This is a genomic window from Intrasporangium mesophilum, assembly GCF_054783095.1.
Window position 1 is genome coordinate 115,343 of the sequence record NZ_BAAGRF010000019.1, and the last position, 230,686, is coordinate 346,028.

General features: G+C 71.0%; 183 protein-coding genes, 3 tRNA genes and 2 pseudogenes (2 of these 188 cut by a window edge). 79 read left to right on the top strand and 109 right to left on the bottom strand.

All coding sequences use genetic code 11. The features are described from left to right. Nucleotides 1-1,316: the 5' portion of a DNA helicase PcrA gene (gene pcrA / locus ACYVLP_RS16880; RefSeq protein ID WP_460628504.1), read on the bottom strand. The gene continues 1,177 nt to the left of window position 1, outside the view; 1,316 of the gene's 2,493 nt are visible here — the first part of the coding sequence; it begins with the start codon at nucleotides 1,314-1,316; its stop codon lies off the left edge, out of view. Between the two features lie 109 nt (nucleotides 1,317-1,425). Between pcrA and ACYVLP_RS16885 the strand changes: the two genes are divergently transcribed. The 4 genes from ACYVLP_RS16885 to ACYVLP_RS16900 all read left to right on the top strand — a co-directional run bounded on the left by ACYVLP_RS16885 (nucleotide 1,426) and on the right by ACYVLP_RS16900 (nucleotide 6,332). Then, a complete protein-coding gene (locus ACYVLP_RS16885; protein ID WP_460628505.1) occupies nucleotides 1,426-1,914 on the top strand; it encodes a GNAT family N-acetyltransferase in 489 nt (162 codons plus the stop codon). 108 nt (nucleotides 1,915-2,022) lie between these two features. Continuing rightward, a complete protein-coding gene (locus tag ACYVLP_RS16890; protein ID WP_460628506.1) occupies nucleotides 2,023-3,006 on the top strand; it encodes a quinone oxidoreductase family protein in 984 nt (327 codons plus the stop codon). Continuing rightward, on the top strand, nucleotides 3,003-4,565 hold the full coding sequence (locus ACYVLP_RS16895; protein ID WP_460628507.1) for an amidohydrolase: 1,563 nt from the start codon (nucleotides 3,003-3,005) through the stop codon (nucleotides 4,563-4,565). The genes ACYVLP_RS16890 and ACYVLP_RS16895 overlap by 4 nt, the downstream gene beginning before the upstream one ends. A gap of 78 nt (nucleotides 4,566-4,643) precedes the next feature. Continuing rightward, nucleotides 4,644-6,332, top strand: coding sequence for a SigE family RNA polymerase sigma factor (locus tag ACYVLP_RS16900; RefSeq protein ID WP_460628508.1), 1,689 nt, complete (start codon nucleotides 4,644-4,646; stop codon nucleotides 6,330-6,332). A gap of 6 nt (nucleotides 6,333-6,338) precedes the next feature. On the opposite strand, the gene ACYVLP_RS16905 is transcribed toward ACYVLP_RS16900, so the two are convergent. The 3 genes from ACYVLP_RS16905 to ACYVLP_RS16915 are packed head-to-tail and all read right to left on the bottom strand — an operon-like array spanning nucleotide 6,339 to nucleotide 7,656. Then, on the bottom strand, nucleotides 6,339-6,554 hold the full coding sequence (locus ACYVLP_RS16905) for a hypothetical protein (protein ID WP_452271701.1): 216 nt from the start codon (nucleotides 6,552-6,554) through the stop codon (nucleotides 6,339-6,341). Nucleotides 6,555-6,581: 27 nt separating this feature from the next. After that, nucleotides 6,582-6,935 carry a hypothetical protein gene (locus ACYVLP_RS16910; protein WP_452271700.1) on the bottom strand — a complete coding sequence of 118 codons (354 nt, stop codon included), beginning with the start codon at nucleotides 6,933-6,935 and terminating at the stop codon, nucleotides 6,582-6,584. A gap of 10 nt (nucleotides 6,936-6,945) precedes the next feature. Beyond that, the gene (locus tag ACYVLP_RS16915) at nucleotides 6,946-7,656 is read right to left on the bottom strand and encodes an NUDIX hydrolase (protein ID WP_460628509.1); all 711 of its coding nucleotides are present in this window, start codon (nucleotides 7,654-7,656) and stop codon (nucleotides 6,946-6,948) included. A 38-nt stretch (nucleotides 7,657-7,694) separates the two neighbouring features. On the opposite strand from ACYVLP_RS16915, the gene ACYVLP_RS16920 reads away from it, so the two are divergent. Next, complete coding sequence (locus ACYVLP_RS16920; RefSeq protein WP_460628510.1) at nucleotides 7,695-9,017, top strand: chloride channel protein; 1,323 nt, start codon at nucleotides 7,695-7,697, stop codon at nucleotides 9,015-9,017. A gap of 38 nt (nucleotides 9,018-9,055) precedes the next feature. Here ACYVLP_RS16920 and ACYVLP_RS16925 read toward each other — a convergent pair whose 3' ends face one another. Then, nucleotides 9,056-10,180: a glycosyltransferase family 4 protein gene (locus tag ACYVLP_RS16925; protein WP_460628511.1), complete on the bottom strand. Its 1,125-nt coding sequence runs from the start codon at nucleotides 10,178-10,180 to the stop codon at nucleotides 9,056-9,058. A gap of 105 nt (nucleotides 10,181-10,285) precedes the next feature. Here ACYVLP_RS16925 and ACYVLP_RS16930 point away from each other — a divergent pair, with 105 nt between their 5' ends. Further along, a complete protein-coding gene (locus tag ACYVLP_RS16930) occupies nucleotides 10,286-11,116 on the top strand; it encodes a PIG-L deacetylase family protein (protein ID WP_460628512.1) in 831 nt (276 codons plus the stop codon). Between the two features lie 25 nt (nucleotides 11,117-11,141). Here the strand turns inward: ACYVLP_RS16930 and ACYVLP_RS16935 are convergent, their stop codons facing one another. After that, complete coding sequence (locus tag ACYVLP_RS16935; protein ID WP_460628513.1) at nucleotides 11,142-13,880, bottom strand: asparagine synthase-related protein; 2,739 nt, start codon at nucleotides 13,878-13,880, stop codon at nucleotides 11,142-11,144. A 168-nt stretch (nucleotides 13,881-14,048) separates the two neighbouring features. Between ACYVLP_RS16935 and ACYVLP_RS16940 the strand changes: the two genes are divergently transcribed. Continuing rightward, nucleotides 14,049-14,513 carry a hypothetical protein gene (locus ACYVLP_RS16940; protein WP_460628514.1) on the top strand — a complete coding sequence of 155 codons (465 nt, stop codon included), beginning with the start codon at nucleotides 14,049-14,051 and terminating at the stop codon, nucleotides 14,511-14,513. Between the two features lie 166 nt (nucleotides 14,514-14,679). On the opposite strand, the gene guaA is transcribed toward ACYVLP_RS16940, so the two are convergent. The 3 genes from guaA to ACYVLP_RS16955 all read right to left on the bottom strand — a co-directional run bounded on the left by guaA (nucleotide 14,680) and on the right by ACYVLP_RS16955 (nucleotide 17,637). After that, nucleotides 14,680-16,245, bottom strand: coding sequence for a glutamine-hydrolyzing GMP synthase (guaA, locus tag ACYVLP_RS16945; protein WP_460628679.1), 1,566 nt, complete (start codon nucleotides 16,243-16,245; stop codon nucleotides 14,680-14,682). A 184-nt stretch (nucleotides 16,246-16,429) separates the two neighbouring features. Continuing rightward, on the bottom strand, nucleotides 16,430-16,861 hold the full coding sequence (locus ACYVLP_RS16950; RefSeq protein ID WP_460628515.1) for a DUF3817 domain-containing protein: 432 nt from the start codon (nucleotides 16,859-16,861) through the stop codon (nucleotides 16,430-16,432). Continuing rightward, a complete protein-coding gene (locus tag ACYVLP_RS16955; protein WP_460628516.1) occupies nucleotides 16,858-17,637 on the bottom strand; it encodes an SURF1 family protein in 780 nt (259 codons plus the stop codon). Before ACYVLP_RS16955 ends, ACYVLP_RS16950 begins: the two co-directional genes overlap by 4 nt. A gap of 82 nt (nucleotides 17,638-17,719) precedes the next feature. On the opposite strand from ACYVLP_RS16955, the gene ACYVLP_RS16960 reads away from it, so the two are divergent. The 10 genes from ACYVLP_RS16960 to ACYVLP_RS17005 all read left to right on the top strand — a co-directional run bounded on the left by ACYVLP_RS16960 (nucleotide 17,720) and on the right by ACYVLP_RS17005 (nucleotide 31,477). Then, nucleotides 17,720-18,406, top strand: coding sequence for a DUF6636 domain-containing protein (locus ACYVLP_RS16960; RefSeq protein ID WP_460628517.1), 687 nt, complete (start codon nucleotides 17,720-17,722; stop codon nucleotides 18,404-18,406). Between the two features lie 180 nt (nucleotides 18,407-18,586). Further along, nucleotides 18,587-21,061 carry an immune inhibitor A domain-containing protein gene (locus tag ACYVLP_RS16965; protein WP_460628518.1) on the top strand — a complete coding sequence of 825 codons (2,475 nt, stop codon included), beginning with the start codon at nucleotides 18,587-18,589 and terminating at the stop codon, nucleotides 21,059-21,061. Between the two features lie 205 nt (nucleotides 21,062-21,266). Then, the gene (locus ACYVLP_RS16970; RefSeq protein WP_460628519.1) at nucleotides 21,267-24,212 is read left to right on the top strand and encodes a Na+/H+ antiporter subunit A; all 2,946 of its coding nucleotides are present in this window, start codon (nucleotides 21,267-21,269) and stop codon (nucleotides 24,210-24,212) included. Beyond that, entirely contained in the window at nucleotides 24,209-24,853 is a 645-nt protein-coding gene (locus ACYVLP_RS16975; protein WP_460628520.1) for a Na(+)/H(+) antiporter subunit C, read from the top strand. Before ACYVLP_RS16970 ends, ACYVLP_RS16975 begins: the two co-directional genes overlap by 4 nt. A gap of 25 nt (nucleotides 24,854-24,878) precedes the next feature. After that, nucleotides 24,879-26,507, top strand: a complete 1,629-nt coding sequence (locus ACYVLP_RS16980; protein ID WP_460628680.1) for a Na+/H+ antiporter subunit D — start codon at nucleotides 24,879-24,881, stop codon at nucleotides 26,505-26,507. After that, complete coding sequence (locus ACYVLP_RS16985; protein WP_460628521.1) at nucleotides 26,504-27,154, top strand: Na+/H+ antiporter subunit E; 651 nt, start codon at nucleotides 26,504-26,506, stop codon at nucleotides 27,152-27,154. Before ACYVLP_RS16980 ends, ACYVLP_RS16985 begins: the two co-directional genes overlap by 4 nt. Then, on the top strand, nucleotides 27,151-27,462 hold the full coding sequence (locus ACYVLP_RS16990) for a monovalent cation/H+ antiporter complex subunit F (protein ID WP_460628522.1): 312 nt from the start codon (nucleotides 27,151-27,153) through the stop codon (nucleotides 27,460-27,462). The genes ACYVLP_RS16985 and ACYVLP_RS16990 overlap by 4 nt, the downstream gene beginning before the upstream one ends. Next, nucleotides 27,459-27,824: a monovalent cation/H(+) antiporter subunit G gene (gene mnhG, locus ACYVLP_RS16995; protein WP_460628523.1), complete on the top strand. Its 366-nt coding sequence runs from the start codon at nucleotides 27,459-27,461 to the stop codon at nucleotides 27,822-27,824. The genes ACYVLP_RS16990 and mnhG overlap by 4 nt, the downstream gene beginning before the upstream one ends. A gap of 141 nt (nucleotides 27,825-27,965) precedes the next feature. Further along, nucleotides 27,966-29,678, top strand: a complete 1,713-nt coding sequence (locus ACYVLP_RS17000) for an ABC transporter ATP-binding protein (protein WP_460628524.1) — start codon at nucleotides 27,966-27,968, stop codon at nucleotides 29,676-29,678. Next, complete coding sequence (locus ACYVLP_RS17005) at nucleotides 29,678-31,477, top strand: ABC transporter ATP-binding protein (RefSeq protein WP_460628525.1); 1,800 nt, start codon at nucleotides 29,678-29,680, stop codon at nucleotides 31,475-31,477. The genes ACYVLP_RS17000 and ACYVLP_RS17005 overlap by 1 nt, the downstream gene beginning before the upstream one ends. A gap of 538 nt (nucleotides 31,478-32,015) precedes the next feature. Here ACYVLP_RS17005 and ACYVLP_RS17010 read toward each other — a convergent pair. Further along, nucleotides 32,016-33,716, bottom strand: coding sequence for a GMC oxidoreductase (locus ACYVLP_RS17010; RefSeq protein WP_460628526.1), 1,701 nt, complete (start codon nucleotides 33,714-33,716; stop codon nucleotides 32,016-32,018). 147 nt (nucleotides 33,717-33,863) lie between these two features. Then, on the bottom strand, nucleotides 33,864-36,005 hold the full coding sequence (locus tag ACYVLP_RS17015; protein WP_460628527.1) for an acyltransferase family protein: 2,142 nt from the start codon (nucleotides 36,003-36,005) through the stop codon (nucleotides 33,864-33,866). Nucleotides 36,006-36,220: 215 nt separating this feature from the next. On the opposite strand from ACYVLP_RS17015, the gene ACYVLP_RS17020 reads away from it, so the two are divergent. Next, nucleotides 36,221-37,912 (top strand): glycosyltransferase family 2 protein, encoded by a 1,692-nt coding sequence (locus ACYVLP_RS17020; protein ID WP_460628528.1) that lies wholly within the window; start codon nucleotides 36,221-36,223, stop codon nucleotides 37,910-37,912. A gap of 149 nt (nucleotides 37,913-38,061) precedes the next feature. On the opposite strand, the pseudogene ACYVLP_RS17025 reads toward ACYVLP_RS17020, so the two are convergent. The 4 genes and pseudogenes from ACYVLP_RS17025 to ACYVLP_RS17040 form a co-directional block, all read right to left on the bottom strand. Further along, nucleotides 38,062-40,635: pseudogene (locus tag ACYVLP_RS17025) on the bottom strand (bifunctional glycosyltransferase/CDP-glycerol:glycerophosphate glycerophosphotransferase); the annotation flags it as partial. Nucleotides 40,636-40,821: 186 nt separating this feature from the next. Then, nucleotides 40,822-41,943 (bottom strand): GuaB3 family IMP dehydrogenase-related protein, encoded by a 1,122-nt coding sequence (locus ACYVLP_RS17030; protein WP_452271678.1) that lies wholly within the window; start codon nucleotides 41,941-41,943, stop codon nucleotides 40,822-40,824. A gap of 64 nt (nucleotides 41,944-42,007) precedes the next feature. Beyond that, the gene (locus ACYVLP_RS17035) at nucleotides 42,008-42,697 is read right to left on the bottom strand and encodes a response regulator (protein WP_460628529.1); all 690 of its coding nucleotides are present in this window, start codon (nucleotides 42,695-42,697) and stop codon (nucleotides 42,008-42,010) included. Further along, a complete protein-coding gene (locus ACYVLP_RS17040; RefSeq protein WP_460628530.1) occupies nucleotides 42,694-44,310 on the bottom strand; it encodes an ATP-binding protein in 1,617 nt (538 codons plus the stop codon). The genes ACYVLP_RS17035 and ACYVLP_RS17040 overlap by 4 nt, the downstream gene beginning before the upstream one ends. 125 nt (nucleotides 44,311-44,435) lie before the next feature. Between ACYVLP_RS17040 and ACYVLP_RS17045 the strand changes: the two genes are divergently transcribed. From ACYVLP_RS17045 to ACYVLP_RS17055, 3 genes are all read left to right on the top strand, one after another. Then, entirely contained in the window at nucleotides 44,436-45,281 is an 846-nt protein-coding gene (locus tag ACYVLP_RS17045) for an ABC transporter ATP-binding protein (protein WP_460628531.1), read from the top strand. Next, nucleotides 45,278-46,225 carry an ABC transporter permease gene (locus ACYVLP_RS17050; RefSeq protein ID WP_460628532.1) on the top strand — a complete coding sequence of 316 codons (948 nt, stop codon included), beginning with the start codon at nucleotides 45,278-45,280 and terminating at the stop codon, nucleotides 46,223-46,225. Before ACYVLP_RS17045 ends, ACYVLP_RS17050 begins: the two co-directional genes overlap by 4 nt. Nucleotides 46,226-46,310: 85 nt before the next feature. Next, a complete protein-coding gene (locus ACYVLP_RS17055; RefSeq protein ID WP_460628533.1) occupies nucleotides 46,311-47,369 on the top strand; it encodes an ABC transporter substrate-binding protein in 1,059 nt (352 codons plus the stop codon). Nucleotides 47,370-47,482: 113 nt separating this feature from the next. On the opposite strand, the gene guaB is transcribed toward ACYVLP_RS17055, so the two are convergent. From guaB to shbA, 3 genes are all read right to left on the bottom strand, one after another. Then, the gene (gene guaB / locus ACYVLP_RS17060) at nucleotides 47,483-49,003 is read right to left on the bottom strand and encodes an IMP dehydrogenase (RefSeq protein ID WP_452271949.1); all 1,521 of its coding nucleotides are present in this window, start codon (nucleotides 49,001-49,003) and stop codon (nucleotides 47,483-47,485) included. Nucleotides 49,004-49,090: 87 nt separating this feature from the next. Further along, nucleotides 49,091-50,131: a hypothetical protein gene (locus tag ACYVLP_RS17065; RefSeq protein WP_460628534.1), complete on the bottom strand. Its 1,041-nt coding sequence runs from the start codon at nucleotides 50,129-50,131 to the stop codon at nucleotides 49,091-49,093. Then, entirely contained in the window at nucleotides 50,128-50,703 is a 576-nt protein-coding gene (shbA, locus tag ACYVLP_RS17070) for an RNA polymerase sigma factor ShbA (protein ID WP_460628681.1), read from the bottom strand. Before shbA ends, ACYVLP_RS17065 begins: the two co-directional genes overlap by 4 nt. Nucleotides 50,704-51,066: 363 nt before the next feature. On the opposite strand from shbA, the gene ACYVLP_RS17075 reads away from it, so the two are divergent. Continuing rightward, nucleotides 51,067-51,354 carry a WhiB family transcriptional regulator gene (locus ACYVLP_RS17075; protein ID WP_452271947.1) on the top strand — a complete coding sequence of 96 codons (288 nt, stop codon included), beginning with the start codon at nucleotides 51,067-51,069 and terminating at the stop codon, nucleotides 51,352-51,354. Nucleotides 51,355-51,485: 131 nt separating this feature from the next. Here ACYVLP_RS17075 and groL read toward each other — a convergent pair whose 3' ends face one another. After that, complete coding sequence (gene groL, locus ACYVLP_RS17080) at nucleotides 51,486-53,099, bottom strand: chaperonin GroEL (protein WP_460628535.1); 1,614 nt, start codon at nucleotides 53,097-53,099, stop codon at nucleotides 51,486-51,488. Between the two features lie 124 nt (nucleotides 53,100-53,223). Further along, entirely contained in the window at nucleotides 53,224-53,520 is a 297-nt protein-coding gene (gene groES, locus ACYVLP_RS17085) for a co-chaperone GroES (protein WP_452271945.1), read from the bottom strand. Between the two features lie 221 nt (nucleotides 53,521-53,741). Here groES and ACYVLP_RS17090 point away from each other — a divergent pair, with 221 nt between their 5' ends. Continuing rightward, entirely contained in the window at nucleotides 53,742-54,983 is a 1,242-nt protein-coding gene (locus ACYVLP_RS17090; RefSeq protein ID WP_460628536.1) for a class I SAM-dependent methyltransferase, read from the top strand. A 76-nt stretch (nucleotides 54,984-55,059) separates the two neighbouring features. Here ACYVLP_RS17090 and ACYVLP_RS17095 read toward each other — a convergent pair whose 3' ends face one another. The 3 genes from ACYVLP_RS17095 to ACYVLP_RS17105 all read right to left on the bottom strand — a co-directional run bounded on the left by ACYVLP_RS17095 (nucleotide 55,060) and on the right by ACYVLP_RS17105 (nucleotide 57,275). Continuing rightward, nucleotides 55,060-55,881 carry a PfkB family carbohydrate kinase gene (locus tag ACYVLP_RS17095; RefSeq protein ID WP_460628537.1) on the bottom strand — a complete coding sequence of 274 codons (822 nt, stop codon included), beginning with the start codon at nucleotides 55,879-55,881 and terminating at the stop codon, nucleotides 55,060-55,062. After that, complete coding sequence (locus ACYVLP_RS17100) at nucleotides 55,881-56,885, bottom strand: nucleoside hydrolase (protein ID WP_460628538.1); 1,005 nt, start codon at nucleotides 56,883-56,885, stop codon at nucleotides 55,881-55,883. Before ACYVLP_RS17100 ends, ACYVLP_RS17095 begins: the two co-directional genes overlap by 1 nt. A gap of 108 nt (nucleotides 56,886-56,993) precedes the next feature. Then, on the bottom strand, nucleotides 56,994-57,275 hold the full coding sequence (locus ACYVLP_RS17105; RefSeq protein ID WP_460628539.1) for a hypothetical protein: 282 nt from the start codon (nucleotides 57,273-57,275) through the stop codon (nucleotides 56,994-56,996). On the opposite strand from ACYVLP_RS17105, the gene ACYVLP_RS17110 reads away from it, so the two are divergent. After that, on the top strand, nucleotides 57,274-58,296 hold the full coding sequence (locus tag ACYVLP_RS17110) for a glycoside hydrolase family 3 N-terminal domain-containing protein (protein WP_460628540.1): 1,023 nt from the start codon (nucleotides 57,274-57,276) through the stop codon (nucleotides 58,294-58,296). The two genes, ACYVLP_RS17105 and ACYVLP_RS17110, sit on opposite strands and share 2 nt — an antisense overlap. 184 nt (nucleotides 58,297-58,480) lie before the next feature. Here ACYVLP_RS17110 and tsaD read toward each other — a convergent pair whose 3' ends face one another. The 9 genes from tsaD to glmS all read right to left on the bottom strand — a co-directional run bounded on the left by tsaD (nucleotide 58,481) and on the right by glmS (nucleotide 67,634). Continuing rightward, a complete protein-coding gene (gene tsaD / locus ACYVLP_RS17115; protein WP_460628541.1) occupies nucleotides 58,481-59,527 on the bottom strand; it encodes a tRNA (adenosine(37)-N6)-threonylcarbamoyltransferase complex transferase subunit TsaD in 1,047 nt (348 codons plus the stop codon). Beyond that, nucleotides 59,520-59,981, bottom strand: coding sequence for a ribosomal protein S18-alanine N-acetyltransferase (gene rimI, locus ACYVLP_RS17120; RefSeq protein WP_460628542.1), 462 nt, complete (start codon nucleotides 59,979-59,981; stop codon nucleotides 59,520-59,522). Before rimI ends, tsaD begins: the two co-directional genes overlap by 8 nt. Nucleotides 59,982-60,012: 31 nt before the next feature. Continuing rightward, nucleotides 60,013-60,783, bottom strand: a complete 771-nt coding sequence (gene tsaB, locus ACYVLP_RS17125; RefSeq protein WP_460628543.1) for a tRNA (adenosine(37)-N6)-threonylcarbamoyltransferase complex dimerization subunit type 1 TsaB — start codon at nucleotides 60,781-60,783, stop codon at nucleotides 60,013-60,015. A 36-nt stretch (nucleotides 60,784-60,819) separates the two neighbouring features. Continuing rightward, on the bottom strand, nucleotides 60,820-61,281 hold the full coding sequence (gene tsaE, locus ACYVLP_RS17130) for a tRNA (adenosine(37)-N6)-threonylcarbamoyltransferase complex ATPase subunit type 1 TsaE (protein WP_460628544.1): 462 nt from the start codon (nucleotides 61,279-61,281) through the stop codon (nucleotides 60,820-60,822). Nucleotides 61,282-61,283: 2 nt separating this feature from the next. Next, nucleotides 61,284-62,537, bottom strand: a complete 1,254-nt coding sequence (locus tag ACYVLP_RS17135) for an alpha/beta fold hydrolase (protein WP_452271935.1) — start codon at nucleotides 62,535-62,537, stop codon at nucleotides 61,284-61,286. Further along, the gene (gene alr, locus ACYVLP_RS17140) at nucleotides 62,534-63,670 is read right to left on the bottom strand and encodes an alanine racemase (protein WP_460628682.1); all 1,137 of its coding nucleotides are present in this window, start codon (nucleotides 63,668-63,670) and stop codon (nucleotides 62,534-62,536) included. Before alr ends, ACYVLP_RS17135 begins: the two co-directional genes overlap by 4 nt. Nucleotides 63,671-63,818: 148 nt before the next feature. Next, entirely contained in the window at nucleotides 63,819-65,393 is a 1,575-nt protein-coding gene (locus tag ACYVLP_RS17145) for a bifunctional ADP-dependent NAD(P)H-hydrate dehydratase/NAD(P)H-hydrate epimerase (protein WP_460628545.1), read from the bottom strand. Next, a complete protein-coding gene (locus ACYVLP_RS17150; protein ID WP_460628683.1) occupies nucleotides 65,393-65,743 on the bottom strand; it encodes a holo-ACP synthase in 351 nt (116 codons plus the stop codon). Before ACYVLP_RS17150 ends, ACYVLP_RS17145 begins: the two co-directional genes overlap by 1 nt. Nucleotides 65,744-65,774: 31 nt before the next feature. Further along, entirely contained in the window at nucleotides 65,775-67,634 is a 1,860-nt protein-coding gene (gene glmS, locus ACYVLP_RS17155) for a glutamine--fructose-6-phosphate transaminase (isomerizing) (protein WP_460628546.1), read from the bottom strand. Between the two features lie 63 nt (nucleotides 67,635-67,697). Here glmS and coaA point away from each other — a divergent pair, with 63 nt between their 5' ends. Continuing rightward, entirely contained in the window at nucleotides 67,698-68,681 is a 984-nt protein-coding gene (coaA, locus tag ACYVLP_RS17160; RefSeq protein ID WP_460628547.1) for a type I pantothenate kinase, read from the top strand. 88 nt (nucleotides 68,682-68,769) lie between these two features. Here coaA and ACYVLP_RS17165 read toward each other — a convergent pair whose 3' ends face one another. The 3 genes from ACYVLP_RS17165 to ACYVLP_RS17175 all read right to left on the bottom strand — a co-directional run bounded on the left by ACYVLP_RS17165 (nucleotide 68,770) and on the right by ACYVLP_RS17175 (nucleotide 73,102). Beyond that, complete coding sequence (locus tag ACYVLP_RS17165; RefSeq protein WP_460628548.1) at nucleotides 68,770-70,380, bottom strand: cell envelope integrity protein TolA; 1,611 nt, start codon at nucleotides 70,378-70,380, stop codon at nucleotides 68,770-68,772. A gap of 306 nt (nucleotides 70,381-70,686) precedes the next feature. Continuing rightward, the gene (locus ACYVLP_RS17170; protein ID WP_460628684.1) at nucleotides 70,687-71,988 is read right to left on the bottom strand and encodes a PhoH family protein; all 1,302 of its coding nucleotides are present in this window, start codon (nucleotides 71,986-71,988) and stop codon (nucleotides 70,687-70,689) included. A 352-nt stretch (nucleotides 71,989-72,340) separates the two neighbouring features. Further along, entirely contained in the window at nucleotides 72,341-73,102 is a 762-nt protein-coding gene (locus tag ACYVLP_RS17175) for an isoprenyl transferase (protein ID WP_460628549.1), read from the bottom strand. A 231-nt stretch (nucleotides 73,103-73,333) separates the two neighbouring features. Here ACYVLP_RS17175 and trhA point away from each other — a divergent pair, with 231 nt between their 5' ends. Further along, complete coding sequence (gene trhA, locus ACYVLP_RS17180; protein WP_460628550.1) at nucleotides 73,334-74,071, top strand: PAQR family membrane homeostasis protein TrhA; 738 nt, start codon at nucleotides 73,334-73,336, stop codon at nucleotides 74,069-74,071. Nucleotides 74,072-74,209: 138 nt separating this feature from the next. Here trhA and ACYVLP_RS17185 read toward each other — a convergent pair whose 3' ends face one another. Together ACYVLP_RS17185 and mca are read right to left on the bottom strand one after the other, a co-directional pair. Then, nucleotides 74,210-74,488 carry a hypothetical protein gene (locus ACYVLP_RS17185; RefSeq protein ID WP_460628551.1) on the bottom strand — a complete coding sequence of 93 codons (279 nt, stop codon included), beginning with the start codon at nucleotides 74,486-74,488 and terminating at the stop codon, nucleotides 74,210-74,212. Continuing rightward, nucleotides 74,488-75,735 carry a mycothiol conjugate amidase Mca gene (mca, locus tag ACYVLP_RS17190; RefSeq protein WP_460628552.1) on the bottom strand — a complete coding sequence of 416 codons (1,248 nt, stop codon included), beginning with the start codon at nucleotides 75,733-75,735 and terminating at the stop codon, nucleotides 74,488-74,490. The genes ACYVLP_RS17185 and mca overlap by 1 nt, the downstream gene beginning before the upstream one ends. Before the next feature lie 78 nt (nucleotides 75,736-75,813). Here mca and ACYVLP_RS17195 point away from each other — a divergent pair, with 78 nt between their 5' ends. After that, nucleotides 75,814-76,185 carry a DUF4307 domain-containing protein gene (locus ACYVLP_RS17195; RefSeq protein ID WP_460628553.1) on the top strand — a complete coding sequence of 124 codons (372 nt, stop codon included), beginning with the start codon at nucleotides 75,814-75,816 and terminating at the stop codon, nucleotides 76,183-76,185. A gap of 229 nt (nucleotides 76,186-76,414) precedes the next feature. Continuing rightward, on the top strand, nucleotides 76,415-76,900 hold the full coding sequence (gene greA, locus ACYVLP_RS17200; protein ID WP_452271625.1) for a transcription elongation factor GreA: 486 nt from the start codon (nucleotides 76,415-76,417) through the stop codon (nucleotides 76,898-76,900). An 810-nt stretch (nucleotides 76,901-77,710) separates the two neighbouring features. Here greA and ACYVLP_RS17205 read toward each other — a convergent pair. The 7 genes from ACYVLP_RS17205 to ACYVLP_RS17235 all read right to left on the bottom strand — a co-directional run bounded on the left by ACYVLP_RS17205 (nucleotide 77,711) and on the right by ACYVLP_RS17235 (nucleotide 84,417). Continuing rightward, the gene (locus tag ACYVLP_RS17205; protein ID WP_460628554.1) at nucleotides 77,711-79,069 is read right to left on the bottom strand and encodes a glutamate mutase L; all 1,359 of its coding nucleotides are present in this window, start codon (nucleotides 79,067-79,069) and stop codon (nucleotides 77,711-77,713) included. A 90-nt stretch (nucleotides 79,070-79,159) separates the two neighbouring features. Then, nucleotides 79,160-80,338: a cystathionine gamma-synthase gene (locus ACYVLP_RS17210; RefSeq protein ID WP_460628555.1), complete on the bottom strand. Its 1,179-nt coding sequence runs from the start codon at nucleotides 80,336-80,338 to the stop codon at nucleotides 79,160-79,162. 51 nt (nucleotides 80,339-80,389) lie between these two features. Then, nucleotides 80,390-81,115, bottom strand: a complete 726-nt coding sequence (locus ACYVLP_RS17215) for a response regulator (RefSeq protein ID WP_460628556.1) — start codon at nucleotides 81,113-81,115, stop codon at nucleotides 80,390-80,392. After that, complete coding sequence (locus ACYVLP_RS17220) at nucleotides 81,112-82,656, bottom strand: sensor histidine kinase (RefSeq protein ID WP_460628557.1); 1,545 nt, start codon at nucleotides 82,654-82,656, stop codon at nucleotides 81,112-81,114. The genes ACYVLP_RS17215 and ACYVLP_RS17220 overlap by 4 nt, the downstream gene beginning before the upstream one ends. Next, nucleotides 82,653-83,120 carry a hypothetical protein gene (locus ACYVLP_RS17225; protein WP_460628558.1) on the bottom strand — a complete coding sequence of 156 codons (468 nt, stop codon included), beginning with the start codon at nucleotides 83,118-83,120 and terminating at the stop codon, nucleotides 82,653-82,655. Before ACYVLP_RS17225 ends, ACYVLP_RS17220 begins: the two co-directional genes overlap by 4 nt. 20 nt (nucleotides 83,121-83,140) lie before the next feature. Beyond that, nucleotides 83,141-83,275 (bottom strand): hypothetical protein, encoded by a 135-nt coding sequence (locus ACYVLP_RS17230; protein WP_460628559.1) that lies wholly within the window; start codon nucleotides 83,273-83,275, stop codon nucleotides 83,141-83,143. A 137-nt stretch (nucleotides 83,276-83,412) separates the two neighbouring features. After that, nucleotides 83,413-84,417 carry a GNAT family N-acetyltransferase gene (locus ACYVLP_RS17235; RefSeq protein ID WP_460628560.1) on the bottom strand — a complete coding sequence of 335 codons (1,005 nt, stop codon included), beginning with the start codon at nucleotides 84,415-84,417 and terminating at the stop codon, nucleotides 83,413-83,415. Nucleotides 84,418-84,715: 298 nt separating this feature from the next. Here ACYVLP_RS17235 and thrS point away from each other — a divergent pair, with 298 nt between their 5' ends. Both thrS and msrA read left to right on the top strand, forming a co-directional pair. Next, nucleotides 84,716-85,984 carry a threonine--tRNA ligase gene (gene thrS, locus ACYVLP_RS17240; protein WP_460628561.1) on the top strand — a complete coding sequence of 423 codons (1,269 nt, stop codon included), beginning with the start codon at nucleotides 84,716-84,718 and terminating at the stop codon, nucleotides 85,982-85,984. Between the two features lie 255 nt (nucleotides 85,985-86,239). Further along, nucleotides 86,240-86,917 carry a peptide-methionine (S)-S-oxide reductase MsrA gene (msrA, locus tag ACYVLP_RS17245; protein WP_460628562.1) on the top strand — a complete coding sequence of 226 codons (678 nt, stop codon included), beginning with the start codon at nucleotides 86,240-86,242 and terminating at the stop codon, nucleotides 86,915-86,917. A 170-nt stretch (nucleotides 86,918-87,087) separates the two neighbouring features. On the opposite strand, the gene ACYVLP_RS17250 is transcribed toward msrA, so the two are convergent. Then, nucleotides 87,088-97,548: a calcium-binding protein gene (locus ACYVLP_RS17250; RefSeq protein WP_460628563.1), complete on the bottom strand. Its 10,461-nt coding sequence runs from the start codon at nucleotides 97,546-97,548 to the stop codon at nucleotides 87,088-87,090. A 319-nt stretch (nucleotides 97,549-97,867) separates the two neighbouring features. Between ACYVLP_RS17250 and ACYVLP_RS17255 the strand changes: the two genes are divergently transcribed. Continuing rightward, a complete protein-coding gene (locus ACYVLP_RS17255) occupies nucleotides 97,868-98,329 on the top strand; it encodes an SRPBCC family protein (RefSeq protein WP_460628564.1) in 462 nt (153 codons plus the stop codon). Nucleotides 98,330-98,388: 59 nt separating this feature from the next. Here the strand turns inward: ACYVLP_RS17255 and ACYVLP_RS17260 are convergent, their stop codons facing one another. The 3 genes from ACYVLP_RS17260 to ACYVLP_RS17270 form a co-directional block, all read right to left on the bottom strand. Then, nucleotides 98,389-100,353, bottom strand: coding sequence for a M13 family metallopeptidase (locus ACYVLP_RS17260; protein ID WP_460628565.1), 1,965 nt, complete (start codon nucleotides 100,351-100,353; stop codon nucleotides 98,389-98,391). A 691-nt stretch (nucleotides 100,354-101,044) separates the two neighbouring features. Beyond that, nucleotides 101,045-101,641 (bottom strand): hypothetical protein, encoded by a 597-nt coding sequence (locus ACYVLP_RS17265; RefSeq protein ID WP_460628566.1) that lies wholly within the window; start codon nucleotides 101,639-101,641, stop codon nucleotides 101,045-101,047. Between the two features lie 110 nt (nucleotides 101,642-101,751). After that, nucleotides 101,752-103,128 carry a PspC domain-containing protein gene (locus ACYVLP_RS17270; RefSeq protein WP_460628567.1) on the bottom strand — a complete coding sequence of 459 codons (1,377 nt, stop codon included), beginning with the start codon at nucleotides 103,126-103,128 and terminating at the stop codon, nucleotides 101,752-101,754. Nucleotides 103,129-103,253: 125 nt separating this feature from the next. Here ACYVLP_RS17270 and ACYVLP_RS17275 point away from each other — a divergent pair, with 125 nt between their 5' ends. Together ACYVLP_RS17275 and ACYVLP_RS17280 are read left to right on the top strand one after the other, a co-directional pair. Continuing rightward, entirely contained in the window at nucleotides 103,254-104,786 is a 1,533-nt protein-coding gene (locus ACYVLP_RS17275) for an ATP-binding protein (protein WP_460628568.1), read from the top strand. Beyond that, nucleotides 104,783-105,478: a LuxR C-terminal-related transcriptional regulator gene (locus ACYVLP_RS17280; protein ID WP_452271613.1), complete on the top strand. Its 696-nt coding sequence runs from the start codon at nucleotides 104,783-104,785 to the stop codon at nucleotides 105,476-105,478. Before ACYVLP_RS17275 ends, ACYVLP_RS17280 begins: the two co-directional genes overlap by 4 nt. A 75-nt stretch (nucleotides 105,479-105,553) precedes the next feature. On the opposite strand, the gene ACYVLP_RS17285 is transcribed toward ACYVLP_RS17280, so the two are convergent. After that, entirely contained in the window at nucleotides 105,554-106,402 is an 849-nt protein-coding gene (locus ACYVLP_RS17285) for an alpha/beta fold hydrolase (RefSeq protein WP_460628569.1), read from the bottom strand. Between the two features lie 243 nt (nucleotides 106,403-106,645). Here ACYVLP_RS17285 and ACYVLP_RS17290 point away from each other — a divergent pair, with 243 nt between their 5' ends. From ACYVLP_RS17290 to nirD, 5 genes are read left to right on the top strand one after another with little or no spacing between them, the layout of a single operon-like run. Next, on the top strand, nucleotides 106,646-108,160 hold the full coding sequence (locus tag ACYVLP_RS17290; protein WP_460628570.1) for a nitrate/nitrite transporter: 1,515 nt from the start codon (nucleotides 106,646-106,648) through the stop codon (nucleotides 108,158-108,160). Further along, nucleotides 108,157-110,307 carry a molybdopterin oxidoreductase family protein gene (locus ACYVLP_RS17295; protein WP_460628571.1) on the top strand — a complete coding sequence of 717 codons (2,151 nt, stop codon included), beginning with the start codon at nucleotides 108,157-108,159 and terminating at the stop codon, nucleotides 110,305-110,307. The genes ACYVLP_RS17290 and ACYVLP_RS17295 overlap by 4 nt, the downstream gene beginning before the upstream one ends. Continuing rightward, nucleotides 110,304-111,977 carry an FAD-dependent oxidoreductase gene (locus ACYVLP_RS17300; RefSeq protein ID WP_460628572.1) on the top strand — a complete coding sequence of 558 codons (1,674 nt, stop codon included), beginning with the start codon at nucleotides 110,304-110,306 and terminating at the stop codon, nucleotides 111,975-111,977. Before ACYVLP_RS17295 ends, ACYVLP_RS17300 begins: the two co-directional genes overlap by 4 nt. Further along, on the top strand, nucleotides 111,977-114,541 hold the full coding sequence (gene nirB / locus ACYVLP_RS17305; protein ID WP_460628573.1) for a nitrite reductase large subunit NirB: 2,565 nt from the start codon (nucleotides 111,977-111,979) through the stop codon (nucleotides 114,539-114,541). The genes ACYVLP_RS17300 and nirB overlap by 1 nt, the downstream gene beginning before the upstream one ends. Before the next feature lie 23 nt (nucleotides 114,542-114,564). Then, the gene (gene nirD, locus ACYVLP_RS17310; protein ID WP_460628574.1) at nucleotides 114,565-115,005 is read left to right on the top strand and encodes a nitrite reductase small subunit NirD; all 441 of its coding nucleotides are present in this window, start codon (nucleotides 114,565-114,567) and stop codon (nucleotides 115,003-115,005) included. Between the two features lie 266 nt (nucleotides 115,006-115,271). Here nirD and ACYVLP_RS17315 read toward each other — a convergent pair. Next, a pseudogene (locus tag ACYVLP_RS17315) lies at nucleotides 115,272-116,063 on the bottom strand (NAD(P)H-binding protein); the annotation flags it as partial. Nucleotides 116,064-116,105: 42 nt separating this feature from the next. On the opposite strand from ACYVLP_RS17315, the gene ACYVLP_RS17320 reads away from it, so the two are divergent. Then, nucleotides 116,106-116,492, top strand: coding sequence for a winged helix-turn-helix transcriptional regulator (locus ACYVLP_RS17320; protein ID WP_460628575.1), 387 nt, complete (start codon nucleotides 116,106-116,108; stop codon nucleotides 116,490-116,492). A gap of 58 nt (nucleotides 116,493-116,550) precedes the next feature. Here ACYVLP_RS17320 and ACYVLP_RS17325 read toward each other — a convergent pair whose 3' ends face one another. Continuing rightward, nucleotides 116,551-117,735, bottom strand: coding sequence for a uroporphyrinogen-III synthase (locus tag ACYVLP_RS17325; protein ID WP_460628576.1), 1,185 nt, complete (start codon nucleotides 117,733-117,735; stop codon nucleotides 116,551-116,553). Nucleotides 117,736-117,913: 178 nt separating this feature from the next. On the opposite strand from ACYVLP_RS17325, the gene ACYVLP_RS17330 reads away from it, so the two are divergent. After that, nucleotides 117,914-118,627: a sirohydrochlorin chelatase gene (locus ACYVLP_RS17330; protein WP_460628577.1), complete on the top strand. Its 714-nt coding sequence runs from the start codon at nucleotides 117,914-117,916 to the stop codon at nucleotides 118,625-118,627. On the opposite strand, the gene ACYVLP_RS17335 is transcribed toward ACYVLP_RS17330, so the two are convergent. After that, nucleotides 118,615-119,322: a VC0807 family protein gene (locus tag ACYVLP_RS17335; RefSeq protein ID WP_460628578.1), complete on the bottom strand. Its 708-nt coding sequence runs from the start codon at nucleotides 119,320-119,322 to the stop codon at nucleotides 118,615-118,617. The genes ACYVLP_RS17330 and ACYVLP_RS17335 overlap by 13 nt on opposite strands. Beyond that, nucleotides 119,322-119,924: a TetR/AcrR family transcriptional regulator gene (locus ACYVLP_RS17340; protein WP_460628579.1), complete on the bottom strand. Its 603-nt coding sequence runs from the start codon at nucleotides 119,922-119,924 to the stop codon at nucleotides 119,322-119,324. Before ACYVLP_RS17340 ends, ACYVLP_RS17335 begins: the two co-directional genes overlap by 1 nt. Nucleotides 119,925-120,073: 149 nt before the next feature. Here ACYVLP_RS17340 and ACYVLP_RS17345 point away from each other — a divergent pair, with 149 nt between their 5' ends. Both ACYVLP_RS17345 and ACYVLP_RS17350 read left to right on the top strand, forming a co-directional pair. Next, nucleotides 120,074-120,730, top strand: a complete 657-nt coding sequence (locus ACYVLP_RS17345; RefSeq protein WP_460628580.1) for an IMPACT family protein — start codon at nucleotides 120,074-120,076, stop codon at nucleotides 120,728-120,730. 156 nt (nucleotides 120,731-120,886) lie between these two features. Further along, the gene (locus ACYVLP_RS17350) at nucleotides 120,887-121,468 is read left to right on the top strand and encodes an HhH-GPD-type base excision DNA repair protein (protein ID WP_460628581.1); all 582 of its coding nucleotides are present in this window, start codon (nucleotides 120,887-120,889) and stop codon (nucleotides 121,466-121,468) included. Between the two features lie 20 nt (nucleotides 121,469-121,488). Here the strand turns inward: ACYVLP_RS17350 and ACYVLP_RS17355 are convergent, their stop codons facing one another. Then, on the bottom strand, nucleotides 121,489-122,859 hold the full coding sequence (locus ACYVLP_RS17355) for a cystathionine beta-synthase (RefSeq protein ID WP_460628582.1): 1,371 nt from the start codon (nucleotides 122,857-122,859) through the stop codon (nucleotides 121,489-121,491). 9 nt (nucleotides 122,860-122,868) lie between these two features. Further along, complete coding sequence (locus tag ACYVLP_RS17360) at nucleotides 122,869-123,018, bottom strand: hypothetical protein (protein ID WP_460628583.1); 150 nt, start codon at nucleotides 123,016-123,018, stop codon at nucleotides 122,869-122,871. Nucleotides 123,019-123,068: 50 nt separating this feature from the next. Between ACYVLP_RS17360 and ACYVLP_RS17365 the strand changes: the two genes are divergently transcribed. The 4 genes from ACYVLP_RS17365 (at nucleotide 123,069) to ACYVLP_RS17380 (ending at nucleotide 130,227) form a co-directional block, all read left to right on the top strand. Next, the gene (locus ACYVLP_RS17365; protein WP_460628584.1) at nucleotides 123,069-123,767 is read left to right on the top strand and encodes a hypothetical protein; all 699 of its coding nucleotides are present in this window, start codon (nucleotides 123,069-123,071) and stop codon (nucleotides 123,765-123,767) included. 1 nt (nucleotide 123,768) lies between these two features. Then, entirely contained in the window at nucleotides 123,769-125,316 is a 1,548-nt protein-coding gene (locus tag ACYVLP_RS17370) for a DNA polymerase Y family protein (RefSeq protein ID WP_460628585.1), read from the top strand. After that, nucleotides 125,316-128,729: an error-prone DNA polymerase gene (locus tag ACYVLP_RS17375; protein WP_460628586.1), complete on the top strand. Its 3,414-nt coding sequence runs from the start codon at nucleotides 125,316-125,318 to the stop codon at nucleotides 128,727-128,729. Before ACYVLP_RS17370 ends, ACYVLP_RS17375 begins: the two co-directional genes overlap by 1 nt. 214 nt (nucleotides 128,730-128,943) lie before the next feature. Further along, complete coding sequence (locus ACYVLP_RS17380) at nucleotides 128,944-130,227, top strand: SGNH/GDSL hydrolase family protein (RefSeq protein WP_460628587.1); 1,284 nt, start codon at nucleotides 128,944-128,946, stop codon at nucleotides 130,225-130,227. On the opposite strand, the gene ACYVLP_RS17385 is transcribed toward ACYVLP_RS17380, so the two are convergent. Continuing rightward, entirely contained in the window at nucleotides 130,220-130,972 is a 753-nt protein-coding gene (locus ACYVLP_RS17385) for a hypothetical protein (RefSeq protein ID WP_460628588.1), read from the bottom strand. The two genes, ACYVLP_RS17380 and ACYVLP_RS17385, sit on opposite strands and share 8 nt — an antisense overlap. A gap of 315 nt (nucleotides 130,973-131,287) precedes the next feature. On the opposite strand from ACYVLP_RS17385, the gene ACYVLP_RS17390 reads away from it, so the two are divergent. Next, nucleotides 131,288-132,511: an acetyl-CoA C-acetyltransferase gene (locus ACYVLP_RS17390; protein WP_460628589.1), complete on the top strand. Its 1,224-nt coding sequence runs from the start codon at nucleotides 131,288-131,290 to the stop codon at nucleotides 132,509-132,511. Between the two features lie 188 nt (nucleotides 132,512-132,699). On the opposite strand, the gene ACYVLP_RS17395 is transcribed toward ACYVLP_RS17390, so the two are convergent. Next, on the bottom strand, nucleotides 132,700-132,966 hold the full coding sequence (locus ACYVLP_RS17395) for a hypothetical protein (protein WP_460628590.1): 267 nt from the start codon (nucleotides 132,964-132,966) through the stop codon (nucleotides 132,700-132,702). A 101-nt stretch (nucleotides 132,967-133,067) separates the two neighbouring features. Continuing rightward, nucleotides 133,068-133,931, bottom strand: a complete 864-nt coding sequence (locus ACYVLP_RS17400) for a Bax inhibitor-1/YccA family protein (RefSeq protein WP_460628591.1) — start codon at nucleotides 133,929-133,931, stop codon at nucleotides 133,068-133,070. A gap of 112 nt (nucleotides 133,932-134,043) precedes the next feature. Here ACYVLP_RS17400 and ACYVLP_RS17405 point away from each other — a divergent pair. Further along, nucleotides 134,044-134,118: transfer RNA gene (locus tag ACYVLP_RS17405), tRNA-Leu, on the top strand. Between the two features lie 232 nt (nucleotides 134,119-134,350). After that, entirely contained in the window at nucleotides 134,351-135,934 is a 1,584-nt protein-coding gene (gene mptB, locus ACYVLP_RS17410; protein WP_460628592.1) for a polyprenol phosphomannose-dependent alpha 1,6 mannosyltransferase MptB, read from the top strand. A gap of 4 nt (nucleotides 135,935-135,938) precedes the next feature. On the opposite strand, the gene ACYVLP_RS17415 is transcribed toward mptB, so the two are convergent. From ACYVLP_RS17415 to eno, 4 genes are all read right to left on the bottom strand, one after another. Continuing rightward, nucleotides 135,939-136,907, bottom strand: a complete 969-nt coding sequence (locus ACYVLP_RS17415) for a Ppx/GppA phosphatase family protein (protein ID WP_460628593.1) — start codon at nucleotides 136,905-136,907, stop codon at nucleotides 135,939-135,941. Next, nucleotides 136,900-137,442, bottom strand: coding sequence for a DUF501 domain-containing protein (locus ACYVLP_RS17420; RefSeq protein ID WP_460628594.1), 543 nt, complete (start codon nucleotides 137,440-137,442; stop codon nucleotides 136,900-136,902). Before ACYVLP_RS17420 ends, ACYVLP_RS17415 begins: the two co-directional genes overlap by 8 nt. A gap of 77 nt (nucleotides 137,443-137,519) precedes the next feature. After that, a complete protein-coding gene (locus tag ACYVLP_RS17425) occupies nucleotides 137,520-137,903 on the bottom strand; it encodes an FtsB family cell division protein (RefSeq protein ID WP_460628595.1) in 384 nt (127 codons plus the stop codon). A 338-nt stretch (nucleotides 137,904-138,241) separates the two neighbouring features. Then, nucleotides 138,242-139,543, bottom strand: coding sequence for a phosphopyruvate hydratase (gene eno / locus ACYVLP_RS17430; protein ID WP_460628596.1), 1,302 nt, complete (start codon nucleotides 139,541-139,543; stop codon nucleotides 138,242-138,244). 459 nt (nucleotides 139,544-140,002) lie between these two features. On the opposite strand from eno, the gene ACYVLP_RS17435 reads away from it, so the two are divergent. Both ACYVLP_RS17435 and ACYVLP_RS17440 read left to right on the top strand, forming a co-directional pair. Continuing rightward, nucleotides 140,003-141,436, top strand: a complete 1,434-nt coding sequence (locus ACYVLP_RS17435) for a sugar transferase (protein WP_460628597.1) — start codon at nucleotides 140,003-140,005, stop codon at nucleotides 141,434-141,436. An 82-nt stretch (nucleotides 141,437-141,518) separates the two neighbouring features. Beyond that, the gene (locus ACYVLP_RS17440) at nucleotides 141,519-142,517 is read left to right on the top strand and encodes a LacI family DNA-binding transcriptional regulator (RefSeq protein WP_452271586.1); all 999 of its coding nucleotides are present in this window, start codon (nucleotides 141,519-141,521) and stop codon (nucleotides 142,515-142,517) included. 75 nt (nucleotides 142,518-142,592) lie between these two features. Here ACYVLP_RS17440 and ACYVLP_RS17445 read toward each other — a convergent pair whose 3' ends face one another. The 12 genes from ACYVLP_RS17445 to ACYVLP_RS17500 form a co-directional block, all read right to left on the bottom strand. Then, entirely contained in the window at nucleotides 142,593-144,812 is a 2,220-nt protein-coding gene (locus ACYVLP_RS17445; protein ID WP_460628685.1) for a beta-xylosidase/alpha-l-arabinosidase, read from the bottom strand. Nucleotides 144,813-145,021: 209 nt separating this feature from the next. After that, complete coding sequence (locus tag ACYVLP_RS17450) at nucleotides 145,022-145,942, bottom strand: carbohydrate ABC transporter permease (RefSeq protein ID WP_460628598.1); 921 nt, start codon at nucleotides 145,940-145,942, stop codon at nucleotides 145,022-145,024. Then, nucleotides 145,939-147,000 (bottom strand): carbohydrate ABC transporter permease, encoded by a 1,062-nt coding sequence (locus ACYVLP_RS17455; protein ID WP_460628599.1) that lies wholly within the window; start codon nucleotides 146,998-147,000, stop codon nucleotides 145,939-145,941. The genes ACYVLP_RS17450 and ACYVLP_RS17455 overlap by 4 nt, the downstream gene beginning before the upstream one ends. Nucleotides 147,001-147,005: 5 nt before the next feature. Then, a complete protein-coding gene (locus ACYVLP_RS17460; RefSeq protein ID WP_460628600.1) occupies nucleotides 147,006-148,313 on the bottom strand; it encodes an ABC transporter substrate-binding protein in 1,308 nt (435 codons plus the stop codon). Nucleotides 148,314-148,875: 562 nt separating this feature from the next. Then, entirely contained in the window at nucleotides 148,876-149,853 is a 978-nt protein-coding gene (locus tag ACYVLP_RS17465) for a nucleoside triphosphate pyrophosphohydrolase (protein ID WP_460628601.1), read from the bottom strand. Between the two features lie 27 nt (nucleotides 149,854-149,880). Next, nucleotides 149,881-150,462, bottom strand: a complete 582-nt coding sequence (locus ACYVLP_RS17470; RefSeq protein ID WP_460628602.1) for a SurA N-terminal domain-containing protein — start codon at nucleotides 150,460-150,462, stop codon at nucleotides 149,881-149,883. A 33-nt stretch (nucleotides 150,463-150,495) separates the two neighbouring features. Then, entirely contained in the window at nucleotides 150,496-154,164 is a 3,669-nt protein-coding gene (mfd, locus tag ACYVLP_RS17475) for a transcription-repair coupling factor (protein ID WP_460628603.1), read from the bottom strand. 163 nt (nucleotides 154,165-154,327) lie between these two features. Continuing rightward, nucleotides 154,328-154,927: an aminoacyl-tRNA hydrolase gene (pth, locus tag ACYVLP_RS17480; RefSeq protein ID WP_460628604.1), complete on the bottom strand. Its 600-nt coding sequence runs from the start codon at nucleotides 154,925-154,927 to the stop codon at nucleotides 154,328-154,330. Between the two features lie 78 nt (nucleotides 154,928-155,005). After that, on the bottom strand, nucleotides 155,006-155,695 hold the full coding sequence (locus ACYVLP_RS17485; protein ID WP_460628605.1) for a 50S ribosomal protein L25/general stress protein Ctc: 690 nt from the start codon (nucleotides 155,693-155,695) through the stop codon (nucleotides 155,006-155,008). Between the two features lie 210 nt (nucleotides 155,696-155,905). Then, nucleotides 155,906-157,408, bottom strand: coding sequence for an HNH endonuclease signature motif containing protein (locus tag ACYVLP_RS17490; RefSeq protein ID WP_460628606.1), 1,503 nt, complete (start codon nucleotides 157,406-157,408; stop codon nucleotides 155,906-155,908). A 447-nt stretch (nucleotides 157,409-157,855) separates the two neighbouring features. Further along, nucleotides 157,856-158,998: a metallophosphoesterase gene (locus ACYVLP_RS17495; protein WP_460628607.1), complete on the bottom strand. Its 1,143-nt coding sequence runs from the start codon at nucleotides 158,996-158,998 to the stop codon at nucleotides 157,856-157,858. 34 nt (nucleotides 158,999-159,032) lie between these two features. Further along, nucleotides 159,033-160,064, bottom strand: a complete 1,032-nt coding sequence (locus ACYVLP_RS17500) for an EamA family transporter (RefSeq protein ID WP_460628608.1) — start codon at nucleotides 160,062-160,064, stop codon at nucleotides 159,033-159,035. A 78-nt stretch (nucleotides 160,065-160,142) separates the two neighbouring features. Between ACYVLP_RS17500 and ACYVLP_RS17505 the strand changes: the two genes are divergently transcribed. Continuing rightward, nucleotides 160,143-160,718, top strand: a complete 576-nt coding sequence (locus ACYVLP_RS17505; RefSeq protein WP_460628609.1) for a CGNR zinc finger domain-containing protein — start codon at nucleotides 160,143-160,145, stop codon at nucleotides 160,716-160,718. Nucleotides 160,719-160,888: 170 nt separating this feature from the next. Here ACYVLP_RS17505 and ACYVLP_RS17510 read toward each other — a convergent pair whose 3' ends face one another. The 3 genes from ACYVLP_RS17510 to ACYVLP_RS17520 all read right to left on the bottom strand — a co-directional run bounded on the left by ACYVLP_RS17510 (nucleotide 160,889) and on the right by ACYVLP_RS17520 (nucleotide 163,667). Next, on the bottom strand, nucleotides 160,889-161,869 hold the full coding sequence (locus tag ACYVLP_RS17510; protein WP_460628610.1) for a ribose-phosphate diphosphokinase: 981 nt from the start codon (nucleotides 161,867-161,869) through the stop codon (nucleotides 160,889-160,891). After that, nucleotides 161,866-163,380, bottom strand: a complete 1,515-nt coding sequence (gene glmU / locus ACYVLP_RS17515; RefSeq protein WP_460628611.1) for a bifunctional UDP-N-acetylglucosamine diphosphorylase/glucosamine-1-phosphate N-acetyltransferase GlmU — start codon at nucleotides 163,378-163,380, stop codon at nucleotides 161,866-161,868. Before glmU ends, ACYVLP_RS17510 begins: the two co-directional genes overlap by 4 nt. Nucleotides 163,381-163,588: 208 nt before the next feature. Next, nucleotides 163,589-163,667: transfer RNA gene (locus tag ACYVLP_RS17520), tRNA-Gln, on the bottom strand. 161 nt (nucleotides 163,668-163,828) lie between these two features. Between ACYVLP_RS17520 and ACYVLP_RS17525 the strand changes: the two genes are divergently transcribed. Beyond that, entirely contained in the window at nucleotides 163,829-164,434 is a 606-nt protein-coding gene (locus ACYVLP_RS17525) for a TetR/AcrR family transcriptional regulator (protein ID WP_452271766.1), read from the top strand. Nucleotides 164,435-164,527: 93 nt separating this feature from the next. Here ACYVLP_RS17525 and ACYVLP_RS17530 read toward each other — a convergent pair whose 3' ends face one another. Both ACYVLP_RS17530 and ACYVLP_RS17535 read right to left on the bottom strand, forming a co-directional pair. Beyond that, nucleotides 164,528-166,321 (bottom strand): sigma-70 family RNA polymerase sigma factor, encoded by a 1,794-nt coding sequence (locus ACYVLP_RS17530; RefSeq protein WP_460628612.1) that lies wholly within the window; start codon nucleotides 166,319-166,321, stop codon nucleotides 164,528-164,530. 378 nt (nucleotides 166,322-166,699) lie between these two features. Continuing rightward, the gene (locus tag ACYVLP_RS17535; protein WP_460628613.1) at nucleotides 166,700-167,545 is read right to left on the bottom strand and encodes a methyltransferase domain-containing protein; all 846 of its coding nucleotides are present in this window, start codon (nucleotides 167,543-167,545) and stop codon (nucleotides 166,700-166,702) included. A gap of 55 nt (nucleotides 167,546-167,600) precedes the next feature. Between ACYVLP_RS17535 and ACYVLP_RS17540 the strand changes: the two genes are divergently transcribed. Beyond that, entirely contained in the window at nucleotides 167,601-168,134 is a 534-nt protein-coding gene (locus ACYVLP_RS17540; protein WP_460628614.1) for a MarR family winged helix-turn-helix transcriptional regulator, read from the top strand. A 10-nt stretch (nucleotides 168,135-168,144) separates the two neighbouring features. On the opposite strand, the gene ACYVLP_RS17545 is transcribed toward ACYVLP_RS17540, so the two are convergent. The 7 genes from ACYVLP_RS17545 to metG form a co-directional block, all read right to left on the bottom strand. After that, the gene (locus ACYVLP_RS17545; RefSeq protein ID WP_460628615.1) at nucleotides 168,145-168,507 is read right to left on the bottom strand and encodes a VOC family protein; all 363 of its coding nucleotides are present in this window, start codon (nucleotides 168,505-168,507) and stop codon (nucleotides 168,145-168,147) included. A gap of 117 nt (nucleotides 168,508-168,624) precedes the next feature. After that, nucleotides 168,625-170,538, bottom strand: coding sequence for an ABC-F family ATP-binding cassette domain-containing protein (locus tag ACYVLP_RS17550; RefSeq protein ID WP_460628616.1), 1,914 nt, complete (start codon nucleotides 170,536-170,538; stop codon nucleotides 168,625-168,627). Between the two features lie 61 nt (nucleotides 170,539-170,599). After that, a complete protein-coding gene (locus ACYVLP_RS17555) occupies nucleotides 170,600-171,541 on the bottom strand; it encodes a 4-(cytidine 5'-diphospho)-2-C-methyl-D-erythritol kinase (RefSeq protein WP_452271732.1) in 942 nt (313 codons plus the stop codon). 30 nt (nucleotides 171,542-171,571) lie between these two features. Next, on the bottom strand, nucleotides 171,572-172,471 hold the full coding sequence (rsmA, locus tag ACYVLP_RS17560; RefSeq protein WP_460628617.1) for a 16S rRNA (adenine(1518)-N(6)/adenine(1519)-N(6))-dimethyltransferase RsmA: 900 nt from the start codon (nucleotides 172,469-172,471) through the stop codon (nucleotides 171,572-171,574). Between the two features lie 128 nt (nucleotides 172,472-172,599). Then, nucleotides 172,600-173,721 carry a transglycosylase family protein gene (locus ACYVLP_RS17565; protein ID WP_460628618.1) on the bottom strand — a complete coding sequence of 374 codons (1,122 nt, stop codon included), beginning with the start codon at nucleotides 173,719-173,721 and terminating at the stop codon, nucleotides 172,600-172,602. Nucleotides 173,722-173,905: 184 nt separating this feature from the next. After that, nucleotides 173,906-174,799: a TatD family hydrolase gene (locus ACYVLP_RS17570; RefSeq protein ID WP_460628619.1), complete on the bottom strand. Its 894-nt coding sequence runs from the start codon at nucleotides 174,797-174,799 to the stop codon at nucleotides 173,906-173,908. Next, on the bottom strand, nucleotides 174,796-176,607 hold the full coding sequence (gene metG, locus ACYVLP_RS17575) for a methionine--tRNA ligase (RefSeq protein ID WP_460628620.1): 1,812 nt from the start codon (nucleotides 176,605-176,607) through the stop codon (nucleotides 174,796-174,798). Before metG ends, ACYVLP_RS17570 begins: the two co-directional genes overlap by 4 nt. Before the next feature lie 78 nt (nucleotides 176,608-176,685). Between metG and ACYVLP_RS17580 the strand changes: the two genes are divergently transcribed. Together ACYVLP_RS17580 and ACYVLP_RS17585 are read left to right on the top strand one after the other, a co-directional pair. After that, a complete protein-coding gene (locus ACYVLP_RS17580; protein WP_460628621.1) occupies nucleotides 176,686-177,114 on the top strand; it encodes an SRPBCC domain-containing protein in 429 nt (142 codons plus the stop codon). Nucleotides 177,115-177,254: 140 nt separating this feature from the next. Then, nucleotides 177,255-177,836 carry a hypothetical protein gene (locus ACYVLP_RS17585; RefSeq protein ID WP_460628622.1) on the top strand — a complete coding sequence of 194 codons (582 nt, stop codon included), beginning with the start codon at nucleotides 177,255-177,257 and terminating at the stop codon, nucleotides 177,834-177,836. A 48-nt stretch (nucleotides 177,837-177,884) separates the two neighbouring features. Here the strand turns inward: ACYVLP_RS17585 and ACYVLP_RS17590 are convergent, their stop codons facing one another. From ACYVLP_RS17590 to ACYVLP_RS17600, 3 genes are all read right to left on the bottom strand, one after another. Then, complete coding sequence (locus ACYVLP_RS17590) at nucleotides 177,885-178,310, bottom strand: OsmC family protein (RefSeq protein ID WP_452271739.1); 426 nt, start codon at nucleotides 178,308-178,310, stop codon at nucleotides 177,885-177,887. Between the two features lie 143 nt (nucleotides 178,311-178,453). Continuing rightward, a complete protein-coding gene (gene rsmI / locus ACYVLP_RS17595) occupies nucleotides 178,454-179,281 on the bottom strand; it encodes a 16S rRNA (cytidine(1402)-2'-O)-methyltransferase (RefSeq protein ID WP_460628623.1) in 828 nt (275 codons plus the stop codon). Continuing rightward, complete coding sequence (locus tag ACYVLP_RS17600; RefSeq protein WP_460628624.1) at nucleotides 179,278-180,255, bottom strand: helix-turn-helix transcriptional regulator; 978 nt, start codon at nucleotides 180,253-180,255, stop codon at nucleotides 179,278-179,280. The genes rsmI and ACYVLP_RS17600 overlap by 4 nt, the downstream gene beginning before the upstream one ends. Nucleotides 180,256-180,317: 62 nt before the next feature. Between ACYVLP_RS17600 and ACYVLP_RS17605 the strand changes: the two genes are divergently transcribed. Continuing rightward, nucleotides 180,318-180,902 carry a DinB family protein gene (locus tag ACYVLP_RS17605; protein WP_460628625.1) on the top strand — a complete coding sequence of 195 codons (585 nt, stop codon included), beginning with the start codon at nucleotides 180,318-180,320 and terminating at the stop codon, nucleotides 180,900-180,902. A gap of 83 nt (nucleotides 180,903-180,985) precedes the next feature. After that, nucleotides 180,986-181,594 carry a DinB family protein gene (locus ACYVLP_RS17610; RefSeq protein ID WP_460628626.1) on the top strand — a complete coding sequence of 203 codons (609 nt, stop codon included), beginning with the start codon at nucleotides 180,986-180,988 and terminating at the stop codon, nucleotides 181,592-181,594. Nucleotides 181,595-182,035: 441 nt separating this feature from the next. Here ACYVLP_RS17610 and ACYVLP_RS17615 read toward each other — a convergent pair whose 3' ends face one another. Then, nucleotides 182,036-182,416: a hypothetical protein gene (locus ACYVLP_RS17615; protein ID WP_460628627.1), complete on the bottom strand. Its 381-nt coding sequence runs from the start codon at nucleotides 182,414-182,416 to the stop codon at nucleotides 182,036-182,038. 124 nt (nucleotides 182,417-182,540) lie between these two features. Beyond that, complete coding sequence (locus ACYVLP_RS17620) at nucleotides 182,541-183,311, bottom strand: dienelactone hydrolase family protein (protein ID WP_460628628.1); 771 nt, start codon at nucleotides 183,309-183,311, stop codon at nucleotides 182,541-182,543. 219 nt (nucleotides 183,312-183,530) lie between these two features. Here ACYVLP_RS17620 and ACYVLP_RS17625 point away from each other — a divergent pair, with 219 nt between their 5' ends. From ACYVLP_RS17625 to ACYVLP_RS17635, 3 genes are all read left to right on the top strand, one after another. Beyond that, on the top strand, nucleotides 183,531-184,379 hold the full coding sequence (locus ACYVLP_RS17625; protein ID WP_460628629.1) for a CPBP family intramembrane glutamic endopeptidase: 849 nt from the start codon (nucleotides 183,531-183,533) through the stop codon (nucleotides 184,377-184,379). 179 nt (nucleotides 184,380-184,558) lie between these two features. Continuing rightward, the gene (locus ACYVLP_RS17630; RefSeq protein ID WP_460628630.1) at nucleotides 184,559-186,151 is read left to right on the top strand and encodes a dolichyl-phosphate-mannose--protein mannosyltransferase; all 1,593 of its coding nucleotides are present in this window, start codon (nucleotides 184,559-184,561) and stop codon (nucleotides 186,149-186,151) included. Between the two features lie 196 nt (nucleotides 186,152-186,347). Next, a tRNA-Ala gene (locus ACYVLP_RS17635) sits at nucleotides 186,348-186,420 on the top strand. Nucleotides 186,421-186,708: 288 nt separating this feature from the next. Here ACYVLP_RS17635 and ACYVLP_RS17640 read toward each other — a convergent pair. From ACYVLP_RS17640 to ACYVLP_RS17675, 8 genes are all read right to left on the bottom strand, one after another. Then, nucleotides 186,709-187,344 (bottom strand): NAD(P)-dependent oxidoreductase, encoded by a 636-nt coding sequence (locus ACYVLP_RS17640; protein WP_460628631.1) that lies wholly within the window; start codon nucleotides 187,342-187,344, stop codon nucleotides 186,709-186,711. 195 nt (nucleotides 187,345-187,539) lie between these two features. Continuing rightward, nucleotides 187,540-189,051, bottom strand: coding sequence for a hypothetical protein (locus ACYVLP_RS17645; RefSeq protein ID WP_460628632.1), 1,512 nt, complete (start codon nucleotides 189,049-189,051; stop codon nucleotides 187,540-187,542). A 109-nt stretch (nucleotides 189,052-189,160) separates the two neighbouring features. Then, nucleotides 189,161-189,589 carry a MerR family transcriptional regulator gene (locus tag ACYVLP_RS17650; RefSeq protein WP_460628633.1) on the bottom strand — a complete coding sequence of 143 codons (429 nt, stop codon included), beginning with the start codon at nucleotides 189,587-189,589 and terminating at the stop codon, nucleotides 189,161-189,163. Next, nucleotides 189,586-189,951: a hypothetical protein gene (locus ACYVLP_RS17655; protein WP_460628634.1), complete on the bottom strand. Its 366-nt coding sequence runs from the start codon at nucleotides 189,949-189,951 to the stop codon at nucleotides 189,586-189,588. Before ACYVLP_RS17655 ends, ACYVLP_RS17650 begins: the two co-directional genes overlap by 4 nt. Nucleotides 189,952-190,016: 65 nt before the next feature. Beyond that, complete coding sequence (locus ACYVLP_RS17660; RefSeq protein ID WP_460628635.1) at nucleotides 190,017-190,985, bottom strand: VWA domain-containing protein; 969 nt, start codon at nucleotides 190,983-190,985, stop codon at nucleotides 190,017-190,019. Then, nucleotides 190,982-191,956: a DUF58 domain-containing protein gene (locus tag ACYVLP_RS17665; protein ID WP_460628636.1), complete on the bottom strand. Its 975-nt coding sequence runs from the start codon at nucleotides 191,954-191,956 to the stop codon at nucleotides 190,982-190,984. Before ACYVLP_RS17665 ends, ACYVLP_RS17660 begins: the two co-directional genes overlap by 4 nt. After that, nucleotides 191,953-193,020 carry an AAA family ATPase gene (locus ACYVLP_RS17670; protein WP_460628637.1) on the bottom strand — a complete coding sequence of 356 codons (1,068 nt, stop codon included), beginning with the start codon at nucleotides 193,018-193,020 and terminating at the stop codon, nucleotides 191,953-191,955. Before ACYVLP_RS17670 ends, ACYVLP_RS17665 begins: the two co-directional genes overlap by 4 nt. 30 nt (nucleotides 193,021-193,050) lie before the next feature. After that, complete coding sequence (locus ACYVLP_RS17675; RefSeq protein WP_460628638.1) at nucleotides 193,051-194,466, bottom strand: S1C family serine protease; 1,416 nt, start codon at nucleotides 194,464-194,466, stop codon at nucleotides 193,051-193,053. Between the two features lie 293 nt (nucleotides 194,467-194,759). On the opposite strand from ACYVLP_RS17675, the gene ACYVLP_RS17680 reads away from it, so the two are divergent. From ACYVLP_RS17680 to ACYVLP_RS17705, 6 genes are all read left to right on the top strand, one after another. After that, nucleotides 194,760-196,055: a hypothetical protein gene (locus ACYVLP_RS17680; RefSeq protein ID WP_460628639.1), complete on the top strand. Its 1,296-nt coding sequence runs from the start codon at nucleotides 194,760-194,762 to the stop codon at nucleotides 196,053-196,055. 48 nt (nucleotides 196,056-196,103) lie between these two features. Next, nucleotides 196,104-198,926, top strand: a complete 2,823-nt coding sequence (locus ACYVLP_RS17685; protein ID WP_460628640.1) for a helix-turn-helix transcriptional regulator — start codon at nucleotides 196,104-196,106, stop codon at nucleotides 198,924-198,926. Nucleotides 198,927-198,962: 36 nt separating this feature from the next. Beyond that, nucleotides 198,963-199,424, top strand: coding sequence for an ester cyclase (locus tag ACYVLP_RS17690; protein WP_460628641.1), 462 nt, complete (start codon nucleotides 198,963-198,965; stop codon nucleotides 199,422-199,424). 29 nt (nucleotides 199,425-199,453) lie between these two features. Next, nucleotides 199,454-199,717, top strand: a complete 264-nt coding sequence (locus ACYVLP_RS17695; protein ID WP_460628642.1) for a hypothetical protein — start codon at nucleotides 199,454-199,456, stop codon at nucleotides 199,715-199,717. A 65-nt stretch (nucleotides 199,718-199,782) separates the two neighbouring features. Further along, nucleotides 199,783-200,067: an antibiotic biosynthesis monooxygenase family protein gene (locus ACYVLP_RS17700; RefSeq protein ID WP_460628643.1), complete on the top strand. Its 285-nt coding sequence runs from the start codon at nucleotides 199,783-199,785 to the stop codon at nucleotides 200,065-200,067. A gap of 44 nt (nucleotides 200,068-200,111) precedes the next feature. Beyond that, a complete protein-coding gene (locus ACYVLP_RS17705; protein WP_460628644.1) occupies nucleotides 200,112-200,576 on the top strand; it encodes a GyrI-like domain-containing protein in 465 nt (154 codons plus the stop codon). Here the strand turns inward: ACYVLP_RS17705 and ACYVLP_RS17710 are convergent. Further along, nucleotides 200,563-202,740 (bottom strand): molybdopterin-containing oxidoreductase family protein, encoded by a 2,178-nt coding sequence (locus ACYVLP_RS17710; protein WP_460628645.1) that lies wholly within the window; start codon nucleotides 202,738-202,740, stop codon nucleotides 200,563-200,565. The genes ACYVLP_RS17705 and ACYVLP_RS17710 overlap by 14 nt on opposite strands. A gap of 156 nt (nucleotides 202,741-202,896) precedes the next feature. Here ACYVLP_RS17710 and ACYVLP_RS17715 point away from each other — a divergent pair, with 156 nt between their 5' ends. Together ACYVLP_RS17715 and ACYVLP_RS17720 are read left to right on the top strand one after the other, a co-directional pair. Next, nucleotides 202,897-203,760, top strand: coding sequence for an ion transporter (locus ACYVLP_RS17715; protein WP_460628646.1), 864 nt, complete (start codon nucleotides 202,897-202,899; stop codon nucleotides 203,758-203,760). Nucleotides 203,761-203,847: 87 nt separating this feature from the next. After that, the gene (locus ACYVLP_RS17720) at nucleotides 203,848-204,402 is read left to right on the top strand and encodes an LURP-one-related/scramblase family protein (RefSeq protein WP_460628647.1); all 555 of its coding nucleotides are present in this window, start codon (nucleotides 203,848-203,850) and stop codon (nucleotides 204,400-204,402) included. A 244-nt stretch (nucleotides 204,403-204,646) separates the two neighbouring features. On the opposite strand, the gene ACYVLP_RS17725 is transcribed toward ACYVLP_RS17720, so the two are convergent. After that, nucleotides 204,647-205,663 (bottom strand): helix-turn-helix transcriptional regulator, encoded by a 1,017-nt coding sequence (locus tag ACYVLP_RS17725; protein WP_460628648.1) that lies wholly within the window; start codon nucleotides 205,661-205,663, stop codon nucleotides 204,647-204,649. A gap of 244 nt (nucleotides 205,664-205,907) precedes the next feature. Between ACYVLP_RS17725 and ACYVLP_RS17730 the strand changes: the two genes are divergently transcribed. Continuing rightward, the gene (locus ACYVLP_RS17730) at nucleotides 205,908-209,717 is read left to right on the top strand and encodes a S8 family peptidase (protein ID WP_460628649.1); all 3,810 of its coding nucleotides are present in this window, start codon (nucleotides 205,908-205,910) and stop codon (nucleotides 209,715-209,717) included. 395 nt (nucleotides 209,718-210,112) lie between these two features. Next, nucleotides 210,113-210,865 carry a VOC family protein gene (locus ACYVLP_RS17735; RefSeq protein WP_460628650.1) on the top strand — a complete coding sequence of 251 codons (753 nt, stop codon included), beginning with the start codon at nucleotides 210,113-210,115 and terminating at the stop codon, nucleotides 210,863-210,865. Between the two features lie 27 nt (nucleotides 210,866-210,892). Here the strand turns inward: ACYVLP_RS17735 and ACYVLP_RS17740 are convergent, their stop codons facing one another. After that, a complete protein-coding gene (locus ACYVLP_RS17740; protein ID WP_460628651.1) occupies nucleotides 210,893-212,236 on the bottom strand; it encodes an adenylate/guanylate cyclase domain-containing protein in 1,344 nt (447 codons plus the stop codon). A gap of 218 nt (nucleotides 212,237-212,454) precedes the next feature. Here ACYVLP_RS17740 and ACYVLP_RS17745 point away from each other — a divergent pair, with 218 nt between their 5' ends. The 5 genes from ACYVLP_RS17745 (at nucleotide 212,455) to ACYVLP_RS17765 (ending at nucleotide 218,556) form a co-directional block, all read left to right on the top strand. Beyond that, nucleotides 212,455-213,795 carry a hypothetical protein gene (locus tag ACYVLP_RS17745; protein ID WP_460628652.1) on the top strand — a complete coding sequence of 447 codons (1,341 nt, stop codon included), beginning with the start codon at nucleotides 212,455-212,457 and terminating at the stop codon, nucleotides 213,793-213,795. Between the two features lie 33 nt (nucleotides 213,796-213,828). Continuing rightward, nucleotides 213,829-214,722 carry a DUF72 domain-containing protein gene (locus ACYVLP_RS17750; RefSeq protein ID WP_460628653.1) on the top strand — a complete coding sequence of 298 codons (894 nt, stop codon included), beginning with the start codon at nucleotides 213,829-213,831 and terminating at the stop codon, nucleotides 214,720-214,722. An 8-nt stretch (nucleotides 214,723-214,730) separates the two neighbouring features. Continuing rightward, on the top strand, nucleotides 214,731-215,213 hold the full coding sequence (locus ACYVLP_RS17755; protein WP_460628654.1) for a DUF1003 domain-containing protein: 483 nt from the start codon (nucleotides 214,731-214,733) through the stop codon (nucleotides 215,211-215,213). 77 nt (nucleotides 215,214-215,290) lie between these two features. Next, nucleotides 215,291-217,399, top strand: a complete 2,109-nt coding sequence (gene pta / locus ACYVLP_RS17760) for a phosphate acetyltransferase (RefSeq protein ID WP_460628655.1) — start codon at nucleotides 215,291-215,293, stop codon at nucleotides 217,397-217,399. Further along, on the top strand, nucleotides 217,396-218,556 hold the full coding sequence (locus ACYVLP_RS17765; protein WP_460628656.1) for an acetate/propionate family kinase: 1,161 nt from the start codon (nucleotides 217,396-217,398) through the stop codon (nucleotides 218,554-218,556). The genes pta and ACYVLP_RS17765 overlap by 4 nt, the downstream gene beginning before the upstream one ends. An 18-nt stretch (nucleotides 218,557-218,574) precedes the next feature. On the opposite strand, the gene ACYVLP_RS17770 is transcribed toward ACYVLP_RS17765, so the two are convergent. After that, entirely contained in the window at nucleotides 218,575-219,441 is an 867-nt protein-coding gene (locus tag ACYVLP_RS17770) for an SDR family oxidoreductase (RefSeq protein WP_460628657.1), read from the bottom strand. Between the two features lie 93 nt (nucleotides 219,442-219,534). Between ACYVLP_RS17770 and ACYVLP_RS17775 the strand changes: the two genes are divergently transcribed. Then, on the top strand, nucleotides 219,535-220,782 hold the full coding sequence (locus ACYVLP_RS17775; RefSeq protein WP_460628658.1) for an AI-2E family transporter: 1,248 nt from the start codon (nucleotides 219,535-219,537) through the stop codon (nucleotides 220,780-220,782). A gap of 25 nt (nucleotides 220,783-220,807) precedes the next feature. Here the strand turns inward: ACYVLP_RS17775 and ACYVLP_RS17780 are convergent, their stop codons facing one another. The 5 genes from ACYVLP_RS17780 to ACYVLP_RS17800 form a co-directional block, all read right to left on the bottom strand. Next, the gene (locus ACYVLP_RS17780; protein ID WP_460628659.1) at nucleotides 220,808-221,977 is read right to left on the bottom strand and encodes a hypothetical protein; all 1,170 of its coding nucleotides are present in this window, start codon (nucleotides 221,975-221,977) and stop codon (nucleotides 220,808-220,810) included. Between the two features lie 70 nt (nucleotides 221,978-222,047). Continuing rightward, nucleotides 222,048-222,686, bottom strand: coding sequence for a GNAT family N-acetyltransferase (locus ACYVLP_RS17785; RefSeq protein WP_460628660.1), 639 nt, complete (start codon nucleotides 222,684-222,686; stop codon nucleotides 222,048-222,050). Between the two features lie 74 nt (nucleotides 222,687-222,760). Then, nucleotides 222,761-223,267, bottom strand: coding sequence for a MogA/MoaB family molybdenum cofactor biosynthesis protein (locus ACYVLP_RS17790; protein ID WP_460628661.1), 507 nt, complete (start codon nucleotides 223,265-223,267; stop codon nucleotides 222,761-222,763). Beyond that, nucleotides 223,260-223,685, bottom strand: coding sequence for a cyclic pyranopterin monophosphate synthase MoaC (moaC, locus tag ACYVLP_RS17795; RefSeq protein WP_460628686.1), 426 nt, complete (start codon nucleotides 223,683-223,685; stop codon nucleotides 223,260-223,262). Before moaC ends, ACYVLP_RS17790 begins: the two co-directional genes overlap by 8 nt. Before the next feature lie 112 nt (nucleotides 223,686-223,797). Next, a complete protein-coding gene (locus ACYVLP_RS17800; protein WP_460628662.1) occupies nucleotides 223,798-226,437 on the bottom strand; it encodes a UTP--glucose-1-phosphate uridylyltransferase in 2,640 nt (879 codons plus the stop codon). Nucleotides 226,438-226,496: 59 nt separating this feature from the next. On the opposite strand from ACYVLP_RS17800, the gene ACYVLP_RS17805 reads away from it, so the two are divergent. After that, a complete protein-coding gene (locus ACYVLP_RS17805) occupies nucleotides 226,497-227,093 on the top strand; it encodes a 5-formyltetrahydrofolate cyclo-ligase (protein ID WP_460628663.1) in 597 nt (198 codons plus the stop codon). A 130-nt stretch (nucleotides 227,094-227,223) separates the two neighbouring features. On the opposite strand, the gene ACYVLP_RS17810 is transcribed toward ACYVLP_RS17805, so the two are convergent. Next, on the bottom strand, nucleotides 227,224-229,815 hold the full coding sequence (locus ACYVLP_RS17810; RefSeq protein WP_460628664.1) for a penicillin acylase family protein: 2,592 nt from the start codon (nucleotides 229,813-229,815) through the stop codon (nucleotides 227,224-227,226). A 265-nt stretch (nucleotides 229,816-230,080) separates the two neighbouring features. Here ACYVLP_RS17810 and ACYVLP_RS17815 point away from each other — a divergent pair, with 265 nt between their 5' ends. Continuing rightward, nucleotides 230,081-230,686: the beginning of a potassium/proton antiporter gene (locus tag ACYVLP_RS17815; protein WP_460628665.1), read on the top strand. It continues 918 nt past the right edge of the window; 606 of the gene's 1,524 nt are visible here — the first part of the coding sequence; it begins with the start codon at nucleotides 230,081-230,083; its stop codon lies beyond the right edge, outside the window.

The following is a 230,686-nucleotide window of genomic DNA, read 5'->3' on the forward strand; positions in this document are numbered from 1 at the left end:
ACGAGGACCTCCTCGATGGCCCGGCTCTGCGCGTTGGTGCGGTAGAACACGGCGACGTCGCCCGGGCGGGCGAGACCTTCCGCCGCGAGGTCGTCGATCTGCTTGGCCACGAAGGCCGCCTCGTCGTGCTCGTTGTCGGCGACGTAGCCGACGATGAGCGGACCGTCGCCGGAGTCGGTCCAGAGGTTCTTCGGGCGACGGTCCTCGTTGCGGGCGATGACCGCGTTGGCGGCGCGCAGGATCCGTGACGTGGAGCGGTAGTTCTGCTCGAGCAGGATCGTCTTCGCGTCGGGGTAGTCCTGCTCGAACTCGAGGATGTTGCGGATGGTCGCGCCACGGAAGGCATAGATCGACTGGTCCGAGTCGCCGACGACGCACAGCTCCGCCGGCGGGACGGCGTAGGAGCCCTCGGGGCCCCTGACCTCGCCGACCAGCTCCTTGATCAGCTGGTACTGCGCCTGGTTGGTGTCCTGGTACTCGTCGACGAGGACGTGCCGGAACCGCCGCCGGTAGTACTCCGCGACGTCGGGAAAGGCCTGGAGCATGTGGACGGTCATCATGATGATGTCGTCGAAGTCGAGGGCGTTGGCCTGACGGAGCCGGCGTTGGTACTGCGTGTAGGCCTGCGAGACGGTGCGCTCGTAGTGGTTGCCCTCGCTGACCCTGGACGCGTAGGTCTCGTCGTCGACCAGGTCGTTCTTGAGGTTGCTGACCTGCGCGGTGAAGCTGCGCGGCTGGTACCGCTTCGGGTCGAGGTCGAGGTCTCGCAGGACCAGCGCCATGAGCCGCTGGCTGTCGGCGGCGTCATAGATGGAGAAGGTCGACTTCATGCCGACCTTGGCCGCCTCGCGGCGCAGGATGCGCACACAGGCGGAGTGGAACGTCATCACCCACATGGCTCGGGCCCGTGGCCCGACGAGGGCCTCGACCCGCTCGCGCATCTCGGCGGCGGCCTTGTTGGTGAAGGTGATGGCCAGGACCTGCCCCGGCTGCACGCCGCGGTCACCGAGCAGCCACGCGATGCGGTGGGTGAGCACCCGAGTCTTGCCCGACCCGGCCCCCGCGACGATGAGCAGCGGGCTTCCCTCGTGGACCACGGCCTCGCGCTGCTCGGGGTTGAGCCCCGTGAGCAGCGCCGCCGGGTCGAGGTCGGTCGCCGCCTCCTGCGGCGTCTGGATGCCTGCCTGCGCAGCGGCCTCTGCCCAGGTCGGGACGCCCTTGTCGGTGACCGCGCCCGCGCGCCCGGACTTGCGGGAACCGGCGCCCTCGCCGGGCTCGAGTCCGGGGATGGGAAGGTCGTCGAAGAGGGTGCTCATGATGACCACCAGCCTACGTCGGACCGCCAACACTCCTGGACTGCGACCCACAGCCCTTGCCCGGCGAGATGGACGAACCGCGCTCATCCACAAGGGGCAGGATGTCGCCGTGACCGACTTCGTGATCCGCGACGCCACCGAGGGCGACGTCCCCGACCTGATCAGGCTCGTCCGTGAGCTGGCCACCTACGAGAAGGAGCCCGACTCGGCGACGGCGACACCCGAGCTCTTCCGGGAGGCGCTGTTCCCCTCGTCGGGCGACCCGACGGCATACGCCCTCGTCGCCGAGCGCGACGGCACCGCAGTCGGCATGGCCCTCTGGTTCCGGAGCTTCTCGACGTGGACCGGACGGGCGGGGATCTGGCTCGAGGACCTGTTTGTCGAGCCCGAGCAGCGCGGCCACGGGCTGGGCAGGGCCCTGCTCGCGCGACTGGCGCAGATCTGCGTCGAGCGAGGGTGGACCCGGCTCGAGTGGGCAGTGCTCGACTGGAACACGCCCTCGATCGAGTTCTACCGCGCGCAAGGCGCCCACGAGCTCCGGGAGTGGAAGACGTTCCGCCTCGACGGCGCCGCCCTCGCCACAGTCGCCGGGCGCTGACGGGAAGGACGCCTGCCCGGTCGCTCCACGGGTCGCGCCACAGGTCGCGCCACAGGTCGCCCAACAGGTCGCGCCACAGGCCGCCGTCGCCGGTCGTAGGGTGACGGCATGACCCAAGCGACCAGTGTCGTGGTCACCGCGCCCGGTGACCGGAGTGTGCTCAAGCTGCGCAGCCACGACGTGCCGGACCCGGGTGACGGGGAGGTGCAGATCGAGGTCGCCGCGAGCGGCGTCAACTTCATCGACGTCTACAAGCGCCAGGGCGTCTATCGGGTCCCGACCCCGTTCGTGCTCGGCGAAGAGGGCGCCGGCACGGTGACGGCGACTGGTCCGGGAGTGTCCGGCGTCGCTGTCGGCGACCGCGTCGCCTGGTGCCTGTCGTCCGGCAGCGAGTCGACCGTCGTCAACAAGCCCGCCTCCGCGGTAGTCCCCGTGCCCGACGGTCTCGACCTCGAGGTCGCCGCCGCCGCGATGCTCCAGGGCCTCACGGCCCACTACCTCGTCAACAGCACGTATGCCGTCAGGCCGGGTGACGTGGCACTGGTCCACGCCGCGGCGGGCGGGGTCGGGCAGCTCCTGGTGCAGCTGATCACGGCCAAGGGAGCCACGGTGGTGGCGACTGCCGGCACCGACGAGAAGTGCCGGATCGCAGGTGATCTCGGCGCCCAGCACCTCATCAACTACGCCGAGGTCGACGACCTGGCGAGCGACGTCCGGGCCGCGGCTGGGCGAGGTGTCGACGTCGTCTATGACGGCGTGGGCAAGTCGACCTTCGACGCGTCCCTCGCGTCGCTGCGCCCCCGCGGCATGATGGTCCTCTTCGGCGGGGCGAGCGGACAGGTGCCGCCGTTCGACATCCAGCGGCTGAACTCCGGCGGCTCGCTGTTCCTCACCCGGCCGACGCTCGGGCACTACATGTCCGACCGCACCGAGTTCGAGTGGCGCGCCCGCGAGGTGCTCGGCGCCATCGCCGACGGGTCTCTCAAGCTGGAGATCGGTGGCCGTTACGCCTTCGCCGACGCGGCGCAGGCGTACGAGGCGCTCGAGGGTCGCAAGACCACCGGCAAGCTGATCCTGGTGCCGAACGCATGAGCCGGACCCTGCTGCGGCACCAGCGAATCCGGACCGGCTCGCCGACCGAGCCATGGACGGACGCAGTCCTTGTCGAGGATGGGCGCGTCGTCGCGATCGGTGCTGACGCCGTCGAGGCGGGCGGGACGGTCGTCGACCTGCCCGGCGAGGTCGTCATGCCCGGGCTCCACGACGCACACATCCACACCGAGTGGGTCGCGCGAGACCTGTCGGCCGTCGACCTGCGGCAGGCACACTCGCTCGACGAGACGCTCGCCCTCGTCAGGGCCCACGCGGCAACCCTCCCCGAGGGCGAGTGGCTGCACAGCGGGCGGTGGAACCACAACCGCTGGGACGTGCCTGGGCAGCCCGACCGTCACTCGCTCGACACCGTCAGCGATGGACGCATCGCTGCCCTGTCGAGTGTCGACGGGCACACGGTCTGGGCCAACTCCCTTGCGCTGCAACGAGCGGGCATCACGAGGGACACACCCGACCCGGTCGGCGGCGAGATCGTCCGCGACGCCGAGGGAGAGCCCACCGGGATCCTGCGGGAGTCCGCCCAAGAGCTGCTCGACGTGATCCCGCAGGTGCTGAGCCCGCTGCGTCCATGGCTCGAGCAGAACCAGAACCGGCTGCTGTCGGTCGGTCTCACCAGCATCACGGACATCGACGGCGAGGACGTCCGGGCTGCGTACGCCGCCATTCACGAGGACGGCGCGCTGCGCATCCGCGTGAACAAATGCACGCGTGATCCCGACCTCGAGCTGGCCATCGCCGAAGGTCGCCGCTCCGGGGAGGGCGATGACCTGCTGCGGGTCGGTCCGGTCAAGTTCTTCAGCGACGGCGCGCTCGGCTCGCATACGGCCCACATGACCGAGCCCTTCATCGGGCACGAGGGCTGCGGCATCGCCGCGATGCCCTACGAGGTGCTGCTCGAGCGCACCCTCATGGCCGTCAGGGCCGGGCTCGACGTCTGCACCCACGCCATCGGCGACGAGGCGAACCGCTTGGTGCTCAACGCCTTCCAGGCGGTGCGCGCCGAGGGACACACCGGCCCGCTCCGCATCGAGCACGCCCAGCACGTCCTGCCGGTCGACATCCCCCGCTTCCGCTCGCTCGACGTCATCGCGTCGATGCAGCCCAGCCACTGCACGGCCGACCTCGAGCTCGCGGACGCGATCATCGGCCCGCGGCGGCTGGCGTCCTACGCGTGGCGCAGCTTCCTCGATGCCGGCGTGCGCCTGGCGTTCGGCTCCGACGCGCCCGTCGAGGACCCGAACCCCTTCTACGGCCTGCACGCCGCGGTCACCCGGCAGCGCGCAGACGGCCACCCCATCGGCGGGTGGCGGCCAGAGGAGCGGATCACACTCGACGAGGCCGTGCACGCCCACACGGTCGGCTCGCACGACGCGGTCGGGCGCGGCGACGTGGGACGCCTGGTCCCGGGCCAGCTGGCTGACTTCGTGGCCATCGACCGCGACCTCTGGGCGCTGCAGGAGTCCCACCCCGAGGAGATCCGCGGCGCGCAGGTGCTCCAGACGTGGGTCGGTGGGGAGCTCGTCTTCGAGCGCGGCTGACCTGAGCCTGCAGATCGGCGGCCCTGCGCCAGGAGCCGGAAGGCCGCACAAGGTCCATCCTTGAAGAAGGAGGGGACCGTGCGCGAGACCGATGCCGACTTCGCCACCTACGTGCGAGCCTGGGAGCTCGCGCTGACGCGGGCGGCATACCTCGTGTGCGGTGACCCGGCCGCTGCCGAGAGCGCCGTCCATCGCGCCTTCGTCGCGCTCGCCCTGCACTGGGACCACGTGCGACGTGACGACCCGAGCGCGTTCGTGCGGCGAGCGCTCTACCGCGAGGCGCTCGCGGAGGCACACGCCCGAGAACGTATGCCGCACCGCGCAGCTCGCAGGGAGCCGGTCCGCCACGCACCGGCTAGGCCCGGGTCGCACGCGGTGGTGTGGCGCCTCACGGCGCGGCAGCGCGCCGTTGCCGTGCTGCGCCTCGTCGACCAGCGCAGCGAGGCCGACACGGCCGACATCCTCGGGCTGGACGACGGCACTGTCCGACGAGAGCTGCGCGCGGCCGTCGTGACAGCACCAGCGGGACAGGAGGCGGACGCAGGGCCCCCCGCACTGTCGCACCTGCTCTGGTCCATCGGTGCCGAGGTCAGGGAGGTCGACCACGCTGACCGAGCGTGGCGTGCTGCCCGGGCCCGGCAGACCCAGGTGCGCCGCCGAGTGGGCGCCGCCGTGGCCGTCGCGGTGCTCGTGCTGGCTGCGGCCACGGCGGTGGGCGCGTCACGCAGCGGTTCGCCCCCGGTCGAGTCGCGACTTCTGACATCCCTGCCGGCCGAGGTGCCGCTGTGGCGCCTGTCGAGCGACGGCAGCGCGTACGTCGAGGCTCCCCCCGCGGACACCGAGCACTCGGTCGCGCGCCTCGACGCCGGGCTGCCCGAGGTGATCGACCCGGATCAGGGGGTGCGCCGGGCCAGCGAGGTCGGCTTCGGAGTGCCGAGCGTGTTCGCCGACGCCGTCTACCTGCGCGCTCTCTCACCCGGGCGCTGGGAGCCGGTGCTCGTGTGGCGCACCGGCGACCAGCTCGACGTCGACACCCTCCAGCTGACCGATGTCGTCACCCCGACCGGGGAGCGGCGCTCGCCCCTCGGCGTCCACGCCTTCTCCAACGACCGCACCGCGATCGCCTTCCCTCAGCCGGGGCGGGTCGTCGTGCTGCGGACCGCGACCGGCACGATCGAGTCGATCCCGGTGCCCTCGCCGACCCTCGACCGGGTCTGGTGGTTCGGGGGGTGGCTCATGGCCGGATCGGAGAAGGAGACGTGGCAGATCGGCGGCACCGACGACCGGCACGCGACGCGACAGCCGGAGGCGTACGGTCTCGTCGAGTACCGCAGGGACAACGGCACGCCCGTGCTCGACGACCACGTGCCGTACCAGCAGCCGCTGCTCGTCGGGTGGCCGCGCACCAGACCGTATGGCCCGACGGTCTCCAGCGCCGCCCACGTCGCGTCAGCCTTCAGCATCGACGGCGTGGCCGGCCGTGGCATCGACGCGGTGCGCCCGAGGCAGGTCATCGTCGCCATCGACGGGACTGGGCAACAACACCTGCTCGTTCTCGGTGAAGAGCGGCCGAGGGCGAGCGGCTGCTGTCCCGTGCTCGGCTGGACCGTCGACCTCGACCTGGTCTATGCCGACACCGGCGCGGACGGCACCTGGCTGATGGCCTGGAACGTCCAGAGCGGGCAGGTGCGCCGGCTCTCCCACTGGCTCACGTCGGACACCGTGCCGCCCGTCATGGCCCTCGGGGTGAGGTTCACCGCCGGCTAGCCTGCGTCAGGGCGTCGTCGGGACCACGGCGAGCAGCAGCGTGGCGAACCATGTCAGTGCCGCGACGACCAGCAGGAAGATCCCGATGACGGCCATGTTGCCGGCGCCGTCGGCGTGGGACGTCTGTCGCCGTCGGCGGCCAACCAGCACGAGCGTCAGGCCCGCAACGAGCCAGACCAGTCCGATGAGAAGCCCGGCGAGAACGCCTGCGTTCCAACGCATCTCGTCGACACCCTCAGCCGGGTCGGGTCACCAGAGGGCGGCGACCAGCGTCGCCGCCACACCGCCGAGGCCTGCGATGTCCAGGTAGGTGCCGGAGTCCTGGCCGCGCTTGGAGCGCGCCGAGCCGATCTCTGCGGCAACCACGACGACGAGCGCGAGGACGAGCTTGACGCCGATCTTGGCGTTGTTGACGGCGAAGTCGTCCGTGGAGCTCGACTCGGCGAGCCCGACGAGGAGCAGCCCGGTGACGATCTGGGCACGGGCACCCCACACGACGACGGGGGTCACCGTGCGACCGGCCCGGATCGCGATCCACCCACCGACGACGGCGGCCATGCCGAGCAGGTGGAGGGCGAGCAGGATCTTGTGCAGGAGGTCCATGGCGGTCATCCTACGGAGCGCCGTGCGTGAGCTCGTCGAGGGCTGCCAGTCCGCGCCACGACCGCGTCATCGGCACCGTGGCGAGCTCGTCCCGGCCGAACCAGCGGGAGTCCGATGTGGTGCCTCCGACGTCGTGGATCACCGGTTCGCTCGGATCGGGACAGGTGGCGCGGTAGACGATGCGGACGGCGTGGAAGTCCTCGAGCGTCCCCGACGGCGCCCGGCCCACCCAGTGCTGCGACTGGATCGTCACGAGATCGCCGAGCTCGATCCACTGGCCGGTCTCCTCCCAGACCTCACGATGGACCCCGGAGACCGGGTCCTCGCCTTCGTCGAGCCCGCCACCGGGCAGCCCCCACGAGCCGGGCACGGCTGTCTGCGAGTTGAACTGCGTCAGCAGCACGCCGCGGTCGCTCGTCACGAGGGCGTATGCCGCGACACGCTGGTAGGGCTCCCCCACCTCGTCGTCACCGACGTCCGCATCTCTTGGGACCGCCCTCTCGGGCGACGGTGCGACGCGAAGGGGCGTGACGGCATACGCCAGCTCCAGCGACCCATCGTCCAGAACCCTTGCGGACAAAGGCGACTCGGCGGCCAGGCCACCGGAAGCCAAGATCAGCTCGGGATGGGACCCGTGGGCCAGCACGTGATCGGCGACGCGCTCCCCCGCGGAGTCCACTCCCACGACGCGGATCCCGCCCGGCACGTTGGTCCTGACCATTCCCGACATCCTAGGCAGGCGGACACTAGCCTGCTCGTGTGGCTGACGAGGCACCTGCCGCCGCCGAGCGGCGCGTCCATCCCTGGCGGTACCTGCGCCTCGTGCTCCTCGGGCTGCTCATCGGCATCCCTGCGGCTCTCGTGGGCGCAGCCTTTCTCTCCCTCGTCCACCTGCTCGAGGACCTGCTGTGGACCGACCTGCCGAGGGCCATGGGCCTCAGCCGGCCTCCGTGGTACCTCGTCGTCGGCCTGCCTGTCGTCGGCGCGCTGCTGGTGCTCGTCGTGCGCCGCCTGCTGCCCGGCGACGGCGGGCACGAACCGCTCGAGGGCATCGGCGCCTCGCCGACGCCGCTGACCTATGTGCCAGGCATCGCCCTTGCGGCCGTAGGGACGCTGGCGTTCGGCGCGGTGCTTGGCCCGGAGGCGCCGCTCATCGCGCTCGGTTCGGCCACCGGCATCGCGGTCGGACGGATCTCCCGGCTCGGCTCCCGCGAGCGCCAGGTGGTCTCGACGGCCGGGTCGTACTCGGCCATCTCGGCGCTCTTCGGCGGGCCGATCGTCGCCAGCTTCATGCTCATGGAGGCCGGCCTCGGCTTCGGCGCCCGCCTCGTGCCGGTGCTCCTGCCCGGCTTCGTGGCCGCGGCGGCCGGGTACATCGTCTTCCTCGGCATCGGCGACTGGCCTGGCCTGGGGTCGGCCTCGATGTCCGTCGGTGACCTGCCGACGTACGCGACCGTGAGCCTCGGCGACGTCGTCATCGCGGTCGTCGCCGGGATCGTCGCCGCGGTGGTGGTCCGTGCCGCCCGCCGAGGTGGGGAGGTGGTGCTCGCGCTGCGGCCCCGGGGCACGACACTGGTCCTCGTCGGCGGCGCCGTGGTCACGGGTCTGCTCGCTCTGCTGGCGCAGGGCCTCGGCTCGACGAGCGAGGACGTGCTCTTCTCGGGGCAGAGCGCGATCCCCGACCTGCTCGCGCTCGGGACCGACGGCTCGGCAGCGGTCCTCGTCGTCCTGCTCGTCGCCAAGGGCCTGGCGTTCGCGGTCTGCCTCGGCTGCGGCTTCCGCGGCGGACCGATCTTCCCGGCGGTCTTCCTCGGCGTGGCGGTCGCGGCTCTCGCCGTCGCCTGGTTCGGCATGTCGCCGACGGCCGCGCTCGCCGTCGGAACGGCCGCCGGCATGACCGCGATGAGCTCGTTCCTGTTCACGTCGGTGCTCTTCGCCGCCCTGCTCACCGGCACGGCCGGGCACGACGCGATCCCTCTTGCCGTGTTCGCGGCGGCCAGCGCCTGGCTCACGCTTCAGGTGCTCAAGCGATGGCTCCCCGACCGGCAGCTGTCAGGTCGTGGAGCGTCCACGTCGCCCTGACAGCGACAGCCCTCCACGCCCCCGGTCCCCCGCGCGGATCAGCGGCGCGCGAGCTCGTGGGCGCGTTCGTACTCGGCCACCGCAAGCCCCGCGACCTGTGACCACTCCTGCTGGGGCGGGTTGGCGACGTTCCAGGCGCGCATCCGAGCCACCTCCTCGGGCTCGGTAGCGAGCCTCGCGATCGACGACGCCATCTCCGAGTCGCTCGATACGACAAGGCCGTTCACGCCGTGGCTGACGAACTCGCCGACCCCCGAGCCCTGCCGTCCGATGACGGGCAGGCCGACCGTGCGCGCCTCGAGGGCCGCGATCCCGAACGACTCGAGACGCGCGGGCGACAGATAGACGTCGGAGGCGGCATACCTGCGCCGAAGCTCGTCGCGGGACACCCGGCCGGGCAGCGAGACCCAGTCGAGCCGGTGCTCGCGGACGAGACGCTCCACCCGGCCACGGTCGGGCCCCTCACCGAGGATGGTGAGGCTCAGCGAGCCCGGCCCGGCAACGGCCGCGGCCTGCTCGACCAGCTCGACGAGCGCCGACGGGCGCTTGCGCGCGGCCAGGCGGGTCGCCGTGACGAGACGCAGCGGCCCCGGGCTCCGCTCCGGCACCGGCGCGACCCAGCGCGCCACGTCGATCCCGTTGGGCAGCACGCTGACCGAGACGGACGCTCCGACGAGACGCCGAAGCGGCTGTGCCGCGACGTCCGAGACCGCAGACATGGCCACCCCACGCGCGGCCCACCTGCGCACGAAACGCGCCGCGTCGAAGACCGGCGCAACCCCCGCGAGCATGCAGTGCCACGTCATCGCCGTCGGCAGCCCGAGCCCCACCGTGACCCGCGTGGAGTCCCACGCGAAGGGCGAAACCACGCCCGTCTGCACGTGCGCGACGTCGAAGCCACCCTCGACGAGGCGGCGGCGCAGCTCCTTCGGCGCCCACGGGTTCACCGGGAGCTCCCAGGGCATCCGGGCCGCGAGCCGGTGCACGGGGATCCCGTCGACCACGGTGACCTCGCCGTGCATCTCGCCGCCCGGGCCGCGGGTCGCCGTGAACGCCTCGACCTCGTGCCCGAGGGCGAGGAGCTCGCGGGCAAGGTCGTGCGTCTGCACCTCGATGCCGCCCAGGCGGGGCAGGTAACAGTCGGAGAGCAGGGCCACCTTCACGGGGCACACTCTGTCATGCGCCAAGATGGGGGCCTGGAGCCGGCGTCCCGCGCCGGAGTGCCACATCCGTCACACCGTCACCCTCCGAGATCCGGAACATCCACCATGTCCACGACCCCACGTACGCTGCTGGCCTTCCACGCCCATCCAGACGACGAGGCGCTCCTGACGTCGGGCACGATGGCGCGCGCAGCGGCCGAGGGTCATCGCGTCGTCGTCGTCGTGGCGACCGACGGCGCGCTGGGCCTGGCGGCACAGGAGTATGCCGCTGACGGCGGCCTCGCGACGCGGCGGATGGCTGAGCTGCGCGCCAGCGCGCAAGCGCTGGGGGTCGCGCGGGTGGAGCACCTCGGCTACGCCGACAGCGGGCTCGGGCCCGAGCTCGCCCCGGACCCGCCCGGCGCCACGCGGTTTGTGCGTGCCGACGTCGAGGAGGCCGCGGGGCGGCTGGCCGCGATCCTGCGGGAGGAGCAGGTGGACGTGCTGCTCAGCTACGAGCCGAACGGCGGCTACGGCCACCCGGACCACAAGCAGGTCCACCGCGTCGGCCGCCGGGCGGCCGAGATCGCCGGCACGCCAAGGCTGCTCGAGGCGACGGTCCCGCGTGACACCATCACCAAGGCGATCGACCTCGCCGCGAAGGTCTACCGGTTCCCGCCGGAGTTCGACCGGGCGGGCTTCGACCGGGCCTTCTCGGCACGCCGCGAGATCACCCACCGGATCAGCGTGCGCCGCTACATCAAGGCCAAGCGGGCCTCGATGCACGCCCACGCCTCGCAGGCCAGCGCCGACGGTGGCGCCGACCGCACGCTCGCGGCCTTCCTGCGCATCCCCCGACCGCTCTATGACCTGGTGTTCGGGCGCGAGTGGTACGTCGACCCTGGCGCCGCGCCCGGCGACCCGATCCGGCGCGACGTCTTCGACGGCCTCGGCTGAGCGTCGCTGACCCCAGGCGCGCGGCTCAGCCGGCCGCCGGACCGCGCTCGAACACGACGGCCATCGGCGTCTGCTCCGAGCCCTGCCCCAGCGGGTTGTCGGCGAACATCGCCTCGTAGCGCTCCTTGGGACCCGGCGCGTCCTGGCCGAGCACGTTGCGGCCGATGTCGTTCGCGTCCATGACGACGGTGCCCCCGAAGGTGTCCCGGTATGCCGCCGGCACGCGTTCGCGGATGGCCGCGCTCAGGCGTGCCGCGACCTGGTCAGGGTCCTTCGGACCGAGCTTGGCGGAGACGTTGGCCGGGTACACGGAGTACTCGGTTGGGCCGTCGATCGCCCGGATGTCACCGCCCACGAGGTCGTAGAACAGACCTCGGCGGCCGACCAGCTTGCCGATCGCGCCGCCGGCGGACGCGAAGAGCACGCGCGGCAGGCCGGCCTCCTCGATGGCCAGCTGCATCGTGAAGGGCGAGCCCAGGCCGATGCCTGCGGGCGTGCGCGTGACATACCGGCTCAGGATCCTGGCCGGCCTGCCCACCTTGATGTCCCAGATGAAGAACGACCGGCCCTGGGTGATCGCGACGATCTTCTCGGAGATGAAGAAGTACCAGCGGCCCGTCGTCGCGGTGGCGTGGTCGCCGCCGGCCTGCGGCAGCCCGGCGAAGAACCTTTCGACGTAACCCAGGGTCTTGCCGACGAGGTCGTCCTCATGGGCGTAGAGGTCAGTCCGCAGCGGGTAACGGCGCACCTGCTGGCCGTCGGTGGTCGTCAGGTCCAGCTGCTTTCGGGCGTTCGGCTCGTAGTCGGTCTTGACGTGAACCGGTGCGTCAACCTCGTCTTGGCGCTCGTCGAAGAACTCCTGCAGCCACAGCTCGACGTTGAGGATGCGCCAGATCGTCGAGGAGTCCATCGTGTTCGTCCCCTTGATCCATCCCTCGAAGGCCTCCAGCACCGCGGTCTGGTCGAAGTAGGGGCGGTTGGCGAACGACTCACTGAGGAACTCGCCGTAGATGTGGTTCTTCAGGCGCAGGAACCAGGCTCGCTGAGGAGTCGTGGCGCCCACCTTGTCGCGGCGCTCGACCACCGCATCGGGCAGCACACCGCGCATCGCGTCGCGCAGCACGCGCTTGCCGACGCCGTCCTTGACGAGGGCTTCGTCGTCGAGCGAGGCCACGAACCGGGTCAGCTCACGGTCGACGAACGGCAGCCGCACCGTCACCCCGAACCGTCGGGCGTTCTTGTCGGTGTATCGCAGCCGGGCCGGCAGGGAACCGGTGAAGATGTCCTGCATCAGCCGGGCGTGCAGGTCGGTGCGCTCGACGTCGTAGGTGTCGCCGACGTGCTTCGCGGCGAACGACGAGGCCAGCAGCGAGGCGACCGGCACGTCCTTGCGGCCACGGAGCCGGGCGCCGATGACCGGCCGGCCTCTGCGGTAGAGCACGTCGAGGGAGCGGCCGAGCTCGGTCGCGGCCTGCATCGCGCTCTGGTTGCGCAGCTCGCGGAGGCGGACGAGGTGGTGCGGGCCGAACCCGGCCAGCGTCTCGTCGCCGCCGTGGCCGTCGAGCACGACTCCGTCGAGGTCGGCGGCGGCGCGCAGGACGCGGTACTGCAGGTACGGGCCCGTCGAGCCGGTCGGCTCCTCCTGCGTGCGCACGAAGTCGTGCAGGTCGGCCTTGAACTCCGACGCGGTCGGCTCGATGCGGTGCGCATCGACCCGGTCACCGAGGGTGGCCAGCACGGCGTCGAGCTGCTCGCGCTCGGGAGCAGCGGTCTCCGGGTATACGGCCGACCACGTGTCCTGCACCAAGGCGCCGGACCGTCCTGACTGCTGCGTCCCGTTCTCTCGGGCCAGCCCGTCGACGAGAACGGCGATGGCCGAGGCGTCGAGGCCTCCGGAGAGGGCCGTCGCGATCCGCCCGCTGGCGCCGGAGCGGCGCCGCACGGCGTCGGTGAGATGCCGGCGGAACTCCTGGGCGACCGGGGCGGAGTACGCCCGAGGCTGGGCCCGGCCCGCCTCCAGCTCGTCGCGGAGCCGGCTCAACGACCGGCGGTCGATCCCGCGGCCGGTGATCGTGACGACCTCGCCTGCGGCGACGCGCTCGATCCCCTCGAAGAAGGTCTCGGGCCCGTCGTCGTGCACGCGGTGGCTCAGGTAGCGGTAGATGACGCGGTCGTTCGGGCGCTTCTCGTACAGCCCGCTGGCGAGGATGCCGCGGATCTCGCTCGCGAACAGCCAGCCCGCCGTCCCATCGGACCCCGCTGACCCGTCGGACCCAGCGGACCCGTCGGACCCAGCGGACCCGTCGGACCCAGCGGACTCCGTGGACCCGGCCACCCGGCATACGTAGAGCGGGCGGATGCCGAAGGGGTCTCGGGCCAGCGTGAACGCATGCGTGTCGCGGTCCCACACGGCCACGGCATACGCGCCGTCGAGACGGTCGAACCCGTCCGGGCCCCACTCCGTGAACGCTGCGAGCACGAGCTCCGCGTCCGCGCCGGTCGGCAGGTCGTGCCCGAGGGTCTCGAGATCGGAGCGCAGCTCGGACCGGTTGTAGAGCTCACCGTCGAGGGCCAGCGTGAAACGGCCGCCGCGGCTCGTGGCCAGCAGCGGCCCGCTGCCGCGGCGCCCGGCCGGACGACCGGCCAGTCCCGCCGCGTCGCCCTGGTAGCGCTGGGTCGGCACCGACCCCGGGTGCTGGGCGACGAGGCGTTCGAGCAGGGTCTCGTCGGCTGGGACACCCAGGTGTCCGGCGATTCCGCACATGGGCGCAACCCTAGCGACTCCGGCTGGATCCGATTTCACGCCCACAGGCGGTTGAACCGTCAGGGTGCAGGACGCCGTCTTCGGTGGGGGACGTCCGGCGGCCCCGACGGACCGCCCGGCGCCCTGGACCACCATCAGCGGCAACGAGACATCACAAGGAGCAGACCCATGCACCGACCTTCCCGCACGGCCACGTTCGTCCTCGGCGCTCTGGCCGCAGCCAGCGTGCTCGCCACCACCGCTGCCGTCGCCGCGACGAGCGACGACCTTCTTCGGGCGCCGATCCAGGGCAGCCTCCCTACGGACCCGAAGCCGTTCTTCGGCTCGAACCCGGGTGGCGCGCCCTGGCAGATCACCTCCGGTGAGGCCAAGGTCCAGGCCGACGGCACCCTCAAGGTCTCGATCGTCGGCCTCGTCATCCCGGGCGTGGGCACCGGACCTGTGGTGACGGTCTCGGCGAGCGTCGCCTGCAACAACGTCAAGGCCGCGACGACGGGGACCGTGCCGCTCAGCTCTGCGGGCAACGCCGAGATCAAGGCCACGCTCAACGTGCCGGCGCGCTGCCTTGGGCCCGCCGTGCTGATCCACCCCAACGGCAACGCGGCCACGTACATCGCCATCACGGGTCGCTGAGGCTGGGACGGAGCGGCCACTCGACCGGATGATGCTGGGACGGCGCGGCCACTCGACCGGATGATGCTGGGACGGCGCGGCCACTCGACCGGCACAACCGTCGAGTGGCCCGCCCGTTACTGCGGTCACTCTGGTCACACCGCGCGAGCTCGTCAGCGCGGTGCGCTCACTCCCACTCGATGGTGCCCGGCGGCTTGCTCGTCACGTCGAGGACCACCCGGTTGACCTCCTCGACCTCGTTGGTGATGCGGGTCGAGATGGTCGCGAGGACGTCGTAGGGCACGCGCGCCCAGTCGGCGGTCATCGCGTCCTCCGAGGCCACGGGCCGCAGGACGACGGGGTGGCCGTACGTGCGGCCGTCACCCTGGACGCCGACCGAGCGGACGTCGGCGAGCAGCACGACCGGGCACTGCCAGATGTCGCGGTCGAGGGCCGCCCGGGTCAGCTCCTCGCGCGCGATCGCATCAGCGCGACGCAGCACCGCCAGGCGGTCGGCCGTGACCTCGCCGATGATCCGGATGCCGAGGCCCGGCCCCGGGAACGGCTGGCGCCAGACGATGACCTCCGGCACCCCCAGCTCGAGTCCGACCTGTCGCACCTCGTCCTTGAACAGGCTGCGCAGCGGCTCGACGAGCTGGAACTTGAGGTCCTCCGGCAGCCCGCCGACGTTGTGGTGGCTCTTGATGTTCGCGGCTCCCTCGCCGCCACCGGACTCGACGACGTCGGGGTAGAGCGTGCCCTGGACGAGCCACTTGACGGGGTGTTCCTCGTCGCCGCGGTCCAGGACGACATCGCGGGCGGCCTGCTCGAAGACCCGGATGAACTGCTCGCCGATGATCTTGCGCTTGGTCTCCGGGTCGGTCACGCCGGCGAGCGCCTCGAGGAACCGGTCGCGCGCGTCGACGACAACGAGGTCGACGCCGGTGGCCTCGACGAAGTCCTTCTCGACCTGCTCGGCCTCGCCCTCACGCAGCAGCCCATGGTCGACGAACACACAGGTCAGCTGGTCGCCGACCGCCTTCTGCACCAAGGCCGCCGCGACCGATGAGTCGACGCCTCCCGACAGCGCGCAGAGCACACGGTCGCTGCCGACCTGCTCGCGGATCGCGTCGACGAGGTCGTGGACGACGTGCCCCGGTGTCCAGTCGGGCGCGATCCGGGCGCCCTTCCAGAGGAAGTTCTCGAGGACGCGCTGGCCCTGCTCGGAGTGCAGCACCTCTGGGTGCCACTGGACGCCGTAGAGCCGCCGCTCGTCGTCCTCGAAAGCCGCCACGGGCGTGCCGATGGTCGAGGCGGTCACCGTGAAGCCGGCGGGCGCGTCGCTGACGGCGTCGCCGTGCGACATCCAGACGACCTGTTCCTCCGGCTGGCCGTCGAAGAGCGTGGAGTCGGGCCGGGAGATCGAGGCGTCGGTCTTGCCGTACTCGCGGGCCCCGGTGCGCTCGACAGTGCCGCCGAGGGCCCTGGCCATCGACTGGAAGCCGTAGCACATCCCGAAGACCGGCACCCCGGCGTCGAGCAGGGACGGGTCGAGCCGCGGCGCACCCTCCTCGTAGACCGAGCTCGGCCCACCGGACAGGATCACCGCGGCCGGGCGCTTGGCGAGCATGTCGGCGACCGACATCGAGTGCGGCACGACCTCGCTGTAGACCTGCGCCTCGCGGACGCGGCGCGCGATCAGCTGGGCGTACTGCGCCCCGAAGTCGACGACGAGGACCGGGTGGTCCTGCAGACTCGCCGGAGCATCGGTCGCAGCGCCCGGCTCAGCACCAGGCTGTGGGTCCGTCTGCGGGTCGGGCTGCGTGTCGGGCAGGTCGGGCGGCACGGCGTCGGTCACGCACAAACTCTATCGGCCAGGGTCGAGCGCGCGTCCGGCGCAGGCGCCGGCCCCACCGAGCCGGTATGCCGTCCGCCGCTCAGGCGCTCGCGCCCGGTCCCGACGGGGCCGGGCCGCCGGCAGCGCTCGCTGAGTCGCCGGAGCCGCCGTCACCGGCCACGTAGGCCCGGGACAGCATCGCGTGAACCTCACGGCTGTTGCGCTGCTCGGCGACCCACGGCACGACAGGCACGAAGCCGGCCAGCAGGTTGAGCACGATCCGCTTGATCCCCCAGGCGGCCTTGATCCCGAGGTTCGCGACCGAAGCGGCATACGCCATGTAGATCAGGCCATGGATCGGGCTCCAGTACTTCGTCAGCACGTTCTCCTGGTGGAAGCCGTACTTCATCACCATCTCGAGGATGAGCACGAACAGGGCGATGCCGGCGATGATGGCGAGCACCCGGTAGATCGCCAGGGCCGACCGGATCTGCTCGGGCTTGGCCAGGTTGGTCGGGTACGTCGGGCTCACGCGCTCACACCTTCTTTCGGGGCAGCCGACGGCGTCTGCGCCTGCTGCTCGGCTCGGAACATCTTCCACCACATCCAGATCGCGAACAGTCCGAAGACCCACCACTGCACGGCGTATGCCGCGTTGCGCAGGTTGAGGGACGCGTCGAGCTCCGGAGGTGGCACTCGGGACAGGCCGGCTGCCTGGACGGGCACGCCGCTGCTTGCCGTCGAGCCCGCGCTCTCCGCGGAGGCGAGGACGACAACGTTGTAGAGGTCACCGGGCCACTCGTTGACGAGCTCGGCCAGGTCGATGGCGCGCCGCTGCGGCTCCGGCAGCGCACCACCGGGCCGGGGCGACTCGCCTGGGCCGAGCGTGCCGGTCACCGTGACGACCCCCGACGGCGTCGGCGGAAGGGCGCTCGCGGCGGGCGTGCCGTCGACGAAGCCGCGCAGCACCGCCACGGTGCCGCCGTCGGTCTGCAGCGGCGTCACCACCCACGACCCCACCCGGCCGTCCAGCCGGCGGTCCACGACCACGAAGGTGCGGTCGGCGGCATACGTGCCCGTGACCGTGACGGGACGGTTCGAGTACTCCGCCGCGAACGCCGCGTGCGGCTTCGTCACGTCCTGCAGCGGCGCCCGCTCGAGACTGGCGGCGGCCGCGACGGCGTCCTTGCGGCCCTCGTCGCGGGCGACACCGAGCTGCCACAGACCGAGGAACACGCATGCCGTGACGACGACCAGCAGGAGGGCAAGCATGCCGACCCAGCGTGGGGTGAGCAGGCTGCGGAACACGCCCCAAGGGTAGGTCACCTGCTCGGGAGCCTCGAGACCGCCCGGGTGACCTGTCCAGCAAGGCGTGGCAGACTCCTCGCCCATGGTGAGCAGGACGAACCGGGCGCGCCACGTGGTTCTCGTGCGCATCGTCGCCCTGGTCGGTGCGACAGGCGCGATGTCGGTGGTCCTCGCTGGGTGCGGCGTCACCGACATCCCGAGCCCGAGAAGGACGGTCACCGTCTACGTCGACCCGACGGGAAGCCCGTCCACGCCGGCGCAGGCGACCGCCGTCCCGACGTCCGTGGCCCAGAGCCCGGCCCCGACCAGCCAGGTGCCCATCAGCCTCGCGGCCGGCCGCCAGCGCGGCGCACCCCACTCCTTCGCCGAGGCGCAGCAGCGCATCGCGGGCGCGCGCGTCGCGGGCGGGACGGCAGCCGCGTTCCAGAGCCCGAGCGGGAACATCTTCTGCGTCGCGGGTCGCGGCCCGAGCCGGCTTGCGGCATGCGACGTCGAGGAGGGACGGATCACGCCACCTGTTCCCTCGATCTGCGCCGCGGACGGACCCCAGGACATCGGCCGGATCGAGCTGTCCGACAAGGGCGCCCGGCCGGTGTGCAACTCCGACACCATCCGGCAGAGCGGCGCGCCCACGCTGGCCTACGGCTCGCGCACGGATCCCGCGCTCGGCTCGGTCGCCTGTCTCAGCGAGGAGACCGGCATGACGTGTGTCGACGCGGCCTCGCACCATGGCTTCTTCCTGGCGCGAGACACCTTCGTCACCTTCTGACCGAATCTCCGGTCGCCGGCCACCGCCCCGATGGTCTCGAATTGGTAACGGCTCCGGAACAGAGGGTTCTCTCGCCGGTCACGCGCAGTTGACTGTCGATCGTTGCGCCCGGCGGGGGATGTTCGTATGCCCAGGCGAGCGCGGCGTCCAACAGGAATCTCACAACTAGGGGACAACCTCGTGAGGCAGACAATGCACACCGGGCGCAGCAGGCTGACGGGCCTGCTCGCCGCAGGGGCCCTGGTCGCAAGCGCCATCGTGGCGTCACCGGCCCAGGCCGCTCCGAGCGCCGACAAGGGCGCGTCGTCCGGCAAGAACGCCAAGACCGCCAACGACAACCTCCGCTCACCCATGGCGGTCAAGCAGGACGCCATGCGCCAGAAGGCGCTGGAGAAGCGGCTCAAGGGCGACCAGTCCGCCCAGGGCAAGGTGGCCAAGCTCGGCCCGGGCCAGTACGTGCCGCTCGAGCGTGAAGGCACCGACAAGATCTTCGTCGTCATCGTCGAGTTCGGGAACGAGCAGTTCCCCGGGGGCATCGGCACGACCGTGCCACCCGGCACCTTCCTCGGCCCGCCCAAGGACGGCAGCGCGACGGATGTGACCGGGCCGCTGCACAACGAGATCCCCGCACCCGACCGCGCGGTCGACAACTCGACTCTCTGGCAGGCCGACTACAACCAGGCCCACTACCAGAACATGTACTTCACCCGGATGGCCGACTACTACCAGCGCCAGTCCTCGGGCCGGTACTCGGTCGAGGGCGCGGTGACCGACTGGGTCAAGGTGCCGTACAACGAGGCGCTCTACGGCCGTAACTACTGCGGCAGCATCGTCTGCAACACGTCCAAGGCACTCGTGCGTGACGCTCTCGCCGTCTGGGTCGACAACCAGCTCAAGTCGGGCAAGACGATGGCCGAGATCACGGCATACCTCAAGACGTTCGACCAGCAGGACCGGTACGACATCGACGGCGACGGCAACTTCAACGAGCCCGACGGTGTCATCGACCACTTCCAGATCGTCCACGCCGGTGGCGACGAGGCCGCCGGTGACCCGCACCAGGGCACGGACGCGATCTGGAGCCACCGGTCGTTCGCGAACATCCAGGGTGGCGGACCGCTCGGCGCGGGCGTCAACATCGGCAGCAACACCGGCACCGTCAGCAGCCCGCTCGTGCCGAACAACCCGACCGGCATCTGGGTCGGCGACTACACGATGCAGCCGGAGAACGGCGGCCTCGGCGTCTTCTCCCACGAGTTCGGCCACGACCTCGGCCTGCCCGACCTGTATGACACGTCCGGCAACACCGGTGGCGCGGAGAACAACACCGCGTTCTGGACCCTGATGTCCTCCGGCGCCAACATCGGCGACGGCGGCCCGGACGGTATCGGCGACGCCCCGACCGACCTCGGCGCCTGGGAGCTGTTCCAGCTCGGCTGGCTCCAGCCGCAGGGCAAGCAGGGCCCGTTCTACGACGTCGCGCAGGCCGGCAAGCGGTCCTCGCACACGATCGGCTCGAACGTGCCCGCGACCAAGCAGGCCCAGGCGCTGTTCACCCTGCTGCCCGACAAGGAGGTGCCGCTCGAGCTCGGCGCGCCCTACGAGGGCGAGCACGTGTACTACAGCGACGCGCGCGACGACATCGACACCACGATGACGAAGAAGGTGACTCTGCCGTCGGGCACGGTCTCGCTCTCGGCCAAGGCTCGCTACAACATCGAGCAGGACTGGGACTACGCCTTCCTTCGCGTGTCGACGGACAACGGCGCCACGTGGACCTACGTCAACACGAACCTGTCGAGCTCGACCGACCCGAACGGCCAGAACCAGGGCCACGGCATCACGGGCGTCAAGACCGACTGGACCGACCTCACCGCAGACCTGTCCGCGTGGGCCGGCCAGACGGTGACGCTGCAGTTCCGCTACTGGCAGGACGTCGCCCAGGTCGGGCAGCCCGGCGTCAGCACGCCGCCGCCCGGCTTCCAGCTCGACGCGATCGCGATCAGCGGGCAGCCGCTGGACGGCGCCGAGAGCGACGCCGGCTGGACGTTCGACCCGGCTGACGGCAGCGGCTTCCGGGCCAGCTCCGGCACCGTGACGCAGAAGTTCTTCAACGCCTACGTCGCGGAGAACCGGCAGTACGACGGGTACGACACGTCGCTCGCCACGGCATACAACTTCGGCTTCCTCAACACGACGCCGGACAGGGTGGAGAGCTACCCGTACCAGAACGGCCTGCTCGTCAGCTACTGGGACTCCTCGATGGCCGACAACAACGTGGGTGACCACCCGGGCTCAGGCCTGATCCTGCCGGTCGACGCCCACCCGGAGTTCAGCCACTGGACCGACGGGACGCTGATGCGCAACCGGATCCTCGCCTACGACTCGACCTTCGGGCTCGAGCCGACCGACGCGATCTCGCTGCACAACAACAGCGTCGCCGGGTCCATCGCGAGCAAGCCGGCCGTCCCGGTCTTCGACGACACCAAGTCGTGGTGGACCAACTCCGACGAGCATGGTGCAACCGGCTCCCACGCCGGTCGCTACCAGCCGGGGTGGTACGGCGTCGACGTGCCCAAGACCGGCACGACGATCCGCGTCGTCGGCAGCTCGAAGCAGGGCAACTCGCTCAACGTCCTCGTCGCTCCCAAGTGAGCCGGGGGCCGGACTGGTCCCGCGCGTGAGCACGCGTGAGCACGGATCCGGTGCTGTGAGCCACGCTTGATCACGAAGACCCCGCCGACCGTCTGGTCGGCGGGGTCTTCGGCTGCACATAGGATTGACCCTCACGACCGATGCGGGGCCAGCGGTCAGGCGCGCGTCGTGGACGACCTGAACACCCGACGACCGAGGGGCCGCCGTGGCGCAGCTACTGCTCTTGCACCTGCTTGCTGCCGCGCTCGCGCCCTGGCTGGCCCGCGTGCTGCGCGCCAAGTCCTTCCTCGTCCTCGCAGTGGTGCCGGCGGTCGCGTTCGGCTGGTTGCTCACCGTGGCCGTCGACGTGCGCGAGGGCCGTCTGCCGACCCAGCGGATCGAGTGGGTGCCAGGCCTCGGCCTCGACCTCGACTTCCGCCTCACCACGCTGTCCTGGGTGCTGGCGCTGCTCATCACCGGGGTCGGCGCGCTCGTGCTGCTCTACTGCGCGTGGTACTTCGCCGACGAAGACCCCAGCCTGTGGCGGTTCACCTCGGTGTTCACGGCGTTCGCGGGCGCGATGCTCGGGCTGGTCCTGACGGACAACCTGCTCGTCCTCTACATCTTCTGGGAGCTGACCACGGTCTTCTCCTACCTGTTGATCGGTCACAACCCAGCCAGCTCGACGAACCGTCGCGCCGCCATGCAGGCCCTGCTCGTCACGACCGTCGGCGGCCTCGCGATGCTCATCGGCATCATCGCGATCGGCGTGCACCACACCTACTCCATCTCGGCCCTCGTGGCCTCGCCCCCGCCGCTCGACCCGGTGATGGTGGCCGCCCTGGTGCTGCTGCTCGTCGGAGCGCTGTCGAAGTCGGCGCTCGTGCCGTTCCACTTCTGGCTGCCCGGAGCGATGGCGGCGCCGACCCCGGTGAGCGCGTACCTGCACGCCGCGGCCATGGTCAAGGCGGGCATCTACCTCGTCGCGCTGCTCGCCCCCGTCTTCGCCGGGGCTCCGGCATGGTTCGCGCTCACCCTCGGGCTGGGCCTGTTCACCATGCTCGTCGGGGGGTGGCGAGCGCTGCGCCAGCACGACATCAAGCTCCTGCTCGCCTATGGGACGGTGAGCCAGCTGGGGTTCATCGTGGCCATCACAGGCCTCGGCACCAAGGAGTCGGCCCTCGCCGCCCTCGCGCTGGTCCTGGCTCACGGCCTGTTCAAGTCGACGCTCTTCCTGACCGTGGGGGTCATCGACAAGGCGACCGGCACCCGCGACCTGCGCGAGCTGTCGGGCGTCGGGCGGCGACTGCTGCCGGTGTCGGTGCCCGCCACCCTCGCCGGCCTGTCCATGGCCGGGGTCATCCCGCTGGCCGGCTTCGTCTCGAAGGAGAGCGCGCTCACTGCGGTCTGGGACGAGGTCCAGCACTGTGCCCCCATCCCGGCGGCATACGGCTGGGTCGCGCTCATCGCGATCGTCGTCGGCTCCGCGCTCACGACCGCCTACACGGCGCGCTTCCTGTGGGGCGCCTTCGCGACGAAGCCGGGGGTCGCGCCGACCCGGGTCAAGCCGCCGCACCCGGGATTCGTCCTGGCCCCGCTCCTGCTCGGCGTCGCCTGCCTCGCGCTCGGCCTGCTCGCACCGCTCGAGTCGCCCTGGCTGATGCCGTATGCCGTCCAGTTCCCTGTCGGGTCGGCCCCGGAGCCGCTCGCGCTGTGGCACGGGCTCACGGTGCCGCTGCTGCTCTCGGCGCTGTCGATCCTGCTGGGTCTCGTGCTCTTCCTCGGGCGCGAGGACGTCGCGCGGGCGCAGGCGCGCGTGCCGGCCCTCGTCGACGGCGAGCGCGGCTTCGCCCGGACGATGCGCTGGGTCGACCGGGGCGCCGTCGAGACGACCGCCGTGACCCAGCGCGGGTCGCTGCCGATCTACCTCGCCGCCATCCTCCTCGTCTTCGTCGCCCTTCCCGGGGCAGCCGCCTTCGCAAGCCGGGCTATGCCGTCGGTTCGCTTGTGGGACAACGCTGGTCAGGCCGTCGTGGGCGGGATCGTCGTCGCTGCAGCAGTGCTCGTGCTGATCACGCGCCGCCGCCTCACCGCAGTCATGCTCGTCGGCGCGACCGGGTACGGCGTGTCGCTGCTCTTCATCGAGCACGGGGCGCCTGACCTGGCGATCACCCAGATGCTCGTCGAGACGGTCGCCCTCGTCGTCTTCGTGCTCGCGCTTCGCCGGCTGCCGACGAAGTTCACGCGCCACCGGCACTCCCCCTCGCGCACGTGGCGGCTGGCTCTCGGTGCCGCGGTCGGGTGCGCCGTCGGAGCCATCGCCCTGGTGGCTGCGGGCGGCCGCCACTCGATGCCCGTCTCGGAGGGGTACCCCACGCAGGCCTACGAGTTCGGGCACGGCAAGAACATCGTCAATGTCACCCTCGTCGACATCCGCGCCTGGGACACCCTCGGGGAGGTGTCGGTCCTCGTCGCCGCGGCGACCGGCGTCGCCAGCCTGATCTTCGTGCACACCCGCAACACCCGGATCTCCCGGGCCACGTCGAAGGCCATCCCCGCCACCGACCCGGCGCGCGGCACGTGGCTGCACGGCGGGCGCACGATGCGCACAGAGAAGCGCTCGGTGATGTTCGAGGTCGTCACGCGCCTCGTGTTCCACATCATGCTCGCGGCGTCGCTCTTCCTGCTCTTCTCGGGGCACAACCAGCCCGGAGGCGGTTTCGCCGGCGGGCTCGTCGCGGGGCTGGCGCTCGTCGTGCGCTACCTCGCGGGCGGCCGCTACGAGCTCGACGAGGCCGCCCCCTTCGACGCCGGCCTCGTCGTCGGCCTCGGGCTGCTCGTCGCCGTCGGGTCCGCGCTCGCGCCGCTCGCCTTCGGGGGCACCATCCTCGAGACGACAACGGTCGACTTCACCCTGCCGCCGTGGGGCGAGGTGCACGTCGTCACCTCGGTGTTCTTCGACATCGGCGTCTACCTCATCGTCGTCGGGATGATGCTCGACATCGTGCGGAGCCTCGGCACGGGCATCGACCGGCAGATCGCGGCCGAGTCCGACGGTCCGGTCCCGGGCAAGGACGCAGCAGCGGACGCGGGCACGGCCCGTGGCGAGGTCTCGGAGGGAGGCGGCTCGGACGAGGGCCGCGGCCGCCGCGAGGAGGTGGCGCAACGATGATGCCTCCGACCCCGTTGACGCCGTTGACCCCGTTGACGCCGCTCGCCTCGCTGACGCCGCTGGTGCAGCAGCCTGCGGTCGGCGCCCTGATCGAGCCGACTCTCGAGCCGAACCTCACGCTCGTCCTCGTCACGGTCGGCCTGGTGGCGGCCGGCACGGCGCTCGTGCTGGACCGCAGCCTCGTACGCGTACTGCTCGGGATGGTGCTCATCGGCAACGGCGTCGCCGTCCTCTACCTCGTCGTGAGCGGCCGCGCCGGACGCCCGCCCTTCGTCGGCGAGGCCCCCCAGTCGATCAGCGACCCGCTGCCGCAGGCGATGGTCCTCACGGCGATCGTCATCTCGCTGGCCACCATCGGCTTCCTGCTGGCCTTGTCGTACCGCCTGTGGCAGGTCTCGGGAACCGACGACGTGCCCGACGACGCCGAGGACGCCCGGATCCAGCGCCTGGCGATCGAGGACGCGACGTCGTCGACCTACGACCCGTCGGAGATCTCCACGACGACCGCCGACGAGCTCGCCGGTGAGCGCCTCGATGGCGGCTCCGGGGATAGGCCCGAGGACGGACCCGAAGGCGGCTCCGAGGACAGCCTCCACGAGGGCTCCGACCGCCCGAGCAAGGGAGGTGAGCGCCGTGGCTGACCTCTCCGTCGCCGACATCGTCCCGATGCCCGTGCTGCTGCCGCTGCTGGGGGCCGCGCTGACGCTGGCGTTCCGGCGGTCGCCGCGGCTCCAGCGAGCGGTCAGCATCGCGGTGCTCTCGGCGACCGTCCTCGTCGCGGCGGTGCTGGTGCAGCAGACCAATGCGCACGGCCCCCAGGTGCTCTGGCTGGGCGCCTGGCAGGAGCCGCTCGGGATCTCCCTCGTCGCCGACCGGCTCAGCTCGCTCATGCTGCTGGTCTCCGCCGTGGTCACGCTGCTCGTGCTGCTGTTCGCCATCGGCCAGGGCCAGGCCGACGGCGAGGACGAGACCGAGACGCCCTTGACGATCTTCCATCCGACGTATCTCGTGCTCTCGGCCGGCGTGGCCAACGCGTTCCTCGCCGGGGACCTGTTCAACCTCTTCGTCGGCTTCGAGATCCTGCTGTTTGCTTCCTACGTGCTGCTGACGCTCGGCGGCGCCGAGTCGCGGATCCACGCCGGCACGACCTATGTCGTGGTCAGCCTGCTCAGCTCGGCCCTGTTCCTGGTCGGCATCGCCGCCGTGTATGCCGCGACGGGCACCGTGAACCTGGCCCAGCTCTCGATCCGCATCGGCGACCTCACCCCGAGCGTTGCGCTCGTGCTGCAGCTCTGCCTGCTCACGGCGTTCGCGATCAAGGCGGCCGTGTTCCCGATGTCGGCGTGGCTGCCCGACAGCTACCCGACCGCTCCGGCGCCGGTCACCGCGGTCTTCGCCGGCCTGCTCACGAAGGTCGGGGTCTACGCCATCATCCGCGTGCAGACCCTGCTCTTCCCGGAGTCCCCGCTCACCGGACTGCTCATGTGGGCGGCGCTGCTGACGATGGTCATCGGCATCCTCGGCGCCGTCTCCCAGTCGGGACTCAAGAGGATCCTGTCGTTCACCCTGGTCAGCCACATCGGCTACATGATCTTCGGGATCGCCCTCGCGACCCAGGACGGCACGGCCGGGGCGATCTTCTACGTCGCGCACCACATCACCATCCAAACCGCGTTGTTCCTCATCGCCGGGCTCGTCGAGCGCGTCGCCGGCACCACCTCGCTCGACCGACTGGGCGGGCTCGCCGTGGCGTCCCCCGTGCTCGCCGTGCTCTTCTTCCTGTCTGCTATGAACCTCTCCGGCATCCCACCCCTGTCCGGCTTCCTCGCCAAGATCGGGCTGCTGCATGCCGGCATCGAGGTGGGCACTCCGCTCGCGTGGGTGCTCGTCGTCGGCGGGATCGTGACGAGCCTGCTCACGCTGTACGCGCTGTCCAAGGTGTGGAGCCAGGCGTTCTGGCGGCCGCTCGCCGAGGCCAAAGCAGCCGCCGAGGCCATCGCGGCACAAGAGGCTTTGGAGGCGGCGGCCGGGACCGAGGGCACCTACGGCGACACCGAAGACGCGGAGAGTGCTGCGGCCCAGAGCGGTGCTGTGGCGGTCGCCGTCGCCGTCGACACCTCACCACGGGCGCTGCCGCGCACGATGCTCGGGGCCACCGCGGCGATGACGGCCGTCGGCCTTGCCATCACGCTCTTCGCCGGGCCGCTCTTCTCGTACACCCAGAAAGCGGCCGCCGACCTCATCGCGCGCACTCCCTACGTCAACGCCGTCCTTCCACCGGAGGCCCGCAGATGAGCGCGACCCCGACGACCGACCACGTACGCCGCCCGGCAACGCCCCGCAGGCGCCGCACCTTCCAGCCGCGGGCGATCGCCACGATCGCCCTGGCCTGGGTGCTCATGTGGGACCGCATCACCTGGGGCAACGTCGTCAACGGCATCCTCGTGGGCCTGTTCGTCACGTACGCCTTCCCGCTGCCCTCGATCGAGTTCAACGGCCGGCTCCGCCCGCACCGGCTCGCCTGGCTCGTCATCCGGTTCCTCGGTGACCTCGTCGCGGCCACCTGGCAGGTCCTGCGGCTCGCCCTGGGCACCCGGCGCCCCCGCAACGCCGTCATCGAGGTCCAGCTGCGCTCGCGGTCGGACTTCTACCTCACCCTGACGGCCGAGCTCATCGCGCTGGTGCCGGGCTCGGTCGTCATCGACGCCCGACGCTCGACCTCGGTCCTCTACCTGCACCTGCTCGACGTCGAGCGCGCGGGAGCGGTCGAGGCGCAGCGGCGCCACGTCCTCGTGGTCGAGGAGCGCGTCGTGCGAGCCCTCGGCTCACGCGAGGAGATCGAGGCGATCGAGGCCGCGAAGCTCGCCGACGCCGGTCGGGCCGACGGACCCGCCGGACCCATTTCAGGACCACGCGCCCGACCCCCTGGAGGTGCCCCATGACCTGGTTCGTCACGACGGTGGTCATCGCCGCCCTCGCCCTGCTCGGCGCAGCCGCCGTCATCGTGCTCGTGCGCCTCTACCGCGGCCCGAGCAACCTCGACCGCATCATCGCCGCCGAGATCCTGCTCGTCATCGTCATCGCCGGAGTCGCCCTCGAGTCGGCCCGGCAGCATACCTCGACGTACCTGCCGCTCCTCATGATCCTCGGGCTCGTCGGCTTCGTGGGCGGCGTCGCCGTCACCCGGTTCCTCTCCCGCGACACCGACGAGGTGGAGGGCGAGGTCCGCGAGAGGAGGCTGCCCCAATGAGCTGGACCGCCGTGCTCGACGCCGCCGGGGCTCTGTGCCTCCTGGTCGGCGCCTTCCTCTGCTTCGCGGGAGCGTTGGGCCTGGCCCGCTTCCCCGACACGCTCTCGCGCCTGCATGCCGCGACGAAGCCGCAGACCCTCGGGCTCATCGTGATCCTCGTCGGGCTCGCACTGACGCTGCGAACCTGGGCCGCGGTGACGACCCTCGTCCTGCTCGGCGCCACCCAGTTCTTCACCTCGCCGGTATCGGCACACCTCGTGGGCCGGGCGGCCTACCGGAACGGCCGGGTCGACGAGTCCACCCTCGTGGTCGACGAGCTCTCGGACGCCCTGGAGCGCTCGGGGTCGGACCAGACCAGCTGATCGAGACGGCATACCCTCACCGCCTTCGGCGCGAGCGGTTGTGCGGTTTGATCTCAACTCGGCTTCAGTTCTTGCGGTCGCCCGCGGGAGCCGCCGGAAAATGGCGTGAGGCACGCCTGGGCCGAACGTAACATCAAGCAAGTGATCTCGCTGCCCCACGCCGACCCCGGCACTCCGGACCTGACCGGCGCGACGGCATACCTGCGGTGGCTCGGCAAGGGGCAGTGGTGCACCCTCGTCATCGCGATCTGCTTCGGCGTGGTCTGGCTCGTGAGCCAGGCCCTCTTCCCCGCCGCCATGGGCAAGGCGATCGACGACGGCATCATCGGCGGCGACGCCGGGTCGCTCGCGCTCTGGTGCGCGCTCCTCGTCGGCCTCGTCCTCGTCAGCGCAGTCTCGGGCGCTTTCCGGCACAAGTACGCCGTCGCCAACTGGCTCCAGGGCGCGTTCCGCTCCGCCCAGCTCGTCGGGCACAAGTCCGCCGACACCGGCGAGGCGCTGACGCGCACCGTGCCGACGGGCGACGTCGTCGCGACGGTCAGCTCGGACGCGATGCGGATCGGCGGGCTCTACGACGTCCTGGCCCGGTTCGCCGGCGCGGTCGTGTCGTACGTCGTCGTCGCGCTCATCCTGCTCAGCGCCTCCGCGCCGCTCGGGCTCGTCGTGCTCATCGGCGTCCCGGTGCTCGTCGCGTGCCTCACGTTCATCGTGCGCCCGCTCCAGCGGCGCCAGCTCGCGCAGCGGGAGGAGTCGGGCAAGCTGATCGGGCTCGGCGCCGACACGGTCGCCGGCCTGCGCGTGCTGCGCGGCATCGGCGGCGAGCAGACCTTCCTGACCAGGTATGGCGCACAGTCACAGTCCGTGCGCCAGGTCGGCAACCGGGTGGCCGGCTACCAGGCGGCGCTCGACGCCGCCCAGGTGCTGCTGCCGGGGGCGTTCGTCCTCGTTGTCGTGTGGCTCGGGGCCAGGTTCGCCATCGAGGGCCAGATCACCCCGGGCCAGCTCGTCGCCTTCTACGGCTACACCGCATTCCTCGTCATCCCGCTGCGCACCGCGACCGAGATGGTCGACCGCGCGACCCGGGCACACATCGGCGCCCGCAAGCTCATCCGGGTCCTCGCCGTCGCCCCTGACCAGCTCGAAGCCGTTGCGACGCAAGCGCTTCCGACCCACCCGGCGCGGCTGGTCGACCCCGACAGCGAGGTCAGCATCGAGCCCGGGCTGTTCACCGTGGTCGTCTCGGCCCGGCCCGAGGAGTCGGCTGCGCTCGCGGACCGCCTCGGCCGGTTCGGCCCGCACGAGACGGACGCCCGGCTGAACGGCACGCGTCTCGCGGACGCGCCGCTCGCCGAGCTCCGGCGTCGCATCGTGGTCTCGGAGACCGACCCGCGGCTCTTCACCGGCACGCTGCGCGAGGAGCTCGACCCCCGCGGGGAGCACGACGACGCGGCGATCCTGGCGGCGCTCGACGTCGCGAGCGGCGAGGACGTCCTGGAGGCGCTGCCCGAGGGTCTCGACAACGAGGTCGAGGAGCGCGGACGGGCGTTCTCCGGCGGCCAGCGGCAGCGGCTCTCCCTCACCCGGGCTCTGCTCACCGACGCCGAGACCCTCGTGCTCGTCGAGCCGACCAGCGCCGTCGACGCGCACACCGAGGCGCGGATCGCCGACCGTCTCACGACCGCCCGCACCGGGCGGACGACGGTGGTCATGACCGCGAGCCCGCTCATCCTCGACCGCGCCGACCGCGTCGTCTTCCTACAGGGCGGAAAGGCCGTCGCGACCGGCACACACCAGGAGCTCATGACCGACCGACCCGACTACCGACGAACCGTGATCCGAGGAGAGGAGGACTGATGTCCGCAACGCCTGCCACCCTGCCGGCCGAGCACCCCGGGCAGCCGACCCGCACGTTGCCAGTCGCCGACATGGAGTCGGTGCGGGCGCACACGCGCGGCCTGCTACGGCGCCACCGAGGCAGCCTCGCCCTCGTCGTCGGCCTCCACTCGCTCGCAGCCGTCGCCGCGCTCGTCGCGCCGCGCGCCATCGGCCTGCTCGTCGACGAGATCAGCCACGGGCGCTCGCTCGCGGTCGTCAACACGCTCGCCATGTGGATCGCGGGCGCCGTCGTCCTCCAGACGATCGTCACGTGGTTCGCCCGGCGGGCGTCCTTCATCATGGGCGAGACGGTCTTCGCCGAGCTGCGCGAGCAGTTCATGGGGCGGGTCGTCGAGCTGCCGCTGTCGACCGTCGAGCGCGCCGGCACCGGCGACCTCGTCTCGCGCACGACGAACGACGTCGAAGCGCTCTCGCACGTGATCCGCTTCGGCATCCCGTCGATCTTCGTCGGCGCAGTGACGACCGTGATCACCGTCATCGCTGCGTTCATCACCGGGTGGCAGGTCGCTCTGGCGATCGTCGTCGGCATCCCGATCCTCTGGATCTCGACGCGCCGCTACCTGCGCTACGCCCCCGCCGGGTACCTGCGCGAGCGCGCGACGTATGCCGTGCTCAACGGGGTCGTCACCGAGTCCGCCGACGGCGCCCGCACCATCGACGCCTTGCGCCTCGGCCGGCGCCGCCGCCGGCGGATGGACGACGCCCTGCGCGACTGCTACGACGCCGAGCTGTACACCTTGAACCTGCGGCTGCGCTGGTTCCCGTCCGTCGAGTTCGCCTTCTTCATGCCGGTCGCGGTGACGCTGCTCTGGGGCGGGTGGCTCATCTCGCGCGACATCGTGACCGCGGGCACCGTGACCGCGGTGGCGCTGTACGTCCAGCAGATGGCGGGACCGCTCGACGAGCTCATCTCCTGGCTCGACGAGATCCAGGTCGGCGCGACCTCGCTCGCGCGGGTCATCGGCATCGCCGACGTGCCTCCCGACCGGACGCCCACCGGCCAGGAGCCGGCCGACGACCGCCTCGACGTCGAGGACGCGCACTACGCCTACCGCGCCGGTCGCGACGTGCTGCGCGGTGTGTCGCTCGACCTCACGCCGGGCGAGCGGCTTGCCATCGTCGGGCCGTCCGGCGCCGGCAAGTCGACGCTCGGCAGGCTCATGGCCGGCATCGACGGGCCACGGGTCGGGCGGGTCGAGGTCGGCGGCGTGCGTCTCGTCGACCTCGAGCTGCCGCAGCTGCGCGGTCAGGTCGCCCTGGTGACCCAGGAGCACCACGTCTTCGTCGGCTCGCTCGAGGACAACCTGCGCCTGGCCCGGCCGAGCGCGTCCCGCGAGCAGCTGCTCGATGCACTGGAGGCGGTCGACGCCCGCGTCTGGGCCGAGGAGCTCCCGGATGGGCTCGACACCACCGTCGGCTCGGGCGGGCACCGGCTCACCGAGCCGCAGGCACAGCAGCTGGCCCTGGCCCGGCTCGTGCTCGCTGACCCGCACACGCTCGTGCTCGACGAGGCGACCTCGCTGCTCGACCCCCGGGCGGCACGGCACCTCGAGCGCTCGCTCGCGGCGGTCGTGGAGGGCCGGACGGTTGTCGCGATCGCGCACCGGCTGATGACGGCGCACGACGCCGACCGCGTCTGCGTCGTCGAGGACGGGCAGGTCAGCGAGATCGGCTCGCACGAGCAGCTGCTCGAGGCCGACGGGGCGTATGCCGCTCTCTGGCGCTCCTGGCGGGACGAGCCCCAGCCGGCCCGCTGACCCGCCCATCCCAAGTCGAGTGAGCGCCCCGCCCCACCAGCCCCACGTCGAGTGAGCGCCCCGTCCCACCAGCCACACTCGAGTGAGCGCCCAGTCCCACCAGCCCCACGCCGCCCGAGGTCGAGTGAGCACTTCGTCACTCCAGCCCCACACGTCACGTGACAGGAGTGACGGGGCGCTCACTCGACCAGTGAGGTCGGTGGCCTGCGACGAGTCGAGTGAGCGCTTGGTCACTTCGGCCCATCGGGCGGGCTCATGGGACGGGAGTGACGGGGCGCTCACTCGACTGGGGGGTGGGAAGGGTCCAGGTAGGGGGCGGGCGTCGGTCCCGCGTTGGTGACCGGCGTAACCCTCGGCTGGGTATGTCGTTGTCAGCGTGGCGCTGGGCTCGTTTCTGACCGGTGCGGCCCGCGCCATGGGTGAGGCCGTCTCTGAGGGGTGACGGCCTCGCCCTCGCCGGTCCGCAACCTTCACCGGGTGCGGCCCGCGCCATCGGGTGGGGCCGTTTGTGAGGGGAGACGGCCCCACCCCTGCGGGCTCACCCGAGCGGGCTCGCCCCGACGACCGGCAGCGATCCGGTCATCCTCCGGTAGGGCTCGCCCTGGGCCGGGCGCTGGTCCGGCTCGCCGCTGCGCGGCCACAGCGACATCGCCCGTTCGGCCTGCGCTGTGATGGTCAGGCTCGGGTTCACACCGAGGTTCGCCGAGACCGCTGCCCCGTCCACGACGTGCAGGCCGGGATAGCCCCAGACCCGGTGGTAGGGGTCGATGACCCCGGTGTCGGGTGAGTCTGAGATGACCGCGCCACCAAGGAAGTGCGCCGTCATCGGGATGTCGAGGATCTCCCCGATCGACGACCCCGCCCAGGCCTGTTCGCCGGTCGCGCGCTCGAGCCGCGCGGCGATCGCACGGACCGCCGCGTTGCCCTGCGGGATGTAGGTCGGGTTGGGGTCGCCGTGGCCCTGGGAGGAGGTCAGGTGCCACCCGAACACTCCGCGCTTGCGTCGCACGGTGATCGAGTTGTCACTGCTCTGCATGACGAGGGCGATGACCGTGCGCTCGCTCCAGCGCCGGGTCGACAGCGACCGGGCGAACACCGCCGGATGCCGCACCGCCCCACCGAGGAACCTCGCCCACCGGGGCACCCGTCCGCCGCCGTCGACCTGCATCACCGCGAGCGCTCCCATGAGGTTCGAACCCTTGCCGTAGCGGACGTTCTCGACATGGGTCGCATCATCGACATGGAAGCTCGACGTGATCGCCACCCCGCGGGTGAGGTCGACGTCGCCGGGGGTGCGAGCGGTCATGGCTCCGCCGAGCGCCTCGGAGTTGGTCCGGGTCAGCTCCCCGAGCCGGTCGGACAGGCGCGGGAGCCCGTCGGGCTCGGCGGTCGCCTTCATCGCCTGGAGCAGCGCAGCGGTGCCCCAGGCGCCCGCGGCGACGATGACCTGGCCCGCGGTGACGGTGCGCGACTGCGCCCGGCGCCGCCCCCAAGCGCCGCTGCGGACGGTCGTGACGGCATACCCCTGCTCCGGCACGGCCGGGTCGAGGGGACGCACGGACGTCACGGTCCGCAGCGGCTCGACCGTGACGCCGAGTCGTTCGGCGAGCGCCAGGTAGTTCTTGACGAGGGTGTTCTTCGCCCCGACCCGACAGCCGACCATGCAGTTGCCGCACTCGGTGCACCCGGTGCGTTCCGGCCCGGCGCCACCGAAGTACGGGTCCGCCACGCGCACGCCGGGCTCGCCGAAGAAGACGCCGACCGGTGTCTTGGCGAACGTCGTGCCGACGCCGAGGTCGTATGCCGTGTCGCGCATGAGCTGCTCTACCGGGCCTTCGCACGGGTTCGTCACGACCCCGAGCATCCGCTGGGCGGTCGCGTAGTGTGGCGCGAGCTCGGACTGCCAGTCCGTGATGTCGGCCCATTGGCGGTCACGGAAGAAGGGCGGCGGCGGCACGTAGAGGGTGTTGGCGTAGTTGAGGGAGCCGCCACCGACACCGGCGCCCGCGAGGACGAGACAGTGTGGCAGCCGGTGGATGCGCTGCACCCCGAAGCAGCCGAGCTGCGGCGCCCACAGGTAGCGCTTCACGTCCCAGCTCGTGCGGGCGAAGTCGGCGTCCTCGAATCGGCGGCCCGCCTCGTAGACATGCACGCGGTAGCCCTTCTCGGCCAGCCGCAGCGCCGACACCGAGCCGCCGAAGCCGGACCCGATGACGACGACGTCGTGGTCGTACCCCATGGCGGCCAGCCTAGGTGGCCCCTCCCCCGCGAGACACGACCCGCTCCCGGTTCGAGGTAATCGAATGGAGGTGATAGGTCGGGGCATCGGGCGACCTATCACCTCGATCGCAATACCTCGACCGGGGTCGGCGCCTGCGGTGCGCGCTCAGGCCCCGGGCACGCCGGAGAGCGCGGTGCGCAGCGCGCGCGAGACCTCGGGGTAGAGAGTCAGCGAGAACGTCTTGGTCATGTGGCCGTGGTCGAAGTAGGTGATGAGGCCTCCGAGCACTGCCGGGCAGGACCCGTCACGGCAGAGCAGGTCGGTCACCTCGAGCCGGGTGACGTCCTTGCCTACTCGGTCGGCGGCGGCATCGGCGAGCGGGTCGGGCTCGAGCCCGCTGGTCGGCTGAGGCGCCTCCTTGGTCGCGCACTTGGCCACGTCGTTCGAGTAGCGGGCCACACAGTCGGGCACGCTGCCCGTCGCTCCCGGGGTGTCACGGATGACGAGGACCCGAGCGCCCGCCTCGATGAACGTGTCCATGACGCGGTTGTAGGACGCCTTCGCGACGGCCGTCTTCTGCGCGGCCGGGACACCCGCGAGCGGCTGCAGGGTGCGGTCCGACATGACCACGAGGTCATAGCCTCCGTCGGCGATCCGGCCGCGCGCCCAGGCGTTCCAGGCCACGCAGTTGTCCTCGAGCGTCTTTGTCCCGAACTGGACAGGGACGTCGACCGAGTAGCACTCCGACGCGAGGTACGTGTCGACCCGCCAGCCGCGCTCCTTGGCGGTCTTGACGATCGGCGGCTCCCACTGGCCGGCGTGCGAGTTGCCGTAGAGGGCGATCTTGACAGTCGCGTTCTTCGGGCCGTACGAGCAGACCTTGTGCCTGGTGAAGGGCCGGTTGTTCCAGCAGTCGTCGGCGTACACGTCGGGCTTGTCGTCGGCCGCCTGGATCGGGTTCGTCAGCATCGCCATCGTCCGGCCGGTGCACGCCGGGTCACGGAATGCGTCGACCCCGACGCACTGGGCGGCCGGGTTCACCCGCACCGACTCCGCCTCGGACGCGGCCCGGTCGGACTGCCACAGTGCGAAACCGGCGGTCGTCAGCGAGATCGCGAGGCACGCGGCGAGCAGCATGAAGGACCGCTTGGTGCTTCGTGCGATCGCCGGCGTGAAGCGCATGAGGTCCTCGACCCAGCGCTTGGACAGGCCCGAGAGCGCGAGCACGATCGCGATGATGACGAGCTTCTGCCACCACTTCACGTTGTCGTCGCCGAGGACGAAGGGCGCGATGACGATCGCGGGCCAGTGCCACAGGTACACCGAGTAGGAGACGTCCCCGAGCCATTGGACCGGCCGGCCCGACCACAGATGACGGGGGCTGGGGGCGAGGTCGTCCGAGCGGGCCGCGATGACCATGGCCGCGCCGACGGTGGGCAGGATCGCGGCCAGGCCGGGGAACGGCGTCCCCCCGGTGTAGCTCCACGCGGCCCAGATCATCGCCGCGAGACCGCCCCAGACCAGCAGGGCCCGAAGCAGCGTCGACCGGAAGCGGAGGCCGGCGTGCACCGCCGCGGCCAGCCCCGCGCCCACGCCGAGCTCCCAGATGCGCGTCGTCGTCACGAAGTAGGCCTGCGCCGCGTCGTCGTTGGTGAACCAGGCGGACCAGGCCAGCGACAGGAGGCTGACCGCTCCGATGACGAACAGCGGCGCGTAGCGGAACGAGCGCGACAGCCGGCGACACACGAGGAACGCCAGGCCGATCAGGACCGGCCACATGATGTAGAACTGCTCCTCGACCGACAGCGACCAGTAGTGCTGCGTCGGGGAGTGCAGCTGGTCGGTCGCGAGGTAGTCGGTCGAGGTCCACGCCAGCATCCAGTTCTCGACGTAGAGCGCCGAGGCGATGACCTCCTTGGCCACCCGCGCATGCACGGTCTGCGGGAGCCAGATCATGCTCGCGACGAGCGTGACGACGAGGACCAGCGTCGCCGCGGGGATGAGTCGCCGCACCCGGCGGGCCCAGAAGGCGAACAGGTCGGCGGTGCGCTTGATCGGGCGCTCGAGCAGGTGCAGCGTGATGAGGAAGCCGGAGATGACGAAGAAGACATCGACACCGACGTAGCCGCCGGTGAGCCGGTTGGGCCAGAAGTGGTAGATCACGACCAGCGTCACGGCGATCGCGCGAAGAGCCTGGATGTCCTTGCGCGGACCGGCCTCCACGGGTCGCTCGCGTCGCGCCGGCGGGGCCGTCACTTCGGTGACTCCGCCGACGACCGTCGTACCCATAGCGTCGGGTGCAGCCAAGAAACCTACTCCGTACGTGATAACCCATGCCCGAAAATCAACCTGGACAACCTAACGCACGAGGCCGTCATTTCCCATTTAGCCACCGGAGAGCCACCGGCTCGCAACCGGTTCGTAACCACAGGCGCAGCGGGTGTGCAGTCCCGGTCGCGTGGGCTCGCGGCACCCGCGGCTAGGATCGGCCTGTCGCCATCCCGACCAGAAGTGAGCTCTGCGTGAGCAGCCCGACTCCGTCGCTGACCGTCATCTCGAACGTCTACAACGACGCAGAGCGTCTCCCCCGGGCTGTGGCCTCGGCGCTCGCGGCGTGGTCTCCCGCCACCGCAGGGCAGGCAGAGGCTGTGTCAGCGGGAGACGCGACCGGCGGCATCGAAGTGCTCATCGTCGACGACGGGTCGACCGATGACACCGGACGGGTCGCCGACTCTCTCGCCGCCGCCGACCCACGTGTGCGGGTGGTGCACCGTGGGGAGAACGACGGCGCTCCGGGCGCCCCGCGCAACCTGGGCCTCGACGAGGCGCGCGGTCGCTGGGTCGCTTTCGTCGACAGCGACGACGAGTACCTCCCGGGTACGCTCCGGAGGCTGGTCGACGTCGCCGAGGCCGAGCACGCCGACGTCGCCGCGGGTGCGGTGTCGCGGTACAACGAGCGAACCGAGCGGGTCACGCCTCTTGCGGCAACGGCATACACCAGTGGTCCCGTCACGCCGCTCGACCCTGGTTCCCCCCTCTGGCACGACACGATCGCGGTCGCCAAGGTGATGCGCCGCGACTTCCTCGACGAGCACGCGATCCGCTTCCCCGAGCGGATCCTCTACGAGGACCAGCCGTTCACCGTCGCGCTCTGGGCCCAGGCGTCGCGGATCGCGACGCTCGACGAGACCGTCTACCACTGGTACGTCTACAACGTCGCCGGCGGCGAGTCGATCACGGCGCGACGTCACGAGATCTCGAACTTCCACGACCGGCTCACCGCCAACCGCGCGATCGACCGCATCCTCGACGGCCGGCCGGACCTTGCCGGCGCGAAGCTGGGCAAGTTCGTCGAGCACGACCTCGCCCTGTACGGCAAGGACATCGACAGCCGCGACGACGCCTACCGCACCGAGTGGCTCACCGCCGCCCGCGACTATCTCGAGGCGCAGCCCGAGCAGCGCCGGACCGCGCTGGCCCAGCCGTTCCGGCTCGCGGTGCAGGAGCTCGTGACCGGCTCGGACGAGAGCGCCGTGGCCGCCTGCCTCTTCGCGTACCGCCGGCTGCACGTGGCACGCCCGCTCGACCACCGCGAGGGCGGCTGGTGGTGGCCCTACGTGCCCGCGCCGTCGGCGACCGTCGCCCACGACGTCACCAGGCTGGTCCGCAACGAGCACGCACGTGGCCGTCACCTGCGGACCACCGTATGCCGTCAGATCAGTGCCGATGCCCGTTCCCTCACGCTCGCCGGGACGGTCGTCGACGGCGACGGGAGCCTGCGCGCCCGCGCCCGGATGCGGGTCGTCCTCGTCGACCATGACAGCCGGTCAGTGGTCGGCTCGGCCGCGACCCGGCTCGACCCCGACGGGGGGTTCGCGGTCACCCTCGCGCTGCCGAGGCTCGAGAAGGACGCACCGCGCTCGAAGGTCTACGACGTGAAGGCCGTCTTCCCCGGGCGGGTGCCGCTGCCCTTCCCGGTGCGCCGGGCGCGGGCCGTCGAGATCCCGGTCGGGCTCGACCTGCCGCCGCTCGCGGAGGCGACCGGCCTGCAGCTCTACCGCACCCGGAACGGGACGGTGGTGCTGCTGTCGCGTCCCGAGTCGGTGGACCCGTCGTCCGGCGCCGGTGCAGACGTCTCGACACCGGCCGCGGAGTCGCCGGACGCCGCGGCGCCATTGGACCCGGCCGAGTCACCGGACGCGGCCGGGGCCTGAGCGGACCGGGCTGCGCCCACCGTCCCGTCCGCCGTGGCGGTCACGCCAACGCCCTGGGCGCCCTTTCCGGTCTTGGTGCCCTTGGTGCGGCCCGGGACCGAGGCCCCGAGCTTGGGGGCGGGCTTGCCGATCTGCTTGATCGCCGCGGCGACCCGGGCGCAGCACTGGCCGTCCCGTTGGGGGAAGGTCTCGTCGATCCGCTGCTGGAACTCCGGCCGGGCGGCATACCCGTTGTCGGCGATGTCGGTGATGGCGGCGATGGCCTGCTCGACCCCGGCCACAACTGGCCCGAAGCCGTCGCGCTCGTAGCGGAAGTACCCGGCGCGTCCGACGTGGCCACCCGCGGCGACCCGCTGCGCGTCGAACTGGAAGTACACGACGGGACGGTCCATGTAGGCCGCGTTGAACGCCATCGAGGAGTAGTCGGTGACCAGCACCGCGGAGCGGGCGAAGTAGTCCTGCACGTCGGCGCCGTCGAAGGACAGCCGCAGCACCGACTCAGGCAGGTCCATCTTGGCCAGAACGGGCTGGATGTTCGGGTGCGGCAGGAACGCGATCTTGCGTCCGGTGCGTGCGGCGAGCTCGGCCAGCTCTGGGCTGTTGAGCAGCGCCGTCCACGACTTGGCGTACTCGGTCTCGAAGAAGTGCGAGTCGATGACGCGCCGCTGGCTGCCCGGCTTGAGCGGCGGCACGAGCCAGTTGCGCCAGGTCGGCGCGACGAGGATCAGGTCGCGGGCGTCGCCGGTGATCCGCTGGGCCTTCTCGTGCAGCCGGTCGAAGCGCGGCAGGCCGGTGAGCACGACCTCCCTCGTGCCGAAGACGTAGGGCGACCCGTCCGCCGCGATCGAGTCGTACTCCCCCGGGGTCGAGGTGACGAACAGGTCCATCTGCTTGGCGTTGAGCCAGCGCGAGAGGTCGTCCTTGATGACCCCGTGCTGCAGGAAGGTGAACTTCCAGCGCGGCTGGAAGTGCCTGACGATCGCCGGCGGCTTCTGGACCGGCGCGTCGATGTGCGAGGAGATGAGGTGGGCCGCGTTGATCATGAGCAGCTTCCACCGCAGTGAGCCGTGGGCCACCACGCGCGAGCCGAAGCCGTCGGCCTTGAGGCGCTTCCAGTCGGGCGTGTCCTTCTCGATGACGAACCACGCGTTGACCTCGGGCCGGTTGGTGCGCAGCCAGCGGAACAGGATCTCGGCGCTGTCGTTGGCGTCGTGGATGCGGTCCATGAGCACCCAGGCGTCCTTGAAGACCGCGCGCACCTGCGGGCGCGCGGCCATCAGCCGCACCGGGTCGACGATCAGGGCCTTGACCGCCTCGCGGCGCCGCATCCGCGGCGGCCGGAACCGGTTGGAGATCGCGCGGGCCCCCAGCGCCCGGACTGCTTGCCGCTGCCAGCTCTGCTCGAGCTCGACGCGGGTGCCGTCGAGGCGGACCTCGACCGTGGACCGCGCGTCGACCCAGAGAACTTTCTCCCACATCAGCGTGGTGCCGAAGAACTCGATGGCGCGGACCTTGGAGTATGCCGGCTCGACGCGCTCGCCCCGCGCGTACACCGCCTCGGTCGGCGGCTCGCCCACCCAGCGGTAGAGCAGACGCACCATGCGCTTGACGGCGTCGTAGCTGTCGGTGACGACGTAGGGAGTGTGCCAGGACTCGTCGCGCAGGCCGTGCAGCATGATGTCGCGCCAGTGCGGCTGGAGCTTGCGGATCGCGAAGGCGTCGATGACGTCGGGGTCGAGGCGGTCGACGATCTGGCGCAGCGTCGCCCGGAAGGACTCCGCGAGGTCGCCCTCGATGGCCGCGGCCGAGCTGGCCATCGCGTCTTCTGCCGAGAAGTACCACGACAGCTCGTAGAGCACGACGTGCTGGACCCACATCGGCACCGAGCCGAACTGTGCGGCCGAGGCGTCGAGCAGCGCGAGGTACCCCTCACGCGGGACGGTCGAGTAGCGGCCCGTCGCCGAGATGCCGGTCTGCAGGGTCGAGGACTGGTCGGCGCGCTTGCGGTAGAAGTACTTCGCCGAGGCGATGAAGCCGGCCTGGCGGCTGGGGGCGCGCAGCAGGTAGCGGACCGCGAAGTCGCCGTCCTCGAAGTTGGGCCGCAGGCCGGCATTGAACCGCATGTCGCCGATGACGTCACGCCGCATGAGGCTCGTCGTGGAGCTGCCCGGGATGTAGGCGGTGGTCGCGTCGAGGTCGACGAGCTGGTCGGTGGTGTACATCCGCCAGCGCGGGTGCTTCGCCTTCTCACCGGTGCTCTCGTTGCGCAGCACCACGTTGGCCGACAGGAGCTGGGCCTCGGGGTTCTCCTTGGCGAAGGCGGCCATGGACGAGAAGAACGCGGCGTTGACAGTGTCGTCGGGGTCGATGAAGGTGACCCACTCACCGGTCGCCTGCTCAAGACCCACGTTGCGGGCGACCGCCTGGCCGGCGTTGGCCTGGCTGAGGACGGTGACCTCGAGCCGCGCGCGCATCGCCCACTCCTCGAGCACGGCCCGCGAGTCGTCGGTGGAGCCGTCGTCGACGGCGATGAGCTGGATGCGCGACAGGTCGAACGTCTGCGCCTCGAGGGACTCGATGAACTCCGGCAGGTAGCGCGACACGTTGTAGACGGCCGAGACGATCGAGAAGAGCGGCCGCTTCTGCTTGCTCACGGTCGGGTTCTCGGGGGTCGTCTCCGTCATCACTGGTGCCTTCCCGCGCGGACCATCGGGTGCCCGCATCTGGTGTCGTCTGGGCTGCGCGGCGAGAGCTCGCCGCGGCCTTGGTGTCGATTCACCCCGTATGCGGGGGCAACGACGCCTTGCATCCTATCCGTTGCGTGGTTGGTGACCGTCCTGCGCTGTCCCGGACTGCCTTGCCTCGCCTGGGACGCAGCGCTCACTCGACCGGCGCTCGACCCGGTGGCGTCAGGCGCCGAGGTAGGGCGATACGACGACCTCGACGCGCTGGAACTCCTTGACGTCGGAGTACCCCGTCGTGGCCATCGCCCGCCGGAGGGCGCCGATGATGTTCGTCGTGCCGTCCGCGCGCCGGCCGGGGCCGAAGAGGATCTCCTCCAGCGACGCCTGGCCGCCGAGCTCGATGCGCTCGCCGCGGGGCAGCTCCGGGTGGTGTGCCTCGGGGCCCCAGTGGAAGCCGCCACCGGGGGCGTCGGTGGCGCGGGCCAGGGCAGCGCCGAGCATGACTGCGTCGGCCCCGCAGGCCACGGCCTTGACGATGTCGCCGGACGTGCCGACGCCGCCGTCGGCGATGACGTGCACGTAGCGGCCGCCCGACTCGTCGAGGTAGTCGCGGCGGGCTGCGGCGACATCCGCGACGGCCGAGGCCATGGGTGCGTGGATGCCGAGGGCGGTGCGGGTCGTGTGGGCTGCGCCGCCGCCGAACCCGACGAGCACGCCGGCCGCACCCGTCCGCATGAGGTGGAGGGCAGCCGTGTACGACGCGGCGCCGCCGACGATGACGGGGACGTCTAGCTCGTAGATGAACCGCTTGAGGTTGAGCGGCTCGGCCCGGCCGGAGACGTGCTCGGCCGAGACGGTGGTGCCCCTGATCACGAACAGGTCGACACCGGCGTCGACGACGGTCTTCCAGTGCTGCTGGGTGCGCTGCGGGGAGAGGGCCCCGGCGACAGTTACGCCGGCGTCGCGCAGCTGGCGCAGGCGCTCGGTGATCAGCTCGGGTTTGATCGGCTCGGCGTAGATCTCCTGCATCCGGCCCGTCACCGCGCCGGGCTCGATCGCGGCGATCTCGCGCAGCTGCGGCGCCGGGTCCTCGTAGCGCGTCCAGAGGCCTTCGAGGTCCAGCACCGGCAGCATGCCGAGCTTGCCCAGCGCGATGGCACTGTCCGGCGAGACGACGGAGTCCATCGGCGCCGCCATGACGGGGATGTCGAAGTGGTAGGCGTCGATCTGCCACGAGACCGAGACCTCCTCCGGGTCGCGGGTCCGCCGCGAGGGCACGACCGCGATGTCGTCGAAGGAGTAGGCGCGCCGACCGCGCTTGCCACGGCCAATCTCGATCTCGGTCACCGGCCGATCCTATCGAGCGTCCGCCCGGACGCCCGCACGCCTCGTGCGGCGTGGGCGGAGCGGGTCAGCGGCGTCGCGGCAGGTAGCGATGCTCGGGGCGTCCGGTCGTGCCGTAGCTGAGGTCGAGGTCGAGCAGCTGCTTCTTGACGAGCGTGGCGAGGTACCGCTGAGCCGTCGGCCGGCTGGCGCCGAGGATCTCGGCGACCTCAGCCGCGCCGACCGGCTCGGGCGCCGTGCTGACGATCTCCAGGACGCGTGCCATCGTCGGCTGTAGGTTGCGCACGGCCGTGGCTCGCCTCGAGGGCGTCCCCCGGAGGCTGTAGAGGGCGTCGACGGCGTCCTGGTCGACATCGCCCTCGCTGCTCGGTGCCTTGCGCAGCCGCTCGGTCCAGGCCCGGTAGGCCTCCAGCTGCTCGCGCAGCGCGGCGAAGGTGAACGGCTTGACGAGGTAGTAGAACGCCCCCAGCTGCATCGCTGCGCGCACCGACTCCAGGTCGCGTGCGGCGGTGACGAGCAGGAAGTCGGGCACCCGGTCCCCGTTGGCCGCGAGGCGGCGGACGAGGTCGAGGCCGCTGAAGTCGGGCAGGTACATGTCGAGCAGCACGAGGTCGGGCTCGAGCTCCCCGACGAGGCGCTGCGCCTCCTCGCCGGTGTGCGCCTCCCCGACTGCGGTGAAGCCGTCGACGCGGGCGATGCTCAGCGCGTGCGCGCGGGCCACGTGGTAGTCGTCGTCGACGACGAGGACCCGGATCATGACATCTCACCTACCCGTTCGCCGACCCGGATCGGCAGGCTGACCTCGAAGCGGGCCCCGTCCGGCGACGACGCGGTGATCGTGCCACCGGACCGGGTGACCAGCCGGTGCACGAGCGCGAGGCCGACGCCGCGGCGCATCGCGCCACGGGGACCCTTGGTCGAGTAGCCGTCGACGAAGACGTCGTCGATGCGGTCCGCCGGGATGCCCGGCCCGGTGTCGGCGACCGAGAGGCTGAGTATGCCGTGTCGCCGGTTGAGCGCCACCGTGACCGTCCCGCGGGGGTGCTTTCCCGCGGCGCGCGGGTCGTCGGCGACCGCGTCGACGGCATTGTCGATGAGGTTGCCGAGCACGGTGACGAGCGGCAGGTCCTGGACGTCGCCCGCCGCGAGCCTGCTGGACGGGTCGAGCTGCAGGACGACGTCCCTCTCGGCCGCGACCGTGGACTTGGCGAGCAGCAGCGCTGCGACGACCGGTGCCCCGACCCGCGACCGGATCTCCTCGCTGGCCAGGGAGGTCTCCTGCCAGAGCTGCTGGCTGTAGCGGGCGGCCTCGTCGACCTCGCCGATCTCGAGCAGGACCGAGAGCACGTGCAGCCGGTTGGAGAACTCGTGCTCTTGGGCCCGGAGCGCCGTGGTCAGGCCCTCGACCGAGTCGAGCTGGCGCAGCAGCGCCTCGAGCTCGGTGCGGTCACGGATGGTGACGACCCATCCGGCGTTGCGGCCGCCGACGATGACGGGCATCCGGTTGAGCACGAGCAGGTGCTGGTCGGTGACGGCGACGAGGTCGCTGCCCTCGACCTCACCGGTGACGATCCGGCGCAGCCGGCCGTCGGGCATGACGTCCTCCACGTGCTGGCCGAGCCGGGCCGACTCGAGGGCGAGCAGCCGCCGCGCCTCGTCGTTGAGCACCTTGATGGCCGCGGCGCCGTCGACCGCGAGCACGCCCTCACGGATCCCGTGCAGCATCGCCTCGCGCTCCTGCATCAGGGCGACGATCTCGGACGGCTCCACGCCGAAGGTGACCCGCTTGATGGCCCGGGCGAGCAGGACCGCGGCGAGCACGCCGAGTCCTAGCGCGATGAGGCTGTAGAGCGCGATGTCGGCGACCTCGGCGGAGACGCGCAGACCGACCTCCGACTCGAGGATCCCGACCGACACCTCCCCCACTGGCCGTCCGTTCGGGTCGACGATCGGGGCACGGGAGTTCGCGGACCGCCCGAGGCTGCCCTCGTCGATGCCGGTGTGCACCTGGCCGTCGAGCGCCACGACCGGCTCCTCGATGCGCTCGCCGATGAGGGCCGCGTTGGGGTGCGAGTAGCGCGTGCCGGTGCGGTCGATGATGACGACGTACGACGCCTTGGTCGCGTCCCGGACCTGCTCGCCGAGGCGTGGCAGCAGGTGGGTCGGGTCGCCGGCCTGCACGGCCGCGGCCACCTCGGGCATCCGGCCGAGGGTGACCGCGACATTGGTCGCCTGGTCGATCGCATGCTGGTCGGCCGCCTGTCCGGTCAGCCGCGTGTAGAAGCCGAAGCCGACGGCCATCGTCACCACGACGATGCCGAGCACGGCGACGAGGATCCGGGACGCCAGCGTCCTGCCAAACCTCGGCATGCAACTCCTCACCAGTGCGGAACTCGGCTCAAGCATGACTGAGCAGAACGCACAAAACCACCGGTAACGCGGCTATCACGCCCAATGCTCACAAGGCTTCAGCAGCGCCCGCCCCCGCTCCTACCGTGACGCAACTCAACGAGGAGAAAGGGGTTCGAGCCATGGCGGCCATCGAGCTACGACACGTCACCAAGACCTTCCCCACGTCCGGGGGCGGCACCTACACCGCGATCAAGGACCTCAGCCTGACTGTCGAGGAGGGCCAGTTCTGCGCCGTCGTCGGCCCGACCGGCTGCGGCAAGTCCACCACGCTCACGCTGGTGTCCGGCCTCGAGCGGCCGACCAGGGGCGAGGCCCTGGTGCACGGCCAGCCCGTGCGCGGCATCGACACCGGCACTGGCTTCGTCTTCCAGCAGGATGCGGTGTTCCCGTGGCGCAACGTCCTCGACAACGTCGCCGCAGGCCCCATCTACCGCGGGCAGAAGCGCGCGGAGGCCGCGGGCCTCGCTCGGGACTGGCTGCGCCGGGTGGGCCTCAGCGGCTTCGAGGACCGCTACCCGCACCAGCTCTCCGGAGGGATGCGCAAGCGGGTCGCGCTCGCGCAGACCCTGATCAACCAGCCCCGGATCCTGCTCATGGACGAGCCGTTCAGCGCACTCGACGTGCAGACGAGGGCGATCATGTCGACCGAGCTGCTCCAGCTCTGGGACCAGACCCGGCCGGCCGTCATGTTCGTGACGCACGACCTCGAGGAGGCCATCGCCCTCGCGGACAAGGTCGTGGTCATCACCGCGGGCCCCGGCACGGTGAAGGCGGAGTTCGAGATCGACCTGCCGCGCCCACGGATGGTCCAGGAGATCCGGTTCGAGCGCCGCTTCACCGAGATCTACGAGCAGATCTGGTCCGCGCTGCGTGCCGAGGTCGCCGAGGCCCACGCCCGCACGACCCGCGTGGAGGAGGTGGCCTCATGATCGACATGTCCACCCCCGGCACCGCCACCACCCGCGCGGCCACACACCAGGACCCGGGCACCGGCGCGACGAGCCCGAGCGAGCGGCATCCGGCAGCGGCACCTCAGTCCAGCGATCCCGGCCCGCGCGACCCGAAGGCAGCCCGTCGCGCCCGGCGGCTCCGGCTCGCCGGCGTGCGCCTGGCCATCGTCGTCGTGCTCGTCATCGCCTGGCAGCTGTGCGTCAACGCCAAGATCGTCGACCAGTTCTTCTGGGGTGACCCCACCGGCGTCTGGGACACCATCGTCAGCTGGGTGACCGTCGGCACTCCGCAGGGCTCGCTCGGCGCCCAGATCATGGTCACCCTCGAGGAGGCCGTGCTCGGGTTCGTCATCGGTGCCGTCCTCGGCATCGTCCTCGGCATCGCCCTCGGCCGGATCCGGATCCTCTCGGAGATCTTCGCGCCGTTCCTCAAGGCGGCCAACTCGATCCCGCGCATCATCCTCGGCTCGATCTTCACCGTCGCGTTCGGCTTCGGGATCCAGTCCAAGGTCATCCTCGCCGTCGTCCTCGTCTTCTTCGGCGTCTTCTTCAACGCCTTCCAGGGCAGCCGCGAGGTCGACCGCAACCTCGTCGCGAACGCGCGGCTCCTTGGCGCCTCCCGCTGGCAGGTCACCCGCGACGTGGTGCTGCCCTCGGCGTTCACGTGGATCCTCGCGAGCCTGCACATCAGCTTCGGCTTCGCCCTCATCGGCGCCCTCGTCGGGGAGATCCTCGGCGCGAACGCGGGCCTCGGCCTGCTCATCCGCTCGTCGCAGAACAACTTCGACATGAACGGCGTCCTCGCCGGGATGGTCCTGGTCGCGCTCATCGCCCTGACGGCCGAAGCGCTCATCAGCATCCTCGAGCGGCGGCTGCTCCGGTGGCGGCCACCGATCACCCACGAAGGAGGCCTGCACGAGTAACCGGACGGCATACGCCCTCCGAGCCAGCACGGCTCCCCAACCACAGTCACCGAACCACAGCACCACCACTCAAAGGAGAGTTCCCTTGAACACCAAGCGAATCGGCGCTATCGGCGCCGCCCTGGTCGCCGCGTCCACGATGGCTGCCTGCGCGAACAACGCCTCCGGCGCGACCACGTCCGCCGGTGGAGCCGGCGCCTCCGCGCCCACCGTGACCATCATGGTCGGCGGCATGAGCAAGCAGATCTACCTGCCGTTCATGCTCGCCAAGCAGCTCGGGTACTACGACAAGGCCGGCGTCAACGTCAACCTCGTCGACGAGCCGGCCGGCGGCGACGCCACGCAGAACATGCTCGCCGGTCAGGTCCAGGGCGTCGGCGGCTTCTACGACCACAACATCGCGCTCCAGGCGCAGGGCAAGTCGTCCGAGGCCGTCGTCTCGATGCTGCAGATCCCCGGCGAGGTCGAGCTCTGCCGCAGCGACCTCAAGGGCACGATCAAGAGCCCGGCCGACTTCAAGGGCCAGGCACTCGGCATCACCGACACCGGCTCGTCCACGGACTTCCTCACCCAGTACCTCAGCAAGAAGAACGGCGTCGACCCGACCCAGGAGACCCGCCGCGGCGTCGGCGCCGGACAGACCTTCATCGCCGCGATGAAGCAGAAGGCCATCGCCTGCGGCATGACGACCGAGCCGACCGTGTCCAAGGCCCTGTCCGACGGCACCGCGTTCATCCTGCTCGACATGCGCACCGCCGCGGGCTCCAAGGCCGCGCTCGGCGGCACCTACCCCGCGACCTCGCTCTACATGCCCACCGAGTGGGTCGACGCCAACAAGCCGACCGTGCAGAAGCTTGTCAACGCGTACGTCGCGACGCTCACGTGGATCCAGTCGCACAGCGGCGCAGAGATCGCCGACAAGATGCCCGCCGACTACTACAAGGGCGTCGGCAAGGACGCCTACGTCGCGGCACTCAACAGCGAGAAGGGGATCTTCAACCCGACCGGGATCATGCCGGCCGACGGCCCGCAGACCTGCCTCGCCGTGCTCGGCGAGTTCAACCCCAAGGTCCAGGGCAAGTCGATCGACCTGAGCAAGACGTTCACCAACGAGTTCGTCCAGGCGGCCACGCCCCTGACCTGATCCCGTGACGCGGCCACCGGCCGGTCATCACGCGAGACGACGTATGCCGTCCGGCTGGGTCCCAGCCGGACGGCATACGTCCGCGTGCTGCGGGGCGGTCGGGGCGTCCGGACTCAGCCGGAGACGGAGTAGTTGGGCGCGTCCGCGATGCCCTGGATGTCGTGCGGGTGGCTCTCCTTGAGCGAGGCCGAGGTGATGCGCACGAACTGGCCCTTGTCCTGCAGCTCCGGGATGGTGCGCGCGCCGACGTAGAACATCGACTGGCGCAGGCCACCGACCATCTGGTGGGCGACCGCCGACAGCGGACCGCGGTAGGCGACGCGGCCCTCGATACCCTCGGGCACGATCTTGTCGTCGGAGTCGACCTCGGCCTGGAAGTAGCGGTCCTTGGAGTACGACTTCTTGCCGCGCGAGCTCATGGCTGCGAGCGAGCCCATGCCGCGGTAGCTCTTGAACTGCTTGCCGTTGACGAAGATGAGGTCGCCCGGGCTCTCCTCGCAGCCGGCCAGGAGCGAGCCGATCATGACCGAGTCGGCGCCGGCGACGATCGCCTTGGCGATGTCACCGGAGTACTGCAGGCCGCCGTCGGCGATGACCGGCACGCCGGCCGGCTTGCACGCCTGGGCCGCGGCGTGGACCGCCGTGATCTGCGGCGCCCCGACACCCGTGACGATGCGCGTCGTGCAGATCGAGCCGGGACCGACGCCGACCTTGACGGCGTCGGCACCGGCGTCGACGAACGCCTGGGCGCCCTCGCGGGTGGCGACGTTGCCACCGATCACCTGGACATGACGGGTCGCCGGGTCGTTCTTGAGGCGCTGGACCATCTCGATGAGCAGGCGGACGTGGCCGTGGGCGGTGTCGGCGACGAGCACGTCGACGCCGGCCTCGATGAGGGTGGTCGCCCGCTCCCAGGCGTCGCCGAAGTAGCCGATCGCCGCGCCGACCATGAGCCGGCCTGCGTCGTCCTTGCTCGCGTCGGGGAACTGCTCGCTCTTGACGAAGTCCTTGACGGTGATCAGACCGGCGAGGTGGCCCTGGTCGTCGACGAGCGGCAGCCGCTCGCGCTTGTGCTGGCGCAGCAGGGTCGTCGCGTCCTCGCGGCTGATGCCCTCGTGCCCGGTGATGAGGGGCATCGGGGTCATCACGTCGCGCACGAGCGTGGTCGCCCACTCGGCAACCGGCGTGAACCGCAGGTCACGGTTGGTGATGATGCCGATGAGCAGCTTGTCGCCGTCGACGACGGGCAGGCCCGAGACGCGGTACTCACCACAGCGCTGGTCGAGGTCCTCGAGGGTGGCGTCGGGGCCGATCGTGATCGGGTTGGAGATCATGCCGGTCTGGGTGCGCTTGACGAGGTCGACCTGGTAGGCCTGGTCGGCGATCGACAGGTTGCGGTGCAGCACCCCGAGCCCGCCCTGGCGAGCCATCGCGATCGCCATGCGCGCCTCGGTGACCGTGTCCATCGCCGCGGACACCAGCGGGCTGCGGATCGACAGCTCCCGCGTCAGGCGGGTCGTGGTGTCGATGTCGGCCGGCGCGAGGTCGCTGTATCCCGGAAGAAGCAGGACGTCGTCGTACGTCAGACCCATCGTGGCGAAAGCGGCGGGCACATCTGACGATCCGAGACTCATTGCCCAATTCTAAGGGCTCTGCCGAGTGCCCTTGGCCAGCCCTGGTCCGGCCACAGAGACACCCCGGGTCCAGGCGCCGCCCGACAGTCAGCCGACGTTGGTGCTCGCGTCGGTGCCCGGGTCGAGCGCCGCCGCGCCCGTGCTGCCGGTGTCCGCGGTACCGGCGCCCGTGGTGACCGGGTCGGCCGTGCCAGGGGCACCGACGGGCTTGGGCGCCCGCACCGGGGTGGTCGACCTGGGGCTCGGGCCGCCGTTCAGCCGGCCGGTTGGCGGCGTGGCCGTCGAGTACAGGTCAGCGCTCGGGGTGCCGGTCGGAGTCGGCGTCGGCGTGACGTTCTTACCCTTGTCGACGCCCTTGCCGACGTTGCCGTTGCCGCCCTGGTTGCCGCTGCTCGGCCCGGATGGCGTCGGCGCGGGCTTCGCGCCCTGCTGGTCGGCGTCGCCGTCGCCGTTGCCGGGGTCGGTCGGAGTGCCGGTCGGCGTGCTGCCACCCTGCGAGCCGGCGTTCGCGTTGCCGTCGGAGTTGCCGCCCTGGCCGCCCTGGGTCGCTCCCCAGGCGTTGCCGTTGGGGCCGGTCACCCCGGCGGTGCTGCCCTGAGCGCCTCCCTGACCGCCTCCCTGGGCGACGCCGTCGGCGGCGCCGCCGAGCGCCACAGCAGGGCCGCCGGACGCCTCTGCGGCTGCGACGACGGAGGCAGGCAGCAGCACGATCGTGCCGTCGGGCTGGCGGTAGAGCACGAGGCCACGCGCCTCGGTCGTGCCGGAGGTCTGCGGCAGGCCGAGCCGGGTCAGCAGCCCGCTCGGGGCGTCGCTGTGCGCGCTCTGCTCCATCTTCTGCTCGATGCGGGCCCGGTCGGCCGCGCTGAGCCCACGCGACGGCAGGGTGACTGCAGCGGCGACACCGGCGCCAGATGCGGCAACCGCCAGCGCCGCGAACGCGCCGATGTAGCGGTGCTTCCGTCCCACCTTCCGGCGTCCCGTGTGGGCCGGCAGCGGGGTGTCGGCGTGGGCCGCGAGCGCTCCGAGCATGACGGCGACGGGCTCGCCACCAGCGTCCCGGCGGGCAGCGAGGTGGTCGAGCAGCAGGTCGTCGGCGGCGAGGTCGCTCATCGGGAACAGGTCGGTCATGCGACGTCACCTGCCTCGACGGCGGCGATCATCGCGCGGAGCTTGGTCAGGGCACGGTGCTGGGCTACCCGGACCGCACCCGGAGACATCCCGAGGGCCGCGGCCGTCTCGTCGGTCGACATGCCGACGGCCACCCGGAGGGTGAGGATCTCGCGCTGCTGCGACGGCAGCTGCTGCATGAGCGACATCGCGGCCGCGGCCTCGTCGCGCATGACCGCGACCGACTCGGGTGACGGGCTGTCGTCGGGTCCGTCCGGGATGGTCTCCACCGGCGCGGGGCCCCGCATCGCGGCGCGCTGGGCGTCGGCGAGCTTGCGAGAGGTGATGGTGTAGACGAAGGCCTCGAAGGGCAGGCCGCGCTCCTCATAGGTCGGCAGGGCCGTCATGACAGCCATGCACACCTCCTGAGCGACGTCCTGGGCAGTGTCCTCGGCGCCGAAACGTCCGAGCCGGACGCGGGAGTACCTCAGGGCCATGTCCCTGATGCGCACCAGCAACGCGTCACGCGCATGGGTGTCGCGCGTGGCAGCCGCCGCCAGCTCACGCAGCGATGGAGCGTCCACCCGCTCCATCGCGCTCACACCCCCGTGTGTTACGGAGGCGGGACTGGACCAACCAGGACCCATCTGAGCTCTCGTCCCCCCGAACTCCCGTTTGGACTGCCGGCGTCGCGTTCGCGCCGCCGGTGGCGCTCCACAAGTCGATCATGCTAGTGCGTGCTGGCCGCCTGCGGGCCCCAAAGGCACCCGAACCGTCCTGGACCGAGCATGCCATCCACATGGGAATTCTTGAACAAGTCTTGAAGATTCCGCTCTTTATCCGTGGTGGATCGTCCGGTTAGCGTCAATTCCGCAGGCCCCTCCCGGAGAACATCGCGCGAGCCGGGGCCTGAAGGACGAACGGCGGACGACCCGCCCCATCTGAAAGACGAGCTCATGGCAGAGATCACCCGCCTCCCCGGCCCAGTCGCCGACCTGTGGGAGTGGCAGCTGGACGGAGCCTGCCGAGGCGTCAGCCCGGAGGTCTTCTTCCACCCGGAGGGCGAGCGCGGGCCCCGCCGGCGCAACCGCGACGCGGAGGCCAAGGCGGTCTGCGCCGGGTGTCCCGTCGTCACCGAGTGCCGCTCCCACGCGCTGGAGGTGCGCGAGCCCTACGGCGTCTGGGGAGGCCTCACCGAGGCCGAGCGTGAGCTGCTCCTCGGCGATATCCAGGAGGCCTCCTGACCTCCCGCTGAGCCTCAAGGGCCCTCGGCCGCCCGTGAGCTGTGACGGGGTCACGGACGCCGAGACGCGAGCGAGGACCGCTCCCGTTCGGGGGAGCGGTCCTCGCTGCTGCTGGAGGTATGCCGGCCGGCTCAGTGGCCGTGGCCGTGCCCGTGGCCGCCGGCCTCGGGCTCGTCCTCCGGCTTGTCCACGACGAGCGTGTCGGTCGTCAGGATCATCGAGGCGATCGACTCGGCGTTGCGCAGGGCCGAGCGGGTCACCTTGACCGGGTCGATGACGCCGGCGCCCACGAGGTCGCCGTACTCGCCGGTCGCCGCGTTGAGGCCCTGGCCGAGCGGGAGCTCGGCGACCTTCGAGGTGACGACGTAGCCCTGGAGGCCGGCGTTCTCGGCGATCCACCGCAGCGGCTCCTGGACGGCCTTGCGGACGATCGAGGCACCGGTGGCCTCGTCACCCGTCAGGTCCAGACCGTCGATGACCGTGGCCGCGTGGATGAGCGCGGTGCCGCCGCCGGCGACGATGCCTTCCTCGATCGCGGCGCGCGTGGCCGAGATGGCGTCCTCGATGCGGTGCTTCTTCTCCTTGAGCTCCACCTCGGTGTGCGCGCCGACCTTGATCACGCAGACGCCGCCGGCCAGCTTGGCGAGACGCTCCTGGAGCTTCTCGCGGTCCCAGTCGGAGTCGGTGCGCTCGATCTCGGCCTTGATCTGGTTGACGCGGCCTGCGACCTCGGACTGGTCGCCCGCGCCGTCGATGATCGTCGTGGCGTCCTTGGTCAGCACGACGCGACGGGCCTGGCCGAGCACGGTCAGGTCGGCCTGGTCGAGCTTGAGGCCGACCTCCTCGGCGATGACCTGGCCGCCGGTGAGCACCGCGATGTCCTGGAGCATCGCCTTGCGGCGGTCGCCGAAGCCGGGCGCCTTGACCGCGGCGACGTTGAAGGTGCCGCGGATCTTGTTGACGACGAGCGTCGACAGGGCCTCGCCCTCGACGTCCTCGGCGATGATGAGCAGCGGCTTGCCCGACTGGACAACCTTCTCGAGCACCGGGAGCACCTCGGCGACCGAGCTGATCTTGCCCTGGTTGATCAGGACGTAGGCGTCCTCGAGGATCGTCTCCATGCGCTCGGTGTCGGTGACGAAGTAGGCCGACAGGTAGCCCTTGTCGAACTGCATGCCCTCGGTGAACTCGAGCTCGGTGGCGGTGGTCGAGGACTCCTCGACCGTGATGACGCCGTCCTTGCCGACCTTGTCGAACGCCTCGCCGATGAGACCGCCGAGGGTGGCGTCCTGAGCCGAGAGGGTGGCGACCGAGGCGATCTCGTCCTTGCCCTCGACGTCGCGCGCGTTGCGCAGCAGCTCGTCGTTGACGGCGGTGACGGCCTTGTCCATGCCGCGCTTGAGCGCGGCGGGGGCGGCACCGGCCGCGACGTTGCGCAGGCCTTCCTTGACCATCGCCTGGGCGAGCACGGTCGCGGTCGTCGTGCCGTCGCCGGCCACGTCGTTGGTCTTGGTGGCGACCTCCTTGGCGAGCTGCGCGCCGAGGTTCTCGTAGGCGTCCTCCAGCTCGATCTCACGAGCGATGGTCACGCCGTCGTTCGTGATCGTGGGAGCGCCCCACTTCTTGTCGATGACGACGTTGCGGCCCTTGGGGCCGAGCGTCACCTTGACGGCGTTGGCGAGCGCGTCGACGCCTCGCTCCAGCGACTTGCGGGCGGAGTCGTCGAACTCCAGCATTTTGGCCATGGTGTTCCTTCTGCTCGTGGATTGAGCGGATCAGCGAATTGCGTTGTGGCTTAAGCAGACGCACCCCGGCGAAACCCCGACGGGGCCCACCGGGGTGCGTTCACGGCATACGGCGTGACAGGGGTCAGCCGACGATCGCGAGAACGTCGCGCGCGGAGAGGATCAGGAACTCCTCGCCGCCGTACTTGACCTCGGTGCCGCCGTACTTGCTGTAGATGACCTTGTCGCCGACCTTGATGTCGAGCGGCACGCGCTCGTCGCCGTCCTCGTTCCAGCGGCCGGGGCCGACAGCGAGGACCTCGCCCTCCTGCGGCTTCTCCTTGGCGGTGTCGGGGATGACGAGGCCGGACGCGGTGGTCTGCTCGGCCTCGAGGGACTTGACGACGATGCGGTCTTCGAGCGGCTTGATGGAAACCGACACGGTGGTGACCTTCCCTTCGGGACAGTCGGGGTGACTTCCGGTGACTACGGACGTAGGGCTCTTCATGGCTGGCCGCCGTCGCGGGGGTCGACCGCCCTGAAGAGGGCGCTGGCACTTTCGAGGTGAGAGTGCCAACAAGAAGAAATCTAGGTATGCCGTTAGCACTCGGTCAAGTCGAGTGCCAGATTTGGCCTTCAGGGCCGGCTTGGCAGGATGGGCGCATGGACGCCGCGATGGTCGACCGCCTGGCCACAGGAGAGGGCTGGGCGCTGCTGCAGTCCCTGCCACCGTACGACCAGGTGACCTCGCTGCAGCTCCAGGGGCGGCTCCGCGACGCCGGCTATGCGCCCGACCTCGTCGCGGCCGCGATGACGCAGTCGCGGCTGCGGGCGCGCGGCGCCGAGAAGTTCGGCCAGTTCGCCGATGGGATGCTCTTCACCGCGGACGGCCTCGAGCAGTCGACCCGCCTGGCCATCGCCGCCCGCCACGCACACCGGTACGCCGCGGCCGGGGTCCGCGAGATCTACGACCTCGGCTGCGGGCTCGGCGCCGACGCCATGGCGTTCGCCGGGCTGGACCTCACGGTGCGGGGTGTGGACGCCGACGAGGCGACGGCGCGGATCGCCGGGGTGAACCTCCGTCACTGGCCCTCGGCGCGCGTCACCCACGCACGCGCCGAGGACGTGCGGCTCCCCGAGGGGGAGGGACGCCGCCACCTGGGCCTCTGGCTCGATCCTGCGCGGCGGGTCACCGGCGTCGCCGACATCCACGGCCGCACCAAGCGCGTGTTCTCGCTGGACGCGATCTCGCCATCGTGGCCCGAGGTGCTCGCCTATGCCGACCAGGTCGCTGCCACCGGCGCCAAGCTCTCGCCCGCCTTCCCGCACGGTGCGATCCCGCCCGGGGCTGAGGCGCAGTGGACGTCCTGGCACGGCGAGGTGCTCGAGTGCGCGATCTGGTGGGGCCCGCTCGCCACCACGGCCGGGCGCACGGCCGCGGTCTGCACCGAGGCCCAGACGAGCGTCGTGACCCAGGTCGAGGCGGAGGCCGCGGACGGGCAGCCCGGCCTGACATCGGTCCACGAGCTGGCCGAGTGGCTCTACGAGCCCGACCGGGCCGTGGTCCGCGCCGGCCTGACCGGCGCGCTCGTGTCCGCGGTCGACGGTGCCGAGCTGGCAGCCGGCGTCGGCTACGTCACGAGCGGAGCGGCATACGACCTCCCGTGGGCGCGGCGCTTCCGCATCGTCGAGGCGATGCCGTTCTCGACCAAGCGCCTGGCCCGATGGCTGCGCGACCACGGGTACGACCGCGTGACCGTCAAGAAGCGCGGCGTCACGATCGACCCGGACGCGCTGCGCCGGCAGCTCAAGATGACCGGCCGGGGCAAGGGTGGCTCCGAGGCGACGCTCGTGGTCACCCGCGCCGGAGGCACCCAGGTCGCGCTCGTCGTCGCCCCCACCTGACCCCAGCCGGCCCCACGCCCACGTTCGGCACCGAACGCGGCGGGCGAACGAACGCCGCGTTCGGGTGAGCGGTCGGTCAGAGCGCGGCGTCGGGCTGGGCTCCGGTCCAGCGGACGGCTGCAGCGCCGGCCGCATTGGCTGCATTGAGCGCCGGGCCGCGGTCCGCGCCCGCGGCGAGAGCGGCCGCGAGCGCGCCGCAGAAGGCGTCACCGGCACCCACGGTGTCGCCGAGCTCGGCGGCCGGCACGGGTATGCCGTAGACCCGCTCCCCGTCCCAGCTGGCCCCCGCGCCCCCGAAGGTCACCAGCAGGGAGGTGGGCACGAGATCCGAGTCGGCGAGCAGCTTCATCTCGGACTCGTTGACGACGACGGGGTCGGCGAGCGCGATCACGTCGTGCGGGAGGGCCGCATACGGCGCCAGGTTGAGCACGACGCGCGCACCGGCCTCGTGAGCCGCCCGCGCCGCCTCGGCGACGGTGGTGAGGGGCACCTCGAGCGAGAAGAGGACCACGTCGCCGGGTCCGGCGCCGAGGTGCCGGGGCACCGGCTCGAGAGCGGCGTTGGCGCCCGCGACGACGATGATGGAGTTCTCCCCCGCCTGGTCGACGGTGATCAGCGCCGTCCCGGTCGGGAGTCCCTCCTGGCGGGCGGCACGCACGTCGACGCCGGCGGCCTCGAGGCGGGCGAGGTAGGCCGCGCCCGGTTCGTCCTGCCCGACACTCGCGACCATCGTCACGTCGGCGCCGTCGCGTCGAGCCGCCATCGCCTGGTTGCCTCCCTTGCCGCCAGCGAACCGACCACCAGGCTGCCCGAGGACGGTCTCACCGGGCAGGGGGTGCCGCTCGACGCGCGTCACGACGTCGACGTTGAGCGACCCGACGACGATGACCCGGCCCATCAGCGGGTCTCGGCCGGCGAGTCGTCCCCGAGTCGGCGAAGGAGCGTGTCCCGCCAGAGCCTCGAGTAGCGCTCGCCGTCGACGTGGAGCGCGACGTCGATCCGGACGGGCGCCTCGCCGTGCGGGTCGTGCCTGATCGCCCCCCGCCAGTCGCGACGGTCCACGATCGTGCGTCCGCGCGACCACGTGCCGGCGAGCTCCACACGGATCGGGAGCGTCTCGCACGTGAGCGCGTCCCGGTCCACGACCGCGCACACGGCACCCGCGTCACCGATCGAGGCGACCTCACCGTCGAGGCGCTTGCGCTGGAAGTCCATGAGGCGCCCACCCAGCTCGGCCGGTCCGCGGCCGCCGACCGCGACGAGCTCGGCGGCCTGCTCGGGGCTGACCTTCGGGCCGTAGAAGACGTCGAGGCCGTACATCGTGACCTTGATGCCGAGATCCGCAGCAGCGTCGAGCGCGATCGCCGCGGACTCCGGGTCGTGGAAGACGTTGAACTCCGCGGAGGCCGTCGCATTCCCGACGTTGGCCGCCCCGCCCATGAAGATGATCTCCGAGATGCCTTGTGCCACATCGGGATACGTGCGGAGCAGGAGTGCGATGTTGGTCAGGGGCGCGAGGGGCACGAGCGTGACCGGGCGGGCGTCGGTAGCGGCCTGACGGCATACGTCGCGGAGCATCTCGACCGCGTGGCGCGGGTCTGGCGCGAGGGACGGCGGCGGCCAGCCGAGGTCGCCCATCCCGTCGTCACCGTGCACGTGACGGGCATGGAAGGGCGGCTCCAGGAGCGGGCGCTCGGCGCCACGGGCCACCGGCACATCGGCACGTCCGGCCACCTCGAGGGTCAGCAGCGTGTTGCGCACCACGTCGTCGACCGGCGCATTGCCGCCGACGCACGACACGGCACGCAGGTCCAGCGCAGGGTGAAGTGCAGCGAACAGGAGGGCACAGGCGTCGTCGACGCCCGTGTCGACGTCGAGGACGATGGGAATCTGAGTGGTCACGTCCGCAACGTATCGCGCCCCCTCTCACGGCGGCCCCTCCCAGCACGCCGTCAGCGACGCGTCAGGTGCTCCCAGCAGATCGGGTTAGGGTCGTAACGTGCCTGTCCATCAACGTCGCCCGCGCCGTCGTCGACCCAGCCGCCTCTGGCCGGCCGTGGTCGTCGTGGGGCTGACGATGCTCGCGACAGCCTGCTCGTCCGGCCCGCCCGAGGCCGGCGCGTCGAGCTCTTCCGCGCCCGGCAGCACGAGCCCCGGCGGGCCGACGTCCTCGACCGTTCCCACCGTCCCGCCCTCGACCACCGCGCCGCACACGTCGACGACGACGGCCCCTCCAGCGACGACGACACCCGCCACGCCGGTCTCGTGCGCGACCCGGATCGTCGACGGCATGAGCGCAGGCGAGCGCGCCGGACAGCTGATCATGGTCGGGCTCGACGCCGGGGCCGCGCGCAGCAGCCTCGACTCCCTCGTGGCGAGCCGGCACCTCGGCGGCGTCATCCTGCTCGGCGGCTGGCACGACGGCGCGGCGTCCGTGCGTGCGACGACCCACCACCTCGCGGGGCTCGCGTCCGACAAGGCGACCGCCGGCCTGGGACTGCTGCTCGCGGCGGACCAGGAGGGCGGCGCGGTGCAGCAGCTCCAAGGGGCCGGCTTCAGCGACATGCCTTCCGCCCGGCGGCAGAACGCCGAGGGTCCGAGCGCACTCACCGCCGACGCCACGATCTGGGCCGGAGAGCTGCGCCGGGCCGGCATCAACGTCAACCTCGCCCCGGTCGCGGACACCGTCCCGGCATCGATCGGCACGGCCAACCAGCCGATCGGCCGCTACTTCCGCAACTTCTCCAGCGATCCGGACCGCAACTCCGCGATGGTGAGCGCCTTCATCGCCGGCATGCGCGCCGGTGGCATCGCCGCCACTGTCAAGCACTTCCCGGGACTCGGCCGGATCACCGGCAACACCGACGTCACCTCGACCGGGATCACCGACCGCATCACGACCATGGACAGCGACTACCTCGAGCCGTTCCGCACCGGCATCCAGGACGGGGTCGAGCTGGTCATGGTCGGCTCGGCGATCTACAGCCGCATCGACCCCGGCACCAACGCCGTCTTCTCCAAGCGGGTCATCACGGACCTGCTGCGTGACCGGCTGTCCTACGACGGCGTCGTCGTCACAGACGATGTCGGGGCAGCCGAGGCCGTCGCCGACGTCCCGGTCGGCCAGCGCGCGACCCGGTTCGTGCGGGCAGGCGGCGACATCATCCTCACCGCGCGGCCCTCGACCGTGCCCGCGATGCACGACGCGCTGACCCAGGCCATGCGGTCCGACCCGGCGTTCGCAGCCAAGGTCCAGGCGGCGGTGACCCGCGTGGTCGGCCTCAAGCTCCAGATGGGCCTCGCCCACTGCTGACCCCGCACTCCCCTCGCTCCCCTCGCTCCCCTCACCCCCCAGCTGCGCCTCCCGGTTCGAGGTAATCCGGTCGAGGTATTGGCTCGCGGTATCCGGCGACCCAACACCTCCATTCGAATACCTCGAACCGCAAGGGGGTCCGGGCGGGGGCGGGCTGGGCGGGGTGCGGGCGTGGCGGCCGGGGTCAGGCCTGGACCAGCGTGACCGGCATGGACGAGTCGGTCGGGAGGCCGAGGTCGCTCGGCTCGCGGCCCTTGGCGACCATCTGGGCCCCGAGGGCGGCGACCATCGCACCGTTGTCCGTGCACAGACCCGGCCGCGGCACCCGAAGCGTGACGCCTGCCTTCTCGCAGCGCTGCTCGGCCAGGGCCCGAAGCCGGGAGTTCGCCGCCACGCCGCCGCCGATGAGCAGGTGGTCGACCTCGTGCTCCTTGCAGGCCATCAGGGCCTTGCGGGTCAGCACGTCGACGACCGCCTCCTGGAAGCTCGCCGCGACATCAGCCACGGGCACCGGCTCTCCCGAACGGTGGCGCAGCTCGACCCACCGGGCGACCGCAGTCTTGAGCCCGGAGAAGGAGAAGTCGAAGCGGTGCCGCTCGAGATCGCGACCGGTAGTCAGCCCCCGCGGGAAGTCGATCGCGACCCGGTTCCCTTCTCGCGCAGCGTGATCGATGTGTGGTCCGCCCGGGAAGGGCAGCCCGAGCACCCGTGCCACCTTGTCGAAGGCCTCCCCCGCTGCGTCGTCCATCGTCGCGCCCAACGACCGGACGTCGTGCGTCACGTCGGGCACGAGCAGCAGGGACGAGTGCCCGCCGGAGACGAGCATCGCCATCGTCGGCTCGGGGAGCGGTCCGTGCTCGACGATGTCGACGGCGACGTGCGAGGCGAGGTGGTTGACCCCGTAGATCGGTTTGCCGAGGGCCAGCGCCAGCGCCTTCGCCGAGGCCACGCCGACGAGCAGCGCCCCGGCGAGGCCCGGGCCCGAAGTGACGGCGATCGCGTCGAGATCGCGCAGGGCGACCCCGGCGTCGCGGCAGGCACGCTCGATCGTCGGCACCATCGCCTCGAGGTGCGCGCGGCTGGCGACCTCGGGCACGACGCCGCCGAACCGGGCATGCTCGTCGACGCTGCTCGCGACGCTGTCGACGAGGAGCGTCTCGCCTCGCACGATGCCGACACCGGTCTCGTCGCACGACGTCTCGATGCCGAGCACGAGCGGCTCGTCAGGCATGGTCCTCCTTCGCGAGCAGGCGACGCATCACGAGAGCGTCGACGTCACCCGGCTGGTAGTAGCGGCGACGCACCGAGATCACGTCGAAGCCGTGGTGGTCGTACAGGGATCGGGCCGCCGTGTTGTCCGAGCGCACCTCGAGCAGGAGCGCCTCGGCGCCGTGCCGCCGGGCCCGCAGCACGAGCTCGCCGAGGAGCAGCCGTCCGATCCCCTTGCCCTGGTGCGCCGGCGCCGTGGCGATGGTCATGATGTCGGCCACGTCGCCGGTGAGGTCGAGACCGGCATACCCGGCGATGGACCCGTCCGGGCCGACGGCCACGACGTAGTCGCGTCGGGGCCGCCCGGCCAGCTCCGCCCACCACGTCTCGACCGACCAGGCGTCGTCGGCGAAGAGGCTGTGCTCCAGCGCGGCCAGGGTCTCGAGGTCGGTCCACTCGAGCTCGCGGAGGCTCACCTCCCCAGCCGTCACCACGGCCGTCGCCCCCTCATCCGAGGGTCGACTTGCGGCTCGGGGCGGCCGGGGCCACATCGGGGCGACGGAGGTAGAGCGGCTCGAGCCCGTCGAACCCGTCCCCCGGGTCGACGCGCTGGAGCCCGCTGTCAGAGGCCACGGCTCCACCTGCCGCCAGCCGTCGCGTAGCCAGATCCGCCAGGGCCCCCGCGCTGACGTCGAGCGGCGTCGGTTTCGGGGCCCACGGCTCCCCCGCGAAGGGGCGGTCGTCACCCCGAGGCGGTATGCCGTCGGCCAGGCTCTCGGGGTAGAGCACCGGCCCGCGCCCCACCGTCGGGAGCGTTCGAAGGCGCTCGGGGAGGTCGGCCGCGCGGGACACGACGGGGTCGGCCACGCGATGGGCACCGGTGTCGTCGAGGACGTACTCGGCGGCATACACCTCCTTGCGGCGGGCGTCCGTCGCGACGATCAGGGCGCCACGCCGGCCGGCGAGGAAGGCCTCGTGGGCGATCGCGTCGAGGCTCGTCAGGCCGCGCACCGGGAGGCCGAGGGCGAAGGCGAAGGTCCGGCCGGTGACGATGCCGACCCGCAGGCCGGTGAACGGACCTGGCCCGATGCCCACGACGACGTCGGTGACCTCGGCCGGGTTGGCCGAGACGGTCTCGAGCGCGGCACGGATGTTCGGCGCGAGGTGCTCGGCGTGCGCGCGGGCGTCGAGCGTCGCGACCTCGGCGACGACCGCGGAGCCGTCGTGCAGCGCCACGCTGATGGCGGTGGTCGAGGTGTCGATGGCGAGCAGCAGCACGTCGGTCAGGCTATCCGAGCGGTCGGGGTCGTCCGTTCAGGCCGCGGCGAGCGCGGTGAGGACGGTGTCCCAGCGGGCGCCGACGCCGACGATGCGGGCTCTGCGCACGTCCTCACCCGTGATCGTCAGCTCCAGCCGCGACTCGCTGAGCTGCTCGGCCAGGCCGGCGCCCCACTCGACGACCGTCACGCTGGCGTCGAGGTCGGCGTCGAGGTCGAGGTCGTCGAGCTCGAGCGAGCTGCCGAGCCGGTACGCATCGACGTGCACGAGCGCCGGACCGCCGACCAGCGACGGGTGCACCCGGCCGATGACGAAGGTCGGCGACGTGATCGGGCCCCGGACCCCGAGACCATCGGCGATGCCCTGCGTCAGCGTCGTCTTCCCGGCCCCGAGGTCGCCGGTCAGCACGAGCACGTCGCCGCCCTCGAGCAGTCCACCGAGGCGCCGGCCGAAGGCTTGCGTGTCCTGCGTGTCGGCCCAGACGAACTCGCGCTCCACCCTCAGGCCCCGCGGGACTCGGCGGACCGCCGACCGGCCCGGACGATCGCGTCGGCCTCTTTCTCGAGGCGACGCTGGCGACGCCCCTTGGCGACGTCTGTCACGATGCGGCGCACCCGCGGCTGGCGCGAGACGTCGATGCGCTGGGCACGCGCCCGGGCCGACTGGTCGACGAGCTGGACGAGGTGCTGGTTGAGCAGGTCGGGGTGCTCGAGCATGATCACGTGCCCCGCGTCGTTGACGAGGATGTGGTCGGCACCGGGGATGCCCTCGACGATGAGCTCGCTGTGCGAGGGCGGGGTGACCACGTCGTCCCGCCCGTTGAAGACGAGCACGACGGCGTCGCGGAACTCGGACAAGGCCGGTCGCTTGTCGAACCCGTCGAACGTTCGGATGTAGTCGTTGATGACGTCGAGGGGCGTGCTCAGCAGGATGTCGGCCGTGTAGCGCACGACCGAGCGGGGCACCGGCGACGCGAAGGAGTTCTGCTCGACGAGGAAGTGCTCGAGGTCCCTGCCCACCCGGCGCAGCCGCAGGACGAGCTCGGGGCGCGCGCTGAGTGGGTTGAGCAGGCCGGGACCGAACCGCTCGAGGACGATCCGCCCGAGCGTCGCGGCGCGCCCGCCGTTGGCGAGGGTGAGCCCGCCCGGGCTGGTCGACACGAAAGCCGCGCCCACGACGCGGTCGGCGACCAGCTTAGGGTCGTGCTCGCCGAGCGCCATGACCGTCATCCCACCCATCGAGTGGCCGACGAGGACGAGGTCACCCGTGGGGGCGAGCTCGTCGATGACGGTGTGCAGGTCGAGCCCGAGGCGGTCGATGTGGTAGCTGTCGCGCTCGCCGCGGGCCGATCGGCCGTGACCGCGCTGGTCCCAGCTGATGACGCGGTATCCGGCCTCCTTGAGGGCCCGCCGCTGGTAGACCCAGCACCTGAGGCTGAGGCAGTACCCGTGGGTCAGCACGACGGTGGGCAGCTCCTGCGGCTTTCCGCGGCGGGTCGTCCCCTTGGCCGCAGCGGCTGCGGCCTCAGGCGTGGGCACGTCGATCTCGGCGTGCAGCGCGACCCCGTCGTCGGTGAGCACGACATGCTCCTCGTCGGGCGTGATGTCGAGCAGCTCAGGCGTCTCGAGGGCCGCCATGGCGGCACGATGCCGGCCCGCACGATCGGCGGCGATGCCCGCAGCGACACCGGCCGCGACACCGATGGTCGCGGCCGCGATGCCGATGACTGGGTTGCGCCGGGAGGACGGGCTCACGCCGAGACCACCCCCGAGGCCCCCGGGCCGCCGAGGTGGATGCGAGGCACACGCGGTCCGACCCGCGTGACGATCTCGTAGCTGATGGTGTCGGTCGCGTCCGCCCAGTCCTGCGCCGTCGGCTCGCCCGGGGCGCCACCGAAGAGGGTCACGACGTCGCCGGCCTGCGCGCTCGAGCCGGCGCCGAGGTCGACCACGAGCTGGTCCATGCAGACGCGTCCTGCGATCGTGGTCCGCAGGTCGCCCACGCGCAACGGGCCGACGTTGGTGGCGTTGCGGGGTATGCCGTCTGCGTACCCCAAGGGCACGAGCCCGACGACGGTGTCGTGCTCCGGCGTGTAGACGTGGCCATAGCTGATGCCCTGGCCGGCGGGCAGACTCTTGACCAGGGCGAGCCGAGCTCGTAGGGACATGACCGGCCGGAGGCCGAAGTCGTCGTCCAGCTGGGGCACCGGCGTGAGGCCGTACATCGCGATGCCGGGGCGGACCAGGTCGGCGTGCGCACTCGGGTGGACGAGCGTCGCGGCGGAGTTCGCGAGGTGCCGCACCTCGATGCGACAGCCGGCACGTTCCGCCTCGGCGACCGCGTCGAAGAACCGCTCCTGCTGGGCGAGGACCGTCGGGTGCTCGGGAGAGTCGGCGTGGGCGAAGTGCGTCCAGACACCGACGACCTGGATCGCGCCCTCGGCCTCGAGCGGCCGGGCGTGGCGCACGAGAGTGCCCCAGTCCGGGCCGAACGCGCCCCCGCGGCCCAGCCCGGTGTCGACCTTGAGGTGCACGCGCGCTGTCCGCCCCAGGCTGCGGGCAGCGGCGGCGATCTCGTCGAGCACCCACGGGGCGGAGGCGGACAGGTCGATGTCGCGGGCGACCGCCCCGGCGAAGTCGGAGCCGGGCACGCTGAGCCAGGTCAGCAGCCGGGTGGTCAGGCCCGCATCACGCAGGGCGAACGCCTCGTCGAACTGCGCCACCCCGAGCCAGGTCGCCCCGGCGCCGATGGCGGTCCGCGCGACGGGCAACAGCCCGTGGCCATACGCATCCGCCTTGACGACGGCCATGAACTCGGACGACGGCGCCAGGCCGCGGAGGGTGCGCACGTTGGCCGCGAGGGCGTCGAGGTCGACCTCCGCCCACATGGTGGTGCCCACCGTCTGCGCCGGCACGTCGGGCACGGCGCTCGCGGCCACGGCTGACCTCGCCGTGGCGGCGATCGGGTGGGGAACGTCGGTAGTCATCGGGTGCAGTCTCGCAGTTCGTCGGCTCGGTCGCGCGCAGGGGCCACGCTCAGTCGGCCGAGCGCCCGCGAGCGAGCAGGTCGCGGACCGCCGATCGTATGCCGTGTGCGACCGCGAGTGCCCGCAGCGGACCCCCGCCTGATACCCGATCGGCAGTGACGCCATGCACGAGCGCACCGAGCGAGGCGGCGTCGTGCGGTGTCAGTCCGGCAGCGAGCAGCGTCCCGATCACGCCCGAGAGGACGTCGCCCGCCCCCGCCGTCGCGAGCCAGGCGGGGGCGTCCGCCTGCGTGCGGACCGGCATACCCGGGGTGACCACGAGCGTGGTCGCGCCCTTGAGCAGGACGGTGGCGCCGGACAGGGTGGCGAGGTGCCGCGCATGACGCAGCGGCGCCGCCTTGACGTCGTCGGCCGTCACCTCACGTGCTGCGGGTCGGTCGACAGGCGCCTCGGCGACGTGGGCGGGGTCTGCAGCGGAGGTCTGGCCGTCCTGCCTGTCACCTGACCCGTCGGGGCGGGCCTCGAGGCGCGTGAGGAGGCGCGCGAGCTCACCGGCGTGCGGCGTCAGCACGGTCGGGGCGCCACGCGGTCCGTCGACGAGGTCGAGCCCGCCGGCGTCGACGATGACCGGCAGGTCGCTCGCCAGGGCTTCCCGTGCGACCGCGAGCTGGCTCGGGGCGGTCTCGTCGGTGGCAGTGATGTCGAGCCCGGGCCCGACGACCCATGCCTGCACCCGGCCGGCGCCGATGACCGCCTCCGGGACGGCCTGGCGGACCAGCGACACGGGGGTCGGTGTGCCGACATAGCGCACCATGCCCACACCGGCCTCCGCCGCAGCGGTCGTGGACAGCACCGCAGCACCGGCGTAGGACTCACCACCCGCGACGACTCCGAGCACGCCGCGGGAGTACTTGTCGTCGCCCTGGTCGGGGACGGGCCACAGCGCGGCCACGTCGTCCCAGGTCAGGCGCTCCACCGCGGGCGTCAGCGCCGACACGTCGAGACCGATGTCGACGATGGTGAGCCGGCCGGTCGCGGCCTCCCCCGGCGGGAGCAGGTGCGCCGGCTTGGGGGTGCCGAAGGTCACCGTCTCGTCGGCCCAGACCGCGTCGTCGTCGCCTGCCTCGCCAGACGGGTCGAGCCCGCTGGCGACATCGACCGCGATGACCCACGCGTCGTCGTCGATGGCGTCGACGAGCGCAGCGGCCTCGGGCCGCAGGCCCGGCCGGCCCCCGATCCCGACGATGCCGTCGAGCACGAGGTCGGCCTCGGCCACGACGTCCGCCGCGTCGGCGTCAGAGGCGAGGTGGACCATCACGCCGGCGGCTTCCGCGGCCTCGAGCCCACGAGCGTGCACCGCGTCGCGGCCGCCGGCAGGCAAAAGCACCACCGCACAAGGGAACCCGGCGTCGCTGAGCAGCGCGACGGCATACAGCGTGTCACCGCCGTTGTCTCCGGCGCCGACCAGGCCGACGGCCGTGGCCTCCTCGCTGTCGGCGAGCCGGGCGGCTGCCACCTCGGCCAGCCCCTGGGCAGCACGCGCCATGAGCTCGCCCTCCGGAAGCGCGGTCATGGCGGCCGCCTCAGCGGCGCGAACGTCCTCGATGGCGTGGGCGCGGATCATCAGCCCTCCGCGACGACGACGGCCGAGGCGATCCCGGCATCGTGGGACAGCGACACGTGGAGCGAGTCGACTCCGAGGTCTCGCGCCCGGGCGAGGACGGTGCCCCCGATCTCGATGCTCGGCTTGCCGTCAGGGTTGGTGACGACGCGCGCGTCGTGCCACTCCATCCCGCCCGGGGCGCCGAGGGCCTTCGCCAGGGCCTCCTTGGCGGCGAACCGCGCCGCGAGCGAGGCGATGCCGAGACCGCGCTCCTCGGGAGTGAAGATGCGCTCGCGCAACGCCGGCGTGCGCTCGAGGGTCTCCTCGAAGCGTGCGATGTCGACGACGTCGATGCCCACCCCGACGATCACGGCAGCCACCCGGTCTCGCTCGCGGGCGTGGTCACTCGACCGTGACCGACTTGGCCAGGTTGCGCGGCTGGTCGACGTCGAGGCCCTTGGCTGTGGAGAGCCACAGCGCGAACACCTGGAGCGGCACCACGGTCAGCAGCGGCGCGAGCAGCGGCGACGTCGCGGGCACCTGGATCACCTCGTCGGCGAACGGCAGGACCGCCTCGTCACCCTCCTCGGCGATGACCAGGGTGCGGGCGCCCCGGGCCCGGATCTCCTGGATGTTGGACACGACCTTGCCGTGCAGCCCGTGCTCGCTCGTCGGCGACGGCACGATGACGAAGACCGGCTGCCCGGGCTCGATCAGGGCGATCGGACCGTGCTTGAGCTCGCCCGCGGCGAAGCCCTCGGCGTGGATGTAGGCCAGCTCCTTGAGCTTGAGCGCGCCCTCCATCGCGATCGGGTAGCCGACGTGGCGGCCGAGGAACAGGACCGAGCGCGTGTCGGCCATGAAGCGCGCGATCTCCTTGACCCGCCCCATCTGGGCGAGCAGCGAGTCGATCTTGGCCGGCACGTCGGCCAGCTCCTTCATCACGGCCGCGGCGTCGTCGGCGAACGCCCCACCACGAAGCTGGGCGAGGTAGAGGCCAAGGACATAGCTCGCGGTGATCTGCGCCAGGAACGCCTTGGTCGACGCGACCGCGATCTCGGGACCGGCGTGCGTGTAGAGCACCGCGTCGGACTCGCGCGGGATCGTCGAGCCGTGGGTGTTGCAGATCGAGATCGTCAGGGCTCCGAGGTCGCGCGCGTGCTTGACCGCCATGAGGGTGTCCATCGTCTCGCCCGACTGGCTGATCGACACGACGAGCGTGCGCTCGTTGACGATCGGGTCGCAGTAGCGGAACTCGTGGGCCAGGGACACCTCGACGGGGATGCGCGTCCAGTGCTCGATGGCGTACTTCGCGGTCATCCCGGCGTATGCCGCTGTGCCGCACGCGACGATCGTGATCCGCTCGACGTTGCGCAGCTGCTCCTCGGAGATGCGCAGCTCGTCGAGCACGAGCCGGCCGTCCGCGTCGGTCCGGCCGAGCAGCGTGTCGGCGACCGCGTGCGGCTGGTCGTTGATCTCCTTCTCCATGAAGGTGGCGTAGCCGCCCTTCTCGGCGGCTGCTGCGTCCCAGGTCACCTCGTAGGCCTTGCCCTCTGCCGGTGACCCGTCGAAGTTGATGACGGTCGCGCCGTCGGGGGTGATCGTGACGATCTGGTCCTGCGCGAGCTCGAGCGCATGGCGGGTGTGGCCGATGAAGGCGGCGACGTCCGACCCGAGGTAGCTGGCACCGTCGCCCAGGCCGACGACGAGCGGGCTGTTGCGCCGGGCGCCGACGACGACATCGGGCTGGTCTGCGTGGATCGCCAGCAACGTGAAGGCCCCTTCGAGCCGGGCCACGACCCCGCGCATCGCGGCCGTGAGGTCGCCCTGGTCGTCGTATGCCGCTGCCAGCAGGTGCGCGACGACCTCCGTGTCCGTCTCGCTCGCGAACTCGGTGCCGGAGGCGGCCAGGCCGTTCTTGAGCGAGTGGAAGTTCTCGATGATGCCGTTGTGGATGAGGGCGAGCTTGCCGTCGCTGCCGCCCCGGTGCGGGTGGGCGTTCTCGTCGGTCGGGCCGCCGTGCGTGGCCCAGCGCGTGTGGCCGATGCCCGTCGTCGTGGCCGGCAGCGGGTGCTGCTCGATCTCGGCCTGCAGGTTGGCGAGCTTGCCGGACTTCTTGCGGGTCTCCACGTGGTCGCCGTCGACGACAGCCACTCCGGCCGAGTCGTAACCGCGGTACTCCAGGCGGGCCAGGCCCTCCATGACGACGTCGAGAGCCGTGCCGTCGCTGGACCGGCCGACGTATCCCACGATTCCACACATGGGGACCAGCCTAGGGGACCACACGCGGCCCCAAGACCACGCCGAGGGCCGGGGTCGGCAAGAATGACGGTCGTGTCGCAGGCATCCAGCGGACCCGGTGGGCCCGGCTCACCGATCCCCTCGCTCTATGTCGAGTTCGACCGCGCAGCATGGTCCCGGCTGCGCGAGAACCATCCCCTCAACCTCGACGACGCCGACCTCGCCCGGCTGCGTGGCCTCGGTGACCGGATCGACCTGCGCGAGGTCGAGGAGGTCTACCTGCCGCTCTCTCGTCTGCTCAACTTCTACGTCGGCGCGACCCGCCAGCTCCACCAGGTGACGAGCGAGTTCCTCGGTGAGCGTCCGGCGAAGACCCCCTTCGTCATCGGCGTCGCCGGTTCGGTGGCGGTCGGCAAGTCGACGACGGCCCGAATCCTGCGCGAGATGCTGGCCCGCTGGCCCGACACACCGGAGGTCGCCCTCGTCACGACAGACGGCTTCCTCTACCCGAACGCCGAGCTCGAGAGCCGGGGCCTGTTGCAGCGCAAGGGTTTTCCCGAGTCCTACGACCGGCGCGCGCTGTTGCGGTTCGTGGCCGAGATCAAGTCGGGCCGCGACGAGGTCAGCGCCCCCGTCTACTCGCACCTCACCTACGACATCGTCCCCGGCGAGCGGATCGTCGTGCGCCAGCCCGACGTGCTCATCGTCGAGGGGCTCAACGTCCTGCAGGCTCCGGAGGTGCACCCGGTCCGCGGCACCGGCATGGCGGTGAGCGACTTCTTCGACTTCTCCGTCTACGTCGACGCCTGGGTCGACGACGTGCGCAAGTGGTACGTCGACCGGTTCCTGCGACTGCGCGAGACCGCGTTCTCCGACCCACACTCGTACTTCCACCGGTACGCCGTGCTCAGCGACGAGCAGGCCGTGGCCACCGCCAACCGGATCTGGCGAGAGATCAACGGCCCGAACCTCGTGGAGAACATCCTGCCCACCCGCTCCCGCGCCACCCTCGTGCTCTCCAAGGGCGACAACCATGAGGTGCGGCGGGTGCGGCTCCGCAAGATCTGACGTATGCCGCCGGGGACACTCACTGCCCCCGGCGGCATACCGCGTGGGAGACCTGGCGGGTCAGAGCTGGCGGGTCAGGGCTGGCGGGTCAGTACCAGTGCGGGGAGCGGGCCTGCCACGTGGACCACGCGTTGCACGGGTTGCCGTAGGACTGCTCGATGTACCACAGCCCCCACTGGATCTGGGTGATCGGGTTGGTGCGGTAGTCGGAGCCGAACTGGCCCATCTTGCTGGCGGGCAGCGACTGGGGAATGCCGTACGCGCCCGAGCTGGAGTTCTCTGCGTTCCAGCGCCACCCGCTCTCACCGGTCCAGAGGTTGACCAGGCAGTTGTACTGCGCGTCGCTCGTCCAGCCGTGGTCGAGCATGAGGACGCGGGCGGCCGACTTCGGGTCGTTCCTCGCGTTCGCGATCGCACGCTTGCGCTCGCGCTCGAGCTCCGCGCGCCGCTCGGCCTCTCGGGCCTCGGCCGCCTTGCGCGCCGCCTCGGCCTTCTTCTTCGCCTCGAGCTCCTTGGCGGTCCGCAGGCCGGTCGCGGCGATCGCGGTGCGCCGCTCGTTGCGCGACACCGACGCGGCGGCGCGGTACGTCGTGTCGACGGTGGCCGCGCGGGCGAGCTCGTCGGTCTGGGCGACCACACCGGAGCCGACGACGAACGCGGCGGTGTCCGCGCCGATGAGGTTCGCCGACTTCGCGTACGCGAAGCCGGAGGCACCCAGGCCCAGGGCCAGCGTGCTGGCCAGGACTGGTCGGGCGACGTTGCGCTTCTTCGGAGGCCGCATCGAGCGGCGGGTCTGACGGGAGGGCGCCGAGGCGGACACGCCAGGCCCCTTGGGGACCGGGTGGTCGGCGGCCTCATGGTGAGCGGCGATCTCACGGTGGCGGCCACGCTGGTGGTCGTGGTGGCTGGGCTGCTCGTGGCGACCGGGCCCGTGACGCTCGGCCGAGCGGTGGTGGGCCGTGGCCTCCTGCGTGCGCTGAGCGGCGTCCCGCTCAGCGGTGTCTCGCTCGGCCTGCTCGCGTTGGGCGGCCTCGCGTTGGGCGGCCTCGCGTTGGGCGGCCTCGCGTTGGGCGGCCTCGCGTTGGGCGGCCTCGCGTTGGGCGGCCTCGCGTTGGGCGGCCTCGCGTTGGGCGGCCTCGCGTTGGGCCTGCTCGCGCTGGGCCTGCTCCAGCCGCGCGGCCTCTAGCCAGGCGGCCTCGCGCTGGGCCTGTGCCCGCTGCGCGGCTTCGCGCTGGCCCCGCTCGCGCTCGAGCTGCTCGCGCCAGGCGGCTTCCCGCTGGGCCTGCTCGCGCTGGGCCTGCTCGCGCTGGGCCTGCTCGCGCTGGGCCTGCTCGCGCTGGGCCTGCTCGCGCTGGGCCTGCTCGCGCTGGGCCTGCTCCCGCTGGGCCTGCTCGCGCTGGGCCTGCTCGCGGCGCAGGTCGGAGGCGTCCCGCTGTGGAGCGAGGGCCTCGAGGGGGGCGGCTGCTGCCTCGTGGTCCCAGTCCTCGTCGTGTGGACGGCTGTGCCAGCTGTTCGCGCGAGGCCGGCCGCTCTCACGTCGGTTGGACGCTGCCCGCTCGAGGTTGCTCGCCGACGGGCCGGTGCCCCACGCGTTGGGGCGTGCGGAGTCAGAGGATCGGGCCGGCCGGTCAACCGGCCCACGTCTCGTCTGGGTGGTCTCGGTCTGGGCGGTGCGATGGCGACCTTCGTACCGTGCCATGAAGTGAAGTCGGCCTTCCTTGACTTTCGCTGTCGGTTGCTCAGCGCGTGCGAAGCCAAGGGCCCAGCGGCGGAACGTCCGACCTTGTGGAGGGGGTTTTTCCCAGAACGACGCCGCTTCGCTGGACCCAGAGCGAGGCGGCTACCAGTCCGAGATCAATTGGCCAACACGGTGCCATCCGGATGGCCTGGAGGCAAGTCGACGTCCACCCCCAATTGTCGGGATCCGACCATCTCGGGCACTCGCCGGGCACGCGCAGACCCCGAGGCGTCGCCTCGGGGACCTGCGCGCAGAATGTGACTCAGGTCACGTGTCGATGCCCTCGAGCATGTCGGTCACCAGCGCCGCGATCGGGCTTCTCTCGCTTCTGGTGAGCGTGACGTGGGCGAAGAGCGGATGCCCCTTCAGCTTCTCGATCACCGCCGCCACGCCATCGTGGCGCCCGACCCGGAGGTTGTCGCGCTGCGCGACGTCGTGGGTGAGCACCACTTTGGAGTTCTGCCCGATCCGGGACAGGACGGTGAGCAGGACGTTGCGTTCGAGCGACTGAGCCTCGTCGACGATGACGAAGGCGTCGTGCAGCGACCGGCCGCGGATGTGGGTCAGCGGCAGCACCTCGAGCAGGCCCCGGTCCATCACCTCGTCGACCACCTCGGTCGACACGAGCGCCCCGAGCGTGTCGAACACCGCCTGGCCCCAGGGGTTCATCTTCTCCTGCTCGGTGCCGGGAAGGTACCCGAGCTCCTGCCCGCCGACAGCGAACAGCGGGCGGAAGACGAGGACCTTGCGCTGGACGCGACGCTCCATGACCGACTCGAGCCCGGCGCACAGCGCCAGTGCGGACTTGCCGGTGCCCGCGCGTCCGCCGAGGCTGACGATCCCCACGTCCGGGTCGAGCAGCAGGTCCAGGGCGATCCGCTGCTCCGCGCTGCGGCCGTGCAGGCCGAATGCGTCGCGGTCGCCGCGCACGAGGCGGATCTGCTTGTCGGCCCCGACCCGGCCCAGGCCGCTGCCGCGGGGCGAGAGCAGGACCAGCCCGGTGTGACAGGGCAGCTCGGCCGCACCGGCGTGCTCGATCCGGCCCCGCTCGTAGAGATGGTCGAGCTCGTCGACGGTGAGCTCGAGCTCCTGCATGCCCGTCCAGCCGGAGTCGATGCCCTGCTCGTGGCGGTACTCCTCGGCGTCGAGCCCGCAGGCGGACGCCTTGACCCGCATCGGCAGGTCCTTGGACACCACGGTGACGTCCGCGCCCTCGTCGGCGAGGTTCTTGGCAACGGACAGGATCCGGGTGTCGTTGTCGCCCAGGCGGAAACCAGCCGGCAGCGCACTGGGGTCGGTGTGGTTCAGCTCCACCCTCAAGGTGCCGCCGGCATCGCCCACCAGCACGGGATGGTCGAGCCGGCCCTCGCTGATGCGCAGGTCGTCGAGCAGGCGCAGCGCCTGACGCGCGAAGTATCCGAGCTCCGGATGGTGCCGCTTGCCCTCGAGCTCGGTCACCACCACGACGGGGAGGACCACCTCGTGCTCGGCGAACCGCAGCATGGCGCGCGGGTCCGAGAGCAGCACCGACGTGTCGAGCACGTAGGTCTTGTGCTGAGGTGTTCGCATCCGGGTCGTGCTCGGTGCGGTTCGCGTGCGGGCTGACGCTTCGCGTGTCGTGGACTTGGTGGCGGTGTCGGACGAGACCGATCTCTTCGTAGCCATTCCCACTCCTAGGCGGCGCGCGCTCCGCGCGCCTACTCGCTCACGAGATGCCGGGCGGTGGCCACCAGAGGGAGGCGAACGGCCCGGCCCTCCGTTCTGAGCGATAGCTCCATCGGTGGGCCTCCTGGCAGCGAGGACGGATGTCCTGCGCTGCTTCGACGGTACGTCTTCCGGAGGCCCCGCCGGCGGATTAGCGGCTCGTGTCGTCAGAGTTCACAGACTGTTTACACCGCCGTCGAGGGGCCCGCGCTCGAGGTCAGGTGCCGTAGCGACGGTGCCGGCCGGCATACGCCCTCAGGGCGCGCAGGAAGTCGACGTGGCGGAAGTCCGGCCAGTAGGCCTCGCAGAAGTAGAACTCGGACGTCGCGCTCTGCCACAGCAGGAAGCCGCCGAGCCGCTGCTCTCCCGAGGTGCGGATGACGAGGTCGGGGTCGGGCTGGCCCTTGGTGTAGAGGTGGCTCGCGATGTCGTCGGCGGTCAGCCCCTCGGCGATCTGCTCGATCGTCTCTCCGGCGGCGGCCCGGGCCAGGAGCAGGTCGCGGACGGCGTCAGCGATCTCGCGACGGCCGCCGTAGCCGACAGCGACGTTGACCGTCATGCCGTCGACACCCTTGGTCCGCTCCGCCGACTCGGTCAGACTCGCCGCGGTGTGCGCGGGGAGCAGCTCGAGGGCCCCGACGATGGTGAGCCGCCAGTTTCCGGTGTCGGCCAGGTCGGACACGGCCGTCTCGATGATCTTGAGCAGGGGCTCCAGCTCGTCCTGGGCGCGCTTGAGGTTGTCGGTGGACAGCAGCCAGAGCGTGACGTACTGGACGCCCGCGTCCCGGCACCACTCGAGGAGCTCCTCGATCTTGTCGGCGCCGGCCTGGTGGCCCGTGGCCGTGCCCTCGCCGCGCGCCTTGGCCCAACGGCGGTTGCCGTCGAGCATGACCGCCACGTGGCGCGGCAGCGACTCCTTGGGGAGGTTCTTGAGGACCTGGCGCTCGTACGCGCCATAGACCACGTCGCGCCACCCCACGGGGCCTCCTCGTCGACTGGGTCGCTTCGCCGGTCACGACGTCGCCCGTCACGTCGTCGCCGGTCAGGTCTGGACGGCTCCGATCGGGCCGCGGTCCCACGGTACCCCGCGGTCCCATGAGGCGAGCGAGGCATCGGTGGGGCGGTCGCGCCGCCACCGAGGGGTATGCCGTTCGACACGTCGAAAACCTACGTTGCCGTAACCTACGCTTCCGTAGGTTACACTCGCGCCATGGACCGCCGACCCGAAGAGCACACCGACCCGTCCACTCCGGTCCGGGGTCAGGAGCGCGAATCCGCAGGCCCCGTCGCGGGTCTGGTCGCCAGTGTCAAGCCGCGGCTGCGCGGCTGGCTCCACCTCGGGATGTTCCCTGTCGCCCTGCTGGGCGGGCTCGTCCTGGTGCTCTTCTCGAATGCCGGAGCGGTACGCAACGCCTTGCTCATCTTCACGGTCAGCGCGGCACTGCTCTTCGGAGTGTCCGCGATCTACCACCGCGGCACGTGGGGACCAAAGGCCACCGCCTTCCTCAAGCGGATGGACCACTCGAACATCTACCTCATCATCGCCGGGACCTACACACCCTTCGCGGTGACGCTGCTGCCGTCCGACCAGGCCCGCATCCTGCTCTCGGTGATCTGGGCCGGCGCCATCGCCGGGGTCGTCTTCCGGGTGTTTTGGGTGAGCGCACCCCGCTGGCTCTACACCGCTCTCTACATCGCGCTCGGCTGGGCCGCGATCTTCTACGTCGTGCCGTTCTGGCGCACCGGCGGCCCGCTCATCGGCTCGCTCATCGCCCTCGGAGGCATCCTCTACACGGTGGGCGGCGTCATCTACGGCACCAAGCGGCCGAACCCGTCCCCCCGGTGGTTCGGGTTCCACGAGGTGTTCCACGCGTTCACGGTCGGCGGGTTCGCCTCCCACTTCGCGGCCGTCGCGCTCGCCGTGATCGGCTACCAGGCCGCCACCTAGAACGTCGTCGAGTGGCGTCCCCATGAGTCGAGTGGCCGCGTCGTCACACCCCCTCCTGCCTAACAGTGGCCTTGTGTGGGACCGGTGTGACGACGCGGCCACTCGACGGTGGGTAGTGGGTCGCTGGAGTGCAGAGACCTAGGAGCGAGCTCGACCGTCGGACGGGGCCTCGCCCTCGGCGCCGTCGCTCTCCGGATGGTCACCCTCGGCGGGCCGGTCCGCCCCGGCCTCCTCGGAGTGCTCGCCGCCGGGTGTGGTCAGCGAGTCGGCCTCGGTCTCCTCACGGTCGCGGTAGGCCATCCGCCGGAGCCGGGCGTTCATGTTGCGCACCAGGAACCACAGGGCCACCGCGAGCACGAAGAAGGCGATGAAGCCCCAGATGCCGGGGCCGATCGGAAGGGTGCCGCCGCCGCTCATCAGGCCTCCTGCCCCGTGCCGCCGTGGGAGCCGGAACGTTCCTCGGAATGCGTCTCGGAATGCGTGTCAACGTGGGTCTCCGCACTGTCGCCACTGTCGCCACTGTCGCCACTGTCGCCCTCGACCGTGTCGCTCTCGGACGGGACCAGGGCGATCTCGGGCGCGGCCGACTCCCTGAGGCGCCCGTCGTGGACGACGGCCAGGCCCGTGCTCGTGGCGAGCGCGTCCGCCGCGGCCGGGCTGTCGAAGCCCGCGAACAGGTCGTCCTCCCCATCCGCGATTGGCACGTAGGACAGGGCAGCCTCGAACTCCTCGAAGCCCCACACCTTCCGCTGGATCTCCAGAGGCACCTGGAACCAGAAGCCGTCGGGGTCGATCTGGGTGGCGTGGGCGAGCAGCGCACGGTCCCGGGTCTCGAAGTGGGCGCCGCAGTCGATCGTCGTCGTGGGGCGCCCCGCCCGGCGCGGCTTCCAGTTGGCCAGCCACTCGGCATACGGGCTCTCGAGTCCCGCCTCGAGCATGGCGTCGTGGATGCGCGTCAGGCGCTCCTTGTTCCACCCGCCGTTGTAGTAGATCTTGAGCGGCTGCCACGGCTCGCCCGCGTGCGGGAACCGCGCCGGGTCACCCGCGGCCTCGAACGCCGCCATCGCGACCGTGTGGCACATGATGTGGTCGGGGTGGGGGTAGCCGCCCTTCTCGTCGTACGTCGTCATGACGTGCGGGCGCCAGGCCCGGATCACGCGCACGAGCGCCTCGGTGGTCACCTCGAGGTCCTCCAGCGCGAAGCAGCCCGGCGGCAGGGGTGGGAGCGGGTCGCCCTCGGGCAGGCCCGAGTCGACGAAGCCCAGCCAGGTGTGCTCGCAGCCGAGAACCTCCTGGGCCGCCTTCATCTCGTCGCGCCGCACCTGGGCGAGGTCGCGCAGGATGTGCGGGTCGTTCTTGAGCTTCTCGTTGAGGATGTCACCGCGCTCGCCGCCGGTGCACGAGACGACCATGACGGACGCCCCCTCGGCGACGTACTTCGCCGTCGTCGCGGCGCCCTTGCTCGACTCGTCGTCGGGGTGCGCGTGCACCGCCATCAACCGCATGCCCTTGGCCACGTGGCTCCCTGGTCGTTCCATCACGTCTGTCGTGTCGTCCGTCGTGTCGTCTGTGGTGTCGCTGCCCGGCGCCGCACGCCGGCTGGCGGCGTCGCTCGGTGACGTCACCGGCCGATGGCCGGGCGCCGCATCGGGCCGTCCCTGCATGGGGGACACTTGACCCGTTCGCCATCCTCTCACTCCCCCGCGGCGCCCCACGCCCGGGCTCGACCCGCCAGGACCCGTATGCCGTCCCGCACGACCCTGCCCCGCCCCGCTCCCGGCACGACCAAGTGGTGGGTCATCGGCACCCTCGGCATCGCGGCGGGCATCGCGCTCGCCGTGTGGTTCGGACTGTCGGCCACGCTCGGGCAGCCGAGCTGGCAGACGACCGGCTACAAGGTCGTCGACGACCAGAACGTCCGCGTCACCTTCGAAGTCAGCCGACCCGGTGGCAAGGCACTGACCTGCACCGTCGAGGCTCTTGCGCGCGACTTCAGCGTGGTCGGCACGAGCGAGGTCCGGGTCCCGGCGAGCAGCGACGAGACCTCGACCCAGACCGCGAGCCTGCGCACCACCTCGCGGGCCGTCACCGGCCAGGTCCGCACCTGCTCCTGACGGTCTGACCTGCCGATTCAAGGCTGTCAGGCGTCCGCGGACGGTCCCCCGGGTAAACGGCGAACTACGTGAATGCAACCTCACTTTGTTATCCTGGTTGCTTCACCAAGGGTCCGGACCCGTCGCCAGCCGGCAACACGAGTCGGCGACAACACGGTCGGGCCCTTCAGTTATGTAGGCGCCCACGCGAGCACCGCGTGGGCGTCGGTCCATCCAAGGAGTGACAACAGTGACCGAGACTGCCGCTGGCTTCCTGACCAAGGAGGCCTATGACCGCCTCAAGGCGGAGCTCGACCAGCTGACGGGCGAAGGTCGCATCGATATCGCGCGCAAGATCGAGGAGGCCCGCGAGGAGGGCGACCTCAAGGAGAACGGCGGGTACCACGCCGCGCGCGAGGAGCAGGGCAAGATGGAGGCCCGCATCCGCCAGCTCACCGAGCTGCTGCACAATGCGACGATCGGCGAGACCCCTGCTGACGACGGCATCGTCGAGCCCGGCATGGTCGTGACCGTCGAGATCTTCGGCGACGAGGAGACCTTCCTGCTCGGCAACCGCGAGATCGCGGACGGGTCCGACCTGCAGGTGTTCTCCGAGAAGTCGCCGATGGGCGCCGCCGTCAACGGCAAGAGCGTCGGCGACAAGACGTCCTACGAGGCGCCGAACGGCAAGACGATCGCTGTGACGATCCTCGCCGCAAAGCCGTACACCGGCTGAGCCTCGCGCCACACCGCACGGGCCGGGTCTCCTCAGGGGACCCGGCCCCGCGCATTTCGGGCGCCTTCACCCGCTCGGTCGAGTGGGCGCTCAGCCCCACCAGCCCCACCAGCCGGGGCCGTCCGTGGGACGGGAGTGACCAGTGGGACGGCGCGCCCACTCGACCGCGCGAACTGACCCGCCACCCTCACAAGTCGAGTGGGCGCTCAGCCCCACCAGCCCCACCAGCCGGGGCCGTCCGTGGGACGGGAGTGACCAGTGGGACGGCGCCCACTCGACCGCGCGAACTGACCCGCCACCCTCACAAGTCGAGTGGGCGCTCAGCCCCACCAGCCCCACCAGCCGGGGGCCGTCCGTGGGACGGGAGTGACCAGTGGGACGGCGCGCCCACTCGACCGCGTGAACTGACCCGCCACCCTCACAAGTCGAGTGGGCGCCCAGCCCCACCAGCCCCACCAGCCGGGGCCGTCCGTGGGACGGGAGTGACCAGTGGGACGGCGCGCCCACTCGACCGCGTGACTGACCCGCCACCCTCACAAGTCGAGTGAGCGCTCGGCCCCACCAACCCCACCAGCCGGGGCCGTCCGTGGGATGGGAGTGACCAGTGGGACGGCTCGCCCACTCGACCGCGCGAACTGACCCGCCACCCTCACAAGTCGAGTGAGCCGCCCAGCCCCACCAGCCCCATCAGCCCGGGGCCGTCCGTGGGACGGGAGTGACCAGTGGGACGGCTCGCCCACTCGACCGCGCGAACTGACCCGCCACCCTCACAGGTCGAGTGAGCGCCCAGCCCCACCAGCCCCACCAGACTCAGTGGCTGAGGACCTGCTGGGCGACCCTTCGGGCGATGCCCGGGTCCCGTTCGGCGAGCAGCCCCGCCGCGAACAGCAGGTATGCCGTGTCGACGCTCGCGCGCGCCGCGCGCGGCACCTTCCAGCCTCCGGCGTGGTCGCCGAGCACCGCCCCGAGCACCTCGTCGCGACCTGCGGCGTCGGTGTATCGCAGGACGCCTCCAGAGCCGACCAGGGTGGTGACGTTCGCCAACGGCCGAGGTGACTCGGTGGGCTGGGCGGGCCGGGCGTGGCGGCGCACGGCGACGAGGGCCGCCAGCCGGGCCAGCTCCAGGTCGAGGGCCCGTTCGCGGTCGTCGACGGGAAGTGAGCCCGGGCACTCGTGGACGCGGACGGCATACGCACGCACGGCGTCGGCGTCCGCGACGGAGTCGAGCAGCCGCTCGGCCTCGGCCGCCTCGATGACGCCGAGCGAGTTCCAGCGCATGCCGAGGTCGCCCTCGACGGTGCGCGCATGCCACAGCGGGGCGACGACGTCCTTGCGCAGCGAGGCGTCCTCGCCCTCGGGGGTGAGGCACGAGTAGACGTCGGTCGTCGCGCCGCCGATGTCGACGACCATGACGTCGCCGTCCGCGACCTCAGCGAGTGCCTCGACCCCGCGCAGGACGACGTCGGGCGTGGCGGCCTCGACCATGTCGCCGAACGCGCTGTCGCGCGAGAGCCCCTTGCCGCCGATCACGTGGCGCAGGAACGCCTCACGGATCGCGGCTCGCGCCGACTCGGGTGCGATGACCCCGATCTGCGGGAGGACGTTGGCCGCGGGGATGGTCGGGCGGGCCGTCGTGGCCAGCACGCCGATCGCCTCGTCGCGGGCGTCCAGGTTGCCGGCGACCACGACGGGCACCGCGTGCGCGCCGTGTCCACCGATCGCACCCTTGGCCAGACGAGCGGCGTTGTGCAGCAACACGTTCGAGTTGCCACCGTCGGTGCCTCCGACGAGCAGGAGGATGTCGGGCCGAACTGCGCGGATGTCGGCGACGTCGCGCGTGGTCAGCTCACCCGCCGCGACATGCACGACCTTGGCGCCGGCCGACAGGCCCACGCGATGGCCGGCCTGCGCGGTGACGGTGCGTTCATAGCCGACGACCGCCAGACGCAGCCCTCCTCCCGCGCTGGAGCACGCGTGCACCACCGCCTCAGCCGGCACCCCGAGCCGTGCCCGCAGCGTCCGGTAGCCGTCGAGGATGTCGCCTCGGCCGGTCGCCGACGCCTGCGGCCCGGTCGTCGGTGTCGACGCGGTCCCGATGACGGTCCCATCGTCGGCGAGCAGGGCGCCCTTGGTGAACGTCGACCCGAAGTCGACAGCGAGAATCGTCATGCGTGAGTCGTATGCCGTCTGTGTGCGTGGATGCGGTGGGTGTGCGTATGCCGTGTGGCGGGGTGTCGCGCGAGCGCCAGTCGTGCCGGCTCAGCCGTGGATGTCCAGCGCCTCGCGGAGGTCTGCGATGAGGTCGTCGACGTCCTCGATGCCGACGGAGAGCCGGATCAGGTCGGCGGGCACCTCGAGTTCGGTGCCGGCGACCGACTGGTGGGTCATCCGTGCCGGGTGCTCGATGAGCGCCTCGACGCCACCGAGCGACTCACCGAGGGTCCACAGCTGCACGGTGCCACAGGCCTTGACCGCGGCATCCTCGCCACGGCGCATCCGGAAGGACACCATGCCGCCGAAGCGCTTCATCTGCCGCGCGGCGACGTCGTGGTTCGCGTGCGTCGCCAGACCCGGGTAGAGGACCTGCGACACACCGTCATGGCTCTCGAGGAACTCGACGACCTTCTCGGCGTTGTCGCAGTGGCGCTCCATGCGGACGGCGAGCGTCTTGAGCCCTCGCAGCGTGAGCCACGAGTCGAACGGACCCGCGACTCCACCAATACTGTTCTGGTGAAAGGCGATTCGCTCCTCCGCATCGTCGTATCCTGCCACGGCGATGGACGGCGCCGTCACGACAGCCCCACCGACGACGTCACTGTGCCCACCGGCATACTTGGTCGTCGAGTGGGTGACGATGTCCGCGCCGAGCGCGATCGGGCTCTGCAGGTAGGGCGTCGCGAAGGTGTTGTCGACGACGAGGACCGCGCCCGCCTCGTGCGCGATGGCCGCGATCGCCTCGATGTCGGCGATGCCGAGCAGCGGGTTGGTCGGCGTCTCGACCCAGACCATCCTGGTGCGGCCCGGAACGATCGCCGAGCGCACCGAGTCGAGGTCCCCCATGTGCGCGATCGAGTGGTCGATGCCCTGGGGCCCCGCGACCCGGTTGAAGTACCGGTACGTGCCGCCATAGGCGTCGTTCGGGACGACCACGTGGTCGCCGGGCACCAGCAGCGCCCGCGCCACCGTGTCCTGACCGGCAAGACCCGAGGCGAACGCGAAGCCCCGGCTGCCGCCCTCGAGTGCGGCGACGCACTCCTCCAGGGCCGTCCGGGTGGGGTTCGCCGACCGGCTGTACTCATACCCGTTGCGGAAGCCGCCGATGCCGTCCTGCTTGTACGTCGACACCTGGTAGATCGGCGGGACCACGGCACCCGTCTGGGCGTCCGCCTCCTGGCCGGCGTGGATGGCGCGCGTGGAGAAGCCGTGCTCGTCAGACATGCTGCCGAGCCTATGCCACGGGTGTCGGGCCGGCCCGCGGGCTCCGACCGGTCAGGCGATGCCGTGGTCGCGGGCCCACAGGGCCGCGGACGTGCGGTCCGCCACGCCGATCTGGCGAAAGACGTTGCCGAGGTGCACCTTGACGGTGCGCTCGCTGATCCCGAGCGCGCGGGCGATCTGCTTGTTCGCCAGACCCTTCGCGACGTGGGCCAGCACCTCGCGCTCGCGGCGGCTGAGCCCGTCGCGAGCGCGCTCGCCCGAGTCACCGGGACTCACAGGACCACGGCTGTCGACCGGCCCGTCGAGGTCTCCCATCTGAGCGGACCAGGCCGCACTGAACCCGGCGTCTCGGACCGAAGCGCGGGCCTCCACCGGGAGCAGGGCACGCGCAACCCGCGCATCGATCGGGGCGTGCCCGGCCGCAGCGGATCGGATCGCGGCGACGACGTCGTTCGGCTCGCTGTCCTTGAGCAGGTACCCGACAGCTCCAGCCCTCAAGGCCGAGTCCACCCGCTCGCGCTCGGCGAACGACGTCAGCACGACCACGGGCGCGCTCGAGCCCGCCGCTCGAAGCCGCCGGATCGCCTCGACGCCGTCCACGCCCGGCATCGACAGGTCCATGACGACGACGTCCGGCTGCACGCGCGCCACGACCTCGACCGCCTCGGCACCGTCGCCCGCCTCGCCGACGACGGTGATGCCCTCGACCGACTCGATGATGGAGCACAGCCCGGCACGCACCAGCCGGTGGTCGTCGACGATGACGACGGAGGTCACCGCCCCACCCCCGTCCTCAGCTCCAGCCGCCACGTCGTCCCCTCCCCCGGTGCGGACCACACTGAGAGCACGCCGCCGATGTCTGCGGCGAGGTCGGTGAGGACTCGGATCCCGAAGTGTCCCTCGCGGCGGACCACATCGTCGAGGTCGAAGCCGACCCCGTCGTCGGCGACGACCAGGGTGGTGGCCCGCTCACCCGGCCGGGCGGCATACGTCGGCGCGTCGCGCAGCGAGAGCGTGACGGATCGCGCGCTGGCGTGGCGGACCACGTTGCGCAGGCACTCGCGTGCCACTCGGTGGACGACCTGCTGTTCAGCTCCGGAGAGCTGCCCGGCCAATTCCGGGTCGATGGTCGTGGTGACCGCGACACCGCGGCTCGTGAGTGGCCGCGCCAGGTCACCCAGCGCGGCCGCCAGCCCGGCGTCGGCGATGCGGGCCGGGTAGAGGTCTACGAGCAGCGAGCGCAGGCTTGCGATGCTCGACCGCACGGTCATGGCAGCGTCGTCGATGCGGTCGGCGAGCGCGTGGTCGCCCCGCCGGCGCGTCGCAGCACCGACGCCGCTCACCGCGAGCGAGCTCGCGACGAGGTCCTGGACCGGCCCGTCGTGCAGGTCGGCGGCGATCCGGCGACGCTCCGAGTCCGACGCGGCGACGGCTCGCTGGAGAAGGTCCTCCCGTTGGCTGCGGGCGGCCTCCAGCCGGTCGAGCAGCCGCCAGATCACCGGAGCCAGGAGCACGACGAGCAGCAGCAGGGCGCTGGTGAGCAGCCCGGCGAGCCCGCGCCAGAGGTCGAACGCGCGCGCCTGCACGGGCGCGTAGTCGCCGTAGACCTCGAAAAGGAGCTCGGTGCCGGACGGCGTCCACACGGGGCGGTAGACCTCGAGCAGCTTGCCGCCGTAGCGCTCGAACTCGTTCTCGCTGCGGTCGAGGTCCGACACCTCTGCGGCCGTGCGCGGGTCCGCGAGCGCCTCACGTTGTTCGGTGCCGAGGGGGAACTGCTGCCCGACCAGCCGCTGCTCGTCGGCGTAGACGATCGTCCCGTCGGGCCGCCACAGCTTGACGCGCACGATCCCGGCGGGCAGGACGTTGGCGCGCACGATGCGGTCGAGGTTCGCGTATGCCGTCTCGTCGCCTGTGAGGAGCCCGTCCGTCAGCGCGGGCTGGACGACACTCAGTGCGAGCAGGTTGGTCGTCGTGGCGACGTCGTTCACCGCCTCCCGCTCGGCCAGTCGGCTGGCCGCGAAGGAGGTGCCGACGAGGATCGCGACCACGAGCGCGAGGGCGGTCAGGCCGAGGCGGACCAGGATCCCGCGACGACTGGGCAGCGGCGGGCTTGCCGTCGGTGCGGCGGTCCCGTCGGTCAGGACCCGGTACGTCGTCAGGTCGCTTGCACCGGATCCGCCTGGCGCCGTGGCTGGTTCGCCAGCTGGTGCACCCGCAGGGGTGCCGGTCGGAGGCCCGCTTGGCTCAGGTCGCGAGGGCACGACGACGGGCACCGGGACGGTGTCCGCGGTGCCCTCGGACCGTGGGCCGGTGTTCACGGGCGACTGTCGTCCGGGTGGGTGTCGTCGGAGCCGTGACCGCCCGAGCCGCTGGACCGTCCGGACGTCCCGGATCCGGATGACGACGTTCCCGATGCCCCCGAGGGCGAGCGCCCGCCGTGATCGTCGCCCGCCTCCGGGGCCTTGGCTGTGCGCAGCCCGCCATGGTCATCGCCGGGCTCCGGCGCGCGGGTCGTGCGCAGCCCGCCATGGTCGTCGCCAGGCTCGGGCGCGCGGGTCGTGCGCAGCCCGCCATGGTCGTCACCCGGCTCCGGCTCGCCGGAGCGCGAGGACTGGGGTGTGCTGGTTCCGTGGGTCGGTGACGGGTCGTCCAGCGGCACGAGCTGAGCAGATGCCGGGACCGGTGTGGGCACGCTGTGCGAGAACGTCGCGTTGCCGACGAGGCCGACGGATGCTGGTACGAGCGCGGCGGCCAGGGCCGCTCCGAGTGCGAGACGTCGCATGGTTCCCTCTCCCTTCCAGCTCAGCCTGCGTAGGTCACGGCGTCGCGGAGCGCGGCCGCGACCCGAATGTCTGTGGCGAGGACACTGGTGACGTCCTGGACGACGACGAGGTTGTCCGAGATGTTCACTCGGTCAGTGGCGTGGTGGGTCTGCATGTGAAACCTCCTGGGTCCTGCCGCCGGATGCCCGGCGGGCTGCGGTCTGGTGTGGTCTCACGGTGCGTCGACCGGGTGGGCAGACGCTATCGGGCATTGGTCCTAGTACCTCCGGTCGGGCACCGTACCTCCGGCGGTCACAGGTCCTTGGCCCACTCCCTCGACCAGCCGGCGACCCGGAATCCCAGCTGTCGGTTGATCGCGATCATGTGGGCGTTCGTATCCGCGTTCCAGGTGTGCACGCCCCGGACGGCAGGCTTCTCGCTCTGCAGCGCTCGCAGGTTGGCGACCTTCATGGCGAGCCCGAGGGCGTGGCCACGGTGCTCGCGCAGCACGAGCGTGTCGGTCTGGATCGCAAAGTCGGGCATGCTCGGACGGACGACGAGGTCAGTGAAGCCCACGAGATGGCCCGACGGGACATGCCGCGCCACCGACTCGACGGCCCAGATCGGGCTCGGCGTGTTCCACAGCCGCCTGACCCGGTCGGCATCCCAGTCCTCCTCGTCGAGGTCGATGTCGCCGGTGGGCGCGTCGGTGCTCATGCGCCGCGACAGCAGGGCACGGTCCTCGAGCCATTCCTCCGGGAGGCCGTCGACGGCTGTCTCGATGACGTATGCCGCCGGGTCGAGGTCCGGCGCGAACGTGGCCAGCCGCTTGTCGTCCAGCGGGAGAACGAGCCTCTGCCTGAGGTCGACCTGCGTGGTCCGGTAACCCCGCGCCAGCGCGAACTCCGTTGCCGCGTCGCCTGATTCGACCGGTGACTCGGTGTGGTCGTGGACCCGAGTGCACCCCTCGTCGCGAAGCACCTGCTCGCAGTGGGCGAGAAGCATCGAGCCCAGACCTCGACGCCGGTGGGCGGGGTCGACCGAGAGCCAGATGCCGCCGGTCTCGGCGTTCTCGCGCGTGTGCCGGACGGTCTGGGCCGCCGCGACCGGCATACGGTCGTCACCGTCGCCGAGCCAGATCCCGAACGACCTGCGGGCCTCGGCACGGCGTGGCGCGATGTCGAGGATCTCCTCGATCCCGATCTGCTGGGCGTCCTCGCCCCAGCTGTGACGGCTGGCGGTGTTGTGGACCGCAACCCAGGCCTCGCTGACCGGGTCGCCGGGCGCGAGGTCGATCTCCTCGACGTGCAGGCTCATGGCACACATCCTCGCGAAGCCGCGCGCGCACCAGCCACGCCTTTTCCCAGCCGGCACGTCGACGCAACACACCCGGCAACGGCATACCTCGGCGGTTGTTTCCGGCGGGATTTGCGTTTGCTCGGTATGTTCCCGGGCACCTACCCTCGGAACATGTTCCGCCAGCAGCAGACGACGACGCCGGATCCCTCCGGCGCATCGATGCTGCACTGAGCCTCACTGCTCACCCATCGCCCCGGAGTCGGCTCCCGGGCGATGCGGCCAGGGTCCGACGGGGCCCGACCACCTGGAGCCGACCATGGACCAACCCAATCCGGGCGACGACCTCGCCGATCTGCCCGACCATCGGGTCGTGAACCGCGACCTCGACGTCTTCGCCACCAACCCGCTCGCCGGGTCCGGCCTGCCGCTCTGGCTGCCTGCGGGTGCGGTGATCCGGTCCGAGCTGGAGCGCCTCGCCAAGGACCTCGCCGACCGCGACGGCTGCGTCGGCGTCTACTCGCCCGTCCTCGGCAAGCGTGCCTTGTTCGAGCGCTCGGGGCACTGGACCAAGTTCGCAGACGACATGTTCCCGACCATGCTGGTCGGTGACGACGAGCTCGTGCTGCGTCCCGCGAACTGTCCGCACCACGCCCTCATCTACGCCGCGCGCCGTCACTCGTACCGGGAGCTGCCATTGCGCCTCAACGAGCTGGCACCGATGTTCCGTGCCGAGCGCTCGGGCGTCGTCTCGGGACTGACCCGGGTGCGCCAGATCAGCCTCGACGACACCCACGTGTTCTGCCGGCCCGACCAGGCCGGTGACGAGGCGGCCCGCGGGCTGCGCACCGCGCTGGAGGCGCAGCGCATCCTCGGCCTGCCTGTGGACCACGTGCGGCTGTCGATGCGAGACGACTCCGACGCGTGGCTCGGCACCCGCGAGCAGTGGGCCCAGGCTGAGGCCGCGCTGCGCGAGTCGGGTCGCGCGATCCTCGAGGCTGATGGGCTGCCACTCGTCGAGGCACCCGGCGAGGCTGCCTTCTACGGCCCGAAGTTCGATCTGCAGGTCTACGACTCCCGAGGGCGCGAGGAGACCATCGCGACCGTCCAGATCGACTTCAACCAGCCCGAGAGCTTCGACCTGAGCTACCACGGCGAGGACGGCGAGCAGCACCGTGTCGTCATGATCCACCGCGGCACCGTCGGGTCGATGGAGCGCGTGGTCGCTGCGCTCCTCGAGCGCTACGACGGGCGTATGCCGCTCTGGCTGGCTCCCGTCCAGGTGGCCGTCCTCCCGGTGTCAGCGGAACAGGACGAGGCCGCTCGGTCGCTGGTCGAGGTGATGCGCGGCCATGGCGTCCGGGTCGAGCTGGTCTGCGACGACTCCCTCGGGGCGCGCGTCCGGGAGGCCCGTCGGCGCCGCGTCGCGCTCGTTGCCGTGATCGGAGAGAGGGAGGCGGCGGAGGGCAGCGTGCAGGTCACCGACGTCGCCGCCGGCTTCCGCGGCGTGCTCCCGGCGGCCCGGCTCGTGGACCGGGTCCTCGACGCCCGAGCCCAGCGGCGCCGGCTGGTCACCTGGGACGCCTGACCGCCCTCCCCCTACGGCCCCCTCTCAGGCAACACACCCGGAAACCTGCAGCTCCGCATAGTTGCAACTAGGGCGAGCTGACGACTTCCGGGTGTGTTGCGGAACCGGAGCGGGACCTTGGGACACGGCGGGGCCGGACCCGGGGACGGGCCGGGCGGCATACGGGGGTGGGGTGCGGCGTTACACAGACGCAAGGACGGCTACGAGCAAGGATGTGACACTGGAATGGTGTTCGGATTCGGCAGGAAGACCACGATGCCCACCCGCGACGAGGCGCTGCGCGGACGCGACGAGAGGCCGTTCGCCGTGAACCCGACGCACGTCGTCCTCGGCACCCCCATCGACGGGCCCTGGCCCGACGGTTCCGAGGTGATCTACGTGGCGATGGGCTGCTTCTGGGGTGTCGAGCGGATCTTCTGGCGGCAGCCCGGGGTGATCGCGACGGCGGTCGGCTACATGGGCGGCTTCACCCAGAACCCCACCTACGAGGAGACCTGCACCGGCCTCACCGGCCACGCCGAGACGGTCCGCGTCGTCTACGACCCCACGAAGACGTCGCCCGAGATGCTGCTCAAGGCGTTCTGGGAGAACCACGACCCGACGACGGCCAACCGGCAGGGCAACGACATCGGCACGGCATACCGCTCGGCGATCTACTGGACGACGCCTGGGCAGGAGGCCGCGGCGCTGGCCACCCGCGACGCCTTCCAGGAGGTGCTCCACGACAACGGCTACGGCGAGATCACCACGGAGATCCGCTCGGCCAAGGACGCCGGGCCCTTCTACCTCGCCGAGGACTACCACCAGGGGTACCTCCACAAGAACCCCGGCGGCTACTGCAACCACGGCCCCAACGGCATGACCTGCCCGGTCGGCATCGTCCGCCAGGACCAGCTGCCCGCCCAGCAGGAGATCGCGCCGCCGGTGCAGTGACGGCGCCCGCCGCCCACACCTAGGACGTATGCCGCCCGGCCGGCCGGGCGGCATACGTCTGCCTGGGCTCGTGGCACCCAGGTCGCTAGGCGCAACACACCGAGCAGTCGCACTCTCGTGGCGGTTACAACCGTCGGAGCTGCCGACTGCTCGGTGTTTGCTTCAGGGGCTCAGTTCTGGCAGGCCACCAGTTCGAAGTGGCCCGGCGTGGTCGGGTAGGCCGAGCCGGAGCCGTGCGCGTTGTTGTCGGACGGGTAGACGAACGCCAGCTCGCGGAACGCCGAGGTCCCGGAGGTGTTGACGTCCGAGGACGTCTGGCCGGCTCCCGTTGCCCAGGCGAGCTGGGTCAGGAAGGCCTGCATGTCCGGCGAATGCTGACGCACGTCGTTGAAGCCGCCATAGGCCGCGTTGCAGTGCGTGTACAGGTTGTACGCGCCGTTCCAGTCGATGAGCCGGTCGCCCGCGTTCGGTCCGTTGGCCGCCACGTCGCCCTGCATGACGTCGCGGTCCCAGCCACCGTAGATCCAGTCGATGCCCTGGTGGTGGTTGTTGTTGGCCTGGTCCGCGTCGTTCGTGTCGGTCATCTCGAACCACAAGCACGGGTCGACCGTCACCGGGTTCTTCTTGTCGCTCGAGGTCACCGGCCAGTCGGCGAGCGTGCACCCGCTGCCCGGGGTGTAGGTGCCCCGCGGCCGCAGGTCGAGCAGGTCGGAGCCGCTGACATCCTGCTTGCTGACGTCGGACTCGCCTACACCGCCGAAGATGTGGTCGACGAACCGGTCGCCGGTCCCACGCGCCGCCGGGTCGAACGTGCCGTTGGTCTGGCAGTCCGGCGTCGCCGCGTCGAGCACCGGGTCGCACCCGAGCCCGCCCCAGAGGACGTCCTCGCCGTCGTCGCCGTAGACGTCGTCGCCACCACTGTCGCCGTTGGCGACGTCGTCGCCGAAGCCGGCGTGGATGTTGTCGGCGTCGGTACCGCCGCGGATGAGGTCACGACCGCCCTCGTTGAGGCCGGGGTGCGGCATGGCCGCGTCGCTCGGGCCACCGATCCACTGGTCGCCGTCGACGTCGTGGAGCAGGTCGACCCGACGGTCGTAGGCCCCGCGCTCGAACCCGACGAACGTCTCCTTCGGCGGGTTGTTCAGCACGTCCGTGAACTGCGCCGGGGTGTCGTTCGGGCTGAGGAACTCGTTCACGACCCCGCCCCGGTCGCCGAGGATCGCGTCGCGCCCGGCGTCGCCGTTGATCCGGTCGTTCCCGAGCTCGCCGAACAGGTCGTCGTCGCCCGCGCCGCCGGAGATCCGGTCATTGCCGTCCTGACCCCAGACGCCGTCGTTGCCTGCGTCGCCCCAGAGCACGTCGTCACCGAACGCGCCGGTCACCTCACACGTCGTCTGCGCGTTCGTGCAGAATCGCGTGCTCGGTCCCGGCAGCGCCGGGTCGTGCGTGCGGGACGTCGTGGCGTCGGCCGGCACTGCCCCGTCGGGGTACCGGTCGGCATACACCTTCTCGGACTGCGAGCCGGGAGTGCCGGTCAGGGTCCGCAGCAGCGAGCCGTTGTCGCCGAGCACGACGTCGTCGGCGCCGTTGCCCTCGATGTAGTCGCCGCTGTCGCGGAACGCCGGGGTCGTCGTGCCGCCGATGAGGTCGTCCTGGCCGTCGGCGCTGCCCGGTCCGACCAGCAGGGACTGTCCGCTCGCGGTGCCCGGCCAGGTGGCCGAGACGGTCAGCCTGGGCGTGTTGTGGGCCGAGGGGTCCCCGAGACCGAGGTCGCCGAAGATCGAGTCGACGCCTCCGTTGCCTTCGATGTAGTCGGCCCCGCCGTCACCGGTGATCGTGTCGTTGCCGTCCTGGCCCTCCAGCACGTCGACCCCGTCGCCACCCGAGATCATGTCGAACCCGTAGCGCTGGGCGTCCGGGGTGCTGAGGAAGCCGTTGCCGGCGCTGCGGTCCCAGGGCTGGATGACGCGCGGCGTCATCGCCGTGCCCGGCGTGCTGCCGAGTCGCACCGTCACCGACGTCGGTGCCTGGCCGGCGCCCGGCCGGAGGATCTGGCCGTTGTCGCCGAGAGCGACGTCGTCGCCCGGGCCGCCGAACACCGCGTCGTCGGAGTCCGGCTGGCCTGCCGTGCTCGCCCCTGACCCGCCCGACGGCGTCGAGCTGCCACCGACGAGGTCGTCCGCACCCGCGTCGCCCTCGATCCAGTCGGTGCCCTGGTCGCCCTCGGCGTAGTCGTCGCCGGCGTCTCCCTTGATCCGGTCGTTGCCGCTCTGCCCGTAGGCGACGTCCTGGTCGTCGCCGCCGAAGATCTGGTCGGCGCCGAAGGTGCCGGCCGATGACGTGCCGAGGTCGAGCAGCACGACCTTGTGGTTCGAGGCGAACCCGCGGTTGCGGGTCACCGGCGTGGTGTCCGCGTCGCTGACCGGTGAGGTCAGGATGGCGTTGTCGCCCGTGATGAGGTCGGCGCCGCCGTCCCCGTAGAGCAGGTCGCCCGTGTCGGGCCTGCCAACCCCCGGCGTCGCCTGCTGGAACGACCCACCGACGATCTCGTCCTCCCCCGCGTCGCCGTGGACGACGTCGGAGTCGTTGTTGCCCTCGAGATGGTCGGCGTCGTTGCCTCCGTTGACGTGATCGCCACCGAGGCCGCCGTATGCCGTGTCGGTGCCGTCGCCGCCGAAGATCAGGTCGCCGCGGCCTGCGTCCGGCTTGGAGCCGTCGAGGTCGAGCGGGATCGCTGGGGCATCGGCGGACGTGGTGGGGTCGTCCACCGTGCCGTTGTCGCCGATGAGGATGTCGCTGCCGGCGTCGCCGTAGAGCTGGTCGCCGGCGTCGAGGGCGTCCTTGTCGGTGCGGCCGGCCGCCCGGGTGCCGCCGTAGACGACGTCGTTGCCGGGTCCGCCGCTCTCCCAGTCGGCCCCGTTGTTGCCCTCGACGACATCCTCGCCGTCCTGGCCGTACAGGTGGTCGTCGTCGGCGTTGCCGAACACGTAGTCAGCGCCGGCGTCGCCGTATCCGCGGTCGTTGCCTGAGCCACCCCAGACGTCGTCGCCGCCGTCGCCGCCGAAGAGGACGTCGTTGCCCTCCTGACCGCAGACGAGGTCTCCCGATCCGGCCGCGAGGACGCGGTCGTCCGCGCCACCCGCAGAGATCGTGTCGACCCCGGCGCCACCGAGGATGAGGTCGTTGCCGTCGCCGCCGGCACCCGTGGTGCCCTCGGGAACGGGGTCGGACATCACTGGCGAGCCCGCGCGGCAGGTCTCGTCGTCCGCGGCCCCGACGGTCGCGGCATCACGGAGCGTGTCGCCGAAGACCGTCGACGGGCCGTCGCCGCCGATGATGTGGTCGTTGCCCTTGCCTCCGACGAGCGTCTTGCTCGACGGCGGCGTGCCCTCTGGCGGCAGCGGCAGGTGCTCCACGCTCCGGGTCAGGCCGAACGAGACGCCCTCGATCGTGTCCTGCTGGGAGCCGAGCGACCCGACCTTGCTGGGCTCGGCGATGACGTAGTCGTCGCCCGGTCCGCCGAAGATGGCGTCCGTGCCGTAGCCGCCGACCAGCGCGTCGCTGTCGCCTCCGCCGAGGATCCTGGCGTGCTCGGACTTCGCCGAGTGGCTGGTGACGACGTCCTCGGACGCACTGCCGTAGACCTCGTCGTTGCCCGAGCCGGTCTCGATGATGTTCGGGACGGCCTTGCCGGAGACCTGGGTCAGGGTGTCGGGCTCGCCGGCCTCGTCGACGCCGAAGGTGTGCTCCGTGGAGGCGAAGATGACGTCCTTGGCCGCGCCACCGGAGATGGTGTCGCTGCCGTCGGCACCGATGAGCGTGTTGCCTTTGGACTTGACGCTGCCGTCCGGCTTGTCGGTCGCGACGCCGATCTTGTCGTCGCCCGGGCCGCCGTTCACCCGGTTGTGGCCGAGGCCGACGCTGATCACGTCGCCGCCCGTGCCGGCCTGAGGCTCGGCGGTCGTCGGGTCGTGGTCCGCAAGGCTGTTCCAGTTGATGAGGCCGGTCAGCTTCACGGTGGTGAGCTTCCAGTTGGCCGCGTCGACATCGTTCAGCGTCACATCGGTGGGACCGAGATCCGTCCCGCCGAGGGTCCCGTCGCCGGACACGAAGTCGTCACCGGCGCCGGTCGTGATGGTGTCGGCCCCGTCGCCGCCGGCGACGCGCGCCACGGTGGAGGCCGTGTCGGCGGTGACGATCCGGTCGTCGCCCTGGCCGCCGTCGACCCAGGAGTTGCCGGTTCCGGTGGATATCTGGTCGGCCGCCTTGCTGCCCATCACGATGGCGTCCTTGTCGAAGAGCGACATGTCAGCCTGGACCGTCTGGGAGCTGACGTCCGAGTCCTTCTTGCCGTCACCGACGAAGCTGACGATGAGCGGGGTCGAGGACTGGCGCCCGTCGACGACGACGCGCTTGAGGTTCGGGTTGAGGTAGACGCGCGTATCTCCGAGCATCTGCACCGAGAAGCCGTCGAAGTCCGGATTGGTGCCGGCGTCGTCGACATCCTTCTTCTGCGCGAAGTGCAGAGAGGTGACCTTGACCGTGTCGGCCTTGGTCGCGCCCGTGTTGCCCCAGGGCGCGCCGCGCGCACCGTCGGTGCCGAACGTGCCCGCGAACACGTACAAGGTGTCACTGTCCGTGCCGCCGAGACGTGGCGGAGGTGGCTCGCAGTCCGGCTGCGCGGTGAAGTCGAGCAGGGTGATATCGGCCAGCGTGAAGCTGAACGACACGCTGAACGGTGAGAACCCGAGCGTGATGTACACACGCAGGAACAGGCTCAGCCGTCCGGTCGTGGTGAACAGACACAGCGGGTTGTTGATCGCCGCTTTGAGGAACTCGCTGACGCGGAACTTGCCGTCGTTGTTGGGGTCGTTCCAGTGGAAGCCGATCGTCAGGTGCAACCCGCCTTCGATGCCGACCGTGATGACCAGCGCCGTGACCGCGGCCCCGGCGGCGATCTCGCCGTCGAGCTGGACCACCGGCACCGGCTTGCCGTCGGCGTCGGTCGTCTTGAAGTACAGGCCGTCGAGCAGCTTGATCGGGTCGACGGACTGCTTCTCCTTGGCCGCTTCGATGGCGTACCGGATGCCCTGCGTGTCGAGCCCTGCCATGAACCGCAGGGTCACCGACGCCGAGCCGGCCAGCGTCACCATGACCGGCGGCGGGGCGTAGACCGGCCCGAAGGCCTGACGCCACGTGAAGCCGAGAGTCAGCGGGCCGCTGTCGAACTCGACGAGCGGCACGTCGCTACCCATGAGGATGCTGAAGGCAGACGCCGGGTTGTCGAGGATCGGGAACGTGAAGCCGGACTTGTTGGCGGACCCCTGGCCATCCGCCTTCGTGTTGAAGACGGTGCCCTTGCCGCCCTTGCCGTTGAGCGTGGTCTTGAGGTCATCACCGGTCACGGGCGTGCCGGTCGGCTTGACGAGCCGGTCCGCGCTCGTCGGCGAGACGGTGGTGGTGAGCGCGTCGGCGCCCGGAACGTTGAACGCACCGATGGGGATGAGGCACGACGTCGTGCAGTCGGGCATGTGGTTGACCAGGGTCACGAGCGCGGTGATCTTGTCGACCATCTCGAGACTGGGGCCTCCGGCGAGGGTGTTGAAGGTCTTCGCCAGGGTGATCAGACTGACGTCCCCTCCACCGGCCAGCTTGCTCAGGTCGGACAGCACGGGGATCGGCGCGTAGAGCGTGTCGATGACCGGCTGGATCGGGCCGGTGACGTCCTTGATCTTGTTGAGCACCGGACCGAGCAGGTTCGAGAAGAAGCCGCCGGCGTCGATCTGGACGTCCTTGAAGTCGATCGTCGGCACCCCGATGGCGTCGAGGGCCTTGTTGTCGAACTTCCAGTCGAGGACAAAGTTGGCCTGGACCCCCGGGAGCACCGAGTCGACCGAGGCCTTGATCAGCCAGTCAGCGTGGATCTTCGCGGTGACCGAGATGCCGAAGAGCGACCCGACGTCCCCGTTGCCCATGTCGTCGATCGTCAGGATCGAGTTCGCGGTCTCCGGGTTGTCCCGCGACTTGAGGTCGACCGTGAACGCGCCGGCGAAGAGCGGGTCGGTGCCGTTCTTGTCGACGTCGATGTTGAGGAAGGCGAGCTGGGCCTTCATCGTCGCCGGCATGTCGAACCGGGCGCCGACGCCGAACTCCGGAGCGGCGTTGCCGTTCTGCCACGCGTCGTGCGTGTAGATGAAGAAGCCCTTCGTCTTGCTGATGCCCGCCTTCACATGCAGCTGCAGGCCGAGCCCGTAGGTGATGGCGTCGTCCGGCCCGGCGCGCAGCGCGAGTCCGGGGATGCCGATGTCGAGCGGGATCTTCTTGCCGTCGCCGAGGCAGCCGGAGCCGGGAACGCAGCCTTGGGTCTCGTCGACCTGCCCGGCGAGGATCTCGAAGGTGATGTTCACGCCCTCGACGTTGTTCGCGGGGCAGTCGATGAGCTGCGGCTTGGTGTTGACCTCGTTGTATGCCGTCCCGGGATCGTTACTGGCATCCGTGTAGGTCTGCGTGGCGCCGCTCGCGGCGTCGATCGTCGCGACGAGGTTGAAGTCGGCGCCGACCTTGCGCAGGATCTTGTACTTCGTCGCACCGGCGACGGAGCTCCAGTCCAGCTTGATCGAGTTGCCGCCGCCGAGCGTGGTCCACGTCGTCGTGGTGCTGGCGGACCCGGACGGGATCGTGTCCCCGTCGGTGCCCTGGCCGCTGCCCTGGCTGGCGACGACCTTGTACTCCCAGGTCGTCGAGCCTGCGCCCGACGGTGTGGGCGTCAGGGTCGGCGCGGCCGCGGGCTCCAGGTTGGCGGAGCATTCGTAGTTGACGACGAGGTTGGCGTCGTCGAGCCCGGCCGCGGCGATGGCGTCCTTGAGCTTGTCGTTGACGTACTGGCGGGCCTCCTTCGGGCTCGCCGGCACGTTGCCGAGGGCCTTCTTGATCTCGTCGCGCAGCTTGCCGATCGCGTCGGCGCCCTGCTGGAGGTCCTTGCCGACGAACGGCAGCTTGCCGTCGAACGTGGCTAGGCGCATGGCCTGCTCGATCTTGGCGAGGTAGCCGTCGAGACCCGGGCCGATCTGGGTGAAGTCGGCTATCGCGTTCTGCAGGGCGGCCGCGAGGCCGGACGGCGCCTCGAGCTTGGGCACGTTGTCGACGGGCACGTTTCCGGTCAGGTTGGTCAGGTCGGAAACGCTGGTGGAGTTGGGGATTCGGAGAGCAGCCGTCCCGAGGGAGGTTGGGTTGCCACCTGCCACAACGGCATACAGGGGTATGGTGCCGCAGACCATGAGCTTGGTCGTAAGGCCCTCACCGCAGTCCACGGGGTTGTTGCTGGCGTTGAACTTGACCCCGAGGCCGGACAGGAAGTCGCTGAACTTCACGGGCGTGTCGGCTGGCGGGTTGCCGGCGCCCGCCAGCTCCAGGCTGAGGTCCGCCTTGACCTGTGCCTGTGTGTTCGGCGCACCGCCGGGCAGGCCGGCGGAGACCGTCAGCGGGCCGAGCGTGCCTGCGGCGTTGCCGTTGAACTCGGCGTGGGCGCCGATGCTGATCTTCGAGTCCGCCAGCACCTTGAGGCTGTCCGCGTCGCTCGGGCCCGCGCCGGGGGCGAGGGGCACGACGAGACCGACGTTGACGCCGCCGCTCACCGAGACGGTGCCCTTGCCCGAGGTCGACGCGGATGCGAGGGCAGGCACGCCGTCGAGCTGGAGCCGGATCGGCGAGCTCGTCTGGTAGCCGCGTGCCCATGCGAGGTCCAGGACGATGCTCGGCGTCCCGTTGTCGTCGAGGTACCGGAACTTCAGTGCACCGGACCCCAGCCGGTCGTTGAGGAACTTCACGAGGTCCTGCATGTTCTGCGGCGGGTGCACCGACATCGCGTCGATCGCGTCGTCGAGCGGCGAGCGGAAGCTGTATGCCGCACCCTCAGCGGGCTTGTTCGTCCACTTCTGCGTCAGGGTGACCTGGTGCGCCCCGTCGGTGTGGTCGACGACCGCGACCTGCGTGCCGACGATGATCGAGCGGCCGGCGAACGTCGTCGGGAAGGTGCGGGTGCTGTCGGTCAGCGTGGTGTCGGTGTAGTGGACATCCGCCCCGTCTCCGGACACGTCGCGCCGCATCAGGTCGCGCAGCGAGACGCCCGTGCCCGGGATCTCCGTGCTGTAGATACCGCTCGGGCCGCCGGGCTGCGCGTCCGCGAGCTGGGCGGCGAGCGTCTGGAGCGTCTTGAGGACGATCGCGAACAGCTCGGCCTGGGAGCCGGGCTTGAAGTCGAGGGCGAAGATCTTGTCGAGACCAGCGAGGTTGAACTGCGGGCCGTCGGGCCCCGAGGTCTTGGTCAGGTCGTTCCACGTGGCCGACGTCGTGATGCTCGAGCCGCCGGGCAGGAAGGTGTCGGCCTCCGGGATCGACACGGTGAGGTCGGCGAAGGCGCGGACATTGACGTCGACGTCGAGCAGGTCACTGGCTTGGCTGGGTCCGGTCGGCGTCGAGGTCACGAGCCGGGAGAACAGATCGCGCAGGCGCAGGTCGTGCTGCGCGTCGCCGGTCTGCTTGAGCCCGATCGAGAGCATGTGGCCGGTGCCGGCCGTTGAGCAGTTCGCCGGGGCGCTGCTGTTGCAGGCCTTGAGGTTGCCTACCAGGTGGACCTGGAAGAAGCCCGCGTTGGCGGTGAAGTCGACCTTCGTCTCGATCGGGAAGTCGGCCGAGATGAGCGGGTCACCGGTGTGGATCATGACGCGGTCAGGGCCGAGGGGCAGCGAGGCGACGTTGGTCTTGAACGCGCCGTTGGTCTGGGTGAACGGGCACGCCTGCTGGTTGCCCTCGAACCCGATGCAGCCGGTCCCCGTCTTCGGGTCCTGCAGGTCCAGGACGAGGGTCAGGTTCGCGGTGAAGGACGGCGTGACCTTGGCGAAGGTCTGGGCGGAGTTCGCCTTGAGGATGCCTCGCCGCGGCGTGGTCCCACCACCGGGTTGGTCGCTGAAGCTGTCGCCGAACGCCACCGCGCCGAGCTGCGCCTCTGGGCCGACGATGACGAACGGCGTCGAGTCCGACGGCTTGCCACCGATCCAGTTGCCGGACAGCGTGAGGGAGGTCGCGGTGTTCGACGCGATCTCACCGGCGGACGTGCCTGCGACGACTCGCATTCCGGCGAACTGGTTCGCGGTCCACGTCGTGCCGTCGCTGATCGAAAGGCCGTCGTCGGCATACGTCGCCCCTGGCTTGGAGACCTTGGCGCTGCCCGCGTCCATGGCCACCGGCGACCCGGGGGGCGTCTTGGACATCATGAGGTGGAACGAGAGCTTGCTCGTCGCAGGGTCCCAGCTGAGGTTGTCGAGGTCGATGCCCGCCGCGGCCTTGAGCTTGCCGATGAGGTCCTGCAGCGAGGTGAAGGTCGGGTTGCCGACGGCGCTGGCGTCGAAGCCGGGCGGTGACGGCTGGTTCGGGTCGGGCGGCTGGATGACGTTCGCCTTGAGGAAGTCGACGAGGACCTGGTTGGCCCTGACCGCGTCGGACACGGTGCCGCGCATGAAGGGTAGGTCGAGGTTGCCGATGGAGTCGGTGCCCGGACCCGCGCCGTCGGCGTCGAACTTCGACTTCTGGATGCCCGTCAGAGCTGTCGCGACCTGAGCGAGACCGTCGGCGAGGTCACGCAGGCTCATGTTCTGGAACTTGCCCACCAGGGAGGCCAGCGTGGGCGCCGAGATCGTGGGGGTGCCCACAGCGATGTTGGGCCAGGAGATCGTCACGTCCGCGGCGACGTTGCTCGGGAACGTCACGCCCGCAAGGCTGCTCGTGTCGGCGGCGATGCTCAGGGTGCCGCTGACCGACCCGGGGGTGCCGGGGTCGGTCGGCGAGCCGTCCGGGTCGAGCCCGGCGGAGACGAGCCCCTGGAGGGACCCTGCGGCTGCGAGCTCGCCGTCACCGGTGCCTGCCGCGTCGAAGGCGAGGACGCCGTCGTTGTTCGGGTCGTTGATCTTGGCGAAGGCGTGCGCCTTCACGGAGAAGTCGCTGCTGCTCAGCGTGACACCAAGGATGCCGACGGATGCCTTCGCGGACGCCGACAGGGAGGCGGTGATGTCGACGTCGACACGCGGGGCGTGCGGGGCGTCGCTGGCGAGGTAGACCCGGTTGTCGGTGGTGCCGGTCCAGACGACCCAGAGCGAGACGGTCGCCTCGATCGTTGCCGTGACGCCTGTCGGTGCAGCCAGCTCGACCTTGGGGCTGTCGTTGCTGACCGCGAGGGCCTGGTTCGAGACCGTGCGCTTCACGACGAGGTTGACGTGGACCCGCTTGCCGGCGTTGAGGTCCTCGACGCTGATGTTCAGCGTGCCGGTGCGACCGCCCGGCATGGCGACGGTCTTGTCCGTCGTGGCGAGATCGGCCCAGGTGTCGAGGCCGGTGACCGGGCCGGCGATCCCTTCCTTGATGACGTCGTCGAGACCGGCGAGGCCACCAGGGCTCGCCGATACGAACGGGATCGGCTGACCGAGCTTGCCGATCGCGGCCAGCCCGGACGACCATGCCGCCAGGTTGCTCGTGCCGCCGGCTCCTCCGAGCAGCGCGACGACCTTGTCAACGCCGGGATCGGGAGTCGCGGCCTGCGCCGGCGCCGCGAACCCGAAGGCTCCCGTGGCGACCAGCACGGCTGCGACGAGGGCCCCGACTCCCCGACGGACGGCGTGACGAACTGCACGACGAACTGACCTGTGCGCCATGATCTCCCCCAGAAGGAACGGGGCTCGTCCGCCTGGCTGTGCGCGGGCTTGTCGGCGAGTCGCGCTCCTGCGCAGACAAAGGTAGTGACGGCGCAGTCACCGTGTCCTAAGAATCGGAAATCTCGGATATGCGTTCATCGGCAGATCACCATCAGCCGGCCGCTCTCGCGCATCGCTGCGAAGGACTTCGGCCTGAGGCCGACGACTCCGTCCCAACTCTGACGCCCCGGCTGGCAGGATTCCCTGCATGGCGAAGACTTTCCACATCAGCCGCGAGACGACGGTCGCGGCAACACCGGAGCGGGTGCACGCCCTGATCAACGACCTGCACGAGTGGCAGAAGTGGTCACCGTGGGAGGGTCTGGACCCCGCCATGGACCGCGCGTATGCCGGGCCGGACGCCGGCGTCGGGGCGACCTACGCGTGGAAGGGGAACCGTCAAGCCGGGGAGGGGCGGATGGAGATCACCGCGTCGGAGCCCCAGCACGTCGGCGTCGACCTGCTCTTCGCATCGCCGATGAAGGCACACAACCAGGTCGACTTCACGCTGACACCGACCGGCGACGGCACGCGTGTCGAGTGGGCGATGACCGGGCCGCAGAACGTCGTGATGCGGATGATGAGCAAGTTCTGGTCGATGGAGAAGCTGATCGGCCCCGACTTCGAGAAGGGCCTGGCCCAGCTGAAGCGCGCCGCCGAGACCCCTTGAGCCACCGGCGCGGTCGGCGTCGGCCCGAGCCGACCCGGTCCGACCTGGGCGCCGCCCGGCTAGAAGATCTGGACCCGTTCGGGCTCGGGGAGCCACATGCCGTCGTCCGCGGTCGTGCCGAAAGCGTCATGGAACTGGCTCACGTTGCGGACGGCATTCCCCCGGATGTCCTGCGGTGAGTGCGGGTCGATCGCGAGCAGCCGGATCGCCTCTGCCTCACGGGACTTGCCCCTCCACACCTGGGCCCAGCCGATGAAGAACCGCTGCGGGCCGGTGAAGCCGTCGATCTCGGCCATGCCGTCGAGCTCGCTCGCGATGCGGTAGGCCGAGTAGCCGATCTGCAGGCCTCCGAGGTCACCGATGTTCTCCCCGACCGTGAGCCCGCCGTTGACCTTGTGCGAGGCGTCGAGTCCGGCAGGGGTGTACGTACTGAACTGCTCGATGAGGCGCTGCGACAGACTGTCGAACCGCTCGCGGTCAGCCTCGGTCCACCAGTCGCGCAGCGTTCCGGTGCCGTCGTAGCGCGAGCCCTGGTCGTCGAAGCCATGACCGAGCTCGTGCCCGATCACGGCGCCGATGCCGCCATAGTTGACGGCGTCGTCGGCCTCGACGTCGAAGAACGGTGGCTGCAGGATCGCCGCCGGGAAGACGATCTCGTTCATCGACGGCATGTAGTACGCGTTGACCGTCTGCGGCAGCATGAACCACTCCGTGCGGTCGATCGGCTGCCCGATCTTGCCGAAATTGCGGTCGACCTCGAAAGCCGTTGCACGACAGACGTTTCCGATGAGATCTTTGGGGCTGATCTCGATCGACGAGTAGTCTCGCCAGCGATCCGGGTAGCCGATCTTGGGGGTGAACGCGTCGAGCTTGTCGATGGCCTGGTCGCGCGTCTCGGGTCCCATCCAGGCGAGCGAGCCGAACGACCGTCGGAAGGCCTCGACGAGGTTGGCCACGAGCTCCTGCATCCGCTCCTTGGCGGCCGGCGGGAACCACCGCTCGGCATAGAGCTGCCCGACCGCCTCGCCGACGCAGCCCTCGACGACGGCGACGCCGCGCTTCCACCGCTCCTTGTTCTCCGGCTGGCCCGACAGCGTCCGGCCGAAGAAGTCGAAGTCCTCGTCGACGAAGGCCTGGGGCAGCAGCGAGGCGAACTCGGACAGGACATGCCAGGTCAGCCAGGCCTGCCAGTCGGCGATGTCGGCCGACTCGACGGCCTCGCCGAGCGCCGTGACGAAGCTCGGCTGCCTCACCACCACCTTGGCGAACGTGCCGTCCGGGGAGTCCATCCCGGAAAGCCAAGCGTCCCAAGGAAACTGGGGCGCAAGCGCCTTTGCCTCGTCGTAGGTGTGCGCGTTATAGGTCTTGATCGCGTCGCGGTTGGTCACGTTGTCCCAGTGCGACGACGCGAGGCGCGTCTCCAGTGCCATGACCCGGTCGGCCTTGCCCTCGGCGTCCGGGATCCCGGCGAGCGCCAGCAGCCGGGCGACGTGCGCCACGTACGCAGTCCGGATGTCGGCGTACTTCTCCTCGCGGTAGAACGACTCGTCCGGCAGGCCGAGCCCGCCCTGCTCGAGATAGACGACGTAGTCCTCGGGAGACCGCTCGTCGGGGCTGACCCAGTGATGCAGCACCCCGCTGACCCCGCCGCGGGCCAGCCGCCCGAGAGCACCGCCGAGTGCATCCGCACTGGTAACGGTTGCGACCTCGGACAGCAGCGGCTCGAGCGGGGTGAGGCCGAGGTCCTCGATCCGGGCGGTGTCCATGAAGCTCGCGTAGAGGTCGCCGACCTGCCGGGCCGGTGAGCCCGCCGGCGAGTCCTGGGCGGCCGCGGCTTCCTCGATGAGGTCGCGAACACGCGACGTCGACTGCTCACGCAGGATGTCGAAGGTGCCGAACCGGGCGCGGTCATCCGGGATCTCGGTCGTGTCGAGCCACGTCCCGTTGACGAACCGGAAGAGGTCGTCCTGGGGACGCGTCGACCGGTCGAACGCTTCGAGGTTGATACCGGACTTCAGGACCACGGTGACTTCCCCTTCACTCAGACCGCCCGTGTGTCGGGCCCAGGAGGAGCCTAACCGCGCCGTATGCCGTCCGGCCTTCCCTGCCCCCTCTTCGTCGAGTGAGCGGCCCGTCCCACCCGTCACACGCAAAGCCGGCCCACGGCTGGGACTGGTGGGACGGGGCGCCCACTCGACCAGACAGGTCAGGCCGGGTTCTCAGGGGCGGCGCCGGGAGGGCCAGGCGCCGGGAGGGTCAGGCGCGAACGGACGCCAGCAGGCGCAAGCGACACGGGCGCCGCGCTTCTTCGTCGAGTGGCCGGCCCGTCCCACCCGTCACACGCGAACCCGGCCCACCGCTGGGACTGGTGGGACGGGGCGCCCGCTCGACCAGACAGGTCAGGCGGGTTCTGAGTGCGACACGGGCGCCGCGCTTCTTCGTCGAGTGGGCGGCCCGTCCCACCCGTCACACGCGAACCCGGCCCACGGCTGGGACTGGTGGGACGGGGCGCCCACTCGACCAGACAGGTCAGGCCGGGTTCTCAGGGGCGGCGCCGGGAGGGCNGGGTTCTCAGGGGCGGCGCCGGGAGGGCGCGCGCTAGGGCGCGACCCAGGCTGCAGGCCGCAAGCCGCGGGCTGGGCAGGCGAATGCCGCTGGGTCGGGTCCCGTCTTCCCGACCCAGCGGCATCCCGGCGCGGGCGCCGGCTCCATGGTTCAGCGGCGCATGCGGCCGGTGACGACGCCGACGAGCCCCACGATGAGCAGCATCCCGCCGAAGGCCCCGATCATCGGCGGGCCGACAAGGCGCAGGTTGACGTCGGTGTCGGTGAGGTTGGCCACCAGCACGTAGGCGGCGACGATCATGCTCAGCAGGCCGAGCATGATCGCGCCGGGGCGCGGACCGCGCCGCACGACGACGAGGGCAGGACGGGTCGGCTCCTGCGGTCCCGCCACGGGCGCCGGAGCGGAGGGCGGGGGCAGGTGCGGGAGTCCGCTGCCGGGAAGCGGGTCCGGCTCGGTGACGACATCGTCCGGCACCGGAGTGGCGGGCTCGACCCGGAAGGGCCGGGCGGCAGGCACCTCGCGCGTCGCGGTCGTGGGGATAGGCGACGTCGACTCGGCTGCGACCCGTGACGGCACCGAGCTCGAGGCCGGGCTCGCGGGCGACGTCGGGGCGGACATCTCGGGCCAGCCGAGCTGCGAAGAGAGGCTGGTCGCGCCCACTGGCGCAGCTGGGTCCGGCGTCGGCTCGGCCGTGGGGTCGCTGAACTCCGGCGAGTCGTCGCCAGGGCGGATCTCGTTGTCACTCATGTCAGTTGTCTCCAGTGCGGGAGTCGAGGCTTCGGAGGTCGACTCGACGTCGTTGGTGTCTGTGGTGTCCTGGCGGTCGCGTGCGCGCTCGGGATCGGTCCCTGGCCTGCTCATGACGCGCTCGCCGTGCTGATCTGGATCGAACCGAGGCCGACCTCAGCGTCGACCACGAGGTCGGTGGGCTGGTTCGCGGCGCCGTAGCTGACGGTCTGCTCCCAGTGCACGCCGTCCGTCGTGTACTCGTTGGTGCCGGTCTTCCGCATCCCGGTTTCGATGCTCGGTGCGTTGCTGTCGGTCGCGACGACCTCACCCGCGCGTCCCTTGGAGTTGACGACGACGTGCATGTCCTTCGGGACGACGATGTCGAGCTCGCCCAGGCCGACCGTGGCCTTGACGGTGTCGGTCTCAGGGGTTGTGGCCAGCTCGGACTTGGTCAGCTTGCTCAGGTCGAGCTGGAGGTTGCCCATGGTGACCTGGTAGTCCGTCAGCTGCGAGGCGGAGGTCGGGGCGTAGTCGCGCTCACCGATCTGCCACGGCTGGGTCAGACCCACCGGCGCCGCGGACGCGAAGACCGCGCCGAAGATGCCGAGCCATGCGAACAGGGCCAGGCCGCCGGACCGCCGGCCGGCCATGCCGGCCACGAGGATGCCGAGCCCGAGGACGCCGAGCCCTGCGGCGATGCCGATCGCGATCGGGTTGCCGAGCCAGTCCCCGGCCTTGGCGAGCTGCGTGAACAGGGCGCCGGTGAGGACTGCAGCACCGAGTACGAGCATTCCGGCGGCGAAGCCGATCGAGCGGACGTGCTCGCGGGGGGCGCGAACGGGCGCCGGCTTCGTCCAGGCCGGCCCGGTCGAAGGGGTCGCCGTGCGCTGCCCGGTCATCGCCGCGCCGGCGTTGGCGGCGGCGTTGCCCGTCGAGCCCGTGCCTGTGGACGACCCGGTGCTGCCGGCGTCACTCGAACCCGTGGCCGAGCCGGTCGAGCCGGTCGAGCCGGTCGATCCGCTCCGGCCCTGAGCACCCTCGCTCCATGGCCAGCCGATGAGGTCGCGACCACGGTCGGTGCGGGTGAGGAAGTACCACGAGAGCACCGCGACGAGGATGAAGCCCCCGAACCGCAGGCCCTGCGTGTCGCCACCCCACCAGGGGCCTCCGCCGAGGACCGAGATCGCAGTGACGATGAGCAGGAAGATCGAGCTCCCCTCGCCGTGCTTGAGCGCGCGCTCGATGTGGATCTCGCCGCGCTCGTCCGGCATGAGCAGCCAGAGCGTCAGGTAGAGCGCCACACCCATCCCGAAGAAGATCGAGAAGAGGATGAAGCCCGCACGGACGATGAGCGGGTCGACACCCAGCCAACGGGCCAGGCCCGTCGACACCCCGGCGAACCACTTGCCGTCGGAGCTCCGCACGATCCCCGGACGACGGAGTGCCTCGTAGAAACCGTCCAGACCGTGCCCCTGCTGCGGAGGGGCGCCGTTGCTTTTCGTCATGTCACCAGAGTGTCCGTTCGGTCCGGCGGCAACCATGAGGGTCGACCCTGAACGGACCCTGACGCAACCCCCAAACCCGGCCCCGAGGGTCGCCGCCACCCCCTGAGGTGGGCGAGGATGGAAGCGTGCAGACGGCATACGAGCAGGGTGGAGGCGGGAGCGCGCCGGTCGGCCCGACGTGGCGGACGACGCCCAGGCCTCCCCTCGCGCGTCCACGGGACGGCCGCGTCATCGCCGGCGTCGCCGCCGGAGTGGCGGGGCACCTCGGCCTGCCGGTCGGCTGGGTGCGGATCGGGTTCGTGCTGACGAGCATCCCGTTCGGTGCGGGCCTCGTCGTCTACGTCTTCCTCTGGGCCACGATGCGCGAGGCGCTCGACGTCGACCCGGCCGTCGCGGCCGGCCCGGCCAGCTCGGCGACGACGGCACCTGGCGCCTACGCGGCCACCACCTCCGCACCCCGGCACCGGCTCGACCTCGCGGCGTTGCGCACGTGGCTGCGCAGCGGCAACCAGGCGGTCGTCATCACCCTCCTCGGAGTCGCGGCCCTCGCCGTCGCCGGCGCGCTCTGGCTCGGAAGCGTGGGCTTCAACGTCCACGCCGAGGTGATCCTGCCGATCGTCGCCATCGCCATCGGAGCGATCTTCTTCTGGTCGCAGCTGGACGAGACCGACGCCCTCGGCTCCCGGCGGCCGGTGCGCTGGATCTGGCTCCTGGTCGGGCTGAGCCTGACCATCCTCGGCCTCGTCGGGCTGCTCGTGCGTGGCACGAACCTCGCCGAGCTCGGGCAGGTGGCCGGCGCCGTGCTCGCCGCGCTGGTCGGCGTCACCGTGCTCTGCGCACCGTGGATCCTGCGGCTGTGGAGCAACCTGCGCGTCGAGCAGGCCGCCCGCATCCGGGCCACCGAGCGCGCCGACATCGCCGCGCACCTGCACGACTCGGTGCTGCAGACGCTCGCGCTCATCCAGCGCCAGAGCGGAGACGCCGCGACGGTGGCCCGGCTGGCCCGGGCTCAGGAGCGCCAGCTGCGCACCTACCTCTATGACGAGGACGCCCGCGCGGGCACCCTCGGAGCCGCACTGACCGCCGCGCTCGGTGAGGTCGAGGACCTCCACGGCGTGCCCGTCCAGCTCGTCGTCACCGGCGACCGCCCGATGGACGAGCACCTCGACGCGCTCGTCAAGGCGGTGCGTGAGGCGGCTTGGAACGCCGTACGCCACGGCGAACCACCCGTGAGCGCGTACGTCGAAGTAGGCCCGGACGTCGTGGAGGCGTTCGTCCGCGACCACGGCTCGGGCTTCGACCTCACGGATGTGCCGGACGACCGGGCGGGCGTCCGTGAGTCGATCATCGGGCGGATGGAACGCCACGGCGGGTCGGCCCGGATCCGACGGCGTCCAGACGGCACCGAGGTCGAGCTGCGGCTGCCCGTGTCCGAGCCGGCCCCTGTCTCGAACGGCAAGGACGCCAAGGACGCCAAGGACGCCAAGGACGCCGGCAAGGCCAACGGCGAGGGCAAGGGCCACGGCCGGGCGAACGGGAAGGCCAACGGCCACGTCACGAGCCCGGAGCCCACTGAAGGAGCCGGCGGCACCACAATGGGCGAGACGAACGGCCACGCCACGACACCGGCGAAGCAGAACGAGGAGCAGCCCACATGACCGAGCGGCGGACCATCCGCATCGTCATCGTCGACGACCACCACATGTTCCGCACCGGCGTCCGCGCCGAGCTGACCGCACTGGCGAGCTCGGCGGCATACCGCCTGGAGATCGTCGGCGAGGCCGGGGCCGTCGAGTCCGCGACGCAGGTCATCACCCAGGAGCAGCCTGACGTCGTGCTCCTCGACGTGCACCTCCCGGGCGGCGACGGACACGGCGGCGCCGACGTGATCCGCGCCTGCGCAGCAGTCCAGAACCCTGCGGGCACGCCGGTCCGCTTCCTGGCCCTGTCCGTGTCGGACGCGGCCGAGGACGTCATCGCCGTGATCCGCGCCGGGGCCCGGGGCTATGTGACGAAGACGATCAGTGCCGAGGAGCTGCTCACGGCCATCGGTCGCGTGGCCGATGGCGACGCCGTGTTCAGCCCGCGCCTGGCCGGGTTCGTCCTCGACGCGTTCGGCGCGGCGGCGGGAGAGGTGGCCGAGATCGACGAGGAGCTCGACCGGCTGTCGGCCCGTGAGCGCGAGGTGATGCGCCTCATCGCCCGCGGCTACCAGTACAAGGAAGTCGCGAAGGAGCTCTTCATCTCGGTGAAAACCGTTGAGACACACGTGAGCTCGGTGCTGCGCAAGCTGCAGCTCAGCTCGCGCCACGAGCTGACGGCCTGGGCGATGGGCCGCCGTCTGCTCTAGGCGTGCTCCGGCTAGGCGACGTCGCTGAGGATCACCGGCGTCTCAGCGCTCCGGCGTCGCTGACACCTGTCGACGTCAGTCGCCGCTGCCGCGGGAGAACCGCCGCAGCGCGGTGACGATGATCTCCGGGGCGTCGGTGTGCACCCAGTGCCCGGCGCCCTTGATCGTGAACTGGCGAGTCCGCGGGAAATGCTGCCGCATCCGTTCGGAGTCGGCCTTCTTGATGTATGCCGAGTCGCCACCGGCGATCCAGAGCACCGGACCCGCGAACGCCGGCAGGTCGTCGGCATCGGCGGGCCAGTCAGCGATGCGGGACTCGCGGCCCATCTCGGCGTCGCGCGCGATGAGGTCGAGGTTCGCCTGCCAGTACCACCGAGCGTGCTCGCCAGACCCTTCGCGCCGCAGGTTCTGCAGCAGGAACGCTTTGACCCCGGGGTCGCTCTCCTCGAACCGCGCCTCCGCGTCGGCACGGCTCGTCAGCTCGTCGAGCGGCAGGCGCTTCATCTCGTCGATGTAGCCCTGGAACCGGTCGAGCGACCCGTATCCCTTGGGTGCGATGTCGACGACGACGAGCCGGTCGACGAGGTCGGGATGGCGCAGCGCGAGGAACATCGCCACCTTGCCGCCGAGCGAATGGCCCACGACCATCCAGCGTTCGCCCGGTGCGGCAGCGCGCAGGGTCGCCGCGACGGCGTCGGCGTACCCGTCGAGGGAGAAGGACTGAGACCACGGCGAGCGGCCGTGGTCGGGCAGGTCGACGAGCAGGCAGCGGGCGCGCGACCCGTCCGGTCCGCTCACGGCCTTGGCGATCTGGTTCCAGTTGCGGCCCTGCCCGAAAAGGCCGTGCAGGAAAGCGATCCGGGGCCCCGCGGTGCCCACCGACAGCGTGTTGAGCAGGGCGTTCGCAGAGGCGGGCGAGCTCATGCCGACGAGCCTACGCGTATGCCGTCGGCCTCCTCACCAGCGCCCGCGACCGCCGTGAGGGGTTGCCTGCCGGCCCGTCGTGCGTGACCTCGTGGGACCTCACCGATGCTCGTCGCGGTCGTGAGGGGGATGTAACGGGGGCTTTACGGCTGTCCGCAAAGGGGGCAACACGGCATACCTAGCGTGGTCGCCACGCTCCCGAGAGCGATCCCCGAGCCCCACCGCCCCGAGGAGGACACCCCCGTGAGCACGACCACCGGCAGCTCCACCGGCACGACCGCCGCGACCGCACCCACCACCGAACCCACCACCGAACCCACCACCGACCCCACAGCCGCGTCGAGCACGACACTCGCCCCGTCACGGCCGAACCGGTTCCGCGAGCTCACCGCTCCACGCACCAAGGTGATTCGCGACTGGGACCCCGAGGACACGGCTGCCTGGGACGCGGGCAACAAGAGGGTCGCTCGGCGCAACCTGGTCTGGTCCGTCGCCACCGAGCACATCGGCTTCTCGATCTGGTCCATCTGGTCGGTCATGGTCCTGTTCATGCCGCAGGCCGTCTACGGGTTCACGGCCGCCGACAAGTTCGTCCTCGTCGCCGTCCCGACGCTCGTCGGCGCGTTGCTACGGGTGCCGTACACGATGGCCACAGCGTTCTTCGGCGGCCGCAACTGGGCGATCGTCAGCGGAGTCGCACTCCTCGTGCCGACGCTGCTGACGTGGTGGCTCATGGTCAACCCGGGCCACTCGCTGACGACGTTCCTTCTCGTCGCGGCCCTGGCCGGGCTCGGCGGCGGCAACTTCGCCTCGTCGATGACGAACATCAACGCCTTCTACCCCCAGCGGATGAAGGGCTGGGCACTCGGGCTCAACGCCGGCGGTGGCAACATCGGAGTGCCGGTCATCCAGCTCGTCGGCCTTCTCGTCATCGCGACGCTCGGCAACCGGCGACCCGAGGTCGTCTGCGCCATCTACCTCGTACTCCTCGTCGTCGCAAGCATCGGCGCCGCGATCTTCATGGACAACCTCGACCACCAGACGGCGAACCCGAAGGCGATGCTCGAGGTGCTGCGCCACGGGGACTCGTGGGCGATCTCGCTGCTATACATCGGCACGTTCGGGTCGTTCATCGGCTTCGGCTTCGCCTTCGGCCAGGTGCTGAACCAGACCTTCCTCGCCGGTATGACCGGTGGCGCGACCCCGACGGCCGCGCAGACCTCTTCAGCTGCTCTGCACGCTGCCCAGATCGCCTTCATCGGCCCCCTGCTCGGCTCTGTGAGCCGGGTGTGGGGTGGGCGGTTGGCCGACCGGCGCGGGGGTGCGCTGGTCACGCTCTGGACCTTCGTGGGCCTGGCCGTCGCCGGCGTTCTCGTGACGCTGGCCGCGCGTTCGGACGACGTCACGCCCGGAGCCGCGACCGGCCTTCAGCTGACCGGTCTCATCGGCGGGTTCGTCCTGTTGTTCGTCCTGTCCGGCGTCGGCAACGGCTCGGTCTACAAGATGATCCCGGTGCTCTTCGAGGCGAAGTCGGCCACGATCCCGGGCCCGGACATCGAGCGGACAGCGTGGTCCCGATCGATGTCCGGCGCTCTCATCGGGATCGCCGGGGCGATCGGTGCGCTGGGCGGCGTCCTCATCAACCTCGGGCTGCGCGCCTCCTACCAGGGTGAAAGCCACTCGGCGACTGCCGCCTTCGTCGTCTTCACGCTCTTCTACGTCGGCGCGGCGGCTCTGACCCGGATCAGGTTCCGATGACGGTGACCACACCCAACCTGAGGGCCCCCGCCGAAAGCGTCGGCAGCAGGGAGGCTTGCCCTGAAGGCGTCGCGACCCACTGTGCCTACTGTGGCCTCCAGTGCGCGATGACCCTCTCGGGCACCACCCCCGAGACGCTGACGGTGAGCCCACGGCGCTTCCCGACGAACCGTGGCGGGCTGTGCCAGAAGGGCTGGACCAGCGCCGAGCTGCTGCGCACACCACGGCGGTTGACCACCCCGCTGGTCCGGCGCGGCGGCGAGCTGCACCCGGCGTCGTGGGACGAGGCCCTCGACGTGGTGGCTGACGCGATCGTCCGGACGCAGGCGGCATACGGGCGGGATGCCGTCGCCGTCTTCGGCGGGGGCGGTCTCACAAACGAAAAGGCTTACCAGCTGGGCAAGTTCGCGCGTGCTGTGCTCCGCACCTCACAGATCGACTACAACGGCCGTTGGTGCATGAGCTCGGCTGCCGCGGCCGGCATCAGGTGTTTCGGGCTCGACCGCGGGCTCCCGTTCCCGGTGACGGACATCGGCTCGGCCCACGCGGTCCTGCTGGTCGGCGCCAACCCCGCCGAGACGATGCCGCCGTTCCTTACCCACCTGCTGCGCGCCGCTGACGGCGGGGGTTTGATGGTCGCCGACCCGCGGCTCACACCGACGGCCGCAAAGGCGGTCGACGGTGGGGGCCTGCACCTGCAGCTCCGACCCGGGACCGACGCGGCCCTGGCCCTCGGCATGGTGCATCTCGCGGTGACGGAGGGATATGCCGACCGGGCCTTCATCGCTTCCCGGACCAGCGGGTTCGACGACTTCTGGCCCGTCGCTGCGCAGTGGCTGCCCGAGCGGGTCGAGCGCGTCACCGGTGTCGCCGCGACAACGCTGCGCGCCGCCGTCCGTTCCCTCGCCCGGGCCCGCGACACCGAGCGGGGCGCTTACGTCCTCAGCGCTCGCGGCAGCGAGCAGCACGCGAGTGGGACGGACATGGTGACCGCCTTCATCGCCCTGGCCCTCGCGCTGGGCCTGCCCGGCAACCCCGGCACGGGCTTCGGCACCATCACGGGTCAAGGCAACGGGCAGGGCGGCCGCGAGCACGGGCAGAAAGCCGACCAGCTGCCCGGCTACCGCCGGATCGACGACCCCGCCGCGCGGGAGCACGTCGCGGCGGTCTGGGGCGTCTCGGCTGACGACCTGCCCGGGCCCGGCCGCAGCGCCTTCGAGCTGCTCATGTCGCTCGGGACCAGCGCGGGGCCGCGGGTGCTGCTGGTGCACGGCTCCAACCCGGTCGTGTCGGCGCCGGACGCCGCAGTCGTCTCCCAGCGCCTCGCCGGCCTCGACCTGCTGGTCGTCTCCGACTTCGTGCTCTCGGAGACGGCCGCCGTCGCCGATGTCGTGCTCCCGGTCCTGCAGTGGGCCGAGGAGGAGGGCACGCTGACCAACCTCGAAGGCCGCGTGCTGCGCCGCCGCAGGGCCCTTGCCCCGCCGGCCGGGTGCCGCGGGGAGCTGGAGATCTGGAGCGAGCTGGCGCGTCGCATCGGCTCCTCCGTCTCCCTCTCGACGGACCCGCGCGAGGTCTTCGACGAGCTCCGGCGCGCCTCTGCGGGCGGTCCGGCCGACTACTCGGCGATCACCTGGGACCGGCTCGATGCCGGCGAGGCGCTGCACTGGCCGTGCACCCCGTCCCGCCCCGAGGGCAGCCCACGGCTCTTCCTCGACCGGTTCGCGACTCCCGACGGACGCGCCCGGTTCGTCCCGGTGGACCACGTGGGTCCGGCTGAGGCCGATGATGCCGACTTTCCCCTGGTGGCCACGACCGGCCGCGTGCTGCAGCACTACCAGTCCGGGGCTCAGACGCGTCTCGTCGACGAGCTCAGCAGGGCGGCGGGCGACATGTTCGTCCAGGTCCATCCCGACACCGCGGCCCGCCACGGCGTGCGCGAAGGCCAGCTCGCCGACGTGGTCAGCCGCCGCGGCCGCACCCGCGCGCTCGTCCGCCTCGACGAGGACATGCGTCCCGATGTCGTCTTCCTGCCGTTCCACTGGTCCGGGGACGCCCGCGCCAACTCCCTGACCCACGCCGCGCTCGACCCGACCAGCCGAATGCCGGAGTTCAAGGCATGCGCCGTCCGTCTGGAGGCCGCACCGTGACCGACATCCAGTCCCTGCCGGGGGCGCCCCGCGTACGGCGCATCCTCGTCGTCGGCAACGGCATGGCCGGTGCCCGGCTTGCCGAGGAGCTGCGCCAGCGCGACCCGGAAGCACGGCGTTTCGCCGTGATCGTGGTCGGCGAGGAGCCCCACCCGGCATACAACCGGGTCCTGCTCTCGAACGTCATTGCCGGCGCCATCGCCCCGCGCGAGACGCGCCTTCGGCCCGACGGGTGGTGGGCCACGCGGCGCATCGACGTCGTCACCGGAACGAGGGTCACCGCCGTGGACCCCGACCGCCGCACCGCCACGCTGGCCCCCTCCCCCGACTCCGCCCCGCCGGACGTGCCGTTCGGTGTCGAGGAGCCCGGAGGTACGCCGGGTCGCTCGGTCATCCCGTGGGACGAGCTGGTCTTCGCCACCGGATCGACCCCGTTCGTCCCGCCGATCGCCCGCGCCGACGAGGCGGAGGCCGGGTCGGACGGGGTCGTCGCTTTCCGCACGGTCGATGACTGCCGACGCATCCTCGAGGTCGCCGAGTCGGCCACGACCGCCGTGGTCATCGGCGGCGGCCTCCTCGGCCTGGAGGCGGCCCGAGGTCTGCTCGCCAAGGGGCTGGCAGTGACAGTGGTGCACCCGGCGGACTTCCCCATGGAGCGACAGCTCGACGCCGACGGTGGTGCCGTGCTCGCCCGGGTGGTCCGGGAGCTCGGAGCACGCCTCGTCCTCGGCCGGTTCGTCAGCGAGCGTCGCCGCGCCACGGACGGGTCCCCCACTGTGGTCCTCGATGACGGCACGTCGCTACCCGCGGATCTCGTCGTCGTGTCGGCCGGCGTGCGTCCTCGCGTCGACCTGGCGCGTGCGGCGGGCGTCGAGGTCGACCGGGCCATCGTGGTCGACGACCGCCTGGCGACGTCGGTACCGCACGTCCACGCCATCGGCGAGTGCGCTCAGCACCGTGGAGAGGTGCCGGGCCTGGTCCAGCCCGGATGGGACCAGGCGCGGGTGCTGGCCGACGTGCTCGCCGGCGACCTCGAGGCCACATACGAGGGCACGAACGTCCTGACCCGGCTCAAGGCCCACGACATCGACCTCGCGAGCATGGGGTCCGTCGCCGTGGACGTGCACGATCCGGAGCACGAGGTGCTGGCGTTCACCGATCCCAGCAGGGGCCGCTACGCCAAGCTCGTCCTGCGCTCCGACCGGGTCGTGGGAGCGATCCTGCTCGGGGTCGGGGACGCAGCCGGCCCCCTGACTCAGCTCTACGACACGGGATCGGTCGTCCCGCGCGACCGCCTGGCTCTGCTGCTCGGCCGAGCGGTGGCCCGCGCCGGCGGATCCGACACGGCCAACCTCGCGGCGATGCCCGGCAGCGTCGTCATCTGCCGGTGCAACACGGTCACCAAGTCGGCGATCGTCGGAGCCTACCGGGCCGGGGCCGAGACGGTCAGCGCCGTCGCCGACGCGACTCGCGCCACGACGGGGTGCGGCTCGTGCACGAGCGCTGTCGAGGGGATCTGCTCCTGGCTGCGGTCGTCCGATCCGGACACTCGCGCGCCCGATGGCACTGTCCCCCAAGCGAACTCGACCCTCCCGCCCGCCACGACACCGCTGTCGTCCCCCGCCGCGCTCGCCCCACCGGTGGGCGCCCCGATCGAAGGAGCAGCCTGATGACTGCACCCACCGCCGACTCCTGCAGCGGTCGAACCCCCACCCGCACCGCGGTCGTCGTCGGCCACGGCATGGTCGGCCACCGGTTCGTCGAGGCCCTGCGCTCGCGCGACGCGGACAGCACGTGGAGGGTCGTCGTGCTCGCGGAGGAGGCGGAAGCGGCATACGACCGGGTTGGGCTGTCGTCCTACGTCGGCGCGTGGGACCGACCGGCGCTGGCGCTGGCGAACAACACGTATGCCGGCGACGACCTCGTCGACCTGCGGCTCGGCACGCGAGCGGAGCAGGTCGACCGCGAGACCCGGACCGTGACGGCGAGCACCGGCGACAAGGTCGGCTACGACGCGCTCGTGCTCGCCACCGGGTCGTACCCGTTCGTGCCGCCTGTGCCAGGGCACGACGCCGAAGGCTGCTTCGTCTACCGGACCCTCGACGACCTCGACGGCATCCGGACCCGCGCCGAGATGGCCATCGCCCGGGCACGAGCCGAGGGACGCGAGGCGAACGGCCTCGTCGTCGGCGGAGGGCTGCTCGGGCTCGAGGCAGCCAACGCGCTGCGGCTGCTGGGCCTGACGCCGCACGTGGTCGAGTTCGCACCGCGGCTCATGCCGCTCCAGGTTGACGAGGGTGGTGGCGCAGTCCTGGCCCGACTCATCGGCGCTCTCGGCGTGCAGGTCCACACCGGCACCGGGACGAGCTCGATCGCGCCGCAGGACGACGGCCGCCTGGCGGTCGAGCTGTCCGACGGCACAGCGCTGCTCACCGACCTCGTCGTCTTCTCCGCAGGAGTCCGCCCCGCCGACGCCGTGGCACGCGCGGCAGGTCTCGAGGTCGGCGCCCGCGGAGGCGTCGTCACCGACGCGGCCTGCCGCACGAACGACGAGTCCGTCTGGGCCGTCGGCGAGGTCGCCGCGGTCGAGGGTCGCTGCTACGGGCTCGTCGCGCCCGGCTACACGATGGCCGAGGTCGTGGCCGACCGGCTGCTCGGCGGCGAGGCCACCTTCCCCGGCGCGGACCTGTCGACCAAGCTCAAGCTCCTCGGCGTCGACGTCGCGTCCTTCGGCGACGCTATGGGCACGACGCCGGGCGCGCTGGAGATCGTCCACACCGACGCCACGAAGGGCACCTATGCCAAGCTCGTGCTGAGCGACGACGCGAGGACCCTGCTCGGCGGCATCCTGGTCGGCGACGCGACGGCATACACGACGCTCAAGGCGTATGTGGGGCGTGAGGTGCCCGGCGACCCAGCCACGCTCATCTCTCCCGCGGGCGCCGACCTCGGCGCGGACGCGCTGCCGGACGACGCGGTCATCTGCTCGTGCAACAACGTCACGAAGGGCTCGATCTGTGGCGCCATCGGCGAGGGCGCGTGCGACCTGGCGGCGATCAAGGGGTGCACGAGCGCTGGGACGACCTGCGGAGGCTGTCTCCCCACAGTCAAGAAGCTCCTCGTCGACTCCGGCGTCGAGCTGTCGAAGGGCCTGTGCGAGCACTTCGAGCAGAGCCGCGCCGAGCTCTTCGAGATCGTCGCATCGACCGGGATCCGGGCCTTCTCCGAGCTGGTCAGCCGCTACGGCACCGGCACCGGGTGTGAGATCTGCAAGCCCACCATCGCCTCGATCCTGGCGTCGACGAGCAGCGACCACATCCTCGACGGTGAGCAGGCAGCTCTGCAGGACAGCAACGACCACTTCCTCGCGAACATCCAGCGGAACGGCACCTACTCGGTCGTGCCCCGTATGCCGGGTGGCGAGGTGACGGCCGAGCAGCTCATCGAGATCGGCCAGATCGCAAGAGACTTCGGCCTCTATCTCAAGGTGACCGGGGGGCAGCGGATCGACATGTTCGGCGCTCGCGTCGAGCAGCTGCCCGCGATCTGGCGGCGCCTCGTCGACGTCGGCATGGAGTCGGGGCAGGCGTACGGCAAGTCCCTGCGGACGGTGAAGTCGTGCGTCGGGTCGAGCTGGTGCCGCTATGGCGTCCAGGACTCGGTCGGGATGGCGGTCGAGCTCGAGCATCGCTACCGAGGTCTCCGGTCACCGCACAAGCTGAAGCTCGGGGTGTCCGGCTGCGCTCGCGAGTGCGCCGAGGCCCGGGGCAAGGACGTCGGGGTGATCGCGACGGACAAGGGCTGGAACCTCTACGTCTGCGGCAACGGCGGCCAGACGCCCACGCACGCCGTGCTGCTCGCGAGCGACCTCGACGCGGACACGCTCGTGCGCTACATCGACCGGTTCCTCATGTTCTACGTCCGGACCGCCGACCGGCTGCAGCGGACGGCGCCGTGGCTGGAGTCGCTTGAGGGCGGTCTGGACCACCTGCGGGCCGTCGTCTGCGAGGACTCGCTGGGGATCGCGGCTGACCTGGAGGCGGCGATGGCCAGTCACGTGGCCGGCTACCGGGACGAGTGGAAGGCGGTGCTCGACGACCATGAGAAGCTCGCGCGGTTCGTGTCCTTCGTCAACGCACCCGACGAGCCCGACCCGACGATCGCCTTCGACACCTCCGGCGCGCGCACCGTGCCCGTCATGCTCGGGATGCCGACCACCAAGGTCCCGAGCTGAGCTCTGGCAGAAGGGAACTCACCATGGCTACTCTCACTGCGCCAGTGCGGCCGCGTGCCGTTGTCCGTCCGGGTGTGCTGCCTGCTCCCGGGGCGCGGCGCTGGGTCGACGCCTGTCCGGTGGACACGCTCGTGCCGGGGCGCGGCGTCGCCGTACTGCTGTCCGGCGGTGCCCAGGCAGCCGTGTTCCTCCTGCCGAACGGGATGATCTACGCGGTCGACAACATCGACCCGTATGCCGGCGCCGCCGTCCTGTCACGTGGGCTCACCGGCGACCGCGCCGGCGAGCCCACGGTGGCCTCGCCCCTGCTCAAGCAGGTGTTCTCGATCCGCACCGGGGTGGCACTCGACGACCCCTCGGTCGCAGTGACGACGTATGCCGTCCGCGTCCAGAGCGGGGTCGTGCGGGTCGGCGTCCCCCTCCCCGCAGCGTCGAGTGGCCTCCCCGCCACTGCTGCCCCGTGAGTCCTGAGCCGCATGAGACCGCGCGGCCACTCGACGAAGGGGTTCGGGGACCCGGTCCCACACCCCCAACCGTCCGGATGCCCCCGGCCCCCTCCCCGTCGAGTGGCCGCTCCGTCCCAACCGTCACGGCGAACGCGTCGCAGGGCGGCGCGAACCGCCTCGTCCACGGACGTCGTGGGCCGACCGATGAGCCGGCTCAGGTCACCGGAGTCGGTGAACAGGGCACCCGCGCGGATGCCGCGGTCACCGTCGGCCAGCGCGGCGGCATACGGCCCCGGCAGACCCGCTGCGACCAGAGCGTCCGTGAGCTCTGCCTCCGACAGGTCCCGGTAGGCGACCTCTCGCGCGCCTGCCACGCTCACGGCAGAAGCGAGCTCAGCCATCGTGAACGACTCGTCGCCACCGAGCTCGTATGCCGCTCCCTCGTGCCCGTCGCCCGTGAGCACGGCCGCCGCGGCCGCGGCGAAGTCGGCTCGCGTGGCTGCGCTGACCCGGCCGTCACCCGCCGCGCCGAGCAGCACACCGCGCTCGACCAGTCCAGGCACCTGGCCGGTGTAGTTCTCCAGGTACCACGAGTTGCGGAGGAAGACGAAGGGGATGCCGGAGGCGGCGATGACCTCCTCCGTCTCCCGATGTTCCTGGGCCAGAACGAGATCCGAGGTCGGAGCGTGCACGATGCTCGTGTAGGCCAGGAGGCGGACCCCCGCGCGCTTGGCAGCCTCGACGACGTTCCGGTGCTGGGCGACGCGGCGCCCGGTGTCAGTGCCGGACACGAGCAGCAGGCGGTCGACGCCGGCCAGGGCAGCGTCCAGAGAGGCCGCGTCGTCGTAGTCGGCTCGCCGCACCTCCACACCGCGCGCAGCCAGGTCGGCGACGGACTCGGGGCGACGGGACGTGGCGACGATCTCGGCGGCGGGGGTGCCGGCATCGAGCAGCGCCTCGACGACGAGTCGGCCGAGGTGTCCGCTTGCGGCGGTGACGAGCAGGGTCATGAGGTCCTCCGTGGGAGTGTGATGGAAGGGGTCTGGCCTTCCCGGCAACGACGAGTGCGGAGGCATACTTCCCACAAGTTAGTACCCACTTTGAAGTAAGGTACTGACGTGACAGTTAGTCAGAGCCTGCGACGCCACTTTCCCGACGGCGTCTTCGCTGCCGGCTGCCCCAGCCGGGTCGTGCTCGACCACGTGTCGAGCAAGTGGGGCACGCTGGTGCTCCTCGCGCTCGCGGAGGGCGACTCGCTCCGGTGGAGCGAGCTGCGCCGGCGCGCCGAGGGCGTCAGCGAGAAGATGCTCGCCCAGACCTTGCGGACCCTCGAGGCCGACGGCCTGGTCGACCGCGACGCCCGGCCCGTCGTCCCGCCCCATGTCGAGTACTCCCTGACTCCGCGGGGCCGGGAGCTCGCCGACCGCCTTGTCCCGCTGATGGACTGGATCGCCGAGCATGCGCCCGCGATCCTCGACGACGCGCAGGCAGGGGCACGCCGCTGACAGCGGGCGGCGCGGCGGGTCCTTCGCGGAGCCGGGTCGCCGAAGGCGGCGCGGCCGCTCACACGTTGAGGCGGTAGCCCCGGCGCACCACCGTCTGCACGAGGTCGCGGTCGGGCAGGGCGGCGCGCAGCCGGCTCACGGCCATGTCGAGGGCGTGCTCGTTCTCGGCCTCGGGCAGCTCGTCGAGCAGCCGCTCGCGGGTGCACACCGCTCCCGGGTCCGCCATCAGGGCCGCGAGCATCGCGCGCGGGCCTCGGGCGAGCGTCACGGTCTCGCCGCCGAACGTGACGACGCGGCCGTGCACGTGCAGCGGCCCGAGCGCCGTCTGGACGTCCTCGACGCCGTTCAGGGTCAGGTGCTCGACCACTGTGCGAATCAGCGCCCCCATCCGAAACCGTTCCGGCACAATCGGACTCACGCCGAGGTCGAGTAGTGGCGCCGCCGTCACCGGGCCGACCGCGGCTGCAGTCACCCCACAGCGCAGCGCGTCGACGAGCACGCCGTCCATGCCCAGCTGTGCCGCCGCCGAGACGAGCCCGTCGACGGCGGGTGCTGACGTGAACGTGACGACATCGACCTCCCTGGCGGCGACCGCCGCCACGAGCCGTCCCAGACGGCTCTCGTCGGTGGGCCGGACCCATCGGTAGGGCGCCACCGTCAGCACCTGCGCCCCCGCCGAGCGCAGCCGCTCGAGCTGCTCGACGTCCTCGAACCCGTGCAGCTGGACGGCAACCCGCTTGCCCACAACACCCGACTGCAGAGCGAGGCTCACCGTCGAGGCCGTCCGCTCGTCGTCGGCGATGCCGTCGTCGTCGTGCCCTGCGGCTCGGACGGCGCCGCGCGCCTTCGGACCACGCACGATGATGCGCGCCCGTTCGAGCGTGCGAGACAGGTCCTCCCCGAGGCCGGCAGCGTCGGCGCACTCCACCCAGCGCCTGAAGCCGTATGCCGTCGTGACGATGACGACGTCGGGCCGGCTCTCGATGATGGCTCGCGTGTCGCCGATGAGCACCTCATCCTCGTCGATGGGGGCGATCCGCACAGCCGGAGCGTGGATCACCTCCGCGCCGCGGCGCACGAATGCGTCGATGAGGTCGTGGGACCGGCGGTCCGAGGTCACTGCAATCCGGAATCCCTCGAGCACGGGACCCGTCGTCTCGACCTTCGACGCATCGGGATCGGGGCCGGTCAGCTGCGCCGACCAGGCGGTCGTCGGGTGGTCGCGGTGGGGCGCGGAGCTCATGCACGGCCTCCTTCCGTCGTCGGCTCGTGTCGCAGCGCGGCCTCGAGCTGCCAGCTCGTCGTTCCACACTAGGCAGTGTGTGTTTCCGCGGCGTTTCGGCCAGGCGAGGTGGCGGTAACGGCGGCCTCACCCTCGACCGGCACAGCCGTGCGGCAGGCTCACCTGTCACAGTGCTGCCATGACCAGCGTGCCGGACGCGCCACCACAACCGCTACCGCCCGTCCTCGTCGCGTCCTCGCACGGGACGGCATCCCCCGACGGGCAGGCCTCCGTCGATGCGCTGGTGCGTGCCGTGGCCTCCCGAAGACCGGACCTGGACGTGCTGGCGGCCTTCGTGGACGTCCAGCGGCCCGACCCCGCGGCGGTGCTGCGCGCGCTGCCGGCCGGGCGGGCCGCGCGGCTGGTGCCGTTGCTGCTGTCCGCCGGCTACCACGTCTTCGTCGACCTCACCGAGGCCGCCGCCGCTGCACCGGACGCGTCGGTGGCCCCGGCCCTGGGCCCGGACGACCGGCTCGCAGAGCTGCTCCGTGCTCGGCTGGTGGCTTCGGGGCTGCGGGACGACGACGTCGTCGTGCTCGGTGCGGCCGGCTCGTCCGAGCCGTCGGCCGTCGAGGACTGCCGGACCATCGCGGTCACCCTGGGCCGCCTGGTCGCGCGCGACGTGACCGTCGGCTTCCTGTCCGCGGCTCAGCCGAGGCTTGCGGACGCCGTTGCAGCACAACGCGTTCCGGGTCGCAGAGTCGTCGTGGCAACCTACCTCCTGGCACCGGGCTACTTCGCCGACCAGGCTGCCGCATCCGGGGCCGACGTTGTCACCGCGCCTCTGCTCATGCCCGACGAGCCGCCCGCGCCGGACCTCGTGGACATCGTCATCGAGCGCTACCTCGCCTGATCCTGACGCCGCGTCCCGAGCCGGCCTTCCTCCCCATCTCTGGGCAGCGCGGGCGCTGCCAGGGTCCGCCAGAGACCGCTCAGGGCGAGCTGGACATTCGTGACGACTTGCAACGCCACCAGGGTCACCGGCCAGAGCGCCGCCGCCATAGCGGGCGCTGCGTCGAGCGGCGCCCAGGCAGCGACGGCGAACCGTGCGACCGCGTCGAGGACGAACGCCGCCGCCCACACGACCGTCGTCGCACGCCAGGCTCGCCGGAAGCGCGGCTCCGCCTCGTAGATCTCGTCCCACGGCTCGGGTCTCGGTGCGACCAACCCGCGCCGGCCGGCCCACACCCGTCGACCCTCTAGGAGGGGCCGGGCGAAGGTGAAGGTCATTGGACGTCGACCGGCCAGGCTCGCGAGGAAGGCCAGTCCCCAGGCGAGGGTCAGCCAGCCGTCGCGCGCCAGCGCCACACGAGGGCTGCCTGACCAGAGCGAGAGCCCAGCCGTCGCGAGCGCCGTTGCGGCTACGGCGATCCCGAGGCCGTCGAACTCGTGGCGGCGCGCCAGCTGGACGCCGACGCTGACGGTGGGCACCAGCGCGGAGGCGACGAGCGCTGGCAGCACCTCGACCCCGGCTGCCCGCAGAACGTAGAACAGCACGACGGGGACGCCGAGGTCGACGAAGAGTCGGAGCACCTGTCGGCCGGCCATCAGTCGCTCGTCGTCGCGAGCCGGAAGACCATGACGACCTCGTCGGCATAGCCGGCTGGGTCGAGGTCGGGACCGCTCTGGAGCAGGAAGGGCAGCCCGTCGACGGCCCGTTGGACCAGGGCTGCCATGACAACGACGTCGAAGTCGCGGAACTCCCCCGCCTCCTGACCGTCGCGAAGGATCTGCTCGAGAGGTGAGACGGCGGCGGCCTCGTCTTTCGCGTCGTACTGGAACCCGCCCCCGAGGAAGATCGCGGTGAGCGCCCGCATCCGCTCTGGATGGTCGGCGATGAAGGCGACGTTGGCGCGCACGTACGTCTCGAGAGCCTGTGCGGGCGAGCGAGCGGCGCTCATGCGCTGCCCCGTCCACGCGCTGATGTCACGCACGTAGTCCTCGACGATCTGGGCCAGCAGGTCTGCGCGCCCGTCGAAGTGGTACGAGATGAGACCGACGCTGGAGAGGCCGGCACGCTCGGCGATACGCGCGAACGACGCACCCGCCAGCCCGCGCTCGGCGATGGTCGCGACCGCCGCATCGACGATCTGCTCCCGCCGGGCGCGCTGCGTCACGGACGCTTCCACATCGCGCCGTCTTGCATGCATGTGCAAACTCTAGCTCACCGATGCAAAAAGGTGGTCGCGAAACGGGCCGTCGTCGGGTTGGGCCACGGGGCACGGAGGGCACGGCGGGCGCGGACGGATGGGACGGCATACTCGGGTGAGCTCCTGCCTCACCATCGAACCGAGGATGTATGCCGCCCACCCCCGCGCGCACGTACGTGACCCTCGCGGGTCCTGCCCGGGCGGAGATCGAGGTGCGGCGGTCGCGGTTCGTCTGCGACGTCTCGCCGGCGACGTCCGAGGACGAGGCGCGGGCGCTCATAGAGTCGGTGCGGGCGGCGAGCCGCGACGCCCGGCATCACTGCACCGCATTCGTGCTCGGGCCAGATGGTGCGACCCAGCGCAGCAACGACGACGGTGAGCCATCCGGCACGGCAGGTGCGCCGATGCTCGAGGTGCTGCGGGGGCGCGGGCTCACCGACGTCGTCGCCGTGGTGACGCGCTGGTTCGGCGGGACACTGCTCGGCACCGGCGGCCTGATCCGCGCGTACGGCGACTCGGTCAGCGCCGCGCTCGACGGGTCCACACCACTGACCCGCACCCTGCGCGACGGGCTCGTCGTCGAGGTCGACCACGCGGCGGCTCCCCGCGTCGAGCATGCGTTGCGGGGGCTGCCGGACGTGGACGTGCGCACGGTCGACTACCTCGCCGACGGCGTCCGGCTCGAGCTGGCGGCGGCGCCCGATGCGGCCGGTGCGGTCACGGGCGCGGTGGCCGCCCTCACTTCCGGACGGGGGCGGATCTCCCCCGGAGAGCCGAGCTGGGTCGACCTCCCCGGCCCGACCTGAGGTCAGGCGTCCCGCCGGACACACCACGTCGTGCACTGAGGCGCTCCCCCCGCACGTCCGGCAGCTCCCGGGGAGCTTCCTATGTCGGACGGGACGCCAGGTCCTACGAAAGGGGACCTACCGCGGGTGGGCGCGGCATACGTCAAGATGGGTGCCATGGCCCTGCACCTTGCCTCGACCGACGCCGCCAACGAGCTGCTCGAACGCGACCCGCTCGCCCTCCTGCTCGGCATGCAGCTCGACCAGCAGATCCCTATGGAGAAGGCCTTCACCTCTCCGAGCGTGCTCGCCGAGCGCATGGGCGTGCCCGCGGGCGGGCGCCTCGACGCGGCGACGATCGCCGCCCTGCCGCCGGAGACCCTGCTCGAGTACTTCCGGACGCCGCCCGCGCTGCACCGGTTCCCGGGCTCGATGGCCACCCGCACCCAGCAGCTCTGCCAGGCGCTGGTCGACGAGTGGGGTGGTGACGCCGCCAACGTCTGGGCCGGCGTGACCAGCGGCGACGAGCTCGTGCGCCGGATCGGCAGCCTGCCGGGTTTCGGTGACCAGAAGGCCAAGATCTTCGCCGCGCTGCTCGCCAAGCGCTTCGGCGTCGCCCCCGAGGGGTGGCAGGAGGCGAGCGGTGACTACGGCCAGCCCGGGCACCGCTCCATCGCCGACGTCGTCGACGCGGAGTCACGTCTCAAGGTGCGCGAGTACAAGAAGGCCAAGAAGGCAGAGGCCAAGCAGAACGCCTGAGCCGCAGGCAGATTCCCGGCTCAGTCGGTGAGGAAGGCGAGCAGGTCGGCTCGGGTCAGGATGCCGACGGGCTTGCCGTCGTCGATCACCAGGATCGCGTCGCTGGCCTGGAGCTCCTTGCGCGCGGCCGAGACCGGCGACCCGGCGCCGACGAGCGGGAGCCCCGGCTCCATGTGCTTCTCCACGGAGTCGGCGAGGTGCGCGCGGCCGGTGAAGAGCGCGTCGAGCAGGACTCGCTCGCTGACCGACCCGGCCACCTCGCCGGTCATGACGGGCGGCTCGGCCTTGACGACGGGCATCTGCGAGACGCCGTACTCCTGCAGGATGTGGACGGCGTCGCGGATCGTCTCGTTCGGGTGGGTGTGCACGAGCGCCGGCATGTCGCCCGACTTGGTGCGCAAGACGTCCCCGACGGTCTGCTCGGTGTGGTCGGACAGGAAGCCGTACGAGTGCATCCAGTCGTCGTTGAAGATCTTCGACATGTAGCCGCGACCCGAGTCGGGCAGGAGCACGACGACGACGGCGTCCTCGGGAAGGTCCTTGGCCGCGCGGATCGCCGCGACGACCGCCATGCCGCAGGAGCCCCCGACGAGCAGGCCCTCCTCGCGCGCGAGCCGGCGGGTCATCGAGAAGGAGTCGGCGTCGGAGACCGCGATCACGTCGTCGACGACCGATGGGTCGTAGGCGCCCGGCCAGAAGTCCTCGCCGACGCCTTCGACGAGGTAGGGGCGACCGGTGCCGCCGGAGTACACCGAGCCTTCGGGGTCGGCCGCGATGTTGCGCACCGCGCCGCCGGAGACCTCCTTGAGGTACTTGCCTGTGCCACTGATGGTGCCGCCGGTGCCGGCGCCGGCGACGAAGTGGGTCACCCTGCCGTCGGTGTCGCGCCAGATCTCAGGCCCGGTCGTGAGGTAGTGGCTGTTGGGGCCCTCCGGGTTGTAGTACTGGTTGGGCTTCCAGGCCCCGTCGATCTCGCTGACCAGCCGGTCCGACACGGAGTAGTAGGAGTCGGGGTGGTCGGGGGCGACCGCGGTCGGGCAGACGACGACCTCCGCGCCGTAGGCGCGCAGCACGTCACGCTTGTCCTGGCTCACCTTGTCGGGGCACACGAACACGCACTTGTACCCGCGGCGCTGGGCCACCAGCGCCAGGCCCACGCCGGTGTTGCCGCTCGTCGGCTCGACGATGGTGCCACCCGGCTTGAGCAGGCCGTCGCGCTCGGCCGCCTCGACCATGCGCAGGGCGATCCGGTCCTTGACCGACCCACCTGGGTTGAAGTACTCGATCTTGGCCAGCACGGTGCATCTCACCCCGGCGTCGGTGACGACCGGGCCGAGCTTGACCAGGGGGGTGTTTCCTACGAGGTCCACGACGTTCTCTGCGTACTTCACCGCTCCATCCTAGGAGGGCCGTCCCAGCCCGTGAGACCGGCCCGACGAGCCCTCGAGCCGTATGCCGGGTGGCGCCGGGCCGTATGCCGGGTGGCCCGGCGGGCCGTATGCCGAGTGGCCAGGCGAGCCGTGTGCCGGGTGGCCCGGGTGAGTCTGCACGCTCTCCCGAGCGCCTTGACTGGATCGAACATGTGTTCGAACATGGAGTGGTGCCCGCAACCCGCATCCCGACCTCGACCCGCCGCCTGACGGCGCGCGGCGACGGGCGCGAGCACACGGTGAGGCAGCTGCAGGACCGCATCCACGGGATGCAGGAAGGGCTGCCCCGACACCCGGTCGCGACGCATCCGGCGCTGACCGGGCTCGTCGACCTGCGCACCGGCGGCGCCTATGAGGTGGACAGTGCCGGCCTGGCGCTGGCGCTGCTCGCGCAGCCTTCCCGCGAGGGCTCGTGGGTGGCCGTCATCGGCGTCCGTGACTTCGGCGTCGAGGCCGCCGCCGAGCTCGGCATCGACCTGAGCAGGACCGTGCTCGTGCCCGACCCGGGCGACCTGTGGCTCGAGGCGACAGCCGCGCTCGTCGACGTCGTCACGATGGTCCTGCTGCGTCCGCCGGCCGGGGTGAGCGCTCGCACCGCGAGCCGGGTGGGCGCCCGGCTGCGCAAACGGTCCGCGGTGCTGGTGAGCTGGGGCAGCTGGCCGGGCAGCGAGGCACGGCTGTCCGTGGAGACATCGTCGTGGACCGGGCTGGACCAGGGTCACGGCCGCCTGGACCGCCGTCGGATGGTGGTCGCGGTGAGCCGTGGTTCCGCGCCGGCGCAGCGGGTGGAGCTGGAGCTCGGCCCGAGCACCGGGCTTTCGCGCGTCGATCCGGAGCCGGCGCTCGCCATGGTCCGCGAGGTGGGCTGACATGCGGGTGCTCGTGGTGTGGTGTCCCGACTGGGCGGTGGTCGCCAGCGTGGCTGACGGGGACCTCGCCGGCGACGCCTCCCCCATGTCCAGGCCGGTCGCGGTGATGGCCCGCAACGTGGTCGTGGCCTGCAACGAGGAGGCCCGGCAGAACGGCATACGACGGGGCATGCGGCGCCGGGACGCCCAGGCCCGGTGTCCCGAGCTGGTGCTCCTGCCGGACAACCCCGACCGCGACGCGCGCGCGTTCGAGCCGGTCCTGGCGGCGGTCGAGGAGCTCCGGCCCGGGGTCGCCCCGCTGCGGCCCGGGCTGCTCGCGATCCGCGCGCCGGGCCGGTTCTACGGCGGCGAAGAGAACGCCGCCGCGGTCATCGCGGAGCGCATCGTCGAGCTGGGCGTCTGGGATGTGCGCATCGGGGTCGCCGACGACCTGTTCACTGCGGAGCAGGCCGCCCGGCACGCGGAGGTCCAGGGCTGGCGGCTGGTGCCGGAAGGCGCCTCGGCCGCGTTCCTGCGCGACGTGCCCGTGAGTGTGATCGACGACGCCGATCTCGTCGGGCTGTTGCAACGCCTCGGCATCCGCACGCTCGGCAGCTTCGCGCAGCTGCCCGCGGGCGACGTGGTCGCCCGGTTCGGGGCATACGGCGCCAAGGTGCACCGGCTCGCTCGCGGGGCCGACCGGGTCGAGCCTGCCACGCGGGTGCCACCCCCCGATCTCGTGGCAACCGTCAGCTTCGAGCCGCCGCTGGCGTCCGTGGAGGCTGTCTGCTTCAGCGTCCGCCGCAAGGCCGAGCAGCTGGTGACCGACCTCCTGTCCCGCGGGCTGGTGTGCACCGCCGTCCGCATCGAGGCCGCGGGCGACGACACCCACGGCACGCTCCTGAGCGCCCGCACCTGGGTGCACTCGCGCTGGTTCAGCGCCGCTGACCTCGTCGACCGGGTCCATTGGCAGCTCCAGGCTCAGCCCGACGGTCTGCTGGTCGGGGCGCCGGTCGGCCTGGTCCGGTTCATCCCCGAGACGGTCGAGCCCGTCGCCGCGCATGCCGAAGGCCTCTGGGGCGGCACCGACGAGCGGGTCGACCGTGGTGTGGCCCGGGTGCAGGCGCTGCTCGGCTACGACGCCGTAGTGACCCCCGTGCGGCAGGGCGGCCGGGCCCCCGCGGACCGCCAGCGGCTGGTGCCCTGGGGCGAGCGACCGACCGTGTTGCGCCCGGTCGACCAGCCCTGGCCGGGACAGATCCCGCCGCCCGCACCGAGCCGGGTCTTCAGCGAGCCCTGGGCGAGCGCCGTCGTCGACGAGGACCGCCGGCCGGTGTCGGTGACGGACCGCGGGATGGTCACCGGCGAGCCGTCCCGCTTCCAGGCCGGTGACACGCCGGGGTGGCAGCGGGTGCACTCCTGGGCAGGTCCGTGGCCGGTGGACGAGCAGTGGTGGAGCCCGGAGGGTGCCACCCGGACTGCGCGCTTCCAGATGGTGGGGGTCGACGGCCGGGCCTGGCTCATGCGCTGCTCAGGCGGGCAGTGGTGGACCGAGGCGGCATACGACTGATGGGCTGGAGCAACCCCGCGATCCCGTGGTCGCAGCTGGAGCGCAGGCTGTCGGCCGACCCGCGCCGCTACGGCCCGCCCGACGAGTGGCCCGGCTCGCGCAAGCGCAAGCCGTACCACCCCAAGGACGAGGTATGCCGTCCGGACGGTCCGCTGACCCCGTACGCCGAGCTGCACTGCCACAGCAGCTTCTCCTTCCTCGATGGCGCCAGCGGGCCCGATGCCCTCGTCGAGGAGGCGGTCCGGCTCGGGCTCGAGGGAATCGCGCTCACCGACCACGACGGGTTCGCCGGTGCTCCGCTGTTCGCCGAGATCGCTCAGAAGTACCGCGGGATCAGGACCGTGTTCGGCGCCGAGCTGTCCCTGGGGCTGACGTCGCCGCAGAACGGCGTCCCCGATCCCGAGGGCAGCCACCTGCTCGTGCTCGCCGACGGGGTCGAGGGCTACCACCGGCTGGCTGCGGCGATCACCGACGCGCAGCTGCGCGGGGACGAGAAAGGCCGCCCCGTCTACGACCTCGACGAGCTGGCCGAGCGCGGGCGGGGTCACTGGATGGTGCTCACGGGCTGCCGTAAGGGAGCCGTCAGGTCGGCTCTGCGCCGCTCGCCCGGGGACGCCGCTGACGAGCTGGACCGGCTGACCGCACTGTTCGGCCTCGACCGGGTTGTGGTCGAGCTCATCGACCACGGCGGCCCGCGCGACCACGAGGACAACGACCTGCTGGCCGCCCTGGCCGACGTCCACGGGCTCCCGGTCGTCGCCACCAACAACGTCCACTACGCCACACCGGACAGTCACAGGCTGGCCGCGGCGATGGCCGCCGTCCGGGCCCGGCGCAGCCTGGCCGAGATGGACGGCTGGCTCCCGCCCTGGGGTGCCGCGTGCCTGCGCACCGGGCAGGAGATGGCCGACCGGTTCGGCCGTTATCCGGGTGCCGTCGCCAGGTCTGTCGAGATCGCGGACGCCCTGGCCTTCGACCTGCAGAAGGCGACCCCGCGCCTGCCCAAGCTCGGCATCCCGCCGGGGCACACGCCGGCAACCTGGCTGCGGGTGCTGGTCGACCGCGGTTTCGAGGTCTACTACGCCGGGCGGCCGCACGAGCAGCGAGCCCGCGAGCGGATCGAGCACGAGCTGCGGATCATCGAGGAGAAGGACTTCTGCGGCTACTTCACGATCGTCCATGACATCGTCGAGTTCGCTCGCCAGCAGGGGATCCTCTGTCAGGGCCGCGGATCCGCAGCCAGCTCGGCCGTCTGCTACGCCCTCGGCGTGACCGCGATCGACTCGGTCTTCTACAACCTGCCGTTCGAGCGGTTCATCTCCCAGCATCGCGACGAGGAGCCTGACATCGACGTCGACTTCGACTCCGACCGTCGGGAGGAGGTGATCCAGTGGGTCTACGACCGCTACGGCCGTCACAACGCCGCCCAGGTCGCCAACGTCATCACCTACCGGCCGAAGATGGCGGTCCGGGACGCCGCCAAGGCACTGGGATACTCCCCCGGCCAGCAGGATGCCTGGTCCAAGTCGATCGAAAGCTGGACCGCGGTGGTGGCTGAGGGCAGCGACGGCGACCCGGGCGCGATCCCCGAGCCGGTCGTCGGTCTTGCCAACCAGCTCATGCGAGCGCCGCGCCATCTGGGCATCCACTCCGGCGGCATGATCCTGACCGAGCGGCCGATCGGCGAGGTCTGCCCGATCGAGCGCGCCCGGATGGACAAGCGCACGGTCCTGCAGTGGGACAAGGACGCCTGCGAATGGATGGGCCTGGTCAAGTTCGACCTCCTCGGGCTGGGCATGCTCGGCGCGCTCAACCACATGACCGTGATGGTCCGTGAGGAGCTCGGCGAGCACTGGACGCTCCAGTCACTGCCCAAGGAAGAGCCTGGTGTCTACGACATGCTCTGCCGCGCCGACTCGGTCGGGGTGTTCCAGGTGGAGAGCCGGGCACAGATCGGGACCCTTCCGCGACTGCGCCCGCGAGCGTTCTACGACCTGGCCATCGAGATCGCGCTGATCCGGCCCGGCCCGATCCAAGGGGGCGCGGTCCACCCGTACATCCGGCGGGCCACCGGCCGCGAGGAGACCACCTACGCGCACCCCGACCTGATCCCGGTCCTGGAGCGCACCCGCGGCGTGCCGCTGTTCCAGGAGCAGCTCATGGAGATGGCGGTCGCGATCGGGGACTGCACCCGCGACGATGCCGACCTGCTCCGACGGGCGATGGGGTCCAAGCGCGGCATCGAGCGCATCGAGACCATCAAGGAGAAGCTCTTCGAGGGCATGGCGAGGCGTGGTCTGGTCGGTGCGGCCGCCGAGCGGATCTACGTGCAGATCCTGTCCTTCGCCAACTTCGGCTTCGCCGAGAGCCACGCGCTCAGCTTTGCGCTGCTCGTCTATGCCAGCTCGTGGTTCAAGCTGCACTACCCCGCTGCGTTCCTCGCCGGGCTGCTGCGCGCCCAGCCGATGGGCTTCTACTCGCCGCAGTCCTTGGTCCAGGACGCTCGCCGACATGGGGTGCAGGTCCGCCGCCCGTGCATCGTGCACTCGGGCGCCCAGGCCGGCTTGGAGCGGCTGGACCCGACAGGATGCTCGCCCACCGGGCTGGAGGAGTGCATCGAGCAGGACCACCGCCCCACGGCGTACGACGACGCCGCTGCCGACCCGACGCTGACCCACCGCCGCGACGGCGCCTTCGCCGTCCGGCTCGGACTCGACGAGGTGCGTGGGATCGGCAAGGACGTGGCTGAGCGGATCGTCGCCGCACGCGACGAGCGGCCGTTCACCGACATCGTTGACCTGTCCCGGCGGGCCCGGCTCGACTCCCGCCAGCTGGAGGCGCTGGCCACGGCGGGAGCGTTCGAGGTCTGGGAGCTCTCCCGCCGTGAGGCCCTGTGGGCCGCAGGGTTCACCGAACGGCCTGACCAGCTGGCCGGCACGAGCGTCGCCGTCCCGGCGCCGATGCTGCCCGAGCTGGGCGACGTCGGGGCCACCCTGGCCGACCTCTGGGCGACGATGATCTCCCCCGACAGCCACCCGCTGCTGCACCTTCGCCCCACGCTCCACGGCGCCGGGATCCGCAGCGTCGCCGAGGTCTTCTCGGGCGAGCCCGAGCGCCGTGTGCACGTGTGCGGGCTTGTGACCCATCGGCAGCGACCCGGCACCGCCGGTGGCGTGACGTTCCTCAACCTCGAGGACGAGACCGGGATGCTCAACGTCATCTGCACCGAGGGTGTCTGGGCCCGCTACCGCAAGGTGGCTCGCACGGCGGCGTGCCTGGTGGTCCGCGGCCTGGTCGAGCGCAGCGACGGTGTCACCAACCTCTATGCCGACCAGATCACCTCGCTGGCCGCGATCAGCCCCACCGCCGAGCAGGCCCTCGCTGCCCGGCATCACCCGCGCAACTTCCAGTAGCGGGGCCCCTCAGTGACGCCGGGCCCGACCGACCTCCACGCACCCCGCGACACGGCATACGGCCGCGTGACTGCCGGGCTCGTGGCGGTCCATCGGCCCTGTGTATGTCCCGTTCGTGGGGCCGGCGTCGGGGCTGTGCAGACCGGGCACGTCACGTCGGACCCGAGCGTTACCGTGGTGGCTCGACCGATCCGACCGGGAGGGGGACCACCGCATGGGCCGCGCGCGGCGTGCACGCAAGATCGCCCAGTCAGCGGCGTACGGCGGAGGTATGGGCGTTGCCGGCCTCGGTGTGCTGAGCCTGCTCGGGTACGGCCTGATCCGGGCCGAGGCCGTGCTGGCCCGGCGGATCGTCGGCCAGCAGTTCGACGGCGCCCCGGTCGACAGCGGCACGTACGGCTCCGGGCCGGGTGGGCCGGTTCGCTTCGTCATGCTCGGCGACTCGACCGCACGCGGCATGGGTGCGGAGCTTGCTCACCAGACCATCGGGGCGATCATCGCGAGCGGGGTGGCGGCCTTCAGCGGGCGCACCGTCGAGCTGACCAACGTTGCGGTCATCGGTGCCGAGTCGCCCGACCTGGACTCCCAGGTCGACCGCGCACTCGACCTCGTCCCCGCGCCCGATGTCGCGGTCATCTCGATCGGCGCCAACGACGTCACCCACCGGATCGACAAGTCGATCGCCGTGCGCCATCTCGAGATGGCCGTGCGCACCTTGCGTGAGGCGGGCGCCGAGGTCGTCGTCGGCACCTGCCCCGATCTGGGCGCGATCCAGCCGGTGCCCCAGCCCCTGCGCTACCTGGCGCGCCGCTGGTCGCGAGACTTGGCCGCCGCGCAGACCGTCGCCGTCGTCGAGGCGGGCGGACGTGCGGTCTCGGTCGGCGACCTGCTCAGCGAGGCGTTCTCGGCCAACCCGTCCGTGATGTTCAGCGAGGACCGCTTCCACCCGAGCCCGGCCGGCTACGCTCGCGTGGCGGCGGCGATGCTGCCGAGTGTCAGCGCCGCGCTCGACCTCTTCGGCGAGCGGAGCCACCCGCGCGAGCCGAGCCTGCGCCGCGGCGAGAGTGTCGGCCCGGTCGCCGAGGCCGCGACCAGGGCCGTGGCCCAGCCCGGCACGGAGGTGGCGCCGGCCGAGGTCGCAGGCCTCTCGCGCGGCGCCCAGGGCCGCTGGGCGGTGCTGCTGCACCGCATCCCGGCAGCCCCGTGGGGCCTCGCCGGCCGGGACGCTTCTGAGCGCCAGACCGCCGGCTCGGATGTCGGTGCGGGCGGGCCGGCGCCCGGCGACGAGCAGCGGCCGACCCGACCCGCTCCGTCGGAGCCGAGGCCGAGCCAGCTGTCGACGAGTGAGCTGAAGCCGAGTTACCCGACGTCGAGTCAGGCGTCGGCAGGTGAGCCTTCGAACCAGCCGACGCCGAGGCGTCCGCCGGTCGGCTACCCCGCGGCGCCGGCGAGCTCGTCGAGCGCCACCGGCTCGACGAGCTCCACTGGGGTCAGCTGACCTGCATCACCTGGTCGGCCGGCGGGGCCTTGATGCCGAGGTCCTCGTTCCACTTGGAGAAGTCGAGCTGGCCAGGGCTGCTGGTCGAGCCGGTGAAGCGGACGACCTCGCTCTTGTCCTTGGAGACGTAGAGCGCGCCCTCGGTCTTGCCCTTCTTGTCGTAGAGCACCCAGCAGTCGACGCCGTTGACGGTTTCCGATGCGACATCGGTGGCCAGCTGGTCCGGGGTCACCGCGCCGAAGGCCTTCTCCAGGAACGCCTTGAGGCTGAGGCTCTCGGCCATCGAGGAAGCCGACGTCGGAGCCTTGATGAACTTGTCGCCCGCCTTCTGGACGTTGGCAGGGGCGCCCTGCTTCTTCCAGAACGTCTGGTCGCCCTGGATGTAGACGGCGTCGGGCAGCGAGATGAGGCGGGCCTTGCCCTCGCCCTCGAGCTCGATGGAGATGTCGGCGGTCTTGCCGTCGCTCGTGCCCTTGAAGTCGATCTTGATCGACTTGCCGTCCTGGTCGATGTCGCCGGCGAAGGCGCCGGACGTCGCGGCGAGCGCGTTGTCCTTGGCCTTCTGGAGGATGTCGGACGCCTCGGGTGCCTCGGTAGAGGTCGGGGTCGATCCCGTGGAGGTCGACGCGGCAGGCGTCGACGTGGAGGCGGTCGAGGGCGTGTCGGACTTGGAGCACGCCGCTGCGCCGAGGCTGATCGCGAGCGCGCCCGTCAGCGCGACGATGCGCGTCGTCATGGTCTTCATGTGTGTGGAGTTCCCTGTTCGGATGGCGCCCGGGTGGTTCGGGCGGGCGACGCTGGGCCGCGCCGGCAACCCGTACACCCTAACCGCCTCCGCGGAAACGGCGCTGGCGCCCCTGGACGAGCTTGCTCAGCCGGCCGGCATACCGAAGGGACCGCCGTATGCCGCAGGGTGCGGTAGGTCTCAGGGTGGCGTAGGCCATACGCCGGGGAGTGTCGCTCGGCGCGACGAGGACCTACCATCGAGGTTGACTGAGCAAGCGCTTAGTTGCTGCGCGCCGACGTGCGTGGCTGCCGACGTTGCCCCAGGAGATACCCCGTGACCGAAGCCGTCATCGTCTCGACCGCCCGTTCCCCCTTTGGGCGAGCGTTCAAGGGATCGCTCAAGGAGGTCCGTCCCGACGACCTTGCTGCCACGGTGATCCAGGCGGCGCTCGACAAGATCCCGGCGCTGGACAAGACCCTCGTGGAGGACATCTACCTCGGCTGCGCCGAGCCGTCCGGCAAGCATGGCGCCAACATGGCCAAGGTCGTGGCCACCCTGCTCGACCTCGACGGCACGCCCGGCGCGACCATCAACCGCTTCTGCGCGTCCTCAGCCCAGACGACGCGGATGGCCTTCCACGCCATCAGGGCCGGGGAGGGCGACATCTTCGTCTCCGCGGGCGTCGAGTGCGTGTCGCAGTACATCGACTGGGCCGGTGCCGGCGGCGCGAAGGCCGACTCGCAGAACCCACGTTTCGCCGACGCGATGGCCCGCACCAAGCGCATCGCCGAGACCAACGAGACGTGGACCGACCCGCGCGCCGAGGGCAACCTGCCCGACATCTACATCGCGATGGGCCAGACCGCCGAGAACGTCGCGACGGCATACGGCATCTCACGCGAACGCCAGGACGAGTGGGGCGTGACCTCGCAGAACCGCGCCGAGGCGGCGATCCAGCGCGGGTTCTTCGACTGGGAGATCACACCCATCACCACGCCGGACGGCACGGTCGTCAGCAAGGACGACGGACCACGTGCCGGTGTCACCCTCGAGGCGGTCCAGGCGCTGAATCCCGTCTTCCGTGAGCAGGGCACGGTCACGGCCGGCAACTGCTGCCCCCTCAACGACGGCGCCGCGGCCCTCGTGGTCATGAGCGACACCAAGGCCAAGGAGCTGGGCCTGATGCCCCTGGCGCGCGTGGTGTCGACCGCCGCGACCGGCCTGTCCCCCGAGATCATGGGCCTCGGCCCGGTCGAGGCGACGAGCCTCGCGCTGAAGCGGGCGGGCATGTCGATCGGTGACATGGACCTCTACGAGATCAACGAGGCCTTCGCGGCGCAGGTCATCGGCTCGGCCGACCAGATCGGCATGGACTACGACAAGCTCAACGTCAACGGCGGCGCGATCGCCATCGGTCACCCGTTCGGCGCAACGGGCGCGCGGATCACCGGCACGATCATCAACGCGCTGCGTGAGCGGGACCAGCAGTTCGGCCTCGAGACGATGTGCGTCGGCGGCGGCCAGGGCATGGCAGTCATCTTCGAGCGCCTCAGCTGAGCCATCCGCCGCAGCCCCCAACGTCGAGTGGCCCCGCGGTCACCGTCGAGTGGCCCCCTGGTCACGCCCGAGCGCGTGACGACGGGGCCACTCGACGTATCCGGGCGTGACGACGAGGCCACTCGACGTATCCGGGCGTGGCGACGGGGCCACTCGACGCATCCGGGCGGGACGACGGGGCCACTCGACTAGAGGGAGCGGCGGAGGTCGGTGAGCAGGCGGGTCACCTGGGTCGCCTGGGTCGCCCTCGCCGCCTGGGTCGTCCTCCCCGCCTGCGTCGCGCTCGCCGCGTGTGCCGGCTCGGCGGGTCCGGCCGCGAAGACGTCGAAGACCATGACGGTCAGCTGGTCCATGACTGCCTCGGGCCCCAGCTCGGGCACGGGCACTGCGGCTCGGCCGCGCTGCTGGGCCCCGAGGTCAGCGAGCTGCTGCACGACGACCCGGACCGACGGCATACATGACAAAGCGTGGCCGAGCGGCAGCTGATGCCACCGCCCGACCACGCGTGAGAGCTCCTCCAAGACCTCCTGCGGAACAGGGGATCTCATCGGGTGGCTCAGTCGCGCAGGCGCGCGAAGAGACGGAGGAACTCCACGTACAGCCACACGACCGACACGACGAGGCCGTGGGCGAGCAGCCAGGAGTACTTCTGCGGCGCGCCGAGCTTGACGGCGCGGTCGATCGAGTCGAAGTCGATCGCCAGGGAGTAGGCCGCGAGGCCGACCCCGACGAGCGACAGGATGATGCCGAAGCCACCGCTGCCACCGAAGCCCCAGCCGGACAGGACGCCCGTCCACAGCAGGACGACCTGCAGCAGCGAGAACAGGCCGTACCCGACGATCGCGAAGAAGAACATACGACGGGTGCGGTCGTTGACCTTGACGAACCCGGTTGCGTAGCCGATGTACATCGCGACGAACGTGCAGAAGGTCGCGAGGACGGCCATGAGCACGACGCCCTGGTAGCGCGCGATCGAGTTGATCGCCTGGCTGAGGGCGCCGAGGAAAGCCCCCTGCAGCACGGCGTAGAGGACGAGCAGCGGCACCGAGACCGTCTTGCGGAACGCGATGACGAAGCCGAGGATCAGCGTGCAGACCATGCCGCCCATCCAGAGCGGCACCGACAGTGACGGGCTGTTGTCCACGGCGATCCACGATGCGGCGGCGACTCCGACCGTGACCACGAACAGACCCAGGCTCTTCATGATGACGTCATCGAGCGTGACCCGGCCGGTGTCGACGGGGCCGGCGCTCTGCCTGGCGTACATCTCGTTCAGCTGCTGCGCCGTCATGGTGTCCTGCGCGGCGTAGGACGACGTCGCGGCCTGCTGGGGGTTGCCCTGCGGCGTGCCGAAACCGGCATACCGCTCCTTCTCAATCTGCTTGTTCAGCCGGTCGAAGACCGGGTTTCCACCTGCCATGTGAGTGTGCTCCTTGAGGCACCGTGCCACCGATCGTGGCGACTGTCTCAACTGTAAGCGTTTGACCCACTGGCACCAGTTCCCGGACGGCGCCGGTCATACTGATCACCGCGCCCCCGTGGCCCAACTGGCAGAGGCAGGCGACTTAAAATCGCCAACGGTGAGGGTTCGAGTCCCTCCGGGGGTACGCAAACCATCGGCGACATTCCGGTGACCATCAGGACACGGACAGGGCGCGCAGGGCACGGTTCGGTAACGGCATGGCCCAACCGGTGGGCGTCGTTGGGCGGGCACCCATCTTGTGCACCTACACTGACCTGCGAGAACGAGGTCCAGGGGGCTGTTGTCGACGTGCTCCTTCGCGGCCGCTCCGCGCCCGCAGGCGCGTGATCACCCAGGGAGTACGAAGGAGCCAAGGCGTGCTGGAGCATCGTGTCGCCGGTGCGACGACGGCCGCTCCGCCGCGCCCGGCGTGGGGCCCCGAGCCCCGGCTCGTCGAGTTCTCGGTGAGGTTCGCCGCCGCGCTGCGCCGCAGCTGGGCCGACCCGCTCGTGCGCCGCGGCATGCTCGGCATGACGCTCGTCGCTGCCGGTTCGATCAGCCCGGCCTTCCTGCCCTCTGACGCCTTCGAGCCACCGTCGTCCTCGCTGATCGACCGCCTGAACCTCGAGTGGCTCGGCGGCCCGGTCGGGCGGGTCGTCACGACGGCGCTGCTCGCGGTCGGGATGGCGCTGCTCGTCGACGCGTGGCTGCGGCTGCGACCGGTGAGCGGCCGCAAGGCGCCGTCGCTGGCCTGGCTGCTGTGGAGCGTGCCGATCCTGTTCGCGCCACCGTTGTTCAGCCGCGACGCCTACAGCTACGCCGCGCAAGGCCAGATCATCCTGCGCAACATGGACCCGTATGCCGTCGGTCCGTTCTGGGTGGCGGGACCGTTCGCCGACCAGGTCGACCCGATGTGGGTCCAGACGCCGGCGCCGTACGGTCCGCTGGCGCTCCAGGTGCAGCACGTCGTCGTCAGCCTCTTCCCCGAGAACGCCTATGCCGCGGCTATCGCGATGCGGATCCCCGCGCTGCTCGCCGTCGGCATCCTCGCCTATGCGCTGCCGCGGCTCGCCGAGCGGTACGGCGTGAGCGGACGGCATGCCTTGTGGCTCGGTGTGCTCAACCCGCTGGTGATCATGCACTTCGTCGGTGGCGCGCACAACGACGCCGGGATGGTCGCGCTCGTGGCGCTCGCGCTGCTGCTCGCCAGCCGTGGCCAGTTCGTCATCGCCTCGATCACGCTCGCGGCAGCGGCCGCCTACAAGCAGACAGCCGTGCTGGCCCTGATCGGGATCGTCGGGATGGCTCTGCAGGCCCAGGGCGACCTGGCGCCCGGGGCCCGGGCCCGTCTGAGGGCGATGCTGCGGCATACGGCCGTCTACGGATCGGTGCTGCTGGCCGCCTTCGTGGCTATCACCACCATCTCCGGGCTGGGCTACGGCTGGATCCCGAACCTGTCCGTCCCCGTGACGCTGCGCTCGCTGCTCTCCCCGCCGACCTTCGTCGGCAGCGCGATCGAGTGGGTCATGACCATCGGGGGTATGCCGCAGAGCTGGACGGCCGCGCCCGTGCCCATCGCGCAGACCATCGGCCTCGTGGCCGGGATCGTCGGCATCGGCTGGATCGCGTGGCGGGTCGCGCCGCGCAACCCCGTGCTCGCGACCGCCGGGGCCTTGCTCGTGCTGTGCGCGTCCGGTCCGGTCATCCACCCGTGGTACCTGCTCTGGGGCGGCCTGCTGCTCGCCGCGACGCGACTGCCGGAGCGCTACATCCGGACGATGGTCGTGGTCACCATGTTCTTCGTCACCTACAGCGTCGTGGACGCGACGGTCTCCAACGGCACGTGGGCCCTCGGTGTCTCCGCGGCGATCTGGATGATCGCGCGGCTGCGCTCACACCGGCGCCGCGTGAACGAGGAGGACGTGCTCCGGCGGGCGCCCCTGCCCGCCACCCGGGCCTGAATGGTCAGAGGACCTGGCTGAGGGCGATGCCGTCGAGGATGTCGTGCTCGGAGGTGACCACCTCGGTGATGCCGGCCCGGTCTGCCACGCGCTGCACGACCCGCCGCCACACGAGCGCTCCGGCGCCGATGACATCGACGCGCCCCGGGTGCATGTACGGCAGCGCCGCCCGCTGGGCATGCGTCATCGTGAGCAGGTCGTCGGCGGCCGCCAGCACGTCGCCGACTGCGTTGCGGGACAGGTGGATTCGCGCCGCGTCGTATGCCGGCAGGCGCAGCAGGTGCGCCGTGATCGTCGTGACGCTGCCGGCGAGGCCCACGAGGGCCTTGACCCCCTCGAAGGGCACCTGCGCCTCCGCGGCGTCGATCGCCGCGTCGATGTCGCGGGTCGCGGCCGAGATCTCCTCGGCCGTCGGCGGGTCGCCGGCCAGGTGGCGCTCGGTCATGCGAACGCACCCGATGTCGACCGAGCGCGCCGCCTCGGCGTGCTCGGTCCCCCGGACGAACTCGGTCGAGCCGCCGCCGAGGTCGACCACGAGATAGGGGCCTGGGACCCCGACCGCTCCCAGCCCGCCCGTTGCACCCGTGAACGACAGCTCGGCCTCCTCGTCTCCCGAGACCACCTCTGGCGAGACCTCGACGCCGAAGTGCTCGCCGAACGCGGCGCGGACGCCGTCGATGAACTCCCCGGCGTTCCGGGCGTCGCGCGAGGCCGACGTCGCCACGAAACGAGCCCGCGCGGCGCCGAGCTCACGGCACTGCGCGGCATACTCGCGGGTCATCTGCAGCGTGCGCTCCATCGACTCGGGTGCGATGACCCCGGTGCGGTCGACGCCGAGGCCGAGCCGGACGATCTCCATCCGGCGCGTCACGTCGCGAAGCGAGCCGGTGGCGGGATCGATATCGGCCACGAGGAGTCGGATCGAGTTGGTGCCGCAGTCGACCGCGCCGACCCGCACGCTGCCCTCACTCACCCTGGGGCCCCGACTCTGCGTCCTCGGCCGCGTGGATCGCCGCGCACGAGGTGGGCTCCCACCAGTCGTCGAGCATGGCCAGGGCCTCGTCGCCGAGCGGGTTGACGCCGGGTCCGGCGGCCAGCGAGTGCGCCACGAGGACATGCAGGCACTTGACCCGGGTGGGCATGCCACCGGCCGAGATGCCGGCGATCTCGGGCACCTCGCCCAGCTCGGCCCGTCGGGCGAGGTAGTGCTCGTGGGCCTGCTGGTAGGCGGCGGCGAGGGCCGGCTCGTCGGCGAGCCGCGCGGTCATGTCCTTCATGACACCAGCCGTCTCGAGCGTGCTGATGGCGCCCGTGAGCCGAGGGCAGGTCGCATAGTAGGTCGTCGGGAACGGAGTGCCATCGGGCAGCCGGGGCTCGGTGCGCAGCACATCAGGCTCACCGCACGGGCAGCGGTGGGCGACCGCGGCGACGCCGCGGGGACGCCGGCCCAGCTGGCGCTCCACGGCGTCGAGGTCTGCCTGCTCGACGGGCGTCCGGGGGTCGCTCACGCGGGAGTCACTCCTCAAGGGTCGGTGCGAACAGCTGGCACAGGTGGCCGCAGGCCGCGGAGGTCAGTTCGACGAGGTCAGGGCGCCGACGAAATGCCGGCGGCCGGGCGGTCGGCGATCTGGATCGACTGCCACACCTTGCCGTACCACGGCGACGACGCGTTGGCCAACGGCGCCGCGACGACCGGACGCGACGCAGCGGCAGCGTTCGCGTCGTCGGTCGTGGGGTTGATGACGGTGTAGGCGCGGTCACCCACCCGGACGAACTTGAGGCGCTCGCGCGCCTGGACCTCGATGTATGCCGGGTCCCTCCAGAGCGCCGCCTGCCGTTGGAGGTCCTGCACCGACTGACGCTGCTGCGCGACCTTGTCCTGCAGCGCGGCGGTGTCGCTGCGCTGCTGGATCAGCGACCGGAGCGTCGGCAGCAAGGTCACGGCGAGCATGACGAGGATGCCGAGCATGATCGCTCCGCGTACCCAGGCGGTCGATGCCGAAGGCGGTTCCGGCTGGGGTGTGCGGGTGCGGGCCGCGAGCGCGGGGCGCTCCTTGCCCGGGCCGGGACGGCTGGGTCGCGCCGCCCCGCGGGACGTGCCCGGCCGGGTGCCGGACGTGCTCGACCCTCCGGACCCTGCCGTAGAGCGGGACGAACGGGTCGAGCCGGACGATGCCCCGGACGACCCACTGGAGGACCCGGACCCGGACCCAGCCCGGCCGGGACGCGGTGCGGCCGGCCGCCCACCGCCCGACGGGCGGCTCTGGGAGCGGCCCGGCCGGGACGGCGTGCGGTCGGCCATCGAGCTCAGCCCTCGCCGCCGAAGCGCGCGGCGTCGAAGCGCGGGAAGGCGCCGGCGCCGGCATACTCACCGGCGTCGTCGAGCTCCTCCTCGATGCGAAGCAGCTGGTTGTACTTGGCGACGCGCTCGGAACGGGCGGGTGCGCCGGTCTTGATCTGGCCGCAGTTCGTCGCAACGGCGAGATCGGCGATCGTCACGTCCTCGGTCTCACCCGAGCGGTGGCTCATCATGCAGCGGTAGCCGTTGCTCTGAGCGAGCGCGACCGCGTCGAGCGTCTCGGTGAGCGTGCCGATCTGGTTGACCTTGACCAGCAGCGCGTTGGCCGTGCTGGTGGCGATGCCGCGGCCCAGCCGCTCGGGGTTGGTCACGAACAGGTCGTCGCCGACGATCTGGACGCGCGCGCCGAGGCGGTCGGTGATGGCCTTCCAGCCGTCCCAGTCCTCCTCGTCGAGCGGGTCCTCGATGGACACGAGGGGGTACGCGTCGACGAGCTCGGCGTAGTAGTCGATCATCTCGGCCGACGACTTCGACGCGCCCTCGAACTCGTACGACCCGTCCTGGTGGAACTCCGACGCGGCGACGTCGAGCGCCAGAGCGACGTCCGTGCCGGGCACGTAGCCGGCGGCCTTGATGGCCTCCACGATGATGTCGAGCGCAGCGCGGTTGGACTCGAGGTTCGGAGCGAACCCGCCCTCGTCGCCGAGCCCGGTCGCCAGGCCGCGGTCGTGCAGCACCTTCTTGAGCGAGTGGTACACCTCGGCGCCCCAGCGCACGGCCTCACGGAAGCTCGGCGCGCCGATCGGGGCGACCATGAACTCCTGGATGTCGACGTTGGAGTCCGCGTGCGAACCGCCGTTGAGGATGTTCATCATCGGCACGGGCAGCACGTGGGCGTTGGGGCCGCCGACGTAGCGGAACAGCGGCAGACCGGCCGACTCGGCCGCGGCGTGCGCGACGGCCAGGGAGACGCCGAGGATCGCGTTGGCGCCGAGGTTCTCCTTGTTCGCGGAGCCGTCGAGCGAGAGCATCTCGGCGTCGATGAGCCGCTGCTCGCTTGCGTCGAACCCGACCAGGCGCGGGTTGATCTCCTCGATGACCGCGTCGACGGCCTGCTCCACGCCCTTGCCGAGGTAACGGCCCTTGTCGCCGTCGCGTCGCTCCGACGCCTCGAAGGCGCCGGTCGAGGCGCCCGAGGGCACCGCCGCGCGCGCGAACGTGCCGTCGTCGAGACGGATCTCGACCTCGACCGTGGGGTTACCTCGCGAGTCCAGGATCTCGCGAGCGCCGATCTCCTCAATGCTGGCCACTGACTCTCCTCAAGCTGGCAGGGCATGTGCCGCGCACAGCCCCGGACGTCGGCGGCCGGGGCGGGCGGTCTCGATGTGTTGGATGCGTGTCCGGTGTGGTGCTGATGTTTCGCGTGCATTGCCGTGCGGTGACGGCACCGGGTGCTGCACCGAGCGTAGCCCGTATGCCGTGGGCCCCGAGGGAGCGACCCGGCATTCGGGCGCGGGCGCACGCTCCGGGGAGCGGGGCAGGGCAGTCGCCGCACCATCCTGCTCAGGAGGCGCGTATTTCGGAGCACATTTTCCCTTCTTCGTCACCCGAGGACGCGCGAAGCGGGCATACTCGCACTTAGCCATCCGGGGGGGTGGGAGCTGGTCGAGTCGAGGGGCGCCTGAGCGGCGCCCCGGGGGTGGAGTGTGGACATGGGGCAGCCCATGCGTGATGCAGGGGTATTTCTGCTTGACGTGAGTGCTCGTCCGGTGACGCAGCCGCTCAGTGAACGATCCCGGAGCATCCGGCTGCTTCAGCTGGCCATCGCAGGCGGCGACCTTGTCGTCATCACGCTCGCCATGGTGCTGGCGGCGATCGGGCGGACGAGCCTGAACCTGTTCTCGGCTGCGGCAGACGTCAACGCGGTGGCCCAGTCGGTCGGGGTCTGGATCATCGCCGGCTGGATGTTCGCCAACCTCTGCACGGGCACCTACACCAGCACCTTCCTCGGGGTCGGCACCGTCGAGTACGCCCGGGTCTGCAGCGCCGCCGGTCTCACGGCGGGCGCGATCGGCATCATGAGCTACCTGACGAAGTTCAACCTGTCGCGCGGTTTCTTCGTCCTGCTCTTCGGCATCGGCCTGCCGTTGCTGCTGCTCTGGCGCTGGTACGCCCGGCGACTCGTGCATCACGCCCACGCGCGGGGGCACCTGCTCACGCGGGTCCTCATCTCCGGGTCGCAGGAGCGGGTCGACGACGTCGTCGCGGTGCTGGAGCGCGAGTCGTGGCTCGGCTACCACATCGTCGGAGCCCTCACCCCCGCCGACGAGTCCACCACGAGCACCCCCCGCGGCGTGCAGGTGGTCGGGAACACCTCGCAGACCGCCGAGTCCGTGCTCGCGGAGAAGGCCGACCTCGTCGTCTTCACCGAAGGCGCGTTCCCGTCAGCAGTCGACTTCCGGCGCATCGCCTGGGACCTCGAGGGTCACCACGTCCAGATGGCGGTCGTGCCGAGCCTCTCGGACATCTCGTCGGGCCGGATCGCCATGCGCCCGGTCGGCGGTCTGCCGCTCGTGCACGTCGAGCAGCCGCAGAGCCTCGGCGCCTCGCGCGGCTTCAAGCGCGCGTTCGACCTCGTCGGGGCAAGCATCCTGCTGGTGCTCGCCTCGCCTCTCATGCTCGTGTTCGCCGTCGCGATCAAGATCCAGGACGGCGGCCCGGTGCTGTTCAAGCAGACCCGGGTGGGGCGCGACGGCCAGCTGTTCGAGTGCCTCAAGTTCCGCAGCATGGTTGTCGACGCCGAGGCGCGCCTCTCGGGGGTCACTCATCTCAACGAGTCGGACGGCGTGCTGTTCAAGGCCCAGCGCGACCCGCGGATCACCAAGGTGGGCCACCTCATCCGCCGCTACTCCATCGACGAGCTGCCGCAGCTGATCAACGTCATCAACGGCGAGATGAGCCTGGTCGGGCCGCGCCCGGCTCTGCCCTCCGAGGTGCGCCGCTACGCACCCGATGTGCAGCGGCGCCTGCACGTGCGTCCGGGCATGACGGGGCTGTGGCAGGTGTCCGGCCGCAGCGACCTGTCGTGGGACGACACGGTGCGCCTCGACCTCTACTACGTCGACAACTGGTCGATCGTCCAGGACCTGTCGATCATGGCCAAGACGCTGGACGCCGTGGTCCGCTCGCGCGGTGCGTACTGACCGGACGTCGGCGGGGACACGCGGCTCGATAACGTTATCGAGCCTGCGCATCGCCGACCCTGCGGGCCGGTAGGCTCCGGATGTGAGCCCAGTCGGACGCGTGAAGATGGAGGACGTGGCCCGCGCGGCGGGCGTGTCCGTCGCGACGGTGAGCAAGGTCGTGAACGGCCGCTACGGCGTCTCCCGTGCCACCTTCGAGAAGGTCTCGAACGTCATCGACGACCTCGGCTACGAGATCAGCCTCGGCGCCCGTAGCCTGCGCAGCCACCAGACCAACATCATCGGCGTCCTCGTGGCCGAGTTCGAGCCCTTCAGCACCGAGCTGCTCAAGGGCGTCTCCGACGCGATCGACGCGACCGGCTACGAGCTCCTCGCCTACTCGGGCGGCCACCGCGGAGGCGCGGTCGGCTGGGAGCGCCGCTCGCTGAGCCGCCTCGGTGGCACCCTCATCGACGGCGCGATCATCGTGACCCCCACCGTCGTCGACGCCCAGACCGGCATCCCGGTCGTGGCGGTCGACCCGCACACCGGCCCGTCCGACGTCCCCACGATCGAGGCCGACAACGTGGCCGGAGCGGTCATGGCCACGGAGTACCTCCTCCGCTTGGGCCACCGGCGCATCGCGTTCCTCGGCGGGCGTTCGGACCTGGAGTCCGCGCGGCTGCGCGAGGAAGGGTTCCGCCAGGCGATGGCCGCTGCCGGGATCCCTGTCGACGAGGGCCTGGTGCGGGTCGGCGGCTACCGCCCCGAGACCGCCGAGGCCCCCGCCCGGGACCTGCTCACCCTGCCGCAGCGGCCCACCGCGATCTTCGCGGCCAACGACCTCTCTGCGATCCGCACCATCGAGGTCGCCCACGAGCTCGGCCTGCGAGTGCCCGACGACGTGTCGGTCATCGGCTTCGACAACGTGCCCGAGTCCGCCCTGACGCGCCCGCCGCTGACGACGATCAGCCAGCCGCTGCGCGAGATCGGCGCGACCGCGCTCGAGATGCTCGTCGGCCTGCTCGACGGGCAGGACACGCCGATGCACGTGCGGCTGCCCACGTCGATGGTCGAGCGCGAGTCCTGCCGCCCGTTGTGAGTCGGTTCCGGTCCGGTGTGGTGCCAGCCGGTCAGTGGGATGACCGGCCGGCACCACACACCATGCCGTATGCCGTCAGGCGCGCAGCCGCGTGGTCGTCCAGCGGCTGCCACTGACGTCTACGACGTGGACGTCGCCGAGGAGGGGCACCGTCGCCTCGGTCTCGACGTCCTCGCACGAGCGGCCGACCCAGAGATGGAGGTCTCCGGGCTCGACCACGCGCACGCCCTCGCGGTTGGTGAAGGCCAGTCGGGCGCCTGGCACCGCGAAGTCGATGTCGACGCTCTGGCCGGGCTCGAGGGAGACCCGGCGATAGCCCAGCAGCTGCGCGACCGGGCGGGTCACGCTGGCCACGAGATCGCGGCCGTACAGCTGGACCACGTCGTCTCCGGCGCGCTCGCCGGTGTTGGTGACCCGCACACTGACCTGGACGGGCCCGGCCGTGGTGGCCCCGGGCTGCACGACGAGGTCCGTGTGGGCGAACGTCGTGTAGGAGAGGCCATGTCCGAAGGGCAGGGCCGGGGCGCTCACCAGGTTGGTGACGTCGGAGTCGCCGCCCAGCCTCGGGTGAAGGTAGGAGTACGGCTGCTGGCCGGCAGAGCGCGGCAGGCTGACGGGCAGACGCCCGGACGGGTTGACCCGCCCCGAGAGCACGCCCGTGATGGCGCCGCCGCCCTCCTCACCGGGGAAGAAGGCCTGGAGGACTGCGGCGCACGTCGACAGCGCCCAGTCGACGGCATACGGACGCCCGGTGAGCAGCACGAGGACGACCGGGGTGCCCGTGTCGACCACCGCTTCCACGAGGGCGCGCTGCACGCCCGGCAGCTCGAGGTCGTCACGGTCGCAGCCCTCGCCCACGGTGCCGCGGCCGAAGAGGCCGGCGTGGTCGCCGACGACGACCACGGCGACGTCGGCACCAGCTGCGGCATCGACCGCCGCCGCGAACCCGGACGTGTCGAGGTCGTCGACGGCGCACCCCACGGCATGGGTGTGCACGCTGTCGGGCCACTCGGCGGCCAGTGCCGATCGCACGGTCGGGACGTCGATGCCGACCTCTGCCTCCGGGTGGTGCGCGAGGACATGGTTGAGGAAGGAGTAGCAGCCGAAGTGCGCCTCGGCGCGGTCCGCGTTCGGGCCGATGACGGCGACCCGGGCCGGGGCCGAGAGCGGAAGGGTCCCGTCGTTGGCGAGCAGGACGACCGACTCGCTCGCGAGCCGGGCCGCGAGGCGGCGGTGCTCCGGCCCGTCGAGCTCGACGTCGGTCGGCGGCTCGTCGTCGAAGGTCGCGTCCAGCAGGCCGAGCTCGGCCTTCTGAGCCAGCGCACGGCATACCGCCCGGTCGACGAGCGACTCGTCGACCGCGCCGGCGCGAACTGCATCGGCCAGCGGCCCGAGGTAGGCGTCGCCGGTCGGCAGCTCGATGTCGACGCCGGCGGCGAGCGCCTGCCCGGCCGCAGCGCCGAGGTCAGCCGCGACGCCATGCAGCAGATGCAGGAAAGCGACGCCGTAGTAGTCCGCGACGACGGTGCCGTCGAAGCCCCAGCGGTCCCGAAGCACCCCGGTCAGCAGTCGCTCGTCGGCGGCCACGGGGACGCCGTCGATCTCGGCGTACGAGTGCATGACCGACCGGACGTTGCCGTCGAGCACCGCCATCTCGAACGGGACGAGCAGCACGTCCTCGACCTCCCGGGGACCGGCGTGGACGGGCGCGAAGTTACGCCCGGCCTGTGAGGCCGAGTAGCCGACGAAGTGCTTGACGGTCGCGTGGACTCCCGTGGACTGGAGCCCCCGGACGTATGCCGTCCCGACGGTCCCCACGAGGTAGGGGTCCTCGGCGATGCACTCCTCGACCCGCCCCCAGCGGGGGTCGCGGACGACGTCGAGCACAGGGGCGAGCCCCTGGTGGATGCCGAGCTGACGCATCGAGCCGCCGATGAGCGCGGCCATCTCCTCGACGAGGTCCGGGTCGAAGGACGCCCCCCAGGCCAGCGGGGTCGGGAACGTCGCCGCCCGCCAGGCGGACAGCCCGGTCAGGGACTCTTCGTGCACCAGGGCCGGGATGCCGAGCCGCGTCTCGCGAACGAGCCGCCGCTGCTGGTCCCAGAGCCAGCGAGCCCGCTCGGCCACGTCCACCGGCCGGGTGCCGTAGACGCGGGTGAGGTGGCCGAGGCCGTGACGCGTCGCCTCGGCCAGGCCGTACGCCTCGGCGAACTCGCCCTGCAGCGGGGCGACCGCCTCGCCCTCGCCCTTCTCCCAGAATCCGACGATCTGGGCGAGCTTCTCCTCCAAGGTCATTCGCGCGACCAGCTCGGAAACACGGTCGGCGACCGGTGCCGCAGCCGGCGCGGAGGCCGGTGCGGAGGCCGGTGCGAGCACGTCGGGAGTTGTCTGGAGCTGCGTCACGGAACCTTCCTTAGCAGGGTGAGGAGCGGGTAGGTGCTGGGCGCGGTGCGAGTGGAGGGGAAGCGTCGGCGCGCCGAGCGTGGCGGGGAGCCGCCTGGGGCTCAGCCCTTCACGGCGCCCTGGAGGCCGCTGACGATTCTCCTCTGTGCGGCGAGGAAGAAGACCAGCGCGGGGATCATCGCAAGGGTCGTGAAGGCGAACACGCCTGCCGTGTCGGAGGAGTACTGCGACGAGAAGTCCGCCACGCCGAGCGGCAGGGTCTTCTTGTCGCCCTGGAGCAGGAGCAGGGGAAGCAGGTACGCGTTCCACGACCCGACGAACGCCAGCACCCCGACGGTCACCATGCCCGGGCCCGACAGCGGCACGACGACCTTCCAGAAGAACTGGATCCGCGTTGCCCCGTCGATCTGGGCGGCCTCCTCCAGCTCGTCCGGCAGCGCCATGAGGAACGGGCGCAGGATCACCACGGTCATCGGCAGGGCGAACGCCGCTTGTGGCAGCGCGACCCCCCACCACGTGTTGCCCATGTGCAGGTCGCGCGTCACGAGGATGAACAACGGGATGATCGCCACGGTGGCCGGGAAGAGCAGCCCGACGACGAACACCATGTAGAGCGGCTCACGCCAGCGGAAGCGGTAGCGCGCCAGCGGGTATGCCGCCATGAGCCCGAGGATGACGACGATCGTCGTCGTCATGGTGGCGATGACCGCGGAGTTCAGGGCGTACGTCCAGAAGCTGGAGCTGGCCAGCACGGACCTGTAGTTGTCGAGCACCCACGGGCTGGGCAGGCCGGCGGGTGAGTCGGCCAGCTGCGCGTTCGTCCGGAAACCACCCAGGACGGCATACAGGACCGGACCCAGGGTCAGGGCCACGACGACGAGCGCCACGGCATACACCAGCGGGCCGGCGCCACGCCGGGACTTCCTGGTCCCGCGCGGGCCGCGCGCGGGATCTGCGGACCGGCGGCCGGTCGGGGCCACGGCGTCCAGCGGTCGGTTCACGGTGCCGCTCGCGGTGCTCATCGATGCCCCTTCGCGGGTCGGTCTGTCCCACTGTCACGGCGCAGGACGAAGAACTGGTAGAGGACGGCCATCACCAGGGCCACGACGAACAGGACCACGGACGCGGCCGCGGCGATGCCATAGTTCTGCCGCTTGGTGCCCTCGGTGATGAGGAAGGTGGCCATCGTCGTGGTGGAGTTCGCGGGACCGCCGCCGGTGAGGATCCACACCATGTCGAAGAGCTGGAGCGAGCCGATCATGGACAGGAAGACCCAGGTCCGGATCGTCGGGCCGAGCAGGGGGATCGTGATCCGAGTCTGGACCTGCCACCAGCTCGCCCCGTCGATCTCGGCCGCCTCGAACAGCTCCTCGGGCACGCTCTGCAGTCCGGCGAGGAAGAGGATCACGGCGAGGCCGAGGTACTTCCACGTGAGGACGGCCATGACGGTCCAGAGTGCGAAGTCGGGCGTGCCCAGCCAGCCCTCCTCGGGCCCCTCCAGGCCGATGGCGCGCATGATCGTGTCGACGACGCCGTACTGCGGCTGGAGCAGCTGGAACCACACGACGCCCGCGACGACCTCGGCCAGCACGTACGGCACGAAGATGATCGTCCGAAGGAGCCCGCGGCCCCGGATGTTCCGGTTGAGCAGCAGCGCGATCGCGAGGCCGAGCGGCAGCTGGATCGCGACCGACAGCACCACAATGACCAGGTTGTGCCGCAGGGCGTCGGTGAACACCTCGTTCTGCAGCACCGACGCGTAGTTCTTGAAGCCGACGAAGTCGACGAGCGGTCCGAAGCCCTTCCACTTGTAGACCGAGAACTGCACGGCCTTGAGGATCGGCCACACCACGAAGGTGATGAACAGCGCGAGGCCGGGGCCGACGAAGAACAGGACCTCGAGGCCGGTGCGCAGGCGGTTGCGCCGCCGGCGTCCGGCCGCCTGGCGCTCAGAGGCGTGGGAACCAGAGGGCCCGAGGCCCTCCCCTCCCCCGGACCGCGGGAGGGCGAGGCCGGGGGTCGGGGGAGGTGACGACGCGACCGCGGTGGTCCGGTCGAGGGCGGTCGCGTCGTCGGCCATGTCGATCACTTCGATGCGTCTGCCGCGGCCTGGGTGGCGTGGACGATGTCCTGCGGGCTCGCCTTGCCGGCGAACATCAGGGCGATCTCGTCGTTCATCGCGCCGCCGACGGCCTGCCCGAAGGCGGTGTCGAAGTACAGCTGGACGTACGGCGACTTGTCGCGCACCTGGAGCAGTGCGCCGAGGGCCGGGTCCTTGACCGAGCCGGTCGCGGCGGAGTTGGTCGGAAGACCCATGTCGCGCTCCGCGAAGCCCTTCTGCACGTCATCGCTGAGCAGGTAGTTCACGAAGTCGACGGCCTCCTTGGGGGCGTCCTGCGAGACGGCCCAGGCGTCGCCGCCGCCGAGGGTTGCGGCCGGGTCACCGGCGCCGCCGGCGACCGACGGGAACGGGAACCAGCCGAGGTCGTCGCCGAGGCCCTTGTGGTCCGCGGTGAGGCCCTGCATGACACCGGGCTCCCAGTGGCCCTGCATCTCCATGGCGACCTTGCCCGTGGCCAGCAGGCCGGAGGCGCTCGTCGGACCGGTCTGCGCCGGCGTCGACAGGAAGCCCTTGTTGAACGGCTTGGTCGCGATCACCTTCTGGAGGTCCTCGCCGGCCTTGACGAAGCACTGGTCCGAGAACTTCAGGGTCTTCACCGCGTCGGTGAGCACGTCCTTGGAGCAGTCACGCAGCGCGAAGTAGTACCAGTAGTGGGCCGCGGGCCACTTGTCGCCGGCGCCCACCGAGATCGGCTCGATGCCGGCAGCCTTCAGCTTGTCGACGTCGGCGTTGAGCTCGTCCCACGTCGCCGGGGCGGCGGTGATGCCGGCCTTGTTGAACAGCGACTTGTTGTACCAGAAGCCGACGACGCCCATCGAGAAGGGCAGCGCGTACGTCTTGCCGTCGACCTGCCAGCCGGCCACGGAGCCGCCGAGCTTGCTGATCGCGTCGGCGGAGGCGTCGGACAGGTCCTTGGTCAGGCCCGCCTGGACGTGGTCGGCGAGCTCGCCGCCACCACGCTCCATGTAGACGTCTGGAGCGTCGCCGCTCTGGAACGCCGCGTCGAGCTTGGTCAGCATGTCCTCGTGCTGCATCGCGTTGACGTCGATGTGCACGTTGGGGTGCTTGGCCTCGAAGTCCTTCGCGACCTGGTCGTAGTACGCCTTGCCGGGGTCGGTGTTCGAGTTGTGCCACCAGGTCACGGTGACCTTGCTGCCGGCCGTGCCGGTCGAGCTGTCGCCGCTGCCGCTGCCTGCGGAACCGCATGCACCGAGACCCGTTGCGACCACCACACCGAGGGCCAGCGCCCGGTAGATCGGTGTCCTCTTCATCCTTTGGAGCTCCTCGTCCTTGAGCGAGTTGTTGCGAGTGCGAGGCACACGCTGGCAGCCGTCGCACGAGTGTGTCAATCGTTCTCGATAACGTTCTCGATAACGATTGAAAAGAACGGGCCACTCGCGAGGCGGCTGAGTTCAGTGAGTACGAAGAGACCAGCGGGACACCTGTGACCACCCGCTCACTCGACCCATGACGCCCCCCTTCCGCGTCGAGCGAGTGCTCCGTCCCAGGGTTCCCGCGCGCCCCTTCCCCGTCGAGTGGGCGCTCCGTCCCACCGGTCCCACGCGCCCCTTCCCCGTCGAGTGGGCGCTCCGTCCCACGGTTCCCGCGCGCCCCTTCCCCGTCGAGTGGGCGCTCCGTCCCACGCGTCACGCCACGGGTGGGGCTGGTGGGGCTGGTGGGACGACGGACTCACTCAACCAGCGATGGTCGGCCGCGGGCTCCCGGTCGAGTGGGCGCTCCGTCCCACGCGTCACACGACATCACACCCACAACGGGTGGGGCTGGTGGGACGACGCGCTCACTCGACCAGAGAGGGCGGCGCGGATCCGGCCGTCAGGCGCGGCTGGGCCGGGTGCCCTCGCTGACCGCGGCCAGCCGGCGCAGCGTCTCGCGCAGGGCCGCCTCCGCGTCGATGCCCTGCTCCCGGGCGCCACGGACGAGGTCGAGCAGGCGGGCACCGAGGTCGCCCTCGGCCACGGCCGCGTCGACGAGGTCACCGCGGCCGGCTTTCTCCAGGCGGCCGACGTACTTCTCCGCCCGAGCCAGCGCCGGCAGTGACGTGGGCACTCCCTCGACCGGGTGGGTGCGGTGCTGCTTCTCCCCAGCCTTGATCGTCTCCCAGTTCGCCGCCACCGCGTCGGGAGTGTCTGCCTCGACGTCGGCGAAGACGTGCGGGTGCCGGCGGACGAGCTTGTCGACGAGCTCCCCCGCGACGTCGTCGATCCCGAACGGCTGCTTCGGATGCTCCTGCGCCACCCGCGACTGGAAGGCGATCTGCAGCAGCAGGTCGCCGAGCTCCTCCTGCATGTGCGCCCGGTCGCCGCTCTCGATCGCCTCGATCGCCTCGTGTGCCTCCTCGAGGAGGTAGGGCACGAGGCTCTCCGGGGTCTGCTCGGCATCCCACGGGCACCCGCCGGGCGACCGCAGCCGGTCCATGACGGCCACCACGTCCAACAGCCGTGCGCCGGGCACGTCGAACGAGCCGATGAGCAGCTCGACGTCGGGTGGCTCCTGGAGCCGTGAGACCTCCACTGCCACAGCCTCGCTCAGCCCTGGGTCGCCGTCGGCCGAGCCGACCCAGACCACGTCGCCGTATGCCGTCTCGCCGACGAGGTCGCGCGCCAGCGCTGCCGGGTCGGCTGGGTCGTGCGCCTGCACGACGATGCCCGTCTCGGCCACGGCGGCGGACTGCGGCTCGTCGGGAACGCCCCAGACGGCATACGCCTGCTCGAGGGTCGACCAGGCCTCACGCGTCAGCAGGCCCGGCGCGATGCGCGGGGTGGAGACGAGCAGGACGAGGCGCACGGACACGAGGAGGTCGGCGGGTTGGGCGCGGGCCTACTGGGCGGGGGCCGTCGTGGCCGGAGCCGGCTGGGTCGAGGCGACGATCCAGTTCGGCGTCTGCTGCCCCAGGGTGAAGTAGACCGGGCCCTCGTTGGACTTCTTGACCTCGCCGAAGCGCGGGTTGACCGAGATGTCAGCCTTGGCGAGGCTCTCGCGGTAGGCGGCAACGTCGGCTTCGGTCATCTTCTGGGACTGGATCAGGGCAACCGCCTCGACGAACTGTTTGGTCGTGTCGGTCGCGTCGGGGATCGACGCGATGACCGATGCGTAGGTCTCGTCGGGCTTCCAGCTGCCGGACTTGGCGACGACATCCTTCAGCAGCGGCGCCGCGATGAGGGCGGTGACCACGATGGTCTCCGAGAAGTCGAGCTTGGCGGCCTGGAGCTGCTCGTAGGTCTTCTGCACATCCGTCTGGCTGATCATCTGGCCGTTGACGACGGCTGCGGCCTGCTGCCGGGTCGCGAACCCACATCCGCCAAGGAGCGCGATGGCGGTCACGGCGGCGATGGTGACGGTGACGAGTCGCCTGGCCGACGAGCCGGACCGTGCAGACGCGCGAGCTGACAGGGCCTTCACTGAATTCCTCCTCTGGCGGATGCGTCAGTCATCTTACGGGGCGCCGGCCCCGGCCCCGACACCAGCGCGCGTGACGGCCTGACCGGCCGCGATGTCGTCGAGAAGGACCGCCGTCATGAGCTGTCGCGCCCAGGTCAGGATCTCGACGTCGCGCAGTGGTTTGCCCCCGACGCGGGCCGTCATCGGAACCGGCACGAGCATGGTGCCGAGCGCCGGCTTGAGGATGGTCCCGGGGTAGAGGCGGTTGAGCCGCAGCTGCTGGCTCTCCCGGAGCTCCGGGAGAGGACCGAAGCGCACGACCTTGCCCTGCACGCCGATGTCGCCGATCTTCGCCTGCCGCGCGACGACGCGCAGGCGGGCGACCTCGAGGAGGTTCTCGACCGGGGCGGGCGGTGCGCCGTAGCGGTCTCGCAGCTCGGCCTCGATCTCGTCGACGGCCTCGAAGGTCTCGACGGTCGCGAGCTTCTTGTACGCCTCGAGACGCAGCCGCTCCCCCGGCACGTAGTCGTGCGGCAGGTGCGCGTCGACGGGCAGCTCGATCTTGATCTCGGCCGGGACGTCGGTGGTCTCGCCCTTGAAGTCGGCGACGGCCTCGCCGATGAGCCGGACGTAGAGGTCGAAGCCGACGCCCTCGATGTGGCCCGACTGCTCGCCGCCGAGCAGGTTGCCGGCGCCTCGGATCTCGAGGTCCTTCATCGCCACCTGCATGCCCGCCCCGAGATCGGTGTGGCTCGCGATGGTGCGGAGTCGGTCGTGTGCGGTCTCGGTGAGCGGCTTCTCGGGCGGGTAGAGGAAGTAGGCGTAGGCCCGCTCCCGACCGCGTCCGACCCGGCCGCGCAGCTGGTGAAGCTGCGAGAGCCCCAGCACGTCCGACCGCTCCACGATCAGCGTGTTCGCGTTGGAGATGTCCAGGCCGGTCTCGACGATGGTCGTGCAGACGAGGACGTCGAACCGCTTCTGCCAGAAGTCCTCCACGACCTGCTCGAGCCGGTGCTCCCCCATCTGTCCGTGGGCGGTCGCGATCCGCGCCTCGGGAACGAGCTCGCGCAGCCGGGAGGCGGCCTTCTCGATGCTGCTGACCTTGTTGTGCACGAAGAAGACCTGCCCCTCGCGGAGCAGCTCGCGACGGATCGCCGCCGTGATCTGCTTCTCGTCGTAGGCGCCGACGAAGGTCAGGACGGGGTGACGCTCCTCGGGCGGCGTTGCGAGAGTGGACATCTCGCGTATGCCGGTCACGGCCATCTCGAGCGTGCGCGGGATCGGGGTGGCCGACATCGAAAGCACGTCGACCGCCGTGCGCATCGTCTTGAGCAGTTCCTTGTGCTCGACTCCGAACCGCTGCTCCTCGTCGACGATGACCAGCCCGAGGTCCTTGAAACGGATCTCGTTGGCCAGCAAGCGATGGGTGCCGATGACGAGGTCGACGCTGCCTGATGCGAGCCCCTCGATGACCTCGCGGGCCTCCTTGTCGCTCTGGAAGCGCGACAGCGCCTTCACGGTCACCGGGAACTGGGCGTACCGCTCGGAGAAGGTCTGCTGGTGCTGGCTGACCAGCAGGGTGGTCGGCACGAGCACGGCGGCCTGCTTGCCGTCCTGGATCGCCTTGAACGCCGCACGCACGGCGATCTCGGTCTTGCCGTATCCCACGTCGCCACAGATGAGGCGATCCATCGGGATCTGCTTCTCCATGTCCGCCTTGACCTCGTCGATGCTCGACAGCTGGTCGGGCGTCTCGACATAGGCGAACGCCTCCTCGAGCTCGCGCTGCCACGGGGTGTCCGGGCCGAACGCGTACCCCTTGGTGGCCTGCCTGGCGCTGTAGAGCCGGATGAGGTCGGCGGCGATCTGCTTGACGTACCGCTTGGCCCGTGACTTGGTCTTGCTCCAGTCGGAGCCGCCCATCTTGTTGAGGCTGGGCTGCTCGCCGCCGACGTACTTGGTGACCTGGTCGAGCTGGTCGGTCGGCACGTACAGCCGGTCGCCGGGCTGCCCTCGCTTGCTCGGGGCGTACTCGATGACGAGGTACTCGCGTGTCGCGCCACCGACCGTGCGCTGCATCATCTCGACGAAGCGACCCACGCCGTGCTGCTCGTGGACGACGTGGTCGCCAGGGCGCAGCTGGAGCGGGTCGACCTGGTTGCGGCGGCGCGACGGCATGCGCCGCATGTCCTTGGTGGAGGTGGAGCCGGCCTGGCCGGTGAGGTCGGTCTCGGTGAGCACCTCGAGGCGTCCTGCCTCGTGGACGAAGCCGCGGCCGAAAGGTGCGGTGGTGACGCTGACGAAGCCCTCCGCGAGCCCGTCGGCGTCGGCGAGGTCAAGGGGGCGCACCGCGACCTCGCGCTCGCGCAGCACCTCCTCGACGCGCTTGGCCAGGCCCGGGCCTTCGGTGACGACGGCGACCCGCCAGCCCTCACGTGTCCGCTCGCGCAGGTGGTCGACGGCCCGGTCGGTGTCGCCGCGGTAGGCCTCGCTGTCGACGCTGCGCACGGCGATGCGCTCGTCGATGTCGTCCTCCTCGATGACGAGGTCCTCGTCGGCCGCGAACGGGGTCAGGGTCCACCACGGGCGGTCCTGGGCGACCGCATGCGCCCTGACCTGCGCGAGTGTCCAGTATGAGGCGCTGCCGAGAAGCGACTGAAGGTCGACCGGGACCTGGTTGCCGGCGGCGGCGTTGGCCCAGCTCGCCTCGAGGAACTCCTGGCTCGTGGCCACGAGGTCGTGGGCGCGGCGCCGGATGCGCTCGGGGTCGGCAAGCACGATGAGCGAGGTCGGCGGGAGGACGTCGAGCACCGACTCCATGCCGTCGACGACCGCGGGCGCGAGGGACTCCATCCCTTCGACGGCGATGCCCTCGGCGATCTTCGAGAGCATCTCGGAGACGCCGGGCAGCTGGTCGGCCAGCGCCCGGGCGCGCGCGCGCACGTCGGCGGTGAGCAGCAGCTCGCGACACGGCGGGGCCCACAGGCCATGCTCGGCCACCTCGAGGGACCGCTGGTCGGCGACCTTGAACCAGCGCACCTCCTCGACGGTGTCACCCCAGAACTCGACGCGGACCGGGTGCTCCTCGGTGGGCGGGAAGACGTCGAGGATGCCGCCGCGCACGGCGAACTCGCCGCGCCGCTCGACGAGGTCGGTGCGGGTGTATGCCGCTGCCGCAAGGGCGTCGACGACGTCTTCGAGCGGCCGCTCGTCACCGCTGCGCAGCGCCACCGGCACGAGCTCGCCGAGCCCCTTGGTCAGGGGCTGAAGCACCGCGCGCACCGGTGCCACGACCACCGAGAGGGGGCCGTATGCCGGGTCCTCCGGGTCGGGGTGCGCGACCCTGCGCAGCACGGCCAGACGACGGCCGACCGTGTCGCTCCGCGGGGACAGCCGCTCGTGCGGCAAGGTCTCCCACGACGGGAAGACGGCGATCCGCTCTGGCGGCAGGAACACGGCCAGGGCGGTCGCGAGGTCTTCTGCCTCGCGGGTCGTGGCCGTGACGACGACGATCGGCGAGGCGGTGGCGGACGAGTCTGTGGACGACTCGCTGGACATGTCCGTGGACGAGCTCCCGTCGGCGCGCTGGGCCAGGGCGGCGACGAGGAACGGACGTGTGCCGTCGCTGGCGGAGACGTCGACGAGGCGTGCGCGACCGACCTGATCGAGAACGTGGCGGACATCGGGAAGCGCTCGGAAGGCGCGCAGGAGTGGGTGCGACATCAGGGTCCTCAGTCTAGGTCGGCCCGGTGACGCTGCCGGACACCCGCCAGAACGCATCGAATGCAGCGCTTGGGCGTCGAACCAGGTGTGAGGACGCTGAGCTCAGCATCGAACGCGGCGTTCGGCGTCGATGGACCCGGCGCGACCGGGCGTGCCCGCGACGTCAGCGAGGTGCGTGGAACCGCTGCTGGGCGTCGAGCAGGCCGACCTCGATGAGCGCCTCGACGGCGTCCGCGGCGTCGTCGAGCAGGAACGGGAGGTTCTCGCGCTCGGTCTTGCCGAAGTCCTTGAGGACGAAGTCGGCCGGGTCCTGGCGGCCCGGCGGGCGGCCGATGCCGACCCGGACGCGGAGGTAGTCCTTGGAGCCGATCGACTGCGTCACCGAGCGGAGGCCGTTGTGGCCGCCCTCACCGCCGCCCTTCTTGAGGCGGACGGCTCCTGCCTCGATGTCGAGCTCGTCGTGGACGACGACGAGGCGGTCGACGGGCACGTCGTAGTACTTCAGCAGCCCAGCGACCGGACCTCCCGAGAGGTTCATGTAGGTCGACGGGATCGCGAGCACGACCTTGGGGCCGGGCACGCGCAGGCGCACCTCGGCCACCCGGGCGCGGGCTTTGTGCGCCTTGAACGAGGCGCGGCTGCCCGCGACGCCGGTGGCGTCGCGGGCAGCGAGCTCCTCGACGGCCATGGCGCCGACGTTGTGTCGGTTACCCGCATACTCCGGACCGGGGTTGCCCAGTCCGATGACGAGCCAGGTGTCCATGACCTTCCTCGATGGGTAGTGCGGCTGTCGCGTCGCCCGAGTGCCGTGGGCAGCGGGCTACGCGAAGGTGCGTGAGGCTCAGGCCTCCTCGGCCTTGGCCTCGCCCTCGGCAGCCTCGCCCGCGGCGGCCTCGCCCACCGGGGCCTCGCCCTCCGCGGCCTCGGGGGCCTCGTGCTCGATGCCGGCCTCAGCCTCGGCCTCGGCCAGCTCCGCCTCGAGCGCCTCGGCGGAGATGGCCTGGGTGACGTTGACCACGAGCGCGTCGCCATCGGTGACGAGCTCGGCCCCAGAGGGCAGCGCGATCTCGGAGGCGAGGATCTGCGTGCCGGCCTGGACGCCCTCGACGGAGACGACGACGTTCTCCGGGATGTTCGTCGCCTCGACGAGCAGCTGCAGCGAGTTGTGGTCGAGCGTGACGACCGTCTCGGCAGCGGCCTCGCCCTCGATGTGGACGGGGACGTCGACAGTGACCTTCTCGCCGCGGCGGACCACGACGAGGTCGACGTGCTCGATGACCGGCTTGATCGGGTCGCGCTGCACGTCCTTGGCGAGCGCGAGCTGCTCGTCCCCGTCGACGACGATCGTGAGAAGCGCGTTGACGTGCTTGAGCGCCATCATCGTGTCGTGGCCGGGAAGCGAGATGTGGACCGGCTCGGCGCCGTGGCCGTACATGACTGCGGGGATGTTGCCGGCGCGACGGAGCTTGCGGGCGGCGCCCTTGCCGAATTCGGTGCGCTTCTCGGCAACGAGCTTGGTGATGTCAGACACGGGGTCTCCTGGTTCTCGGTAGAGGCGATCTGCTGGTCAGCCTCGACGCGGGACGGCGCGCGGTGTCGGGCGGGAGATTCGGGGTCCGCACGCAGAGGCGGACCTGACCGTAGACATGCCGAGTCGGTCAGGCCGCCGCGTCGATCACGGACCCTGTCACGCGCTGCCGAACAGCCGTGCATCGTCCCTCGCCGAGGCAACTGGTCGATCTTACGGGAATCGTCCCGCACAGTCGAAATCCGCAGTGTCCGGGACTGGAGGTGCCGCCCATCTAGGCGGGTCGGGGTCGATCTCGGCGGGGACGCGGGCCGGCGCCGCCGGTGGCCGATGCCAGCTGACCAGCTCTGGTGTCACCTCGGCGGTGAGCCCGAGCTCGTGGACTCTGGTGTGGTGTCGACCGCACAGCAGTGCCCCGTTGAGCAGGTCCGTGGGCCCGCCCTCTGCCCAGTGAACGACATGGTGCGCCTCGCACCACTGCGCCGGCACGGTGCAGCCCGGGTACGAGCAGCCACCGTCGCGGACCGCGAGAGCCAACCGCTGAGCCGGGGTGAAGTACCGCTGGGTGAACCCGAGGTCCAGGACCTGGGACGGGCCGCCGAGCACCATCGGCACGACCCCGGCCTCGCACGCTATGCGTCGCACCGCGCCCACGGACAGCACCTCGTCGTTGTCCGCGACGCCGGCGCCGTGCACGAGCCCGACCAGGGCCGCGTAGGACATCGTGATGACGACCTTGGCCCGCGGGGTCCGGGTCACGCCCATCGGGGCGGCCACCGCCCGAGCGACCAGCTCGAGCAGCGCGTCCGCGCGCCGAGTCGCCGGCAGCCGCGGGTCGGCCACCGGCACGGCGCAGACCTCACACGCCGGCCGCACCCAGGACCCACCCACATGCCCATCCACATGCCCGCCCACGGACCCACCCGTGGACCCCTCCCCGGACCCACCCGTGGACCCACCCGTGGACCCACCCGTGGACCCACCCGTGGACCCCTCCGTGGACCCATCGGCCCGATGGCGATCCACCCCCGCGTGATCTAGCTGATCGGGGCCGGGTGACGGCTCGGGGATCAGGTGCCCGCACACCGGGTGCCGATACGGCGCCGGACGCTCTGCCCAGCCACCCTCCGCCCAGTCGCGGTCTGGCCGGGGCCGGGCCAGCGGGTCGATCGCGGCGTCCAGCACCGCCGCGCCCTCGGGATCCAGCCGGAGCCGGTACTCGACCAGCCCCGCCGAGCGACCCACCCGCGACAACGACCGACCCGCCCGCATCCGCGCCTCCTGGGCCGCCACCTGCTCCGGTGGCCGCAGCGACACCCGAGCCTGCCGGACCAGCCGCCGCAGCTCACGCACCCCCAGCACCCCGGCCTGCTCGACCATGGCCTGGACCACCCCGTCGAGATGAGCCCGCTCGGCAAAGGACACCGCATCCTGGTGGAACCGCACGATCACCGCCGCCCGCTCCACCGTGGTCACCCCCGAACGCACCATCTCGGCCAGCGCCCGCCACCGCGGCTCGCTCATCACCGCACCCACCGCGGTCAGCTCCGCCGCCCCGGCACCCTCCAGGGCCGGGGCCTGGGCCGCCAACCAGTCGTTGCGCGACAGGCCCTGCCGCAGACCCAGACCGCGCGAGGACACCTCGCCCGCCAGCACCGCGGTCAGGCTGTGCGCCAGATCCCGCACCCGCTGCGCCTGGGCGACCGCGTCGCCCACCCCGGCCTCGGGCAGGCACCACGTCGGGAAACGACCGGGCGATCAGCCGCAGCTCCTCGGCCATCGAGGCCAGCCGCGCGGCCAGCCCCGGCAGACCCGCCAGAGCCTCCAGCTCCGCACCCGCCCGCGAGTCAGACGAGGCCAGCAACGCCACCCGGGCCACCGGGTCCATCACCACGCCTGACCCCGGCACCACCCCGGCCCCGCCTACCACCCCGGCCCCGCCCACCAGCCCGGCCCCGCCCACCACCCCGGCCCCGGCCGGAGCACCGGGCTCCCGCACCGGCGCGGTGACCCCGTGGCGCGGGCCCCCTCGGCGCTTCGGGTGGCGGGCTGTCTGGCTCATGACCCAAACATACGTTCGACCACCGACAGCCACCCGTCACTACCCACAGCAAACCGATGCAAACACCTGGGTTGTCCACAGGCTCGAAACGTCCGCCGGAGCTAGCCGCCCGTGTGCGTCATCGTCACCTCGTCGGTAAACGTGCCTGCCGCGTCGGCGACGAACCGCATCCGGAGCACGGTCGCTGACACGGTGAGGTCGAGGTGGCCATAGGTGGGGTCGCGGTTCGCCCCCGACGTGGCTGCGAAGTACCCGGCCTCCGGGTCGGAGGGGTTCACGGCACGCAGCGGGATGCCGCCGGTTCCCACGCTGACGAAGACGGTGCCGGCGCCGGCGACGAGCTCGTTCCCCGGTCCGCTCGAGGGCACGACACAGGCGGGGTCGAACCGCCCCACCGCCACCTCGGCACAGCCCGGCCCTACGGCGAGCTGCTTGGTGCGCTGGTAGAGGTGCTCATGCCCCGTGAGGACGAGGTCGACGTGCTGCGACACGAGCAGGTCGAGCAGGTCGGTGCCGACGGAGCACGAGTAGCGGCCGACGGACAGGCACGGCTCGTGCATGCCGACGACGACGAACGGGAACCCGGCCTGGTGCGCGCCCTCGATCGCCGCGGCCGTCCAGGCGTAGTGCTCCGTGCCTCTGGTGTAGTCCCACGTGCCGTCGGGGAAGGTCAGGCCCGGCGAGATCATGACGACGCGGACGACCGGGGCGGCTGCCGGCAGGTCGACGTACCACTGTCTCCCGTAGGTCCCGGTCAGCCCACGCAGCTGGTTGGGCAGGCAGGCCGCGAACGCGTCGATCCGTCCGTTGAGGCCGTCGCTCTCGTGGTTGCCCGCCAGCAGCTCGACGGGTATGCCGTCACCGACGTGAGCGCGCACGAACCGACACCACTGCGCCTCCTCGCCAGCCCGGCCGTACGAGAGGTCACCGAGGGCCAGAAGAGCATCGGGACGGGCTCGGCGGACGGCGTCGAGGACCCTGCCGGTGGTCTCGGGAGCTGCACCGAAGTCGCCGGCGGCCGTCAGGTGGACGGGCACCGCCCCCGTCGTGTTCCCTGACGGCGCGCCCGGGACCGACCGGCCAGAGGTGCTGACAGGGCCGGAGGTGCTCACAGGGCCGGAGGTGCTCACAGGGCCGGATGGGCTCGAGGGCACGGCGGCCGAGGTGCAGCCGGCCGCGGCGGCGCCCAACAGGACCGCTGCCATGAGGAGACTGAGGAGATTGCGGCGAGCTGCAGCACGCATACCTGCAGCGTAGGCAGGCCCCGGCGGGACAGCCTCAGGCAGGCGACCTCGTCTCGTCGGTGCGCACCGCGATTACTCCGGCCACGATGAGCGCGCCGCCGACCAGCTGCACCGGCATGGGCAGCTCGGCGAGCACGAGCCAGGCGAACAGCACCGCGAAGAGCACCTCGGTCAGCGCCACGAAGGAGGCGACCTTCGCCCCGAGCATCCGGACCGCCGCGATCCCGGCGACGTAGGCGAACGCCGCAGCGAGGATCGCGATGACGAGGATCGGCACCCACCACGGGACGGTCGTGCCACGGAGAAGAACCTCCGGTGCGCCGCGCGACATGTCGAGGACTCCGGTCAGGCCCGCCAGCCAGAGCACGACGGCACCCACGACGAGTCCCGACCCGGCCAGCGCGATAGGCGGGATGCCCGCGTGGACGTGGTCCGCGAGCAGGAAGTAGAGGACGAGGCAGACCGCGGCCGCCAGGCCCCACATCGCGCCCACGAGGTTGACGGTGGCTCCGCCGAGCACGTCGAGGACGAGGAGCAGGCCGACGACCGCCAGCCCGATGCCGAGCAGGGTCAGCCGCCCGGGCGCCTGCCGGTGCCGGATCCAGAGCCAGCCCACGATGAGCACGGGCGCGAGGTACTCGAGCAGCAGCGCGACGCCGACCGACAGGTGGCTCACGGCGTTGAAGTAGGCGAGCTGACACCCGGCGACGCCCGTGAGGCCGTAGCCGACGACGACGAGGGCGTTGCTGCGCAGCAGTCCCCAGCGCCCGCGGAGCGAGAGCACGGTCGGGACCAGCAGCACGGCCGCGGCGACGGTGATCCGCAGCGTCACCACGGCTCCGGGCGCCCACCCCGCCAGCAGCAGCGGCTTGGCGAAGGCTCCCGAGGTCGCGAACGCCGCAGCTGAGGCGAGGGCGACCCCGAGGCCGAGCACCGGGCGTCGGACCGCCACGGACGACAGCCCCGCCGCGGGCTGGCCGGTCGCGCCGGCCGCGCCGGTCGCACCGGTCGCACCGGTCGTGCCGGTCGTGCCGATCGCCAGGTCGGCCGTGGTCTCAGCCGTCATCTCTCGTCACCGCCTCATTCGCCTGACGGAACATGTCAGGACCAAAATTGATTACACTCATGACGGTAGCCAGAGATCATGTCAGGAGTCAATAGCGTGTTCACTCATGACGCTGAGGAAGCCCTTCAGTGGGGGGCTGAGCTCGTCAACACGATGCCGGGCAGCGTCCCGGGAGATACTTCGGCCGACACGCTGACGACCCTCGATGACCTCCGGGACTTCTTCGAAGGCAAGCCGTGGACCGGTCGCTTCGACCGCGACGCCGCCGAGCTCGAGGCCGTGCGGGCGCTGCGCCCGAGGCTGCGGCAGTTCTGGGAGTCGTCCGAGCCCGACGTCGTCGAGATGGTCAACGTGATGCTCGCCGAGGCCGGCGCGGTGCCCCGTCTCGTCAACCACGACGACATCGGCTGGCACGTTCACGCGACCCCGCTGGACGCCCCGCTCGACCAGCGTATGGCGGTCGAGTTCGCGTTCGCCATGATCGACGTCGTGCGCGCCGACGGCCTGGACCGCCTCCGGGTCTGCGAGGCCGAGGACTGCGACGACGTGGTCGTCGACCTGTCGAAGAACCGCTCCCGGCGCTACTGCGACGGCGGCTGCGCCGCGAAGGCCCACACAGCGGCATACCGAGCCCGCAAGGCCGCCCGCGCCTGAGCGGGGCGCCCTCGATGCCGCTGCTGCCGATCAGATCACTGCTCAGGTCGCCCGTCAGGTCGTCCGACCGGTCGTGATGGCAACACCAGAGGCGACCTGACGGGCGACGTGACGGGACGAGACGGCATACGGCGGACCCGTATGCCGCACGGCCGGGACGGTGCTGTCCGTCAGGCCTTGCCGTCGAAGAGGCTCGTCACCGAGCCGTCCTCGAAGACCTCCTTGATCGCCATCGACACGAGTGGCGCGATCGACAGGACGGTGAGCTTGTCGAACCGGCGGTCGTCGGGGATCGGGAGGGTGTTCGTGACGACGACCTCCTCGACCCGCGAGGCCTTGAGACGGTCGACGGCCGGGCCCGAGAGGATGGCGTGTGTCGCTGCGATGACGACCGACTTCGCGCCGTCCGCCAACAGGGCGTCGGCAGCCTTGGTGATGGTGCCGGCCGTGTCGATCATGTCGTCGACGAGGATGCAGACGCGCCCCTTGATCTCGCCGACCACCCGGTTGGCCACGACCTCGTTGGGCCGGTTGATGTCGCGAGTCTTGTGGATGAAGGCCAGCGGGACGCCGCCGAGTCGAGCGGACCAGTCCTCTGCGACCTTGATGCGACCGGCGTCGGGTGACACGACGGCCAGGTCGAGATCGCCGTACTTCTTGCCGACGTGATCCGAGAGGATCGGCAGCGCCATGAGGTGGTCGACCGGCCCGTCGAAGAAGCCCTGGATCTGCGCGGTGTGCAGGTCGATCGCCATGAGCCGGTTGGCCCCTGCCGTCTTGAACAGGTCGGCGATCAGGCGGGCGGAGATCGGCTCGCGACCTCGGTGCTTCTTGTCCTGGCGGGCGTAGCCGTAGAAGGGCAGCACGACCGTGATCCGCTTGGCCGAGGCGCGCTTCAGGGCGTCGATCATGATGAGCTGCTCCATGATCCACTCGTTGATCGGCGACGTGTGGCTCTGGATGACGAAGGCGTCCGAACCGCGCACCGACTCCTCGTAGCGGACGTAGATCTCGCCGTTGGCGAAGTCGTACGCGCTCGTCGGGACGAGTGTGGTGCCCAGCTGGTCGGCGACCTCCTGCGCGAGCTGGGGGTGCGCCCGGCCGGAGAAGAGCATCATGTGCTTCTCCGTCGTCCTGTTGATCCCGCTCATCGGTGGACGTCCTTCGTGTCGGTGGTGAGCTCGTCGTTGTCGACGACTGCGCCTTCCTCGTGCGCGAGCGCCGCCTCGGCCTCGGCCGCGAGCGCCGCACGGGCGGCGGCGTCCGTCTTCGTGCCTGCCCGGCGGCGGGCCACCCAGCCGTCGATGTTGCGCTGCTGGGCACGGGTGACCGCCAGCTGGCCCGGCGACACGTCGCTGACCACCGCGGAGCCGGCCGCGACGTAGGCGCCGTCGCCGATCGCCCGGGGAGCGACAATGACCGCGTTGCTCCCGACGAAGCTGTGGGCCCCGACCGTCGTGTGGCCCTTGGTCAGGCCGTCGTAGTTGGCGAAGATCGTGCCGGCCCCGATGTTCGCGCCTTCGCCGATCGTGGCGTCGCCGCAGTAGGTCAGGTGCGGCACCTTCGCGCGGTCCCCGATCTGGGCGTTCTTGGTCTCGACGAACCCGCCGATCTTGCCGGACCTGCCCAGGCGCGTGCCGGGACGAAGGAAGGAGAACGGGCCCACCGTCGCTCCGGGCCCGATCTCGGCAAGCTCGGCCTGGGTGCGCACGACACTCGCGCCGTCCCCGATCTCGACGTCCTTGAGCGTCGTGTCGGGACCGATCACGCACTCGCTGCCGATCGTGGTTGCGCCGAGGATCTGGGTGTTCGGGTGGACGACGGTGTCGGGCCCGATGGTCACATCGGCATCGACCCACGTCGTAGCCGGGTCGATGACGATGGCTCCCTCGCGCATCGCCTGCTCGACCGTGCGGCGGTTGAGCTCGGCGCCGAGCCGGGCCAGCTGCACTTTGTCGTTGACGCCCTCGGTCTGCCACAGGTCGGTGACGAGGTGGGCGTGAACAGCCAGGCCCCGCTGTCTGGCGATGGCCACCACGTCGGTGAGGTACTTCTCGCCCTGGGCGTTGTCGGTGCCGACCTCGGCGAGCGCCTCACGCAGGACGTCGGCGTCGAAGGCGTAGAGGCCGCTGTTGACCTCGTGGATCGCGATCTGCTCGGCGGTCGCGTCCTTCTGCTCGACGATGGCCTCGACGAGTCCGTCGGCGTCGCGCAGGACCCGCCCGTAGCCGGTGGGGTCGTCGAGCCTGGCGGTGATGACGGTGACTGCGCTGGCGGTCGAGACGTGCTCCGCGACGAGGTCGTTGAGGGTCTCCGAGGTCAGCAGCGGCACGTCGCCGTAGGTGACCACGATGGTGCCGGTCAGCCCGCCGGGCAGCGCCTCGAGCCCGCACTCGACGGCCCGGCCGGTGCCGGCGACGTCGTCCTGGTCGGCGATGACGGCGTCCTCGTCGATCGCGGCCACGTGCTCGGCGACCCGGTCCCGCTGGTGTCGCACGACCACGGCGAGGTGCTCCGGGCCGGTGCCCCGGGCCGCGCGGATCGCGTGAGCCACGAGGCTGCGGCCGCCGATCGTGTGCAGAACCTTCGGGGTCGTGGACTTCATGCGTGTGCCCTCACCGGCGGCAAGGACGATCACGGCGGTCGGCCGCGGATCGCTCACGGGGCGCAGCTCCTTATGGTTCGGGGGCCTCGGGTGCGTACGACCCCGAACGCGTCGGGGTGCGCCGCAGCCACTCTACTCGCGGCCATCGGTGCCGCTTGTCCACCCACAGGCGGCGACGTGACGCCCTTCACAACGCCCGGTCGTGCGCCGACCGGTAGGTGAGATCCGTCGGCGGGGCGTCGGCGATCGCCTGGCAGCACACCTGCTCCCCGGGCAGGAGTCGAACCTGCGTCGCTAGTCCTGATTCAAAGTCAGGCGGGCCCTGCCGACAGACCAACCGGGGATCGTCACCCGTCGCGGCGCACGGGGCGAGACCCACAGGCTAGTGCAGTCCGAGTGTCCGTTCGTGCAGGCGGGGGCGCGGGCTCCCAGGCAGAATGGCGGCGTGAGCGCCGACCGAGCCGACCGACCCGACCGCACGGAGCGGACTCGACCGCGCCCGCGCATGACCGGTCCCGAGCGGCGCGAACAGCTCATCACCGTCGGGCGCAAGCTCTTCGCCGAAAAGGGGTTCGAGGCGACCACCGTCGAGGAGGTGGCCTCCAAGGCGAACGTTTCCAAGCCGGTCGTCTACGAGCACTTCGGCGGCAAGGAGGGGCTGTATGCCGTTGTGGTCGACCGCGAGATCCAGACCCTTCTCGGGGGGATCAACGAAGCGCTCGACGTCGGCGAGGGCGCCCGGATCCTGCTCGAGCGGGCAACGCTCGCGCTGCTCGACTATGTCGAGCGTGACCCCGACGGCTTCCGGATCCTCGTGCGCGACTCGCCCCCCGGCCAGTCCACGGGATCGTTCGCGAGTGTGCTCGGTGACGTGGCGACCCACGTCGAGCACCTGCTGGCGGCTGAGTTCAAGCAGCGTGGCCTCGACCCGAAGTCGGCTCCGATCCACGCCCAGATGCTCGTGGGCATGGTCGCCCTGACGGGGCAGTGGTGGCTCGACCGGCGCAAGTTCAAGAAGGACCAGGTCGCTGCGCACCTGGTCAACCTGGCCTGGAACGGCCTCTCCGGCCTCGACCGCTCCCCCCGCCTGGTGACCGTTCCGCGCCGCTGAGGTCCTGGCCCGCTCAAACCCCGGGGCCCTTACCCGACCCCGACGGCGGACCCTCGCCGCGAGCGCAGACCGACCCCGCGACCCTGAGCCCAGTCAGGACGGGGTGACGAGGCGGGTGAAGGTGGCGCCGGTCGCGTCGGTCACGCGCACGAGCACCGGGGCGATCCGGCCGGCGCCGGACTGCTCGAGCAGCACCTGACCGCTTTGGCCACGACAGGTGACGCTCCACGCCGATGTCGTCGAGCACGTCCAGCTCGCGTTTCCCGCAACGAGCCCTCCCGATCCGCTCGCGTTGGACACCCGGACCGTGAGGTCGCCCGACACCTGGGACCGGACCCGCAGGGAGAACCGGCTCAGCGTGCCGGAGCGGACGAGCCGCGCATCGACTGCCGGAGCCGGTCCGGCGGCTGTGGGGCTGGCCGAGGGCGTCGGGGATGCCGGCGGTGTCGGGGTATGCCGGACGGCCGGTGCCGCTGTCAGGCTCGGTGGCGGCGGTTGCACGACCGGCCCGCGGGTCGTCGTGGCCTCGGCGGCGTTCGCCGACGGCGAGGCCGAGACGCTCGGCACCGGGGCGGTCGGAGCCGCGGCCGGCGTCCCGCTGAGGCCGGCGGAGGGCTGGGCAGTGCTGGTCGGCCCGGAGGTCGGCGTGTGCGCCGACGCGGTCGAGGTCGGGCTGCTCGCTGGAGCGCCGGTGACGCTCGCCAGCCCGATGCCGATCGCGATCCCGGCGGCGAGGGTGGTCACGCGGCTCGCGGCCTGGCCGAGGCGGTCCGCCGTGGCGCCCGTGGTCACCGCGCCGGCGGCTCCGCCCGCGCCGGCGGCTCCGCCCGCGCCGGCGCTTGCTCCGCCTGTGGCAGATGCAGCCGTCGACGGTGCGCCAGCGGCCGCCGCTCCACCCGTTGCCGTCCCACCCGTCACCGCTGCAGCTCCGGCAGTCTTGGCGGCCCCCGCTGCACTGCCACCGGCCATGCCGGCACCCGCGGCTCCGACACCGGCGGTGCCCGCACCCGCCGCACCGGCGGCAGTCGTGAGGCCGGCGAGCGCGCCCGCGCTGAGGAAGCCGGGCGTGCTCACACCGACGGCGACGAGGAGCGGGACGACGAGCGACGGGAACTCGTCATGGACGGCGCGCAGGTCGGCCGCGATCGCAGCCGCATGGGCGCAGGAGTCGACATGGGCCTGCGCGCGCTCGGTCTGGCGCTTCGGCAGGCGGCCGCGCACCAGTGCACCGAGGTGCTCGATCGTCCAGCGACACTCGTCGGAGTCGGCATCTGGAAGGCCACGCTCGGCACGGACGTCGAGGTAGCGCGCCCGCAGTGAGTCGCGGGCGCGCATCGCGCGGACGCTTACGGCGTTCGCCGTCATGCCGAGGGCCGGGGCGACGACGCGGGGCGCCGCACCCTCGACGGTCGTGTGCCACAGGACGCGCTGGTCGCGCTCGGGCAGACCGCGGAAGGCCTCCCGCACGAGGTCGACGCCCTCGTCGCCGCCGAGGTCCGCACCGAGCTCGCCGCCGGCTCCGATGTCGGCAACCGGCTGGACCAGGGACTCCAGGTCGGCGTCGTCGGTCGGGACGGCCTTGAGGTCCCGGCGGCCCATGTCGACGGCGACCGTGCGCACTGTCGAAAGGAAGTAGGCGCGGAAGTGCTCGTCGGGACCACGGCCGTCGCGGATCAGCGCGAAGACGCGCGTCGCGGCCTCGGCGACGATGTCCTCGGAAGCGGCACGTCCACGATGCCGGTGGGCGACGGCATACGCAGCGGGGAGGTGACGTCGCCAGAGCTCGCCGAACGCCTCGGCGGAGCCTTCTCGGGTGCGTCCGAGAAGATAGAGGTCAGCAGCCGATGACCACGACTCGCTCGACCACATGGTGGTGTCTGCCGACAAGGTTCACCCTTCCAGATGGCCCCGAGTGCGGACCAAGTCTGCCAAGGCACGACACGGCACGTCGAATCCGACCGAGCGGGAGCGGCAGGTTTCGCCCTTCCGATGATCCCCTCCACGAAACCACGCGGAAGGACGAAACCCGACGGCACCACTCGTGACGACCCGCGGGAGCGACTCCCTCCCCTGACCAAGCGGGAGGCTCCATGCGAAAGCCGTCGCCAAGAAGACGTGCCACTACCCATTTCATGTCAACGTTTTGCGAAGTGTCGCGAATCGGCCCAAGCTTCCGAGAACTTTCGAAGGCCATGACCGGTTCCTGACCCTTTGATGACCGGACCCTGACCAGCCCGTTACCGACGGGCCTCGCCGCACCAGGGCTCAGGCCGAGCCGGTGCGCGCCACGGCGAAGGTCCGGGTGAAGCCGAAGAGCACCCCGAAGGGGCGTCGCGGGTATGCCGTCTCGAGCTCGCGCTCGTAGTCGTCGAGGAACGCCTCGCGCTCCTGCTCGTCGGTCAGCACTCCCAGCACGGGCCGCAGGCCGGTCCCGCGCACCCACTCGAGCACGGGGTGCCGCGCCGTGTCGGAGGCCAGGACGTGTTGGTACGTCGTCTGCCACACGTCGACGTCCGGGGTGAGGTCGAGCAGCAGGGCGGCATACGTCTCCGGAAGGGCGACGGCGACGGCACGGTCGAGCCCGGGCCGCAGGTCGTCGGCCCGCGGGTGGCGTGCCGCGACCTCGCGCATGAGCCGGTGCGAGGGGGCGTCGAAGTTCGCCGGGACCTGCATCGCGAACGTGCCGCCGGGGGCGAGCGCGGCGACCCAGGTGGGGATGAGCCGCAGGTGGGTCGGGACCCACTGGAGCGTGGCGTTCGTGACGAACACGTCGATGGGCGCCCCCAGCGTCGCGGGGTCCCAGTCCTCCGCGGCGGCCTCGACCCACTCGACCCGGCCGTCAGTGTCGACCGCTCGGGCCTTGGCGAGCATCTCGGGCGAGGGGTCGACGCCGATCACTCTCGCGTCGGGCCACCGTCGGCCGAGCCCGATGGTGAGGTCGCCCGGACCGCACCCGAGGTCGACCACGACCCGCGGCGAGGGCGCGTCGATCCGGCTCAGCAGGTCCGCGAACGGCCGGCCGCGGTGCCCGGCGAAGAGGGCGTACTGGCGCGGGTCCCAGGCCGCGTCGCCTGTCCGGGGGGTGGCGGGGCTGGCGGTGGGGTCGGGCATGTCTTGCTCGCTTTCCTTCGATGTCAAGAGTCTTGACGGCGACTACAGTTGGGACATGAGCGCCGAGCGGAGGCCGGTACAGCCCGGCGACGACGTCGATGAGATCGTCGCGGCCTGGCGCCGTGAGCGACCCGACCTCGACGTGTCGCCGCTCGAGGTGCTGTCGCGGGTCTCGCGACTCGCTCGACGGCTCGACCTCGCGCGCGGCTCGGCCTTCTCGGAGCACCTCCTGGAGGGCTGGGCGTTCGACGTGCTGTCCGCGCTGCGCCGGGCCGGCGAGCCGTACGAGCTGTCACCCGGCCAGCTGGTGCAGCAGACACTGGTCACGTCGGGCACGATGACCAACCGCGTGGACCGGCTCGAGCGCAACGGCTTCGTCGAGCGCCGCCCTGACCCGGGTGACCGCCGGGGCGTCCTCGTCCGGCTCAGCCCGGCAGGCCGGGACATCGTGGACGCTGCCATGGCCGACCTCATCGAGCAGGAGAAGTCGCTGCTGTCGGAGCTGTCGCCCGCCGAGCGCACCCAGCTGGCGACGCTGCTGCGCCGGATGCTCGTGCCGCTGGAGTCCCGCCGCGACTCCGCGGGCTGAGGGGTCGGGCTCACCCGGCGGCCTGCTGGAACTCCAGCCGGTTCCCGACCGGGTCGCTCGTGTGGAAGCGGCGCAGGCCCGGGATGTTGTCGTCCCACGCCACCGGTCCACCCGCCTCCTCGACACGGCGAGCCAGACCGTCCACGTCGCCGACGGCCATCCCCGGGTGCGCCTTGCGCGCGGGCACGAAGGGGTCCTCGATGCCGACGTGGATCTCGGCCGAGCCCGCGCGGAACCAGGCCCCGCCGCGGGCCCGCAGACGCTCGGGCTTGTCGATCTCGACCATGCCGAGAACGCCGACGTAGAACGCGCGCATGGCGTCCTCGCAGCCCGCCGGACCGGACACCTGGACGTGGTGCAGGGTCATCTCCATGCCTTGAAAGTATCTTGATATCAAGATACTTTCAAGACCCTCCGCAACACACCGAACAGCCGCCAAAGGATCCGGATATTTCCGTCGAACTTTGCGATTGCTCGGTGTGTTGCGGGGTCAGCCGACGATCTCGGCGGCCTCGAGCCACTCGAGCTCGAGCTCCTCACGCTCTGTGACGATCGCCTGCAGACTGGAGTTGAGCTGGGCCAGCGCAACGGGATCGGTTGCGGCAGAGACCATCTCGCCGTGAACCTTGGCCTCGCGGTCAGCCAGGCGTGACAGCTGCTTCTCGACGCGCGCCATGACCTTGCGGGCCTCCCGCGCCTGGGCCGCGTTCGCCGCCGGCCCCGCAGACCCGGGTATGCCGTCCGGCGAGCCACCGCTGCCGCCCCCGGTCGCGCCCCCGGTCGCGCCCCCGGTCGCGCCACCAGTTGCGCTCCCCGGCGCGGCACCCGACGCCGCTGCGGCGCTGGCGGCGCGCGCCCGTGCCGCTTCGCGGAGGCGGAGGTACTCGTCGACACCTCCGGGCAGGTCTCGCACGCGGCCGTCGCCGAGCAGAGCCAGCTGGTGGTCGCAAGCGCGCTCGAGCAGGTACCGGTCGTGCGAGACGACGATGAGCGTGCCGGCCCAGCCGTCGAGGACGTCCTCCAGCGAGGTGAGGGTCTCGATGTCCAGATCGTTGGTCGGCTCGTCGAGGATGAGCACGTTCGGCTCGGTCAGCAGCAGCCTCGTCAGCTGGAGGCGGCGACGCTCTCCACCACTCAAGTCACCGACTCGCGACTGCTGGCGCCCGCCTGAGAAGCCGAGCCTCGTGGCGAGCTGGCCGGCGCTGATCTCCTTGCCGCCCAACGTGGTCCACTGACGCACGTCCTCGAGCGCCTCGATGACCCGCCACTGCTCGAAGCGGTCCAGCTCGCGCACCTCTTGGGTCAGGTGCCCGATAGCGACCGTCTTCCCGACCTTGCGCCGGCCGCTCGTCAGCGGCGTCTCGCCGGTGAGGGCGCGCAGGAGGGTCGACTTGCCGGCACCGTTGACGCCGACGATCCCGACCCGCTCCCCCGGCGCCAGCCGCCAGGTGACCCGGTCGAGGAGGGTGCGCTCGTGCGGCGGCTCGCCGAGCACCACGGTCGCGTCCTCGAGGTCCAGGACGTCCTTGCCGAGGCGCGTGGTGGCGAAGGACGCCAGCTCGATGGTGTTTCGTGGCGGCGGCTCGTTGGCGATGAGCGCGTTCGCCGCGTCGATGCGGAACTTCGGCTTGCTCGTGCGCGCCGGCGCTCCCCGGCGCAGCCAGGCGAGCTCCTTGCGCATGAGATTGGCACGCCGGTCCGCGACGACGCCCGCGAGGCGGTCCCGCTCGGCCTTCGCGAGGACGTAGGCGGCATACCCTCCGTCGAAGGCGGCGACGGAACCGCCCTCGACCTCCCACGTCAGCGTGGCGTACGCGTCGAGGAACCACCGGTCGTGGGTGATCGCGACGGTCGCGTTGCCCGGGCGCGGCCGCTTCGTCGACAGGTGGTCAGCCAGCCAGGCGACGCCTTCGACGTCGAGGTGGTTCGTGGGCTCGTCGAGCAGGAGCACCTCGGGATCGTCGACGAGCAGACGCGCGAGGGCGAGGCGGCGGCGCTCGCCACCCGACTTCGGGCCGATCCGGGTCTCGAGCCCGCCGACCCCCTGTGCCTCGACGCCGCCGAGCAGCCCGGTGAGCACGTCGCGGATCCGCGGGTCTCCGGCCCACACGTGCTCGGGCCGGTCACCGAGCACCGCCTCGCGAACCGTCCACTCGGGGTCGAGCGCGTCGTCCTGCGCGAGCATGCCGACCCGGATGCCGTCGGCGCCGCCCTGCTTGGTGACGCGACCCGAGTCGGCCTCCTGGAGGCCGGCCATGACCCGCAGCAGGGTCGACTTGCCGCCGCCGTTGACGCCGACGATGCCGATGCGGTCCCCGGTGAGGATGCCGAGGCTCACGTCGTCGAGGACGTGGGTGGTGCCGAAGACGAGCGACACGCGTTCGAGGGAGATGAGGTTGGCCATCGCCCACCGACCCTATGCGCTCCGGCGCCTCATCCCCTACTGGGCCTCGGGCGTCGCGGGATCAGTCGGCGCGCGGGGCGGTGACGACCTGGGCGCCGTGGACCGGGCCCCGGGCCCGGCGCAGGTCGCGACACAGGTCCGACGCGGCCAGCGACACCGACAGGTCGAGGGCCGCCTCGTGGCTCTCGGTGAGGAAGGCGACGGTGGGCCCCGAGCCGCTGACGATCCCACCGAGGGCGCCGAACTCGACCCCGGCGTCACGCAGCTCCCGCAGCTGCGGCCGCAGCGAGTATGCCGCCGGCTCGAGGTCGTTGTGCAGGGCCGCTCCCAGCGCAGCGGCGTCCCCGGACCGCAGGGCCGCCATCAGCTCTGCGCTGACGCGTGGCTCGGGCACGTCGACGCCGTCACGTTCGCGCAGCCGGTCGCACTCGGCATACACCTCCGGCGTGGACAGACCCTGGTCGCTGATCGCGAAGACCCAGTGGAACGTCCCGCGTGCCAGCACGGGCGCGAGCTGCTCACCGCGGCCCGAGCCCATGGCGTTGCCGCCGGTGAGGGAGAAGGGCACGTCGCTGCCGAGGGCGGCCGCGAGCTCGGCGAGCTCCTCACGGTCCAGGCCCAGGCCCCAGAGGTGGTCGCAGGCCAGCAGCGTCGCCGCGGCATCCGCCGACCCTCCGGCCATGCCTCCCGCGACCGGGATGTCCTTGTCGATCCGGATCGACAAGGCCTCCTCGACCGCCCACCGGTCCGCGACGAGCCGCGCTGCCCGAACGGCCAGGTTGTCGCCGTCGACCGGGATGCGGTCGGCGTAGGTGCCGGCCGGCACGACCTGCCACTCGTCCCAGCGCGCCACCGACACCTCGTCGTGGAGCGACACGGCCTGGTAGACGGTCGCGAGCGCGTGGTACCCGTCAGGCCGGCGCGGCCCGACGCGCAGCTCGAGGTTGACCTTGGCCGGGACACGTACGGTCACCGCGCCGGGCAAGGTCGGGGCGACGGTCATGCGCCCACCCTATGGTCCGGCACGTGGTCGTCAGGACGGATGGTCCGGTTTCGCCGAGTCGCGCGCCTCGGCGATCCGTGCGAACGCCACGATGTCGAGCTGCTCGCCACGCGTCCGCGGGTCGACGCCGGCCGCGACGAGGGCAGCCTCGGCCTCGGAAGGGGACCCCGCCCAGGCTGCGAGCGCTGCACGCAGCGACTTGCGACGCTGCAGGAACGCCGCGTCGATGCACCGGAAGACCTGCTCCCGCGACGCCGTCGTGTGCGGCGGCTTGCGCCTGCGCAGCGAGACCAGACCCGAGTCGACGTTCGGCGCCGGCCAGAACACGTTGCGCCCGACCCGCCCGGCGAGCTCGACGTCGGCGTACCAGGCGGCCTTGAGGCTCGGGACTCCGTAGATCTTGCTTCCCGGCTTGGCGGCGAGCCGCTCGGCCACCTCGAGCTGGACCATAACCAGCACGCGCTCGATGGTCGGGAAGTGCTTGAGGAAGGAGAGCACGACCGGCACCGAGATGTTGTAGGGCAGGTTCGCCACGAGCGCTGTCGGCTGGGGCTTCGGCAGCTTGGTCACGGTGAGGGCGTCCGCTGCGAGCAGGGTGAGCTTGCCGGAGTTGCCCGGCTGGAGGGACTGCACGGTGTCCTCGAGCGCACCGGCCAGGCGCGGGTCGACCTCGACCGCCGTCACGTGGCGCACGACCGGCAGGAGGGCAAGGGTCAGCGACCCGAGGCCCGGACCGACCTCGACGACGGAGTCGTCGGGACCCACGCCGGCGACCCGCACGATCTTGCGCACGGTGTTGGGGTCGACGACGAAGTTCTGTCCCCACTGCTTGGTGGGCCGGATCTCGAGCCGCTCGGCGAGCGCGCGCACCTGCGCCGGCCCGAGCAGCGCGGCGTCGTCCACCTGCGCAGCGAGGTCCTTCTTGCTCATGTGATCACCCTAGGGGCGTGGTGCCGCGGTCAAGCGCAGCCACAGCGACGAAGCCCCCGACCGTGATGGGTCGGGGGCTTCGTCGGGCCGCTGGTCGGGGACCAGGCGGGTCAAGCGGGATCAGGCGCTCAGGCCTTGCAGCTCCACTGGGCGAGGCCGTTGTCGGCGTACACCCGGTTGGCCACGGTGATCTGCTGGGCCCGGCTGGCGAGGTCGGCGCGAGCGGCGAACTGGCCACCGCCGTAGGCAAGCCACGTCGAGCGCGAGAACTGCAGGCCGCCGTAGTAGCCGTTGCCGGTGTTGATGTGCCAGTTGCCACCGGACTCGCACGAGGCGACACGGTCCCACATCGCAGCGCGGGCGAGGTTGAGGCCGCCGCCCGAGCTCGAGCCGCTCGTCGAGGGCGCGGGTGCCGGACGCTGCTTCGTGCCGACGGCCAGGATGCGGTTGACCGGCGCCTTGGTCACCTTGGAGGAGACCGTCGTGGTCGAGGTGACCTTGCCGTTGACGATCGTGGACCGCACCACAACGGTGCGCGAGCCGTAGACGCCGGCGCGGAGCACCTTGGTCTGGCCGGTGTAGAGATCGGCCGTGGGACGCTTGGTCGTCCCGTAGGCGATGCGGCTGGTCTGCGTGGCGTCCTTGGTCTGCACGCGCTGCACGACGATCTTGGCGCCGGCGACGAGCGGGGTGGCCACGGCCGGGCTGATCTTGTCGGCCGTCCCGAGGCGGACCCCGAACTGCTTGAGCGCCTCGCCGGTGGTGGCAGCGACGACCGTGCGGCTCGTCGTCTTGCCGTCGACCGTCACCGAGACGGCCTTGGGCGTGACGATCGTCACGGACAGGCCCTGACGGCCGATCGTCTGCGAACGCGAGACCGACAGGCGTGCCCCGTCGCCACGCAGCCCGAGCGCCAGGAGGGCGCCGTCCACGGTGGTCTCGGTCGTGCGGACCGAGCGGGTCTTGCCGTCGACGGTGAGGTTCAGCGTGCGGGCGTACTTGACCGTGACGGTCTCACCGTCGCTGAGCGAGGATGCCACCGCGGGGACGACCACGTCGCCCTGCTTCACGGTGATCCCCTGGCTGTCGAGGAGGTCCTCGACGGTGCCGCCGAAGACATGAGTGGCGGTGGTCTGTCCGTCGACGGACAGGTTCACCGCCTTGTCGAGCTGTGCTGCGCCGACCGCACCTCCGGTGAGGACGACGGCGGCGCCAGTCGCCGCCAGGATCTTGAAGTTGCGCGAAATCAAAGCACTCCGATGGTCATAGAACCCGGGTGCTACGCGCTCTCGATCCATCCTCCTCACGCCTTTGGGACGAGGTCGATGCGGGGCAGCATCCGGCCAACAGTCGTCCAGCCTGACTGACAGACATCCCGAAGGTCAAATTTCGATAACGAGAAGCATGTCATCGAGACATCCGCTTTGGGATGCGCTAGGCGGTTTGTCTGACCCCTGCCTGGGGGGTCGCCGGAGCCCACGACCCGTACACGCGCTCGCTGTTCTCGGACACCGCCCGGCACAGCGTCGGGACGTCGATGTTGAGCACGCCGGCCATCGCGCGGACGGTCACCGGAACCAGGAACGACGCGTTCGTGGCGCCCCGGTGCGGCGCCGGCGCCAGGTAGGGCGCGTCGGTCTCGACCAGCAGCTGGTCGAGGGGCGTCGCCGTCAGCGCGTCCCGCAGGTCCCGGGCGTTCTTGAAGGTCACCGTCCCGGCGAAGCTGAGGTAGTACCCCCGCTCGACACACTCGCGCGCCATCGCGAGGTCGCCCGAGAAGCAGTGCAGCACCGTCTGGTCGGGCGCTCCCTCCTCGTCGAGGATCCGGAGCACGTCGGCGTGGGCGTCGCGGTCGTGGATCTGAAGGGCCTTGCCGAGCCGCTTCGCGAGGTCGATGTGCCAGCGGAAGCCGTCCTGCTGGACGGCGACCCCCTCGGGCCCGGTGCGGTAGTAGTCGAGGCCGGTCTCGCCGATGGCGCGGATCCGCTCGTGAGCGGCGTGCCGCTCGATGAGGTCGTATGCCGCTGCTAACGTCCCGTCGGCAGCGAGCTTGGGAACTTCGTTGGGGTGCAAGGCGATTCCGCCAAGCAGCTCCGGATGGCGCTCGACCGCCTCGATCGTGAACTCGATGCCGTCGAGGTCGCAGCCGACCTGGACGAGACGCGTCACCCCGACCGAGACCGCGCGGGCGATCGCCTCGCCGACGTCGAGCGGCTCGTCGCCCTCACGGGTGATGTCGAGATGCACGTGGTTGTCGACAACGTCTATGGGCAGTGGGTCCGGAGCCGACTCCGGCAGGCCCCTCGAGCCCGACGAGTGCGGGCTCACGCGGTGGCGTCCTCGCCGAGCCTGCTGTGCTCGTCGGCGATGACCTGCTCCGGGTCGAGCTTGGTGAAGACCCCGCTCGGCCGGCTGACGGGCGTGCCGGGCACGACCGGCCGCGACTCCCACCGCGGGGTTGCGGAGTAGTCGCCGGTGATGACCGGGTAAGAGCGCGACGGGTCGTCGAGGTCCGTGACGACCTCGAGTCGGGGCATCGGCATGAAGTCGCCCTCGCCACCGAGGACCCCGTGGACCCGGTTGGCGGCGTGCGGGAGGAACGGCGAGATCATCGTGTTGATGTCGCTCACCGCCTGCGCGAGCGTGTGCAGGATGGTCGCCAGGCGCTCGCGCTCGTCGTCGCTCTTGAGCCTGAACGGCTCGGTCCGTGACACGTAGGCGTTGGCCTCCCCCACGATCCTCATGACCTCGGCCAGCGCCGCCTTCTGGCGGTGCCGCTCGAGCAGCCCGCCGACGGTGGCGAACCCGCCCCGCACGGTCGCGAGCAGCTCGTCGTCCACGGGCTCCACGGCATACCTCTGGGGGATCTCGCCGAAGCTCTTCGCGATCATCGCGGCGGTGCGCTGGACGAGGTTGCCCCACCCGGCGACGAGCTCGCTGTTGTTGCGCTGCACGAACTCGGACCACGTGAAGTCGGCGTCCTGGCTCTCGGGCCCGGCCGCGCAGATGAAGTAGCGGATCGGGTCGGCGCCGTAGCGCGCCACGATGTCCTGGACGTAGATGACGTGCTTGCGGCTCGTGGAGAACTGCCGGCCCTCGAGGGTGAGGAACTCGCTCGCGACGACCTCGGTCGGCAGGTCGAGCACGCCGTACTCGCCCGGCTCACCGCCCTTGTCGCCCTTGCCGGCGTAGCCGAGCAGCTCCGCGGGCCAGATCTGGGCGTGGAAGGTGATGTTGTCCTTGCCCTGGAAGTAGTACGAGAGCGCGTCCGGCTCGTTCCACCACTCGCGCCAGCGCTCGGGGTCGCCCAGTCGGCGGGCCCACTCGATCGACGCGGAGAGGTACCCGATAACGGCGTCGAACCACACGTAGAGGCGCTTGTTCGGGTTGTCCTCCCACCCGGGCAGCGGCACCGGGATGCCCCAGTCGATGTCGCGGGTCATCGCGCGGGGGCGGACGTCCTTGAGGAGGTTCTTGCTGAACTTGATGACGTTGGGGCGCCAGCGACCCGACGCCTCGCGTTCGTCGAGCCACTCCCCGAGCGCGGTGGCTAGTGCAGGCAGGTCCAGGAAGAAGTGCTGCGTCTCGACGAACTCAGGCACCTCGCCGTTGATCTTGCTGCGCGGGTCGATCAGCTCCTGGGCGTCGAGCTGGTTGCCGCAGTTGTCGCACTGGTCGCCACGGGCCTCCTTGAAGCCGCAGATCGGGCAGGTGCCCTCGATGTAGCGGTCGGGCAGGGTGCGGCCGGTCGAGGGGCTGATCGCACCCTTGGTCGTCTGCTCGATCATGTAGCCGTTGGCGTGGACCTGGCGGAACATCTCCTGCACGACGGCGTAGTGGTTGCGCGTCGTGGTGCGGGTGAACATGTCGTAGGACAGGCCCAGGTCGGTGAGGTCCTGGGCGATGACCGCGTTGTACTTGTCGACGAGCTCCTGGGGAGAGAGCCCCTCCTCCTCGGCGAGCACGAGGATCGGCGTGCCGTGCTCGTCGGTCCCCGACACCATGAGGACGTCGTGCCCTGCCATGCGCATGTACCTGCTGAAGACGTCGGAGGGCACGCCGAACCCGGCCACGTGGCCGATGTGGCGTGGGCCGTTGGTGTACGGCCAGGCGACGGCGGACAGCACATGAGTCATGCGCAGAATCCTAGGCAGTCGCGGACGCCGGCCGCGCGGGAGTTCCCCACCGGCGTCGCTGGCGGGTATGACAGAGACATGTCTGGACACGTCGCACATGCAGAGGTCACCGTCGACGCATCGCCGCAGGAGGCGTGGAGCGCACTCACCGACCCGGCCCGGATCACGGGCTGGATGGTCGGCACCACCGTCACCACCACATGGGAGGTCGGCTCGCCGATCACGTGGCAGGGCGAGTACGACGGCCACGCGTACCAGGACAAGGGCGAGGTGCTCGAGTTCGATGCACCGCGCCGGCTCTCGGTCACGCACTACAGCCCGCTCATGGGCCAGCAGGACCGCCCGGAGAACTACCACACGGTCAGCTACGAGGTCGACGCCGTCGACGGCGGGACGCGGGTCACGCTCGACCAGGACGGCAACGAGTCAGCGGAGCAGGCGGAGCAGTTCTCGCAGAACTGGCAGTCGATGCTCGATGCGCTCAAGGCCTCCGTCGAGCATTCCTGACCACGACCGTCGTTGCGCAGCACGGCGGCGCGTGCACTTGGCGTCAGCTGCGCACCGGGGCGTCGAAGCGCTCGATCCGCGCGGCCATTGCGGCGGGCGCGATCACCCGCGCCGGCAAGGGACGCTACGTCCTGCCCAGCGTGGGCGAAGCGCGGGCGCTGGCCGTCGGCCTCCACGCCACCGCATCCCACACGACGGCGGCGCTGCACTGGGGCTGGCCGGTCAAGCAGGAGCCGGGCGAGCCGCACCTCACCTTCCCGCGCGGGCGCAAGCTCCGCGACGCGGCGCGAGGCGGCATACGGCGTCACTGGCGGTCGCTCGGCGACGACGAGGTTGTCGACGCGTGGGTGACCAGCCCGGTCCGAACCGTCATCGACTGCTGCCTCGACCTGCCGTTCGACGAGGCACTCGCGGTGGTCGACTCGGCGTGGAGGGCCGGACAGAGCCCGCTGGAGGTCGCTGAGGCGGCCCGGTGCCTGCCTCAGCGGTCATTCCGGAAGGTGATGTGTGTCCTCAGACGTGCGGACCGTGGGGCTGCGAACCCGTTCGAGTCGGTGCTCCGCGCTATCTGTATCGGCGTCGGGGGCCTCAGTGTGGTGACTCAGTTCGAGATCCGGGACTCGAGCTACTTCGCCAGGGTCGATCTCGCCGACGTCGCGCTGCGGCTTGCCGTCGAGACGCGCCGACGGACCGCCAGCAGAGCTCGAGCGAGAGCGCGCTGAGCCCACGAGCGACGGTGGTGGCAGTCCGTCGGGCGGCGTGACGCCGGTTCAGGCGAGGCGGGCCTCGAGCGAGATCGGCACCGCCTTGAGGGCCTGGCTGACCGGGCAGTTGACCTTCGCGTCCTCGGCGGCGGCCTGGAAGTCCTCGGCCGAGATCCCCGGCACCTCACCGACGACGCTGAGCTTGATCTCGGTGATGCCGGTGCCCGGCACGAACGTCACCTCCGCCGTCGTGTCGAGGGTCGTCGGCGGCGTGCCGGCCTTGGCGAGGCCGTTGGAGAAGGCCATCGAGAAGCACGACGAGTGGGCCGCGGCGATGAGCTCCTCGGGGCTCGTCCTGCCGTTGGCCTGCTCCGCCCGCGAGGCCCAGTTGACGTCGTAGGTGCCGATGCCCGAGCTCTCGAGGCTGACCTGGCCGGACCCTTCGAAGAGCGAGCCCTCCCAGTGCGTGGTTGCGGTGCGGACGGTGCCCATCGGTTCTCCTTCGCTCAGAGTTCAGTGTGCGTTGACGCGAGTTTGCCGGCGATCGCCCCGCGGGCGGGGCTCGCCAGGGCGCATACCCAGCCAGCCTTGTCGCGATCTGCTGATGTGACAAGCCCGTCCCACGGGCAGCAGCGTCAGCGCGCGGCGATGGCCGCGTCGTAGAGCGCCTTTCTCGACAGGCCCGTTCGCGCCGACACGTCGGCCGTGACGTCCTTGAGCCGCTCCCCCGCGTCGACCCGCTCCCGTATGCCGGCAACGGCGTCCTCGAGAGACGCGACCGTCCGCTCGGCACCGGCCACGACGACCGTGATCTCCCCCTTGACGCCGTCGGTGGCCCACTGGGTGAGGTCCGCGAGGGTGCCCCGCCGGACCTCCTCGTAGGTCTTGGTGAGCTCTCGGCACACCGCCGCGCGGCGCTCGGCGCCGAAGGCTGTGGCCATCGCGCCCAGCGTCTCGGCGAGGCGATGGGGCGCCTCGAAGAAGACCATCGTCCGCCGCTCGTCGGCGAGCTCGGCGAGGCCTCGCGACCGCTCCCCGGACTTGCGCGGGAGGAAGCCCTCGAAACAGAACCGGTCGACGGGCAGCCCCGACACCGCCAGCGCCATGAGGACCGCGCTCGGGCCGGGGACACATGTGACGCGGATGTCGGAGTCGACCGCAGCGGCGACGAGACGGTAACCGGGATCGGAGACGGACGGCATACCCGCGTCGGTGACGACGACGACCCGGTCGCCCGCCCGGAGCCGCTCGGCGAGCTCGACGGTCCGGGAGGCCTCGTTGTGCTCGTGGTAGCTGAGCACGTGTCCTCGGGGCGTGACGCCCAGCTCGGCCAGGAGGCGCTTGAGCCGCCGTGTGTCCTCGGCGGCGACGACATCGGCGGAGGCGAGCTCCTCGGCGAGCCGAGGGGCGGCGTCGCGCGGGTCGCCGATGGGCGTGGCCGCGAGGACGAGGGTGCCGGTCATGGCTTCATCCTGACAGCGCGGGCCAGCCGCTGCGCCTGGCGGGCCATGGCGTCGCGCAGCTCGGGCGGTCCGAGGACCGTGAGCTCCCACGGGAGACCGCCGATGTGCATCGCCATGGCGTCGAGGTCGTTCCCGCCCGACTCGACGATGCAATGATCTCGGCCGTCCGCGGTGACGGTGCCGACGGATGGCGGAATCATCCTTTCCACCAAGGCTTTTCGCGCATGCACTCGGACCCGGGCGACGTGTTCGTAGGCCGACTGGCTGATCGCCCTGCTGACGAACTCGGCGGCATCCGGCGCTTCGCGCGGCCGGAAGCGCCACCCGCGGGTCTCGGCATCGGTCATCCGGTCGAGGCGGAAAGTGCGCCAGTCGTCGCGGTCGAGGTCGAAGGCGAGCAGGTACCACCGGCGCCCTGTCGCGACAAGGCGGTAGGGCTCGACCCGGCGCTCCCCCGATCCCCGCGGGCCGGCATACGCGAAGTGGACGCGCTCGGTCTCGCGGCAGGCCCTGGCCAGCACGAGCAGCGTGCGTGCATCGACGATGGGACCGTTGGACTCGAGCGTGACGGTCGACTGGTGGATCGCCTCGACCTGGCTGCGCAGCCGCCCTGGCAAGACCTGGTCGAGCTTGGCGAGGGTGCGCACGGCCGCCTCCCCGAGGCCCTCGACGGTCCCGCCCGCCGCGAGGCGAAGGCACACCGCGACGGCGACGGCCTCCTCGTCGTCGAGCAGCAACGGCGGCAGCCTCCGTCCTGCGCCGAGCTGGTAGCCCCCGCCCGCGCCGTGGGCGGCGTTGACGGGATAGCCGAGGTCTCTGAGCCGCTCGACGTCGCGGCGCACGCTCCGCGTCGTCACGCCGAGCCGCTCGGCGAGCTCGGTGCCGCTCCACACGGGCCTGCTCTGCAGCAGGTCGAGCAGACGCAGGACGCGCGCGGTGGTGCCGGCGGGCACGCCGTCGACCGGTGATGACATGTCACCAACTGTGCCAGACGCTGCGGACAGATCCTGTCCTATATCGATGACAGGCTGAGGACATGACGACAGCAGCGACGACCTCGAGAACGCTTCCGTGGAGCTCCATCCTCGTCGACCAGATCGACTGGCACTGGACCAACCAGCTCCGGCCCCGGCTCGACGGCCTCACCGACGACGAGTACTTCTGGCGGCCGACGCCGGGGGCGTGGACCGTGCACCCTCGCGGCGAGGGCGGCACCCAAACCGTTGGTGGCTCAGGCGAGTTCACCGTCGACTTCGAGTACCCGCAGCCGGAGCCCGCGCCGGTGACGACCATCGCGTGGCGTCTGGCGCACATCATCGTCGGCGTCCTCGCGATGCGGGTGCACAGCCACTTCGACGGGCCGGCGGTCGACTACGACACCTTCGACTACGCCGGCACCGCCGACGAGGCCCTCGCCCAGCTCGACGAGGCGTATGCCGCCTGGATCGCCGGCGTCAAGAGCTGGGGTGAGACGGGGCTGGCCGACCCGTGCGGACCGGCCGAGGGTCCTTTCGCCGAGTTCTCCCACGCGGAGCTCGTCATGCACATCAACCGCGAGCTGATCCACCACGGCGCCGAGATCGCCCTGCTGCGCGACCTGTGGGCCCACCGCAACGACTGAGTCCTCCGCTCGCCTCGCCAACCTCGCCTCGCCAACCTCGCCTCGCCAACCTCACCTCGCCAACCTCGCACCAAGGAGAAGCCGTGCCCGCCCAGGTCCCACCCGTCACCGACGAGCGTGACAGCCTCATCGCCTACCTCGACCAGCAGCGCGACGCCTTCGGGTCCGTCGCGTTCGGCCTGACCGAGGAGCAGATCCGACTCGCCCCCACCGCAGGGACGCTCACCATCGGTGGCCTCATCAAGCACGTGACGACCTGCGAGCGCGGCTGGACCGAGCGGATGGCCGCGGCGCCCGCAGAGCCGGCCCCCGACCCGCGGCCGGTTGCGGAGCGAGCAGCCGAGTACGGCCAGGACTTCGTCGTCAGCGACACCGACACGCTCGACTCGCTCCTCGCGGCGCTGTGGGCTGAGGGTGACCGCACGCGAGAGGTGCTGAGAGCCGCCGATCTCGACGCGCCGGTGCCGGTGCCGCGTGACGCGCCGTGGTTCCCCAAGGATCTTGATGCCTGGTCGGTCCGATGGGTGGCGATGCACCTCGTCGAGGAGCTCGCGCGCCATGCCGGGCACGCCGACATCGTGCGCGAGTCCATCGACGGCGCAACGATGTACGAGCTCGTCGCCGGCCGTGAGGGCTGGCCGGAGACGCCATGGCTCAAGCCGTGGCGGCCCGCTCAGGTGGCGCGCGCCTGAGGTCAGGTCTCACCAAAAGCCTTGCCAGCAAAGGCGAAGGGCCCTTTGGGAGTATGAGTCTCAAAGGGCCCCTCTAGGTGATCGGTCGATGTGACGCTCCCGATCGACTGCTCTTCTTCTCCGGTCCCGGTCGCCTCGTCACCCGGCTCCCGTGGTGGGTTGCCCCACCAGGTGGACCCTTGCCTCTGAGCTGTCCCGCTCTCCCCGGGGGGAGTGCGTGAGAGAATTTCTATCGGCCTGAGAAGGCTCGCGCAAGGGCTTTGGAGAAAGTTTTTCTGCGTCCACAGACGCACGGCGTGTCGTCCACACGACGACCCCCCTTCTCCACATCGAGGACCCCGAAGTGCACAGCTTTTCCCCCATCGCCTGTGGATTGAGGGCCGCGGCGTGGGCGGTGAATCGGCTCGCTGAGCCTGGGGTTCGGCGCCTCTGAGGGCCTCGTCAGGCCTGGTCTTTGGTCCCGGCGAGGACGTCGTCCAGCAGCTGCGCTGCCGCACGCGCCTCGGCTGCGCGATCGGCAGCTCCGACGCGGGTGTACTCGTCCGCGGCTGCCCGCAACGCCTCGATCTCGTCCGCGACGACGGCCCGCTCGTCGGCGTCGGTGAGCACCCGCCTCTCCGCCTCGGCCGCTCCCAGGCCGAGGGCGGCGCCGGCCACATGGCTCGAGGTCGTCGACGCAAGGTCGCCGCTGGTCGGGACCGCCTCGGCATTCTCGAGTGCCCCGATGGCGGACCGCAGCGTCGCCGCCCCGGCGCGGTCGCGCCCGCGCAGGGCGACGGTGAGTCGGGAACGCAGCGCGGAGCGGAGGGTCGAGGTGGCCATGCCCTCGACGGTATGCCGTCAGCAGCCTTGAGCGCCAAGCGGTTTCCGTTGCGGTGTGCTTGGCATCATGCCGTTTGTCGGGGCGGGAGCGCTGCGTGCGCGTTCAGGTGGCTCGAGACGCGTGTCAGGGGGCGAGCAGGTCTTGGTCTGCTGGGTGCCCGGGTGCGTCGAGCAGCCGCTCCCGGAAGAACCGAACCACGCGCTCGACCGCCTCCGGGTGCCGATGGTCGGTCAGGGTGGAGTGACCGTGCCCGTCGAGCTCGACCGCGATGAAGCCGTCGCCGAGCTCGCGCTTGAGGGTGTCGAACCGCGTCCCGGTCACCCAGTCGTGCTGGTACCGGACGCCGAGGACCGGGCACCCGTCCGCAACCCTGGCGCGAACCGTCGCGAGGTCCTCCGGCGAGAGGTTGACGTCTCCGGCGCGACTGCGCCCGAGTGGTAGGGGCGTCGCCGGCTGCGCGACCACCGGCGCGATGACGACGGGGTCGACCATCATCGCCAGCGCGAACCCTCCCGTCACGCACATGCCGATCGCGCCGACGCCGACCCCACCTGCCGTGTCTTGCAGCCAATGTGCAAGGGACCGAAGCCATCCCGCGAGCGGGGCCGTGCGACCCGTCGCGAACATGGTGAACTCCCTTGTGACACAAAGCCTTGGGACCACGCGACCGCCTTCCCAGGTTCGGGGCGGCGCATGGGAGGAGCCGAAGAGGTGCGGCATGGCGACGGTGAAGCCCTCCTCGACGAGCTCGTCGCCGAAGTCGATGACCTCCGGGGTGAGCCCGGGGCTCTCGTGGATGACGACGATGCCGGGACCACTGCCGCGCACGTACACAGGGAAGTCTGAGCCGTCGGCGCTGTGGTGACGCTGGGTCCACTCGGCGAGCAACGACATCACCCGAGCGTACGCGGGCATCCACGACGCAGCGGCCGAAGCGACCTGCGCGCCGGCGACTGGCCCGCACGGCTCAGCCGGACGGCATGGCCCGGGCGGACGGCATACCGCGGGGGGACGGCATACCTCGGCGACGGTCTACGACGTGTGGCCCTGTGGCTCGCCTGCGTCGGTGCCGAACGGGCGCATCGTGGCGACGGGGGTGGTTACAGTGGCGGCATGTCGACGAGCGTGGCGGGGGTCCGCGGCTGGTATGCCGGCCTGCTCGCGCCGTCCGTCCGCGATCCTCTGCCGGCGGCTGAGCCTGGCGAGGGGCGCCGGCTGCGCAACGAGACGATCCTCGTCCTCGGAGTGAGCCTGGGCTCGTCGGCCGTCTACGCGATTCTCAGCATCATCGAGAAGCTGACCCGGCCCGTCCCCCTCAGGCAGCAGACGACGGCGATGAACCAGTCGGCCACGCCGGGCCGCCCGTGGCTCGACCTGGCCTACCAGCTCGCTGGGATCGTGCTGCCGCTGGTCGCGGTGGCCTTGGCCCTGTACCTGCTGAACGGCATCCGCCAGCCCGCGGTCGACGTGCGCGCGGGCCGCTTCATCGGGTTCGACCGCCGCGAGCCGGGACGCGACCTGCTCCGTGGCGCCGGCCTCGCCGCCCTCATCGGGATCCCCGGTCTGGCCTTCTACTTCCTGGCCAAGGCGATCGGCATCAACACGCAGGTGTCGGCCGCCAACCTCCAGGCCGTGTGGTGGTCAGGGCCGGTGCTGGTGCTCGCGGCGATCGAGAACGCGGTGCTCGAAGAGGTCATCATGGTCGGCTACCTCTTCACCCGGTGGCGCCAGATCGGCTGGTCGTGGCCGCTGGTCATCGGGCTGTCCGCCGTGATCCGCGGGTCGTACCACCTCTACCAGGGCTTCGGCGGGTTCGCCGGGAACATCGTGATGGGGCTCGTTCTCGGCCTGGTGTTCGTGCGGACGCGCCGCGTCATGCCGCTCGTGGTGTGCCACGCGATCCTCGACACGGTCGCTTTCGTCGGGTACTCGATCCTGCGTGCCCGTGGCGTGAACATCTGACGCGACCTCCGGTCGAGCGAGCGCCCCCTCACACGCTGGTCATGTGTGCCCCAGGTGCGCGGTATGCCGCCCGGCACCTGGTGCCGCCGGCGTACGTCGATCGCGTGCGCGCCACGGAAATCCCCACCGCTAGCGATGCGTCGTCACCTCACCCAGTCCCACTGCATACGATGTCGCCCATGAACTCGGCCCGGCAGGTGCGCGCGCGCCTGCTCGGGGACCCTGCCGACGACTTCCGGCTCAGCCGGCGCGTGGCAGGGCGGATCGCCTGGCTTGGCTGGGCGGGGCCCCTGTTCTTCACCATCGTCGGTGGCTTCATGCGCTTCTGGCATGTCGGCGCGCCGCACGAGCTGGTCTTCGACGAGACGTACTACGTCAAGCAGGGCTGGTCGATGGTCCTGTTCGGCTTCGAGATGAAGAACGACGATCTCCTGCAGAGCGCCAAACAGGTCGACCAGCACTTCACGGCGAACGACCCGTTCATCTACGGCACGCAAGGCGACTTCGTCGTCCATCCGCCTGTCGGCAAGTGGCTCATCGGGCTCGGCGAAGTGCCGTTCGGCATCCTCAACTCGCTCGGGTGGCGGTTCGCCGTGGCCCTCGCCGGCACGATCTCGATCTTCATGCTCGGCCGGATCGCGCGCCGCCTGTTCCGGTCCGACCTCCTCGGCACTGTCGCCGCAGCGCTGCTGGCCTTCGAGGGGCACCACTTCGTCCACTCGCGCACCGGGCTGCTCGACATCTTCGTCATGTTCTTCGGGCTCGCGGCGTTCGGGGCGCTGCTCATCGACCGCGACAAGGCTCGCGAGATCCTCGCCCGCAAGGTGGGCGACCGCCCGCGTGGACAGATCCCGTGGCTTGGCCCATGGCTGGGCGCCCGCCCGTGGCGCTGGGTTGCCGGGGTCATGCTCGGGCTGTCGGCCGGCGTCAAGTGGTCTGGTCTCTACTTCCTCGTCGCGTTCGGCCTGCTCACGGTGCTGTGGGACCGCGGCGCGCGGAGGGCTGCCGGAGTGCCCGGCTGGCACGTCGCGTGGGTCGTCAAGGACGGGCTGTATGCCGCGGTGCAGGTGGTCGGCGCGGCGTTCGTCACGTACGTCGCAAGCTGGACGGGCTGGATCCTGACCAGCGGTGGCTCGTTCCGGACCTGGGCGGCCGACCGGCCGGAGCAGACGTCCTGGCTGCCGGACTGGTGGCGCTCCCTCTGGGCCTACCACCAGCAGATGTACGCCTCGACGCAGGCGATCACCTCCTCGCATCCCTACCAGACGAACCCGTGGTCGTGGCTCATCCAGGGGCGGCCGACGTCGTTCTACTACCAGGGTCCCAAGAAGGGCGCGGACGGCTGCCTCGTCGACCAGTGCAGCAAGGCGATCACCTCGATCGGCACCGTGTCGATCTGGTGGGGCGCGACGATCGCGATCTTCGTGCTGCTGTTCATGTGGGCGCTGCGCCGGGACTGGCGCGCCGGTGCGATCCTGTGCGGGCTCTTCGCGGGCTACCTGCCGTGGTTCTTCCTCGGCAACCGGACGATCTACTCGTTCTACGAGGTCGCATTCGTCCCGTGGGTCGTGCTCGCCTGCGTCTACGTGCTCGGCCTCATCGTCGGCGGGCGCGAGTCATCCGTGACGCGAAGACGGATCGGGCTCGGAGTCATGGGCGGGTTCGTGCTGCTGTCAATGGCCCTGTTCGCATTCTTCCTGCCCATCTACGTCGCTGATGTCATCCCGCTGAGCGAGTGGCAGGCGCGCATGTGGTTCCCCAGCTGGGTGTAGCCGGGACTGCTGCTGGCCGCTCGTCGGCTGATGCGATGGGACCTCTCAGGTGGCCGCTGCGGAGCCCGCGCGGATCTTTCGCGAAGCGCGCGCGGCGCCCTGCGGAGGGGCCGCGCGGGGGCGTGCGCAGGGGCCCGCGCTCGGCGCGCCCCGATTACGTATGCCGTCTCGCGGGGTGTTAGAGTTCACGCGCACTGGGGCTGTGGCGCAGTTGGTAGCGCGTCTCGTTCGCAATGAGAAGGTCAGGGGTTCGAATCCCCTCAGCTCCACAGACGTCAGAAGGACCGGACACGCTTTTCGTCCGGTCCTTCTGACGTCTCTGGATGTGTATGGGGGGATTCGGGAGGAGGAGCGAGGAACGAGCGACGACGGCTCCCCTCAGCTCCACATATGGAAGATGGACCGTCACGAAGTGGCGGTCCATCTTCCATATGTGGAACTGTCGGTCGATTCGGGGAGGAGCCGGCGCGCAGCAGAGGCGACAGAGTCCCTCATACCGAGCACGATGCGTCACGAAGGACAATGCTGCCCTCGGCAGAGGTCCGGGGTCGGGCGGGTCAGTAGGCGACGCAGATGTGCTCTCGGTGATGCTCGGCCCGATCCACCTCGTTGACGATCGCGTCGGCGAAGTCAGCGCCGGAGATCTCCGACTTGCCCTCCGCGTCGAAGAGCGCGATCTCACCGCCGACGCGGTAGGCGCCGGTCTTGTCACCGGGAGCCCAGGCGCCATAGCCGCCGGCGGGACTGACGAACACCCAGTCCAGCTCGGCGGGAGCCGAGGTAGCCAGCCAGTGCCGGGTGGCCTCTCCCTCCAGCGCCTCCTCGCGGAACTGCTCAGGGATATCGCCCTCCGCGAAACGGGGCTCTCCGGGCGCCGGACGCAGCGAAGAGAAACCTCCCACCATGATGAGCCGGGCGCCGGCTTCAGCCGCAGCCGCGGCATACAACGGATAGAGCTGGACCAGTCGACCAGCGGTCTCCCCGCGGGGTGACAGGGTCAGCACCACGGCGTCGGCGGAAGGGATGATCGCCACGGCGTCGGCAGCGTCACCGGTCTCGTAGCGCACCCCCTCGACTGGCTCGGCCGGGGCGTTGCGACTCCAGGAGACGACCTGATGGCCTCGGGCGACAGCCTCGCGGGCTAGGTTCGTGCCGGTGTAGCCGGTGCCTCCGATGATGGCGATGGTGGACACGAAGTGGCTCCTTTGTGACAGGTTCGGGGCTCGGCCGGGTAGCCGCGCCCGAGGATCGCCCGGTGGTCGTCGAGCCGGCCGACCTGCATTGGGCTCGCATCCAGTGCTTCCCTCCGGCAGGTGGGCGGTCACATGCTCTTGGCGTCTCCGCTCATGCTCCCGCTTCGAGGACTTCCATGTAAGTCTCGCCGGAGGTCAGGCGCCTTTACGCGGCTCCACCGCCCACCAGTTGTCCATCCGGCTGACTGCAACCGGACGGCTGGCACCGCGATCGACTCCATCACCAGCAAGGCTGTCGAGGACGCGTGCCAGGCGGTAGAGATAGGCGGCGATTCCGGCTGCCCCCTGCATCCACCCGATGCCGGGTGGGAGCAGCGGCTCGTCGGCGCGATGCTCGACGAACCGCCAGTACGCGCGGTCGCCCCCGACGCGCCCGCCCCCGACGCGCCCGCCCCCGACGCGCCCGCCCTCGACCACTGCGTGCTCGACGAGTGCGTCACCAAGGCGGACAGCGAACTCGAGGTCGCTGGGGTCACCGAGGCTCGTCCACGCGTCGAGGAGCATGTCGCCAACTCCCGCCGTGCCGCAGCAGCGACCGTCGTTGTCCCAGAAGCCCGGCCGCAGCCGCTCGGGTATGCCGGAGGCGCGCACCGCATCCAGGCACCCTCGGTGCCACCTGAGAGGGTGCTCACCCGCGACCTCGCGGACGCCTGCCGCGTCGAGGGCGAGGAACAGCAGCGAGGTTCCGGTGGGGCCGTGGCACCAGCCGTAGGCAAGGGGTTCGAGCCCGAGCTCGGGCGCCGCGGGGACGAGGTGTGGCAGCGCGAGGCCCGGATGGTCCGGCACGCGGAGCCCGACGAGATGCTCCGCCCCGCGCCTGGCTTGGTCGACGACATCAGGACGGTCCAGTGCGGTGCCGGCGAGAGCCAGCGCTGCCGCGACCCCCGCCGTGCCGTGCGACCAGTTCGGCATGTCGCGGCGCGGCCCCAACCGGTGGCGGGCCGGGACCATCGACCAGCTCAGGCCGTCGGCCATCGGCTCGGCCTCGGCGAGGAGCACGTCGACGCAGCGGTTCGCGAGCTCGCGTCCTGCCGGCGCACCGTTCCGCAAAGCCCAGATCGCCGCGAGGAGGACGCCGGCGGTGCCGAGCGTCGCGTCATTGACCCGCGCGTCGGGTGTGTAGTGCGGCGGTCCCGCGGCCTCGGTCGGCCAGCCGTCTGGAGTGAGCAGCTCGAGCAACCTCCCGATGGCCACATCCACGCTGTCAAGGTCCGGGCCGGCGCTGTCAGGGTCCCCGTCGGCGCTGGTTGAGCTCGCGCGGTTTCCAGAGGCGGCGACCAGCGCACCCACCGTGCTCGAGAGCCCGTCGAAGTACGACACCTCGGTCGCGGCGGGCGCCTCGGCGTTCAGGCGCGAGACGACTCCGTCGACGAGCCGGACCTCCTCATCGGTCCACGCGCGGGTGAGCCCGATCTCCGTGAGTGCGTGGACGAGTCCGGAGACGCCGCTGTGCAGCCCCTGCGCATATTTCGGGCGTTGCGCTGGCCCGCCCGCGGGGTCCACGGAGTCCGGGATCCAGGGCCCTTCGTCGTCCCACTCGACGTGGTCGAGCACCCAGCGCCATGCTGCAGCGCCGAGGTCCCGATAGGTCCGGGCCCTGACGCCTGAGGGCGGGCCCGGTTCGTCCGTCGATGCCTGCTTCGACATCTCGCCATCGTCCCAGACCCCGGGCACGCAGGTGCTGGACGGGAGAACCCGGCGCGCATCCTTGCGCCCGCCGACACCGCCGACACCGCCGACCCGCACGTGATGTAGGTCAGCGGGCAGAGCGTGCGATCTCGAGGAAGGGAATCGGGCAGCACGCGGACTCGGCGCACTGGACGAGGTCGTCACAGCCCGCGTCGCGGGCGGCGACGAGGCTGTCCCGGATGACGTGCAGGTCGGCGATCTTCTGGTCGACCTCCGCGAGCTTTGAGTCCACCCGGGCCTGCAGGCCGCCTGCCGACTCGCCGTGATGGTGACGACCGGCCTCCAGCAGCTCGGCCACCTCGTCGAGCGTGAACCCGAGCCGCTGCGCGGCCTTGATCACGCGAAGCGTCGTCACGGTCGACTCCGGGTAGAGCCGATGTCCGCCCAGGCTCCGCTGCGGCTCGTCGATGATCCCGCGGCGCTCGTAGTAACGCATCGTCTCGACATTGACCCCCACCGCCTCGGCCACCTGACCTGCCCGAAGCTCGCCCGTCATGCCTGGGCCCCCATCTGGGTCTCGGCCCTGGCACGCAGTGCTGCGAGGACATCCTGGTGCGCGGTCGGCGCGGTGACGGCGAGCGAGACCGTGCCGTCCGCAATCGCCAGGTCGAAGGCGAAGAAGGAGCAGCAGCCGGCCTCCTTCACAGCCAGCGCCGCAGCCCGCGCCGCGACCTCCGGGCCGGCCCGCAGGTCGAACCGGAGCCGGTCCGGCGCCTCAGCGTGAACGGAGCGGACATCGCGCGCGAACAGCTCGTCGAACTCCCGCAGGCGCACCGGCCGCTCAGCTGCGGAAAGGGTGCAGGATGCCGGGACTTCGTCCTGCCACGCCGTCAGGCTCAACTCTCGGTCTGCGGTCATGTCTCGACCGTAAACCCGGACCTAGGTACGGAATGCAAGCGCGAGGCTTCATCCAGACCAGCCCCTCAGACCAGACGTTGAGTCCACCGAAGCGCCCCGGCAGCGGCGAGCACCGCGATGAGAAGCGCGAGGCCGACAAAGACAGCCGTCAGGTCGCGCGTGCTGACGGTGTAGGCGACATCCCGGCCGATCTGGTCGTAGATCGAGCCGAGCTGGTCAGCGGTCTCCGCGGTGAAGGACGTGCCGCCGCTCTCCTGCGCGATCCTGGCCATGGACTCCGGGTCGTACGGGACCGGGATGTCCTGTCCCTGGACGTTCACCACCCCGCCCGACGTGCCGAAGGCGATCGTGTCGACCGGCACCTTCTGGGCCCGCGCGTCCTGAGCGGCCGCGTCGGCGGCATCGATCGGCGAGAGCTGACCGTCGCCGATGGTGGGAGAACCGTCGCTCATCAGCACGATCGCCGCCGGCGCCGGCTTGCCGGTGGTGCCCTTGGGCACGGCCGCGATCGCGGCCAGCGACTCACGCAGCCCGGGCGCCGTTGCTGTGCCCCCACCGACCGACAGCGACTGGATCGACGAGATCAGCTGTGCCCGGTCGGTCGTGGGCGGCACGAGCAGCCGGGCCGTGCTGTCGAAGGTGACCAGCCCGACCTGGATCCCCTGCGGCAGGTCCTGGACGAACTTGGTCGCCTGGGCCTGCGCCGCCTCCAAACGGCTGGGCTCGACATCGGTCGCGGTCATCGAGGCCGATGTGTCGAGGGTGAGCATGATCGTCGCGCGGTCCTTGGGCGTGCGCAGCGCCATGGCCGGCTCGGCGAACGCAACGACGAGAACGACGAGGGTGAGCAGCAGCAGCGCCCCCGGGATATGCCGCTGCCATCCCTGCCGGCGGGGCGCCACCGAGTCGAGCAGGTCCACGCTGGTGAACCGCAGCACCTGGACGTGGCGGCGGCGCTGGACGAGCACGTAAGCGGCGAGCAGCGCGACGGGCAGCACGAGGAGCAGCAGCCGCCACGCGGACTGGAAGGTCATGGGGTCACCGCCGACGCGAACCGCGCGATGACCTCGTCAGACGGCCGGGCACGCCGTGCCCGGTGCAGCTGGGCGGCGAACTGGACCGTGTCCGTGAGCCAGTCCCGGTCGGTGGACAGATGGAGGTATGCCGCACCGGTGCCGTCGATCCGCGCGCGGATGTCGCGATGACGCTCAGCCGCAGCCGCGGCATACCGTGCGCGAAGGCCTGGCGACGAGGACTGGATGTAGCGCTGCCGACCGGTCTCGGTGTCCACCACCGCGAGCACGCCGACGGCCGGCAGGGCGAGCTCGCGCGGGTCGGTCACGTGGACGGCCACGACATTGTGGTGACGGGCCCCGCGGCTCAGCGCGCCTGTCCAGCCGTCGTCGCCGAGGAAGTCCGAGATGACGACGACCTGGCAGCGACGTGGCTGCACCAGTGGTAGCCGCAGCAGTGCGGCCGACAAAGTGCCGCCTTCGCCGGGCGCGCCCGCCTGGCGGGCGGAGTCATGGACGGCAGCCAGCGCCGCCAGGAACGCGCTGCGCCCGCGCCGCGCTGGGATGTGCCCCAAGCGGTCCGCGCCGGCGACGAGGACGCCGAACCTGTTGCCGCCGCGCATGGTCAGCATGCCGAATGCCGCGGTGGCGCCGAGTGCGACGTCACGCTTCTCGCAGTCCGCGGTCCCGAAGTCCAGACTCGCCGACCGGTCCACGACAACCCACGTCTCGAGCTCGCGGTCGGCCTCGGTCTGCCGGACCCAGACCTGCCCCGAGCGTGCCGTGAGGTTCCAGTCCACGAGCCTGGCGTCGTCACCGGGTGCGTAGGGTCGCGCCCCGGCCCGCTCGCTTCCCGGCCCGTAGGCGTAGCTCGCGTGGTCGCCGGTGTCGCGGCCGTCGAGCCGGCGCACGATCGCCAGCTCGAGGCGTCGCAGGACCTGCGCCCTGGCTGCCGCCTCCGGCGCAGCCATCGACAGCAGCGGCGCGCTCATCCGGTCGCCTCCATCGGCAGCGCCACCTCGAACGACGGGATCGCTTGCTGCGGAGAGATGTTCGGCGCCGGCACCGAGCGCAGCAGCCTCTCCACGACCGCCTCGGGGTGCACACCCTCGGCCAGCGCGTCGTAGGTCAGGGTGATGCGGTGACGCAGGACCTCGGGCGCGACGTCGTACACGTCCTGCGGGACGACGTACCGGCGACCGCGGAGCACGGCGAGGGCCCGGGCGGAGATCAGCAGACCGAGTGTGCCTCGGGGACTGGCGCCGAGGGCGATCAGTCGAGCCAGGTCGTCCTGGCCCCACCGGGCGGGCTCACGGGTGACCATGACGAGCCGGACGGCATAGTCCTGGACGGCGTGGTGGACGAAGACGTCACGGACGACGCCCTGCAGCTCGACGAGCTGTTCGCTCGTGAGCACCTGCTCGGCCGCAGGTGCGTGGCCGGACATGCGGTGCGCGATCGCCACCTCCTCCTCGTAGGTCGGGTGCTTGACCATGACGTGCATGAGGAACCGGTCGCGCTGGGCTTCCGGCAGGGCGTAGACACCCTCGGACTCGATCGGGTTCTGCGTGGCGAGGACGAGGAACGGCTTCGGCAGCGGGCGGGTCTGGCCGGCGATCGTCACGTGCCGCTCGGCCATCGCCTCGAGCAGGGCCGACTGGACCTTCGCCGGGGCGCGGTTGATCTCGTCCGCCAGCACGATGTTCGCGAACAGCGGCCCCCACTCGATGGCGAAGTCCTCCTGCGACGGTCGCCAGGTGCGGGTGCCGACGAGGTCGGCGGGCACCAGGTCCGGCGTGAACTGGAGCCGGGCGAAGTCGCCGCCCACGGCCTGCGCCATGGTCGACACCGTCAACGTCTTGGCAAGACCCGGGAAGCCCTCGATAAGGCAGTGGCCGTCGGCGAGCAGGCACACCATGACCCGCTCGACGAGGCGGTCCTGACCCACGATGACCTTCTTGACCTGGAAGAGCGCATCGGCAAGCAGGGCCGCGTGGTCGGCACCCGGGATGGCAAGTGTGGGGGTCGGTTCCGGGGAGTGAACAGACTGGGTCACGGGGATGTCCTCTCGTGCGTGAGTGGTAGGTCAGCCGACCGGGCCGGTGCCCAGGCGGATCGAGGCGGTGTGCTTCTGGCCGGTCGGGTCGGTCCAGGCGACCTTCACGTCGTCGCCGGGGCGGTGCGCGGAGACGGCAGCCTTCAGGTCAGCGGCCGAGCTCAACGTCTGACCTGCGACGCTGGTGATGACATCTCCCGGCTGGATGCCCGCCTGCTCGGCCGCCGACCCGGACACCACAGACCCCACCAGCACGCCGCCGTTCGACGTGGCCCGCTGGCCGGAAGCGAGCTGCACGCCCAGGAACCCGGTTGCACCGACGTGGACCGTCGCCGACGACTTCCCGTCGATGATCTGCTGCCCGATGGACCGTGCCTGGTCGATCGGGATGGCGAAGCCTTCGACCGACACCGACACGTCACTGGATGAGGCGGCGCGGCCCTCGGCGGTGACGACTCCGACGACCTTTCCCGCGGCATCGACCAAGGCGCCACCCGAGTCCCCCGGCTGCACTGCCGCGTCGAACTGGATGAGGCCGGTGAGCCGGTGGGTGGAGCCGTCCGTCTCGTCCGTGACGGTGATCGGCTGGTCGAGCCCGAGGACGGCGCCGGCGACGGCGCTGGGCGTCCCGCCGACTCCGCCGGCGTTCCCGACTGCGACGACCGCGTCGCCGACGTGCACGGTCGACGACGTGCCCAGCGGCGCGACCGTGAGCCCGGACGCGTCCTTGAGGCGCAGGACCGCCACGTCGTGCGTGCTGTCGTAGCCGAGCACCGTTGCGTCATACGTCTTCGCATTGCCCACATCGGTCGCCTGGATCTTCGTCGCACCCGCCACCACATGATGGTTGGTGAGGACCAGACCGTCGGCGGACAGCACGATTCCCGTGCCGGCGCCCCGCGAGCCGTCGTAGCCGATGCTCGTGTTGATGTCGACGAGCCCCTTGGACACGGCGGCCGCTGCGGCGGCCTGCTGAGGGGTCAGGGTCTTGGACTGCGTGTTCGGCTGCTGCGCCCCGTTCGGCGGCGACCCCGGCGACTCCGGCGCGCCCCCGGGGGGCGCGGCAGGCTCGGACGTCCGCGGCGCGCTGGGAGCGGGGACCGACGGCGAGCTCGACGGGGTGGGCGAGGGCAGCACCGTCGCCGACGGCTTCGGCGGTGCCGCCGTGGTGTTGCTCGGGGACTGCAGCGCACCCGCGAGCGCCGCGCCGCCGGCAAGGAGCGCGATCAACGCCAGGACGGCGACCAGCATCCTTCGGCGGGGCGGCCGCTGCTGCGGGGGCGGTGGCGGCGAGTAGCCGGGGGGTGGCACGGCAGACGCTCGGGCATAGCCGCCAACCGTCTTGGGGTCCGCCCACAGCGACGACGTCCACGGGTCCGGGCCGCCGTGTGTCGGACCATCGGGCGTCGAGCCGTTACCGTGACCTGCATCGCCTTGGACCGACATGGCAACCTCACCGTGATCAGGCCGGCCACAGCAGCCGGGGCGCACAGTGTCGGGTCGAGAAACTGTCAGCAGGTCTCGCATCGGCTGTGAGGTCCATGTGTATGCGCACAGCCACGATCGAGGTCGCCGCCGGGCGGTATGCGGTGGCACCCTCCTTCGACGAGGCACCTGCACCCGGTCTTCCGTCACCCTCGTGCTCGTCGCTGCCTCACGCGTATCAGGTGTCCGACGGTGCCCGTCTGCTCAGAATGGGCGTCAGTCGGCGCCCGTGGTGACAACGACACGGAGTCAACATGGCGCTCGAGGAACGCGTCGACCCAACGCATGAGCCGATGGCGTCCACGCCCCTGAAGACCGACATGGCGGCAGTGGAGACCGTCTTTCGCAGGCGCGGCCTACCGGCCTTCACGCTGGGATACGACGAGGAGTACAGCGGCCGTGCGGGGAAGTTCCTGATGGCTGCCTTGGCCGCCACCGTAGCCACCTCGATACTTTCGATCGTTTTCAGCGGCCGGTCCTGGTGGCACTGGTTCGTCTACCTCCAGTACCTCGCGCTGCCGATTCAAGCACTGAACTCCCACATCGCGGCCCGAACGCCCGGGTCCGCCGCGGTGCAGCGTCAGCTTGGCGATGACACCCGGACGATGGGACCGAGGTTGCGCGTGGCAGTCGCCGTGTGCGCGGCGCTGGTCATGCTCGTGCTCTGGCTCGTCGTCGACAACCAGGTGTTGGGGTATGCCGCGATAGCCGGCGTCGGCGGCTTCCTCGCGATGTTGGTGCTGGACGCGATCGGAGGTGGCCTGTCTCTGCTCCTGCACCTGGCGAGCAAGCTCAGACACGGCTTCAGGTCAGGCGTGGGGACCGCCTTGCGACAGATGCCGCTCCTCTTCACGTCGCTGCTCATTGTCTTCGTCGCTGACGACGCGTGGCGCCTCTTCGGCATGCTGCAGGGTTGGCGCTACTGGGTCCTGGTCGCCCTGTTGTCGATCGTCGTCGTGGTGGCGCTGCACGTACGCACCCGCGCAGAGCGAGAACATGTCTTCGAGGTGGCCCGTCAGGCCCTCGAGCAACCGGACCGGGTCGAGCAGGCGGTCGGACGTGCAGAGCTCGGTGAGCCCGTCGGTGAACGACTGGCTCAGGTCAGGCCGGACACAGAGACGCTGCCACCCGCGGTTCGGCGGAACCTGCGGCTGATCCTCATGGGCACGGCGGTCCTGCGAGTCGCGCTGGTCGGACTTGCCACGGCCGCGGTCATGCTGGTCGTGGGCATGTGCATCGTCGACAGCACCGCCACGGAGCTGTTGCTCGAAAGCAAGCAGAATGGCTTCGTCGTCAATACGACGTTCGAGTCCGACCTCTTCGGTTCGAGCATCATCATCACAGAACCCCTGTGGAGGCTGACGCTCGTCCTTGGCGTTCTGGCAAGTCTGTCTTTCGCCATCACCCTGAACAACGGACAGGACAAGGAGTCCGCGGAGTCCGTCACCTTCATGCAGGACGAGCTCGATGAGGCGGCGGACAGCCTGGTGCTCTACTCGCTGTACCTGTCGGCCCACCGGCAGCTCCAGCGTGACCGCCCGGCCGCCTGACTTGGCGAAACGGCGGCCGGACTGCAGTCCTTCGGGGCAGACTTGAGCGTGTCTTCGCCGGAGGGGCTGGTGGGCCGCGGGATCGAGCTCGAGATCGCCGCGGCCGCCCTTCGACGTCTCGGTGACGGGCAGGCATCGGTGCTCGCGATCGAGGGCGAGGCCGGCATCGGCAAGACCCGCCTGGTGGAGAGCATCATCGAGCAGGCCCGCTCCCGCGGGGTGGCCGTCTACAGCGGCCAGGCACATCCGTTCGAGCGCACCCGCCCCTTCGGGGTGGTCGCCGCGGCGCTGGGCCTGAGCCGGCGCTCGGCGGACCCGCGCCGCGCCGCGATCGGCGCGCTGCTGGACGGTCGGAGCGCTGAGGCGAGCGCCGGTGGCGACATCCGGTTCCGCGTCGTCGAGGAGGTCGTGGACCTCGTGGAGAGCATGTGCGCGGACGGCCCGGCCCTGCTGGTGGCCGAAGACCTCCAGTGGGCGGACAGCTCGAGCCTCCTCGCCATCTTGACGCTGGCACGGCAGCTGCCGCTCGCGCCGCTGTTCCTCGTCGTGACGGCTCGGTCATCGCCGCAGCCGCCCGAGCTGGAACGGCTGCTCGACGATCTGGTCGCTGACGGCGCGCTCACGATCCACCTCCGGCCGCTGGGTCCCGACGACCTGACCGTGCTCGCCGGCGATGTGCTGGGGGCTCCTCCCGGGCCCGACCTGACCGCGATGCTCGCCAAGGCGGGCGGGAACCCGCTCTGGGCCGTGGCGATGCTCCGATCCCTGGCCGACGAGGGACTGCTGCGCCGAGCCGAGGACAGCCTCGAGGTGACGACCTCGGAGCTCCCGGCGTCGCTGAGCGACCTGGTGGTCCGCCGCCTGCGTCACCTTCCGGCGGCGACCCTGGAGCTCCTGCAGATCACCGCGGTGCTCGGCGACACCGTGTCCCTGCGCGAGGTCGCAGCGCTGGCTCGCAGGCCCCCGGCCGATGTCGTCGCGCAGCTCGCACCCGCGTTCGATGCCGAGCTGCTCGACGAGGTCGACGAGCGAGTCGCTTTCCGCCACCAGCTCGTGCACGACGCGATCTACCAGCACATGCCGCCCGCGGCGCGGCGTCTGCTGCACCGTGAGGCCGCGGTCGTGCTCATGGCCGCGGGCGCGGATCGACTGGACGTGGCCGACCATCTGATGCTCGGCGCCGAGCGTCCTGACGAACAGGCCGCCGCCTGGTTGCGCGATGCCGCCCGGGAGGCCTCCGCGCAGGCGCCCCTGGTCGCCGTCGAGCTGCTTCGCCGCGCAGAGGCATCACTGCCGGCGGGTCATCCTGAGACGGACGTGGTTGCGGCGGAGATCGTGCAAGCGCTCCTGCGCGCCGGGAGGGTGGCCGAGGCATCGGCACGTGCCGAAGCGTTCCTCGCTCGACCGCACGCAGCCGGGATGGACACCCCGATGCGCGTTGCGCTTCTCGGCGCGCTGGCCCTCCAGAACCGGGCCGAGGAGGTCATCGCGGTGGCGCGGGCCAGACTCGCCGACCCGTCAGGGCTTGGACCCTCGGACCACGTGCTGATCCTCGCCCAGCAGAGCTGGGCATGGACCTACACGGGCGACCCCCGAGCCGGTGAGTCGGCGGCCGGGCAGGCACTCCGCATCGCCGAGCGGGCCGAGGATGCGGCCATGACCGTGTGGGCCCTGACGGCGCTCCTCGTGGCGGTGGGTAGGCAGGGCCGCTTCGACGAGGCCCTGGTGCACGCGAGGCGGGCCGCCGACCTCGCCGCGGGCGCGCACGACGTCAGGTCGCTGCCGCTGCAGCCGCAGTACTTCCTCGGACTTGCCCTGTTCGACTGCGACCTCGTCGCCGATGCCAGAGCGGCATACCGATCGGCGCTCGACGACGAGTTCGGGACCGGATGGTGGCTCTCTGAGACGCTGATGGCCGACGCCCAGGCGTCGTTCGCGATCGGCGACTGGGACGACGCCCTGCCGGGCCTCATCGCCGGCGGCCTCGCCGCACAGGACAAGGGAAACCCGCTGCTCATCGCTCAGTCGCTCGCCTACCGAGCGGTCATCGCGACTGCCACGGGAGACCACCGGGCGGCGAACGACCTGACCGCCGGGATCGCCGGGTCGCTGGAGCAGGACCCCCAGAGCTACAACGCGGGGATCCGGGCGTATGCCGTGGCCGGGCTGAAGGCGGCCGAGGGAGACCTCGAGGGCGCGTATGCGGTGTTGCTGCGGTGTTGGCGCGTCGACGTTGCCCGGGAGTGCGGGTTCTACTACCGCTGGCTCGCGCCCGACCTCGTGCGTCTGGCCCTGGCCCTCGGTCATCGGGACGTCGCCACCGAGGTGGCCGACACGGTCGCCGAAGCAGCGGAGCTCGCACCAGGGGTGCCGACGGTTCGCAGTCTCGCGCTGCGCTGCCACGGTCTGGTGACGGGTCAGGTCGGCCCGATGCTCGAGGCCGTCGCGCTTGCTCGCGAGGCGCCGCTGCTGGTCGAGCACGCCGGCACGTGTGAGGACGCGGCGAACCTGCTGGCCCGTACCGGGCGGCGGGAGGAGTCGGCGGCGCTGCTCCATGAGGCACTGGAGCGCTACGAGCGAGCGGGCGCTCGTGGCTGGGCGGGCCGGGTCCGCGCAGAGCTGCGCGAGCTCGGCGTCCGCCCTGCCCCGCGCGGGTCGAGGGACCGGCCGGAGGACGGTTGGGCGAGCCTCACCACGACCGAGGTCGCGGTCTCGCGACTCGTGGCAGAAGGACTCACGAACGGTGCCGTCGCCAGGCGGCTCTACATCTCGCCGCACACCGTGAACAGCCACCTCCGGCACGTGTTCGCCAAGCTCGGCGTCTCGAACCGGGTCGCCCTCTCGACGGTCGTAAACCACTCGATCGAGTGATGTCTTCGCGGGCCGGCAGGAGCCACACTCGACCGCGTGCGGCATACGCCGCTCAAGCCTGGAGAAGGGGTGGCGACGATGGACCACGCTGCGGTGATGCGCAAGACCTACGAGCGGATCAACGACGGAGACATAGCCGGTTTCGGTGACCTGGTCGCTGACGACTTCGTCGAGAACCAGGGCGCCCCGGGCTTCCCCGACACCAAGGAGGGCACCCTCGACTACTTCCGCGTCCTCCTGGTCGCGTTCCCCGACCTGCGGATGAAGGTCGAGGACCTCATCGCCGACGGGGACAAGACCGTCGCGCGAGTGGCGGTCAGCGGCACGCACCAGGGCGAGTTCATGGGCATCCCGCCAACCGGCAGGCACGCGGAGATCCAGCTCATCGACATCATGCGGTTCAACCACGCAGGCCTGGTGGCCGAGCACTGGGGCGTCGGGGACATGCTGTCGCTGTTGCAGCAGCTCGGTGTCATACCCACCGGCGCACCGGCGTAGCCGTCGCCACAACCACTGAGGAGCTGACCATGCCGAGAATCGTCATCACCCACGCAGTCAAGGACCGTGACCGCTGGCTGGGCGGCAAGGCCGAGCGCGCCGGCGCCATGCCGGGTGCGACCGGCATGACCGACCTGGTGGCTCTGGACGGGAGCAACCACGCCGCCGTCGCGTTCGACCTCGACAACCTCGACGCCCTCAAAGGGGTGCTGTCCTCGATGCCTCCGGAGCTGGCCGCCCAGGCGGAGTCGCACGGGGTCATCATGCCGATGACCGTCTACGTCGAGGCCTAGAGCAAGACCTCTGCACACCGGTGCACTGTGAACGCAGTGGGCCGCTGACCCGGGAGATGGTCCTCATGGCTGTCAAGGTCGTCATCGAGTTTCAGGCCAAGCCGGGCGCGCGAGCAGCGCTCAAGGGTCTGCTCGAGAACATCTCGGCGACGCACGGACCGAGAGCGCAGGGCTTCCTCGGGAGCACGGTGTACGAGGGGCTCGACAGCCCGGACGTCCTGGTCGAGATCGCCGGATGGGAGTCCGCCGAGCTGCAGGCCGCCGCGGTGGCGGCGGCCTCCTCCGAGGGCCTGTACGCGCCGGTCCTCGAGCTCCTCGCGGCGCCGTTGAGGGCCACCCGGATCGGCTAGCCCATCTCAGAGGGCCCTTCACGGTTGCCTGCCATACTCGGACGGTGCCGGACGTCACGATCGAGCACGCCGCGGCACGGCACCTCGCGGCCGTGCGCCGGCAGGTCGCCGTCGGACAGGTCGGCGCCGTCTGGCAACCCGCGCTCGACCAGGTCTGGGAGTTCCTTCGAGCAAACCCAGGTCTGCGCGGCGACGGCCACAACATCTTCCTGTACCACCACGCACCCGCCCCCGGGCTGCCGATGAACGTCGACTTCGGTGTCGAGGTGCTCGGCTCGTTCGACGCCTCCGGCGAGGTCGTGCCCGTCCAGACTCCTGCAGGGGAGGTCGCCACCGCCGTCCACCTCGGCCCGTACGAACAGCTCGGCGAGGCACACGCTGCCATCGAGGCCTGGCGCGCCCGGGAAGGCCGGTCGTTCGCCGGAATGTCGTGGGAGATCTACGGCGACCCCACGCCCGATCCGGCTCAGACCCGGACGACCGTGTCCTACCTGCTCACTCCCCTGTGAGCACAGCCGGGATCGGCGAGACGTTGCAGACGCTCGCCCGCATCGGCGCGCTGCCGCTGATCGGGTCGCTGGGGGTCTGAGGCAGCACGAGGTTGAGGTTGGCACCTTCGGCGGTGTACGGCGGGTAGCCCGGCAGCCCGAGCTCGTCACAGGCCTGCCACCAGCCGTGCTGGCCGAAGACGACCTGGGGGTCGAGCGCGGCGTTGAGCTTCACCCGCGACCGGATGCTGCCGTAGGGCGTGTCCAGCGAGACCCAGTCACCCGCACCGATCCCGCGGGACTCTGCGGTCGCCGGGTGCATCTCGAGCAGGGGCTCAGGGGCGCTCTTGCGCAGCGCGGCCACCTGCCTGTGCTGGGTCTCGCAGAAGAACAGCGACTTGGCGCAGCTGAGGACCAGCGGGTACCGCTCGGCGAGGTCGGGCCGGGAACGCGGGCTGATCAGCGGCTCCACGTATGCCGGCAGCGGTTCGTAGCCGTGGGCGGCGAGGGTTGCGGAGTACAGCTCCACCTTGCGCGAGGGGGTCGCGAAACCGGACTCGGCGTACTTGCGGTAGCGGGTGGTCAGCGGCACCCGCACGCCCTCGGGGTGTGCCCGGAGGTCTTCCAGCGTGATCCCGCTGGGCGCGAGCTGATGGCGGTATGCCGCGTCGATGTCGCCGTCCCAGAAGTGCTCTCCGAGACCGAGCCGGGTCGCGAGGTCGAACACGATCTGGAGGTCCGACCGTGCTTCGCCGCGCGGCGCGACGAGCGGCCGCCTGAGCTGGACGAGCGACTGCGCCTCCTGGCTGTACTCGAAGCCGATCTTCAGCGCCTCGGACTCGAAGGGCGTCGTCACCGGCAGCACGATGTCCGCGAGCTCTGCCGTCGGGGTCATGAAGAGGTCCGCCTGGACGAAGAAGTCGAGACTGCGCAGCGCCTCCCGGCCGCGGAGGCTGTCCGCGTGGGCCATCACCGGGTTGCCGCCAAAGCCCACCAGCGTGGTGATCCGGCGTTCGATGGCCGCTGTGTAGAAGTCCTCGCCGGTGACGAACTCGAACCGGGCGGGCCCGAGCGGGCGTTGCTCGACTCCGACCGCCGGGGGCCGCGGTCCGGAAAGGAGCTCCATGCCGTCGATCGGGTTCGACGGGACTGCCTCGAACAGGACGTTTCCGCCGCGCACGTCGAAGCTTCCGGTCAGGGCATAGAGCACGTCGATCGCACGTATGGTCTGCGTTGCCCCGTTGTGCTGCTCCAGTCCGCTCCAGGTGTAGAAAGCGACGGGCCGGGACTCCCAGAGGGTCCTCGCGGTAGCGACGATGTCGGCCGCGGGCACTCCCGTGATCACCTCGGCGCGATCCGGAGGGAACTCCGCGCATCGCGACGCGAGCAGCTCCCACACTGTTGCGCCATCGACGACATCTGCGGCGTTGGTCCAGTCGCGGACGAAATCGGCGTCGTACCAGCCGTTCTCGATCATCACATGGGTCAGCGACAACGCGAGCGCGCCGTCGGTGCCGGGTCGGACTCGAAGCCAATGGTCCGCCTTGGAGGCGAGCCCCGCCTTGCGCGGGTCGACGACGACCAGCTTCGCCCCTCGCCGGAGCGCGGCGACCGTGCTCGTCGCGTGCGCCAGGCGCGCCACCGAGGGGTTGTACCCCCAGAACAGGATGCACCCGGCGTTGTCGAGGTCCGGCAGATAGACGCCGGGCACCGACGCGCCGAAGGTGTACAGCGGCGCGAAGTAGCGGCCCCAGCCGCAGAGCTCCATGTAGCCGCAGTAGTTCGGGCTCCCGAAGGCCCGGATCAGCCGCTGGACCCAGTCGACGGCGTCGCTGATCGCCGAGGTGGACGGCGAGCTCGAGCTGAACCCCACCGACCCAGGCCCGTCGGTTGCCGCGGCAGTCTGCAGCCGCATGGCGACCTCGTCCAGGGCCTCGTCCCAGCTGACTCGCTCCCACCCCGGATCCGACGCATCCTTCGGGTTGGTCCGCCGCATCGGGTGCAGCAGCCGCGACGGGTGGTAGACGATCTCGGGGGCCGCCTTGCCCTTCAGGCAGATCGCCTTCCCGGTCGGGTGGGACGGATCGGGATGCAGGGCGAGCAGTTTCCCGTCGCTGACCTCGGCGCGCGCCCCGCAGCGCGACACACACAACGGACAGAACGTCGGAACGGAGTCCCCAGCCACCGTCCGATTCTCGCGCTCCGGACTGAGCTCGACAACGGCCTCGGGGCCGAAAGGACCCCGGCAGCTTCCGCACGTATGCGCGTATGCCGGACCCAACCGAATACGTCCTGGAATCCTTGGCGCTGGAAGAGCTTTCGAGGGCGACGGAGGCCCAAGATGTCGGACAAGGACGCTCGAGACGGCGAGCTGGGTCACACCGGGTACGAGATCTTCATCGGGGCGCTGTCGGTGCTCTCGCTGGTCAACATCGTGCTGCTGGCCCTGCTCCGAGATCCGGCCACGCAGAACGTGGTCCGGGTCATGGACCTGTTCCTCAGCGCGGTGTTCCTCGGCGACTTCCTGGTGCGTCTGCGACGGGCTCCGTCCCGGACGAGCTACTTCTTCCGCCAGTACGGCTGGGCGGACCTGCTGGCGAGCCTGCCCTTCCCGCAGATCAAGATCCTGCGCGTCTTCCGGCTGGCCCGCGTCGTCCGCCTGCTGCGCAAGTACGGCGCCCGCAACATCGGCCGAAGCCTCCTCGGTGACCGCGCCGGAAGTGCCCTGCTGTCCTTGCTTCTCGTCGGCGTCCTGATGATGGAGTTCGGGAGTCTCGGGCTGCTGCGCCTCGAGCAACCGGCGCCGGACGCGAACATCGTCAACGCGTCGGACGCCATGTGGTACGTCATCGTGACGATGTCGACGGTCGGCTACGGCGACCAGTACCCCGTCACCAACGGCGGCCGAGAGCTGGGAACGGTCATCATCATCGTCGGGGTCGGCATCTTCGGCACCCTCACCGGCTACCTGGCCAACCTCTTCCTCGCGCCGCGAGGCGCACAGGCGACCCAGGACAAAACAGCGCAAGACAAAGCAGACCAGGACACGGCAGCCCCGGACACCGCAGCACAGGCCGGTACGACCACCCCCGCGGAGGGCCTCCCCTCGGTCGACCTCGAGGGACAGCTCCAGCAGATGCGTGCAGCGCTCAGCCAGCAGCAGGCCGCTCTCGATGCGCTGGAACGCTCGCTGCGGGCCGGCTGACGATTCACCCGCTCCGGGGGTGCCACGCCACTCGCTGGGGACGGTGTCATGACGGAGTAACGGAGTCATCGTGCGAAGGAGACAGTGATGGGACTGCGGGATCGCCGGGAAGAACGCCGGGAGGAACGACGCGACGAGCGCCGCGGCATCGGCCGGACCACCTACCGGATGCGGCAGAAGCTCGTCGCGATCGGCGACGACTCCTGGATCGAGGACGAACAGGGCCGACGCGCCTACAAGGTCAACGGCAAGGCGATGCGGATCCGCGACACCCTCATCTTCGAGGACGCCTCCGGCACCGAGCTGCTCAAGCTGCAGGAACGCAAGCTGCGGGTGCGGGACACCATGGACATCGAGGACGCCTCCGGGCGGACCGTGGCGACCGTCAAGAAGGCGATGATCAGCCCGCTGCGGGAGCGGTTCACCGTCGAGGTCGCCGACGGGCAGGACATGGAGGTCCAGGGCAACATCGTGGACCACGAGTACAAGGTCTCCCAGGGCGGGCAGGAGGTGGCCGAGGTGTCCAAGCGGTGGTTCCGGATCGCCGACACCTACGGCGTGGAGATCCTCGAGGGCCACAACGACGTGCTGATCCTGGCGGTCACCGCGGTCATCGACAGCATGACCCACGACGTCGGCTAGCGCCCTTCCGTCCCTCGACCCGTGACCGGGCGCCCACTCGACGTGTGACGGGGCGCCCACTCGACGCCGGTCGTGGCCGTCGACGTGTGACCGGGCGCCCACTCGACGCCGGTAGTGGCCGTCGGCGTGTGACGGGGCGCTCACTCGACGCCGGTCGTGGCCGTCGACGTGTGACCGGGCGCCCACTCGACGGTCGAGTGAGCGCCTCGTCACAGCAGCACCACCCGCCACGTGACGCACGGGCTCAGCGGCCGTCGGACCCCCGGGTCACCCAGCCGCGCTCGGACGCCTCCCAGCCGAGCTGCATACGGGAGGTGGCGCCGGTGTAGTCCATCAACGCCTTGAGGCGGCGCTGGACGGTCCGTCCGCTCATCCCCAGCTGCTTGCCGACAGCCTCGTCGGTGAGCCCGCCGAGCATCAGCGAGACGAGCGCGATGTCATGGCTGTCGGGGCCCGCAGCGAGCCCCTCCTCGATGCTCTCGTCCGATCCCAGGACGACGGGAACCCCTGCGGCCCAGACGAACTCGAACAGCGAGACCAAGGAGCGCACCAGGCTCGGGGCCCGGATGACTACCGCGGCGGTGTCGTGGCCGCGCACGGAGAGTGGGGCCATCGCGACGGCTCCGTCCGTGACGATCAGCTTGGTCGGGACCTTGTGGACGGTGCGGACGAGCGCATTCCCGCCGAGCGCGTCGCGGACCTCACCGGCCGTCGCGGGATCCTCGAGGGCGGCCCGTTCCATCGCGACTCGAAAGGTGACGCCGCGCTGGAGCGCCTGCTCCTCCGCCTGGTTCTCCTCCGGGCTGACGGCGACGGGGCGCGCGTCGACGAAGGCGCAGACTTCCTCGCGGGCACCGAGCTCCAGCTGGAGGAATCGTGCCCCGACGGCCTCGGCTCCGAGCACGACCTCGACGAGGTCGCCGACGCCCGCATGGTTGACGTCCCGTCGGAACAGCTCGGTCAGCTGCGCGACCGACGTCTCCGCCACCGACAGGGCGTGCCGGTGCGAGTTGAGCAGACCCTGGAGCGCCACGTCCGGGGCCGTCGGGAACCACAGAGGCGGCTCCCCCGCGAGCGTCGTCCTCTCGACGAGCCCGAGGTCGCGCAGCGAGCAGAGGACGTTGTGGACGTCCTCGGGGGAAGAGCTCCAACGGGCCGCCAGGTCCCCTTCCGTGCCACCGCCTTGGACGACGAGCGAGTGGTAGTCGAGCTGCTGCGCGGCGTTCAGCCCGAGGGCTGTGAGGTCCACCTCAGGGCTCATGCACGGCTCCCTCTCACCCCGGCCCGGTCCGCCCGTCGCAAAAGGCCGGGCTGTCGAGAACACGACATGTCGATTCTCCGCCTGCCCGGAGGGGTTCCGCGAGTGGGGGGCCTCTTGTCACCCTTCTCGTGGCGATGGCCCCACCCCCCTCGGGGCCTGCCGCGGCGAGGGCGCCTGACCGGTGCCGCGCCGTGCTCCCAAAACCGGGTACCAAGCCCGGCTCCATCCTCACGGAGGTCCTCCCATGCGCCGCACTTGGCGACGTCATACCCTCGCGTCCGCTGGCATCCTTGCCATCGCCGCGACCGCTCTGTCCCCATCCGTCCTCGGCGCCTCGGCAGCCTCCGACCCGAAGCCCATCGTCGGCTCGGCGGACCAGGCCGCGGCCCAGAAGTCGGCCACGGTGACCCTGATCTCGGGCGACCGCGTCCGGGTCACCCGCACCGCCGACGGACAGCCGGTCGCCCAGCTGCTGCCCGGCGAGGACGGCACGGTCCCCGAGTACCAGACCCTGCGCGACGGCGACAACCTGTACGTCTTCCCCGCATCGACCACCCAGGCCCTCGCGGCCAACCTGGTCGACAGGGAGCTGTTCAACGTGACCGGGCTGGTCGCGGCCGGCTTCGACGACGCCCACGCGGACTCGATCCGGGTCATCGCGCAGTACGACAAGGACAGCCGCACGGTCTCCGACTCGACTCCCGCGCCCACCGGCGCCGGCGAGACCACGCCGTTGGACGCCGTCAACTCGCTGGCGTATGCCGTGGACAAGTCGGACACCCAGGCCGCCTGGGCCGACCTGACCGACGCGGCCTCGGCCTCCGGCAGCGGCCTGGCCAAGCTGTGGCTCGACCGCCCGGTGCGCGCCACGATGGCCGACTCCACCAAGCAGATCGGCGCCCCGGTGGCCTGGGAGGCCGGCCTCGACGGCAAGGGCAGCAAGGTGGCCATCCTCGACACCGGTGTCGACGCGGGCCACCCTGACCTCGCTGGCCAGATCGCTGACAAGAAGGACTTCACCCGCTCCCCGAACGGGACCAACGACCTCGTCGGCCACGGCACGCACGTCGCCTCGACGATCGCCGGAACCGGCGCCGCGAGCGCCGGCAAGGAGCGCGGTGTCGCCCCCGGTGCCAGCCTGCTCATCGGCAAGGTGCTCGGCGACTCCGGTGCAGGCTACGACGCGGACATCATCGCCGGCATGCAGTGGGCGGTGGACAACAAGGCCGACGTCATCTCCATGAGCCTCGGCGCCCCGACGCCTGCCACCGCCTGCGACGACCCGATCGCCCAGGCCGTCAACGCGCTGTCGGCATCGAGCAAGAGCCTGTTCGTCATCGCGGCGGGCAACATGGGCGCCGGGCCGAACACGGTCTCGAGCCCCGGTTGTGCTACCTCCGCCCTCACGGTCGGCGCGGTCGACTCCGCGGACGCGACGGCATACTTCTCGAGCCGCGGCCCGGCCGGCACCAACCATCTCACCAAGCCCGAGATCGCCGCCCCCGGCGTCAGCATCCTTGCCGCCAACGCCGGCGGGCGCGGCGTGTACGCCTACCAGAGGATGTCCGGCACGTCGATGGCGACCCCGCACGTCGCCGGAGCTGCGGCCATCGCCCACGAGGAGGACCCGTCGCTGACCGGTGCCGAGCTGAAGCAGCTGCTCACCTCCTCGGCGGACCCGACAGTCCCGGGTGGTGCGCAGGAGGTCGGCGCCGGACGTCTCGACGTCGCGCGGATGGTCTCCCAGACCGTCACCGCACAGTCGACCGTCTATGGCGGCGCCTTCGACTACCCGCAGACCCACGCCTACGCGCCGAGCACGCTCAAGTACACCAACCGTGGCGATGCGGCGATCGACCTCCGTCTGTCCGTCGAGAAGGTGCTCGGCAACGACAACAACCCGATCAACACGCCGCTCATCCGGACCCCGCAGCACGTCGTCGTCCCGGCGCACGGCACGGCGGACGTCCCGGTCACCGTTCAGCTCGGGGCCAACATCCCGGCCAGCGCGCTCGGTGACATCACCGCCCGGATCGTCGCGACCGGCGGCACCCAGCGGGTGTCGACGGCGTTCAACCTGTATGCCACCGCCCCCGCGGTGACCGTCAAGGTGTCGGTCATCGACCGCAACGGCAAGCCGGCGACCGGCTCGTCCTCGGTCGTCCTGGTCAACACCGACACGTCGAAGGGCGAGAACCGTCCCGTCGCCGGCAAGGACCAGACCTACACCCTGCGCCCGGGCAAGTTCTTCCTCAGCTCGTTCGTGACCACGCCCACCCCGGGCACGGCCGCGAACAGCCGGGCGGCCGCACAGTCGCTCACCTACCTGGCCAAGCCGGAGATCACCATCGACAAGGACACCACGATCGTCCTCGACGCCCGGCAGGCGCACCCGCTCACGGTCACGACAGAGCAGCCGAGCGAGCAGCGCTCGACGACGCTGACCTTCGAGCGGCTGTGGCCGACGAACCGGTACTACGCCGGGTCGATGGGCACCAACGCCGGCACCAAGGAGTTCTACGCCCAGGTCGACGGCAAGGTCGCCAAGGGAGACGGCTCGTTCGAGTTCGGTGACTACAGCCGCCTGGTCGCGCCTCCGGTCACGTCGATGACCACCTCGGGTGGGCTCGCACTGCACCCCCTGTCCGCCAAGCTCGGGATCGGCAACCTCGACGGCGACGGCACGGGCCCGGTGGTCTCCGTCGGCGCGGGCGCCGCGAGCGACTTCAAGGTCTGGGACCCCACCACTCAGAAGTTCGTCCCGCTCGACCTGACCGGTAAGGTCGCGGTGGCTCACGTCGCGATCGGTGCGGACGACTTCTCGATCCAGTCCCGCGCAGCGGCTGCCCACGCCAAGGCCCTGCTGCTCTACCGCGACGACCCCGGCACGTGGTTCGCTGCGGCGAGCTCGAACGCCGCCGCCGCGGTGCCGACCTACACCCTGCCGGCTGTTGAGGGCGCGGCGCTCGGCTCCGAGCTCGCCGCTGGTCCGTCCACGCTGACCTGGTCGGCGCAGAACAAGACGCCGTACGCCTACACGCTCGGCTTCTTCAACGACGGCCAGCTCGTCACCCCGCAGAAGCACGACGTGACCGACGCCTCGCTGGGTCACATCACCTCGAGCTACGCCAGCATGGGCGTCGCGACGGACATGATCGACCAGACCGTTGTCCAGCGCCCGAGCACGGTGGCCTTCGCCCTGGGCAGCGACCCGATCGCCACGCCGAGCAGCCGCACGGAGTACTTCACCGCCGGTGACGGCAGCCAGTGGTTCAAGTCGATCCTGTCGAGCTTCCCGTTCGCCGAGGTCATGAGCGACAAGTGGCGCACCTTCACCCCGGGCCAGCAGGACTCCGACTCGTGGTACGACGGGGCCCTCGCGCCGGCGCTGCGTAACGACACCAGTGGCAAGCCGCAGATGGTCGGCGAGCGTCAGGGCACGCTCATCGGTGTCGCCCCGATGGTCTGGGGAGACGCCGCCAACCACTACGCCGACCAGGGCAGCTTCGGCGACTTCGGCAACCTCACGCTCAAGCGCAACGGCGTGCAGATCGGGTACAGCTACGACCCGTACGGCGTGTTCACCGTCCCGTCCGACGACGCCCGGTACGACCTGACGCTGCACGTGGACAAGGCCACCAGCTCGAGCTTCCGGTACTGGAAGCGCTCGGCCGCGACCGACACCACGTGGTCGTTCAGCTCGCACGAGGAGCCCGACGTCTACAGCCGTGCGCTGCCGATGCTCCTTCCGCGCCTCGACGTCCCGGCCGACGGCCTCAAGACCGTCGCGGCAGGGCTGGTGACGATCCCGGCCCGCGTCCAGGTCAACCCCGGCTACGACTCCGGCGCGATCGTCGACGCCAAGGTGTGGACCTCGGTCGACGCCGGCAAGACGTGGGTCCCGGGCACGACGACCCTCACCGCCACCGGTGCGAACCTCGTCGTGGACCACGCCGGTCAGTCGGGCAAGCAGGTCAGCCTGCGGGTCGAGCTCACCGACGCCAACGGCGCGAAGGTGCTGCAGACCATCACCCGCGCGTACGACGTGCGCTGACACAGAAGAAGAGCAGGTGAGCCCTGGGCCCTCCCCAGGGCTCACCTGTCAGCTGCATTGAGAACGTGGTGCTCCCACCATCCTGGGAGCCACCGTGACTGCGGCCGCGGGGAGGAGAGGAGGGTCAGCCTCGATCAGCGTCAAGAGGGGGCGCCGAGGCGCGACGACCGAACCGCAGGGCCGCGACCGGCCGGCATACCTGATGGGCCGACCGGTCACCCGGTGCCCGGGACCACCACCCTTGGTCCCGGGCACCGTCATGTCCCCGGCGCCTGCACCCTGCGGCGGCGCCCAGGTAATCGCGTTGCGACGCTCGAGCCGGGCGTCCTAGCGTGGACGGGGCCGATGTCCGTGATGTCACTGTTCTGACCGGTGGCCAGACGACTGGAGTCCCCGTGGGTCTCGAGCTCTTCGCACTGTCCTTCCAGGCGAGGGAGCCTGAGCGGCTGGCGGGCTTCTGGGCCGGCGTGCTCGGCTGGGCGCCCGCTGACGACTCCGAACCGGGCGCTCGGGCCCTGGTGCCGAGCGACGACACCGGGTTCCGGCTGCGGTTCCTGCCGAGCCGGGCCAGCAAGCTCGGCCAGAACCGGATGCACTTCGACCTGACGAGCGCTTCGCTCGAGGACCAGGAGACCACGGTGTCCCGGGCGCTCAAGCTCGGCGGGCGGCATACGGACGTCGGACAGCTCCCCGAGGAGGAGCACGTCGTGCTCGCCGACCCGGAGGGCAACGAGTTCTGCGTCATCGAGCCGGGCAACAGGTTCCTGGCCGACTGCGGATTCGTGGGGGCCCTTGCGTGCGACGGGTCGCAGGCGGTCGGGTACTTCTGGAGCGCGGCGCTGGGCTGGCCGCTGGTCTGGGACCAGGACGAAGAGACGGCGATCCGCTCGCCCCACGGCGGGCCGAAGATCACCTGGGGCGGTCCTCCGGTGAACCCGAAGCTCGGCGAGAACCGGCTGCAGTTCGACCTGATGCCCACGGCTGACAGCGCCGTCGAGGCCGAGGTGGACCGGCTCGTGTCGCTCGGGGCGGCCCGGCTCGTGTCGCTCGGGGCGGCCCGGCTCGACCCCGGCCGGAGCGACGTCGACCGGGTGGTCCTCACCGACCCCGACGACAACGAGTTCTGCGTCCTCCCCCGCCGCCCCTGACCCGCGACGCCTTCCGGCCGGGCGAAGTCACGGGACGCCGATCACCTGGAAGAGCTGCCAGGCTCCGGGGACGCCCTTGAGCTCATGCGAACCGTGGTCGGCGAAGGTGATGCCGGAGCCGACGACCAGGTCGGTGACCGTTCCCGAGACGAGGATCTCGCTCCCGCCCGCGAGCGCCATGATCCGTGCGGCGAGGTGCACCGCGATGCCGCCGACATCGCCGTCGAGCACCTCGATCTCACCCGTGTGCAGCCCGGCCCGGACCTGCAGGCCCAGCGAGCGGATGGCGTCGCGGATCCGGTCCGCGCACTGCACCGCACGGGCCGGTCCGTCGAACGTCGCAAGGAAGCCGTCGCCGGTCGTCTTGACCTCGTGACCGCGGAAGGCCGCGAGCCCGCGACGGACCACCTCGTCGTGCGCCCACCGCACCTCCAGCCAGCGGGAGTCGCCGAGGCGGGCGGCCAGGTCCGTCGAGCCGACGATGTCGGTGAACAGCACAGTCGCCAGCTCCCGCCGGGCCCGTGGCGTGTCCCTCGTGCCGGTCAGGAAGTCCCGCACCTCGGCGATCACCGCGTCGCTGTCCGTGGTGTAGAACGGGTAGCAGTCGGCCCCGGGCAGCTCGACGAACCGCGCACCGGGGATGTGTGTGGCCAGGTACTCCCCGAAGGCCAGCCGGTAGTGCTGGTTCTCCTGCCGGTGCAGCACGAGCGTCGGCGCCGAGATCGCCGGCAGCACGCTGCGCACATCGAGCTGGGTCACCCACCGGTACATCCGGGTTGCGGCCCCCGGCGGCATCGAGAGCCGCTGGTACCGCATGTACCACTCCTCCGCCCGCGCATCGCCGGCCTGGCTGGGAGCGGTGAGCGCCAGCATCGCGGGGTGCTGGCCCCAGTGGGTCTCGTACCGCGCGACGAGCCGGTGCCAGGTGGGCTCCGGCATACCGATCGGGTAGTCGGCGGCGCGGCGCCAGCGCGCAAACGTGTTGAGCAGCACGAGCGCCCCGACGCGGTCGGGGAACGTCGCCGCGAGGAGCATGGCCATCGGCCCGCCCTCGGTGTCACCGATCACAGCGGCCTGCCGTGACCCGGCGGCGTCCATCGCGACCCGTGCGTCGTCCATCCACTCCTCGAGCGTCGGCAGTGACGTCAGCGGCACGGGGTCGGAGACGCCGGTGCCCCGCTTGTCGAAGCAGATCACCCGGCCGATGCGCGCGAGGCGGTGGAAGAAGTCGGCCAGGGCCGCCTCCTCCCACATGGCGTCGAGGTTCGTCCCCCAGTTGGTGACCCAGAGGATGTCGCGCGGGCCCTCGCCGAAGACCTGGTAGGCCACGTAGCCCCCAGCGGACTTGACGTACTTGGTCTCCGGTCGCACACCTTCTCCTCCGACCTGGTTCGGAGTGTAGGACTCCCAGCCGATGGCCACCGGTGACTACCGACATCTCCCACTGAGTGCCGACGATCCCTGACGAAGCCCGATGACCGCGAAACGCTCCCTGAACCCGGCTGATCCGGCACGATGCCAAGCAGAGTTTTGCTCGAATCGCACCAACCGGCTCGCCGCACCCGTGTCTGCACCGGAGAGGGTTATCGATGAAGCTGCAGTTCTCCACTCGCGCCGCCGTCCTGCTTGTCGGCAGTGTCACGCTCCTGTCCGCGTGCGGCGAGGGTGGCGGGATCAACCGGCCGACGATCAGCCCGCCGGCCACCGGAGCTGCGCTGCCCACCGTGACGCTCCCCACGGTGACGGTCCCGACCGTCACGCTCCCCGCGGTGACGGTGCCGACCGTGGCCCTGCCCACCGCCTCGATCCCGACAGCGACGAAGCCGACTGCGACGAAGCCGACGACCGAGCCGACGGCTGAGCCGAGCCCGACGCCCACCAAGACGCCGACGAAGACGGCCGAGCCGACGCCCACCCCAACAGAGACGACGCCGGAGCCGACCCCGACTTCGGAGAAGCCGACACCGACTCCGACCGAGACGACGCCCACGGAGTCCCCGACGCCGACCGAGACGAGCTCGCCGACCACCACGACCGAGACCCCGTCGCCGACCACCACCACGACCACGGCCGAGCCGACCGCTCCGAGCACGGTCCCCGCCGAGAACGCCGGCGCAGAGACGTCCGGCGTCCCGGCCTGGGTGTGGTGGCTGTTGGCCGCGATCATCATCGCGCTCGCCATCGCGATCCCCTTGATCCTGCGCCGCAGGCGGCGTGAGCAGTGGCAGGCGGACCTGCAGGCCGCCAGGGCCGAGATGGCTTGGTTCGCAAGGCAGCTCATCCCCGAGCTCCGGCGCACCGGGTCGCGCCAGCAGGCCGCCGGCGGCTGGGCCGTGTCGTCCGCGCGGGTGGTTGCCGCCGAGGACCGGCTCACCGCGCTCAACGCCTCTGCCCCCGACGACATCACGCGCGAGCAGTCCCGCCTCCTGCGCGACACGACACGCTCGGCACGGGAGCGGATGGATGTCGTCACCACGACAGGGCCGGACGAGACGCTCGCCACGGACCTGGCCGACATCGTGGGCGAGCTCGAGGCGGCCCTGGCCACCACCGGACCGTCCGGCACCACCGGAGCGGCGGGCGCGACCGGCCCCGCGTACGGGCCTTCGGACCCCATCGACGACGGGCCCCCGCCGGCAGCACCGGGTGCCCCGGCGGCCGTCCTGCCGACCACCGAGCCGCCGACCGCCGAGCTCCCGACGACCCCGGAGCCAGCGACCGGCGAGCCGACCGCGCCGATCCCGACCACAGGCGAGCCCACCGTCCCGATCGAGACGGCCGGGCCCACCGAGGCCGTGGAAACGCCGCAGACTCCGGAAACACCGGAGCCCCCGGGGACGCCCGAGCCGCCCGACGACTCCGGCGGTCCCGACGGCCCCGACGGCCCCGGCAGTCCGCCTGCAGGTCCGGCCGGCCCGCGCGTCCCGTAACCACGCAGGAGCGGGCCCGCCTAGGCTCCGAGGATGGGCCGGTTCCACGTCGGCACGTCGGGATGGCGCTACCCCACGTGGCGCGGCGACTTCTACCCGCGCGGGCTCCCTCAGCGTCTCGAGCTGACGTATGCCGCTGAGCGGATGACGTCCGTCGAGCTGAACGGGTCGTTCTACTCCCTTCAACGACCCAGCTCGTATGCCGCGTGGCGGGCTGCCGTGCCGCCCTCGGTCGACTTCGCCGTGAAGGGCGGCCGGTTCATCACCCACCTCAAGCAGCTCCGTGATGTCGAGACGCCCCTCGCCAACTTCTTCGCCTCGGGACTCCTGGCGCTCGGCGAGCAGCTGGGGCCGATCCTGTGGCAGCTCCCCGAGCGCCTGCGCTACGACCCTGACCGGATAGGCGCGTTCTTCGACCTTCTCCCTCGGTCGACGACCGCCGCAGCCGAGCTCGCCGACCATCACGATGACAAGCTCGACGACGACCACGCCCTGACGACAACGGAATTCGTGGGCCCGATCCGCCACGCACTCGAGCCACGGCACCTCAGCTTCGACACCGACGAGGCCCGGTCGCTCTTCGCCGACCACGACATCGCCCTCGTCGTGGCCGACAGCGCCGGACGGTGGCCGACCATGCGCGATGCCACCAGCGACTTCCGCTACGTGCGGCTCCACGGCGAGACCGAGCTCTACGCCAGCGGCTACACCACCGAGTCGCTCGATCGGTGGGCCGCGCAGTGCACGGCCTGGGCCGACGCGGGGCATGACGTCTTCGTCTACTTCGACAACGACGCGTTGGGCCACGCTCCGCACGACGCTGTCCGCCTGCTCGAGCTCCTGGGCGCGGCCCCTGCCCCGCGTCAGACAGGTTCCACCCCCGAATCATCCACGGCCACAACGAGATCCGAGATCGAGGACAAGTGAACAAGGACATGAGCGAGCACGAGCGCCGCTGGCGCATCCCACCGGCGAGCGCCCGGCTCGTCCCCGACAAGAACTGGCACCAGGCTCGCCAGGAGTCCCTCTCCTTCGGCGAGCGCGCCGCCGACGTCATGCGCAACGGCATGGGCAGCTGGGGTTTCGTCCTTGCCTTCGTCGCCTTCATGATCGCGTGGGCGACGGTCAACTCCATTGGATCGGGCTGGGATCCGTACCCCTACATCCTGCTCAACCTGTTCCTGTCGATGCTGGCCGGTCTGCAGGGAGCGATCCTGCTCATCGCCGCCAAGCGCCAGGACGCCGTCACGGCCGAGCTCGCACAGCACGACTACGACACGAATGTCGCCGCCAAGCAGGACGTCGAGACCCTGCTGCACATCACCACCAAGCAGCTCGCGCTGATCACCGAGATGCACGACGACCTGCGCAGCCGGCTGGAGTCCCTCGAGCGTCGCACGAGCGCCGGCGCTCCGTGACGAGCCCGAGCGACCCGAGCTCACGGCCGGGGGTGGCCGCTTGGCCCGTATGCCGGCCGGCCCGATAGGTTCGTGACGTGAGCCGCAGCGTCTACGTCGCGTCACCCGAGGGACTGACCGGCAAGTCCGCAGTCGCCCTGGGCCTGCTCGATGCCTTGATCCGTGAGGTCGGCTCGGTCGGGGTGTTCCGGCCACTGACGACCCTGGGGGGCAGCGGGCCGGACGACGAGGTCGACCACATCATCGACATGCTGGTCAGCCAGCCAGGGATGGCCCAGACGTACGACGAGGCCATCGGCGTCACGTACGCGCAGGCCCACGATGACCCCGACGAGTCCCTGCACGTCATCGTCGAGCGGTTCGGGCGGCTCGCCTCACGGTTCCAGGTCGTCCTGGTCCTCGGGTCGGACTACACCGACGTCTCGACCGGCACGGAGCTGTCGTTCAACGCGCGGGTGGCCGCCAACCTCGGCTCGCCGGTCGTGCTCGTGGTCCACGGCCGCGACCGCACCCCGGACCAGATCCGGGTCGCCGCAGACAGCGCCCTCGCCGAGCTCAAGGCGCAGCACGCGCACACGGTCGCCGTCATCGCGAACCGCGTCGAGCCGGACGACCTCGAGGCCGTGCGAGCGACCCTGGCCGAGATGGCGTTCCCGGTGACCGCGGCCCTGCCCGAGAACGCCCTCCTCGCCGCGCCGAGCTTCCGCGCGATCGTCGAGGCCGTGCACGGCCGGCTGGTCCTCGGCAACGAGGCCTGGATGGACCGCGACAGCCTCGGCCTGCTCGTTGCGGCGATGAGCCTGCCCAACGTGCTGGCCCGGCTTCGCACCGACGTCACCGTCATCTCTCCCGGCGACCGCACTGACCTCGTGCCCGGTCTCGTCCTGGCGCACCAGTCAGGCACGTTCCCCGGTCTCGCCGGGATCATCCTCACCGGCGGCTACGAGATCCCCGAGACGATCGCACGCCTGTCGGCCGGCGTGCAGCAGGACCTGCCCATCGCCCTGACGTCCGACGACACGTTCAGCACGGCCCAGCGCGCGATGCAGGTGCGGGGGCCGATGACGAAAACCGCGCGCAACAAGATCGAGACGGCACGCCGCATCTTCTCCGAGCAGGTCGACCAGGCGGCGCTGCTCGAGGCGATCGACGTGTCGGCGTCAGAGGTGCGCACGCCGCTGATGTTCGAGTTCCAGCTCATGGAGCGGGCGCGGTCCGACCGTCGGCACATCGTCCTGCCCGAGAGCCAGGACGACCGGATCCTCCAGGCCGCTGATGTGCTGCTGCGACGCGGGGTCGCCGACCTCACCCTGCTCGGTGACGAGAACAAGGTGCGGGCGCGCGCCTCCGCGCTGGGGCTCGACATCGACGAGGCGCGGATCGTGTCGCCGCTCGACCCTGAGCTCGTCGAGAGGTTCGCACGGACCTACACGGACCTGCGGGCGCACAAGGGCATGGTCGTCGACCGGGCGCGCGAGATCGTCACGGACATCTCGTACTTCGGCACGATGATGGTCCACCTCGGCCTCGCCGACGGCATGGTGTCCGGCGCCGTCAACACGACGGCGCACACGATCCGGCCGGCCCTGGAGTTCGTCAAGACCAAGGACGGCGTCAAGACCGTGTCGAGCGTCTTCCTCATGTGTCTCGCGGACCGCGTCCTCGTCTACGGCGACTGCGCCGTGATCCCCGACCCGACCACCGAGCAGCTCGCCGACATCGCGATCTCGTCGGCTCAGACGGCGCAGCAGTTCGGGATCGACCCGCGTGTGGCGATGCTGTCCTACTCCACGGGCTCGAGCGGCAGTGGCGCCGAAGTCGAAAAGGTCCGGGCCGCAACGGAGCTCGTCGGCGAGCGAGCGCCGGACCTGCGCCTCGTCGGCCCCATCCAGTACGACGCGGCGGTCGACCCGGTCGTGGGTCGAGCCAAGATGCCCGGCTCCGACGTCGCCGGTCGCGCCACTGTGTTCGTGTTCCCCGACCTCAACACGGGCAACAACACCTACAAGGCGGTCCAGCGCAGCGCTCATGCCGTGGCGATCGGGCCGGTCCTCCAAGGTCTGCGCAAGCCCGTCAACGACCTCTCGAGGGGTGCGCTCGTCGACGACATCGTCAACACTGTCGCCATCACCGCCGTTCAGGCGCAAGGGAGCTCGGGCGCTGCAGCCGGCGGTGAGGTCGCGTGAGCACCCCTGATCCTGTCCTCGTCCTCAACGCCGGCTCGTCGTCCCTGAAGTACCAGCTCGTCGTGCCCGAGACCGCGGAGGTGCGCGCCAGCGGCCTCGTCGAGCGGATCGGGGAGAGCGGGAGCGACGTAGCCGACCATGCCGCGGCACTGGCGACGATGCGGGCCCGGTTGCGCGAGCAGGGAGTCGACCTCGCGAAGGTGCCGCTGCGGGCGGTCGGCCACAGAGTCGTGCACGGCGGCCCCGACTTCTCGGCCCCGGTCGTCATCGACGACGAGGTGCTCGAGCGTATCCAGTCGCTGAACCCCCTTGCGCCGCTGCACAACCCGGCTGCTGTCGTGGGCATCACCGCCGCGCGTGCGCGGTTCCACGTGCCGCACGTCGCCGTCTTCGACACGGCGTTCTTCGCGACGCTCCCGCCGGCAGCGTCGACGTATGCCGTCCCCGCGGACCTTGCCCGCCGCCACGCGATCCGCCGGTACGGCTTCCACGGCACCTCCCACCAGTTCGTCTCGCGGGCAACGGCAGACCTGCTCGGGCGACCGGTCGGTGAGCTCCGTCAGGTCGTCCTGCACCTCGGCAACGGGTGCTCGGCGTCGGCAGTCCGCGGGGGCAAGGCCGTCGACACGTCCATGGGACTCACCCCGCTCGAGGGCCTCGTCATGGGCACGAGATCGGGCGACGTCGACCCGGGACTGCATGCGTTCCTCAACCGTGAGGCGGGCCTCTCGCTCGACGAGATCGACGCCGTGCTCAACAAGAAGTCGGGACTGCTCGGCCTGAGCGGCGTCAACGACTTCCGCGAGCTCGTCGACCGCGTCGAGTCCGGCGACGAGGCCGCGCGCCTCGCCTTCGACGTCTTCGTGCACCGGCTCAAGCACTACGTGGGTGCGTACGTCGCCATCCTCGGTGGCATCGACGTGCTCGCCTTCACCGCCGGCATCGGGCAGAACAGCCCGCCCCTTCGGGCCGCCGTCACAGACGGGCTGGAGGGGCTCGGCATCAGCGTCGATGGTGCACGCAACGAGGAACGCGCGTCCAAAGCTCGGGTCATCTCGCCGGACGGCTCGCCCGTGACGGTCGCGGTCGTGCCGACCAACGAGGAGCTCGCCATTGCGCGGCAGACTTCGGACGTCGTCGCCCAGGCTGCTCGCTGACCGGGCCGCTCAGGCTCCTCACCGGGAGGCTGCCTGCTGCTCGAGATACTCGCGCAGCGAGGTCGGCCGCCGTCCCGTGAGCCGTTCGACGTCGCCGGTCACCTCGACGAGCTCGCCTGCGCGGATCGCCGTGTACGTGGAGACCCACGCGTCGACCTGCCAGCCAGGAGCGCCGTATGCCGCCCGTGACGCATACGCCTCCTCCACCGTCTCGTCGTGGAACGAGAACGGGCGGCCGGTGACCTCGGTCGCGACCGCGGCCGCCTCTGACAGGCTCAGCGCCTCGGGCCCGGTGAGCGTGTACGTGCGGCCCGCGTGCGCCGCAGGGTCGAGCAGCACCGAGACGGCGGCTCGGGCGATGTCCGCGTGGGCAACGGCGGCTGCGCGACCCTCGCCTGCCGGACCTCGGATGACGCCGTCCGGCCCGGCCAAGTGCTCCATGAACTCGATATAGAGGTTGTCGCGAAGGAAGGTCCAGGCCATCCCGGAGGCCTTGATCCGCTCCTCGGTCGCGAAATGATCCCGCGCCAGGGTGAAGGTCGCGTCCGGGGCCGCCCCGGCGAACGAGATGTACACGACGTGCTGGACCCCGGCCCCCGCGGCCGCATCGACGAACGCGCCATGCTCCTGGACCCGCTCGGCATTCTCCGATGCAGACACCATGAGCAGGGTGGAGACACCGGCCAGCGCACGCGCGTTGCCCAGCCGGTCGGCATACGAGCACGACACCGGCACCGCTCTCGCAAGGTCAGGTGCCCTGCCTACGTCGCGCACGAGCAGCCGTTGCGGGACTTCCCGCGCTGAAAGCTCCTGGGCCACAAGTCCGCCCAACCAGCCGGTCGCACCGGTCACGCCGAGTGTGGGAGTCGTCTGCTTCGTGTCCACCCTGTCGATCCTAGGCAGCCGGGTCGGAAGCGGCACGCGGCACGATAGGGCGCTTGCCCTCGGAACGTCGGCCCCACGGCATACGGTGTGCACGTGACCGAGAACCTGAAGGCCGAGCCGCAGGACCCCACAGCGGACCAGCGGCCCCGCACGAGCGCGGGCCCGCAGGCTGACGTGAGGGCCGCAGCACCGGCCTCGACCGTCCCGCCCGGCGTGCGCGCGGCGAGCGAGTGGTCCTGGCGGCTTCTCATCATCGCCGCTGCGGTGTTCGCCCTGACGCTCGCGCTGCGCGAGGTCTCCGAGGTCATCGTGCCGCTGGCCATCGCCGTGCTCATCACCGCGCTGCTGCGGCCGTTGTTCCTGCGCCTTCGCAGCGTGATGCCCGCCGTGGCCGCCGCCGGGATCACGGTGGTCGGCACGATCATCGTGGTGAGTGGCCTGCTCACCCTCGTCGGCACGCAGTTCACGACCGGGTTCGCGGACCTGACCAGCCAGGTGGCCACGGGTCTCGAGCGGATCCGCGACTGGGTCCGGTTGACGTTCAAGATCACCGACACGCAGTTCAACGAGTACTTCGACACGATCCGCGAGCAGGTCAGCCAGAGCGGCAACCTCGGCCAGACGGCCACCTCGATCGGCCTGACGGCAACCCACTTCGTCGCCGGCCTGTTCATCGCGCTGTTCGCGCTGTTCTTCTTCCTCTATGAGGGTCCCCGGATCTGGAAGTGGATCGTGGGGCTCTTCCCGCGGGGGGCGCGCGAGCGGGTCAACTCATCCGGGCTCATCGCGTGGGAGCAGCTGTCGGCGTTCGTGCGGGCGACGATGATCGTCGCGCTCGTCGACGCGATCGGCATCTCCGTCGGTGCGGCGATCCTCGATGTGCCGTTCGCGTTCGCGATCGGCATCCTCGTGTTCTTCCTCGCCTTCATCCCCATCGTCGGTGCGCTGCTGTCCGGTGCCGTGGCCGTGCTGCTCGCGCTCGTCGCGCACGGCCCGGGCGTGGCGCTCATCATGCTCGCGGTCGTCATCGGTGTGCAGCAGCTCGAGTCGCACGTGCTCCAGCCGTTCCTGCTCGGCAAGGCCGTGAGTGTCCACCCGCTCGCCGTGATCATCGCCATCGCCTGCGGCTCGATCATCGCCGGGATCGTCGGCGCGCTCGTTGCGGTCCCGTTCGCCGCGGTCTCGAACGCCGTCGGAAAGCACCTGCTCGGACGCGCCCCGGACAGCGACGCCGATGACGCAGACGACGGCGGCGGTGATCCCGACGTCAGTCCTGACACAAGGTCGGTCGAGTCGGCCGAGGCCGACCAGGCCGCCGACAACGGGTCTCTCGCCCACTGAGCCGAGACGAGCTGGCGACCTCGTGCTACTGCGAGGCGGCGCGCCGGGCGAACCGCGCGCGCTCGTCGAGCTCTTCGGCCTCCTCGGCGAACTCCGGCGTGTCGAACACATCCGCCGGGATGCCACTCTCGGTGTAGCGCGGCTCGGCCTTGGCCTTGAGCACATACGTCGGCTTCGGCACCGGGACCGGGCTCCAGCTGCCGGGAGGCAGCTCCTCGACAGGCGTCTGCACGACCGGCACGGGGCCGGTGGCGACCGCCTGGAGGTCGAAGATGACGTCCTGAGCGCTCACCTGGTGTTCGGAGCGCACCTGCGTGACGGAGCTGTGGTGGATGACCTGCGTCACCTCGGTGGACAGGATGACCGGCTCCGCCTCCACCTCGTCGATCTGCGCGACGAGCTCCGCTGAGCTGCGCGTCTCGAGGGCCCGTGACCGGGATGCGCGAGACATGGATGCCCGAGACTCGGGCGCCCGGGACTCAGCCGCACGGGCTTCGGGACGCTGCCGGCGCTGACGGTCGGACTGTGCCTCGGCACGCAGCCACACGAGCACGGCGAGGACGGTCACGACCGAGAACGGCACGGAGACCCACAGCAGCACCCCGGTGACCGCCAGCCAGACCGACACCGGGACCCAGACAAGCGCAACGAGGAGCAGCACCGCACGAAGTCGCCTCTGCGCCAAGGAGACTCGGCCTTGGGGGGCCTCGTGTGCAGGGTGCTCGGGCGCACGGCGACCGTCTCGTCGGTCGTCGCGGGAGTGGGCGTGATCGTGGTGGTGCTCGGCCATCGAGTGCACCTCAACGGGGTCGGGAGCGAGGTCGGCGTGGTCGTCGGCGGGGGTGTACTCCGGCCCCGGTGCCGAGCCGTGCGCGGCCCCCGGGGCTTGGTGCTCGGTGGCTCGCCGGGCCACGAGCGGTGAGTGCCGCCGGGAGGTGCCTGCAGGCACGGCGCGCTTGACGTCCACCGTCGGGCGTGAGTCGCGAGCCGGCTGGACGGCATACGAGTCGGGCCGCGGCTCGCGCGGCTCGGCGCGGGGCAGGATCGGCTTCTTCTCGAGCACGCGCATCGCCTCGGTGAAGCCGTCGACCGAGCGGGTGGCCGCGGCGTCCTCCCGGCGGCGCACCCAGTGCTGAAGCAGGTAGGCAGCCCAGATCACCACGATGACGAGGAAGATCAGGCTGCTGACAGGCACGTACTACACGGTAGGGCGACGCCCAGCGACCGCCATGCACATTCGAGGCGTGTCGCGCAAGAGGCTGGTGTTACGCCTGTGACAGACGAGTCACGAGGGTCGAACCCGCCAGGTCCTCCGTCGTCACCGCGAAAGACCGGTGCGCGCGCCAGGCGCCGTCGATGTGAAGGTAGCGCTCCCGGACACCCTCGTCGCGGAGCCCGAGCCGCTCGGCGACGTGCAGCGAGCGGTCGTTGTCCAGCCGGATGTTCACCTCGACCCGGTGCAGCCCGGCCGGCCCGAGGGCATAGTCGATGGCCATCGCGAGCGCGTGCGAGGCGATGCCCCGTCGGGTGTAGTGCTCCGCGACCCAGTACCCCGCGGCGCACGACTGCTGGGCCGCCCGCACGATGCCGAAGAGGTGCACCTGGCCCACGATCCGGCCCTCGACCTCGATGCACCAGGGCATCGCCCGGTCCGCGCGCGCCTCGCCGTCGAGGTCACGCACGAACTGGCGGAACGACACCGGCGACTGCGGATCGGCGCCGGGCGGCAAGGTCGGCTCCCACGGCTTGACGTGCGAGGCGTTCTCGCGCCGGATCCGCTGCCACTCGCGCTCGTCGGCCAGCTGCAGCGGCCGGAGCACGACGGGCGGGGCCACCGACGCGTCGCGCAGCACGGTCGGCCAGCTGGCTCGCTCCGCACGAAGCGGTCGCCAGGGCATTCTCATGAGTTCACCTTCGGTGCGGGTTCGGCGGTCCGGGCGGGGGTCGAGCATCGCGGGCGCGCTGCGAGACCTGCGGGTCAGTGGTCGCCTCCGCCGATCTGGTCGAGCGCATGGCCGAGGACGGGTTCGAGGACGTCGAGCGCATCCGAGACCCCACCGCGAGAGCCTGGCAGATTGGCCACGAAGGTGCGACCGGCCAGGCCGACGAGGCCGCGCGAGAGCATCGCCGTCGGCACGCCCTTGGCGACGCCCGCCGCCCGGATCGCCTCGGCGACGCCCGGCACGCCCCGGTCGAGCACCGACGCGGTCTGCTCCGGTGTCACGTCCGCCGGCGTCAGCCCCGTGCCACCAGTCGTCAGCACGACCTCGGGCTCGCTGCCGAGGGCCACCCGAAGGGCCCGGCCGAACTCGTCGCCGTCCGGTACGACCACCGGGTCGCCGACCTCGAACCCCCACTGCCGCAGGCGTTCCACGATGACCGGGCCCGACTTGTCGGCGTAGACCCCGGCCGCGGCCCGGGTGGACGACGTGATGACGACCGCGCGCCGGCCCGCACCGAAGTCAGCCGTCGCGCCGTCATTCATGCCAGTCACCCGAGCGACCGCCGGACTTCGCAGTCACCCTGACATCGGTGATGCGCGCGTGCTTGTCGACTGCCTTGACCATGTCGATGAGAGCCAGGGCCGCGACGGAGACGGCGGTGAGCGCCTCCATCTCGATGCCGGTGCGGTCGGCCGTGCGCACCGTCGCCGCGATGTCGACGCCGTCGTCGGCCACGCTCAGGTCGACAGCCACCGCGTGCACCGCGATGGGGTGGGCCAGCGGGATGAGCTCGGGGGTGCGCTTGACCGCCTGGATGCCGGCGATCCGCGCCACCGCGAGAGCGTCACCCTTGGGAACCGTGCCTGAGCGCAGCGCCGCCACCGCGTCCGGCGAGAGCAGCACCCGGCCAGCGGCGCTCGCCTCGCGCGCCGTGACGGCCTTGGCCGACACGTCGACCATGTGGGCGGTGCCGTCATCGCGCACGTGCGTGAGGCCGGAGACCGGCGGGGCCGGGCTCCCGGCATCCTCCCCGTATGCCGGGTCGTTGCCGCGCGCGGCGTCCTGCGACACCTCATGCCTCCTTGTCGAGCACCAGCACGTCGACGACCTCACCGGCGACGAGCTCGGTGACCTCCTCGGGGACCACGAACAGCGCATTGGCGCGGGACAGGTCCGCGACGAAGTGCGATCCCTGGCCGGCGACCGGCACCGCGACGAGGGTGCCCTCGGACGACCGCGACACGATGGCCCGGCCGAACTGGCGGCGGCCCTCGAAGGAGCGCACGCCGGAGATCAGGGTGGCCGGACGCAGCCTGCGCTTCTCGGGCGACAGGCGCATGAGCCGGCGCAGCGCCGGGCGCACGAAGACCTCGAACGACACGAACGATGAGACCGGGTTGCCCGGCAGCGCGAACAACGGCACCGCCTTGCCACCGGGCCCGCGCAGCAGCCCGAATCCCTGCGGCTTGCCCGGCTGCATGGCGACCTTGACGAAGTCGATGCCTTCCGAGCGCAGCGCGCTCTTGACGACGTCGTAGGCGCCCATCGAGACGCCGCCGCTGGTGATGACGACATCGGCCGTGCCGACCACCTCGTCGAGGACGCCGAGCAGCTCAGCATCTGAGTCGCCGACCGCCGCCCGGATCTCGGCCGAGGCGCCCGCGGCAACCGAGGCCGCCCACAGCATCGACGAGTTCGAGTCGTGGATCTGCCCGGCCCCCAAGGGTTTCCCGGGCTCGACGAGCTCATCGCCCGTCGAGAGCACGACGACGTGAGGACGTCGGTGCACCTCGACGTCCGCGTGGCCGCAGGCCGCGAGCAGTGCGATGGTGCGCGGCCCCACGACCTCCCCCGCCGAGACGATGACCTCGCCGGACCGGACGTCCTCGCCCGCCGAGCGGACGTAGCGGCCGCGCGGGACCGCGACGCGGCACTCGACCTCACCGACCGCGGCCCCGTCCGTGTCCTCGACCGCGATGACCGCGTCCGCGCCGGCCGGCATCGGGGCGCCGGTCATGATCCGGGCCGCCTCACCGGGGCCGACAGTGAAGCCGGGCATGGCGCCGGCGGCGACCTCGCCCACGATGCGCAAACGCACCGGAGACTTCCCCGCGCGCTCGAGCGACGAGGAGCACACGGCGTACCCGTCCATGGAGGAGTTGTCGAAGTGCGGGAGGTTGACCTTGGCGCGCACGTCGCGGGCGACGACGAGCCCGAGCGCGTCGATGAGCGGCGTCCACTCCGTGGGAGCCGGCTCGAGCGTCGCGAGGATCGCCTTGAGGTGCTCGTCGACGGTGCGGATCTCGCCGGTCTGCCGCTCCTCGGTCGCGGCGGCGGGCAGCTCGCCGAGCACCGAGTCGTCGAGCACGCGGCGGTACCCGTCGATGAGGACCTCCCCCACGCAGCGCACGTTGGCGCCGAACACGGGGTCGCCGATGACGCGCAGGCTCGTGCACTCCTTCATCGACGGCACACCGTGCGGGAAGCGCTGCTCGAATCCGGGCACGAACCGGTAGGCGGAGTCGAGGTCGACATACGGCTCCGGACCGTCGGACGCGGCCACGACGTGGTAGCTGCTGTCGAGCGAGAAGAAGTCGGAGCGGATGACGAGCAGGTCGTTGGTGGTCTTCACCGGGCGGAACCGGGTGCGCGGCACGAGGATGACCTCGGACCCCTCGAAGACCTCGATGGCGGTGCCCATCGCCGACTCCATCTGGATGACCTCGGGCGAGCCCGGGTCGGCGGGGTCGACGTTCTTGTGGTTCACCACGATCGGCAGCCCGAGCACGCCCTGCCGCGCGGTCATCCGCTCCCGCAGCATCCGCAGGTCGATCCACACGTTGTTGGCGTTGAACGTGTTGTGCCGCTTGGTGTCGCGGAAGTGCCGCTCCTCACCCTCGGCCACCATGGCCGTGTCGCGCAGGATCAGCCGGCCGTCGGACCTGCGGAGCGCGAAGTGGCCACCCTTGCGGTCGCTCTTGGTGCGCTTGCAGACCTCGGCGACGAAAGGCAGACCGTGCTCGACCATCCACGCCGCGACGTCAGGGTCGCAGGTCGCGCCGAGGTTGTCTGAGTTGGACAGGAACGCGTAGCGGATCCCCTTGTCCAGCAGGGCATCCAGCACTCCCGACGTGACGAGCGAGACGTAGACGTCGCCATGCCCGGGCGGGCACCACTCGAGCTCGGGGTCGCGGGGCCACTCGACCGGCATGAGGTCGTCGGGCCGGAGCTTGGGCTCGGCGTTCTGGATGAAGTCCAGCGGGAGGCCCTCGACCGGGAGGGTGGGGTACTTGGCGAGGATCTTCAGCGACTCCTCAGACGTGCGGAAGGAGTTCATCAGCACGAGCGGGAGCTCGACGCCCCACCGCTCGCGAAGCGCGAGGACCTGCTGGGCGATGATGTCGAGGAAGGTCAGCCCGTCCTTGACCTCCAGCGCGGACTTTGCGCCCGTCATGCCCATGCCCGTGCCGAGGCCGCCGTTGAGCTTGATGACCGCGGTCTGCGACAGCGCCCGCCGCGCCTCCTCGTCGGTCACGTTGACCTCGCGGAGCGTCTGCACCTCGCCGAGTGGCTCGATGCTCGCCTCGGGGATGGTGCCCTCCGCGCCGCCTTCCAGCTGCCGGTAGTAGTGCTCGAAGACGGTGATCGCTTCTGGCCCGAGGCCCCGCCGGTGCATCAGCTCGACGGCCGCGTGGAGCCCCTGGTCGCTCATGCCCTTCACCTTACGATGGGCCACATGTGCGTCAGCCGAGAGCGACGAATGTGGGCGCCGTGAGCGCGCTGGGCAAGCGTGAGGTGCGTCACGCCGCACGGGCCAGGCGGCGCGAGCTCGCCGCCACGATGGACCGAGAGGCCGCCGGTGAGGCGATCGCACAGGCTGTCCTCGCCCTGCTGACCCGGCCGTCGCGCGTTGCGGCGTACGAGTCCCTGCCGGACGAGCCTCCCACCGGCCGCCTCGTCGAGGCGCTGCTCGCCTCGGGGCACGAGGTCATCGTGCCCGTCGTGCTCGAGGACTATTCCCTCCAGTGGAGGTATGCCGCTGCAGGCACCGTGGGCGACCGCGCGACGGTCACGCGGCACTCAGGACCGCCGAGCGAGGCCGAGCGGGCCACGTGGCTCGGCTCGGACGCGCTCGCCGGCTGCGACCTCGTCGTGACCCCGGGGCTCTCGGTCGACGAGCATGGCGTGCGCCTCGGCCAGGGCGGCGGGTGCTACGACCGCGCGCTGGTGCACCGCCGTCCGGACGCGCTCGTCATCGCGCTGCTCCACGAGGGCGAGCAGAGCGCCACCGACCTGCCTCACGACGAGCACGACCTTCCGGTGGACGGCTACCTCACGACAGCGGGCCGTTTCGTCCGCCTCCGCTGAGGCGTGCCCATGGCCCCACACCGCTCGGTCGGGCCCGTTGGACCGCCACGACAGCGCATCCGACCTTGCCGCTGCCTTGGGACTGGGCTTGGTGGCGGTCCGTGGGGCCCGCCCGACCCGCCCGCTCAGCTCAGGGGGTCGGCGTGCCTGGTGGCACGAGCGTCAGCTCGTCCTGCGTCGCGTCGGCCACCGCGGTCTGGCTGAACTGCCACGGGAACGTCTCGTTGGCGGCCCACGCGTCGATCTGGTCGGAGTAGTTGTCGTCGTAGGCGTGACCGGACTGGCCCGTGGAGTTGACCCAGGTCGAGTGGTCGAAGTCGGACAGGTCGACGACCATCCGCATCGACGGCCCGGCTGTGACGTCGTATCCCGGGAGCGAGGCGTTCCACGCGTTGGCGTTGACGATGGAGTTGCCGCCGCCGAGCTCGATGCCGCCCCGGTTGAAGATGTCCTGGACGAGCGTCGGCACGGAGTCGGTGCCCATCACGGGGTGCTTGAGGTTCAGCTGGTGCAGTCGGCCCCAGCGCCACGACGACGGCACCTTGCCGAGCTCGCGGGCCAGGTCGAGCCGGGCCTCGACAAGCGCCCGCTTCAGGATCTCGCCCGCGCCCTCGGTGACGCCCGGGGTGGTCTTGTCGTCCCACCAGTCGTTCTTCGGGTCCTTGAGCAGCTGCTCGATGACGATCATCCAGCGGCTGCCGCCATCGGGTGCGATCTCGGGCGGGAGCTCGTCGAAGGTGTACTCCAGCAGGTGCTTCCACACTGCGTTGTAGTAGGCCGCGGAGGCCGAGTCGCGCGACTTGTCGTTGGGCTGGTTGCCGTCCCAGCCGCTGAGCAGACGCTGGGCCTGGGCGGTGAAGTCGTCGACCTGGACGGCGAGCAGCCGCTCGACGAGCCCCGGCGCGTAGGTGTTGCGGGTGTCGCCCTGGATCTGGGTCATCTGCTCGGGCGACACCTTCGCGGTCGCGGCGAGCAGCGAGCGGATCCGCTGGGCGCGGAACCCGTAGTCCCACTCCGAGGTGAGGAAGGGGGTCGGGCTCGCGGTGACCGCCTGGTTCGCCGTGACGATGAAGCCCTCGGGAGGGTCGTAGGTGCTCGGCAGGTCGTCGAACTTCACGTAGCCCTTCCAGTCCCACTGGCTGTCCCAGCCGGGCGCCGGCCAGTAGCCGGGCGGCGAGCCGGGCGTCGCGGAGCGTCGGACCGGGATCATGCCGGGTGCCTGGTAGCCGATGTGGCCCGAGGTGTCGGCGTAGACGAGGTTCTGAGACGGGACGGAGAAGAGGGCGGCCGCCTTGCGGAAGTCCGACCAGTTCTGGGCGCGGTTGAGCGCGAAGATCGCGTCGCCGGTCGTGCCCGGCGTCAGCGCGGTCCACGCCAGCGACACGGCGAAGTGGTTGGCCTGAGGAGCCCCGCGGACCACGACCCGGTCCCCGGCTTCGTCGGCGTCGGCGACCGCGTCGGACAGGATCGGCCCGTGCACGGTGCTGCGCACGGTGATCGTCACGTCGGCACCGCCGGCGACCTTGATCGTCTCCTGGTGCTTCTCGATGCGGGCCGCGAGGCCGTCCCGCAGGTAGGTGTCGCCAGTGACCTGCTCGAGGTAGAAGTCGGTGACGTCGGGACCGAGGTTGGTCACCCCCCAGGCGATCTTCTGGTTGTGCCCGACGACGACGCCGGGGACCCCCGAGAAGGTGAAGCCGGACACCTGGAACGGGCACGACTGCGTCACCTGACGGCACTGGAGGTTGACCTGCGTCCAGATCCCCGGGATCGACAGGGACAGGTGCGGGTCGTTGGCGAGCAGTGGCTTGCCCGTCGTCGTCCGCGAGCCCGAGACCACCCATGAGTTGGACCCGATGTCGGACCCGTGGCCCAAGGTCGTGGGCACGGCGTCGACCGTCTTGATCGCCGAGTCGATCGCCGACTGCCCGCCGGCCGTGTGCAGCTGCTTCCAGACGGCGGGGACGGCGCTGGCGGCCTGGTCGTCCGCCGAGGCAGACGGCTGCCAGTCCTGGTCGGACAGGATCGGCTGGTTGCGGTCGATCGGGTATGGCGGGTAGAGCATGAGGATCTGCTTGATCGACTTGGTGTTGCCGCGGGAGAGCTTGGCGCGCGCCAGCTCGTCCTTGTAGTCACCCCGAAGGTCCCACGCCATGGCCTTGAGCCAGGCCAGCGAGTCGACCGGGCTCCACGGCTCGACGCGGTAGCTGGGGTTGGTGCGCTGCAGGAAGGTGTACTCCAGCGACATCTTCTCCGGTGACTCGGCCTGCCGGATGTAGGCGTTGACGCCGTCGGCGTACGCCTGGAGGTACTGCCTGGTCTCCGGCGCGAGCTTGGGAAGCTCCTGCTCGGCCACCCGTCGCCAGCCCATCGTGCGGATGGCCCGGTCGCTGTCGATCCCCGCGCTGCCCACGAGCTCGGACAGGCGTCCGGCCGTGATGTGCCGGCGCAGGTCCATCTCGAAGAACCGGTCCTGAGCGCTGACGAACCCCTGCGCCCGGAAGAGGTCCGTCGCGTTGTCCGCCGTGATCGTCGGGATGCCGTGGTCGTCGCGCTGCACGGTCACCGTGCTCGTCAGGCCCTCGATCTGGAGCTGGCCCGTCGCCTGCGGGAACGACTGCCGCACGATCGAGATGCCGAGGATCCCGACCCCGACCATCGCCATGACGAGCAGGACGGCGATGAACAGGGCGATGCGGCTGGCGCGCTTCAAGCGTGGCACGCAAAGAGCCTAGGGCACCGTCAGGACCGCACCCGCCCGCCTCTCCACAGGCGCGCCGAGCCGCATCCGAGTCATCCACACGGGCGCCACGGGCCAAGCGGGCGTGCGACGTGACCCGGCCTGACGGCATACGGAACGGGGCCTTGGCCCGCTCGAATGCTCTGGGAGCGACCCCCCTCCCCCGGCTCCCCGCCCGGCCCGCGGACGGGCGCCCAGCCGCGTCCCGACGGGATGGTTGGATTGGCAGACACCTCAGGAGCCGCCCGTGATCTCGCTCGCGTCCAGCACGTCGCCGGGGATGAGCCTCGACGACCTGACGCGTGTGCTGCTGCTCGGCTCGCTGGTGCTGCTCGTGGCCGTCGCTGCGGTGCGGCTCTCCGTTCGATCGGGCCTGCCGTCCCTGCTCATCTACCTCGGCCTCGGGATGGCCATCGGGAGCTCGAGCCCCGTCGGGATCGACTTCAACAGCGCACCGATCACGCGGTTGCTCGGCTACGCCGCGCTGGTGCTCATCCTCGCCGAGGGTGGACTGACGACGTCGTGGGACAACATCCGGCAGTCGATCGCGCCCGCCGCGGTGCTGGCGACCCTCGGCGTCGTCGTGTCGGTGGCCGTGGTGGCCGTCGCCGCGCACACGTTCCTGCCGCTGGACTGGACCACCTCGCTGCTCATCGGCGCCATCATCTCCTCGACCGACGCCGCCGCAGTCTTCGCCGTGCTGCGCAACGTCCCCTTGCCGAAACGCATCTCGGGCATGCTCGAGGCCGAGTCCGGGTTCAACGACGCCCCGGTCGTCATCCTCGTCGTCGCCTTCACTGCCCAAGGGCTACCGGGCGCGGAGGTCGAGCCCTGGTACCACCTGCTCGGCATG

Excerpts from the sequence above, each read along its gene's own strand:
- ACYVLP_RS17755 (WP_460628654.1), top strand. The coding sequence starts at position 214,731 with ATGAGCGAGCACGAGCGCCGCTGGCGCATCCCACCGGCGAGCGCCCGG.
- ACYVLP_RS17535 (WP_460628613.1), bottom strand. The coding sequence starts at position 167,545 with ATGCCCGACCCCACCGCCAGCCCCGCCACCCCCCGGACAGGCGACGCG.
- ACYVLP_RS16990 (WP_460628522.1), top strand. The coding sequence starts at position 27,151 with ATGACCTGGTTCGTCACGACGGTGGTCATCGCCGCCCTCGCCCTGCTC.
- ACYVLP_RS17380 (WP_460628587.1), top strand. The coding sequence starts at position 128,944 with ATGGGCCGCGCGCGGCGTGCACGCAAGATCGCCCAGTCAGCGGCGTAC.
- alr (WP_460628682.1), bottom strand. The coding sequence starts at position 63,670 with ATGTGGGCGGAGGTCGACCTCGACGCCCTCGCGGCCAACGTGCGCACC.
- nirB (WP_460628573.1), top strand. The coding sequence starts at position 111,977 with ATGACTGCACCCACCGCCGACTCCTGCAGCGGTCGAACCCCCACCCGC.
- ACYVLP_RS16890 (WP_460628506.1), top strand. The coding sequence starts at position 2,023 with ATGACCCAAGCGACCAGTGTCGTGGTCACCGCGCCCGGTGACCGGAGT.
- ACYVLP_RS17600 (WP_460628624.1), bottom strand. The coding sequence starts at position 180,255 with ATGTCATCACCGGTCGACGGCGTGCCCGCCGGCACCACCGCGCGCGTC.
- ACYVLP_RS17800 (WP_460628662.1), bottom strand. The coding sequence starts at position 226,437 with ATGAGCGACCAGGGGCTCCACGCGGCCGTCGAGCTGATGCACCGGCGG.
- ACYVLP_RS17185 (WP_460628551.1), bottom strand. The coding sequence starts at position 74,488 with ATGAGCGGCGGCGGCACCCTTCCGATCGGCCCCGGCATCTGGGGCTTC.
- ACYVLP_RS16980 (WP_460628680.1), top strand. The coding sequence starts at position 24,879 with ATGCCCGTGCTGCTGCCGCTGCTGGGGGCCGCGCTGACGCTGGCGTTC.
- coaA (WP_460628547.1), top strand. The coding sequence starts at position 67,698 with ATGACGGTCGTGTCGCAGGCATCCAGCGGACCCGGTGGGCCCGGCTCA.
- shbA (WP_460628681.1), bottom strand. The coding sequence starts at position 50,703 with ATGGAGCGGGTGGACGCTCCATCGCTGCGTGAGCTGGCGGCGGCTGCC.
- moaC (WP_460628686.1), bottom strand. The coding sequence starts at position 223,685 with ATGGTCGACGTGTCGGCCAAGGCCGTCACGGCGCGCGAGGCGAGCGCC.
- ACYVLP_RS17395 (WP_460628590.1), bottom strand. The coding sequence starts at position 132,966 with ATGCCGTCGGTCCGGGTCGTCGTGCAGCAGCTCGCTGACCTCGGGGCC.
- ACYVLP_RS17495 (WP_460628607.1), bottom strand. The coding sequence starts at position 158,998 with ATGCGTGCTGCAGCTCGCCGCAATCTCCTCAGTCTCCTCATGGCAGCG.
- ACYVLP_RS17295 (WP_460628571.1), top strand. The coding sequence starts at position 108,157 with ATGACGGTGACCACACCCAACCTGAGGGCCCCCGCCGAAAGCGTCGGC.
- ACYVLP_RS17235 (WP_460628560.1), bottom strand. The coding sequence starts at position 84,417 with ATGAGCCTGCACGTCGAGGAGATCGACCTCGCGCCCGGCGACCCGGTC.
- ACYVLP_RS17750 (WP_460628653.1), top strand. The coding sequence starts at position 213,829 with ATGGGCCGGTTCCACGTCGGCACGTCGGGATGGCGCTACCCCACGTGG.
- ACYVLP_RS17540 (WP_460628614.1), top strand. The coding sequence starts at position 167,601 with ATGAGCGCCGAGCGGAGGCCGGTACAGCCCGGCGACGACGTCGATGAG.
- ACYVLP_RS17660 (WP_460628635.1), bottom strand. The coding sequence starts at position 190,985 with ATGACCTTCCAGTCCGCGTGGCGGCTGCTGCTCCTCGTGCTGCCCGTC.
- ACYVLP_RS17205 (WP_460628554.1), bottom strand. The coding sequence starts at position 79,069 with ATGACGATTCTCGCTGTCGACTTCGGGTCGACGTTCACCAAGGGCGCC.
- ACYVLP_RS17105 (WP_460628539.1), bottom strand. The coding sequence starts at position 57,275 with ATGCCGTCGACGATCCGGGTCGCGCACGAGACCGGCGTGGCGGGTGTC.
- ACYVLP_RS17460 (WP_460628600.1), bottom strand. The coding sequence starts at position 148,313 with ATGAAGAGGACACCGATCTACCGGGCGCTGGCCCTCGGTGTGGTGGTC.
- mfd (WP_460628603.1), bottom strand. The coding sequence starts at position 154,164 with ATGTCGCACCCACTCCTGCGCGCCTTCCGAGCGCTTCCCGATGTCCGC.
- ACYVLP_RS17225 (WP_460628558.1), bottom strand. The coding sequence starts at position 83,120 with ATGCGACGTCTCGCACTCGGAGCGGCCCTGGCCGCCGCGCTCGTACCA.
- ACYVLP_RS17165 (WP_460628548.1), bottom strand. The coding sequence starts at position 70,380 with ATGGCACGGTACGAAGGTCGCCATCGCACCGCCCAGACCGAGACCACC.
- ACYVLP_RS17265 (WP_460628566.1), bottom strand. The coding sequence starts at position 101,641 with ATGAGTGACAACGAGATCCGCCCTGGCGACGACTCGCCGGAGTTCAGC.
- ACYVLP_RS17375 (WP_460628586.1), top strand. The coding sequence starts at position 125,316 with ATGGGCTGGAGCAACCCCGCGATCCCGTGGTCGCAGCTGGAGCGCAGG.
- ACYVLP_RS17010 (WP_460628526.1), bottom strand. The coding sequence starts at position 33,716 with ATGGGGTACGACCACGACGTCGTCGTCATCGGGTCCGGCTTCGGCGGC.
- tsaD (WP_460628541.1), bottom strand. The coding sequence starts at position 59,527 with ATGCCTGACGAGCCGCTCGTGCTCGGCATCGAGACGTCGTGCGACGAG.
- ACYVLP_RS17350 (WP_460628581.1), top strand. The coding sequence starts at position 120,887 with ATGGCCCTGCACCTTGCCTCGACCGACGCCGCCAACGAGCTGCTCGAA.
- ACYVLP_RS17785 (WP_460628660.1), bottom strand. The coding sequence starts at position 222,686 with ATGAGAATGCCCTGGCGACCGCTTCGTGCGGAGCGAGCCAGCTGGCCG.
- ACYVLP_RS17385 (WP_460628588.1), bottom strand. The coding sequence starts at position 130,972 with ATGAAGACCATGACGACGCGCATCGTCGCGCTGACGGGCGCGCTCGCG.
- ACYVLP_RS17790 (WP_460628661.1), bottom strand. The coding sequence starts at position 223,267 with ATGAATGACGGCGCGACGGCTGACTTCGGTGCGGGCCGGCGCGCGGTC.
- metG (WP_460628620.1), bottom strand. The coding sequence starts at position 176,607 with ATGACTCATGTGCTGTCCGCCGTCGCCTGGCCGTACACCAACGGCCCA.
- ACYVLP_RS17525 (WP_452271766.1), top strand. The coding sequence starts at position 163,829 with ATGACCGGTCCCGAGCGGCGCGAACAGCTCATCACCGTCGGGCGCAAG.
- ACYVLP_RS16915 (WP_460628509.1), bottom strand. The coding sequence starts at position 7,656 with ATGGTCAGGACCAACGTGCCGGGCGGGATCCGCGTCGTGGGAGTGGAC.
- thrS (WP_460628561.1), top strand. The coding sequence starts at position 84,716 with ATGGACCAACCCAATCCGGGCGACGACCTCGCCGATCTGCCCGACCAT.
- groL (WP_460628535.1), bottom strand. The coding sequence starts at position 53,099 with ATGGCCAAAATGCTGGAGTTCGACGACTCCGCCCGCAAGTCGCTGGAG.
- rsmI (WP_460628623.1), bottom strand. The coding sequence starts at position 179,281 with ATGACCGGCACCCTCGTCCTCGCGGCCACGCCCATCGGCGACCCGCGC.
- ACYVLP_RS17680 (WP_460628639.1), top strand. The coding sequence starts at position 194,760 with ATGGCGCTCGAGGAACGCGTCGACCCAACGCATGAGCCGATGGCGTCC.
- ACYVLP_RS17090 (WP_460628536.1), top strand. The coding sequence starts at position 53,742 with ATGGACGCCGCGATGGTCGACCGCCTGGCCACAGGAGAGGGCTGGGCG.
- ACYVLP_RS17730 (WP_460628649.1), top strand. The coding sequence starts at position 205,908 with ATGCGCCGCACTTGGCGACGTCATACCCTCGCGTCCGCTGGCATCCTT.
- pth (WP_460628604.1), bottom strand. The coding sequence starts at position 154,927 with ATGGACACCTGGCTCGTCATCGGACTGGGCAACCCCGGTCCGGAGTAT.
- rsmA (WP_460628617.1), bottom strand. The coding sequence starts at position 172,471 with ATGAGCAAGAAGGACCTCGCTGCGCAGGTGGACGACGCCGCGCTGCTC.
- ACYVLP_RS17325 (WP_460628576.1), bottom strand. The coding sequence starts at position 117,735 with ATGAGCTCCGCGCCCCACCGCGACCACCCGACGACCGCCTGGTCGGCG.
- ACYVLP_RS17615 (WP_460628627.1), bottom strand. The coding sequence starts at position 182,416 with ATGGCCACCTCGACCCTCCGCTCCGCGCTGCGTTCCCGACTCACCGTC.
- ACYVLP_RS16935 (WP_460628513.1), bottom strand. The coding sequence starts at position 13,880 with ATGTGCGGAATCGCCGGACACCTGGGTGTCCCAGCCGACGAGACCCTG.
- ACYVLP_RS17145 (WP_460628545.1), bottom strand. The coding sequence starts at position 65,393 with ATGATCCGCGCCCACGCCATCGAGGACGTTCGCGCCGCTGAGGCGGCC.
- nirD (WP_460628574.1), top strand. The coding sequence starts at position 114,565 with ATGGCTACTCTCACTGCGCCAGTGCGGCCGCGTGCCGTTGTCCGTCCG.
- msrA (WP_460628562.1), top strand. The coding sequence starts at position 86,240 with ATGCCCACCCGCGACGAGGCGCTGCGCGGACGCGACGAGAGGCCGTTC.
- ACYVLP_RS17645 (WP_460628632.1), bottom strand. The coding sequence starts at position 189,051 with ATGTCGAAGCAGGCATCGACGGACGAACCGGGCCCGCCCTCAGGCGTC.
- ACYVLP_RS16975 (WP_460628520.1), top strand. The coding sequence starts at position 24,209 with ATGATGCCTCCGACCCCGTTGACGCCGTTGACCCCGTTGACGCCGCTC.
- ACYVLP_RS16905 (WP_452271701.1), bottom strand. The coding sequence starts at position 6,554 with ATGCGTTGGAACGCAGGCGTTCTCGCCGGGCTTCTCATCGGACTGGTC.
- glmS (WP_460628546.1), bottom strand. The coding sequence starts at position 67,634 with ATGTGTGGAATCGTGGGATACGTCGGCCGGTCCAGCGACGGCACGGCT.
- ACYVLP_RS17170 (WP_460628684.1), bottom strand. The coding sequence starts at position 71,988 with ATGCGAACACCTCAGCACAAGACCTACGTGCTCGACACGTCGGTGCTG.
- ACYVLP_RS17580 (WP_460628621.1), top strand. The coding sequence starts at position 176,686 with ATGTCTGGACACGTCGCACATGCAGAGGTCACCGTCGACGCATCGCCG.
- ACYVLP_RS17510 (WP_460628610.1), bottom strand. The coding sequence starts at position 161,869 with ATGAGCGGGATCAACAGGACGACGGAGAAGCACATGATGCTCTTCTCC.
- ACYVLP_RS17665 (WP_460628636.1), bottom strand. The coding sequence starts at position 191,956 with ATGAGCGCGCCGCTGCTGTCGATGGCTGCGCCGGAGGCGGCAGCCAGG.
- ACYVLP_RS17285 (WP_460628569.1), bottom strand. The coding sequence starts at position 106,402 with ATGAGCTCGCCCGCCTCTGCGAACGCCCTGCTCAACACGCTGTCGGTG.
- ACYVLP_RS17545 (WP_460628615.1), bottom strand. The coding sequence starts at position 168,507 with ATGGAGATGACCCTGCACCACGTCCAGGTGTCCGGTCCGGCGGGCTGC.
- ACYVLP_RS17725 (WP_460628648.1), bottom strand. The coding sequence starts at position 205,663 with ATGAGCCCTGAGGTGGACCTCACAGCCCTCGGGCTGAACGCCGCGCAG.
- ACYVLP_RS17720 (WP_460628647.1), top strand. The coding sequence starts at position 203,848 with ATGGGACTGCGGGATCGCCGGGAAGAACGCCGGGAGGAACGACGCGAC.
- ACYVLP_RS17590 (WP_452271739.1), bottom strand. The coding sequence starts at position 178,310 with ATGGGCACCGTCCGCACCGCAACCACGCACTGGGAGGGCTCGCTCTTC.
- ACYVLP_RS17210 (WP_460628555.1), bottom strand. The coding sequence starts at position 80,338 with ATGTCTGACGAGCACGGCTTCTCCACGCGCGCCATCCACGCCGGCCAG.
- ACYVLP_RS17505 (WP_460628609.1), top strand. The coding sequence starts at position 160,143 with ATGTCAGGAGTCAATAGCGTGTTCACTCATGACGCTGAGGAAGCCCTT.
- ACYVLP_RS16985 (WP_460628521.1), top strand. The coding sequence starts at position 26,504 with ATGAGCGCGACCCCGACGACCGACCACGTACGCCGCCCGGCAACGCCC.
- ACYVLP_RS17605 (WP_460628625.1), top strand. The coding sequence starts at position 180,318 with ATGACGACAGCAGCGACGACCTCGAGAACGCTTCCGTGGAGCTCCATC.
- ACYVLP_RS17425 (WP_460628595.1), bottom strand. The coding sequence starts at position 137,903 with ATGCTCGGCATCCTCGTCATGCTCGCCGTGACCTTGCTGCCGACGCTC.
- ACYVLP_RS16960 (WP_460628517.1), top strand. The coding sequence starts at position 17,720 with ATGGTGAGCAGGACGAACCGGGCGCGCCACGTGGTTCTCGTGCGCATC.
- ACYVLP_RS17630 (WP_460628630.1), top strand. The coding sequence starts at position 184,559 with ATGAACTCGGCCCGGCAGGTGCGCGCGCGCCTGCTCGGGGACCCTGCC.
- ACYVLP_RS17745 (WP_460628652.1), top strand. The coding sequence starts at position 212,455 with ATGAAGCTGCAGTTCTCCACTCGCGCCGCCGTCCTGCTTGTCGGCAGT.
- ACYVLP_RS17715 (WP_460628646.1), top strand. The coding sequence starts at position 202,897 with ATGTCGGACAAGGACGCTCGAGACGGCGAGCTGGGTCACACCGGGTAC.
- ACYVLP_RS16940 (WP_460628514.1), top strand. The coding sequence starts at position 14,049 with ATGCACCGACCTTCCCGCACGGCCACGTTCGTCCTCGGCGCTCTGGCC.
- ACYVLP_RS17050 (WP_460628532.1), top strand. The coding sequence starts at position 45,278 with ATGATCGACATGTCCACCCCCGGCACCGCCACCACCCGCGCGGCCACA.
- ACYVLP_RS17110 (WP_460628540.1), top strand. The coding sequence starts at position 57,274 with ATGAGCGCAGGCGAGCGCGCCGGACAGCTGATCATGGTCGGGCTCGAC.
- ACYVLP_RS17650 (WP_460628633.1), bottom strand. The coding sequence starts at position 189,589 with ATGACGGGCGAGCTTCGGGCAGGTCAGGTGGCCGAGGCGGTGGGGGTC.
- ACYVLP_RS17005 (WP_460628525.1), top strand. The coding sequence starts at position 29,678 with ATGTCCGCAACGCCTGCCACCCTGCCGGCCGAGCACCCCGGGCAGCCG.
- ACYVLP_RS17255 (WP_460628564.1), top strand. The coding sequence starts at position 97,868 with ATGGCGAAGACTTTCCACATCAGCCGCGAGACGACGGTCGCGGCAACA.
- ACYVLP_RS16930 (WP_460628512.1), top strand. The coding sequence starts at position 10,286 with ATGTCCACGACCCCACGTACGCTGCTGGCCTTCCACGCCCATCCAGAC.
- ACYVLP_RS17340 (WP_460628579.1), bottom strand. The coding sequence starts at position 119,924 with ATGCATGCAAGACGGCGCGATGTGGAAGCGTCCGTGACGCAGCGCGCC.
- ACYVLP_RS17555 (WP_452271732.1), bottom strand. The coding sequence starts at position 171,541 with ATGACCGTCGCCCCGACCTTGCCCGGCGCGGTGACCGTACGTGTCCCG.
- ACYVLP_RS17230 (WP_460628559.1), bottom strand. The coding sequence starts at position 83,275 with ATGCAGACCCACCACGCCACTGACCGAGTGAACATCTCGGACAACCTC.
- ACYVLP_RS16895 (WP_460628507.1), top strand. The coding sequence starts at position 3,003 with ATGAGCCGGACCCTGCTGCGGCACCAGCGAATCCGGACCGGCTCGCCG.
- ACYVLP_RS17655 (WP_460628634.1), bottom strand. The coding sequence starts at position 189,951 with ATGACCGCAGACCGAGAGTTGAGCCTGACGGCGTGGCAGGACGAAGTC.
- ACYVLP_RS17700 (WP_460628643.1), top strand. The coding sequence starts at position 199,783 with ATGGCTGTCAAGGTCGTCATCGAGTTTCAGGCCAAGCCGGGCGCGCGA.
- ACYVLP_RS17065 (WP_460628534.1), bottom strand. The coding sequence starts at position 50,131 with ATGACCGACCTGTTCCCGATGAGCGACCTCGCCGCCGACGACCTGCTG.
- ACYVLP_RS17095 (WP_460628537.1), bottom strand. The coding sequence starts at position 55,881 with ATGGGCCGGGTCATCGTCGTCGGGTCGCTCAACGTCGACGTCGTGACG.
- ACYVLP_RS17075 (WP_452271947.1), top strand. The coding sequence starts at position 51,067 with ATGGCAGAGATCACCCGCCTCCCCGGCCCAGTCGCCGACCTGTGGGAG.
- guaB (WP_452271949.1), bottom strand. The coding sequence starts at position 49,003 with ATGAGTCTCGGATCGTCAGATGTGCCCGCCGCTTTCGCCACGATGGGT.
- ACYVLP_RS17195 (WP_460628553.1), top strand. The coding sequence starts at position 75,814 with ATGCCGTCCCGCACGACCCTGCCCCGCCCCGCTCCCGGCACGACCAAG.
- ACYVLP_RS17450 (WP_460628598.1), bottom strand. The coding sequence starts at position 145,942 with ATGAGCACCGCGAGCGGCACCGTGAACCGACCGCTGGACGCCGTGGCC.
- mnhG (WP_460628523.1), top strand. The coding sequence starts at position 27,459 with ATGAGCTGGACCGCCGTGCTCGACGCCGCCGGGGCTCTGTGCCTCCTG.
- ACYVLP_RS17400 (WP_460628591.1), bottom strand. The coding sequence starts at position 133,931 with ATGGCAGGTGGAAACCCGGTCTTCGACCGGCTGAACAAGCAGATTGAG.
- ACYVLP_RS17040 (WP_460628530.1), bottom strand. The coding sequence starts at position 44,310 with ATGCCGAGGTTTGGCAGGACGCTGGCGTCCCGGATCCTCGTCGCCGTG.
- ACYVLP_RS17500 (WP_460628608.1), bottom strand. The coding sequence starts at position 160,064 with ATGACGGCTGAGACCACGGCCGACCTGGCGATCGGCACGACCGGCACG.
- ACYVLP_RS17620 (WP_460628628.1), bottom strand. The coding sequence starts at position 183,311 with ATGTCGTTGCTCGCCGAGTGGACCCAGCGTCACCACAGCGCCGACGGC.
- ACYVLP_RS17445 (WP_460628685.1), bottom strand. The coding sequence starts at position 144,812 with ATGACCTTGGAGGAGAAGCTCGCCCAGATCGTCGGATTCTGGGAGAAG.
- ACYVLP_RS17330 (WP_460628577.1), top strand. The coding sequence starts at position 117,914 with ATGACCAGCGTGCCGGACGCGCCACCACAACCGCTACCGCCCGTCCTC.
- ACYVLP_RS17675 (WP_460628638.1), bottom strand. The coding sequence starts at position 194,466 with ATGTCGGTCCAAGGCGATGCAGGTCACGGTAACGGCTCGACGCCCGAT.
- ACYVLP_RS16910 (WP_452271700.1), bottom strand. The coding sequence starts at position 6,935 with ATGGACCTCCTGCACAAGATCCTGCTCGCCCTCCACCTGCTCGGCATG.
- mca (WP_460628552.1), bottom strand. The coding sequence starts at position 75,735 with ATGCAGGGACGGCCCGATGCGGCGCCCGGCCATCGGCCGGTGACGTCA.
- ACYVLP_RS17695 (WP_460628642.1), top strand. The coding sequence starts at position 199,454 with ATGCCGAGAATCGTCATCACCCACGCAGTCAAGGACCGTGACCGCTGG.
- ACYVLP_RS17550 (WP_460628616.1), bottom strand. The coding sequence starts at position 170,538 with ATGGCCAACCTCATCTCCCTCGAACGCGTGTCGCTCGTCTTCGGCACC.
- ACYVLP_RS17280 (WP_452271613.1), top strand. The coding sequence starts at position 104,783 with ATGACCGAGCGGCGGACCATCCGCATCGTCATCGTCGACGACCACCAC.
- ACYVLP_RS17035 (WP_460628529.1), bottom strand. The coding sequence starts at position 42,697 with ATGATCCGGGTCCTCGTCGTCGACGACGACTACCACGTGGCCCGCGCG.
- trhA (WP_460628550.1), top strand. The coding sequence starts at position 73,334 with ATGGACCGCCGACCCGAAGAGCACACCGACCCGTCCACTCCGGTCCGG.
- ACYVLP_RS17455 (WP_460628599.1), bottom strand. The coding sequence starts at position 147,000 with ATGGCCGACGACGCGACCGCCCTCGACCGGACCACCGCGGTCGCGTCG.
- ACYVLP_RS17625 (WP_460628629.1), top strand. The coding sequence starts at position 183,531 with ATGTCGACGAGCGTGGCGGGGGTCCGCGGCTGGTATGCCGGCCTGCTC.
- ACYVLP_RS17370 (WP_460628585.1), top strand. The coding sequence starts at position 123,769 with ATGCGGGTGCTCGTGGTGTGGTGTCCCGACTGGGCGGTGGTCGCCAGC.
- ACYVLP_RS17345 (WP_460628580.1), top strand. The coding sequence starts at position 120,074 with ATGCCGCCCACCCCCGCGCGCACGTACGTGACCCTCGCGGGTCCTGCC.
- ACYVLP_RS17270 (WP_460628567.1), bottom strand. The coding sequence starts at position 103,128 with ATGACGAAAAGCAACGGCGCCCCTCCGCAGCAGGGGCACGGTCTGGAC.
- ACYVLP_RS17335 (WP_460628578.1), bottom strand. The coding sequence starts at position 119,322 with ATGGCCGGCCGACAGGTGCTCCGACTCTTCGTCGACCTCGGCGTCCCC.